Below are 230,686 nucleotides of genomic sequence, written 5' to 3' on the forward strand. Positions count from 1 at the left end.
CCACGGCGGCCCATGCCGCCGCCGCATTCGTAAACAGGGTGGGAATATTGGCCGGACGTGCAGAACGGACAGCCCCGTTCAATAAACGGCATTCGTACATCGGCATTTATTTTATATGGAAAACAGACAGCCACCAAGCATATCCACAGTCAGCAGGAAAGGAAGCGCCCGCGCGGACTGTCTTCGGAACCGGCTGGCGGCCATGATACAGCCACTATACATACCCAAAAATGTATTGTATTCACATGTCTGTCTCCTATGATTCGGACGCATTCAAGCCTTTCCCACATATTCATGAATATCAGGACCCATATCCAGACGCTTCTCATTTGCACCATGACCCTGGCCGCACAAGGCCAAAGCGTGGTGAACCCCGGAGCGACCCTGCCCAGGTCCGTCCAGCTTCGTGGAGAGGAAAGCGGAGGGAGAACCGTCCGTCCGGATGAATCCAGGCGCGTTTCTCCGGATGAAGCCCCCGTTTCCCGCCTCCGGCCACAGCGCATCGTCAACCGGATAGCGGCTACAGTCAACGGCCGGCCCATCACGGCCAACGAGGTCAGCGTCCGGCTGATGCCCATCGGCGCTCAGCTGGCGGCGCAATATCCCAAGCAGGGACCGGAATTTTACAAGCAGCTTGCCCTGGCCAAGAAAAACATCATTGAAGACCTGGTGGAACGCGAACTGCTCCGCAACGAATTTGAAGGCATGGGCGGCGTCATCCGCGATTCCCTGATCGACCAGGAAATCAACCGCACCATCCTGACTACGTTCAATGGAGACCGCGACGCCTTTTTGAAAAACCTGAGCATGTCCGGCATGACTATCAGATCTTTCCGGGAAATGACGAAAAACCAGCTTCAGGTCCAAATCATGCGCGCTTCCAAATACGACCAGGAGATCCCGCCTACTCCCGAAGAACTCCGGAAGGAATATGAAGCTACCAAGGAACAGTACCGGGATTTGACCAAAGACAAAGTCAAATTCAAGAAAATCTTCATACCCATGCTCGGCAATGACTCCGCCTCCACGCCGGAAGTCCAGCTCAACCTGGCAGACCTCATCGCCAACGAAATAAGGGCCAAAAAAGCAACTTTCCCGGAAATGGCCACCCGCTATTCCAAGGACATGTACGCGGAAAAGGGCGGCGACTGGCCCGTCACGGAACGTTCCACTCTTTCTCCTGAATTCGCCGCCATCATCTTTGGAGCCCAGCCCGGGGAAATCATCGGCCCGCTGGTGGACGCCACCGGCTTCACCATTGTGATGGTGGAAAAAAAGGAACTGGCGCCTCCGCCCCCCCTCTCCGCCATCAAGGAACAAATCGACATGATGGCACGCAACAAGCGCAGCAATGAACGCTATAAAAAATGGGTGGACCGTCTCAGGAAAAAAGCCATCGTCAAGGTATACATCTGATCTTTTTTCCTTCCCCTTTGCCGGACCGGCCACAACGGCCGGTCCGGCATTTCCTTCCTGTGTTCTGTCCTCTTATCTCTTTCTCATTCAGTAAAGAGGCCCTTTTTCATGCAGCCTCCTCATACCCTCCGGAAGCTCTCCCATGTCATTCGCTCCCGGAAAGATGTCTTATATGTAACGGAATGGTCGGCCTCCGTCATCCCGCCGGATACGTTGACTCCATGCGCATTCCGCACAAGTAAACAGAGCTTTGTCGAATAAAATTCTTGCAAGATCACGAAATTGCAGACGTAATAAGGGAGATATGTTCGCCAACATTACACGTACGACCCTCTGCCTGACGGCATTCAGCATCGCTACCCTGATGGGTGCTCCTCTGGATGCCACCAAAACGGAGAGCCTGGACTGGAACTGGAAATTCGCCCGCTTCGGCAAAATGCCGGACGGCAGCACTCTCCCGGAACCGGGGAAAACCCTGGGATTCGCCACGGCAACCAGTGAAGAAGCCGGCAACCCCGCCGACAATGCCGTGGACGGCGACAAGTCCACCCGGTGGTGCGCCGACGGCAGCAAGAGCGGAGAAAAACTGACCGTGGACATGGGGCGCCCCGTGGATGTAAAAAAAATCAACATTCTGTGGGAAAAACAGAACAACCATCTTTTCAAGCTGGAAAGCTCCAGCGACGGAAAACGCTGGACGACCATTGAGGACAAAACCTCCGGCCAGAACAACAGCAAGGATGACACCGTGGAAAACAAAAGCGGCAAGGCCCGCTACTTCCGTGTTACCGCTACAGGCAACAACCAGGGCAACTGGGCCAGCATTCGTGAAATCACCTTTACCGACGCCAAGGGGGAAACCATTCGTCCCCAGGCCCCCAGCGGAGGAAAAAACGACACCCCTTCCAGCCCCGGCTTCAACGACAAAAACTGGCGGTCCCTGAACCTGCCGCACGACTGGGGTATTGAAGGCCCCTACCGCATGGACCTTCCCAATGAAACTGGCAAGCTCCCATGGGCAGGCATCGGCTGGTACCGCAAAACGCTGGAAATTCCCGCAGACGCCAAGGGCAACCAATTCTATCTGGACTTTGACGGCGTAATGTCACGCCCGAAAATCTATGTGAACGGAGAACTCGCCGGAGAATGGAAATACGGCTACGGTTCCTTCCGCGTGGACATCACCCCCTTCCTGAAATTCGGCCAGAAAAATTCCATTGCCGTCAGGGTGGACAATCCCCCCAACTCCTCCCGCTGGTATCCGGGCGGGGGCATTCACCGCCATGTATGGCTGACGGAATCCAACCCCGTTCACATTGAGCACTGGGGCGTCTTCGTCAAAACTCCGGAAATCACCAAATCCGCAGCCAAGGTGGAAGTGGACACCACGGTGAAAAACACCACGGAACAGCCTGTCACCCCCACCGTCACGGAAGAAATCCTGGACGGAAACAAGGTAGTGGCCTCCGTCACCACCAAGGGGGAAGCCATTCCCGCCGGAGAAAAAGGCAAGGTCACCAGCACGCTCACGCTCAAAAATCCCACTCTGTGGACGCTCAAGGCACCCCATCTGTACAAGATGAAAACAATCGTCAAGGTGGGGGACAAAATCATTGACCAGAAATTCACGAACTTCGGCGTACGCACCATCGAATGGAAGCCCACCGGATTCTATCTCAATGGCGAGCGCGTCCAGCTCAATGGCGTCTGCCAGCACCACGACCTGGGACCGCTGGGCGGGGCCGCCCACACGCGCGGCTATGAACGCCAGATTGAAATCCTGAAGGAAATGGGCGTCAACTCCATCCGCACCTCCCACAACCCGCCCGCTCCGGAAGTTCTGGACTTGTGCGACAAAATGGGAATACTGGTTATCGACGAGCTCTTTGACATGTGGCACAGCGCCAAAAAGGGACAGGACTACCACAACTACTTTGACGAATGGCACGAACGCGATCTGGTCAACTTCTGCCACCGGGACCGCAACCATCCCAGCGTCATCGCATGGAGTACGGGCAACGAAGTGCCGGAACAGGGCAACAAGAGCCTGCACCACGTTTCCCAGACCCTGACGGACCTCTTCCACCGGGAAGACCCCACCCGCAAGGTAACGGCTGGCTGCAATGACGCAGGCGCCGCCCGGAACGGGTTTGCGGACACTCTGGACGTGTACGGCTACAACTACAAGCCCTGGGCATACAAGGCCTTCTCCAAGGACCGGCCGGACCAGCCCTTCTACGCCAGTGAAACCTCCTCCTGTGTCAGTACGCGCGGAGAATACTTCTTCCCCGTGGACTGGAACAAGAGCAAGGGATTCTTCCTCTACCAGGTCAGCTCCTACGACCTGTACGCCCCTGGCTGGGCATACCGTCCGGACGTGGAATTCGCCGCCCAGGACGACAACCCCAACAGCGCGGGGGAATACGTGTGGACGGGCTTCGACTACCTCGGCGAACCCACTCCGTACAACCTGGACGCCACCAACGCCCTGAACGTGCCTGAAGGACCGGAACGGGAAAAACTGATGGCGGAACTCAAAAAGCTGGGCAACCGCGCTCCTTCCCGCAGCTCCTACTTCGGCATTGTGGACCTGTGCGGCTTCAAGAAGGACCGCTTCTACATCTACCAGGCAAAATGGAGGCCGGACGTCAAGATGGCCCACATCCTGCCCCATTGGAACTGGCCGGAACGCAAGGGAGAAATCACACCCGTACACGTTTACACCAGCGGAGATGAAGCGGAACTCTTCCTGAACGGCAAATCCCTGGGAGTCCGCAAAAAGGGCAAGGGAGAAAAAGACCGCTACCGCCTTGTGTGGGAAGACGTGAAATACACGCCCGGCACCCTCAAGGTAGTTGCCAAAAAGGACGGCAAGGCATGGGCTACGGACACGGTGGCCACCACCGGAAAACCAGCAGCCCTTACCCTGAAACCCGACCGCAATGAAATCAACGGAGACGGCTATGACCTCTCCTACGTCACCGTTGCCGTCCGGGACGCCCAGGGCCGCATGGTTCCGCGCAGCAAAAACATGCTCACTTTCAAGGTCAGCGGCCCTGTGGAAATTGCCGGCATCTGCAACGGAGACCCGACGGACTTCACCACCATGGCCAATCCGGAAAACAAGAATATTCTGAAAATCAAAGCCTTTAACGGCCTTGCCCAGGTCATTCTGCGCTCCCGCAAGGGAGAATCCGGCAAGGCAACCCTCCAGGTCATCTCCAATGGACTCAAAGCTGCCCAGACAACCGTAACAGTTAAATAAGGACAGGAAAAACCTTCCTGAACCAGCCGCCGTTTCCTGCACGGGAACCGGCGGCTTTTTCATGACGCAGCGGAAGAAATGAAATTGACGTTCCTTCTCATTCCTCCGTCTCATGTAGGGATTGAAAGAAAAAAACTTTATGTTACCCTCTTGCGCATGTCTGATCTGCCCAAAGCATATGATCCGTCCCTCGTGGAAGAAAAATGGCAATCCCTCTGGATTGAAAAAGGTTGTTTCAAGGCTGACCCGGCTTCCGAAAAGCCCGCCTACTCCGTCGTCATTCCTCCCCCCAATGTCACGGGAGTGCTCCACCTGGGCCATGTGCTGAACAACACCATCCAGGACATCCTGGTGCGCCGTGCGCGACAGAAGGGATATGAAGCCCTGTGGCTTCCCGGAACGGACCATGCGGGCATCGCCACGCAGGTGCGCGTGGAAAAGGATCTCAGGCAGACCACGGGACAGACCCGCCATGACGTGGGCCGTGAAGCCTTTCTGAAAAAAGTTTGGGAATGGAAGGAAAAGCACGGCGGCATCATCATCAACCAGCTTCACAAACTGGGCTGCTCCTGCGACTGGGACCGCGAACGCTTCACGATGGATGAGGAATACACCAGGGCTGTCGGACAGGTCTTCATCGACCTCTTCAAGGAAGGCCTCATCTACCGCGGACGCCGCATGGTCAACTGGTGCCCCGTCTCCCTGACGGCCCTTTCCGATGAGGAAGTCATCATGACGGAGCAAAAAAGCAAGCTCTACACTGTCTTGTACAAGCTGGAAGACGGCTCGGGCGCCCTTCATGTGGCCACTACCCGTCCGGAAACCATCATGGCGGACGTAGCTGTGGCCGTAAACCCCAAGGACCCGCGTTACGCCCATCTCATCGGCAAAAACGTGATGCGCCCACTCAACTCCACGCCCATTCCCATCATCGGGGATGAATACGTGGAAATCGAATTCGGCACCGGTGCCCTCAAAATCACCCCGGCCCACGACAAGGCGGACTTTGAAATCGGCCAGAAATTCAATCTGGAAATCATCGACATCCTTACTCCCGACGGCCATATCAACTGCCCGGACGTTCCGGAGCTGCACGGCATGGATCGCTTTGACGCACGCCATAAATCAGTGGAAATGCTGGAGAGCGCCGGCCTCATGGTCAAAATTGAAGACTATGACAACAAGGTAGGCTTCTCCGAACGCGCCAATGTTCCGATCGAACCGCGCCTCTCCATGCAATGGTTCCTCAAATATCCCTGCATTCAGGAGGCTGCGGACGCCGTCGCCGATGGAGACATCACCTTCCGCCCCGCCCGCTGGGCGAAAACCTATGCCCACTGGCTGGAAAACATTCAGGACTGGTGCATCTCCCGCCAGCTTTGGTGGGGACACCGCATCCCCGTCTGGTACAGAAAAGATAAGGCGGAAGAACTCCGGAACGCTCCCGCGCTGGATGCGTCTGCCCTGGAAAACGGTTCCATCTACGTGGGAACGGAACCTCCGGAGAACCCGGAAAACTGGATTCAGGACAACGACGTGATGGACACGTGGTTCTCCTCCTGGCTGTGGCCTTTCGCTACGATGGACGATGCCACCCGCGCCAAATTCTACCCCACCACAGACCTGGTCACAGGACCGGACATCATCTTCTTCTGGGTGGCCCGCATGATCATGGCCGGTTACCGCTTCCAGCATGAAAAACCGTTCAGCAACGTCTTCTTCACCTCCATCATCCGTGATAAAATAGGACGCAAAATGAGCAAATCCCTGGGCAACTCACCGGACCCGCTGGACCTCATCGCCAACTATGGCGCCGACGGTCTCCGCTTCGGCCTCATGCGCATCGCCCCCACCGGGACGGATGTTCGCTTTGACGAAAGCCAGATCGGGGAAGGCCGCAACTTTGCCAACAAACTCTACAATGCCACCCGCTTCCGCCTCATGCAGGGTAATGTGGGGGAAGAAACTGCCCTGCAGTACTCCTCCGTTCACCTTGCTATCATTTCCAAGCTCAGACAGCTCCACGCGGACGTGGAAAAAGCACTGTCGGACTATGAATTCAATGCTCTGATCCAGGTGCTGTACCAATTCTTCTGGAATGAATACTGCGACCGCTTCCTGGAAGCCGTCAAAGGCGACCTGAGGGACGGCGCGGACTCCTCCGTACGGGCAGCCACCCTGACTGTCATGGACACGGTACTTCGCCATTACTTGGCCCTGCTGCATCCAGTCATGCCCCACATCACGGAAGAACTCTGGTCCTCCCTGGGCTTTGCGGAAGGCAACGCAGGACTACCCCTCATGCTCACTCCCCTGCCCTCTCCGGACGGCCTGCTGGCCGGGATGGACGGGGAACGCATCACGCTGGCATGCACACAAGCTGCTGCCCTCTATGAAACGGCCAACAAGGCGCGCAACCTCAAGGCGGAATACGATCTGTCCAAAAACAAAAACGTCAGCTTCGTCCTGAAAACGGCCAATGGCGTTCCGCAGGATATCCTTTCCCGGCTCTCCATCCTCGCGAACGCCAAATCCGTCACCCGCGACGCTTCCTACGCCGCACCCAAAGGAACTCCGGCGGCTCTCACGCCTCTCGGCGAACTCTTCCTGCCGCTGGAAGGCCTTATTGATGTGGAAGCGGAGCGGGAGCGCCTGGAACGGGAGCTGGATAAAATCTCCAGGGAAATTGCCAAATCATCTGCCAAGCTTGACAATGCGGGCTTTGTAGAACGCGCCCCTGCGGAAGTAGTTTCCCAGGAAAAGGAGCGCCTGGCGGACTGGAAAACAAAACAGACTCAGCTGAAAGCGATGCTTGATTCCCTCTCCTAAAAACATATTCTACCCGGAATGAATGATCTTCAACAGTACTTTGAAGACCGGAAGCAATTCGCGGAATTGCTGGAAGCGGTCGGCATCAGTACGCTGAAGGAATTCGCCGCGATTGATCCCTTCACCGTTTTGCCTGAACTTCATCAGGCAAAACGGATACTGAAACTGGAGGTGGAAATACCTGCGGCACCTGTGTTCAGGGAATGGGTGGCCCAAGCCCTCACTGCTCCCAGGGCGGCAAGCTCGGACAGCATTACCCGGGACGCGGGCTTCATCCTGCCGCTCGCCACTCCTGTGAATACTACGGAGAAAACGGAAGAAACACCTAAAGTGCTTCTCCCGGAGAGAAAATCCGTACTTCCCGCCAGATCAGCCGGCAAGTCTGTTGCCTCCAAATCACAGTCCCGGGAAGAATACAGCTACCGTCCCGCCAAACCAGCCTCCGTGCAGGAACACCGCAAGACCTACCTGCGGAAAAAAGGCATTAAGCACCTGACTCCTTTTCGGACCTGGATCGGGGCCATAGCCGTTCTTCTCTTCTTCGCCAGCAGCATTTCCGCCATTATTCTGACAACCATGATGCTGCTCAACGGAGAACGGGGCTGGCAAATCATCTGCCTCTGCTTCGGTCCCTGGATACTGGCCCTGATTCTTTACCTTGCCGTGGCCCTTCCCCGGAAATGCAGCGTATGCCGGGCACCCCTCTTCTCCTTTAAAAAATACAACCGCAACAAGGCGGCACACCACATTCCGCTGTTCGGTTATGTATTCGCAACAGCGCTGCATATATTCCTCTTCAACTGGTTCCGCTGTCCGGCCTGCGGCTCGGCCCAGCAGTTGGGCGGCAAATCCGCCGCGGAAAACAGCAGGCATTAAAAGCCCCCGGAAACTACGGAAGAAAAGGGGGACACACGCAGATTCATCAGGGACCATTCTCCGCCCTCTGAATGCTTCATAGAAGCATTTCCTCCGGCTCTTGCCCTCGCTGCACCAGAAACCTTGCAAACGGTCTTCCAAACACCCGGATGCCATGTTCCCTCACCCTCTTTCCCGGCTGTAAATGGCAACGACCCTTCCCCTGCCTGCCATAAAAAAGCCGCCTTCCCAAAAGGAAGGCGGCTTTTCAACATTCTGACGTGATTCGATTAGAGCACTTCCGGAGCAAGGGAAACAATCTTCATGAACTTCTTTTCACGGAGTTCACGGGCGACCGGCCCGAAAATGCGGGTGCCGCGCGGGTTGTTATCCTTGTCGATGATGACGACGGCGTTGCCGTCAAAACGGAGCACGGAGCCGTCATCACGGCGGATCGGGGCGGCGGTGCGCACCACCACGGCCTTCACCACAGTACCCTTCTTCACAGAAGCGGTGGGAATGGATTCGCGGATGTGGCAGGTAATAATATCGCCAATGTGGGCCTGACGGGTGCGCTTGCCGATGACGCCAATCATCTTGGCGGAGCGGGCGCCGGTATTGTCGGCCACCTGGACTAGGGATTCCATCTGGATCATGGTATCAAATCTCCTTTACTTAATGGTTGATTCCTGATTAGTGGGTAAGCACTTCCACCAGTTCCCAGCACTTGAGCTTGGAAAGCGGGCGCGTTTCAACGATACGTACCTTATCGCCTACCTTGGCTGCGGAATTTTCGTCATGGGCATAGAACTTCTTGCTCTTCTTAACGATTTTCTTGAACTTGGGGTGCGGAACGCGGGCAACGTATTCCACGACGATGGTCTTGTCCATCTTGGTGGAGGTCACCACGCCGACGCGCGTCTTGCGAAGGCCGGGCTTCTTGGTTGTTTCGGTTTGTTCGGACATTGGATTCTAAAAGTGTAGAATATTCTGTTGTTACCGGAAATCCTCAGTTTACGCTTCCCCGGTTTCACCCTTGATGGTAAGGGCGCGGGCAAGATCCTTGCGGACGGTGCGGATTCTCTGGTTGTTTTCCAGCTGGCCGGTGGCCTGCTGGAGACGGAGATTGAAGAGTTCTTCACGAAGGCTGCGCACCAGGGCGGAAAGCTCCTTGGCGGACATAGCACGAAGTTCTTTGGGGGAATTCTTATCGGACATGGTGATGAGTAGCTTTAGTGTTGAACGCCTTGACGATAGACGAAGCGGGTCGGTACGCCCAGCTTGTTGGAAGCCAGACGAAGGGCTTCACGGGCCTGGGATTCAGTCACGCCGCCTACTTCAAACAGAATGTTCCCGGGGCGGACAACGGCCACCCAGCCTTCCACGGCGCCCTTGCCCTTACCCATACGTGTATCCGGGGGACGGGACGTAAAGGACTTCTGCGGGAAAATGCGGATAAACACCTTACCTTTACGTTTCAGGTAACGGTTGATCGCAATACGGCAGGCTTCGATCTGGTTGTTGGTAATCCAACCGCGGTCGAGCACTTGAAGGCCGAAGTCACCAAAGGCAACATAGGTACCGCTGGTGGCATTGCCGGAACGGCTGCCGCGGTGCATCTTGCGGTGCTTCACTCTTTTGGGCATTAAAGGCATATCTTATTCCTCCTTGTGTTAAGTGTGATGAACAATGTGATGGCGGCTTTCTTAGGCACGCGGACGACGGGGACCGCGGGGGCCGGACGGGCGGGAACTCTGCTGGGAAACGACTTCATCGCGTTTGTTGACCCAGCACTTCACGCCGATGATGCCGTACAGGGTACGGGCTTCGGCAAAGCCGTAGTCGATCGGCGTGCGGAGAGTCTGCAACGGCACTTTGCCTTCGCGGTACCATTCGGCACGGGCGATGTCGGCACCGCCGAGACGGCCGGCGCAACGGATGCGGATGCCGTCGGCACCGCGTTCCATGGCAACCTGCACGGCGCGCTTCATGGCGCGGCGGAAGGAAACACGGCGTTCCAGCTGGACGGCCACGTTTTCAGCGATAAGCTGGGCGTCCGTCTCAGGGGAGCGGATTTCCACGATGTCAATGTTGACCTGGGTGGAAGCACCGCAGAGACCCTGAAGGTACTGGCGGATCTTTTCAATTTCTTCGCCCTTGCGGCCGATTACAAGACCCGGACGGGCGGTATGAACGGTGATGCGGACACTATTCCAGGCACGTTCGATCACGATGCTGGAAACGGCGGCGGACATCAGCTGCTCCTTGATGTATTTGCGCATTACCAAGTCTTCATGCAGCTTGGTGGCGTAATCCTGGCCCGTGGCGTACCACTTGGAGCGCCAGTCCTTGTTGACGGCGAGGCGGAACCCGATTGGATTTACTTTCTGACCCATGATGTTAGTTCAGCTATATGTGTGTTAGATTGTGATGAACTTAGCCTTCTTGATCGGCCAGTACAACGGTGATGTGGGATGTGCGCTTACGGATCATGTTGGCGGATCCGCGGGCGCGGGGCATGGTACGGCGCATGGTGGGGCCTTCATCAACCATGACGGATTTCACGACGAGCGTATCGACGGACAATTCCGCATTGTTTTCAGCGTTGGCCACGGCAGACTTGAGCGTCTTATTCAGCAGATAGGCACCCTTCTTGGGGGTGTAGGACAGGATGTCGGTCGCCTGGGAGACGGACAAGCCTTGGATTTCTTGAGCAATATCGCGCATCTTCTTGGCAGAGATGCGGGCGTATTTGTAAACAGCTTTCACTTCCATGGGTTTTTCCTCGTAGTGCAGGTTATTTATGAAGATGATTTAATCGTTGGTTTTTACTGAGGCAGAATCTCCGACGCGCACCGGATCGGCCGGCGCCATGAGCTTCTGAACAAGCGCGCCACACACATCCTTGCGAACGTCCGTGACTACGGCTTCTCCGATGGTTTGTGCTCCACGGGTCAGCAGCAATGGCATCCCGATTTGCATCCCGGCGGATTTTCCGACGTTGACCACCACCACTCCGGACTCGGAGTCGATGCTGAGCACCTTGGCTTCCGCCTGGGTTCCCGCGCCATCTCGCACGGGCTGTTGCCTGTATCCGAGCACGGAATCCAGCAGGCGCAGGGAGCTTTCCACTGCTGTTCTGGCGTCCGCATCCTCGGATATGGCCTGTTTCATGTAGGCGAGGATAGCCCCGGAGAGCTTGACTGACGCCTGTTCCAGCCGCTGAATGCGGTCGCTGAGAACCTCGATGTTAGCCATCGCCTGAATCAGGCGTTCCTCACTGTTACCTAGCGCAGCGCCTCCCAAAGCCTCCAGCCGGGAACGGATGTCCAGAAGCTGGGCATTCGCGTTGTCGGCATCAATGCGGGCCTGAGCGTAGGACGCCTTGAGGGCCGCATTCTGCTTTTCGAGACGCTCGATTCTGCGCGTCAGTGCCGCCGTACCCTCTTCCGCTCCCTGCATGGTTCCGCCCAGACCAACAATGGCCGAGAGGGAATAGGCAAGGATGGAAGAAGAGTTCGACATGTTGATTGTTAACTTACTGATTACTTCTTACCGATACCGCCGTGCTGTTTGAAGACACGAGTCGGGGCAAATTCACCAAGCTTGTGGCCTACCATGTTTTCCGTGACGTACACGGTGGCAAAGTTCTTGCCGGCGTGCACCAGGAAGGTCAAGCCGACGAAGTCTGGCGTAATCATGGATGCACGGCTCCAGGTCTTGATCGGCTTGCGATCGCCGGATTCAAGCTGAGCATCGATCTTGGCGAGAAGCTTTTGACTGACAAAAGGGCCTTTTTTGAGAGAACGTCCCATGTTATATGATCCTAGTTAAAGTTATTGTGTATTGATTACTTGGAGTTGCGGCGCTGTACGATGACGGAGTCGCTGGGCTTGCGGAGACGGCGGGTCTTCTGGCCCTTGACATGGCCCCAGGGGGACTTCAGGTGCTGGCGGCCACCACCGGACTTGGACTTGCCTTCGCCACCCCCGTTCGGGTGGTCGACGGGGTTCATCGTCATGCCGCGGACGGTGGGACGGACGCCCAGCCAGCGAGTGCGGCCGGCTTTGCCGGACATTTCGTTCATGTGCTGGGTATTGCCGACCTGACCGATGGTGCAGTAGCAATCCTCATTGAAACGGCGGATTTCACCGGAGGGCATCTTGATCAGCGCATAACCTGCTTCACGGTTGGAAACGATGGCCTGCTGACCGGCTGCACGGGCAACCTTGCCGCCGGAACCCGGACGGATTTCAATGTTGTGAACGGAGGTACCCAGGGGAACGTTCTTCAAAGGCATGGCATTGCCGACCTTGGGAGCAACCTTCTGGCCGCTTTCCACCTTCATGCCTACTTGCAGGCCGTTGGGGGCCAGGATGTAGGATTTTTCACCGTCCTTGTATTCGATCAGGGCGATACGGCAGGTGCGGTTGGGATCGTATTCGATGGTGAGTACGGTGGCAGGCACATCGAACTTGTTGCGCTTGAAGTCCACCAGACGGTACTTGCGCTTGTGGCCACCGCCGATGTGGCGGGTGGTGATGCGGCCGTTATTGTTGCGGCCACCGGACTTCTTGAGGGGACGGCAGAGACTCTTTTCCGGGGTGGAGGTAGTGATTTCGTCAAAGGACGGCCACACCTTGTAGCGGTTAGAGGGAGTAACTGGCTTGAATGACTTGAGGGACATGATAGCTTTCCTTCCTAATAGGGGCTTTAAACGAGGTCAAGGGTTTCACCGTTGGCAAGCTTGATGTAAGCCTTTTTCCAATGGGCGGTGCGACCCGCGTCAGCGCGGCGCTGACGCTTGAGCTTGCCGTCATAGTTGGCGGTACGGACAGAAGCGACCTTCTTGCCGAAAGCAACTTCAACAGCCTTCTTGATTTCGATCTTGTTGGCGTCGCGGTCAACTTCAAGGACCAGCTCTCCGGTGGTTTCCTGGAGCATGGTGGCCTTTTCGCTGATGCGCACCTTCTTAATGACTTGGTAAATGTCTTTCATGGCTTCTTAAGCAGTACGGCTGGCGAGGGTTTCTAAAGCATTGTCAACGAGGATCACTGCGTCAGCCTTCATGAGCTGTTCAATGTTCACTTCAGCGGCGGTCATCAGGAGCACGTCCTGAACGTTGCGGCCGGCGAGGTAGGTGGCTTCATCAAAGGAAGCGGCCACGATGAGCACTTTCTTGGCGTCTGTCAGATCCTTGACGGCCTTGATGAAAGACTTGGTCTTTCCGTCGGCCACAGAGAATTCGGCAACGGTGCTGATTCTGGAAGCGGCGATCAGATCGCCCAGAACGCGGCGCAGGGCCAGACGGCGGGTGCTCTTGTTCACCTTCTTGGAATAGTCACAAGGACGGGGGCCGAAGACCACACCGCCGCCCACGAAGATGGGAGCGCGCTTGTCGCCGTGGCGGGCGTTGCCCGTGCCCTTCTGGCGGAAGATCTTCTTGTTGTTGCCGCTGACTTCACCGCGGGTCTTGGTGTTGGCGGAACCAGTGCGGCGGTTTGCCTGATAAGCCACGATGAGGTCGTGCACGGCCTGGGAGCCCTTGTCACTGCCTGCAACCTGGATGTTGGCGGCAGCGGCGGCTTCTAATGTAAAGGTATTTGCGGACATAGATAGGTTTTCCTATATTCAATGTGTGGTTGCTAAAGCCTACTTCTTCTTGGCGGGGCGGATCACGAGGTAGGAACCGCGTGCACCGGGAACGGCGCCGGAGATGAGGATAACATTGTCCTCCGGACGAACGGCCACAACCTTCAGGTTCTGAACCGTGCGCCTGGCGTTGCCCATCTGCCCGGGCATCTTCTGATTCTTCCAGACGCGGCCGGGGGTGGAGCAGCCACCCACACCACCGGTACGGCGGTGCATCATGGAACCGTGGGCGGCGGGAGAGCCGTGGAAGTTGTGGCGGCGCATTGCACCCTGGAAGCCCTTGCCCTTGGAAGTGCCGATCACGTCAACCCACTGGCCGGCGGAAAAGAGATCCACGCCGGGATCTTCAGCGCCTTCAGCAGGCAGTTCAGAAGCTTCCACGCGGAATTCCTTGAGGAGCTTGGTGGGCTGAATGCCCAGTTTCTTGAAGTGGCCGGCCTGAGGCTTGGCCACGCGGCTTTCCTTCTGCGCATCAAAGGCAACCTGAATGGCATTGTAGCCATCCTTGTCTTCCGTTTTGATCTGGGCGAAGGTGTTGCCCTTGACGTCAATGACGGTCACGGGCACCATAGCGCCGGATTCCTGGTCAAACAGACGGGTCATACCGACCTTTTTTCCGATAAGTCCTAGAGCCATTGTAGTGTGTCTTTCTGTTTTTTAATTACTTATCCGGGTACCAAACTAGATGCGGATCGTGATGTCCACGCCGGCGGGAAGGTTGAGCTTCTTGAGCTCATCAATCGTGCGTGCGGTCGGATCGACGATGTCGAGCAGACGCTTATGGGTGCGGATTTCAAATTGTTCAGCCGACTTTTTGTTGACGTGAACGGAACGGTTCACGGAGAATTTCTCAATGCGGGTCGGCAACGGGATCGGGCCGTGAACTTTGGCTCCGGTGCGCTTGGCGGTTTCAACGATCTCCTGGGAGGAGCGGTCGATGGCGCGGGAGTCGAAAGCGCGGAGTCGAATGCGGATTTTTGGACTTTGCATGGACGTGCGGTCTATTGGTTATACTTCAAAGGTTGTTTATTTGGCCCTGTCGCTGACAATCTGGTCAACGAGGTTCTGAGGCACCTGTTCAAAGTGGGACGGCTCCATGGAGTAGGAGGCGCGGCCACTGGAAAGGGTACGGATGGCGGTGGAGTAACCGAACATTTCGGACAAGGGAACCATGGCCTTGAGAATGCAGGCATTGGCCTTGTTTTCCATGTTGCTGATCTGGCCGCGGCGGCGGTTCAGGTCGCCCATGATGTCGCCCTGGTAGTCGGTCGGCGTGGAAGCTTCAACGGACATGATGGGCTCCAGCATGATGGGCTTGGCCTTCTTGAAGGCGTCCTTCATGGCGAAAATGGCGGCCATCTTGAACGCGTTTTCGTTGGAGTCCACTTCGTGATAGGAACCGTCCACCACTTCAACGTGTACGTCCACCACCGGATAACCGGCGATAACGCCCGTGGTCATGGCTTCGTTGAGACCGGCATAAACGGCGTTCATGTATTCCTTGGGAATCGCGCCGCCCACAATCTTGTTTTCAATGGTGAGGCCCTTGCCCCGTTCGTTCGGCTTCACGTCGATAACAACGTGGCCGTACTGGCCGCGGCCGCCGGACTGCTTCACCAGCTTGCCGTCGCCGTGGGCGGGAGCAGTGATGGTTTCGCGGTAGGCGATCTGGGGCTTGCCGATGTCGGCTTCCACCTTGAATTCGCGCATCAGGCGGTCAATGATGATTTCCAGGTGAAGTTCACCCATGCCGGAAATCAAGGTCTGGCCGGTTTCTTCATCGGTCTTCACGCGGAAGGTCGGGTCTTCTTCAGACAGACGGCCCAGGGCATTGGACATTTTTTCCTGGTCGGCCTTGGTCTTGGGTTCCACAGCCATGGAAATAACGGTTTCCGGGAAGGTGGGAGGCTCCAGGCAGATATCGTTGTCCGGACTGGTGATAGTGTCGCCCGTAGTCACGTTGCGCAGACCCACAATGGCGGCGATGTCGCCGGAATACACAGCGTCAATGTCCGTGTGCTGGTCAGCCTGGATCTGAATAATGCGGCCCACGCGTTCCGTTTTGCGGGTACGGGGATTGTACACGGTATCACCCTTCTTGAGGACGCCGGCATACACGCGGATGAACACCAGTTTGCCGACGAACTTGTCAGCCCAGAGCTTGAACGCCAGCACCATGGGCTTGGCGTCGTCCGTAGCGGTGATTTTAAAAGTCTTTTCCGGATCCAGCGTACTTTCAGCGTGGGCGGGAACGGTTTCCACCGGAGAGGGAAGGTAGTCCACCACGGCATCAAGCAGGAACTGAACACCCTTGTTCTTGAAGGCGGAACCGCCTGCAACGGGGATAAACTTGTTGGTGATGGTGGCGCGGCGGATGGCTTCCTTGAGTTCCTTGGCGGTGAAGGGTTCTTCCATGAGAACCTTTTCAGCAAGTTCATCGTCCACGTCAGCCACGCGGCTTACCAGCTCATGGTAGGCCAGTTCGGCTTCCTCCTTGAGCTCGGCGGGGATTTCCTCAACCGTATAGGTGGAACCCAGACGGTCATTGTCGGCGTACATGATGGCCTTCTGGTTCACCACGTCGATCTGGCCGCGGAGCTGGTCTTCGGAACCGATGGGAATCAGAATAGCGGCGGCGTTGGCGCCCAGCTTGTTATGGATATCGTCCAGAACGTTGTTGAAGTTGGCGCCGGTGCGGTCCATCTTGTTCACGAAGCACATGCGGGGAACACTGTACTTGGTGGCCTGGCGCCACACGGTTTCCGTCTGGGGCTGTACGCCGGCCACACCGCAGAATACCACGATGGCGCCGTCAAGCACGCGGAGGGAACGTTCCACTTCAGCAGTGAAGTCAACGTGCCCGGGAGTGTCAATAATGTTCAGCTGGAAGTTTTCGCCTTCGAACATTTTGGTGATACCTTCATTTTTCACCTGCTTCCAGTTGGTGGTAACGGCGGCTGAGGTAATGGTGATGCCGCGTTCGCGTTCCTGCTCCATCCAGTCGGTAGTGGTGGAACCGTCGTGGGTTTCACCGATCTTGTGGATCATGCCGGTGTAGAAAAGAATACGCTCGGACAAAGTGGTTTTGCCGGCGTCAATGTGAGCGGAGATACCGATGTTGCGGTAGCGCTCAAGGGGAGCCTTGCGATTGGGATTGTTTACGTGATCGGACATAGTGTCTGGAAAGTATCTGTAAGATCGAAAGTGAATGGTTCTGCTGATGGTCGCGGAAGGGATTACCAGCGGAAATGGGCAAAGGCGCGGTTGGCCTGGGCCATCTTGTGCACATCGTCGCGCTTGCGGACGGCAGCGCCCTGGTTGTTGGCGGCTTCCTTGATTTCATTGGAAAGCGCCTTGTGCATCGGCACACCCTTGCGGTTGCGGGCATAATTCACGATCCAGCGCATGGCGAGAGATTCGGAACGGGCCGGATCCACTTCAAGCGGCACCTGGTAAGTGGCGCCACCAACACGGCGGCTCTTCACTTCCACACGGGGCTTGGCGTTTTCAATGGCGCGGGTGATCACTTCCAGGGGGTCAATGCTGTCCGTACCTTCGTTAGCCATGTCGATGGCAGCATACACAATGCGTTCCGCAAGGGAGCGCTTGCCATCCAGCATAACCTTGCTGATCAGCTTGCCAACAAGAGTGCTGTCGTAACGGGGGTCACGACGTTCGATTTTTCTATAGACGCGTTTACGGCGGGCCATAATATTTAATAGGTAAGATTGTTAATGTTTACTTGGCAGCAGCCTTCGGGCGCTTGGCGCCATACTTGGAACGGCCCTGGCGGCGCTTGTCGACACCGAGGCAGTCAAGAGCGCCGCGGACGATATGATAGCGAACACCAGGCAAGTCCTTCACACGACCGCCGCGAACAAGCACGATGGAGTGTTCCTGAAGGTTGTGGCCTTCACCGCCAATGTAGGCGATCACTTCTTCACCATTGGTAAGACGGACCTTGGCCACCTTGCGGAGAGCCGAGTTCGGCTTCTTGGGCGTACGGGTCATCACCTGGAGACAAACACCGCGGCGTTGCGGGCAGCTATGAAGAGCGCGTGACTTGGACTTCTCTTCCGGAGTAATACGTCCCTTGCGGACGAGCTGATTAATAGTCGGCATGTTTTCCTGCTTTGGTTGTGGTTCGTCGGTCTGCACCGATATTCAAGGCGAACATCCCTTTCAGTAAGCAGGAAGCGCGCCTTTTTTCCGGAGGCAAACCCGATAGAAAACGTATTTCTTGCACCTTCTGGTGCGTTTGGGGACGGCAAATATAACGTGATTTCACACCATGACAAGTCTTTTATTCCCTTTTCCTGAATATTTTTCTTAGAGACACGCTTTTCTCTCAAGCGGACCGTTCCCGCAATCCCGCCATGACAAAAAAATCCCGTCCGTGCAAACCGGCGCACGAACGGGAAATGAAAAAACGCAGACCGGATCAGTTCTTGGGCGTCACCAGGCTGTGGCCGGACATTTCGGCAGGCTGTTTCAGCCCCATCAAGTTCAACAGCGTGGGAGCCACGTCCGCCAGAATGCCGTTGGACAATTTCACCTCGTCCTTGTCTTCCGCCACGTAAATAAGGTCCACCAGATTGGTGGTATGGGCCGTATTTGGAGAACCGTCCTCATTGCGCATGTGTTCGGCATTGCCGTGGTCCGCCGTGATAAGCAGCTTGCCGCCCAGCTCCAGAATCTTCTTCACGCACTTCTCCAGGGCATTGTCCACGGCTTCGCACGCGGCAACGCCGGCTTCCAGATAACCCGTGTGACCTACCATGTCTCCGTTGGCAAAATTCATGATGATCACGTCGTACTTGTCTGCGGCTTCCACAAACTTGTCCGCCACTTCCTCCGCGCTCATCTGGGGCTTGAGGTCGTAGGTAGCCACCTCGCGGGGGGAAGGAACCAGAATACGGTCTTCGCCGGGGAACTGCGTCTCCACACCTCCGTTGAAAAAGAAAGTGACGTGGGCGTATTTTTCCGTTTCCGCAATGCGGAGCTGGGTCTTCCCGGCTTCCGAAACGATCTGGCCGAAAATGTTGTCGAGCTGCTCCTGCTCAAACACGATGGGGGAGGGATACTTGGCATCGTACTCCGTCAGGGTCACATAATGCACCTTCGGCTGCACTTCGCGGTCAAATCCGTCAAAATCGGAATACAGGAAGGCGTCGCTCATCTGGCGGGCTCGGTCGGCACGGAAATTGAAAAAGAACACCACGTCGTTGTCGCGCACGCGCTGTTCGTTGCCATACGCGAAAATGCCGGGCTTCAGGAACTCATCCGTTTCGCCCTTCGCATAGCACTGTTCCACATACTCGGCAGGAGAGCAGGAACACTGTTCGCCGCGGCCCAGAACGATGGCGTCCCACGCAAGCTTGTTGCGGTCCCAGCGCTTGTCGCGGTCCATCGCGTAAAAACGGCCGATCACCGTAGCTATCTTGGCTCCGTAAGGCTTCACGGCTTCCTCAAGCTGGCGCATAAATCCGGCTCCACTGGTGGGGGAGCAATCGCGCCCGTCCGTAATGGCATGAATGCAAATATCGCGCACCCCCGCTTCATAGGCGTACTTGACAATGCCCGCCAAATGGTTGATGTGGCTGTGCACGCCGCCGTCGCTCACCAGGCCCAGCAAATGCAGGCGGGAAGAAACGGCCTGGGAAAATGCGGTCTTCAATACGGCGTTCTCACCCATGGAGCCGTCCTTGATGGCATTGTCCACACGGCAAAGATCCTGATACACCACGCGTCCCGCACCCAGATTCAGGTGACCCACTTCGGAATTGCCCATCTGCCCGGCGGGAAGACCCACGTCTTCCCCGGAAGCACCCAGCAGGCTGTGGGGATAGTTGGCAAGGAGGTAATCAGTAAACGGGGTATCAGCCAAAACAGTGGCGTCACCGTATTCTTTCGCGACATCAGGCCCCAACGGATTGCGGCCCCAGCCGTCGCGAATGACAAGAACGACAGGCTTTTTAGACATGCGCCTTACTTACAGGCATTCCCCTCTTTTGAAAAGCCTGAAATCAGGCATTCCTTCTCCGCCTCTGAAATAGCCTGCGGCTTGCTGCCCCGCCCGACCCGGACGGCGACGTACCTTCCCTGCATCACGGGGCGTTCCGAATGAAACACCGCAAATTTCCATTCCAGGGAGCTGCTTCCCACATGGCCCAGGCTCAACTCAATGCTCAGCCAGTCCCCCAGCCCGGCGGAACTGGAGTAATCCACCTCCACATGCACGCGGGGCCAGCCGCAATCCGGGGAAAGCACCTCCAACCCGCGGGAACGCAGGTACTCATGCTCCACTTCCTCTACCAGACACAACAGCCGGGTAAAATGGGCCACGCCGGAAGCGTCCGTATCGTGAAAGGCTACTTGGCGCGTTCTGACAAAAGGCATGCAGGGGTGATTTTCATCCATGCCGTTATCCTGCCCCCGTTTTCGGAAACATGTCCAGACGCAAATGCGCGACAATATGTCACATCCGCTTGATTTGCGACATACTTCCCTTTATAATATAGTGCATGCCCGGAAGGGATACGGCGCCGCCATGAAGAAGGACACCATCGACAAGCTGATCGACCGCATCGACCATATCAAGGAGGAGGACCTTCAGCGCTTCTTCGTCAAGCTGGCAGAACAGCAGGGCTTCTTCCAGCAGGTGTTCGAATCCATCCAGGAAGGACTGATCCTGCTGGACAGCAAGGGGAAAATACTGTTCGTCAACCAGGCAGCGCTCAAACTATTCGACAAGGAACCCGAACACATCACGCCGGAGGACTTCTGTATCTTCCTGGGGCGCGACTGCTCCTGGAACACGGTCCAGCAAAGCCATACCGCCGTTTCGCGGGATGTGGAAATCTTCTACCCTGAGCATAAATTCCTGAATATTTTCATTTCCCCCATCGGCAATAAAAGCCAGGGCCACCTGATCCTCATCCGCGACGAAACGCCCCAGCAGAAGCGCAATGCGGAGAACATCGAGGCGGAGCGGCTCAATGCGCTGACCCTGCTGGCGGCCGGCGTAGCCCATGAAATAGGCAATCCGCTCAACTCCATCGGCCTGCACCTCCAGCTCCTTGCCCGGAAGGCGAAAAAACTGCCGCCGGAATACCGGAACGACTTTGAAGAACTGCTGAAAACGGCGGAAGGAGAAACCACCCGGCTTGACGTTATCCTGAAACAATTCCTCCAGGCTATTCGCCCCACCAAGCCCATCCGGGAACCCCACAACATTGAAGACATCATTATGGACGTCCTCAAACTGCTGGAACCGGAAATTCGGCAGCGCGGCATCCAGATCAATACGGAACTTCAAACCGGACTCCCCATCCTCAGCCTGGACCCCGTGCAGATCAAGCAGGTATTCTACAACCTGATCAAAAATGCCTATCAGGCCATTCCTCCCGCAGGAGGGACCATCCTCATCAAAAGCGGCTATACGGATGACAGCGTATTCGTAACCGTGGCGGACACGGGCTGCGGCATCTCCCCGGAAGTCATGGGCAGCATTTACGAACCCTTCCTGACCACCAAATCCACCGGCTCCGGTCTGGGGCTGCTCATCGTACGCCGCATCGTCAAGGAGCACGGCGGCTCCATCACCCTTGCCAGCCAGACGGGCCAGGGAACCACCTTCACGGTATTCCTGCCGCGCGTGGAACGCACTATCCGCCTCCTGCCTCCCTCCGTGCCGTCATGAACATGCCCGTCCTGCTGATTGTCGATGATGAAAAGCCCACGCGCGACGCCCTGCGCATGGGATTTCAGGATGATTATGAAGTGTACACCGCCTCCAATCTCGCCCAGGCCGTCACCCTCATGCGGGAAGAATCTCCGGACCTGGTGCTCACGGACCTGCGACTGGGCGGGGAAAGCGGCATGGACGTACTTAAATCCGCCGCCGCTCTGCCCCATCCTCCACAAAGCATCATGATGACGGCCTACGGCTCCGTGGATGCCGCAGTGGAAGCCATGAAGCAGGGAGCCTACGACTTCGTTACCAAACCCCTGAATCTGGATGCAGTGGAAATGGTGCTCAAACGCGCCCTGCATACCCGGAACCTGGAAACCGCCAACCAGGAACTCACCTCCCGCATCCAGGCGGACTCCGGACTACAAAAACTGCTGGGCCGTTCCACCGCCATGGAGCATGTATTTTCCATGATACGCCAGGTAGCCCCCAGTAAAACGACGGTGCTGATCGAAGGGGAAAGCGGAACCGGGAAGGAGCTCGTGGCCCAGGCCATCCATTCCCTTTCCGGAAGGCCGGAAAACAAATTTGTGGCCGTCAACTGTGCGGCCCTCTCCCCCCAGTTGTTGGAGAGCGAACTGTTCGGCCATGAAAAAGGCTCCTTCACCGGAGCCGCCCAACGGCGCATCGGCCGTTTTGAACAGGCGGACGGCGGCACCATCTTTCTGGATGAAATCGGGGAAATAGACGCAAGCACGCAGGTCAAGCTTCTGCGAGTGCTTTCCGAACGGACGATAGAACGCGTAGGCTCCAACACGTCCATTCCCGTGAATGTCCGCGTCATCGCCGCTACGAACAAATCCCTGAAGCAACTCGTCCAGGACGGCAAATTTCGGGAAGACCTCTACTTCCGCCTGAATGTGGTTCACATCCAGATGCCTCCCCTCCGTGACCGCAGGGAAGACGTAGTTCTGCTGGCGGCGGCATTCCTCAAGGAATTCGCGCGGGAAAACAACAGGGAACTCAAATCCCTCTCCCCGGAAGCCCTTCACGTCGTACGGAACTATCTCTGGCCCGGCAATGTCCGGGAACTGCGCACGGCCATGGAGCACGGCGTGGTCATGTGCAACTCTGACCGGATAGAACTTCAGCACCTCCCGCCCCAGCTCCAGGCGGCATTATCCCCCCCGGCTGCCGAGAAAACCGCCGGGGATCCTCTCCCGGACAATGGGAACAACACACAGAATGGGCTTGTCCCGCACGGGGTTTTGAATTTATCCTTGCTTGAACGGAACGCTATCCGGCAAGCGCTTGCCCAATCAAACGGCAACAGAACGGCAGCGGCCCTTCTGCTGGGCATCAGCCGCCGCACGCTTCAACGCAAATTACAAGAACTCCAAGACATATGAATCCGCCTAACACAGGCTCCCGCGCACCGTTCTTCATTGTCCTCATACTGCTGCTGGTCATCACGGGGGTTCAATTCTTCTTCAACTTCCGCGGCCTCTCGTCAGACGCCGCCATGGACCAAGCCCAAATCGCCCGCAACGTAGCGAGGGGAGAAGGCCTGATCACCCACAGAATCCGCCCCATCCAGCTCATTGCGGACAGCAGCAAGTCCGGACTCAACCCCCTCCTTTCCGACGCCCAGCTCCGGGAGCAGGAAGCCATCCTGGCAGGCCAGGGGAAAAGCCTGGTGGACGCAGAAAAATTCTCTCCCTACAAGCTCCGTGACACGCGCTATGCTCCGCTGAACATTCTGGTGGAAGCGGCCGTATTTAAATTGGCGGGCATACACAACTATGAACTCTGGAAAATGACCGGAGACTCCATGATCTACCTGCCGGACCGCATCGTGGCCGCCGTCTCCGCCATCTTCTTCATTCTTTCTGTCCTGAGCTGCTACTACGTGCTCCGCAGAATATTTGACACCACCATCGCCAGCTTTACCTGCCTGACGATGATTTTCAGCAATCTATTCCTGCAATATGCCACCAGCGGCCTCCCGCAGATGCTGATGCTCTTCTTCTTCACATGGGGCGTTCACTTCCTGTACACCGCACTGGTCAATGACCAGGAAAACCGCAAATTCCTGTGGCCCATTGTCTTCAGCGCCATTTGCTTTTCCTGCGTCTGCCTGACGGGATGGATCGGCCTTTGGCCCATGGTCGGCTTCCTGCTCTTCGTGGGCATCCGCTTCAAGCCGCACGGTCTCTACTGTCTCCCCGTCCTGGCGATCCTGCTGCTCTTCCTGGCCTATCCCGTCTATATAAACAAAACCACCAGCGGCAGCATTTTCGGGACCGCCTTCTATACCATCTGCACCGGCCTTCTCGGTTCGGAAAGCACAGCCATGAAGGCGCTCGTTTTCGGAGACATCCCCATCGGCGCACAAACGGCCGTCATATCCATCATCAACAACATCATTACCCAGGGAGACATTCTTTATGAAAACCTGGGGCATCTCCCCCTGGCCCTTGTCTTTCTGCTGGCTCTGCTGCACACATTCAAAAAGAAACCCGTCAACCAAGCCAAATGGGGCATCTTCTCCATGTGGTGCCTGGCTACGGTGGGTATGGCCCTCTACACGGTCAACAAGCCGGGAATCTCCATCGGACAAATCCAGATACTCTTCTCCCCCTTCTTCACGGCATTCGGCACCGCATTCGTCCTCAACCTGATTGCCAGGCATTCCAAGGAAGCGGCCCCCGTCCTGCGCGGCGGTGTCCTTCTTCTGGCGCTGTTGGTCACGGCCCTCCCCCTCCTGCTCAGCCTGCCTCATATCGTGCGTGTCGGCATCCTGACGGCCCACCGGGGCATTCCCGCATGGCCTCCGTACTATCCGCTGGGCATCAGCCAGGAAGTGCGCAACCAAACCAAGGCAGGGGACTTCATCCTCACGGACCAGCCGGCAGCTGTCAGCTGGTACGCGGACAGGAAAACTCTTGACATCCCCAGCCTTGTCTCCCATTTCACCACGCTGGAACGCGTCCTCTCATTCCACGGCGGCAAGGTAGGCAGCATTCTGGTCACTCCTTCCTCCACCATGGGTAAGGACATAAGGGCCGTATCCGGCTATTACGGGGAATTCGCGCCGCTCGTTCTGGAAGGCTCCATCCTCGGCCAGACGAGGGACAAAAACCCCGTATACATATTCAACCACAGCGGCGCCCTCTCCAAACTGGCCGAGCGCTTCGGCCAGTCAGACTCCCGCCAATTCATCATGGGCGCGGACATGATCCTTTACAGGGACCTTCAACAACCCGGTCCCGCACTTCAAAATTAACCAATTCATATGGCTAAACAACGGAAAAACTCTCCCGGATTTGAAGAATCCATAGCCCGCCTGGAAGAAATCATCAGGCTGACGGAAGCCCCCGTCACAGAGCTGGAAGACATGATCGCCCTCGTGGAAGAAGGCAACAAGCTCATACGCCACTGCCGCAGCATTCTTCACAATGCGGAACTTCGCATCCAGACACTCAGCAACCCGGAAACCGCCCAGGAAGAACAGGACGGTGCGGAACCAGACGCTCCAAACGCCAATGAATTCTCCCTCACCTGAATTGCCGGAACTGCTGGGCAGCATACATAACCATGCGGACCTGATGCAGATCCCGGAGGCGGAGCTCCCCCGGCTGGCTGAAGAAATCCGCTCCACCCTGATCCAGTCCCTTGCCGTCACCGGCGGCCATCTGGGCCCCAACCTGGGAGTAGTGGAACTAAGCATCGCCCTCCACCGCGTCTTTGAAACGCCTCGGGACAAAATCATCTTTGACGTTTCCCACCAGGCCTATGTCCATAAAATGCTCACAGGCCGCGCAGAGCAAATTCATACCATCCGCCAGTACCAGGGCCTGTCCGGATTCGCGAAAATGTCGGAATCCCCTCATGATTCCTATGGGGCGGGCCACGCGGGCACGGCCCTCTCCGCGGCGCTGGGCATGTGCGCGGCTCGCGACCTCAAGGGGGAGGACTACCACGTGGTCGCCGTCGCCGGAGACGCAGCCTTCACCTGCGGCACTACACTGGAGGCTCTCAACAACATCAGCCAGACCACAAGGCGTTACATCACCATTCTGAATGACAACGAATGGGCCATCGACAAAAACGTGGGGGCCCTGGCCAAATACTTCAACTCCCTGCAGACCTCGGAAACTTTCTCCTGGCTGAGGGACAAGACCGCCTCCTTCATTGAAAAACTCGGTGGAACCCAGGCCAAGGAATTCGCATTCAAGCTGGAAGGTACCACCAAAAACCTCATCTTCCCCTCCCTGCTGTTCAACAAATTCGGTCTGCGCTACTTCGGCCCCCTGAATGGGCACGACATCCCCACGCTGATCCGCACGCTGAACTACATCAAGGACCTGAACGAGCCCGTCATCCTGCACATAGTCACCCAGAAAGGACTGGGCTACCAGCCCGCTCTGGACAATCCCACGAAATTCCACGGACTGGGCTCCTACTGCGTGCACGACGGGGAAACGCAGGGCACCCCAACCCCCACCTTCTCCCAAATCTTCGGCTCCACGCTGGTGGACATGGCGAAACAGGATGAATCCATCACGGCCATCACGGCGGCCATGGCCAGCGGGACCAAGCTGGACCTGTTCAAGGAAGCCTTCCCCAGGCGCTACTTTGACGTAGGCATAGCGGAAGAACACGGTGCCCTGTTCGCTTGCGGCCTGGCGGCGGAAGGCATGAAACCCTACGTAGCCATCTACTCCACCTTCATGCAACGCTGTGTGGACATGATCCAGCATGATGCGGCCCTTCAAAAACTCCCCGTGCGCTTCTGCATGGACAGGGCCGGACTCTCCCCCGACGACGGACCCACCCACCACGGCCTGTTTGACATCGCCATGATCCGCAGCATTCCGGACGTCGTCTTCATGCAGCCCAAGGATGAAGCGGAATTCGTCCACATGCTCCGCACCATGAACCACTACCAAAACGGCCCCACCGTCATCCGCTATCCCAGGGGATGCGGCTCCGGCGTACCCCTTCCCGCCACAGCGGAAATCCTGCCCATCGGCAAGGCGGAAGTGCTTCAAACAGGAAACGACGTCCTCCTCGTTTCCCTGGGCACCATGATCGGAATCGCCCGTGACACGGCCACGCTCCTGGAAGAACGAGGCTACAGCGTCACTCTGGTCAACGCCCGTTTCATCAAGCCGCTTGACGACGAATGCATCCGCCTCCACGCCTCCCGCAGCAAAGTGGTCTGCACCTTTGAAGACCACTCCATCCGCGGCGGATTCAACTCTGCTGTCCTGGAATCCCTGGAAGCCGGAGAAATCACCATTCCCGTGGAAGCCATCGCATGGCCGGACCAATTCATCGAACACGGCTCGGAATCCATTCTCAGAAAAAAATATGGACTCACGGCTGAAGCCGCGATACAAAAAATTATTCCTCATTTGACTCCCAATCCTCAATGAAAACCTTCATCCTTCTCATCACAGCCCTCACATTTGCCATACCCCACGCTTCCTCCCAACCGCCGGAAGCCGCTGCACAAACACCCGCCTGGGTTCAGAAATTCAACACCCTGCCGGAAGAAACCAGAAAACAATACATCGGAAAATTCCAGGAGGCCGAACGATTCTTTGCACAAAAAAGAACCTTGGAAAGCCTCTTCTCCCTCCTGGAACTGGAAAAAATCTTTGACGGTAACCCCGGATTGTACAACCTCCGCGGCGCCTGCTACATTGAAATCCGCAACATTGAAAAAGCGTTGGAAAACTTTGAAAAGGCGCTGAAACTGGACCCGGAAAACCTCACTGTCCAATTCAACCTGGCGGAAGCCCTCTACGTAAGCCACGACTATGCCAAGGCTCTGAAAGCCTTCACGGAACTCCTGCCTCATTTCAAAGACACGGACAAAAACGGCATTATCCCACTCCTTCAATTCAAGCGCTACATCTGTGCCCGTAAACTTGATAACCAGCCCCTTGCCAAAGAGCTGGAAAACCTCTACGGTCCCATGGACGACACCCCTTACTACTACTGCATCCAGGCAGTCATGAAATATCTGGGAGGCGACCAGAATGCAGCCCAGGAACAGGTACTCTCCGCCTTCCGCATCTACCAGGGAACCAGTGCCCTCCAAGCCTTTACGGACGCCATGACGGAGGCCGGCATCCTGCCCTCTCCCTACGGGCAAACCGTCCCGAACCAGCCTGAAAAAACAGGGCTGGAAAAATCCCGTTCATGAATGCGGACGCCACCGTACTCAAGCTCTACCCACTGGGGGAAAACGGCCTGATCGTCGTCTGGTGTTCCGGGGAAGGCATCATCAGAACGGCGGCCAAGGGAGCAAGAAAACAATCCAGCCCTTTTGCCGGACGGCTGGATATCTTTTACCAGTGCCGTATGCAGTGGACGCCGGCGAAAAAGGGCGACCTGCATACGCTGACCACCGTGGACCTCATTTCCCCGCGCCTTTCCCTCCGCACGGACTACTGCCGCCTCTCCGCGGCAGGTTACTTCGCGCGCCTGCTCCTCCAGATGCTGGAACCGGACACGCCCATTCCGGAATTCTACGACCTTTTACAAAGGGCATACACCTATTTGGAAAAAAACATGCCTTCCGTACGGGCCGTCCTCCACTTTGAACAGGAACTCGCGCGGCTGCACGGCATTTCCCACCCCGGAATTCCCGCACATGTCATTCTGAAATCCCACTTCGGCAAACTCCCTCCGCAACGGGAAAGACTGCTCAAGGAACTTGAACGGCAGAGCGATCAAATGAAATGAGACAACCTCTTTCCGGGCGCACCCCATGCCGTCCGGATATACGTCCGCTCCCACGCGCATATGGATTGTGCTGTTCGCGTGATTGACTTGTCTCCAGGCTTCGGGCAGAATAAAGCGCACGGTTTTACTGCATGAAAATCTTTGACAGATACATTGCCCGACAATTACTGGGGGTGACAGTCCTGGGGGTAATGTCCCTGAGCGCCCTGCTTCTGCTGGGAAACCTGTTCAAGGAACTGCGACCGCTTCTGGTGGAAAGCGGAGCCCCCTTCAGCATTGTCATGGAATTCATCTTCCAGGTAATTCCTTTCTCCCTGATGTTCTCCATCCCGTGGGGGTTCCTCACTGCGGTACTCCTGGTGTACGGGAGGCTGGCCTCTGACAACGAGCTCACCTCCATGCGCATGGCGGGCATGAGCCTGTGGCGTTTGAGCGCGCCCGCCATCGCCATCGGCATTGCCCTTTCCGGCCTCTGCTACTGGATCAACATAGACCTGGCGCCCCGCGCCAAGCAGGCTATCTCCGAACTGCTGATCAAGGCGGCCTCCATCAACCCGGAGGGGCTGCTCCGTGAAGGACAGGCTATCACCAAATTCGACGACCAGGAAATCTACATTGACAAGCATATACCGGAGGAAAAGCTCATCTATGGCATGCATATCTACCAAAAAGCCTCGGACAAATCCCCGGCTGTAGCTCTGCACGCGGAACGCGTTACCTACCACTTTTCCCCGGAAAAAAAGATATTTGAACTTCATCTGTTCAATACGCTCGTCACCACGCAGGAAAAAAACGGAATTTCCAGAAGCGTGGTCGTGGATGAAATGCCCAGGAGCATCAGCACGGACAGGCATTCCGGCCGCCGCATCAAGGCCAACCGATTCACCAACGAGGAAATCAGGGAGGCCCTGAACACCCCTGGATACCTGAATGAAAATCAAACGCGGGAATTCGCCACGGAACTGCCCAGGCGCGCCTCCTTCTCCCTAGCCTGCATCGTCTTTGCCCTCATCGGAGTGCCCCTGGCCATCAACACCCGGCGGAAAGACACTTCCACGGGATTTGCCATGGGTATCCTGATCGCCTCCCTCTACTTTGTGGCGCTCATCTTCGCGGACCTGTCCCGCAAAAGCGGAACCGTGCTGCCCTATATCCTGCTGTGGCTTCCCAACGTCATCACGATAGCTGTTGCCCTCTACCTTCACAATAAGGCCAGGCACAAGGGGTAAGGTTCCTGAGGAGCCGTCTTCCGTTGGCGCGGAATTGTCTTTAACTGCCCGGAACGTTTCCGTATCATGGCGTGCATGCAGCACGTCCCCACCATTGCAATCGTAGGCAGGCCCAATGTCGGGAAATCCGCCATATTCAACAGAATGGCGGGCAGGCGCATCGCCATCGTGCATGATGAACCCGGCGTCACCCGCGACCGCATCAGCGCACCCTGCAAAATCACGGACCATGCCTGCAAGCTTATGGACACGGGCGGCATCGGGGCCCGGCTGGGCGACGGCTTTGCGGAACAGGTAGCCGCTGAGGCGGACATAGCCATGAAAACGGCGGACCTGATCCTCTTCGTGCTGGACAGCCGGGACCACCTCACCCCCATTGACCAAAGCATCGCGGACCATCTCCGCAAATCGGAAGTTCCGGTCATGCTGTTGCTCAACAAGGCCGACCACGAAAAACAGGACCTCAACCTGGGGGAATTCTCCGGACTCGGATTTAACGACTACATCTTCCTCTCCGCCGCTCATGGCCGTGGCTTCTCGGAACTGGCCTCCAAACTGGACTCCTTTCTCAAGCAGGCAGGGGCCCCCCTGAAAGAAGCAATGGAGGAAACTCTGGCAGAAGACACGGAAACGGCCCCCCCCATCAAGGTAGCTGTCGTAGGCCGCCCCAATGCGGGCAAATCCTCACTGGTCAACGCCATCCTCCAGGACAGGCGCACCATCGTCTCAGACGTAGCGGGAACCACCCGCGACGCCATTGACATCCCCTACCTGCATGACGGGCAGCCCTACGTTCTGATTGACACGGCCGGAATGCGCCCGCGTTCCCGGCGGGACACCTCCGTGGAAGTCTTCTCCGCCATGCGCAGTGAAAAAGCCATCCGCCGGGCGGACATCTGCCTGCTGGTCATTGACATCGCGGCGGGCATCACGCAGCAGGACCGCCGCATCGCCGGCATCATCGCGGAAGAAGGAAAACCCTGCATCATCATCGTCAACAAATTCGACCTCTTCCACCCGAACGCCCCGCGCAAGGATCGCATGGTGGAAGTGGAGGAACAAGTGCGCAGGGAGCTCTTCTTCATCAACTACGCGCCGTTCATCACCACCTCCGCGAAAAAATCGGAAGGTATTGAAATCATCTTCAAGGTCATCACGCGCATCCGTCGGGAATCCACCGCGCTACCCACCACGGGACAGCTCAACCGCCTCATCCAGCTTGCCCAGCAGATGAACCCGCCCGGTACCTCCAGTGGCTCTGCCAAGCGGCTTAAAATCTACTATGTCACCACGGCCGTGGACCCCAAATACAGCACCATTCCGGTACCGCGCTACGTCCTCTTCGTCAATGACAAAAACCTGCTTACGGACAGCTATTCCCAATACTTGCGCAACAAAATCCGGGAAAACTACCCGGCCCCCGGCATTCCGGTCATCTTCTCCGCCCGTTCACGCGTGCGTAACGACTAACCTTTCCCCCTCTCCGGCATGCTTTCCGTCAGGAACCTCAGCGCCTCCTTTCACACCAGGGCGGGCATCGTCAGGGCGGTAAGAAACGTATCCTTTGATGTAGCGCCAGGGGAAACGCTCGGCATCGTGGGGGAATCCGGTTCCGGAAAATCTGTCACCTGCTACTCCATGATGGGGCTTATTCCCATGCCTCCGGGCCGCATTGAAAGCGGTTCCGCCATGCTGGACGGAACGGACCTGCTCCAATGTTCGGAAAAAGAACTTCGCTTCATCCGGGGCAGGCGCATCTCCATGATCTTCCAAGACCCCATGACCTCCCTCAATCCGTATCTGACCGTCGGGGAACAAATTGCGGAACCGCTCGTCATCCATGAAGGAATAAACAAAAAGGAAGCGTTGGCCAGAGCCCTGGAACAGCTCTCCCTTGTCGGCATACCGGACCCGGAGCAGCGCATGAACGCCTACCCGCACCAATTCTCCGGAGGTATGCGGCAGCGCGTCATGATCGCCATGGCCCTGATCACCAAGCCGGAAATCCTCATCGCGGACGAACCAACCACCGCACTGGACGTCACCGTTCAGAAACAGGTGCTGGACCTGATCAAAAAACTACAGCAGGACATGGGAACCGCCGTCATCCTCATCACGCACGACCTGGGAGTGGTGCGCCAGTATGCGGACCGCATCAACGTCATGTACGCGGGCAGCATCGTGGAAAGCGCCTCCTCCGGGGAACTCCTGGAACATCCCCGGCACGCCTATACAAAAGCTCTGATGAAATCCATCCCCGGCCAACACGCCAAGGGGGCCCCCCTTTACACCATTCCCGGCCTGCCTCCCAACATGACGCACCCCCCCTCCGGATGCACCTTCCGCCCCAGAAACACCTTGGGCAAACCGGAACTATGCCTGAAAGACCGGGAACCGGAACTGGCGGAAATATCCCCCGGCCACTGGGTACAAAACTGCCCGGGCTGCCTGGCCGGAAATTAAAATTCTGGAACAATTGAAGAGTTTATAGAGAATTTTAGAGATTATGGGGAATTCCCATCCTACCCCTATCACCCCTATCACCCCTATCACCCCTATCACCCCTATCACCCCTATCACCCCTATCACCCCTATCACCCCTATCACCCCTATCACCCCTATCCCTCACCGCCCTTCTCATCCGGCTCATCCTTTCCCTCATCCCTCCTTCTCTGAGAAACTTCCCTTCCAAAAACTCAAGCTGCCTCATTAACAAAAACTTGGCCTGAAAAATCAGGCAAATCGCCATATTGGCTATCACTTCCGGTGGCCGCGTCCGGGCCAGATTCAGAAAATAATCCCGTCCCGCGGTCTTGTCCGCCCCTTTTTTCCTGACAAACTGCGCTTCCCGGGAATCCTTCTCCCATAAGAGCAACTTTCTTACCCTCAAAAAATCTTCATAATCCACCAGCAATTCATCCAGACTGGCTCTGGCGACATTTATCAACTTGATCTCCATCTCCAGAGATGTCAGCCCCGCCTCCTTGCCTTCTGCAATATTCTGCTTCCCTGAGCGGGCGGCTTGAACCATCTGATCTACTGTCCTGTCGCGGCACGACAAATATGTTTTGCAAAAATAATACGTCAAATCATAAATCTGTTCCGCTTTCTGGTAGGAAAGAAGAGAGCGGTAATCACCGGACGGACGCAGCAGAGAGGCCATAGGCCCCTATCTTAAAATCGAGAACACAAATACTCAATATTTTTATAAAAATTCCCAACATGCACACCGTCCACCAATACATGATTGGCCTGAACGGCCACGGACATCATCAATCTGCCGGAAGCATCGGGTTCCATCTTTCCCCAGTGAATCAGAGGCAGGTACTGCCCCCGGAAAGACCTGTAGGCGCTGGCTACCTGCGTAAACGGCATCCATGGAAGACAACTGAACACGGCAATATCCGTCCGGTGGCAGGGATTCGCACGGGCGGGTTCACCCTTGGCCGCCTGAATCAACGGAAGGGCATGTTCCAGAAAAACGGACAGACTGTCCCGGTACTCCACAACAATCTGGGAAAACTCCCCGTCGGCGGCCAGAACCGGAACCAGGGCATCCACGGACTCATACTCCCACACGTCCCCATCCTCCACCCTCTGCCGAAACTGGGGCACCTCATTCAGTGCCTTCAGCAGCACAAACATGCACACGGCGAAAAAGGACAGCCCATTCTCCCTAGCATAACGGTACAGCGCATCCACCCTGACGGGAAACGTAATGGAAAACATCGGGCAGTCAAAAGTCTGGAAATACTCGTAATGTGACTTTCTAGGCCATGAATCTACGTCAATCTTCTTTTTCATACCGTCTTTGTGAAGGAAAAGGCCCATGCTGATTTTTGCCTCTCTTCTCCGTCAGCAATATGGTGAAAAGCACGGACAATGTCCAGAACATCAACCATGCCTACGAGCTCAAAAACGACTCCCCCATCAGGCTGTCCAATGGCAACACACCGGAAAAATCACCCCTAACCATGCCGCCGCCGGCAACGCGCCGCTCACCCCGGCATCGTGAAAACGCCTGCATCCCAGGGAAAAATAAAACCATAAAATAATCGGCAGCCCACAAACGGCAGCGTCTCAAACCACCTGGGAATTATAAGAAAGAAAACCACCAAGCCGGGGCAAAACTCCTGTGGAAAACCGATACGCTCAGGCAGTCTCCTTATGGGAGGAACATGTGAACAAAATATCGTCAAGCGTCAGGAACGGAACCAGCAATATAACAGCTTTCTCCACTTTCCCGACGGCTCGTTCTACCAACATCCGGCCTTTCAAAAGGCTTTAAATCACTTGAATTGTCCAATGCACCCACAATGCTTTCCCGACACTCCGCCCTCTCTAACCCATCAACTCCGGAGACAGCGGCCCATAGCGGACTTCCCGGACCGGAAAATCCAGAACTGAAGGGCCGTGCGACTCGCCGTCGGAAGTACGGTAATAGTACCGTTTCATTCATTCCCTCCTCCTTTCAGGATGGAACCAACCGTGCCTCACATCTCCGGACGCGGGCCGTACCTGTTTTCCCCCTCCATACCGCGGAACATTCCCAGCAGCGCAACAATCCAGGTCAGGGACAAAACGATGATGACTAAGGAGACCACGACTGAAACGACAGCCACAAATGCAAGTGCTGGGGAAATGCCCGGATAATGCATCATTCCGGTCCTGGGGATCAATATCCCCGCATGTTCCAGCAGCCACGTTATCAGCCAATTACCTGCATAAGACACGACGGGCAGCGCAAAGACCCAGTACCCGGGCAGCGATAAATCATGCAATCTTCTCCAGCAGAGGGAAAAAGATTGAATGACGACCAGCAGACATAACAAAACACCAATGGTCCCTCCGGTGAAAAAGACAACGGACTCGCTCACCTTCCCCGGAAACAGGAACGCCAGCATCAATCCGCTCAATAGCGGCGCGGCCACGAATGCCAGACAATCCGCCAGCGTCATGGACAGGAAAACATGCATGCATTCCTGCTGCGAAGCCCGGCCTTCAAGCACGAATGCCATTTTCCAGGACCGACGGTAATAATACCACAACCGTTTCCAGCGCGACATCCGGGCAAGCTCTTCCGGCGTTACGGACATGACATCCAAGGGCCAGCCGACGGAAGTATTCCCTTGAACGACCTCCGCGAGAGAAATCCACTCGCCACTGTTTTCAGAGCGGACCATTAGAGAATCCGGCAGGCCACCCCACTTCACTTCACGGACCAGAAAATCCAACTCTGCAGGACCGTGCAATTCGCCGTCGGAAGTATGGTAATAATATTTCATTTCCACAGGCATGAAAATACCATACTTATCTGGAAAACAACTATCAATAACTTTTCTTCCAACATCTGCGTCCGGCCCGGACGCCTCTATTCTCCGGGAACAGTGACTTCATAAGACTCTGTCCAATCTTTCAGATTGGAGGAAGCTTCCACTTTCAGGGAAATCCCGACGGCCTCCTCATTGACCGGCCACGTCATCAGAAGGCGGTTATCCTTCTCAGAAATACTGACCGGACTGCCGGCCGGCTTCAGGGGATCCATTCCCGTAACATACTTCAACAGGTTGGGCACTCCGTCACCTGCGGCAGACTGTCCGGGTCCGGTCTGGGAATTGGAGGGGTCCCTGCCGATGATCTTGTCCTTCTTCCACTCATTCCACGTCAACTTCCCGCCTCTCTGTTCCACAAGAACATCTCTGGATGCCAAGAAGGAAGAAACGGTCAAGGCCGCGGTACGCGTGGAAACTCCGCCGTTGGCCTGCGCTGAAATGGAAATGGTTCCATTCCCATCCGTTCCCTCCACGGACTCAATGACCAGCCAATCGGCATTCTTTGTAGCCGTCCACCCAGCATCGCACGGAACGCACAGGGAGACTCCTCTTCCAGGGGAAAAGAAAAATGCAGCGTTATGCTGCGGGCAGACACACTTCCACTTGCTCCGTTAATCTTCAAACTGCGGCCAAACCCGCGGCTGCTCATGTCCACGATCTCCGCATCTCCGGCAGGAGCAGCAAAGAAACCATAATGTCCATCCAGGCTGGATATAGCCGTCGCGGGAAAGCTGTCAAACGTCTCTCCCACCGCTGTAGAATTGATCCAATCATCCCCCGGCGCAGCGGAAGCGACGGTCCCCGTAAATGCCAGCCAGCAGTACATGGTCGCCAGAACGGCAATCGCCAGCCACAGACGGCACCCAAGACATCCCCTGTTCCGGAAAGGGGTAAAATCTGTTGGAAGAACCATATTAAAAATATGGTCCAGTTACTTTTGCCTCAAAGCAAGACACTTCCCCTGCCGCTTTAAAAGCGGCCAGTCCTCTGGCCCACCCGTTGAAAAAACTACCGTTCGCCCGCTGAAAGCAAATCCGTCACGGAAGCCCTCTTCATGCGCCAGGCAGGCGCTAGGCAGGCCAATGTGGAAAGGGTCAGCACCAGAAGCACGGCATACCCCAGATGCGCCCAGGGCATCGTGATGGGAGGCGTAACAATGCCGAAGTGATAACCGTACTCCAGAATCTGGATGGAACACCAGGCCGCCAAAACGCCCAGCACCAGACTCATGATGATGGCACACAGGGAAATCATCAGCGTCTCCGCCCAAAGCATGCGCATCACCATCCCTCCCGGCACGCCGACTGCCCTCATCAGTCCGAATTCCCTCCGGCGGGATTGAACAGAGGCCAGCACGGTATTCAAAACCGCCAGCACGGCAATCACCATCATGATGATCGGAAGCTGACTCATGGTAAAAATCACGCTGTCCCCGCGGCTGGTGACGCTGCCGCCCAGGCTCTCCCGGGTCAGAGCCTTCACCAGCGGCTTCACGCCTTCCTCCCCTCCCGCCCGCTCGCGGGCCTTCATCAGGGCGAACTCGCCCAAATCATCCTGAAGCGCCACATTAGTCACGCCGGGAGCCGTATCCCCCCAGATAAACTGGAACCCCTGGTGGCCGTAATCCTCCTTGAGCCAGCGTTCATCCGCAATAGCCAGGGCGGCCACAAAACCGCCGCGGCGCACGCGCATGCCGCTGGTCTTGGTCAGCCAGTGCCAGCCGGGGAAGGAGACAATGCCGGCCACCTTCCAGGGTTCCCCCTTCATAGGGGCGGAAAAAGCGCCAACCCGCGCCCCGCGCAAACCGCCCTCAGACGCATTCCCCGGGTGGTTCCCCCGGGATGAAGGATTCACCAGCATCAAATCATCCCCCGCCTTCAAGCCTACCGTCCGTGCGAACGTATCCGGAATCAGCAGGGAACGGGTGGACTTCAGCATGGCATAGGCCTCTTCCGGATTGCCGGAGACAAACACGGGCTGGAACAGGGGATCTTTCCCCTCCGCCATCTTCTCCACGGGAATTCCCGCCAGCACCACGGAACGGTTGCGCATGCCGGAAAAGCCGGGGCTCTTCATCTGTTCCGGGGAAATATCCGGTTCATCCACGTAAATGGGATACATCCGGGCATTCTTCAGGCTGGGCCGCGCCATCAACTCAGGTACGTCTCCCGGCCGGAACTCCGTGTGCAGGAAGGAAACCAGCGTTCCGGGCGTGGAAGAATCCGGAGAAAAAGGAACCAGCATGGAATATCCCCAGGTCTGCACGGCCACAAACAGGGAAAGCCCCACGGACATGGACACCGCCGTTCCCACGGAACGGCTGAGATTGCGGCTGAGCTGGACCCGCAGGAACGCATGGGGCACGCGCAGAAGAAGCCCCGTCAGCCACGCCCCGGCCCATTCCGTCGCGCGGACGAAAGCGGGGGCAAGAAACAGGGCGCCGACAACCAGGCCGGGATACCCCAGCCAGACGAACATCCATTTACGTGTCTCCACCTCCAGTCCCGGAAGAAGCAGGGCGGCGGGCTGGAGCGCCACGCACGCAAGGCCCGCTAGGACGGACCACGCGGGAACACGGCTCACCTTCCCCATGAATCCGGCGGAAGGAACGGCCGCCTCCAGCGGAGACTGGCGGGAAGCGCGCCAGGCGGGAATCACGGAGGCCAGCAAAGCCCCGCCTACGGCGCACGCGGCCGCGACCAGTGCCGTCGTCCAGGTCAGGGAAGGCAGCGTGGAGGAACCTTCCTCCAGCAGGTACACCAGGCAGAACCCGGCGGCCAGGCCGCCCAGCAGGGCCGGAATGCACAGGAACAGGCCTTCCCCCACAATCAGCAGGGCAATCTGCATGCGGCTCATGCCGAGGGCGCGCAACAGGGCCAGCCTGCGCGTGCGTTCGCTGACGCCGATACTCAAGGTGGTGAAAATAATAAAAACGCAGGAAAAAAGGACAAGCCAGACGGACATTTCCGCACTATCCTTCTGCTGACGCACGGAACGGTCACTGGAAAGCCGCTGGATGATGGAATCCGTATCCGCCACGGCAGCGGAAGCCCTGGACAGCTTCTCCCGGAAACTCTCCACAAACTCCTTCTTGTCCACCCCCTCCTTCAGGCGCACATAAATCAGATTGGGAACAAAAGGCCGCCCCGTGATCTTCTCACACACGCTTGCCGGAACGAACAGGGAGGAAAAAGCGGGACCGCCCCCCATGCCGCCCGGCCCCATGATGACGCCGGGCGTTGCCTTTGCCTGCTTCACGATGCCGACGACCTTCACATCGTACACATGCGCACCCACGCGCACACTCATGACAGTACCTATGCCTGCGCGGAAATACCTGGCGCTTCCGCTTCCCAGCACCCCCTCCATGGCGGTGGAAGCCGCCATGTCGGGCCAGACGCCTTCCTCCAGGTCGTAAGGACATTCTGCGGCCAGGTTCCCCACCAGGATGGGACTTTGGGGCGGAATGCCCATGCGGTCGCGCGTCTGCTCGTCAAAACTGCCGCGTTCATTCGCACAACCGATCTGCAGGCGCGGAACCTGGCAGGCGGCGTTGACGGACTCCACCAGCGGAGAGGCCGCCAGGCGCGCGGCCAGTTCCGGATCGGCAAACCGGGGCTGCCCCCCGGGAGGCAACGGTCCCCTGGGCGCTTCCGGCACCAGGCAAAGGTCGTAATTGCCCATGTAGGCCTCGGCATCGTTGTCGAACTCCTTGACCAGCGTATCATAGCTCCCCATCATCCAGACGATGAGGCTGACGGAAACGAGAATGGCAAACACGCTGACGGCCACGCGCCCCCGGTTGGTCAGCAAATCCCGCCAGATCAGTTTGGGCAGCGGCGTCATAAGGCGTCGTTCAGCGTGCGTTCATAAAAGGAGGAAAGTTCCACGGGACCGGGAAACTCCGCTGTGGACCTGTCGTCCACAATGCGGCCGTCCTTGAGTATGATCACGCGGTCCGCCCACATAGCCACATCCGGCGCGTGCGTCACCAGCACGAAAGCGCAGCCCTGCGTGCGGTGCAAATCCTGGAACAAATCGCCCATGAGGCGGGTGTTTTCGGAATCCAGATTACCCGTAGGCTCATCCGCCAGCACCAGAGCGGGTTCGGAAATCAGGGCGCGGGCAATCGCCACGCGCTGCTGCTCCCCGCCGCTGAGGGTATCCGGCATGGCATGACGGCGGTGGGACAGCCCCACCTTCTCAATCATGGCGTCCAGTGCGGCGGCGGAAACCCTGCGTCCTCCCGCCAGGGAAGGCAGCAGGATATTCTCTTCCACGCTCAGGGTGCCCACCAGGTTGAACATCTGGAAAATGAACCCTACGCGGTCCCTCCGGTACACCGTCAGGGCGGCATCGGACATGGAGCCGATATCCCGGCCATCTACCACCACGGAACCTTCATCCGGAGAAAGCAACCCTCCCAGGACATTCAACAGGGTACTCTTGCCGGAACCGCTCGCGCCCATGACGGCTACGAACTCTCCCTGGGGAACAGTCAGGCTGATATCTTTCAGTACCGTTACCTCCCCGGTGCCGGATTTGAAACTTCGCTTGAGGCGGCTGACGGAAATAACGGGGGAACTCATGGCGGGAATAGAGGGTTAAAATGTGGTCTTCAGGCCTACTTCAAACGTGCGGGGATCGCCCACGGTGCACTGAACGGCGTGGCGGGTGGACTGCACGTACTTCTTGTCGAAAATATTGTACACGGCCAGCCTCAGCGTAGCATCCTTCAGCCATTTGGTCTCCGGCAGGGGAATCTCCACGGTGAAATCAAACACGCTGTAGGAAGGAATCGTGTAATTATCCGCGATCTTCTCGCCTCGGAACGTGGCGTAATAGGAATCCTTGCAACGGTAGCCCAGCCCCAGAACAGTGCCGTTCAGCAGGCCGCCGTCAATGCGGTACTTCTGCCAGATGGCCAGCGCATTGGGCGCGATGGTGGGATACACCTCCCCGGTGGTCCGGTTCTTGGTGCGCGTGTAGGTATAGGAAAGATAGGAACTCCAATTCTTGGTAATTTCCCCGGTCAGGGAAAGTTCCACGCCTTCCGCCCTTTTGGAGCCGTCCGCATAATACCTGTCAAGGGAGCCTGGCAAAGTCACGGGAGTATTGTTCTGGATAATATCAAACCAGGAGGCGGAAAACCAAACCTTGTCCACCGGGCTGACGCGGAAGCCGAACTCCATCTGGTCCGTCCTCCAGGAATTGGTCAGCTCCCTGTTATTCTCATCCTTGTAGCCAAAGTTGGGTGCGGAAGTGCGGGCGGCGTTGGCGAACAGGGCCACACGCTCCCCGATCATGCGGGTGATGCCGAAGCGGGGACTCCAGGCAAATGCGTAATTATTGTCCATGCTGAAATGAGCGTCGCCGCGCACCCCGGCCAGGAAGCGCCATTCTCCGTAGGACAACACGTCCTGCAACAGAAATCCCGCGCGCTGGATGACGGAATCGTCCGAATTGAGGCCGGAATAATCCCGGGGGGAGGGAACCACGGGAGCCGGATCATACAGGGAAAAATAATCGTTCGTATTATTCATGGACGAGCCGTCCCCGTACACGCTGCGTCCCGTATAGGACACGCCCATGAGCGCCTCATGCGCCACCTGGCCGGTCTTGAACTCCGCCAGGGCGTTGGAATAAAAATTCCAGTTGATATTCTGCGTGTCGCTCCAGGAAGCCTCATACTTGGCCTTGCCATCCGCAATCATCTGGTTGTAATACTCCTGCGTGGTCATGCCGCCCCCGCGGCCGGGAGAGGAGGAAACGCCCCAGATATTATAATCAACGTCGCTGTAGCCCAGGCCGCCGCCGATGCGGACCGTCCAAACCTTTTCCAGCTTGCGTTCAAAATCCAGCATTGCCAGCAGGGACTTGGAATTGAGGCGGCCGCTCGGTGAACCGTACCAGGCGTCGTAAGGACCCACAAAATGACCGGCCAGAACGGGAATGCCCATATAGGTGGGCGAATTCTGATACTGGAAGCTGGTCGTCAGCACTGTCTTGGTGCGGGAATCGTGCTGCCAGCGGAAAATGGGGGAAACCGTATACTTCTGGCCGCCGTTGGCACCGCCGTTCAGCCAGAACGGGCGGTCGTATTCGGCGGCGGCCACCGTGCGCAGGGCGAAACCGTCCGTTTCGTCGCCCCGGTAGCGGGTATCGTCAATGGTCATGCGGTACTTCTGGCCGTGGTGGGAAAAACGGGCATAAGCCGTCAGTTCCGTCCTGTCCACAAACTCCGGCGTCTTCAAAACCAGATTGATGGAGCCGCCCGCCCCGTAGGGTCCCAGCGTGCTGGACTGGCCGCCGGCTATGGAACCGATGGGGCCCTTGACGATTTCAATATTCTCGACCAGGGACGTATCCATGCCGTACCCCATGCCGCGCGGAAGAGGCATGTTGCCTATCTGTACGTCACTCCCCGCAAAACCGCGGATGGTGTACTGGTCCGCTGTTCGGGACATCAGCATGTCCCCGCCCGTATTGACGGAGGAATCCATGCGCAGGGCCTCCACCAGGGAATCGGTCCCCTTGGACTCCATCAGATCCCGCGTAATCACGTTTACCGTCTGCGGGACCTCTTCCGTTTTCATGTTCGTAAGCGTGGCCGTGCTCACCGTCTCCGCCCGCAGGGACTTGGAACGGATGGTCATGACCCGTTCCGGCATTTCCTGAACGTCCTCTTCCGCTGCCGGTTTGTCCACGGCGGCATAGGCTGACGGCCCCAGGACAAGAAGGCTCCCGATGGCGGCGGCGCGGTGCAAACCGCGCCCGTGGCGGCGATAACGGCGGTTATTCATGGCAGGTAAACGCATGCGGCAAGTATAAAACGGAAAGCCGTTCCGTCCATGCCCGTTTGTTAACAATTTAATAACAGCCGTCTTTCATCCCGGCAAACCCGTGGCGTATCATGCACGGAAAAATCTCCGGAAAAACCTACAGTCCCAGAGCCTGCGCCCTGCTCTCTCCGGCTTTCTTCAGCCATTCCGCCAGAGACTTCTTATCCCCGTCCGCCAGAAACTTCCGCACGTCGCCCAACTGGGCCAGCGCCGCATCCAGCCGTTCCAGAACGGCCGGGGAATTCTCCGTCAGAATCTCCGCCCACATGGACGGTTCCCCCATGGAAACGCGGGTGGTGTCGCGGAAGCCGCCGGCGGACACCAGCCCCAGCAGCTCCACATCACCTCCGTCCAGCGCACTGTGAACGCATAGTGCGGAAAGAGCGTGCGGAATATGGGAAATGCGGGCCACGGTGGAATCATGAACCGCCGCCTGCATCCTGATGCAGTGGCAGCCTGCGCGCTCCCAAAACCTCTGGAGCAGAAGAAGAACATCCTCATGCACGTGCTCGTCATTCGTCAAAATGCAGGTAGCCCCCTGGAACAACTCCGCGGAAGCATGCTCCATGCCCTGCTTCTCGGAACCGGCCATGGGATGGGAACCGATAAACGCCACTCCGGCCCGCGTCAGCGCAACCCCCACGGACTGGTGCACGCATCCCTTCACGGAACCCACGTCAGTCACGACGGCGCCCGGCTTCAAGGCCGGCAGCATGGCGGCCACAATATCCGGCATTACCCCTACGGGAGTAGCCAGCACAACAAGATCCGCCCCCTGCACTACTTCCTCCACCCGGGTGGAAACAGCACGCGCCGCACCGATGGAAAGAGCGTATTCCAGCGGTTCCGGCCTCCTGCCCCACAGGCGCACATGGACATGGGGCATCCGCGCCCTCACCGCCAGCGCCAAGGAGCCCCCCAGCAAGCCGGGCCCCGCAATGGCTACGGAAGAAAAGGAAGGCTGTTTCTTGGAGGCGTCTTTCATGGTCTTGCGGGCGGAAACATCAACGCCCCGGAACACGGAACATGTCCAGGGCGCGGCCGGCATCATTCCGCCGTTGCATCAGGGCACGCGGAACTTCTTGACCTCGTTAGGGAAATTGGTATCCCGCAGGACGGTTCCGGAAGGATAGGGCTTATTCGTGCTCCTGTTCAGAATCTTGATCTTCTTGGTGCGGTCATACGGGCTGACCACCACGGTGGGATCGCCCGTAGGCCAGGCGACGGGAATGGAAGAATTGGCGGCGGGCTCCACAGGTTTGGGCGAGGCAATTCCGGTGACGGGAGGATTGCCCACTGGATTCGGAACCGTGGGACTGGGAACGACAGGCTGGGAAGAAGCGTTATTATTTCCCCCGCCCAGAAGACGGTTGATGGTTCCTTCCTCGGTCCGGGCCGGATCGGGATTGAATCCGGAATTCTGCACGGACGACGGATCCAGAGAATTTCCTCCCTGGACTTCGTTCAGCAGACTGTCGCTCTGGTCTCCGAGGACACTCGGTCCGGACGGATAGACATTCCCCGTAGGATAAATGCCGATGGGCCGTTCATTAATGCGCTCCGTCTCGCAGGAAGGCAAAAGGACTGCGCCTGCGGCAAAAAGCATGCCAATCGTCTGGGAAGTGTTCATATAATCTCTCTTCAGGTTATATATTTCAAAGCCATCCTACGACCCCCCACCTTCTTGTCAACCATAAAGCCCGTTTGCCGAAACACTTCATGACAAGGGAATTCTTGAGTTTAGGGAACAGCCCTTTTCTCGCCGCCCCGCTTTATTCCGCTGACTTCCCGGAAAAACCGTCTTTTCGGGAAGAAAGTCTTCCAAGCCTCCCCCTCCCCTTTTCAACCCCTCCAAGGCCCTTTAATTCCCGTTTAAAATATATCTTGCGAAACGCGCGAACCAGCTCTTCTGCCAGAAAAAAGCCGTAGCGTTCTTCTCCGAAGCAGGAAACACCGGAATACCGTCCAGATAGCATTCCTGCGGAACATATCAAGCCAACCGGCGCCCCACGCTTCCGTCATAATCGGATTGTCCTGCGTTTCACAGAAAATCGCCGGAACAGGCCGTTGTCCTTCTTTCATCTTCGCCGGAACGGAACAGCCACCCGGCATAAAAGTATCCGAAATAGACGGCAACACCCGGACGGATATCCTCTCAAAAAACAACATCCGCGCTCCGATAGCGGCAACTTCCACGCAATCACTGCAATTCCACTGGGGTGTTTCATCTTTTCAAAAATGAAACACTCCATGCCCGGAGTTCACGGAACAATCCCGTCCCCGTTCGGAATTCCCTGCCTTCGGGACACTTCCGAACAGCATTACGGCTGCACGCTGACAGACGGGAGCCTCCAGCAAGTCATAAAAAAACTATTCCTGGATGCCTGATAATTTCAGGGAAACGCCTGCCCGGCGCCAAGGATGCAATAGACAGATTATCCTTCCCTACCCCCCGTGATCTGCTACAATCCGCCCCACATGGATGACGTACAGACATCTAAGAAAAAAAACCCCTCAAAAAAGGAATGGAGAGGTTTTTATTCCCTGATTCTCATACAAGCCCAGAACGCCTTCAATGAAAAGGCGGCCCAATTCCTGCTGATCCCGCTGGGCGTCTGGCTGGCCGCGAACAACATCGCATACGGACCGGACTCCTGGGTCAACTCCCTCCAGTATATCCTGGGCTGCATCTTTGTACTGCCGTACATCCTGTTCTCTCCATTTGTCGGATGGCTGGCGGACTGCTTCTGCAAGGCGCGTATCATCCAATTCATGTCCTTCCTGCAAATCCTGGTGCTGGGGGCCATGTTCCTGTGCTTCAGGTATGAAAACATAGAAATGGCCGTCTTTTGGTTCTGCATCTTTTCCGTCCAGGCAACCATTCTGAGTCCCGCGAAAAAAGGAGTGGTCAAGGACATGGTGGGATCCCGGCAGCTCGGGTACGCCTCCGGGCTGATGGAAATGAGCCTCATCCTGTCCATGCTTGCCGCACAGATCGGCATCTTCGTCTGGTTCGACATTCTTCAGGTATCTTCCAACGACGGCTGGGAAGCGGCGGCCTTCCCCACCATGATTCTCACCTTCATTGCCATTCCCGTGGCGGTGGCCGCCCTGTTCCTGCCCCGGTATCCTTCCAAGCAAACGCGGAAATTTGAATGGAAGCTCTTCTACGAACACTTCGTCCAGCTCAAATACCTGTGGAGCCAGCGGGACTTGAGGCTCAGTGAAATCGGCATCTCCTACTTCTGGTTCCTGGCCGGGGCGCTGATGCTCATCTCCCTGCAGATCGCCCAGGAACATCCCATCGGCGACGCCGGATTCAGCATGTCTGCCGCCATCCTGATGGCATGGCTCAGCGGCGGCACCGTGGTCGGGGGTGTCATCGCCTCCGTCATCTGCCGCAAAAAAATCGAGCTGGGGCTGATCCCTCTGGGCGCCATCGGTTTTACCGTTGGCTGCATCGCCATGTCCTTCTTCGCGCCAGGTTCCCTCGCCAGCAACATCGGCTTCGGCATCACGGGCGCCTTTGCGGCGGCCTATCTGGTGCCCCTGAACGCCCATCTCCAGGACAACTGTGATCCGTCCAACCGGAGCACAGTCATCGCCGCCGGCAACCTGATGGACTGCATCATGGGGCTGGTGGCCGTGGGATTCCAGCTCATGCTGAGGAACATCTTCTCCGTCCAGAACCAATTCTGGGTGCTGGCCGTGCTGGGCGTGGTCATCACGATCGTGGCGTTCCGGCTTATCCCTCGCGAATTCATCCGCATGATGGGCCTCTGGATCATGCGGATCGTGTACCGTTCACGCATCATCCACCAGGACCGCATTCCGGAAGACGGAGGGGCCATCATCGTTGCCAACCACGTTACCTACGGGGACGCCCTCTTCCTCTCCCTCATCTGTCCGCGCCCCATCCGTTTCATTGTGGCGGAGGAATTCGTGGCTATCCGCTGGCTCGGCTGGATACTGGAACTGTTCAACTGCCTTCCCATCTCCTCCCGGAACCCCCGTGAATCCCTCTCCAAGGCCATCCAGGCCCTCAAGGCCGGGGAAGTCATCTGCATCTTCCCGGAAGGGCAGCTCACGCGCACGGGCACCCTGTGCGCCGCACGGAGGGGACTGGAAATGCTCGCTAAAAAATCCAGCTGCCCGATCATTCCCATTTATATGGACGAGCTGTGGGGCAGCATCTTCTCCTACTCCGGCAACCGCTTCTTCTCCAAGGCCCCCCTCCACGTTCCCTACCGCTTCACGGCGGCCGTCGGCGAGCCTATCGCGCCGGATGCGGTTAATCCGCCGATGGTAATCAATACGCTGCGGGAACTCTCATCCACCTGTCTGGAAATCGCCGCCAGCATCGGGAGGGACGCCATTCTGAACCACCTGGAGCATATCGGCCACAAGCCCCTTGTCACGGTCAAAAACACGCGGCTTACCGGCTACGAGATAGCCGAATGCCTGATGAACGACACTGTGGAAGCTGAAAACCCGGAACTCCGGAAATGGCTGGCGACCCTTCTGGACTGTTCCCGCTCCCAGAGCCGCCTGTGCGACTTCTGGATGAACGCCCAGCAGCTTGAACGAGTGAACGCGCTCCAGCCCAGGGAACTCCTGCTCACCAGCGTGGGACATGAAGAAGTCCATGAAACGGTGGCCGCCGTCCTGTGGCCCATCCTCACCGGCACCCCCGTTTACCTGATCGGGGACGGGGACCACAGCATGCCGGAAGGGATCAGGCAGATAGCGGGTGCCGACTTCCTGCGCCGCAGGCTCTACAGCCTGGTTCCGGAAACGCGCACGCCCCTGTACGACTTCAGTGGCTCCGGTGACCTCGTCCTGCCCAACATCGGCTGGCGCCCCTGCTTTGCTACAGACCGCGGCATCATTCTGGCCATGTCCATGAAAAGAAGCGTCTTCAAGCTGGATGACGGCACCGTCCAGCTTGGCATGCGCGCCCGGACGCGGGGACGCCTTCTGCCGGGCTTCTATCTGAACCCGCCTTTTTCCACCATCATTGCAGGAGCCACCTTGTCCACGCCCTACTCCCTGCCTCCCAACCTGTACCTGGACGAATCAGGCTTCCTTGCGGAACTCCAGTCTTCCAACCATGAATAGCAACTCATCCCATCCCCGCCTCCCCTTCCCGCAGTACGTAATGACCCTGGCGCATGCCGCGGCTCTGCGGTCGGAAGATCCGTACCGCAAGGTGGGAGCCGCCGCCCTGGATGCGGATAACCGCGTCATCGGCACCGCCTACAACGGGCTCTACCCCGGATTCAAGGCGGAAGACTCCTTCTGGGCCAGCCGGGACGAACGCCAGAAATACATGCTCCATGCGGAAATCAACCTGTGCAGCCTGTTCCGCCGCGGAGAGGCCAGGGTTGTGGCATGCACCACAATGCCCTGCACCTCCTGCATGCAGGCCCTGTGCGCCCACGGCGTAAAAACCATCTACTACTGCGAGCCCTACGACAAATCGGAGGCTCCCGCCATCGCCTCCCTGTACGGTGTGGAACTAATCCAGGTCACGGACTATCCTCTCAGCGCGCACTTCCCCCTGGTTCTGGACTGCTAAAACATACATAAACCGCTAATTCTGAGAGAGATCCAAAATCCACCCTCCCATGGGCTGGGGTTCACCCTGGACCTTCGGATCAAGATGAGGGCCGAACTCCGTACACGTTCCGGAAACGATGCTGCCGCTGTTGCATTCGGCATCGTCAAAAACAATCAGAACGTCTCTCATGGTGCAGTACGTATCGCCATCCGCACCAGACTTGATATCGAGAATCGCGGAATGGCGGTCAGGACGGACAGCATACGCATAAACTCCCTTGTACTCAAACATGTTCCCCATCCGGGTAATATTCACATCCCGTCCTGTGAATCGAAGGCTGAATAAAGCCGTTCCTTCCTCCACCAGAACAGCCGTACGCCCGCTCAGGGAAGACCCCCCGTCATCTCCTGAGCGGCCTGATCCGCCGCCGCACCCGCCCAGGGTTCCTATCAGTGCTATGGAAAACAAAAAGGAAAACAGAGGAAAAACTTTCATCGGCGGAAACATGAACAATTACAAATATTAAGTCAAGCAAAGTAAGCCATTTCCTCATTTTTCCAACATTTTTATCATAAAAAAGGCCGCCTGTCGAAACAGGCGGCCTCCCAAAACAGACACCGGAATCATCCGATCCAGTTCCAGGTAATGGGAATCTCAATATCCGGGTGCAGGCTGTGCTTGACGGGACAGCTCAACGCGGCCTGTTCCAGCATCTTCCTGTCCGGGTGATCAGCGGGCAGCGGAACGTTGATGGTCACTTCCAGTTTTCCAATGCGGCGGGGGTCCGCATTCATGTGCTTGCTCACTTCCACCGTCATCCCCTCCAGCTTGATGCCCTTCCGCGCAGCGACAATGCCCATGATGGTGCTCATGCAGCCGGCAAGGGCCGCACCCACCAGGTCCGTGGGAGAAAAGGACTCTCCTTTCCCATTGTTGTCAACAGGAGCATCCGTGGAAAACCGCGCACCGGACGGTTCATGCATCATGGAGCAGCGGAGGCCGCCTTCGTACGTTGTAATAGTTTTTACCATGACCGTATTTTATACAAGGTTCTCGGCCATGCAACACACAAACATTGAATCCGGCATTTCTTTATGTTACCCGAATTTCCCATGAAAAGCTTCTTCAATGCGGCCATCCTCTCACTGGGGCTGCTGTCGGGCATTATTTCCACGGGAACGGCACAGAACTTCGACGCCATGAGCTTCGGGGGTGCCGGAGACTTCGGCACGCCCCAGGCGTCAGGCACGGCCAGAGCCACGGTGGAATCCTACGCTGCGAAACCCTTTGTGGTAGTCACGGAACTGGCCCTCCCGGACCACTGGCACGTGTATTACAAAAATCCGGGCTCCGTAGGCATGCCGTTGGAAGCTTCCATGAAGGAAACGCCCGGATTCCGCATTGAAGGTCCCTTCTGGCAGATTCCGGAACTGGGCAAGGGAATCGTGGACTTCTACGGCTACAGCGGCAAGGCGAAAATGGCCTTCCGCATTACCCCGGAAAACAATGCCCCGGAACAGGCATCATTCACCACCACCATGACCTGGCAAATGTGCGCGGAACAATGCGCCGCTCCAGAAACCAGGGATTTCACCGTCACCCTGAAACGCGGAGAAGGCCGGCCCTCCCCGGAGGCCGCCTCCCTGGTCCGGGGCCTTGTAGGACTTTCCACTCCGGCCTGGGCACAAGGCATGCAGTCCCGCATCTCCCAGGACGGAAAAACCGTCGTCCTTCATCTGAAAACTTCCGGGACTCCCCTTCCGGACGCTCCCGCCTACTTCTTCTGCGACCAGGGGGAAATCAACCCGACCGTTCCCCAGACTCTCAAAAAACTGGATGACTCCACTTATGAGCTGTCCATGCAATTCAATGATACTACGGACGGCCTTTACCCCAACAACCTGCCTCAAGCGGACAAGGACAAGCCTCTCTCAAGCCTTTCCGGCATCCTCCGCATAGGCGATGAGGGGGTCAGCATCACGGCGTCCAATGCCCCCTTCTCCGCCGCGGGACAGGAATCCGCCGCAGCGGCCTCCCCCGAATCTTCCGTTCCCGCCCCCCCCGTAATGGGTCTGGCGGAAATCATGTTCTTCATGTTCCTCGGCGGCATCATCCTGAACGTCATGCCGTGCGTCTTCCCGGTCATCGGGCTCAAAATCATGAGCTTTGTCCAACTGGGCGGCGGGGAAAGAAAAAAAGTGCTGGCCCATTCCCTCACCTTCGTACTCGGCATCATGATCTCCTTCTGGATCATCACCGCCATCCTGATCGCCCTGAAAGCGAACATGTTCGACTGGTCCTCCCCCGCCGGCCCCGGAATATTCAGCGGCGACTTCTGGCTGGGCCGCGGCGCGGAAGGAATCGTCAACTGGGCATTCTGGTTTGAAAACCCGTGGGTGAACTTCTGCCTGCTGGGGCTGATGCTGGCCCTGGGACTGAGCATGTTCGGCGTCTTTGAAATAGGTGTCAAAGCCACGACAATGGGCGGCGAACTCCAGCATAAAAAAGGCTATGCCGGCTCTTTCTGGTCCGGCGCTTTGGCCACCGTCATTTCCACCCCCTGCAGTGCCCCGTTCCTGGGGCAGGCCATCGGTGCGGCCATGCTCCAGCCCCCGCTGGGCATTGTGCTCTGCCTGACCATGATGGGCCTCGGCATGTCCCTCCCCTACATCGTGCTTGGAGCCTTCCCCGTCCTGACCAAATACCTGCCCAAACCCGGAGCATGGATGGAATCCTTCAAACAGGCCATGTCCTTCCTCATCTTCGGCACCGCCGCATACTTCCTCTGGATTTACATGGCCTTCTTTGATGCGGACAACCACCCGCAGGACATCCTCTTCCTCTTCTTCGGCCTCGTGCTCTTCTCCATGGCCTTCTGGATCTATGGCAGATGGTGCCCCATCTACCGCAGCCGGAAATCACGCATCACGGGGGGCATCTTCGCCATCCTGTTCCTTCTTGCCGGCCTCTTCTACATGCTGCCGCCGGAAAGCTCCGCCTGGTTCGACCGTGAATTGGAGGCGGGAGCGGCGGCTCCAGCAGACAACAAAAACGCCAGCCATGCGGAAGAAGGCGTGTGGGCCCCCTGGAGCCCGGAAGCCATGCAGGCTGCCCTGGGTCAGGGAAAAGCCGTTTACGTGGACTTTACGGCCCGCTGGTGCTCCACCTGCCAGGTAAACAAGGCCTCCTACACGGATGAAGTGCTGGCCGCGTTCAAAAAATACGGCATCGTCATGATGAAGGCGGACAAAACACGGACGAATCCCGTCATTGACCGGGAACTCAAAAACCTGGGCCGCACGGCTGTTCCCGTAAACGCGCTGTACCTGCCGGGGAAAAAACCGGTCGTCACCAGAGAACTCCTGTCTCCCTCCTACCTGCTTGAATTCCTGGAAACGGAAATGAAGCGCTGAGGCGCCCGCTTCGGAGGTCTTTACGCGGAACACATGAACAAGGAATTCTCAACGGACGACGGCTATCCGCCCTTCTTCAAAAAGGACAAAAGGGCATCCGCCCATACTTGATAGCCTTTTGCCGTCAGATGGACCTTGTCCCTGAACATGCCTTCCCGGAACGTTCCATCCGGATTCAGCAAATCCCTGTTAATGGACAGAACGGTAGTTCTTGGAAGCCCGGGCTTGCGCAGGAGTTCATTAATCTCCTCCTGGCGCTTCCGCAGCGGACCGCGGGGGTCGGGACCGTAAGGAGTAACCTCCATCAGAATCAAATGAGTGCCGGGAAATTTCTTCAGCAGGCGTGAAGCCACCTCCCGGATACCCTTTACCGTATCTTCCGGAGCCTGTTTCCCTTTCCACCAGCCTATATTATTCGTCCCGGCCAGCAAAACACAATAACGGGGCGGCGTCTTCACAGCCAGGCCCGTATCCTCCATCCTCCATAGCATGCTTTCCGTCCTGTCCCCGCTTACGCCGAAATTGACGGCCTTCATCGGCAAAAACAATCTCTTCCAGGGCTCCGCCCCCTCCTGCTCCCATCCCTGCGTGATGGAATCCCCCACGAACAACACGCCGCATTCCTTGCCCATCAACTGTTCCCGGACAACCTTGTAGCGTGCCGGAACCCAAGGCTGCGTATTCAGCTTGGCGACGTCGGGAGGATCGGGAATGGCATTCTCCTGTGAAGCGTTCGCACCAACGGAAAACACGGCCCAAAACAGGCACACGGTAAAAAAAACGCGCATATTCATCCTTCATGGAAATACGCTCTACCACAGAACCATCTTACTTCCAGGGAAGAAAAATCACCTTCCCAGCGCCTTGCCGAAAACCTCCAGAGGCTGGCCGGACAACTTCAACTCCCGCACCAGAAAACGGACGACTAAAAGACTCGCCAGAGCATCGTACAACGCATCATGCCACCGGCGTCCGGGCAGCAGGGCATCCACGGAAGGACTCACTCCGAGGGCATCACACAAGGTGGACAGGGAATAATCCGGCAGCCCGGGAACGCACATCTTCCCCAGAACCAGAGTATCCAGCCAGGGACCAAATCCGTGTCCCGGAAACCGCCGCAGGAACTTCCTCTCCGTGGCCGGATTGTGGCCCGCCACCACGGCGCCGCCCAGCCGGGAGCGGATATCAGGCCACAGCGCATGAAAAGGCGGAGCGTCCGCCAGCATCTCCGTGGTGATGCCGTGTACCTGTGAAGCCGACCACAGGACCGGCCTGTCCGTAGCAATATAGGAAGTCCACAACTCCGGCTCCGCCTCCAGGGAGGAACATGCGGCAATGCCGATCTGCACAGGCTGGTCCGTATCCCCGCGGGCAGCCCCGGCGGACTCAAAATCAATGGCGGCAAAACGCAGGCTGCCGATGATGTCCCCGGCACGCGGCATATCAGAACAACTCCAGCTGTGCGTATTCCCCGGCAGGCATATCGTCGTCCATGTCGGTATTCTTGGCCCTGGGTTCCGCCAGGCGCGAACGCTCCTTCTTCCGGGGCCGCGTGGAATTCATCTCCAAATGGGACAAAATGGCCTTGGCCCGGTCCACAATCACGGCGGGCATCCCCGCCAGACGTGCCACCTGGATGCCGTAGGACTTGTCCGCCGCACCCTGCACGATCTTGCGCAGGAAGACGATCTCCTCCTTCCATTCGCGGACGGCCACGTTGTAATTCTGCACACCCGTCCGGGAACGCGCCAGATCCGTCAGCTCATGGTAATGCGTGGCGAACAGCGTGCGGGACTTCAGTTCGTCATGCAGGTACTCCGCCACGGCCCACGCGATGGAAAGACCGTCAAAGGTGGCCGTGCCGCGCCCGATCTCATCCAGAATAATCAGGGAACGTTCCGTAGCGTTATTCAAAATCAGGGAAGTCTCGCTCATCTCCACCATGAAGGTGGACTGGCCGCGCGCCAGATCATCGCTGGCGCCCACACGGCAGAAAATGCGGTCCACCAGCCCCACATGGGCGGCTTCCGCCGGAACGTAGGAACCTATCTGGGCCATCAGCGTAATCAGGGCCACCTGCCGGATATAGGTGCTCTTGCCCGCCATGTTCGGGCCGGTCAGCAGAATCAGCCGGTTCTCCTCCGGTTCCAGGAAGGAATCGTTCGGAACGAACACATCGCCGGACAGGCTCTGTTCAATCACGGGATGGCGGCCGTTCACAATGTGCAGCGTCATGGAATCGTCCAGCACGGGGCGGCAATACTGGTACTGCTGCGCAATCTCCGCCAGCCCCAGCAAAACGTCCAGGTCCGCCATGGCGTCCGCGGTAATCTGGATGCCGTCAATGTGATGGCCCACCTCCTCCCGGAGAAGGAGGAACTGTTCATACTCCACCTGCCGGGAACGTTCGTCCGCCCCCAGAATGGTATTCTCCATCTGCTTGAGCTCCGGGGTGACAAAGCGCTCCGCATTCACCAGTGTCTGCTTGCGCTGGTAATCGGGAGGCACCTTGTCGTAATGGGACTTCGTCACCTCGATGTAATAGCCGAAAACATTGTTGAAGCGGATCTTCAGGGAATCAATGCCCGTGCGCTTGCGCTCCTTCTCCTGAAGCTGGGCCAGCCATGCCTTGCCGTCGCGGGAGGCCAGGCGCAGCTCATCCAGCCCGGCGTGATAGCCCTCCCGGATAATGCCGCCCTCCTTGATCGTCACGGGCGGTTCGTCCACCAGCGCGCGCTGGAGAAGGTCCACCAGCTCGTCAAAGCATCCCATGCGGGAACGGATGCTCTCCAGCATCTCTCCGCCGCCGGGCAGGGACTCCAAATCATCCCTCAGCGCGGGAATCCGGCCCAGGGAACTGGCCAGGGCCTGCAAATCGCGGGCATTCCCGGCTCCCTGGGAAATGCGCCCCGTCAAACGCTCCATGTCGCGGACATTCTTCAGGCTGTCCCGGAGCTTGCTCATCAAAAAAGGCTCCTGCAAAAGCGCCGCAATCATATCCTGGCGCGCCTGCAGCCTCCCCAGATCGCAGAGGGGGTGCAGCAGCCAGTCCCGGAGCTTGCGCGCGCCCATCGGCGTGCTGGTCCGGTCCAGCGTCCCCAGCAGGGACAGCTTCACGCCCCCGCGGGAATCCACCAGGTCCAGATTTCTCTGGCTGGCCTGGTCGATCAGGACGGCATTCTCCGTAGCGCGTACGGAAATGCGGCGCAAATGTTCCGTCGGTCTCCGGAGCTGGTAGCTCAAATAATGCAGAACCGCGCCGGACGCTCCGAGCGCCGCAGTCATTTCCGCGCAGCCGAAGCCGTCCAGGGAATGCACCCGGAAATGGTTCAAGAGGCTGGGAATGGCCGTGGAGGGAAGAAAAGTGTATCCGTCGTAATACAGGGTGGGATGGGTGCCGGGGAAACTGTCTTTCTGCTCGTCGCTGATCAGGAGCTCGGAAGGATTGATGCGGGACAACTCGTCCAGCAGCAGGTCCATGTGCTCGAACTGGGCTACGGAAAACTCCCCCGTGGTATGGTCCACGCATGCCAGGCCGAGCTGCTTCTTGTCCTTATACAGGGCCACAATGTAATTGTGGCGGGAGGAATCCAGCAAATTCATATCCGCCAGAGTCCCTGCGGAAATGACACGGGTCAATTCCCGTTCCACCAGCTTTCCGGGCTGGGGCAGCGTGGTCTGCTCCGCAATGGCGACGCGGCGCCCTTCCTTCACCAGCCGCCCGATATAGCCTTCCGCGCTGTGATGGGGGACGCCGCACATCGGAATGCCGTGGCGCTTGGTCAATGTCAGCCCCAGAAGGGAGGACGCATCCTTGGCGTCCTCAAAAAACATCTCGTAAAAATCCCCCATGCGGAAGAACAGCAAGACGTCTTCAGGCAGCCCGTTCTTCATGCGAAGATACTGCTCCATCATCGGGGTTGTGCTGGGTCCGGCCTTACTCATAAATAACGCTGGAAGACTAATCCGATTCCACCACCAACGCAAGGTTGGAATCTTGTTAGAAACATTCCGCCCATCCTCGGGGAACAAAAAAGCCGTACCCCGGAAAACCGGCGGTACGGCGGAAAAACCGGATTGCGGAATGTTCAGAACTCTACCACGGGAGCGTCTTTCCACAAGGTGTCCATCCCGTAGAATTCGCGCGTTTCCTGCCCCATGATGTGAACCATCACATCAATATAATCCACGACGGACCACAGGGTCACGGGCGTATCTTCCACGTAGGTGGGGACGGTTCCCGTCTTTTCTCTCACGGCTTCCTCCAGGTCCCGGATGACAGCGCGCAAATGGGGAACGGACAATCCTGTGCACACAACCATGAAATCCGTCAGGGAGGACATGCCGCGCAGATCGTACACCCGCACATTTTCCGCCTTGGCGTCATTTGCGGCGCGGGCGCACATCTTGGCCAACTCCATAGCATCAATGGATACCATATTCGCTTGTTTCTATTCAGTTAATTTTTATCTTCTCGGTCACTGCCGTAATCCTCCACCGGATTATAGGAGAAGGGGTCCTGTTCCTTGTCCGGGGCCTTGTCTTCCCCGTCCTTGTTTGCTGCAGCTTCATCCTTCCGGCCTTCTTCGGAATTCTTCTTATCCTCCGCGCCGGATTCCTCCTTCTTCCCTTCCTCTTCCACATCGGAAGGCATGGGCGGCGGCGTCACCTTTTCCGGGGGATTCTTCATCACCCCGTACTCCAGAATATCCACAACCTGGGAGCCTTCCAGCGTTTCAAACTCAAGAAGGGCCTCCGTCAGAATATCCAGCTTATCGCGGTTTTCCGTCAGGATGGTCATGGCGCGCTCATAGGCGGTGTCCACCAGAAGGCGGACTTCCGCGTCAATCAGCTCGGCCGTGGACTCGGAATAATTGCGGGAACGCGTGCTCAGGTCGCGCGCAATGTAAACTTCTCCCTGGTGTTCGCCGTATTCGATCAGCCCCAGTTTTTCACTCATGCCGAATTCGCACACCATGCGGCGCGCCAGATTGGTGGCGCTCTTGATGTCGCCGGTGGCGCCGCTGGTCACGTCTCCGAACACGATTTGTTCCGCACAGCGGCCGCCCATGGCTACGACAAGCTGGTCGAGCATTTCGGAACGGAGCTGATGCATCTTGTCGTCCGCAGGCAGCCACATGGTCATGCCCAGGGCGCCCCCACGGGGAACGATGGTCACGCGGTGCAAAGGCTCGCTGTGCGGCGTTTTCAGCAGGCAGATGGCATGTCCCGCCTCATGCACGGCAGTAATGCGGCGGCCGCGTTCGTTGATTGCCAGGCTGCGGCGTTCACGGCCCCAGTTGACCTTGTCGCGGGCTTCTTCAAGTTCCGCTTCCGTGATTTCCTTTACTCCCTTGCGGGCGGCCAGCAGCGCGGCCTCATTGATCAGGTTGGCAAGCTGGGCTCCGGAAAAACCGGCCGTACCGCGTGCAATGCGCTTGAAGCTGACGCCGGGCGCCATCTTCACTTTCTTGGCGTGCACCTGCAGAATCTGTTCGCGGCCGCGGACATCCGGCAGGTTCACCACCACCTGGCGGTCAAAACGTCCGGGACGCAGCAGGGCCGGGTCCAGAATATCCGCACGGTTAGTGGCCGCAATCACAATCACGTTGGCATTATTCTCAAAGCCGTCCATTTCCACCAGCAGGGCATTCAGAGTCTGTTCCCTTTCGTCGTTGCCACCGCCCATGCCGTAGCCTCTCTGGCGGCCCACGGCGTCGATTTCATCAATAAAAATCAGGCTGGGGGCCGTTCTCTTGGCCTGTTCGAACATGTCCCTGACACGGCTGGCTCCCACGCCTACGAACATTTCCACAAAGTCGGAACCGCTGATGGAATAAAAAGAGGCGTTGGACTCACCGGCAATGGCGCGGGCCAGAAGAGTCTTCCCCGTACCGGGGGAGCCCACCATCAGCACGCCGCGGGGAATGGTCGCACCCAGTTCACGAAACTTCTCCGGATTGCGCAGGAACTCCACAAGCTCCCACACTTCCTCCTTGGCCTCGCTGATGCCGGCCACATCCTTGAACGTCACCTTGTTCTTTTCCGGAGAAATGAGGCGCGCCCGGCTCTTGCCGAAGCTCATGGCGCCTCTCGCTCCCCCGCTCTGGGCGCGGAACATGAAAAACAAAATCACCAGAATCAGCACAATGGGCAGCAGATTCAGCAGAATGCCGCCCCAGGAGCCGGACTCCCGCTTGAACTTCGTATCGGGACCCAGCAGTTCCTTCACCCGGTCGCCCTGGAATTCCAGCGTAAAGGGCACCTCCACACGTTCAAACCTCTGCTTGTCCACGGCGGCGTCCCCCGTGGCTGCGGGCCAGATGCGGGTCACAAGCTGACCGGACAGTACATTCTCATTCCCGGCATCCGCAAGTATGGGGGCTTCATTGCCTCCCGCAATACGGCCTTCCAGAGCCATGCGGTTGAATTCGTTCACGGAAAGCTTCTGCGCTTCCTTGGGGATATTGTCCACCCAGCTGCCTTCCACAATCCGGTAGCCGGAAAGTTCATTCAGCAAAGGCTTGTCGCGGTCCGGCAAGGATGCGGAATAGGACAGCACGAAAGGCTTCATTTCCACCTTCGGTTGAAGGTCCTTCTTGTACACCAGGGCGTGGATCACCCCTTCCGAGCCGTTTTCACTCAGCACCACTTCCACCGGAGCCTTCGGATCGTTCAGGACCACCCGGCCGGCCTTGTATTGGGCTTCAAAAGATTCCAGACTTTCCTTCCTGGGCCCCAGTCCAAAGGATTCAGGGGTGAAAAAACCAAAGGCAAGCACGCCTACAATGAGGAGAACCATCACCCACACGCCCCAGTTGGGGGATTCGGGCTTTCCGGAGCCTGGAAATTTGGGAGGACGAGGAGGATTGGGAGGCATTCGGTCAGACATGAGACGATCAACACACAGAAGTTAATGAATCGGGCGGCATAATACGCCAGACATTGTAAAATAAAACTTTTTTCCGAGACATGCCATTCAGCAGGTGCAAGAAGCGATCACCCCCACGGCAATGGGGAAATAGACAACCCCGGCGTCAATCCCGTTTCCCTTTTCTGCGTCGTCCTTCGTGATTTGCCGTCTCTCCATTCAGGCGCTGGCGCAGCCTCTGTTTCCATTGCGGGATTTTTTCCTCCGTCCGGACATCCCGGGCCTCCCCCCAATGAGACTGTTCCTCCAGGGCCTTCTGCCTTGCCCTTCGCCTCTGGGCCTGAATCTCCTCCAATTTCCGGGCTCTCCGAATTTCCACGCGCTTGCTCACCTCTCCCTGGGCGGATGTCACGCGCCATGGGCCGATGCGGTAAGGGTACGTAATCGGCGCACAAATCAGGTCGGCGTCCAGAAACCGCATGGAAGTAACCAGCATATTCTTGACGTTGGCCAGCACACCCCCGTCCGACCAAACGCCTCCCATCCCCATTTCCAGCAGAAAAGCCAGGTGGAGCGTCTTCGCCCCAGATGCCAGGACGGCGAATTCCTTCAGGGAAATTCCCTCCGCCGGATCTTCCTCCGGTGCGGCCACGGACGCGGCCCTGAGCAGAAACATGGTATCCCTAACCTTGCGGCTCAGGGCGCAGACCAGCTCGCCCACCTTGGGGCGGGCATCAAAGCGGTAATCCTTCACCTCGATCAGCCACAAATCCCGGCGCTCCGGATGGTAGAGCAGAAAATCCATTTCCTTGCACCCGCCGCAGAAATTCTGCGCCTGGCGCGCATAATAGCCGGAACATTCAATGCGGCACACGACGTAGCCCTCATCGATCCAGAAACGGTGGACTCCCTCCACGTAATGGGCTTCTGACGGCTTATGACTCATAGCTCAGCTTCAAATACCTGTCCGCCTGTTCGATTTCCGCTTCAAGCGACTCAATAGGCCCCACATCCTCCAGGGAATCCCCGCACGTCACCCGTACGCCGGAACGGTCTCCCCTTGGCACGATCATGCCGAAAAACTTCCTGTGCACCATGGCATTCCGTGACTCGGAAAGCTGGATCATCAGCTCCCGAAGCAGGAACAGGCTGTGGGAGGAAAGAATTACCTGCACCCCCGTCTTGGCAAGCCCGGTCAGGGTCTTCACCAGCACAGGCAGATGAGAGGCGTTTAAATTCATCTCCGGTTCATCCCAGAACAGGACGGACCCTTTCCTCACGGAACCGTTTCTGATCAGGTAGCTCAGCGTTCCCAGCCTTTTGAAGCCCTCCGCCACCAGGCTCATCTCAATGGGATGAAGCCCCGGCCTTTGCAGAAAAAACCGGCCGTCCCTCTTCACCACCCCGCCTCCAATAATCTTCTCCAGCCGGGCCACCACGCGGCCTGCATCCGTGCTGATGGGAACGGAACCTGCATCCACATCCAGATATCGGCAAAGATCCCAGCTTCCCCCGTCCAGAAACTCGGGAAACCTGCTCCCCACCTGGACAAAGCTAGGATAAATAGTCAGCACCTCCCGCGCCGCCAGAAACACGACGGGAACATTCAGAAACCGCTTGGGCATTTCCTGAATATGCAGCCCTTCCTCCTCCTGCCCCGCCCGGAAATCGAAAACAAGATTTCCCATCCCCTCCGGCACACCCTCCCCTTCCATTCCGGCTTCCACATGGGCGTGCGCATTCCCGCGGTTCTGGGCGGTCAGCCCGGCCAGCCCGCGGGCGGCAAACACCCGCATCAGGTCCTTCCTGAGCCTCTGTTCTTCCGCCCATTTTTCCGGCAGGGACTTCTTGCCGCCATCCGCACTCCATCTGGCCACGGTATAGCACAGCTTCAGCAAATGGCTCTTGCCTGAATCATTGCCGCCTACCACTACATTGATTCCCGGCACGAACTCAAAATGTTCGCTGCCGGGAAACACCGTCACGCCGCGCACCAGTAGGTCATGTATCATACCGTTTTCAATTTAGCACAGAAGAGCATGCCGTAAATCACAAATGCCGCCAGCTTCCGTCAAGGAAGGAGCATTCCCGGCAGCCCTCCGGCCATGAAAAAAGGCGTTCCGGAACCATCTCCCCCGCACGCCGTAAACTCCGTCATGAAACCTTCCCGCCTTCCATCCGGACCATGTTTTCGCACTGCAGAAGTTCTGAAAACAGGGAAGTACAAGAAACCGCATAAAGCGGAACTCTCCTGCCGCCATCCGTTCCCGTCCGCGGTTTTCCCCTTCATCCTGCGCCGTGCGTCCGGAAGGCGCCGCGGCGCACTTTTGGCTTTCCATTGTCCGGCCCGTCATTAAAGTAGCGCTATGAGCGCACAGTGGACCACCGCCAGGGAATATACGGACATCAAGTATGAAACCACGGACGACGGCAGCATCGCAAAAATAACAATCAACCGCCCCCAGGTCCGGAACGCCTTCCGTCCCCAGACCGTTCATGAAATGCTCAACGCCCTCAACGCAGCGCATGAAGACCCCAAGGTGGGCGTGGTCATCCTCACCGGTGAAGGCCCGGACGCCTTCTGTTCCGGCGGCGACCAGAAAGTGCGCGGAAATGCGGGCTACATCGGCGAAGACGGCGTTCCGCGCCTGAACATTCTGGACGTGCAGCGCACCATCCGCACCATGCCCAAGCCTGTCGTCGCCATGGTGGCCGGTTATGCCATCGGCGGAGGGCATGTCCTCCACGTCGTCTGCGACCTGACCATTGCGGCGGACAACGCCAAATTCGGACAAACCGGCCCCAAAGTGGGCTCCTTCGACGGGGGGCTGGGCTCCTCTTACCTGGCCCGCATCGTGGGCCAGAAAAAAGCCCGTGAAATCTGGTACCTGTGCCGCCAGTACGACGCGCAGCAGGCTCTGGACATGGGCCTCGTAAATACGGTCGTGCCCCTGGACAGGCTGGAAGAGGAAACGCTCTCCTGGTGCCGGGAAATGCTCCGCCACAGCCCGCTGGCCCTGCGTTGCCTGAAAGCGTCCCTCAACGCGGATTGCGACGGCCAGATGGGCCTGCTGGACCTGGCCGGAAACGCCACCCTGCTCTACTACATGAGTGAGGAAGCCAAGGAAGGCAAAAACGCCTTCGTGGAAAAGCGCGAACCGGACTTTTCCAAATTCCCCAGGCTTCCGTAACCCCGCCGCCGCCCCATGTCCGCCTCATCCGACAACGAAGATCCGGAACGGAACAACTCCGCCGACACCAGAAACCTGCGCGACCTGCCGGAACACGAAAACATCGTGGAACACTTCTACGATCCGGACGACCAGGCCGTGCCGGAAAAACCCGTGCGGGAAAAAACGCCCTTCTCCCTGGTCGGCAACATCATCTTCCTGCTCACCATCGCCATTCTGGCCGGTATCTCCTGGCTGGTTTACAACTCCTGGCAACCCCAGGAAACGAGCTCCCTGCCGGGCTTCCGCCAAAAGGACAACGCCCCGGACATTCCCAAAATAGTAAAGCAGGCCGTAGCGAGGGACGCCTCCGTCTCCTTCTCGGAGGAAGACATCAACCGCTATCTGGCCTCCTCCCTCCAGCCCAAGCAGCACGGAGCCCTGGCCATCTTCGCCACCAATCCCGCCGTAGGCGTGCGCCTGCATGGCGGCAAGGAAAAGCCTGACGGCTCCATCGGGGAAGGCTACATGGAAATCATCATTGAACGCTATACGGGTGTGGACTCCCGCCAGACCATTTCCCTGTTCCTGACTCCCTTCCAGTCCATGGACCCGCACAACTACATGGCCGTTCAGACCCGCTTTGAATTCTACAATGACAAAACCCTGCCGGGCGGCATCCACGTGGGAGGAACCATCGGCGCCCTGTCCGTGCCCCAGGGTTACATGATCTTCCTGCTGCCCGCCTTTGAAAACCTGCTGCAAGCATGCTTCCCCCTCATCCACATGGTGGAAGAAAGCGGCATGGGCCTCCACATCAGCGATGGCAGACTAAGCCTGACTCCTCCGCAAAAGCGTACGCTGTAAAGGAACCCCGCAGGATTTCCTGCAGTTACTGAATACTAAAAATCAAAAAAAATTGTCTTTAATATTCAGTCTTTCTCCAAATCCCGGACCATAAGGGTCATGTACTCCTCCGGCCATGAGCGGATGATCTGGCCTGCGTCATTGAACACCGCCACCAGGCGGATTGAATCCCGGCCGTCGGAAAGGACCATGACGGTCTCGTCACTTTCAAAATCATAGCGCGGCTTGCCCAGCTTGAACGCAGGATTTCTGCGATCCGTCTTCAGCCAGGCCCGCGCCTGTTCCATCGTCAAACCGCGCAGGGAACGTTCGCTCCTGAACACGCGCCGCGCCGCATTCATGGCCGCGGGAGTGGCCGCCACCATCCCATCCCGGAACGGCTTGGTTTCCCACATGCGGTCAATGTCGCGGTCCAGCGCCCCACCCATGCCGCCGGAAAGAAGAAACACGGCCAGCGGCCAGACCAGCAGGGCTGCCGTCACATAAATGGTCAGCCGTTTCCGGCTTTTGGACAGCGCGGCGATGCTCTGGGCGATCCTGCCCCACTTTTCCACCAGTTCCTTGTCCGCATGGCCGAACAGGAAGTTCACCTTCCTGCTCATGACGCCCTTCCTCAATTCGGCAACCGTCTTCCCCTTCTCCGGGGCCAGGTCTTCCAAGGTGGGGCCCCCTTCCACAAAGTGGCGGACCACCTTCGGCCACAACACGGGCACGACGGCAAAACGAATGGCGAGAAGCACCAGGCTTCCCACCAGGCACGCCAGGGCCAGGTAGTCAAAGCTGCTGCTGAAAAAATAATCCGGATTCCACATCCAGATAAAAGGGGCTGCCAGATAAACGCCCAGGGAAAACAGGGACCAGGACCACACAATCGCGGAAAAGCGCCCCACGGCCACAATCAGCCCTAACAGGAACAACACGCCGCCCACGGCCAGTCCCCAGGGAAACACGCCATAAATGGCCTCCGGGAAAGCCAGAATCATCAACGCCATGCCCACAGGCTGCCGAACTTTTTGCATGTCTGTACCGTAGCACAAGCATGGGAGGGCTTCAAGAGAGTAAGACGCCGCAGTCACACAGCACCCATCCCTCCGGCGCACCGCCTACTTCAACCACCCGTACTCCATGATCAGGGCCGCTTCCACTTCCGCATTTTTCGCAGTTTCGGAATCCAGGTTCTCATACATCGTTTTAATATCCTTCCGCTGTTCCAGATACTCCTTGCCGGAAAAAGCCATGCGGGATTTCTTGAACTCAATTTCTTTCAGAATCACCTGCTTCCAGATCTCAAACCTTCTCCGGCTCTCCATCAGCGCGGCCACCTTGATGCGCCTTTGCTGCAAATCCATCAGAACCTTTTTCTGCATCAAATCATGATTCTCCTTGGCCGTCTTATACTGGAACCACGAGATCAGGCGGGTATCCAGCTCTTCCCGCAGACTCATATTCACCTGCATGTCCCCTCCTCCGGCAAAAAAGCCCTGATACGTGCCGCCCGTACTGGAAAACAGGGTGGGGCTGTAAAAATTGATATCCACGGACGGGAAAAACTTCATTTTGGCATTCAGCACCTGCAATCTGGACGCTTCCAGCTCCATGGCGACCATAGTTACCACCAGCAGGTCCAAATGGCGTGCGGCGGACTTGTATTTTCCCCAGTCCAGCCTGGGCATCGTTTCGGGCCTCACAAGCCACCGGGCCTCCATATTCCCCATAAGCGTGGCGAATCCCTCGGAAATATCATCCAGGCTTTTCTCCAGTTCCTGTTCCGCTATCTTCTTCTGAATCCCGTCATCGTTATAAGGCAGCGAATTTAGCCGGTTCCTGTAACTGATACGCGCATTTTGATAGGAAAGCACCTGCCGGTACAGGCGGGACACAAGCTCCCTTTTTTTCATTTCCAGCGTCTTCTGGGCCGTATAAACGGCGGATTTGGCGGAATAATAGTCAAAGGGAATCTGGGTCAGAGACGGCATATTGAACAGAATGTTGGTATTGTACTCCACATCCTGTGCCGTCACCCGGCTCAGTTCGCTCAGCTCCTTCGTCAGCATCCAGTCCAGGTTTACACCCGGGATAATTTGGGTAAATACATTGACGACCGCACGCTCCGTCGTCCTGAGAGATTGTTCGGAACGCTTCAAATCCAAATTCCCCTCCATCATGCAGGCCATGGCCTGGTCCCATGAAATCTCCTTTCTGGGAAGCCGGTTCCAATCGGGAATAGCGGCCATACGGTCCATCAACTCTCCCGCCTTTCTTTCCATGTGCTTGTCCACGGAACAGGAAGTCCAGACGGAGGCGCAAATGCAGGAACACAATGCGCCCTTCAACCAGGCCGCTCTGAATGGCCTCCGGAAAAGGCGGGAAACCGGGGAGAAAAAAAGCATGAGGGTGTTCGTTTCATAACTTCTGCCCCTGAAAAGTCAAGCACCAACACGACAGATCCGGGAAAGGAACTAGGGCTGGAAAGGAAAAAAGGGCTGGAGGCGGCTCCGGCTCCGTCTTTTCCATCAAGGCCTTTTCCTGTGTCTTTCATTTTCCAGATTTCCTTCCTTGACAAACCATAGGAAATACCACAGTCTGCGCAATAAATATTATCCAGTTAGTTGTTATGTGCCCTCTTTTTCAAACCATCTCCATGGCTTGCTGCTCCCTAGGACTCCTCTTTCTCACCCAATGCGGCGGAAGCAGCAGCGGCAGCGGCAGTGCCCCCACGACGCTTAACGGTACCACGGTATCCATTTCGCTGGGCATAACGGCTTCATCGTTCCCGAACATCTTTGAGTTAATCACTGACACCACCGGGCAATCCGTGCTCACCACCAGAGGAAGTCAAATTGCCTTATGGAACGGCGCCCCCACCGTGGTGTACTACAAAACAGGCGATAATACCGCTCACCTGAATCTGCGCTGGACCCAGGGCACCAACAATACTACCGCCTATTCCCTGGACATACCTTCTCTCGAATTTGACCAGTCCACGCATGCAGTGGTAGGAGGGGAAGGAGCCACCCTTTCATCCCAACCCGCAGGAGCGGAGATGGAAACTCTCAACAATGTCACGGCGGACATCACCGTTTTCTATAACAACTAATCCTCCCCTTCCTCGATATAATTCACGACATTTCTCATCCATATGAATACCCGTTTTTGCATCCTGACTTCCTTGTTGCTCCCTTCTGTATTATGCATCTCGGCGCTTACGGGCTGCGGCGGTTCCAGCAAAACGGAAGAAATCTATCTTCCTGTGGGCACCGCCCGCACTGTAACCGTTTCCCTGGAAGACCCGGAAGGCAGAGAAGTCTCATACGTCTTTAGCTTTAATGTGATTTCCGCACAGAACGCCACCATTTATTCCGGCGAAAGCGGAAGCCCAAGCAACGCATCCATGCACGTCAGAGGCTACGTTCCCGCGGACGACACCGCAAGTGAAGTATCCTTTTACTGGTACACCAACAGGGATGGGGAAGAAGCTTTCCCCTGCTACATGGTCATGACCAATGTCCAAAACGTCACCAAGGGAACCGGAAGCGCCACATGCGCCGTATCCGATATTTACTTTGCCGACCCTGCCGTCACGGACCGCCCCGGAACGATTACGAAATTCTATTTACCGAATTAACAGCTCATCCTTCCTGTTCTTTCCAAAAAACCCGCGGATATCTCTGCGGGTTTTTTCATGGCGGAAAAGTCCTCCCTAAAAACAGGGAAGGGCACTCTCCCTGGCAATACCCGTCTTTAATCCTGTACGGTGCAGTCTGGCCGGATAATCCGGACCGGATCATGGAAAAACGGACATTCCAACGTCCAACCTATCGCCGGAGAAGGGCAAAGCCCCAAAACTCCTTATCCCGATTCCTTTCCATCCTCCTGCAGGGAACAGAACCTGTGTCTCCTTTCCCAAACAACGGAATTTACCTGTATGCGGCCTATTTCAAAACCTTTCCGATGGGGCGATAGGCGGAGAATGCGACCGGAATGGAAGAAAACAGCACGCATCCTAAAAGGGAAACGCCCAGAAGCCACAAATCCTGCCGTATATCGGCATACGTCAGAACGGTATCGCCCAATTTGAAAAACTCTCCAAGGACGATCTTCTGCGTCTTCATGAAAGCCCATACGGCTCCGGCAAAGGAAATGCCTATCAGGAAAATATTCTCAACAATGAATGTGAGGATCAGAAGGACAGGCCGCACCCCGAAACTTTTCATCAGGGTATAAACATATTCGTTCTGGCGGAATTCCATGGAAGCCAGGGCAGTCAGAAGAATCCCCACGATAACCGCAATGCCGATGGAAAAACCCATCCGGCATTCCATCTGGTTGCTCATCAGAACTTCCAGCCTCTTCAGAAGTCCCACGTGCGTCTGGACTATCGTCATGCTCCCGTCATAGCGTACAATGTTGTTCAGCGTCTCCTCAATGCTCTGGATATTGGCTGCGGTCATCTCATGCACCCGGATGACATAACGGTAATTGCTCATGGGGGAATCCAATCCGGAATTGAAAGCACCCTCCGGGGTCAAAATCACTCCGGAAGGATACAGCTTCCCCAGCAAATGGTTTTCCGGAAGCGGGGAGGCATTCAGGGAAAAATCAAAATCTCCGATGGATACCACGCACGGCCCCGGATGCAGCGGACTCCTGCCGGGATTAAACAGGAGGACGACAGGATGCGCCTCCAACTCCAGATCGGCAAGAAAAGCGCAGGACTCCATGTTGTATTCCAGAATAGGGAAAGCGGGCTTCCCCACCCTGGCAAACCCGGCCGGGGAGTCCTTCAGGGCCAGAACGTCGCAGCCGTGCAGGAGAGGCAGTTCGTGCTGGAGCAGATTTCTTTTGGAGGCCTCTCCCTCACGCACGGTATCAAAAACCATGATCAGGTCCGCTCCGTTCTTCCTGATCTCATCATGCAGCATTTTGGAGGAAAGAACGTAATTCGCAAGAAAGGAAAGAGCGCACAAGGAAAGAAAAAACGCAACGAGTACCCGGGAAAGAGGGCTGGCCGGCCTTTCCTTCCAACGGTGAAGCGTATCCTTAAAGAGATACAGGCTGATTAAAATCAATGATTTCATGAGTCAGATCAAAAAGGCGTGAATCATGCGTACTCAGAATGCAAATCTTGTCGGCAGGATACTCCCTGATCAGTTTTTTGATGATCTCCGTGTTGCCGTCATCCAGTCCGGAAGTAGGTTCATCCAGCAGCAGAATATCGGAATCCTTCATCAATGTCCGGGCCAGGGCGGCGCGCTGGGCCTGCCCGCCGGACAGGCTTCCGGCCTTCTTGTGGCGCAGGGACTCCAAACCCAGCCTTTCCACCAGGTCATCTGCCCTGCGCTTCCACTGCTTTCTCGGCAGCATGGCCATTTCCGCGCATAGCTGAAGATTTCTTTCCACCGTTGCCAGAGGCAGCAGGTTGATGCCCTGGAACATGTAGCTCACCTCCTTGCGGCGGTAAAGCGCATCCGTCAGGGACGCGCGGCGGGGGGTAAGCACCCTCCCCCGCTGGGGCCGCAGATAACCGGCCAGAATTTTCAGCAGCGTAGTCTTCCCGCATCCGGAATATCCCTTTAAAATAGTGATTCCGGAAGAAAAAACCCTGTTGTAATTCTCAAAAATCCATTGCTTGTTCGAATAGCTGAACCAGACGGATTCACATTCCAATTTCATTTTTTCCGAACAATCAATTCCGTTTCACCGCTTACGACCAGCTCCAGATCGGGATGCATCTTTTCCAGAAGTTCCTGCCAAGAGGAGCATTTTCTCCCTTCCGGACTGGAAGCCAGCCGGATTTTATTAAGGCGGATTACCTCTCCGGGGGGGGAATAATAAAGCCTGGCCGTACAATTGGAGCCCAGCATGGCATGTGCCCGCTCATGCTCTTCCGGAGGCAGGCGGAAAAAGTAGGCCAGCAAATCCCCCCCGCTGGAGGTGTTCTTTTCCACACGCTTGAAAGCAAACGTTCCCTTCAGAGAGGACCCGTCGCTCATGGGCACTGCCAGATACAGGGATTCCGGAGGGAGCCTGGTCAGATCGGGATCGGTAATGGAAATGGTAATATAATAGGCGGAATCATCACAAACGGTCGCAATGGAAGATGCCGCATCCAGATACAGGGACGTGCTGTCGTCCCGCGGAAAGGAGAATTGGTACTGCAGCTTGCCGTCAAAGGGCATTCTGAGGATGTACTTTTCCTCCTTCTTGCGGAACTCCAGCCTGGGCTTGTCTTCCACCATGGTCAACTCCTTCTTGACCAGCTCTATTTTTTCCTTCAGGGATTGCTCCGCTTTCTGCCCCCCCTCCGGCTGTTTGCTGGCATACTCCCTTTCTTCCCGGGACAGGGAGGAATAGAACTTCATCTCCTCCAGCTGCTTTTCCAGTTCGGACAGTTCTTCCTTCTTGGCGATGCGATCCTTCATAATCTTGACTTCCAGATCTCTGCGCTCCATCTCGATCTCGTCCTCATTGACCGTAGCAATGATGGCATCCTTCCGGACCCTCCCTTCCGCCGGAATCCAGTTGCTGACAATCCCGTCCGCCGGCATGGCGAACGAGCGTATCCTCTCGGGCACGATCTTGGCCTTGAATGCATTGATATAGCAGTCCTGTGCGGCAACAGGGGCTTCCCTGCCCGCATCCGGGACGGAATCCATCACGGCTCCATGCAGCTGGCTGAATGCGAAGACGCATGGCAATGCCGTCAGGCAGGATTTCTTCCACGTTCTCAACATATTTCCCTGTAAAAGAAAAAGCGCGGAAGTCCTTTGCGAACCACCGCACTTTGAATATAAAATCTGTGACTCATGGGCCACTTGAGGAGATGACCAATCAATTGCCGGTGGGGTGGTAGTACACGTTGCCGGTCGTTCCGGACCACGGGGTTCCGGCAACGGCCCCGCCGCCCTCCTGCACGGCGCCTATGAAGCGAACGAACCCCGTGCATGTGCCGCTCGTATCTTCATGCTTTGTGGAAGCCTGGTACGTAATATCCATGTCCACCTGGACGGAGCCATAAAAAATCACCACAATCGGACCGGGCAGGGTAATCTGTCCCTGGGCTATTACGAAGTTTCCTTTCAGGGAAGCTTTCTCGGCACTCGGCCTCCTGTAGATCATGTGGGTCTCCGCAGGAATCGCAGGACTGGCCGCCGCTCCCTGGATCTTCGCCAACGGGAGATCGGAGCCATTGCCCGTCAACTGAATAGTCAGATCACCGCGATTTTCCGGGTTTACTTCATCCGTAATCGGCACTACCATGTCCAGTCTGCTCCCGGTCGGCAGACAATCCCCTTCCCCAGTATCGCCGCTGCCTCCGCAGGACAGAAATCCGACAGACAATGCTGCCAGAGACAGAGAAGAGAGAGAATACTTATTGAATAAACGGGCAGACATCATGGAAAAATAAGTTTTTTCTAAAATAGTGTTTCTTCCGTAAACGTCAATAAAATAACTGCGGGGATTCATATCTTCGCAGCGTCTGCCGCCCCGAAACGCCACGGAGAAAAGAAGGGGAAAGGGAAAACCGCCGGCGGGCCGTCATCCAGGAACACGGGAAAGAATGCAAAACCTGTTTTTCCTGTCTGAAACAACATCCGCAAACAAACACTGCCGCCATCATGGCCCGTCTCCGGAGAAAAGCTAGCCCGCTTTCTCCAGCCGCCTTTTGATTACGCGTCCCGTCACGAAGAGAGGTGCGGCTCCCATCAGAAACAGGAACACGGAGTCCTTCCACGGCGTGGGCACCGTCCCTTCGTCCGCGCTATAGCCAGGATCATCCGGAGCCTTCCCGGAATTGCCCCACGGCAGAGGCTGGCGGCGCGCCAGGAAAATCTCCGGGCGGTCCAGCGTATCCCGGCTGACCCGCTGAATTTCCGCGGACTCATCCAGCATCACAATGCGGTCGTTGACATAGAACGACTTGACGGAAGGCTTGCCTTTTCCCTTCTGCTCCAGCTCGGAAATCGTCCGCTTGTAGCTTTTTTCCGAACCGTCGATGGCGGCGCGCCGGACGGTTCGCACAGCATCTTTCGCCTGTTCCGGATCCTCCGCGCCAATGGCGGAAATGTGCAGCAGCGCCAGCTTGAGCAGCTTGAACTCCTCAAATTCACGGTTGCTCAACTGGGGCTTGGCCTTCAGTTCATCCACTTTTTCCTGAATGGTTTCCCGTTCCTTTTCCCAGACGTTTTTGGAGGCCTGGTCCACCACCATCATTTCAAAGGAATAGCGCAGGGGACAAAACTCCGCCACCAGGGGAACGCGGCCCGGCTTGAGGCGGCCATGCTCGTCCGTGCGGTGGGCGGACCAGGGAATGAACTGGTTCATTTCATCAAAATGCACGATGGCCCCGGCCATCAGAATCTGGGGAATCAGCAGCAGCGGCACCATGTTGAGCGCCGCGCGCTCCGTTTTGGCAAAGACGGAGACAAGCAGGGACAGGCTTACACCGATAAAGGCCGTCAGAGTCATCGTCCCCAGGTAAACCAGAAACATTTCATGGATTTCCAGAATGGCGTTCCCCACCCACAGGAATAGGGCGGACTGCACGGCGGACAGCCCTGTCAGCACCAGCGCCTTGGCAAGAACGTAACCGGTCACGAACACTTTGGAATTGCTTTCTCTCTTGAGCAGGGCACGGTCCTTGAGCACCTCGCTGGCCGCCCCGGTCAGGCCAAAGAACATGGCTACGATCGTCGCCAGAAACAGATAGGACGGAATGTGAAGAGCCGTGGCAAACGTGTATTCCGGACTGGAGGAAGCGCGCAGCGTCAGGGAAATCAGCAGGGCCAGCACGGGACCTTCCAGAAGCATGGTGTACAGCCCCATCCGGCTCCGGACGCGCCCCAGAAACGTGCGTACGGCCCAGATGCGGAAAAGCCGCCACAGCTGCATCACGCTGCGGCGGGGAGCGGGAGGAAACTCCAGCGTGCCTTCATACAGCGTCCTGGGGGCGCCTCCTTCATGATGGTGCCCCATTACGTTGCGGAAACGGTAGCCCTCAAAGCGTTCCTGCCACAGCCGCGGATGCTGCCTGCGGCGGCGGTCGTGCCAGGAAAGGGGGGCTTCCAGCACCTCAAATACGTAATCCGCACCTCCGGCGGTCCGGGACTCTTCCGAGACGTCTATGGACATGTCCACGGCCGCCTTCCGGAAATAGCGCATCATGCCCGGCACATCACCCCAGTAGGCCATCTGGCCGCCGTGGTCCAGCACCAGCACCTTGTTGAACTGGTTCAGAATGGCCGTGCTGGGGCGGTGCATCGTGGCGATCACCATCTTGTCGCGGCTCATGTTCTGCAGGGTCTGCATGACCAGCTTGGCATCCGAGGTGGAAAGGCCGCTGATGGGCTCGTCCAGCAGGAACACGTCCGCAATGCCTGCCAGGTCAAGCCCCAGGTTCAGGCGCGTTCTCTCCCCGTCGGAAATGGTGCGCGCATTCATTTCCCCCACGCGGCGGGAAGCGATGTGCGTCAGCCCCAGGAATTTCAGGATGGCGTTCACCCTCCTGGCACGGCCGGAGCGCGTCAGGCGCGGCCTCCGTATGATGGTAGCCTGGGCGATGTGTTCCGAGACGCTCATGGCGGCGTCCAAAATGTCTTCCCGGGGAATGAAGGCAATATAGGGGCGCACCAGTTCCGGTGCGCTGTACAGGAGCTGGTTGTTGTAGCGGATGCATCCGCGCGTGGGCGGCAGATGCCCCGCCATCATGGCCAGCAGGGTGCTTTTCCCGGACCCGCTGGGCCCCAAAATGCACACCATTTCTCCGCGCTTCACGCTCAGGTCGATATTATCCAGAACGCGTCCGGAGCGCCGAAATTCCTTGGTCACGCCCTCCACGCTGAGCGTCCTGATGGCGTGGTACTCTTCATCCAGCACCCCGGCGGAAAACCGGCAGCGCAGGGCATGGTAGGAATTCAGGTGCACCACGTCCCCGTCCTTTAAAGACATCCGGCCCTTGACAATCCTGCCGTTGATCCACAGAGGCATGGACGCCTCCATCACCTCCAGCCAGCCGGAATTGGTAGCGCTGGAAAAAGACACCTCCAGCACTACTCCGGCTGCCAGCCCCGGAGTCAGCAGCATATCCCCCTTGCGCGCCTTTTCCGGCATGTTGGTCACGCGCAGCTTGCGGGTGCCGGGGTCCAGGCGGAAGCGGCGTCCGATGTCGGACAGGGCGTTCTGCATCTCCCCCATCGAAAAAGGGCCTTCCCCATCCAGCGTGAAGGAGGAATAATATTCCATCCTGACACTTTCTCCGGGATACAGCCGGTGGCCGTCCACCACAAACTCCACCTCCGGCCTCAGCACCTCCACCTCGCAGGCCAGCCCCATGCTCACGCGCACCGCGCTGGCTCTGGACCTCATGCGGCTGATCTGGAGCGAACCGTTGTCCAGGACAAGATAGCAGACTTCCTGCTTGCCGGAACGCTTGCAATCCAGGAAAAAAGCGAAATCCTCAAAACTCAGCGGCCCGGAAGGCAGCAGCACCACCTGTCCGTTGGTCAGCGGCATCACTCCGCCGGTGGCCAAATGCCGCCCGCGCACCACGATGGACTTGGAGCCGTCGTTAACCACCAGCACCAGGCGGGAACACCGGATCAGCCGGAAGGAGATCCCCTGGTCGGACTCCGGGAGAGACACCTCTCCGCCGATTCCGGATGAAAAACTCACGCTGTAGGCCGGTTCCTGGGCCTCCACATCCGGAGTCATCAGAAGCTGCCTTAAATGGTTGGCCGCTCCCGGCAGTTCAAGCCCGTACGTCACTTGATCAAACAGCTCCCCGGTCATCCTGGGGTCTCCGGTATTGATGAGCAGGGAAAGCACTTCCAGGGCAATCGCCATGCGCTCCGTTTCATCCCGGCCGGAGGCGGCGGACGCCAGCACGTCCTCCACCGTCAGGCTGGCGCGCATGGACCGTTCAAACCGGTTGGAAAGCCAGCGGTGCTCCACTTCCGGGAAAGTGTAGCGCAGAATATCCAGGGCGGCGTCCGCATCCCGCGCGCTCAAGTGGCGGCGGCCGCTCAAAATGGTAGCGAACAGGTCCACCAGCGTTCCGGCGTGGATCTTCATGGACCCGTCATCCCGGCGCAGCCACGGAACATAGGCGCCCAGTGTTCTGACCAGATTCAACCTCCAGTGGATCAGCTTGGAGGGTATGTCAAAAAACCATCGGATCATGCCAGCGAATGCGTTGCCTGCACCAGTAGTACAGGGATTCCCGCACCACCTCAAGCGGAACCGGACTTTCCCGGAGAAATGACAATATTTTCTGCACCTTTATCTTGCAATAGGTCCGGCGTAAGTATAGTTCTGTCCAATATTCCTCGCCTTTCAAATGAAAGCGGGTCAAAATACACCAACATTATCACAACATGGATATTTTAGTTTCTACTCTTTGTGACTTCGCCGCCGATTACCAGGGCAAACTTTGCATTCAGGGCGGGTTCGATTCCCTGGTCGCGCGCCAGTTCCCGGTAGTGCATCCCGTTTGCGCCGTTGCCCTGCGCATCTGCCTCACCCCTGAAGACGAAGGCAACCATGAACTGGGTCTGAGCATCGTTGACGCCGACGGCACGCCGCTGGACAAGGAACGCATGCCCATCAAGATCAACTTCCCGGTGCCCGCCTTCCCGGAAGGCGCCTCCTTCTTCACCCGCAACCTGATCATGAACTTCCAGGGCCTGCGCTTTGAAAAGCCGGGCAACTACTCCATCGACCTGACGGTGGACGGAGAACTGGCCTCCCGCGTGCCTTTCCGCGTGGTACAGGTGCAGGAAGAAGCTTCCCAGGAAGCCTGATCAACACACGTTTTTTCTATCAAGCCGCCTGCCGTTTTTCCGGCAGGCGGTTTTTTATTGCCTTGTATTTCAAAAAGGACATGTTTCCGGAGAAGGAGGATTCCCCTCCACCATGTTCCGGAACGCTTTTCAACCACACAAGGCGTGAGCCGGCGCACCTGGGCGGTACAGATACACTCCGCCGGAAACGGATGCCACCGGAAACCCGTGCCCTTTCTCCCGGATGGCCTGCCTTACATTTCGCTGAAATCCAGCCGGGTAACGTTGAAGTAGGTTTTCCCCTTCCGGCTGGAACTCCACAGGATAACCAGCATCAGGGCAAACAGACCCAGCCGCCATGCCACTTCAAAAGGATAGCTGGTCACTTCCCGCTCCACCCCGATGCAGTTGCAGGAAAGGGAAAGCCCCCTGATCCATCCCTGGACAAAAAGGGCCACAAACGTAAACGTCAGCGCACTGCCCAGCAGAGCGGCTCCGGAGCAGGTCCTGCGGAACAGAAGCCCCAGGCCCACCACGATTTCACACGCCACCCCCAGGGAAGCCAGGGGATGCCCCCAGGCCTCCGGGAAAATGGAGAAACGGTCTATGGTTGCCTGGAGCTGGTCCAGATGAAGGAGCTTGCGCCCTGCCACAAAAAGAAAAAAGCCTCCCATCCCCACCCGGAGCAGGAACATGCAGATACGGACTATTTTCTCTCTCAGCATAACGAACGCTTTCTGTTATTCAAAGTGGCTTTGCTGGCGGCTTACCTTGTCATTGCGCAAATTATTAAGTTCGTGACGGACCTTTTCCAACTCCAGCTGAAGGGCCTCTTCCCGTTCGGAGGCAGTTCCCGCGGAGGAAGGCTGGGCCTTTCCGCCTTTTCGGGACTTGCCTACGGCATCTTCCTGGAAAAGCATCTTCAGCCCGGAGGCCTTCGTGTCAAACTTCAACACGCCGGAAACGGGCTTCTGGGAACCGGGATGCTTCACGGAAGCCTTCACCGTCACGGTGCCGGGCTGCGTTCCCAGGCGCACCAGCGCCGGGGCGGACCCCCACTTGACAGGCTGAACCAGCGTGCCGTCCGGAGAATCCGTCAGCAGCTCGGCCGGCCCCTCGATGGAAAAAACGATCTCTTCATCATTCAGGCGCTTCACCGTTCCGCGGCTGTCCGTGACTTCCGCCACCACGGCAAACACGTCGGAACCGTTCGCGGACAATTCCACCCCTTCCTCACGGTCCAGGCGCAGGCGGATTTTCTCCGCACGCCGGGACGGACGCACCTCATGCCTGGTCACTACCTTCCCGCCAATCAGGCCTTCCGCTACCAGCTTCACCGCACCTTCCTTCCCGGCGCGGGCAAGCTTCTTGTTTTCCATGAAATCCCACGCCTTCGGGAAGACGACGGGCACGCGCTTGAGGCCGCTGGAATAGGAACCCACCTTCTTTTCTACCGGAGCTCCTCCGTTGACGCTCAGACGCACAGAATCACAATTGGAAAATACCGTGACGTCTTCCGGAGAAAACGGGGTACATTCATTGGCGATGTAAACCACGGGACCGGAACCAAGTTCGTTCTGGGATTTCTGGGGCCGCTGGGACATGAAGGCGTAATAGGACGTCTTCGGCTGGCGGAAGGCATCCAGAATGCCGCCGTAAAAGGGATCCGGATGGTAGCCGCGCTGATGATCGAACGGATGCCACAGGCAGCCGCCGAAGTGGTAGGCCGGAGCGGCGTTCAAGGTATCATAGTTAGTATAGGGGAAGGACGTCTTGAGGTAGTGCAGGGCCTGAACCATCATCGGAACCTCCCCCCAATGGCGCGCCACGCGGGAGGTGGAATTATGGGCGGACCAGGTATCCACGTTGTCCCCGAATTCCCGGGTGAAATAAGGCTTGTTGTTTTTCCGCTCCTTGATGGACCAGTGCTTGTCTCCCGTGGAGGGATGGGCATAAAGCACTTCATAATGTTCGCTGCCCTGGGCCACCGCATCGCAAGCGGTATAGCACCCCGGATACGGGTATTCCTCATGCACCAGGTCACGGACTTTCTTGGCAAAATCTTTCGGATAATGGGTCTCATTGAGAATGGGCTCCCACATCATTACGGAGGGGTGGTTCCGGTCGCGGCGCACCATCTGGCGCACATCATCATATACCCGGTCCGCAAAAGGTCCCTTGCCCCAGAACTGCCATCCCGGCGTAGCGACGATGACAAACAGTCCCAGACGGTCGCAGGCATCCATGAAAGCCGGATCCTGAGGATAATGGGCGCTGCGGATGACGCGCATGCCCGCCTTTCTCAGTTTCACGGCATCCTGCCATTGCAGGTTGTTGGGTACGGCATTGCCCAGCCGGGCGAAATCCTGGTGCCTGTTGCCCCCGATCAATTTTTCCGGGAACAGGGAACCGTTCAGCACCAGACCTTTCTCCGTAATTTCCACAGTCCGTATACCCACCCTCATGGAACGGTTGTCCAGCAAATGGGCCGGATTCTTGGCATCCGTTCCTCCGTCGGCCTTCCAGACCTCCACGCTCAGCGTGTACAAATTGGGATTATCCGGAGACCACGGCCTCACATTGGAAATCACCAGGGGAATATCCACTTCACCCGTGGAATGCGGCGGAATCACAAGGGGAGCCGTCTCCCCCACGGGATCCACGCCCTTGGGGTCCGTCATCAGTGCCTGCACGCGCACCTTCTGTTCCTTGTCCGTATTGTTGGCTACCTGCACCTTCACCGCTGTCTTTCCTTTCCGGGTGCGGGGATCAAGGGATTGCGTTCGGAAAAAGATACCGCCGCCAGCCACGGTCCCTGCTTCATTCGGGTCCGTGATGTAAACGGGTCCCGTAGAAATCAGGTACGCATCACGGTAAATGCCGCCGAAATAGGCAAAATCCAGACTCTCCTGGGGCTTGCCGGGAGGATAGGAACCGTCGTTGGAATTGTCCGCCTTCACGACGATGACGTTCTTCTGGCCCGGCTTCAGCCACTTGTCCAAATTCACGATGACGGGAAGATACCCGCCTAAATGTTCTGCGGCCTTCTCGCCGTTCACCCATACCTCGCTCTTCCCCATGATGCCTTCAAAATACAGGGTATTTCTCCTGCCCTTCAGATCGGCAGGCGCCGTAAACGTCTTCCGGTACCAGACCGGTCCCTGGTAATTGGAACAGCCGCTGGCCTCTTCCGGCAGCAATTCGATGCCGTCGGGAAGATTCACGGACTGCCAGGAGGAATCGTCAAAATCCGCTCCGGTCACCCCTTGCGGAACATTCTTCCCCTTGAAAAACTTCCAGCCTACGTTCATGCCGTACACATGCCTTTTGGTCGTCTGTTCCGGCAGCCGGAGCGCCCCGGCTACGGAATACTGGCCTGTGGAGGAAGCTGCCTCCTCGGCGGCGTTTTTCTGGTCCGCATGCGCGGACATGGCTCCGGACAAAACTGCGGCCGCCAAAAAAACAGGAGAGATATTCATAAATAATAAATGGGATGTTTCTATTGCAAAGACTTTTTACGGAAAAATCCGTGCGGGTCTTTCACCCCTATAATACATCCTTGCTGATAATGCAAATACATACGTCATCAGGCATCTTCCGCTTGACCTGACTGGCATGTTTTTTCATAGTCAATTCGTCCTGTGCGGAACCGTTCCGCAGCCCCGGCTCCGGGGGTCAGACTTTCAGTCCCGTGAAAAGGAAAAAGCATGGCTCCCCCTGGGTTAGACCGGGACGCCCGCCTTTATCCACTAGTTTTTTTATGTCATCTTTCTTTCAGAAAATTGTCAAACTGTTCTCCTATGACATTGGCATTGACCTGGGCACAGCCAATACGCTGGTCAACGTCAAGGACCAGGGCATCGTCCTGCGCGAGCCCTCCGTCGTAGCCGTCAAGGGGGACAAGGTACTGGCCGTGGGGGACGAAGCCAAGCGCATGCTGGGCCGTACCCCCGGTTCCGTCACGGCCATCCGGCCACTGAAGGACGGCGTCATTGCCGACTTCTACATCACGGAGGAAATGCTCCGCTACTTTATCAAAAAGGCTACGGCCAGGTACTACCTGATCAAGCCGCGCGTGCTCATCGCCATTCCCTCCGGCATCACGGAAGTGGAGCGCAGGGCCGTCAAGGAATCCGCGGAAGCGGCGGGCGCGCGGCGCGTGCACCTGATTGAGGAACCGATGGCGGCTGCCATCGGCGTAGGCCTTCCCGTTCAGGAAGCCGCCGGCAACATGATCGTGGACATCGGCGGGGGCACCACGGAAGTGGCCCTCATCTCTCTTTCCGGCATCGTTTACAGCCGTTCCGTGCGCTGCGCAGGGGATGAACTGGACGACGCCATCATCTCCTACATGAGGAGGACCTACAATCTCATGGTCGGGGAACGCACCGCCGAGGATATCAAAATCCGCATCGGCTCCGCCTATCCTCTGCCACAGGAACTCTCTATCGAGGTCAAGGGCCGCGACCTGGTCGCGGGCCTTCCCAAGACAGTGACCATCCGCTCTGAAGAAGTGCGGGAAGCACTCACGGAACAACTCAACACCATCGTTGACGCCGTGCGCACGACTCTGGAGCGCTGCCCCCCCGAACTAGCCGCCGACCTCGTGGACCGGGGGATTGTTCTGGCCGGCGGAGGCGCCTTGCTGCGCGGACTGGATCAGCTCCTTCACGAGCAGACCGGCCTGCCTATCCACATCGCGGAAGATCCGCTCAGCGCAGTTGCGGAAGGGACGGGAAAAGCCCTTCAGGAACTGGACTTCTTCACTAATGTTACGGATGCGGAAGACTGAATCCGGCAGAGCCGGCACCATTCGTCCGGCCCTCCGCTTCCATCCTGCCGCATCCGGTCAAACGCACCTGCCCGCCATGATTCCTTTCCGGCCCCTGCCAAGACTTTCATTCCAGCCACTCCCGCCGGGAAATGGCCTTCCGGAAACATTACGGGCAATAGCACACCCTAGCTTACTCACACCCCGTGTTTACAAAAATGCTTAAAAAAATCAAAAGAGCCTTCGGCTTCGGATCATGTGATCCCATGGAAGGCTCAACAATCATCATCAATGCCGAAAAACTCGAACGCCGCGTAGCCCTTCTGGAAAACGGCGTGCTGGAAGAATACACCATCGAGCGCGAAGGCGAAGACAACATCGTAGGCGGCATCTTCAAGGGCCGCGTCAAAAACATAGAACCGGGCCTCAAGGCCATGTTCGTGGACATCGGCCAGGAAAAAAACGCGTTCCTCCACTTCTGGGACGCCCTGCCCGCCGCTCTGGACTCCAGCCTGGAAGAAATCGAACGCGAAGGCCGTCCCAAGAAGCAGCAGCGCAAAATCACCTCCAAGGACATTCCGGACATCTACCCCATCGGGTCTGAAATCATGGTGCAGGTCACCAAGGGCCCCATCGGCACGAAAGGCCCGCGCGTCACCACCAACGTCTCCCTGGCCGGGCGCTACCTCGTCCTGATGCCCTTCACAGACCAATTCGGTATCTCCCGCAAGATCGAAGACCCGAAGGAACGCCTGCGCCTGCGCCAGATCATGCAGAAGCTGAATGTGCCGGACGGCATGGGCATCATCATGCGCACCGTCGCCCAAGGGCAGCGCTACCGCCACTTCGTCCGGGACCTGGCCATGCTGCTGGAACAATGGTACTCCGTGGAAGAAAAGAAAGAGGCCAACCCGGCTCCCGTGTGCGTGTACAAGGAACCGGACCTCATTGAACGCACCGCCCGCGACTTCCTGACGGACACCGTGGATAACATCATCTGCGACGATTCAGAAACCACGGAACACATGCGCTCCATTGCCGGCAAGATTTCCCGCCGCGCCAAGCGCCACATCCAGCACTTCCCCGTGCGCACGCCCATTTTTGAAGAACTGGGTATTGAAAAGCAGATCAACGAGGCGTTCCAGCGCCAGGTGCTGCTGCCTTGCGGCGGCTACCTGGTCATTGACGAAACGGAGGCTCTGATCGCCATCGACGTCAACACCGGGCGCAACAAGGGAACCAAGGACCTGGATAAAACCATTCTGGACACCAACCTGGAAGCGGCCTATGAAATCGCCCGCCAGCTCCGCCTGCGCAACATCGGCGGCCTGGTGGTAGTGGACTTCATCGACATGCGCCACAGGAAGGACCAGCAGGCCGTTTACAAGGCCATGAAGGAACGCCTGAAACGTGACAAGGCTAAAACCCAGGTACTCCAAATCACTCCCATCGGCCTGATGGAAATGACCCGCCAGCGCCTCAACGAAAGCCTGCGGGAATCTGTTCACGATCCCTGCCCGTACTGCTCCGGCCGCGGACGCATCAAATCCGTGATGACCATGAGCGTGGAAATTCAGCGTCAGATCTACGCCTGCATCCAGAAATACCGCGACACCATCGGTGACATGGTCATCGTCGTGAACTCGGAAGTGCTCTCCCGCTTCAAGAATGAAGACTCCAGCCTTCTGATGGAACTGGAACGCCAGCACAGCGGCAGGCTGATCTTCCGCGGCGACCACAACCAGCACCGCGAAAGCTTTGCCATCTACGACGCCCGGTACGACAACAAACCCCTGTACCAATCCGGCCAGTAACCCGTACTATTGCACCACCAGCCTTCCGGCCGGGCGACTTGGTCGCCCGGCCTTTTTTAATTCTCCATGAACCGCATTCCCACCTCGCCGAACGATCCCGTCAACACGGACATCCTCATGGTGGCGGAAGATCGCGTCAAAGGCTTCCTCCGTCTGCCCTTCCACGCCATTGCCGAACAGTGCGGCCATCCCGTGCCCCTGGTCATTGAACGGCTCAAGGCCATGATGAACGCCGGAGTGGTGCGGCGCGTGCGCCAGACGCTTCTGGCCACCAAGCTGGCCCAGGGAGCCCTGGTAGCCTGGCACGTGCCGGAAGAAAAGCTGGAAGCCGCCTTTGACTGGATGAAGGAACACGACCCCTTCACGGGCCATGTGGTGCTCCGCAACACGGACCATGCCAATCCCGGGGCCGGCTACCGGCTCTGGACCACGATCAAGGTGCCCGTGGGCTGCGGCACGCTGGAAGAACATTGCGACATCCTGAAGCGCCACGTCGGTGCGGCCGGCTATGTCCTGCTGCCGGCCCGCGGCGTCTTTACGCTGGGCGTGGGCCATATGCGCCGCAGGCACCTCCAGCCCGGCGACAAGACGCCGGAACCCGCCCCCATGCAGGAGACGAAAACCGTCTCCCTCTCCGGTCTGGAATGGAAAGTCCTGCTTTCCGTCAAGGAACAGCTCAAACCGGAGGAAATGGTGGAAGACCCCTGGTCCCTCCGCGCCGCGCAAATGGGACTGGGTACGGAAGAATACTGCCGCACGGCGGAAGAACTGGACAGAAAACAGGTGATTGGCCGCTTCGCCACCTTCCTGGAGCATGTGCGCGCCAGAACAGAGGACGGCCCCGTCACCAAATACAACGGACTGTTCCACTGGACGGTACCCGCCGGCATGGAAATCCGGGCCGGTTCCGAATGCGGACGCCACATCTGCATGACCCACTGCTACTGGAGAACAGGGGGGGACGTCTTCGGCGGCGCACAAATCATGGGCGTGGTGCACGGGCTGGAACGGGATTCCGTGATGGAGCACAAGGCCGCCATTGACCGCCATTTGGACGCCAAAGGCATCCCCGTGCTGCATACGGCCGTCTTCTGGGGGGAACGTTCGGAAATCAAGCCTTCCGAAATCTCCCCGGAAGTGTACGAAAAATGGCTGGAAGACGTCAAAAGCGCTCCCACCCTCCCGTAGGGCATTCCGTCCTTTATCTTCCTCCTTCCGGCAGCGGCCCGTACCAAGCCTGTTTCAGAACTGCCATGAAAACATTCACAGTAAAAGCATCCTCTTGCTCGTGGATGGAAAGTCCGTCCATGAGGCCTTTCCGTCGCAAGCCGTACAAGATAACATGGTGCCCAACCGGACCCCAACTTCGTAAACCACCTTATGAACGATGATCTGAATTTGCAGCCAGACCGGGGCCGTTTGACATTTGCTCAGGCGAATACCAGAGTAGAAAAAAGGAACGGGTGTTTGTTCGCCTGAAATCAACAAGGCGAACGTGTCAAATTGGAATTGGCAGAATTTATCTTATCAAGTGAAGGAAAAACCGGACATGAACAGAATGAATATCATATGCCTGGGTGTCAGAGACATGGAAAAGGCCATCCGCTTTTACCGGGACGGACTGGGTTTTCAGACAAGGGAAAAAAGCAACACCCCCGATGTCATCTTCTTTAACACTTCCGGCACGAAACTGGAATTATATCCTCTGGATCTTTTGGCAAAGGATATCAACAAGGACACTCCACCGGAAACAGGTACGGGATTTAATGGAATCACGCTTGCCTATAATGCCAAAAGCAAGGAAGAAGTGGTGAAAATCGTCGAACTTGCCCGCAAGGCTGGAGCAACGATTGTAAAAGAACCTCAGGATGTCTTCTGGGGCGGTTTTCATGCTTATTTTACTGATTTGGATGGCTACTACTGGGAAGTCGCGTGGGGACCGCGTGACAAATTTGACGACAACGATATGCTTGTTTTATAACGGATAAAACGGGCCGGGACAACGGAGGCAATTCCCTGTTTACCGGATCGGTTGAATGTCGCCTCCCTGGCCGCAGGGAACAGGAGCCTTTTTCAGTAGGGGAAAGCAGCGTTTCGCTATGCCGTTAAACACCGCTCCCAGTCTTCTAGGGCATTTTTTCCGCATTTGAGCTCTCTTCTGCCTTTGACTGCAAGGACCGTCTTTCTCCTGTGGCTTTGGGGAAAGCACGGTATGGCCATTCCATCGGCAGGCCGGACAAGGGCTTGACGATCTTTCCTGTTGCGGCACCAAATGGTGACGGCTTTACAAAGCCGTCCTGTCACGGGTCATGCCATATTAATGCCGGATTGGAGAAAATGTCCGTTTCATGCAGCTTCACGAGTGTACCGTTACGGAACGGCTTGCCGCCTTCCGGTACATGAGGCCGCCATCCACGCCATGAAAAAAACGGAACCGCCCTGCAACCTGGGCAGGACGGCTCCGTTTAAACCGGGGAAAAGTTCTAAGTATTTCCCTGACTGGTTCCTACTGCTTCTTTTCCGCTTCCGCGGGAGCCTGTGCGGCAGTACCGGGGGAGGGATTCTTGTAGGAAACGGCAAAGGCATCGTACTTGGCCGGCAACTTCTTGTCCGGGAACATAAGTTCATGCAGGCGGTACAGGGCCGCCGCTTCCTTCACGTTGAGGGGGCGCGTCTTCATCTGCATCTCGGGAATCACGGTTTCCGGATTATGCTTTCTGGCCTCCACCGCGGCGGACACCGCGGAGTTTTCCAGAAACTGGGCAACATCCGGCATGCGCAGGTAGGCATCCAGGGAGCGGGTGATGCTGGCGGAACCGAGGTTCTCGTCGGAACCATGCAGGAGCACCAGCGCTTCCGCAAAATAATCCAAAGCCTTGTTGGGGTCCCTTGATGCAAGGGAGGCTGCTCCCAGGGCGTACTTCATGCGCGCCTGCTGAAGGCGCGTGGCATTCTTCTTCGTTGCGAGGAAGGAGGAGGCCTGGGTCTTCACCTCGTTCCAGTTCCTGTCCGGAATCAGGGCCATGATTTTGGCTACTTCCAAATCATTCTGTGCGGAAGGGGACAGATTGGCAGCCCTGACGGGGAACCGGGACACCAGTCCCTTCACGCCGGCCCAGTCCATCATGCGCATGGCGCATTCCAGTTCATTGACGGCTGCCCGGGCGGACAGGCTGTCCTTGATGGGAAGCGTGGCGGCATACTTGCCGATCAGGGCATGGAACTTGTTGCGGGCGTCCTGGTACTTGCGGTTTTCCATGGCTACCTTCGCGTCGACGAAGTCATCCGTTTCAAAGATGTACAACGTCCTGAACGCGCTGGCAGCCTGTTGAAGAATGTCCTGGGATTCCCGTGTTTCCACAAACTGGACCATGGGACCGTTGGCCGACAGAATGAAAATATCCGTCGGGCGGCCATTCTTGATGGCGGGATTCGCTACGCGGGCCCTCAGGCGGGGAGGGTCCGCGGCGTTCTGCGCCATGGCCGGAACCAGAGTGGACAGACCGGCCAATACCATTATTACTGAAAGTGCTTTCATATCGTTTATATGCTAACCGTGTTTCGTTATTTCTGCCCCCTGGCGGAACGGATGGCCGCTTCATAGGCGGCGATGTCCGAACGTTCCTGGCTGACGGCAGGATCGGAACCGAATCTGGACACCTTGTCCTTGACCTGGTTGAGCAGGTCGCTGTCCTCCGCGGTCATCCTCTTGCGGTTGGCCGGAGTATCCAGCAACTGGACATACTGGCTGCCCGTCCTCCATGCGACGTACCTGTCGGAAGGCTGCTTGCCGGTGCCCTGGGACATCCTGTTTCTATTCCACAGCGTATCCATCTGGGCCAGCATGGCGGGAGCGGACCACTTCACCAGGCCCTTGTAATCGGCGCCCGTAATGTTCATGAAGCAGACCAGGGCCTTGTCCGGCTCATTCTGCTTCAGGTAGGCCTGCCCCTGCAGGAAGAGGACTTCCGGCAAATTCTTCTTGTAGGACTTGTCGGCGCGGTATTTCTCCGCGGCGGCAATCACGGCGGGCCAGTCCTGGCGGGCGGCGGTAAACTTGACCAGATTATACTGGGCGTCTTCCATGGCCTTGCGGTCCGGATTGGAGCTGGATTCCTCCTTGCTGAGTTCATCCCTCATCATCTTGATGGCGGTATCCACCTTGGCATTATCCTTGCTGCGGCCCAGAGCCACGGCCTTGCCGAAGACCGCGTTCTTGCGGTACTTGGACATGCCGTTGATGCGGGCCTGCTTGCGCACCGGATTCGGTTCCGACGGATCCAGGATTTCATCAAAGTAGGCAATGCTTTCCTCCGGCTGGGAGGTATTGGCCAAGTGCATGCCCAGCTTGACAAGCGTGTAGGGCGGCAGGTCGGAGGGCTTGAAGTCGCGCTTCAGTTCCACGAAAAGCTGCTTGACCAAACCTTCCTGCGCGGCCTTGGCGGCACGCTGCTCGTCCGTTTCCGTAGGTGCCTTTTCAAAGACTTCCTGCGTCTGGGCGATGACGGCCATGCGGAGCATGGCGCTCAAGGTCTTATCTTTGCTGTTGTCCACGCCGGGGAACCTGTAGAAGTGATTGCGCAGGGCGTTGGCGTCCAATTCCCGTCCCAGGGCCTTGTAGCCGGCCATGTAATTCTTGGTATAGGAATTCACGGCTTCCTCCAGCAGAACAGTCATCTTGGGGTCGTCCTTCTTGCCTTCCCGGACAATGACTTCCTGCATCTTGACGGCCGTGGGGTCAAACATTTCCTTGTCGTCCTTGAAGAAGTCCATGGCTGCCGCGGCAAGCTGGAGGCTGTAGCGGCTGCCGGGCATATCGGCAACCTTCCAGTATTCGTCATACCACTTCTTGACTTCATCCCGGCGGGCCTTGCGGGCGGCCTCCACGGCCTCCTTCGGCTCCAGGGGAAGAGGCTTCCTGGTGGCGTTCACAAGCAGGTTGTATACGGCTTCCGCGGCGGGACGCTTGTCGCCCAGCTTCTTGGCGGATTCCAGGGCGGCCAGCGAATAGGCTTCCGATTCCTGCTCATGCTCCTTGCTGCCGGCGTAAAGGCTGGCAAGCAGGTTGTTGGCATACGGGAACAGGCGGTGGTCCTTGAAATTGTCCACGATTTCCTTGGCATCCTTGATGGCAAGCTCCTCGTCGCCGGGATTCTTGCGGCCCAGGTAATTGAAGGCGCGGTCATAAAGCACGGCGGCCAGGTTGGCGTCATCCTTTTCCGGGAAGCGGGCAATATAGTTGGTGAAAGCCTGGATGGCATCATCCGCCCTGCCCAGGTTCGTGTACGTTTCACCCAGCAGATACATGGCCGTCTTCAGGTAGGTGCTGTCCCTGTATTCCTTGACGAAGCGTTCCAGCACGGGAACGGCATCTTTGTAGCGAGCAGCATCAGCGGCTCCCAGGTTGAACAGGGAAGCGCCCTTGCAATACAGGGCCAGTTCATAGAACTTGTGGGTGGGATCGCCCTTGTGCAGTTCCATGACCTTGTCCGCCTGCTGAACGCAAAGATCGAACTTCTTGTCTTTCAGCAAGCCTTCCAGGGACAGGGTATTCAAGGTGGGGGCGTACTTGGAATTCGGGAATTCCTTGATATGCTGGGCCACCAGCTCCCCGCCCTTGTCCGCTTCCCCAAGCTGCCAGGTGGTCATGGCCAGGTAGAACAGATTGTCTTCCCTGCCCGGGGCATCCGGATAGAAGTCATTAATGAGCTGGTAGGCGGCGCGGGCAACGCGCTGCGAACCATGCACCATGGCCTGGTTGCCCATGAAATTGAACGTGAAGGCATCCAGAACCTTGCCTTCCTCCTTCATCTTGTTGAACTGCTCGATCAAGGTGTTCACCTTTGACTTGTCCAGCGTATGGGAAAGATCGGTAACGCCGGGAACGGCGCCGTTAGCGCGGCCCAGGCGGTCCAGGGAATGGTTGGCGTCCGCCAGCACTCCGGCCTGGTCGGGCAAAAGCCCCATCAGCGTCAGGGCCAGGGAGGCATAGTCTTCAGACTCCTTCTGCTTGCCGCTCTGAAGAAGAGAACGGGATTTTTCCAGGGCTTCCGCAATATCGCTCACCAGCTTGGGGGCGTACAGCGCCACGCGGGTGGGGCTGATGTTCATCACGGAAGGGTGGGCTTCCACAAATTTCACCGTTTCCTGGCACTTGCCGGTCTTGATGGCGGACTCCACCATCGCCAGGAAGGAATTGGTGATGACGGCGTCTGAAATGCGGCGTCCCTTGTAGCGGGAATTCACGCAGGCGGTGAGGTTTTCCAGCCCCTTGTCGAAAGAAGGCGGATCCATCCTGAAATAGCACTGGGCCAGCAGGCCCTGCACTTCCCCGGCGTTCACGTTTCTGGCAACGGGATCGTTGCGGTATTCCTTCAGGAACTTTTCCAGAAGCTCGGCTCCCTTGCCGAATTCGCCCATGCGGCAGTAATTTTCCCCTTCGCGGAACAGGGCCATCTTCACGAGCTGGTTTCTGGCGCTCGGGAACTTGGTATAGCAGGCCTTGAAAGCCTCCACGGCTTCACTGTATTTCTTCAGTTGGGACAGACAGACACCTTTCTGGTAATAAAACCAGCCGAAACCGTCATCCAGGCCCAGCATCTTGATACGGGGTTCATAAACGCGGATGCAGCGGTCGACGGCATCCAGAGCTTCCTGCCACTTGCCTTCCCTCATGGCAGCCAGGGCCGTACGCTGATAATCGCGCGGACCATTCTGCGCATGAGAAGGCATCACCGCGCCAATGCTCAGCACGGAAACCAGGCCGGCCGCCAGTGCAGTAGTATAGTTTGAGTTGATCATGTGTTTAAAAAATCGTTGAAACAGAAGAGATAGTCGAACAGGTACGGCATCTCCGCAAAAGCAGGAAATATGCCTGCCTGTAATGGATTGCGTCATTTTAACAAGATGCGGCAAAGTCTAAAGCAGAAAGTTCGCCTTTTTAGTCATCCATGCAAGAAGCCGCACGCGCGCCTCGTTTATTTATTCCCGCACCCTGCTGCCTCCCCATCCTCAAAGAGCCTCCGGAAAACCTTCCACCAGTTCCGGAACATGAGAAGAAAAGGGATAAACGGTCCCGGCATCCAGCCTTCCGCTCGATAAAAAAGCTCCCGGAAAGCCACAAAGGCCCGGGAGCTGAAATCCAGTCAAGGCTTCCGCCTTTAATCGTCCTTGAGGTCGGTCAAGGCCACCGTTGTAATCCCGGCCTCCGTCAAGGCGTTCATGACGTCAATGACGCGCTGGTGGGGGACTTCGCCTTCCACCCACAACTGAACGACGGGCTTGGTGCCTACGGCGCTGGCTTCCTGCTTCTTGGCTTCCAGCTGCTGCACGAGCGTCGACAGGTTGTGGTTGTTCATGTCATTGTCGATCATCAGGCTGTTGTCCTTGCCCCAGTAAATGGTGCCGTCCTTGATGATGCGGATCAGAGCGGGTTCGATCTGGGCGGCCGTATCGCTCGGAGCGCTGCCGGGCATGGACATGTCCAGCTTGCGTTCCTGAATCAGAGAGGTCGCCACGATGAAGTAAATCAGCAGAAGGAAGCATACGTCGATCAGGGACGAGATATCCAGCTTGGGATCTTCATCCTCAATCGGTTCCAATTTCTTGTGTCTGGCCATGATGCGTGATGATTAGTCTTCCCTGCTTGCGGGGGCGGAGTTCTTGGCGGGCAGCACGGCAAAGACCACTTTGGTCACTCCGCATTCCGCCGCCACGCGAATGACTTCGCGGGAGCCTTTGAACAGAGCCTTCTGGTCGCCGCGCAGATAAAGGCGCGTTTCAAAATCCTGCTTGTCTTTGAAGCGTTCCGCAAGGTTCTTGATATATTCCTTCAATTCATCCGGAGAATTGAGCGGGGCGCTGACATCGGAGGCCCAGCGCACGTCATTGCTCATGCCGTCGGGCCGCTTGCCTTCGCCTTCCCCGTACACATTCACCACGATACAGCCGTTGGCGGACTTCACTTCACCGGAACTGGTGGCCGTAGGCATCTGAATGTTCTTATCCTTTTTAACGGTAATGGCCGTAGCGTTCACCACGAAGAAGATCAACAGGAGGAACACCATGTCGATCATGGGGGACATATCCATTTCCCCGCTCTCTTCATCGGAAGCTATATTGGCTTTTTTCTTCCCCATAAGCTACATTTGGTTGAGATTCTCCGGCCCGTCTCCGCCTAGGGCGGAAGTTTACGGGCCGGACCATAGGCTCGCCTGCGATCAAGCCAAGCCTTCGGGGATGCGGGCAAGCTGGGCTTCAGCGTTCACCACGTTGATGGAGGTGTTCACCATTTCCTGCAGCGTCCCCACGCATTCGGCGACATGGGCATTGGCAATACCCTTCTGGAAGAAGAAGAACGGAGTGGCGATAATGGCGTTGATCAGGCCCCAGAACGTCGTCAGCAAAGCCACGGAAATGTCACCGGCAAGCTGGGTGGGATCCGCCTGGCCCGCAGTAGACAGCGTACCGAACGCCCCTACCATCCCCTGCACCGTCCCGAAGAGGCCGAGCATCGGAGAAATCTGCGCGCAAAGGGCAAGCATGTTGATCCACTTGAATACGGAACGGCTTTCGTTGGCCGTAAAATCGGCAATGGCGTCTTCGATGGCGTCCTTGCCAAGGTCTTCCGGACGGGTGGCATCCACGTTCGGCAGTGCGTAGGCAACCAGGCGGCCCAGGTAGGTGGGGCTGCCGGCGGCCACTTCAATGGCGGAGCGGATCCGGCATTCGGCCATCAGTTGAAGAAGGGTGACTTTCAGATCTTCCGGGCAGAACTTGTCCTTTTTCAGGGCGACCATGTTGTAAATCACCAGGAAAACGATGAAGGCTTCCACCAGCATGATCGGAATCATGGTCCAACCACCGGCGATGATCCACTTGTCAAGCATGGTCTTTTCCTGCGGGGCAGCAGTTGCCGCATCCTGGGCAAAGGCCGACGTGGAAAATGCAGCCATCAGCACAGTAGCGAATGCAGCGAAACGGAAACCCAGTCTAAAAAGGTTCTTCATAATGTAAGTTATATGGTTGTTCGAAAAGATACTGGTGTATTAAAGCATGCAAATTCAGACTTGCAAGCATTCATTTTGGACTCTGTCAAAATTCAAGCGTCCGTAAAACCCGCTGCCCGGTTCAGCCGGCTGCAGATGGCACAGCTCCCTCCGCATCCCCTGGCGGGGCAGTATTCACGGCCGTACAGCACGATACGCAAATGGAGATCCCCCCATGTGTTTTCAGGGTAAAGCTCTTTCAGATCACGCTCCACGGCCTCCACCGTTTTTCCACTGCTCAGCCCCCACAGCCGCGACAGGCGGAAGATGTGGGTATCCACCGGAAATGCCGGTACGCCGAACGCCTGCGCCATGACAACGGAGGCCGTCTTATGACCCACGCCGGGCAGAGATTCCAGCGCCTGGAAGTCGCAGGGGACCTGCCCTCCGTACTGCTCCGCCAGAATCCTGCTCAGATTCACGATGGCGGAAGCCTTCCTCTCCGAAAGGCCGCAGGGACGCACGATTTCACGCACGGCCTCCACGTCCTGCCGGGCCATTTCCTCCGGCGTGGAAGCCAGGGCAAACAGAGCAGGAGTAACCAGGTTTACACGCTTGTCCGTACACTGGGCAGACAAAAGAACGGCAACCAGCAGGGTATAAGGGTCATGATGGGTAAGGGGAATGGGCGGATTTTCATACAGCCTCATCAGCTCCTCCTGCACGACGGAGGCCCGTTCTTTCTTGTCCATGCCACCAGAATACCATTCCGCAGGCGCGGCGGAAAACAAAAAAAACGCTCCGCCGTCCCGATGGATGGCGGAGCGGTATAAAAGCGTTTTCCCGCAGGGTTACTTGTCGGCCTTGGCGTACAGTCCCTTGGACACGCGGTGCTGAAGGGCGGCGTACATGGCGCGGCAGTGCCTGTAGCCACGGCGGCTGCTCAGAACTTCCAGGCTGTTGGCCGGATCTCCCCAGCGCACAATGGTCAGTTCCACATAGCGGCGCCCCCAATCCTTCATCAGCTTTTTGCTGGGCTGGTAAATGTCAATGGTGCCCGTGCCTACCAGGGCGCTGCCGTAATCGTCAACGACATAGAGGTAGGGCTGGCCCTTGATGCGGAATGTGGTCCCCAGCGGATAAACGGACCAGTCCGCCGCCGCACTGCGCACGGAAGACGTGTACTTCAGAGACGTGCCCACCGCATTGCGGGGGCCGTACGCCAAATGGTCGCGTTCGGAATGTGTGTAAGCCGTCGTACGCACTACGCGGGTACGCTGGGACGGATGGTAAAACGGCATCTTGTGCTTGTCGCGCCCCAGTTTGGGAAGGCTGGAAGAGGGCATCGCTGAACGGCTGGGTGCCAGAGGCTGAACAAAGCCCGGTGATTTTTCACTTACGCGGGCCAGGACAAGAGTATCACTATCGGATTTCCCCGTGCCGGTGACGGCACCATTTGTCGCACAGCTGCTGACAAACATGGCCATAACGGCGCAAGACAGGGTGGCAATTATTCGTAGATTCATGTGGTACGTGGTTATAGCGCCACACACGCGGCAATCATGCCTGAAAAAAAACCTTCTGGCCGCGTGCGGTGCCGACAAAAATCAGCAACGGCGGCTCTTGGTTACGAAATAATTTCAGCCTTGGCAAACTTTTTTTCTATACCACCTCTTGTAAATACAAAAAAAACCTTACCACAACACATTAAAAATCAACAATATAAAAAACATGCCGCATTTTTGTCATATCATGACAAATAATATACTTCACGAAGTCTCTTTTTCTATCATAGTACGACACACTTTTTTCTTTTGAAGAAAACTCTTTTACAATGAATGCATTATTAACACAAAAAGCATTCAATCCTTCAAAAGTTTTCATAAAAAAGTTCAAGGGGAAAGAGGCGGGAACTCAATCATTGCTTAAAAACAGTGAACGAAATGCTGTGTTCCCTTCATGCAAATTCCCCTTCCGGTGAGACGGCCGCATACCCAATGGGCTGTTGCATCCACAGGGAAATAGATTATAATTCCAGCCAAACATGTCCGCCGGCCTGCCCCAACACCTTACCCTTGACTATCTGCGCTCTTTGTTATCCAGAGGCGTGGAGCATGCGCCTGTGACGGAAGAGGCCCGGAAAGTCCTGAGGCAGTGGGTAATTGAAGCGCGCCGGCTGGCCCGGGGAGACATTTCCGCCCCCCCTGCGCCCGTTTCCGGCATGGAACATCCCCATCCCGAGGGAGTTCCGGAAAGTTCCGAACCCGCTTCCGTGGATGAAATCTCCTTCGGCAACGAACTCAGGGCCATCCTCAACGGCGTACATTCCGGGGGAACAGAAGAGGAACCAGCCGTTCCGCGCCACGTGGCCTTTGATCTGGAAGGGGAAACGGAAGAAGAAAAGCTTGCCTCCCTCCGTGAACTGGTGCTGCACTGGCCGCCCCTCAAAAACCTGAATTCCCTGCGGGAAACCCCCGTCTTTTCCTCCGGCAATCCACGGGCGGACATCATGATGGTGACGGACGCTCCCGGACTGTATGAAGAAAAGCTGGGCAGGCCCCTGGCAGGACCATCCGGAGAAAAGCTGGACGCCATGCTCCAAGCCATGGGCCTTTCCCGTTCGGACATTTACCTGACCCATCTGGTCAAGTTCCGTCCCTCTCTGCCCCGGCAACTCACCAACAACCGCCCCCCCACCGACCGGGAAATAGAAATTTCCCGCCCCATCCTCCGGGAGGAAATCATGCTGGTGCGCCCGAAAGTGGTCGTCGCCCTGGGCGCCATTGCCGCCAGGGGAATCCTCCAATCCGGGGAAACGCCGCTTTCCGCGCTGCGGGGGACCTTTCACACGGCTTTCGACACACCCGTGCGCGTTACCTACAATCCCAGCTACCTGCTGCGAACGGAAGATATTTCGGAAAAGCGAAAGGTCTGGGAAGACATGCTGTGCGTCATGGAACGGGCGGGGCTCCCCATCTCCGACAAACAGCGTTCCTATTTCCTACCCAGAAAGTAACATATGGATTATTTAAACGCCATTCTGGAGCGCAAACGCGCCGACTTGAAAAAAATCCTTCCCCTGGAAGGCAAATTGCGGGCCTCCGCCATCCTGAGGAACGACTATGCGGGATTCAGAACCGCCGTGGACCTGAGCGAAGACCGCCTCTCCGTCATTCCGGAAATCTCCCGGGCCTATCCTGCGCAGGGGATCCCACATGCGGACATGGACATCAGGCGCCAGTACTCCATGTTCGTGCAGGGCGGCGCGCAAGGCGTCTCCATAGCGGTGGAACCGCAGGTATACGGCGGGTCCTGGGACATGGTATCCGCTATTTCCAAGATAAGTTCCATTCCCGTCATGGCGCGCGACGTCTTCATTCACCCGGTTCAAATCTGCCAGGCCATCGTCACCGGGGCGGACGCCGTCAACCTCCTCGTGGCGGCCGTTCCGGAAAAGGAGCTGGAACCCCTGTACCGCATGGCCACCGGACTGGGGCTGGACGTGATGATGGAAGTCCATACCCTGAAAGAGCTTGAAGCCGCCATGGATCTGGAAGCCGACTTCGTCTGCATCAACAACGCGGACCCGCACACACTTCAGGCCAATCCGGCAGTCACGGAAAGACTGATTGAAGAACTCCCCGCCTCCGTCACCGTTCTTTCCGCCGGTGGAATCCGCACCGTGGAAGACGCCCGCCGGATGCTGGATGCCGGCGCGAACGGAGTCATTCTCCGGGACGAACTGGCGCACCTGGACATTCCCCAGGAATTCATGGAAGCCATCCTGGCCCTGAGGGCGGAATAACCCTTCCGGCCCTTTCCTGCACTATATATAATATAGTGTGGCGGATTCATGCCCGCTCCGGAAAAACCGCGGGCATGAATCCTTTTCGTTATCCCAATCACGCCCCATTTGAAACGGAACGGGACCGCGTCCTGTCTCACTTTTCGTATGGACATGACGAACTGCTCACATTGCCGGCATGATTCCGGCAAAAACGAGGTCCCGGAACAGGCTCTTTCCCATTCTTCCTCACCCCTCGGGGGCATGAATATGAAGGGAATGGACATGCTTCCTTCTTCCCCAGGCCCCTCCCCTTCCGGCGCCGTTTACACCTGCCCCATGCATCCCCAAATCCGGCAGAACCATCCCGGTTCGTGCCCTATATGCGGCATGACGCTTGAACCCGTGCTTCCTTCCGCCGCCCCACAGGACAACAGGGAACTGGACGACTTCCGCAGGCGCTTCTACATTTCCCTCCCGCTGGTGATCGTGCTCTTTGCCATTTCCATGGGCGGCCACATCGCCGCATGGCTGAATCCGGGGGTGCAGAACTGGGTGGAACTGCTGCTGGCCGCCCCCGTAGTCCTGTGGGCGGGCAAGCCGCTGCTGATCCGTGGCTGGGAATCCGTTAAAACGCGCAATCCCAATATGTGGACGCTGATCGGAGCCGGAACTTCCGTCGCCTTCCTGTACAGTCTGGCGGCTACGATCATGCCCGGATGGTTTCCTGCGGTCTTCGTCCGCGACGGCCACGTACCCGTGTATTATGAAGCGGCGGCCATCATCATCTCCCTGAGCCTGCTCGGGCAGGTCCTGGAATTGAAGGCCAGGTCCCGCACGGCGGAAGCCATCAGGTCGCTGATGAACCTGGCCCCCTCCACGGCGCACCTCGTGCTGCCCAACGGCGTGGAGAGCGACATTCCCCTGAAGGAAGTCCAGCCCGGCGACGTGCTGAGGGTGAAACCGGGAGAAAAGGTTCCCGTGGACGGCATCCTGAAGGACGGAGGGAGCGATGTGGACGAATCCATGCTCACGGGGGAACCCATTCCCGTCACCCACGTTCCCGGAGACACGTTGATCGGCGCCACGCTGAACACCACGGGCACCTTCACCATGACGGCCCGGGAAGTGGGGGACGGCACCGTGCTGGCACGCATCGTCAGCCTGGTGGCCCAGGCCCAGAGGACAAAGGCCCCCATGCAGAGGCTGGCGGACAAGGTGGCGCGCTACTTTGTCCTTGCCGTGGCGGCGGTCGCCATACTCACATTCTTCGTCTGGGGATTCTGGGGGCCGCAGCCGAGCTGGCCGCACGGGCTGGTGAACGCCGTGGCCGTCCTGATTGTGGCATGCCCGTGCGCCCTGGGACTGGCTACCCCCATGTCCATGATGGTGGCTTCCGGAAAAGCGGCCTCCCTGGGCATCCTGTTCCGGGACGCGGCTTCCCTGGAAACCATGCACAAGGTGGACACCCTGGTCATGGACAAAACCGGAACCCTCACGGAAGGCAGGCCCTCCCTCGTCAACGTCACCACGGCAGGCGGCATGAACATGGACAAGCTGCTTGCCCAATGCGCCTCCCTGGAACAAGGCAGCGAACATCCCATTGCGCGCGCCTTCGTCCAGAGGGCGCGGGATGAAAAACTCCCCCTGGACTCCGTTGCGGACTTCCAGTCCTTCCCCGGCGGGGGCGTGGCCGGAACCATCCAGGGCAGCAAGGTATCCCTGGGCACCGGGGACATGATGCAGAAACAGGGCGTGGACATCTCCTCCCTGGCTCCGTGGGTGGATGAACAGCGCCGGCAGGGCCGCGTGACCGTTTTTGCCGCGCTGGACGGACAGGCGGCGGGGGCGTTCTCCCTGGCGGACAAAATCCGCGACAATACGCGCAGGGCTCTTGCGGACCTGAAGGCGCGCGGCATCCGCATCATCATCGCCTCCGGAGACGCGCCGGCAACGGTGGAAGCCGTGGCGCAGGAACTGGAAATTCCCGAATACCACGGAGGCATGTCCCCGGCGGACAAGCAATCCCTGGTCTCCAGCCTCAAAAAGCAGGGAAGCGTGGTTGCCATGGCCGGCGACGGCGTGAACGACGCCCCCGCGCTGGCGGAGGCGGACGTGGGCATCGCCATGGGAACGGGGTCGGACGTAGCCATGCAGAGCTGCGGCGTCACGCTGGTGAAGGGGAACCTGCTGGTCATCTCCAAAGCCTTCGCCCTTTCCGCCACCACCGTGAACAACATGAAGTCCAACCTGGGCTTTGCCTTCATATACAACACACTGGGCATCCCCATAGCCGCGGGCGTCCTTTATCCCTTCTGGGGCATCCTGCTCTCCCCGGTCATTGCGGCGGCGGCCATGTGCCTGAGTTCCGTTTCCGTCATCCTCAACGCCCTGCGCCTGCGGCATTTTTCATGACGCCGCCAAGTCCCGCTCTCCAAACGCTCCGCAAAGGCGCGTGATTTCCGGAACTTCACCTTCCCGGTACATGACTTCCACAATATCGTAGCGGAAGGGGACCGTGTCCGGAAGCTGGCGCAGCCATTCAGCCGCTCCCTGGCGGATCAGGGCGCGCTTGCGGGCATTCACGGCCCGGCGCGCTCCCCCGTAGCCGCCATGCGTGCGCGTTTTCACCTCCACAAAGACAAGGCAGGCTCCGTCACGGCACACCAAATCAATCTCCCCTCCGCGGACGGGACGCCAATTCCTCCGTAAAACGGAACAGCCAGCCGCGCGCAGGAAAGAGGCCGCAGCCAGCTCCCCGTAAGCGCCCAGCCAGTCCGTACTCCGCACCTCCCTATTCAGGCAGGGACAATTCCATCTGTGAAACAGGCGCAAACGAGCGGCGATGCAGCGGACAAGGCCCATGCTTCCGCAGGGCCTCCATGTGAACCTTGGTGCCATACCCCTTGTGTTTTGCAAAACCATACTGCGGAAACTCGGCGTCCGCCTCCGTCATCATCCGGTCACGCGTTACCTTGGCCAGCACGCTGGCGGCGGCGATGGACAGGCTTCTGCCGTCCCCCTTCACAATGGCGCGGTGCGGCACGGGCAGTCCCTTCACGGGGAGTCCGTCCACCAGGCAGAAATCCGGCCGCAGGGAAAGCCCCTCCACGGCGCGGGCCATCGCCAGATGGGTGGCGCGCAGAATATTGAGCCGGTCGATCTCCTCCGTGGAGGCAATGCCCACGGAACAATACACGTCCGCACGTTCCAGCAGGGCGGCAAACAGGGCCTCCCGTTTGGCGGCGGTGAGCTGCTTGGAATCGTTCAAGCCGGGAAGGCCTTCCAGATGCTGCGGCAGAATCACGGCACCGGCCACCACGGGACCGGCCAGCGGGCCGCGTCCGGCCTCATCCACCCCAGCCACGTGCAGGAAGCCGGAAGCCCGCACCTCCGTTTCAAAACTCATGTCCGGGTGTGATCTTTCCGCCATGGGATTATTTCTCCTCCTGCTCCTCCGGCAGCCTGGTCAACAAAATCTGCGTGATCCTTCTGCCGTCCGATCCCGTCACCACAGCCCGGTAACGGCCTATTTTCAATTCCTCCCCTTCCTCCGGAATATGCCCCAGCTGGCTGATCATGTAGCCGCCCAGCGTGGTCACACCAGGACAATCCAGGTCCATCTCCGGCAGATAGTCCGCCAGGTCAAACAGGGTGACGGCGCCATTCACGGCATAAGTATCCTTGCCCGTCTTGACAAATTCGCGCATTTCATCCCGGTCAAACTCGTCCTGAATGTCATCGCCCACGATCTGTTCCAAAATGTCGTCCAGGAACACGAGGCCGATGGAATCGCCGAATTCATCCACCACCAGGGCAAAATGGGCGTGCTCCTTCAAAAAGAAAGTCAGCAGGCTGTCCAAGGGCATCGTATCCGGCACCACGCGCAATTCCCGCTTCACACTCATCAGGTCAGGATTATCCTGGCCCACGAGCTTGAGCAGATCCTTCACGTGCACCCAGCCCTTCACCTCGTCCAGATGGTCTCCCTCCACCAGCGGAAAACGGGTATGCCATGATTCCCGCGCCAGAGCCCAGTTCTGTTCAAAGGGAGCCGTCAGGTCCATCACATCCACTTCGGAACGCGGCGTCATGACGTCCTTCACGCACATATCGTTTAATTCAAGCGCGTTCTTGGAGATTTCCGCCTCTTGCCGGGTCAGTTCGCGGGAGCGCTCGCTCTCCTCCACCAAGTACATCAGTTCATCCGTGCTGTGCACAGTACACGCCGCCGCTCCGGGATCAATTCCCAGCAGGTATTTCATGATAAACCGGGCGATTCCGTTGGTCAGGCCGAGAATGCCCGTATATTTGAACACCCCATAAAAGGAATACAGCAGGGGGGCCACCGCCATGACGGACTTGCCGGGATGCCGGACCGCCATGCACTTGGGAAGGAATTCCCCCAGAACCACATGGCAGCAGGCAAAGAAAAGGAAGGTAAGAACCAGGGCCGCCCAGTAAACGGGCGCGGAGGCTTCCAGGCCCAGGGAGTATAGAAAGGGTGCCGTCAGCTCCGCCACGAACGGAGCGCCCAAAAAGCCCAGCGCCAGGGAGGAAAGCGTGATGCCTATCTGGCAGGCGGACAAATACAGGTCCAGGTGCCTGACCGCCTTTTTAGCGAGGACCAGCTTCCTTCTCGTCCGCGCCGTGGCGCCTTCTTCGGCGTGCAGCTGGCTTTCGCGTACTTTCATCAGGGCGAACTCGCTCGCCACGAAAAACGCATTCAATAATAAGAAAAGGACAAGGCCGGCCATTGCCAGCGCTATCCCACCCAGCGCCGGTTCAATAACCGGCACTTCAGCGGCCCCGGAGGCCGCAAGAATACTCAGAGGGTCTGGATCACTCATTCCGTTGGATTTAAAATACGGGAAAAACCGTTCTCATGCACACGCTTTGTACGTCACAATTTTTCATAAACACCCTTGTCCCGTTTTTCCAGCACGGTAAAGCCGGCGGCCTTGGCGTCGGAAACGGACAGGGGCTTGGTGATTTCCGGAACATTCACCCGGCTGACCACCTTGCGCACCGGATGTTTGCACACCAGGCACTTTTCAAGCGGCGCACGGTCCACGGGCCTCCGCAATTCGAAACCGCGGCGGCACACCGGACAGGACTGTTCGGGATCGTCGGGGTGTTCGGAAATATACTCGTATATGGGCATAGCAAAACGCTAGGCTAAATAAAAATCAGCCTAGCGTCAAAATCTTTGTAAGGCTGCAACCTTTTCCTCTCTTACCAGCTGGACTTGGTCACACCGGGGATCATGCCGGCGTTGGCCAGTTCGCGGAAGGAAATACGGGAAAGCTTGAAGCGGCGGATGAATGCACGGCGGCGGCCCGAAACAAGGCAGCGGTTGACCATACGGGTCGGGCTTGCATTGCGGGGCAACATGGTTAAACCGATATAATCCTTCTCAGCCTTCAATTGCTCGCGCAGCTCTGCGTAGCGCTTGACGGTGTCAGCCTTTTTCTTGTCTCTTGCTATCCAGCTCTTCTTAGCCATAAGTTCGGCGGAATAAGTAGAGGCCCCGCAGTGAAAAATCAAGCGCTTTTTTTCAATTTCATCAAATTCAAGCTGTTTTCAATGTCATCCGGCCTTTTCCCGTCCATACATCTATGACTCTGAATACCTGCCTCTTCCATAAACGGACCACGGAGAACGCCGCCGGGGAACCCGTTCCGGGAAAGGACGCCCGGAATTGCTTAACACTTCCTAACCATCTCCGGAACTCCCGCTTCCCCGCCCTTCCGGGAAGCCTTCCTTCTTCCCCTTTTCTCTTCCTGCTCCCTCCCCGTCCCCACCCTGGCGGACCAGGACAAAAACTCCGCCCATCCCCTCCTGCCCCTTCCGGAAGGGAATATTGAAAAAGGACGCCGTACAAGACGATTTTGTCCTTTCCACCGGAAAGGGAATGGGGCATCATGGCCGCGCACACTAATCACTGACGTACATGAAAATCGTAGTTGCATACTCTGGCGGCCTTGACACCTCCATTCTTCTGAAGTGGCTCAAGGAAAAGTACAATGCCGAAATCATCGCATACTGCGCGGACGTAGGCCAGGCTGAAGAACTTGACGGCCTGGAAGAAAAAGCCCTTGCGACGGGCGCTTCCAAATGTTTCATCGGCGACCTCAAGGAAGACTTCGCCACCAATTACATCTTTCCGATGATGCAGGCCAACGCTCTGTATGAAGGCCGCTACCTGCTGGGCACCTCCATAGCACGCCCCTGCATCTCCAAGGACATGGTGGACCTGGCCATCCGGGAAGGAGCGGACGCCATCGCCCACGGCGCCACCGGCAAGGGCAACGACCAGGTGCGCTTTGAACTGGCCGTGAACGCCCTGGCACCCAACATCAAGGTCATCGCCCCGTGGCGCGACCCCGAATTCCGCAAGCAGTTCCCGGGCCGCACGGAAATGATCGCCTACGCGGAATCCCACGGCATTCCGATCCGCCAGTCCCTGAAAAAACCGTACTCCATGGACCGCAACCTGCTCCACATTTCCTTTGAGGCGGGCATGCTGGAAGACACCTGGTACGACGGCACCACCCCGGCCGACCGTGAAATGTACAAGCTTTCCGTCTCTCCGGAAGACGCCCCGGACCAGGCCGAATACATCCAGCTCCTGTATGAAAAGGGCGACGTGGTCGGCATTCAATACGACGGACTCGCCAGTCTGCTGAAAGAACTGGATGTCACCCCCCGCGGCGAACGCGACGGCTATACCCTGCTCAGCCCGCTGGGCGTCATGTACGTGCTCAACGCCCTGGGCGGCAAGCACGGCATCGGCCGTGTGGACATTGTGGAAAACCGCTTTGTAGGCATGAAAAGCCGCGGTATTTATGAAACGCCCGGCGGCACCATCCTGCTGGCGGCCCACCGCGACATTGAAACCATCACCGTGGACCGCGAAGTGCAGAAAGTGCGCGACTCCCTCATTCCGGAATACGCCACGCTGGTGTACAACGGCTTCTGGTTCGCGCCGGAACGCGAGGCCATCCAGGCCCTGGTCACCAAATCCCAGGAAACCGTCAACGGCGAAGTGCGCCTGAAACTCTACAAGGGCAACGTCATGTACGCCGGACGCCGTTCCCCGCAGTCCCTGTACTCCGAAGAAATCGCCACCATGGAAGGCGGTCACGAAGAACTGTACAATCAGGACGACGCCGAAGGCTTCATCCACCTCAACGGCCTGCGCCTGAAGCAATTCAGCCGCGTCAACAAACCTTACGGCCACTAAAGGCACCGACTTTTTGCCAGCCGTCCGGAAAAGTAGTTTCCGGGCGGCTTTTTATTTATCGATAGAGGAAATTGTCCCTGCCGTACTACTTATGATGCACACTTTCCTGCGACTCTTCCTGCAGACGGCCCTTTTGATGACCGCCGGCCTATCCCAGGCAGCCGTACCCCCGCCCAAACCCAACATCATCCTCATTTATGCGGACGACATGGGCATGGGGCTGCCGGGATGCTACGGCGAGAGCCTAGTCAAAACGCCCAACATCGACCGTCTTGCCGAACAGGGCATCATGTTCACCAGGTGCTACAGCAGCCAGTACTGCTGCCCGGCGCGCGCCTCCCTGCTCATGGGCGTGCATGACAGCCACTCCAAATCCTACTCGGAAACTCCCGGCGGCCTGGTCATCACGGCGGAAAAACAACGCTGGAGCAATGAGGAATTTGAACAAAAGGCCGCCCGGAGGGCAGGCATCAAGCCCTCCCCGCAGGAAGTATTCCTCCCGGAAATGCTGAAAAAGGCCGGCTACGTCACAGCCCAGTTCGGAAAGCTGGACTGGGGCTTCACCACGTGGCACGGGGAATTGCAGCGCCACGGCTGGGACCACTACGTAGGCTACATGGACCATGTGCCCGCCCACGGCTACTATCCCTCCTTCCTCTGGAAAAACGGAGAACGCCTGCCGCTGGAAGGAAACACGCACGCCGATGCGGGAAAAACTCCGGAAAACTACTCCCAGGGCGCTACGGAAAAACGCCGCGGCAAGCGGGAGGGCAAAGTCACCTACGCCCCGGACGTCATGCTGCGGGAAACCCTCAAGTTCATGGAGAAAAACCGCAAAAAGCCCATGTTCATCTTCTTCTCCACCAACCTTCCCCACGGGCCGGTGGACATCCCCCCCGCGGAAAACATCTATGCCAGGAACCCTGAAATACGCAAGGCCTACACCAACGCCTCCGGCGGCAACAAGGAATGCGGCGCGGCGGCGGAGGAATACGCCTCCATGGTGGACAAGCTGGACAGGCAGGTGGAGGCCATCGTCGCCCAGGTGCACAAGCTGGGCCTGGAGAAACGCACCATGATCATCTTCGCTTCCGACAACGGGCATGAAATCTACTACCGCACGGACAAGGGCCGCGGCCGCAGCCTCGACTACCACGGCGGGGTAGTGGATAAAAACGGGGAACTGCTGGACGTCTTCCGCGGCAACCGCGGGAAAGTGGGCCTGAAAAATGCCATGGTCAACTTGGCGGGGCTCAAATGGACCAACCACGAAGGAGGCATCCGCGTTCCCATGATCGTTTCCTGGCCAGGAACCCTCCCGCACGGAAAAGTCTGCCACAGCCTGGCGGCCAATTACGACCACATGGCCACCTTTGCCGACCTGGCGGGGGTCCGCATGCCTGCGGGCAAGGACGCCGTCTCCTACAAAAACATGCTGCTGGGCAAACCGGGCCAATTGAGGGACTACATCGTCATCGACCACACGATCATCACCGGAGACGGCTGGAAACTGACCAGAAAAAACGGCCAGTGGCTCCTGTTCCAGATCAGCAGGGACCCGGAAGAAAGGAACAATCTGGCGGAAAAACAGCCAAAACAGCTGGAACGGCTCCAGGCCATCTACAAAAAGGAAGCGGGCAGTCCGCGGAAAGACAGGTAATAGGGAGAAATCCCCGCAGCTTTCCATTCCTTTCCTCTTTTTTGCTGGTTGAAACTTCCCCATTCCGCAGGTAGAGTACCCCGGTGAACAGCAACCTATCCAACTCGCGCCAGGCCGCCCTGGCCTGCCTGACGCGCTGGCATGAAGGCCGCGCCTTTGCGGAAACCCTGGTGGACCGGGAATGTTCGCGCCTCACCCTGTCCCCGGCGGACAGGCATCTGGTCCAGGCCCTGGTCTTCGGCGTTCTGCGCAACCAGAGCTGGCTGGACCACGTGATCGGCACGCTGCGCCAGGGCAGGCTGGACATGAACGTGCGGCTCATTCTCCAACTGGGACTGTGCCAGCTTTTTCTGCTGGGCATGGCGGACCATGCCGCCGTGTATGAAACCGTCAATCTGGCGCCGTCCCGCCTGCGGGGTCTGGTCAACGCCATCCTGCGCAATGCGCTGCGGAAGGAAAAAGCCATTCTGGCGGAACGGGAAAAACTCCCCCTCCACATCCTTTATTCCACCCCGCGATGGCTTGTAGGAAAATGGACGGCCCAGTTCGGACCGGAAGCCGCCCGGAAGCTCCTTCAATGGAACAACACCACGCCGCGGATCTACGTGCGCGCCAATTCCCTCATTCCCTTGAATGAAACCCCGGAGGGCCTCATCCCGCTCGGCGGCGTTCCCGGCTGGTTCTCCGTGGAAGGCCTCCTGCCGCTGAAAGAAATCAACTCCGGTGCCCTGTACGTAGCGGACCCCTCCACCCGCTACGCCATCGACCTGCTGGCGCCGCAGCCGGATGAGGAAATCCTGGACGCCTGTGCCGCCCCCGGAGGAAAATCCACAGCCATCATCGCCGCCACCGGAGGAAAAGCGCGCCTCACTGCCACGGATCTTCACGAACACCGTCTGCCTGTCCTGCGGGAAAATCTGGCAAGGTACGGCTCCCCCTCCGTAGCCACGGCTCAGGCGGACTGGGCTCTCCCCTGCCCTCCGCAATGGGAAAAGCGTTTCGATGCCGTGCTGCTGGACGTTCCCTGCTCCAACACGGGCGTCATCCAGCGGCGCGTGGACGTACGCTGGCGCCTGAATCCGGAGGAAATCCGGCGGCTGGCCGCCCTCCAGAGGACCATTCTGGAAAACGCCTCCCGCGCCGTCAGACCGGGAGGAAGGCTTGTTTATTCCACCTGTTCCATTGACGCGGAGGAAGACGGACTGCTGGTCCGGGAATTCCTGAAGGACCATCCGGAATGGACCCTGAAGGAAGAAAAACTCGTCCTTCCGCAGGAGGAAAAATCGGACGGAGCATATGCGGCCCTCTTGATCTGTGCTTGACCTCGGCCCCGATTTGTCAACAATGCCTGCTCCTGATTAATTCATTCCATTTATGTCCCGCAAACCAATTATTGCCGCCAACTGGAAGATGAACATCGGCCCCGCTGAAGGCGCCCAATTCATCGAAAGCTTCAAAACCATCCTCAAAGGGAAGGACGTCGCCTGCGACACCGTGATCGTCCCCCCCTTCACCACCATCCCCTCCGTGCTGAACGCCCTGGGCGGCTGCGGATGCATCGCCATCGGCGCCCAGAACGTTTCCCAGTATGACAACGGAGCCTACACCGGTGAAATCTCCACCAGCATGCTCCAGGAGCTGGGCCTCAAGTACGTGGTGCTGGGCCACAGCGAACGCCGCCAGTACTTCGGTGAAACGGACGCCATCATCAACGCCAAGATCAAGAAGGCCATCGCCGCCGGAATCACCCCGATCTTCTGCATCGGAGAAACCAAGGATGAACGCCTGGGAGGCATTCTGGAACCCGTGCTGGAAATCCAGCTCAAGGGCGGTCTCAAGGACCTGACGCCGGAAGAAGTCGCCAACCTGGTCATTGCCTATGAACCCGTCTGGGCCATCGGCACCGGTCTGACCGCCACTTCCAAGGAAGCCCAGGAAGCGCACGCCTTTATCCGCAAGGTCGTTGCGGACGTCTTCGGCGCAAATACCGCCGCCAAGGTACGCATCCAGTACGGCGGTTCCGTGAAGCCGGAAAACGTGGAAGAACTCATGGCCCAGCCGGACATTGACGGAGCCCTGGTGGGCGGCGCGTCCCTGAAGCCGGAATCTTTCGCCGCGCTCGTCACAGCCGCCAAATAAGCGGGTCCGCGCATTCCCGTTTTAATACCAGGCCGGCTCCTCCACGGGGCCGGCCTTTTCCGTTTCCGGGAACATGTCCCGCCATATACGGGATCGTTTTCCCGTAATATCTCATAAAACCTCGCCTGCCATCAGTATAGAAGCCCATGCAGCTTCTTTGAAACAGACGCGGCTTTTCACCTGCGGAAACAGTTTCTGGCTTTTCAAGCGACGGCAATCATGTACAATATCAGGAAATCATGAAAGCCCGCTCATTTACCTCACGCAGCAAAGGTTTCACGCTCATTGAAGTCCTCGTGGTCATCGCTATTCTCGCCCTGCTGTCGGGCATTTCCTACACGGTATATTCCCATGCCACGGAAACGGCGGCGCGGACGCGTTGCACGGACAATCTTCACAGGCTGAGCGACTGGGGCAAGGAATTCGCAGCCCAGAACGGGGGCAAGCTCCCCTCCAGCGGCATGAAGGACAGTCTCCTGAGTGCCAAGGCCTGCCGCAACTGGTGGGACGCCCTGGCCCCCATCGTCAACGCCGGCCAGCCGGACCTGATTCCCCTCACGGACAAGGAGCCGAACATGCTCCCGGACACCTTCCGCTGCAAGAATGACAAGCACCTTACCTACTTCAACTCCAACGACCCCAACCAGCCCGCCGGACCGGACACCGTCTCCTACACCAGCTGGCTGGACAACCGGAAGGGACGCCCCATGAACGTGGCGCGCGGCCAGGCCCTGAGGAACAAGCCGTGGCTCAGCGACGGCAACCCCATTGACGGCCGCAGCGTCATCACCTCGCAGGACTTTGATGAAATCGTGGTTCCCGCCCTGGAACGCCACCAGGGAGCTATCATGGTACTTTACGCAGACGGGAAAATAGCGCCTGTTGACGATCCTACGTTTGAAAAAATCACCAAGGACTCTTAAGAAACTTTTCACTCCTATCGGAAGAGCCGTCCTGCGGCCCGGAAGCAGGAAACCGATGGAATTTTCTTCCTTCCCCCGCTGATTCGCCTTTACGAACACGGGATAATCATTAAGGTTAGTGTTCAGATGAACCCGTATACCTCCTTTGAGCATCCGTATGAAATGATACCGTTGCATGTGGCGGGGTACATCCTGGGTTCCGTTTTGCTGCTCGGCCATCTATTCGCTCTGGTGAGAAGGCAGCAGACGCAGGCGTTTCTGCTGGCTTCTTCGCGCAACCATCTGCTCGCCCAGATTCTGCTGGCGGTGGGCCTGTTCTGGTTCTTCCTGCTCGTGGCTCCCCAGGGGCTGGGAATCCTGAGTTCCCTCCGCGTGGATCTGGCGGAATTCGAGGGCATCCGGTGGCTGCTCCAGCTTGCCTGCCCCGTCTTTCTGGTCCTGATGATCACCCAGGTGAAAAATCTGCTCTTTCCACGGGCTCTCGGCCTCTTCGGCCTGATGGTGGCCTCCCCCCTCCTTTTTGCGGCTTATCTGAAAGATCCGGTCACGCGCTTGCTCATCCCCATCTGGTGCTACATCGTCATCTTTTTCTCCCTCCTCTGGATAGGAAAGCCCTATCTTTACCGGGACATGGTCAATAAAATCTGTTCCAAACCCTTCTGGTGGACTCCCCTTTGCCTGGGCGGCATGGCCTACGGAGCCGCCATCCTGCTCTGCGCCATTCTGTGGTGGTAGCACGGACTGAATCCTGACGCCGGACCCGGCACTCTTCACCGCCGGAATCCTCATGGCTCCCGCGGAAAACAAGATTCCGGGGAAACCGGGCTGATGACCGGGAACGGCCGCAATGCCATTTTGCAAAAAGGAAAAACGGAGTGCGGACTACACCATGCCGCTTATGCCATGGACGCCAACACGCCCTGCGTGCCTTTCCCCGTTCCGGCGCAGTCCCGGCGCGCTCCGCCCGTTCGTCTTTGAGCCGCAATGAAGGAAGCAAACAGAAAATGCTTTTATTCCCTCCCATGATTTCCTATACCTCCATCATGCGTTGTCTGATCCGGCTCATTTCCTGTACAGCGATAGCCTTCCTCTCTCTGCAAACCGTCCGCGCTGCCCGGCCCAACATTGTCCTCATCCTAGCCGACGACATGGGCTGGTCCGATCTGGGCTGCTACGGTTCTGAAATACCCACTCCCAACATCGACTCTCTCGCCAGGCAGGGAATGCAGGCTACGCGATGCTACACGGCCTCCCGCTGTTCCCCCTCCCGGGCCTCCATCATGACCGGGTGCGAACCCCACAAAGTGGACGTGGGGCTGCTGGACGACGACAGCGGCCGTCCCGGCTACCGGGGACGCCTGAAACCGGACATTCCCACCCTGCCGGAACTGCTGAAAAAAGCCGGCTACCGCACCTACCTGTCCGGAAAATGGCATTTGGGAAAAGTCCGGGGAACCTATCCCTGGGACCGAGGCTTCGACCGCTACCGCGGGCTCCTGGGCGGAGCGGCGGACTATTACAAGCCCATGCCTGACCGTCCCTTCGGTGAAGACGGCAGATTGCTCAAGCCGGAAGACCTGCCCGATGACTTTTACATGACGGAGGACATCACACAGACTGCCCTGGCATATATTGACGATGCCGCCAAGGCAAAAGCTCCTTTCTTCCTTTACGTAGCCTATACGGCTCCGCATACGCCCCTCCAAGCCCCCAGGGAGGAAATAAAAAAATGCTGCCCCTATATGAAGGCAAATCTCCCGGCTCCATTGCCGCCAAAAGGCTGGAAAGCCAAAAACGCCTGGGCATCGTCCCTCCCTCCGCCGAGCTGGGGATGCGCAACAAATTCAATCCGGCCGGCTATGAAAAAAATTCCAGGGAACGCAAGGAATACATATCCGGATGCATGGCCACCTACGCCGCGCAAATCTCCATTATGGACCGGGGCATCGGCAAAATTCTGGAATCCCTGGACCGCCACCGCCTCAGCGGCAACACGATCGTCATGTTCCTGTCGGACAACGGGGCGACGGCGGAAATGCCACAAAACAACAAAAACAAAAAAACCGTGCTGCCTATCGGCCCGCTGGGGGAAGTGGGCTGCCGGGACGGCTACGGCCCCATGTGGGCGGCCGTATCCAACACGCCCTACCGCCAATACAAGATTGAGACCTTTGACGGCGGCCTCTCCGCCCCTTTCATCATCCGCTACCCCAAGGTTCTGCGCCCCGGAACACGCTACCACGCCCCGTTCCTGCTCCAGGACATAGCCCCCACCTGCCTCACCTGGGCCAAACTGTCCGTCCCCAGCCACATGGACGGCAAGCCGCTCAACTCCTATTGGTCCAAACCCGCTTCAATTCCGCCGGAAAAGGTATGGGACAGCATTCCCAACTCCTGCCCTCCCCGTACCATTTTCTGGGAACACCAGAGAAACCGCGCCGCTCTGACGGACAAATTCAAGCTGGTGGCTCCCAACCGGGGACCCTGGCAGGTTTACGACATCAGAGACAGGACGGAACAGAACAACCTGGCCCCCCGGCACAAGGCTCTGGTGGAGCAATTGTCCGAGCAATACAGAAAGTGGGCGCAGGAAACGCATGCCGAATAATCCCCGCACCCCCGCAAGCCAGAAAAAGATGGCCGGAACCGGAACCCCACCCTTTTCCAGATGCTCCGGTTGAAACGCCTTTTGCGAAAAAATCGTGGTTGATCCGGAGCCATTCCGTTCCGGGCCGGCCCTCACCGGGAATTGTCCGGAAACTGTTTCCCGGACACCCGGAACACATCCGGAGGAAGTTCCCGTTAAAGAAAACGGCATTAGTCACGCGCTTGCTCATCCCCATCTGGTGCTACATCGTCATCTTTTTCTCCCTCCTTTGGATAGGAAAGCCCTATCTTTACCGGGACATGGTCAATAAAATCTGTTCCAAACCCTTCTGGTGGACTCCCCTTTGCCTGGGCGGCATGGCCTATGGAGCCGCCATCCTGCTCTGCGCCATTCTGTGGTGGTAGCATGGACCGAGTCCTGAAGACGGCGCCCGGCGCTCTTCCTCCGGAATCCGCATGGTTCCACGGAAAACAGCGCTCTGGAGAAACCGAGTTCATGACCGGGAACGGCGGCAACACCATGTTGTAAAAAAGGAAAAATGGAGTACGCGGCGCCCCCTGTATGAAGGCAAATCTCCCGGCTCCATTGCCGCCAAACGGCTGGAAAACCAGAAACGCCTGGGCATCGTCCCTCCCTCCGCCAAGCTGGGGATGCGCAACAAATTCAATCCGGCCGGCTATGAAAAAAATTGGGAACCTATACACTTAAGTAGCCGAGGCTCCCAATGAACTGTTATTCACCTGTTCCGCATTGCTACGGGTATCTTAAGAAGCATTTTCTTCTATAGTTTAAGCAACCCAGTCCTCTGCATCATGAGCTGAATCCGTTCTCCGGAACGCCCGGCAAATCCCGCTCCGGATTCAGGACTGTTTTTTTAACCAAGGCAATAATCTGTCTCTTGACCTCTCGCGCCGCTTTTTAAAATCAGCCTGGTAGGCCTCATACATAAAACACTGCGCCCCGTCGCTGGCGGTCATCCCCAGGTCGGAGTAAAACTTGACCTTCCTCAGGGTTCCCTCCACAGGGGCGCCCACCACGAACTTGTCCCCCTTCACCGGGAAATAAACCAGCGCGCACCGTTTCCCTACGGCTTCAAGCCCCCCCCTCTGTCACATCGGCGGCCAGAGGGCAAGCGGTGACCGTGTCGATATAAAGATACGCCACAGGCTTTTTTTTGCTCCTGTCCCGTTTTTAGCGCTCCTTCCGTTCAGTCACGAGGTAAACACGCGGAAGCCCGACATCCGCCCGGGAAGGGGAAAGAATGCGGCCCGCAGACAGATGCTCAACAAGATGCCACCCGTTGCCGCCATGCGGTACATTTCTGGAGCATGTCAAAAACAAATCCTCCTGTTTGATCTTGAACACCAGAGTGCGGTACGGCCGAGTGCGTCCATGCATTTGTCCCGCCTGTGGCGAAATTGAGAGGCGCACCAGACTCAGGGCCTGGCGCCGAAAGGCGTACAGGTTCAAGTCCTGCCAGGAACACCGTCAATAACTTTCTTTAAGTAGAAAACCGAGGGAAAATCTATTGCCGCAGGGCACGGCTAGAGAGCATGCGGTAAAAAACCAGCCTTCCAGTAAAACCCGTTCTCCACCTTTTCCGCCTTCAACGGCGCCTTTTCCAGGCTAGTGCGCAACCTGCCAGCAAAAACAAGGCGGATGAAGGTTCCGGAGTAGGAAGAGCCATATCGTTCAGACTGAAAAATTGCATCACATAAGCATCCTTGTAATTCAGAGAAGGAGAAACTGACTCCTTGCGCGTGTCACTGGAAGACACCACGATTTCCTTTTCAAGAAAGGCGGCTCCATCCAGGGCGCGGGCTCCCGTAAACACAAAATTCCCTTCATTATTTTTCTCCTGGGATACAAGCAACTGAGCCAATCCGGTCATGCTATCGTCGGAATCTGTCACTAGAAGAGATTCCAGCAACCCCTCTCCATTCAGAGTATATCCCCAGCAGGTAATAGCATGACCGAACCCTCCTATATTTACCGTAAGCGCCACAGGACCACGGTCCACAAGCCCCTGGACTTGATTGGTGAGAGTAGACAGAGAATTGTGGAAAGCCATCGTCCATATTCCCAAAATGGAAATGTTGCTGCTGTAACTGGGAAAATACTCCTGGAAATAATCCTGGAAAAAATATTGCTTCATCTTGACGTCAAACGGATTGCCCACTCCCTGCCAATGCTGTATATACCAGCGGAATATTTCAGAATTCTGGGCAGAATATTTGTCTCTGGAACCTGTATAGGTCGTACGTACTCCGGAGACAGGACCGTATAATTCCTCGCAAACAGCCCTGTTCCTGTCCCACCAGGAATGAAGCAGATTGGAAGCCGCGGCAGCCGAGCAATGCTTCGTGTCATCATAAGGGAATTCTTTTTTCATGCGGTCTGAATCCACTTTTACAGATCCCGTGCCATTTTCTATAACAAATTTCCAGTATGGCACCACAGGGGTGTAGGCTTTGTTTACATCATACCAGCCTTCCGTCAACGAAACGCCGGGGGCAAACACATAATCCCCTGCAGTCGCAGCGGACGGCCAAGCCAAAGAAAACGCCAGTAATACTTTTTTCCAGTCTGATGCCTTCATTCCAATTTTTTTAAATCTGTTTTCTAACAACAAGTTTTTTGGTTCCACCACAAATGGCGGCGTGCCGCATGTTTAAGGAAGCAATAAATGAAAAATCATATATGTCAATTTCATTCCGCCAAAGGTCTCTTCCCAGAATTCAATTCTACAACGCTCTTTTTCCTTTACCCGCTCTTCCTGGACTCCGCCTCTCCGAGTGAGAATATTTTTCGACAAACGAATTCCATCCGGTGTTAACACTCTGGAAATGGGAAGGAAGACGGCGTCTTTTCCATTGTTTTCATCACTCCGGAAGTGTTGTCCGGCGTCTGCGTAATCTTTACGGCCCAGCCCGGAAGAGCCGTTTCTCGTTATTAAAAGGGGCCAGCTTCAAGTTTTCATTCGGCACTTACCCTCCTGGATAAAGGTAGTAAAATCAACGAAGAACTTGCAAATCTGGTCATGGTTCTTCGAAGGACTCGCAACATTGGAACCACGCCGCTGCCATGTGAACTTCTTTTGAATCATAACATCAGGCCTCTCTCTTGGGACAATCCACAACATACTCGCCATCTCCGAGGCAAAGCCACCTTTGAAACAGGGTAAGAAAAATCATTGGCGTCGTTATGGAGCCTCGCTTCCTGGGGAAAGAATCCAAATTGGATGCCTGCAACATGGGCCCGGGCATGTATCAATATACGGCGATAGACGACTGCTCAAGATACAGGGTCATGAAACTCCATAAAAGGAGAACGGCGACCAATACGCTTCTATTTTTAGAGGACCTTCTGGAAGAAATGCCATTCCCCATTCAGCGTATTCAAACAAACGGGGATGGGGGTTCTTTGCAGAAATCCTCCGGGAAAACACAGCCTTCCGTCCAAACGGTCATGCAAGCGTCATCTCCTCGGAACAACAGATGTGCGGGACTTCCGGGAAATGAGGAGCAATAGCATAAAAATACCTTTTACGTTGCATTTCACCAATTAAAATTCACGAAATAGTTAATAATTTGCAGAAAACGAAATTTATTCAAGGTTCCATGAAAAACGGCCTCCACTCCTTGCGGGACTACTTCCCTTGCTGCCTTTATTCTCCCGGCTTTCCGGAGATACTGTTCACCTGACAAAATTTCCTCACTAGCCGGAGACACAAAGAAAAAAGGAAGGAATCACACTCCAGATTCGTGATTTCATCATCCATTGTATTTTCATCATCATTAATTTTCAAAAAATCCCCTTGGACCGGAATTTATGAAAACACGCTATTCCGTCCAGGGAGCATCACGCGGTTTCCCTTGACAAATGGTTTGCCTCTCCTCTTCTCTCCCCTTGCGAAAAATTGCAAGAACACGCCCGTTTTACTTCTCCGTTTCCAAAACCGACATTTCTCCCTTTTTTCTAACAATTATTTAAACTACAGAAGCATTCCCTTTCAAGATGATAGAGTATTAGAATACTTCTAAATTAAGAAAAACTCATTGATTATAAATATAGTTCTATTAAACTTTCATAAGTCTTCTTTCAGATGAACGCCTCATTCTTCATACTCGCATCTTAAATTATTTTTACAATATGGAATATTTTTGAAACATAAGCGCCGGAGATTTTTCAAAATGTATTTTGTGCAGAATGTCCTCCTGAATTTTCTCTTTCCTGCATGTCGCCATGTCCAAAGAAACCAATAACTCTTTCCTCAAAAAAGCGAACATATTCCAGCCCATTCTGGTCGTCGTCATTTCCATCGTCGGCGGCACGCCGATAGAAAACGGCCATACCGGAAAAATCATTATTCTCATCATCCTGGGTCTTGCCTTCATCATCTGGCATGTGGAATGCCAGCTCATGCTCAATAAAAAAGAGGAAGGGGAAGTACGGTCCTGCATCCGTAAATGCCAGACCGCAACTCTCTATGAAAAGGCATGTACCGCCCTCAGTAAAGAATATGAAAACTTTGCCAACAAACTGGACGGCTCCCAGGAGATGCCATGGGACTTCAGCCAGGGGAGCGGTTTCCTGTGCGCCACAATTGCCGCTGCATTGGCGGAATACAAAAAATCCCTCATCTTCGAGGTACTTTACATCAAGGCGGAAAAGACGGAAGGCCGTATCCTGCTCAGCGTAGAAGGATACGCCCAGGGAGACCATAATGACGACACTCCGTCCATTCTGGCACAACTGCCGCGGCCCGTCACCAATACCCCTTCCATGCTGGATGAACAGCTATTCATGGAGCACCGTCTCAATCCCCTGGTTCTCTCCACGCCCCGCCAGGTGGCGCGCTTTTTCTTCCGCAAGCGCAATCAGCCTCCGGAGAAAAAATATCTGCAATACATTGCCGTCCCCGTAGTGTGCCACAGGAATGAAATCGTCGGCCTGATAGAAGTGGCCGTGAAGAGAACCCCGCTTCTGTCCCCGCCCGTGGTTCTGGAAGACCATGAACTGGCCGTCATCAAATCATGGCTGTATCATCTGAAAAACCACTTTCTACTGTTCCATAAAATAGAAAAAAGGGTAGCCGGAAAGGCAAGCCGTCCGGACTTTCCGGAAGATCGGAATTCCTGCGCCTGACCCCCCGGCTTCCCGGTTCATTCAGGAGAAAGGCTCCCTTGGAAATTTTCATAAGCCTTCCGGTTCGCCCATACAACCGATAAAAAACTCCGCAGGGGATCAATCCCCGCGGAGTTTCAATTGAAAAAAGAAGTGGTACTTGGACCGGGACTCGAACCCGGGACCAATAGATTAAAAGTCTACTGCTCTACCAACTGAGCTACCCAAGCACTTTACCCTTGGTGGAAGGGCGGAAGCAGTAAACACCACCTTTCCACGCATGGCAAGAGTAAAATGGGGCACGGGATGAAAAAAGATCAGGATTCCATGCACTCCTGCCACCGCGTACGCCACTCAGACGGAATGCGTACGGGACGGCCCTGGGGCATCTGCACGAAGGCAAGTTTCTGATGAGCTCTCACCAGCAAATCGTTGTTGGAAGCACGGCACATCTCGAAATCACACCAGAAACTGGCTCTTTCCACGGACTGAAGCCATCCGGTCGTCACAATCGTATCCCCCAGAACGGCCGGCCGAACGTAGTCGATTTCGTGGCGCACCACCACGGTGAATTGCTGGAGGTCACCCATGGTTTTATAATCCATGCCCAGCTTTGCTCCCAGTTTGGTGCGGCAGGCTTCAATCATGCGCAGATAGGCCAAGTTGTGGACCACGCCTCCACAATCCGTATCATAAAACATGACCTCGTCTTCCGTTTGAAACACCAGCTCCGGATTCATGGTCCCATTGTAAGAAGGATGAAGTGGGCGTGAAAGAAAATTCCGGTTCAGCCATGCCATGCATGGTGCGTCCGCGCCAGGGTCAGCACGCAGACGGAAGAGGCTCCGGCGCGAAGCAACAGACGGGAACAGGCATCCGCCGTGGCTCCGGTTGTGAATACGTCATCCACCAAAAGAATGTCCCGGCCACTGATGGGGCGGCGTTTTAACTTGCTTTCATGAGCAGCGTATATTTTCCGGGCGTGCCTGAGACGCTGTTCCCGTGCCAGGCTTGCCTGGGGCATCCGGGCCGGCAGGCGTTTCAGCACCGGGGCGACGGCCCAGCCAAGTTCCTTCCCCAGCAGCACGGCCAGTTCCTCCGTCTGGTTGTATCCTCTCCGGACAAGTTTGCGCCAGTTCATCGGAACCGGAACCAGCAGTCGCTCCCTTCCTCCGAACCAGTGGCGGTTTCCGCGCACGGCTTCCGCCATCATCCCCGCAAAGGTTCCGGCCAAGTGCAGGGCTCCGGCATATTTGAAGGAAAGAAGCAGTTCCCTTAGTTCTCCGTCATTGACGTACACGGCGCGCGCCTCCTCAAAGGAGGGAGAGTCCCCGGCACAGCGGGAACACATCCCGCCGGGAATGAAGGAACCCTCCGCCGGCTCCCCGCAAACGGCGCAGAAGGGTGGCTCTATGGAAATAAAACGCTCCCGGCATGCCGGGCAGACGTACCTTCCGTCCGGGCTGCGGCAACCGCATAGCTCACAGACAAAGGGATATACCCAGGAAGACCATTCCCTGAATATTTCCGCCAGCATTCCCCCCACGTATCAAAAGCTCCCGGGAAAACCCGCTATTCATTCTCCTCATCCGGAGAGACGGCGGATTCTTCCTCCGGCATGTCTTCCAGAAGCTTGTCAATGGCCTCAATCAGGCGCCACGGGCAGCGTTTGCGCTGGTATTTGCGCCACAGCAGGTCGCGCAGAGTAATCCAGAGGTCACGCGTGAATTCCACCTGTTCCCATTCCACATCGTCGCGTTCCGCACGGCCCACCTTGGGGGCGCATTCCAGCTTCCATTTATTGGCGTGGTGGCATGCCCTGTACACCAGGGTTCCTTCATCCGTGCGTTCTTTCCACGTGTGAACTTCCATGCGGTCGAGTGTGCAGGGAGATTCCTTCCGGGTAAAGCGGAATTTTTGCTAGTCATCCGCCCCCGCGGGATTAGTATGGCCCCTGTCATGAACGACACTGAAATGATTGAATGCCACGAGCCTGCCCTCCAGATGCAGCGCCTCATCTCCATCATGAAGCGCCTGCGCGCGCCGCAAGGCTGCCCCTGGGACGCCGAACAGACACACAAATCACTGATCACCAACATGATTGAGGAAGCGTACGAGGCTGTGGACACAATCCAAAGGGACGACTGGAAACAAATGCGGGAGGAACTGGGCGACGTGCTGCTCCAGGTCGTTTTTCACGCGGAAATCGCCCAGGAAAACGGACGGTTCGATTTCAATGACGTGGCCGCCGAAGTCAGTGAAAAGCTCATCCGCCGCCACCCCCACGTATTCGCCAGCTCCCGGGCGGATACGACGGACGCCGTCCTGACCCAGTGGGACAAGATCAAAAGACAGGAAAAAGGGACGGAATCCACCCCCTATCTGCACGGCACGGGCAAGGGGCTGCCTGCCCTTCTCCGGGCTTGGAAACTTCAGAAAAAAGCCGCGAAAGCCGGGTTTGACTGGCCGGACGCCCAGGGAGCCCTGGACAAGGTGAAGGAAGAAACGGCTGAATGCGAGGAGATACTGCCCCTGCCGGAAGAAGACCCGCGTATCACGGAAGAACTGGGGGACCTGCTGTTTTCCGTGGTGAACCTGTGCCGCAAAAAGGGAATAGACCCGGAAGTGGCCATGACGGGCGCCAACAAAAAGTTCGAACGGCGTTTCAATAAAATGGAACGCCTGCTGGCCAAAGACGGCCTCACACTGGACCAGGCGGACCTGGACGCGATGGAAGCCCGCTGGCAGCAGGCGAAATCCGCCGAATAACGGAGTTCCCAGCTATTTCTCTTCCGGGAATCGCGTTTCTCTCCGCGGTTCCCGGATTTTTTATGCGCCGCTCTCCCGGCCCTGAATCCAGAGAGGGACAGGGAGCACGGAAGCCCGGTGACCACTCAATGCCTGCGGCGGCGCAGCAAAAGCACCCCCAGCCCCAGGAGGCCCAGTGCGGCGGAGGCAGGTTCGGGAACAGGACGCACCAGCGTAACCACGCCGTCATTCATCCAGGTGCCTTCATTGTCCAGCACGAAACCGGCATTTTTCAGGGCGGTATCGTACAGCACACAGACCGTGGAAAAATCGGCGTTGGAAGCGCTGCCCGGAAGGTCCCTGTCACACAGGACAAAGTTGATAGTGCTCACCCGGGAGGCCATCAACTGGTCCATCAGGCCGCCGCTGCATTCCGTAAGCAGCAGATTCACCCCTCCGGAAAAGTCCAGGGATGCCTGTCCCGTTCCGGTGATCAGCGCATTGGTCGTCCAGGTGGAGGCATTCGTCATGGAGAAATTGCCGTCGGCATAGCTGATGTTCAGTCCGGGAGCGGAAGAGGCCGCGGAAGAAACGGTGAGGGAGGAAAGTTCCCCCATCCTGATGCCGGAATCCGCAGCATGAATCAGCATGTCGGCGATGACGGCCTGCTGCCCCGCGGCGACATCCAGCAGAGACCCGGAAAACTCCGTATGGGAGAGGGCGGCCCCGGTCCTGACCTCCACCTTCACGCCATGGAACAGGGCGCGGTCAGCGGAACTTCCGCCCCGGACAATGCCGTACCCGCCGGAAGACCCGAACGAAGCCCCGGCCACGGAGGAGGAACCCGCCCCGGTCCGCGCCGTCACCGTCACGGAGGCATCCGCCGGGGAAGAAGAGTTCAGCGTATTGACAGAGGCTCCGATCCCCTTCAGCTCCACGGAACTGATGTAGGAAACAACCCCGGCCTTGACGTCCAGCCGGGAGTCCGCCCCTTGCAGAACAACTCCGGCCTTCGTGTTGAGGGCTTCCGCATGGGCCAGTTCCAGGGCGGCATGGTCCGTCACACGGAAAGTGCCGTCCCAGGTATTGGCGCCTCCCAGCACCACGCGGCCATTCCGGCCGGCGTTGTCGTTCCTGATGCAGATGGTCCCGGAGGTTTTGCCGGGCTTGATTTCCCCGTTGAAGGTCATCACATGGCTGTCCCCGGACGCGGTCATGGTGTCCGGATCATATCCAGTCGTGTCCAGTACGAAGTCCGCGCTCCCGGCGTCCACCACCATTTCATAAGTGGTGTTCCAGTCGGCATCCAGCATGCCCAATATGCCCCCGCCATTCAGAAGAATCATGTTGCCGACCTTGGCAACGCCGTTTTCCTTATAAGCCGTTCCGGACAGGGAGCCGAACCCGCTGCCCAGCCGCAGCACGCCTCCGTCATTCACCTGCAAGTCATAATCATACACGTTTTTGGAACTTCCGCCCCCTACGACCAGATTGCCGTTTTCAGAAACATTCAATTTCCCCTCCAGGAAAAGCGTTTTCGCCACCTTGATGATCCCCTCCTGAATGTCCAGGCCTGCCAGGCGGGCGTTCCCGACAGTCTGGGAGAACGTTCCCGTCTTGATCAGGCTGATATAGCCGGAATCGTTCATCAGGCCGTTGTCGTACATATCCACATACCGCCCGAATCCCATGTCGCCATTGTAAACGCGGTCCTGCCTCTGGGTGGACAAATGCAGCGTAACGGAGGAATCCTTCCCGGCGCTTTTCTCCGCCGTAATGGCGGATTCCTCATCCATCCCCGCTACTCCGGCCAGGCTCCATTCATGGCCCTCATCCATGGGATAGAGGTGAAGCACCGTCGTTTTCGCTCCGTTCAAGCTCAGGTCAAAGGAGGCATGGTTCCACTTGTTTTGCGCCAGGGAGGCCTGCACCACTCCGCTGGCCCCGGCAGCCGCTCCCATGCTGACGGTTCCGGAAAAGCCGGAGCCGTCGTCCAGCCGGAAAACGCTATTGGCATGGTCGGTGGAATCCTGCAAAAACAGGTTGGCGGCAGCGCCGCCCTGAACCCGGGAAATCACGGCGCCGATCACCCTGTCCGTATGAGTCACCGTTACGCGGGAATCATCTGCAACCGTCAGCAGGTTGTTCAGGGACGCCACCTGCTGGACAAATCCGGAACTGGCATAATCCAGAGCCAGGGAAGTTCCGTCAAACATCCGTATTTCCCCCGTTCCCAGGGCGGAGGAGTCACGCATGACGATCCTGCCGCCATTGACTTCCGTTCCACCGGAATAGGTGTTCGCCGTCTCTATAATGAGGGTGCCTTTTCCATCCTTGGTCAGAATGGTTTTCCAGTCGCCGCTTCCGTAATCGTCCGGCAGCGGGCCGTCGGCAATCATGCCTCCGCCGACATGGGCGCGGAAAATGTAATTAACGTCGTCCTTAACCCGGATGGATGCGGGCCGGACCGTCCCTCTGATCTGCACAACGTTATATTCCCTTCCTCCGTCCATTTCCACCGCCCCCGTCTTTCCGTCGCCCTCCCTGCCGAAGACGACGTGATAGGAATCCCTGTAGAAACCGTTCACACCCAGATTTTTGCCGAGCCCTTCCAGCCAGTGGTTCCGGTCTGTTCCCTGGCCATCCGCCTCCGTATTGGCAAACCAGACATTGTCCGTAGCCGCCACGGCCTCGTCATTTTCCCCGCTTTCCCCATTGTACCAGGTGCGGGTGGGAGTATTGGTGACGGTCATGACCAGATTCAGGGAATCCTCTGTAATCTTGATAATGCCGAAATAGCCGCCGCCCACGGAAATCGTACGCGTCTGGAATCCTCCCAGACTGCCGTTGACAAAAATGCCGTTTTCCGTGGTTACCAGGTAGTACTCCTTGTCAATCGTGCTCGTGCCGCTGAAGTTATATCCGGAAAAGCGCACCAGCACATCTCCGTCCAGATTCAGGCGGCCGGAATCCGCTATCCCCTCCACACCCGTAATGGACAGAAGCGGATATTCCGCCTGTTCCACCGGAAGAATGTCACAGTCAAAATACAGGTAGGCCGAGTCGGAAATCGAAACGGAACCGTTCACCACGGCGGTTTCCGGCACTTGAATTACGCCGTCCCCAGCGGCCACTTCCCTGGAAGCGGAAGTGACGATGTGAAGAGCATACCCGGAATTGATCGTCATGTTCCCCATCCCTGCGCCCCAGTCCTGCACAACGCCCCCGGAAGCCACGCCTTCCGTCACGCCCAGTTTCAGCGTAGTTCCTCCATACAGGACGGCACTCGCATTTACCCTGAGATTGTTGAATCCGAGCGTTCCCTCCTGGAGGGTCAGATGGCGGACGGTGGCCGTGTGGATATATTGCGACCCTTTCCCCGCCTTGACCAGAGACAGCGTCTCCTTGCCGGCCGCAGTGATCTTCCCTGAAGAAGTGGAACCGTATGCGGAAGCCGTTCCGAAAACGCCGGCAAAATACAGTTCATCCGCCTCCCTCACATCAAGTGTCAGCGTACTGGTGGAATTGGTCAGAACGCGCAGGGTGTCCACTTCTCCAGCGATGGAATAGGCGCCGCCGTAGTATTCCGTGTCCTGCGTCTTGCCGATCAGGTCTCCCTGCAATCCCGCCAGAATGGAATCTGACCGGACCAGGAGAATGTGGTACAGGTCCATGCGCTCCTTGCCTTCAAAGGCGGTTCCGTTGTCGGAGGCATTCACCGCATGCCCGCGCGTCAGGTCTACCCTGGCGTTCCTCAGAGCGTCGTCTTCTATGGAAAGCTGAACCGCTCCCGGCTTGCGGACGTCAAGGCGGTCGTTGTTGGCGTTGGCATTGGCGGAGGATTTGGCAGAGGAATACAGGATGTAGTTGTCCAGTTTCACCGTGCCACTGAAATCGGATTTTTCCCCTTCCGGCAGGTTTTCGTCGCTTATGCGGAACATGCTCGCCCATTTGTCCGCCCCGTTGGACGTAGTGGAGGTATAGCCCATCAGCGTCAGTTCACCATACCCGCTGAGCCTTCCTGTCAGACTCAGGGTGCGCCAGTGGCGGGAGGTCAGGTAGTCCCACTGGTAGCCGGAGTTGTTTTCCGAGTTTTCATCCCGTTCTGCCAGGGACATCGGCGAATAGCCAATGATAACCCGGGCCGAGTCCTTGGAGGAGAAGCCTATCTGAATGTCGTTGGAAATCGTTGGATTGCGGTAGGAGCTGTCCAGTTCGTTCGCGAACGGATAGTTGATGTAGAGCTGCGTCCCGTCCGCCATGCGGATGCTGCCGGAGCCAAGCGCTCCTTCGCGTGCCGCAAGGATGCTGCCCTCCAGAATCTCCGTGCCTCCGGAGAACGTATTGCAGGTAGCCAGCGTCAGCATTCCCTGCCCCTCCTTGCGCAGATAGCCCGGAGCATCCGCCTCCCCATCCGCAATGCAGCCGCCGCCTTCCGCCACTGCATGGAACCTGTAGCCCAGACCGTTATTCGCCGTCTTGTCCACCGTGACCGTCATGCTGGAAATACCCACCGTGCCCTCAATGCAAACGTCAAAGCTGTTGATGTCCTTTCCGGACAAATCCTTCATGCCGAAGCAGACTTCCCGGTCTCCATTCCGGAAGGTCAGGCCGCCCTCCCACGGGCTGCTGCCGGAAGAACCGTCTGCCCATACATTTCCTTCCGCGGAGCCGGAGGCATTCCCCTGCCAGACGTAATAGGTGAATTTGTCCGTATCGAAAAAGGTTCCTGTCAGTGAGGAGGAATCCAGCCCGGTCAGCAGCATCTGCCATTTGTCGCTGCCCCGAACATTCAGCGTAATGCCCCCGTATACGTCAATATCCCTGTAAATCCAGTTGCCGTCCGCATCCTTCCCCTCGGCATACCGGATTATTTCCTTTTGCACCCCTTCGGAAAGGGACAGCGCATGCCCGTCCGTCAGGGAAACAAGCTTCCGGGAGATTCCGGATTCCGCGTCCGGGCCGGGGGAATTTACCGTCAGCATGCTTCCATGGGAAAATTGGACGGAGGAGTCCAACTGCAGCGTTCCCTCCATATCCATGACCAGCTCACGGCCGAATGTGATTGTTCCGGAAGATTGAATGGACATCAGGGCCAGTTCGGACGCACGGGCGCTTCCGTTCAGGGTCAGGGAAGCGCCAGAGGCGATGTCCAGCCGTGCGCCGGAAGACATGGAAAAACCGTCTTTCAGCGTGATGCCGCCGCCTTCCCCTATGCGGAGCGTTCCATTCTGAATATCCAGGCTGCCCAGATGGGCCGCATAAAGAGTCTGGGTGCCGGTTCCCTTCTTGACCAGGTTGATGATTCCCGTTCCGTCCGCTTCAATAACCTTTCCGGTGGTGTAGCTGTCCCTGTCCGCAGTGCCCGCATGGTAGGCTCCGTCCGCCCCTGCTCCTCCGATGATTCCCTTGAATTCATGGTCTTCCGCATTATCGACCGTCAGGGTAGCGGTCTTTCCATTTCCGACCGTGACGCGGGAGGAGCCGCCTGCCGTGTCCCCCTCAAGTCCGGCGGTGCTCAAATCCCCTTCCAGCTTCAGCACCACATAGGCGGCCGTGCCGACTCCGGACGTCAGCCAGTTGTCCAGGCCGCCCGGATTCGTTCCTCCCTGGCGGATCAGGGAGAGGTCCACCACGGTGGAGTGCATGTCGCCCGCTGCCTGGACCTGGACGGGAGTGTTGTAATTGCCGTTGCCGTCCATTTTGGAACGGGGAGCCGCCGTTTCCAGCGTTCCGCTGAAACCGCTCATATCCGCCCCGGTCAGGTCAAAGATGGAAACGCGGGCGCGGCTGGTGTTTTCCAGCACCAGGGTTCCGGTTCCCGCAATCCTGCCCTGCAGGAAGGCCGTACGGGCCGTGGAATTGGAAAATCCCAGGTAAACCCTGGAATCCGCTCCACCTGCCAGATTGATGTCCATCCAGTAATATTTATCCTTGTTTCCAGCGTCGCTCACGTTGGAACTTTCCAGGAAAATGTCTCCGGAACCCTCCATCGTTACGGCGCCATCGTAACCCTCTTCCGGACGGGCCGCCCCACCTGACGGCACAACAATGTCCGCCCCGGCGACCAAAGGTTCCGCGGCATTCCTCCAGGTTCCCGCCGTCGAACAGGCCGGGACTTCCTGCCGGAGGGGCTCCTGTTCCAGCTCGCCTTTACTCCCCTGTTCCTCCTTATCCTGTTCCTCGTCCTTTCCGGATGACGGCTTGGAGCCGTCTTTCCCCGTGTCCGAATGATGGGGAGGCGGAGAAGGCAGGTGCATATTGCCTCCTTGGGAAGGATCATGCATCATCGGACGGCTGCTGCCTGAAACCAGGGCATTTGCCAGCACCCCGTGAACCAGCTTGACGGCGGCGTCCTCGTCGCCCTGGAACGTGTACTCCTGCCCAATGTGGGAAACCGCCACTTTCCCTTTGAAAAGCTCGTCGGAACGCAGCTTCCGCCTGAGATGCCATTCCTCTCCCGGCTTCAGGGGAAAAGGAGGGGAAATCCTCACCAGGCCCACCTCTTCCCCGGTTCCGGAATGGCCGGCCGCAGGTTCCACCACGGCGTCCACTTTTCTTCCTGTCCTGTTTTCAAAGTAAAAAGTAACGCCCTTCCATAATTTTTTCTGCCGGGCCGGGTACTGTACCAGCAGCCCTCCCTTTTCCTTCAATTCCTCATAATCGCTAACAGCCAGCATATAATCTCCATTCAACAGCACGGCTGCATCACGCTGAACCGCGGGAGTGTTTCCGGAGAGAGCCGGAAAGCCTTCTGCAAAGGATTTATCAAGAAATAGTGATAAAACTCCAGCGCAACAGATAAGAAAGAGAATGCTTTTCATGGTTGTTGGTTTATCTTTATGCAAGGCTCAGACAAAAGTGCGCGCCATATACACCCGGATTTCAAGGCTGTCAATAAGAACGGCGATGCCCGCCTCAAACAGGAAATGAGATGCCTCGGAATCCGGACGCGTCACGGAAACTTTTTCATTTTTCAATGGAGCCGTCATCGGCGGGGCAATAAATACCGGATTTGCAATCCGGAAATCCCTGGCGGTGGAAACAATCCGGCTTTCCTCCGGCCTGATTCAGTACCCATGATCCGGAAAACGAGCACATCCGGTTCCATCCTCTGCCCGTTTCAATCCGCTGGCCACAAGCATCTACCGTTCTAATAAAATTCCGAACGGCGGAAAAGGGAGGAAGATTCCTCCCCGCGTTGCTGCGGACATCATTGATCCGCGAAAACCGGAAAACTACTGTTCCCGGAAGAAAAAATATCTGGATAAACGGGCGTAAATTTGGCTCAAACGCTTTTTCCTCAAAATTACAGGTTGACCCCGGACTGCAAATCCGCGGCAAAAGACAAAGCACTCATTATTATTCATCAACCGTTCCCATTGGCGGCAAAAACTTCCCGGAAAGATGAAAGCTGATGAAAAAAGCTTTCCCTCCGGTTTTTTCCCAAAAAAGGATTATATCAAGGAATAGAGGAGATGGAACCCTCCTCTCCACAATTCCCTGGAATCAAATTAAAAAGCAACAGGCGGGAAAAACCGCCGGACCGGGAGGCATGAACGTCCAAAATACCGAAATTCCCGGACTTGCACGGCGGAAACGGAGTCTCAGGCCATCATGTTCAGATTCGGGTCCTTCCAGGCCGGATCATACCCCTTGGCATAGCTGAATACGTGCTTGTGCATGTATTCGAAGTAGTGCTCCTTTTGCACCGGAGTAAGCTTTTCCCAGATGGCCACGTTCAGGGCGCGGCACACCTTCTGCATCATTTTCAGCGTAAGCTGCCGCCCCTGGCGTGCCTTCTGGACCTGCTTGTGGGTGAGCTGCTCCGTGGAAATGGCGACCAGATCATGGTTGGTCAAATTCCAGCGTTTCATCAGTTCTTCCAGGGGCTGTTCCCCGTGATTGCGTTCGGCGCCTGCTGCTTCCTCTTCCATACGCCTTTCTTCGTGCCCTATTTTGGGGAAATAGGCAACACATCATTGTCCCATCGTCACTTTTTTTGCATTTCCAGTTGCCCCCAGTCCGGATACATGGTTCAATTCCGCCCGGTTACAACAAAATGATCAGCGAGAAAGAGGAACTACTGGAATGGCGCAAACGCGCCGCCGCACAGCCAAAAGGGCGGGTTGTCCTGGATCTGGAAGCCGACAGCCTGCACCGCTATCAGGAAAAAATCTGCCTGATCCAGTATGCCGATGAAACGGGTTCCTGCCTGATCGACCCCCTCGCCATTGAAGACATGAGCCCGTTTTACAACTGGCTGCGGGACACGGAAGTATGGATGCACGGCGCCGATTATGACATGTGCCTGTTCCAGCGCGCCTGGGAAACGCTGCCTGCCATGATCTGGGACACCCAGACGGCGGCGCGCCTGCTGGGATTCCGCCAGTTCGGGCTGGCCGCCCTGGTGGAGCATTTCCACGGCGTCACGCTGAGCAAGTCCTCCCAGAAGGCGGACTGGGCCCGGCGCCCCCTTTCCCCCACAATGGTCACCTACGCCCTGAACGATGTCAATTACATGCTGGACATGGCGGACAAACTGATGGCCGCCCTCCGGGAAAAAGGCCGCGTGGGCTGGTTTGAGGAGATTTGCCGCCATTCCATGGAACGTGCGCGGGAACGCTACCTGACCGGTCATCCGGACCCCTGGCGCATCCAGGGCAGCGGCAAGCTGAACAGGAAGGGGCTGGCCGCCCTCCGGGAATTGTGGGCCTGGCGGGATTCCGAAGCCAAAAGCTGGGACAGGCCCTCCTTCATGGTCTGTTCCAATGCGGACCTGATCCAATGGAGCGTGGCCCTGCAGGAACAGAGGCCTGTTTCCCCCTCTCCCCGCTTCCATACCCACAGGCGCAGCCGGTTCACGGATGCCGTACAGAAATTCTACCTGCTGGACGAAGACGACTATCCGTGCCGTCCCCACATCCAGCGCCGCCAGCATTCCGAACAATTTGAAGCCAATCTGGACCGTCTCTGCAAAATAAGGGACGAAAAAGCGGAAGAACTGGGCATCGAAGGTTCTTTCCTGATTACCCGCGCCTCTCTGGAAGCCATCGCCGAAGACAAGGAAAAAGGCATGGCCACCCTGCTGAACTGGCAGAAGGAAGCCCTCGGTTTCTGACGGAGCATCCGCGCGCGTTTCATCGCGTTTTTCCTTCCCCGCCCAGGGACGCAGCATCTTGTTTACGGGAAAAATCTCTCCCTGTGCCATGACTCAGACGGGGTGATTTGTTTCTTTCCCGCCGGAGGGAATTCCCTTTAGGATGTGCAGGCTCCGTTCACCCTGCCGCTCTCTTTCCTCACATGACACTCTACACACTGCCATGCACAGAACATTTATCATTCTCTGCCTTTTGGGCGCTCTTGCCGCCCAGGGAAGACAGGCCGGCACGGACATGCTCCAATCTTCCGGACCGGAACCCCAGGGGCAGTTTCTGGCGGATATCAACCTGCTGGGAGCGGATTACGGAGACGAAACCGCTCCCATCCCCGACGACGCCCTCACCCGCACCCTGGGCGGCCTGCATACCCGCGCCTACAAGGAGGGACTCGAATTCCTGGTGGAAAACGCCTTTTCCTACAATTCCATCCACAACCCGGCGCCCGGCAAGCCCGGCACCCAGCTCTGGTATCTGCTGCACGCCCATGCCAACTACCGCCTCATCAAGTCCCCGCGGCAGGAGGATACCTGGCTGAAGCTGGAGCTTTCAGGCTCCGCCGCCCTGAATGGCCGCACCTGGCGGGGCGGCAACATGAACGATGCCATCGGCCTGACGGGAGACACCCACACGGATATTTTCGGGGAAAGAATCTTTTTTCTGCCGGAAATAGCGCTGCTCCAATCCTTCAACCGTGGAAAAAGCGCCCTGGTGGCCGGAGTGGTGAACCAGACGAATTATTTTGATACCAACAGTTACGCCAACTCCTCATTCGGGCAATTCTGCGCGTCTCCCTTCGTTAACAACCAGACCATCCCGATGGCGGACTCCAACCTGGGACTGATCATCCAGCACCAGTTCCACGACCAGTGGTACGCCATGATGGGCGGCAGCTTCACCAGTTGTCCCCAAAACGCGTCTCCCCTGAAACATACGGATGGCAAGAACTTCAATCTGTTGGCGGAACTCGGATGGATACATGATTCCGGTGCCGTCAAGCTGACTCCCTTTGTTGCGCGTATCAACGAACTGCCGGAAGGCGGGGAACGGAAAAATCTGCATACCGTGGCCGGAATAGCCGTGAACGCGGAACAACAACTGGGGTCCAGCCCCTGGAAAGTTTTCTGCCGCGCGGGCTGGAGCGGCTCCACGCGGGACAACGCCTGCGGCGCGGCCGTCCAGTGGTCAGGCGGCTTCGTATGCAGCCAGCCCCTCCAGCATCTGGGAATTTGTTCGGAGGGGGAAGCCAACCAGTTCGGCATGGCGCTGGCGGTCACCCGCCCGGACGACGGAAGCGTGGCGGAAGGCCGGCCCAGGAACAGAAAGGAAGTGGTGATGGAGTGCCATTACAACATCTCCGTCACTCCCTGGTTCCTGATCCAGCCTTCCCTGCTGTGGATTTCCAATCCGGCGGGCAGGGACGACACCGGAAATGCCAGCGTCTTCCGCATGCAGACCATTCTGACGTTTTAAGTTTTTCCACTTTTTTCATTGAGCGGAAGACGCTCCTCCCTATGCTGGAGAGCAGCCTCCCCTTTTTCATGCCTCCCCGCAGCCATTCCTTCATCCTCTTTCTGGCGGTTGTCCTGCTGATACCCGCCTTCTGTCTCCTTACCTCATGGCAGCGCCGCCAGAAGGAGGATAAAATCGCCGTGCAATTCGCGGAACTGGCCGCCTCCCGTCCCCGGACGGTGGGCACGCCGGAACAGCAAAGGGCTCTTCTGGAAGCACTCAGCCGCCAGTATCCGGGCGCGGCGCCTTCCCACAGCGTTCCGTGCATCAGGATTCCCCTCTGTTTTCCGGAAAACGGCCCCTGCCGACCTCTTCCGAAGGTCTTCTGCCTCTTTCTGGACGGCCGCTTTCTGGTTGTTCCGCAGGAACCGGGTGAAAACCCGGGATTTCCATGAACCCGGCGCCCATCCGCATCTTTCCGGACGGTGAAGACGTTCAAATCCGGAGGCATGTATGCCCGGCCTCCCGGCATCCGTGAAAAAATCTTTTCCGCTCCCGCCACGCATGGTAGGCTGGCAGGCGATGAATCATGCCGACTTAGACCAGCTGCTGATCCTGCAGGAAAAGGATGCGCGCATTGCCAGGCTCCGCAAGGAACTGGCCGCCCTGCCGGAACAAAGAACGCGCCTTCTCCGGCAAATGGAGGCTATCAAGCAGAAGGCTCTGGACGCCAAGAAGGAAGTCGCCGGCCTTGAAAAGGACATACGGGACGTGGAAGGAACGATTGAAAATAAGCGTTCCTACATCGGCAAGATGAAGACTCTCCAGTCCAATACCCGCAGGAATGAGGAATACCAGAAGTGCATTCAGGAGGTGGAAAAGACGGAAGCGGCCATCGACGAACTGGAAAACGCGGAACTGGAACTGATGGAGCGCCTGGAAACGGCCAAAGAGAGCCTGGCTCAAAAAATCCTCAAGGTGCAGGATTCCCAGAAGGAAATGGAAGAGATTCTGGCGCGCTTCGACCGGACCGCGGAAACGGACAAGCAGCTTCTGGACAATCTGACCGCCGAACGCGCGGACCTGGCCGCCGCCATTCCCGAAGATTCCCTGGGAGAATATGAGCGGATGACCAAAAGCAAGGGCGTCCCGGTCATCGTGCCCATGGATGAAAAAGGCCACTGCGGCGGATGCCACATGGTCGTTACGGACAATGCCCGCATGAAAGTGCTCGGCGGCCATGAAACCGTTTACTGCGACAACTGCCACCGCATCCTTCACTGACGGACTCCGCGCACACGCCGCCGGCATATCATGAAATCCAGATCGGAAGAGTTTGAAGAGTGGGGGACGGAAGTTATTTTCGGCCGCGCCAGGGGATTCCGCGCCACGATGATGCGCCTGGTGCTGAGAGGCGCCTCCTGGCTGTTCAAGCTGGTGGTACTGATGCGCCTGTACCTGTTCCATTCCAGTATTGCCAGGCAGGCCAGGCTGGGAACGCTCGTCGTCAGCGTAGGCAACATTACCGTGGGCGGCACGGGAAAAACGCCCGTGGTGGAACTGCTGGCGCGCACGCTTACGGAACGCGGCCGCAAGGTGGCCATTCTTACCCGCGGCTACAAGAGCGCGGAACTGGACGACCCCCAGGAATGGAAGGACAAGGACGGAAGGCAGGTGGAAAACCTGCCTAAAATCGCCAGCGACGGCCGCACCCGCTTTCTCAGCCCCCTGTATTCCGGGGACGAACCGTTCATGCTGGCCAAGAATCTGGACGGCGTGGCGGTGCTGGTGGACAAGAACCGCATCAAGTCCGGCATTTTCGCCATCGAACATCTGGGCTGCGACACCCTCCTGCTGGACGACGGGATGCAGTACCTGAAGCTGGCCCACGAACTGGACATCGTGCTGGTGGACTGCGGCGCCCCCTTCGGCACCGGGGCCATGCTGCCGCGCGGCACCATGCGGGAGCCCAAAAGCAGCCTGGCGCGCGCCAGCTACATCGTGCTGACCAAATGCGGCGGCAAGCCGCAGGACGAGCTGATTGCCAAAATCCGGCGCTATAACCCCGTGGCGGAAATCATCGTCAGCGACCACGGCCCCAAGTACCTGGAAAACGTCTTCACCGGGGAACGCCTGCCGCTGGAAGTGCTCAAGGGGAAATGGGTGGCCTGCCTCAGCGGCATCGCCCGGCCGGAAAGCTTTGAGGATTCCCTGCGCTCCCTGGGCGCCAATGTGGAAATCTGCCGCAGATTTCCGGACCACCACTGGTTTGAACAGTCGGAACTGGAAGAATTCTACGACCGGTGCGCGGACCGTGCCATGGATATGATCGTGACCACGGAAAAAGATGCCGTGCGGCTGGAAAAGCCGGAGGAAGACCCGGAAGTCCCCATCTACTTCCTCCGCATTGAAGTAGAGATCTATCAGGGACAGGAAGCCTGGAACCGCTGCGTGGACCGCATCTGCGGCATTTCCGAACCCCGGCCGCGGGACGAATGGACTCCCTCTTCATCCTTTTGAAAAGACTTCCGTTTCCCCGGCAGACCGGAAATTTCACCTCCTTCATGCAGGAAAGCCCGCTTGACTTGACCGGAAAACCATGTGAAACATGACAACAACATTCTTCCATGAAGGCATTCACCATTACTTCCATTCTGGCCGCGGCATGCGTCCTGGCGGCGGCTTCCCCTGCCGCAGAATCCCAGGCGCGCACAGCGGCCGCCGCCCAGGCGGCAGCCGGCATTCCCAAACAGGACCCGCAATTGATCAAGGGGCAGCTCCCCAACGGGCTCACCTATTTCATCCGCCCGAATGCGGAACCCAAGGGGCGTTTCAGCATACGCCTGCGCGTCAATACCGGCTCCCTGAACGAAACGGACGACATCCAGGGCATTTCCCACTTCCTGGAACACATGGTGTTCAACGGCAGCAAGCACTTCAAGCGCGGAGAAATGATCCCTGCCATGCAGAAGGAAGGCCTGGGGCTGGGCGGTGACGCCAACGCCTACACCTCGTTTGACGAAACCGTGTACACGATGGACGTTCCCAGCATGAAGGAATCCACCGTGAACCTGGCCTTCACCATCATGCGCGACTTTGCGGACGGCGCCCTGCTGGAGGAAAGCGCCATTAATGCGGAACGCGGCATCATCACGAGCGAATACAAGGCGCGCGACTCCGCCGGCTACCGGGTCATGAAAGAGGTATTCTCCATCATGCTGGACGGCACCAAGATTCCTCACCGCTATCCCATCGGCACGCTGGAAGTGATCCAGAACGCCCCGCGGGAAAAATTTGTGAACTATTACCAGACTCATTACGTTCCCAGCCAGATGCAGCTCGTCATCGCCGGGGACATCACCCCGGAACAGGGAAAGGAATGGGTGGAAAAATACTTCGGTTCCATGAAGAAGGACGACTATTCCTTCAAGGCCGACCGGGGAACCCTCAAAACGGCGACGGAGGCCACCAGCCACTGGATCACCAACAAGGAGGCCACCTCCACGGAAATCAGCATCAACATCGTCCGCCCCTACGAGAAGAAGCCGGATACCATCGCCAACCGCACCAAGGACATTCCGCTGAACATGGCGTATGCCATGCTGAACCGCCGCCTGGAAAAGATGGCGAAAAACACGGAGTGCCCCTTTATTTCTGCGGATGCAGGCCGCATGGAACTGCTGGAAACAGCGGAGGTGGACGCAATCCAGGCCCGGGCGGACTACAAGAACTGGAAGACGGTCCTGACCACCATGGAGCAGGAACTGCGCCGCGCCGTGGAATTCGGCTTCAACAAGGAGGAACTGGCGGAAGCCCGCAGCAACAGCATTTCCGCCGCGGAAAACGCCATCAAATCCTGGCCTACCGCCAAATCCGAGTCCCTGGCTTCCGCCATCGCCCAGAGCGCGGCGCAAGACATGGTCTTCACGACGCCTGAGGAAGACTGGTCCATCTCCAGGGAAGTTATTGAAACCCTGACTCCGGAACAATGCCGGGCCGCCCTGGAAAAAGCCTGGAGCAACGCCCATCCCCGAGTGATCGTCACGTCGAACAAGGAAAATGCCCAGGGCTCCTCCGAGGCCATGAAGACCTACAGGGAAGCCCAGGCCGCCAAGGTGGAACCCTACAGGGTGGACGAACAGAAGGCATTCTCCTACAAGTTCGGAGAACCCGGCAAGGTAACGGCCAAAAAAGAAGCCGCGGACCTGGGAGTCACGCAGCTCACCCTTTCCAACGGCGTGCGCGTCAACCTGAAGCCCACGGAATTCGACAAGGATTCCATCAACATCACCTTTGCCGTGGACGGCGGAGGGCTGAGCAGACCGGAGAAAGCCGCCGGACTGGAAATCTTTACGGGCGCCGTGATGAACGGCGGGGGCCTGACCAACCACTCCAATGACGACCTGGCTGCCGTCATGGCCGGCAAAAAAGTCGGCGTAGGCTTTTCCATGACGGACCGCTCCTTTGTGCTGGCGGGCAATACCAACCGGAAGGATCTGGAAACCCAGCTCCAGCTTCAAACGGCCTACCTGATGTACCCCGGCTACCGCGAGGACGGCGTCGTCCAGCTCCGCCGCGCCATCCCCATGCTTTACAACAAGCTGGCTCATGAAGCGCAGGGAGCCATGAAGACGCAGGTCCCGGCCATCCTGTACAAGAACAACCCCCGCTTCACCTTCCCCGAGCAGAAACAGCTGGAATCCTACCAGATCAAGGAAGTACGGGACTGGGTGGACGCCCCCCTGAAGAACAACTACATGGAAGTGACCGTCACCGGCGACTTCAAGCCGGAGGACATCATCCCCATGCTGGAACGCACGGTGGGCGCCCTCCCCAAACGCGCGGACGCTCCGGCGGCGCTGGACGAAAAACTGCGCCATCCGGCCATGGCGGACTTCAACTTCTCCAGGGATCTGGAGTACGACTCTTCCATTGACAAGACGCTGGTCTGCCTCTTCTGGAAAACACCCGGCGGAGAAGACAAAAAGCTGGCCCGCAGGCTGAACATGCTCAAGGCCGTCTTTTATGACCGCGTCTTCAAGGGCATCCGTGAAGACATGGGAGAAACCTATTCCCCCTTCACCGGCATCAACATCAGCGAAACCTATCCGGACGACGGCTACATCTTCACCATCAGCTCCGGCGTCATGCGCAACAAGGACGCGGTCCGCAATGCCATTGCCAAAATCGCAACCGAACTCGGCAAGGGGAACGTAACGCAGGAGGAACTGGACCGGGCGCGCAATCCCATCCTCAATTCCATGGAGCGCGCCCAGCGCGACAACGGCTACTGGATGGGCCTGCTGAAGGATTCCCAGGCCAGACCGGACCGCCTTACCCAGCAAAGGGAAAGCATTCCGGACGTCAAGGCCATCACGGTGGATGAAGTGAACAAGCTTGCCAGGGACATCTTCGGCAACGGGGAACACCTCAACCTGAATATTCTGCCGGATCATCCCGCCGCGGAAGCTCCGCCTGCTGAAAAGCAGGCGGATAAATCCGAAAAGACCCCGGCCGCCGTCCCCACGGCGGCTTTTTGCATTCACGCCACTGCCGCAAACGTCTCCAAAAAAGAGGCAAACGCCAGGAATGACTACGCCATCATCATCTCGGAGGAAACCGCGGCCATGCCGGAATGGAAAGCCGTGGCAGACAAGCTGGCGGAAAGGCACGGCGGCGCCATCGTCACCGTGAAGGATTCCATGTTTGCCAAACTGGACACTCTCAAAAAAATGGCTCCCCGCTTTCTGGCCGTCGTCGCGCGCCCGGAGGAGATAGACAGAACCGTGGTCAATGACCTGCACCGCCTCACGCGCCGCCTGGATGGCGACCCCTACGGGGACTGCATCTGGGGCATCGTCACGGGGTACGCGCCGGAAGACGCCATGCGCATAGCCTCCGCGGAATCCCCCCTTGTCATGACCCGCGCCATGGGCACCACCAACATTGACTCCGGACGGTTCAGCGAAAGCATGTGCATTCTGGACTGGCAGCCTTTCCAGTATATGGAACAGCGCGGATACAAGGAAAAAGTGACGCCGTCCTTTTACACGCGCGGCCTGCGCGAGCAGGAAAAGGGAGACCAGGGATCCCTGGGAGTGACGCCCAAGCTTACGCAGTACTGGGAAAAAAACGACCCCCAGTTCTTCGCCACTGCCTCCCATGCCACCCAGTTCAATCTGGAAATGCCCTTCAGCAAGGGGATCATCGTATCCGGAAACAACCAGTTCCATGTGCTGGATAAAAAACAGTTCAAGGAATTCACCACCTTCCTGCGCGGCGTGCTGTTCAACGGAAAGGAAGACGACCTGATGGCCTTCATTAAACGGAGCAACGCACCTGTGATCAAAGCCGGCCAGGGCCCCGCCGTCTGGCTGGCCGCGGGCAACTGCCTGGTGGGAGACGTAATGAAAACGAAAAACTCCATGGCCGTCACCGCCCTGAGCCGCTACGGCTTCAACCAGCTTGTGGGCTACACCGTTCCTTCGTGGTACGGCAAGGGCGGCTGGGGAACTCTGGGCATGCTTTTCAGCAACCATGACAATTCCAGCCTGGCGGAAGCCTGGTATCTGAACAACCAGTTCATCCTGGATGAAACCATGACCCGTTTCCCCAAGCTCATGGACGTGCATTTCAATTCTCCGGACATCAGCGGCATCAAGGACGATCCCGAATTTTCCAAGGGCATGGCCGCCGCCGGATACGGCATGGGCAAGGATCAGATGGGGCTGATTCATGACCGGGATACGGTAGCCTTTTACGGAGACCCCGCCTGGGTCGCGCGCCTGGACGAATCCCACTCCAAGTCTCCCTGGCACATCACCTGGAACGATCCGAAGGACGCCGCCAGAGGATTCACCGTCACAGCCAACAAGGACGCCAAAGGAAGGCTGGGTGTCTGGTTCCCCAACAGAATCAGCGCCAAGACGGCCACCGTCACGGTGGAAGACGCCGCCACCCCCGTGGAAAAAATGGGGCTGCTGACCAACGACTTTCTTCTGCTCCGGGAACTGGAACTCAAAAAAGGGGAAAAAGCCGTCGTGGAAATGAAATGACGGGATTTCCGGACATGCCGGAACACGGCGGAAGGAACGCTTCCCTCCCGGCAGGAATCCGGATACGCCCTCCTTTTTCCATAGACAAGCGGGCGGCAAACATGGATACTCCTGTTAATCAATCCACCCTATGACTGATTACTCCATCTTTTTCATCATCGCCATTGCCGCGACAGGCATAGGCGCGCTGTTGTTCCTCCTGTCCCTCTTCGGCCTGGGAGAACATGACCTGGACTTTGACGCGGATTCCGGAGGCGCCGACGTAGGGCTGCTCTCCGTCAAATCCGGCATAGGCTTCTTCCTGGGCTTCGGCTGGGGCGGCGTGTTGGCCCAGGGTCTGGGCTGGGGCATGGCCGCCTCCATAGCCGCCGCCGCTTTCACGGGCATCCTGATGTTCCTGATCATCGGCATATCCATGCGCTTCATCATGAGCCTCAAGTCCGACGGAACCCTGAACTATGAAACCCTCAAGGGCATGACCGGCTCCGTGTACATCAGCATTCCCGGCGGCCGCCAGCGCGGCGGCCAGGTAACGATCGCCCACCCCAGCCAGCTTCTGTACCTCCCGGCCATTCAGGAGGGGGAGGAAACGCTTCCGGCCGGAACGCCAGTGGAGGTGGTTTCCGTCGCCGCCGGCATAGTCACCGTAAAACCTCTTCATTAACAACCCCAAACATACCACCCATATTACAACACCATGGATAAGATAATACCCATTGCCATTCTGGTTCTCTTCATCATCCTGACGGCCTCCTGGCTGTTCAGCCGCTACCGCATGTGCCCGCCGGACAAAATCCTCATTGTCTTCGGCAAGGTGGGCACGGGACAGCCCGCCAAATGCTACCACGGCGGCTCCACCTTCGTGCTGCCGGTGCTCCAGTCGTACAGCTACCTGGACCTGAACCCGATCAACATTGACGTGCCCTTGCAGGGCGCCCTGTCCTCCCAGAACATCCGCGTGGACGTTCCCTCCTCCTTCATCGTGGGCATCTCCACCCTGCCGGAAATCATGCAGAATGCCGCCGCCCGCCTGCTGGGCCGCACCCGGGAGGAAATCCGCAACCTGGCCGCGGAAATCATCATGGGCCAGATGCGTGTGGTGATCGCCTCCATGACCATTGAGGAAATCAACTCCGACCGCGAAAAACTCATCAAGGGCATTACGGAAGGCGTGGACGTGGAACTGCACAAGGTGGGCCTCCACCTCATCAACGCCAACATCACGGATATCCAGGACGCCTCCGGCTACATCAACGCCCTGGGCAAGGAAGCCGCCGCGCGCGCCATCAATGACGCCACCATCAAGGTGGCGGAAGAAACCCGCCGCGGTGAAATCGGCAAGGCGGAAGCGGAAAAGGACCAGACCGTCCAGGTGGCGAACGCCCGCGCCGTCGCCATCGAAGGGCAGAACGAGGCCCAGATCAAGATTGCGGAATCCGCCGCCAAGCTGCAAGTGAAGCAGGCGGAAGCCAAAAAGCTGGCGGAAGTGGCCCAGAAGGTGCAGGAAGCCAAGACCCTGGAAGAAGCCTACCAGGCTGAAAAGGAAGCGGAATTGAAGCGTGCCGAACGCGAGCGCGCCACCCAGGAAGCCAACATCCTGGTATCCGCCCAAATCGAAAAGAGCCAGAGGGAAGTACAGGCCCAGGCCACTGCGGAAGTACTCAAACTGGAACAGGAAGGCAAGGCCCAGGCCCTGCTCATCCAGCGCAAGGCGGAGGCGGAAGCCATCCGCCAGCTTGCAGAGGGCGAGGCCCAGGCCACCCTGCTCAAGAAAAAGGCGGAAGGGGAAGGCATGGAAATGGTGGGCCGCGGTGAAGCCGCCGCCATTGAGGCCGTGCTGGCCGGGAAGGCCAGCGGTTTCCGGCAGATTGTACAGGCAGCCGGTTCTTCCGACGCCGCCTCCAACCTCCTGGTAACGGAACAGCTCACCAGAATCGTGGAACTCCAGTCCGGAGCCGTCAAGGGCCTGAAATTCGACAAGGTCATCGTGATGGGCAACGGCGGAGACTCCTCCGTGGGCGGATTCGTCCAGAACCTGGTGAAAGACACGCTGCCCCTGCATGAACTGGGCAAAAGCGTAGGGCTGGAACTGCCCTCCTTCCTGGGCAAATCCACGGACGGGAAAAAAGCCCCTGCTCCCGCCCCAGCCCCTGCCGCTACGGTTCAGGCCGGGACCACGGAAACCACCGTCAAACTAAGCTGATTTTCAGATGAATATGGAAGCCGTCATGGGCGTTTTGCTCGGCATCGGGCTGGGAGCGGCCTGCGGCTTCCGTATCTTCGTGCCCCTGCTGGTGGCCTCCATCGCCATCCACGGGGGCTTTCTGACCGTTACTCCGGAATTCGCATGGCTGGGCGGCACTCCCGCCCTCATCACGCTTTCCATAGCCACTCTGCTGGAAATAGCAGGGTACTACCTTCCCGTCATTGACAATACGCTGGACGTACTGGGAGCGCCCGCCGCCGTCATCGCGGGCACCATCCTGGCCGCCGGATTCATCGGCCACATGGATCCCATGCTCCAGTGGGGACTGGCCGCCATTGCGGGCGGAGGAGCGGCGGGCGTCATTCATGGCAGCATGGCGGCCATTCGTGCGGCGGCCTCCGCCGCTACGGGAGGACTGGGCAATTCCGCGGTCTCCACGGCGGAAACGGTATCCGCCTCCCTCGTCTCCATCCTGGCCTGCATATTGCCCGTTCTGGCCGTCCTCCTGCTGGGAGCGGCCATTTACCTGCTGGTCAGGTTCGTCATCTCCCTGAAAAGGAAACTGGCACAGGCCGGCACTCCGGACAAAGTGGAAGTTCAGGACTGAAACGAAATGCCATGTTTCGCCCGGGAGGAGGGGAAAACCCTCTCAAACCATGAGCGCCGTGCCTCCGGAAAACCGGCATTCCGCCCAGCTTCAGCACCGGGAGGCGCGTTCCGGTTCCCTTCAGCCCCCTTTCAACCATTCGACTCATTGACAAGGAAACGGAAGCGGGATAACATGCGGCCTTCAACATTTCATTCTACCGCCATGAACATCAAACTCATTCTTCTGACCTCCGCAGCGGCTCTCGGCCTTGCCTCCTGCAACACCATCAGCGGCATCGGAAAGGACGTGGAATCCATGGGCAGCAAAATAGACAGCGCTTCCCAGGCCACGAGCCGCTCCATGCAGCAGTAAAAAGCCTCCCGGCCTTCGGAACTCCACTCCGGAACACTTCCCGTTCCGGCACACACCCCCTGGAATGCGATCCAAGCGGAAAGGTCCATCTTTTCCGCAAAAGAGCCGCCTCTCCCTTTCCGGAGAAGCGGCTTCTGAATATTCAGCGGTTAGCCGTCCTACATGGCACGGCTTGTAGCCCGGGCGGCGGAATTGATATCGTTGCCGACGGATTCCACATCCCTGCCCACACCGCCGATCGTATGACAGGAAACACACCCAAGAAGGGTGGCGACGCCTAAAATAATTAATTTGGTTTTCATCATTTCATTGGAAGAGTTTCCGAGGATTCAGACTGCCTCCAGAGCTTTCCCGTTCAAATAACACACAATGATGCCGCACAGCTCCACCTGTCATTCTCCGCTCTTGCCATACCCCGGAGACAAAGCTTAAATGACAGCCGTCAACGGGAGGGAAACACTCCGGCAGATACCCTGCCCCCGGCTCCCTGAACCATACCATTTACCAAGATGATCAAAGTAGCCATCGTAGGATACGGCAACATCGGGAAGTACTCCGTGGACGCCTTGCGCGCCGCTCCCGATATGGAACTGGTCGGCATTGTGCGCCGCCCCGGCAACGAACCCGTTCACGGCATCAGGACCGTGGCGGACATTGAAGAGCTGGGGCACGTGGACGTCGCCCTGCTGTGCACCCCCACCCGCAGCGTGGAAGAAACGGCCCTGCCCCTGCTCGCCCGCGGCATCAACACGGTGGACAGCTTCGACATTCACGACAAGATCGTGGACCTGCGCCGCTCCCTGGGTGCCCAGGCCATCAAGCACGACTCCGTCGCCGTCATTTCCGCCGGATGGGATCCGGGCACCGATTCCGTGATGCGTTCCATGATGCTGGCCATGGCGCCCAAGGGCATCACGTACACCAACTTCGGCCCCGGCATGAGCATGGGCCACAGCGTGGTGGCGCGATCCAAGGAAGGCGTGGAAGACGCCCTTTCCCTCACCATCCCCACCGGTTCCGGCGTCCACCGCCGCATGGTGTACGTGGTGCTGAAAGAAGGCGCGAAATTTTCCGACGTCGAACTTGCCATCAAGTCCGATTCCTACTTCAGCCATGATGACACCCGCGTGCAGCAGGTGCCGGACATCGACGCGCTGAAGGACATGGGCCACGGCGTACTGATGGAGCGCAAGGGCGTTTCCGGAACCACGCAGAACCAGATGTTCAAATTTGAAATGCGCATCAACAATCCGGCCCTGACCGCCCAGGTCATGGTGGCCTCCGCACGCGCCAGCATGAAGCTGGGCGCCGGGTGCTACACATTGCCGGAAATCGCCCCGATGGACTTCCTGCCGGGCGACCGCGAAGAACTGATCGCACAACTGGTTTAACGAATGGCGCGCCCTGCATGGAGAAGATTTCTCCGCGTAGACGGTCTTTCCATAGCCCCGGAATGGATTCTTGCCGTTCCGGGGCTTTTTTCCGCCCTTGTTCCTTCAAATGGCAGCCCGGCAGAGCCATTCTGCCGTTATTCGCCATTCCATGCAGGAAGCGCCCGGGCAATGCTTGGCAGACACACCCTTAAAACAGTTTGTCCGCACCCGTCCGAAGAATCGCCTCATCCGCAATTCATGGATTCCTTGGCCCCTCATCAGGTCATGAACATGGGGCGTCACTGTCCAAAACCAGGCTGCCGTTCCTGAACACCACCGGAGCCGGGGCGTGGCGGTTTTCCGTCCAGTTCCATGCGCGGGCCAGCAGGGACCAGAATGCCGCATGGGGGGAATCCTTTTCCTGCATCAGCCGTGCCGGAGTCGGCACAAAGGGGTATATCTGCACGGGCACGCTTTTCTGGCCAGCCGCCAGGGCCTGTTCCACCATCGTATAAAGTTCTTCAATGCCCGGGTCCGTCATCGCCAGGCATCCGATGGAAACGTCCCTGCCATGCACCATGATCAGACTTCCCGTCCTGTTGAGGAAACGGTCGTAGGAATTGGGATAACCGATATTGAAGGACAAATGGTAATTGCTGCGCGGATTCAATCCGGTGGGAACCACCTCATAAAATCCCTCCGGCGTCTGTCTGTCCCCTTCCTTCTGCTTGGGACCGAGCTCTCCGGACCATGCGGCAATGGGATAGCGTTTGACGAGTACGTAGCGCTCTCCCTTGTCCGGCTTTACCCAGAGTTCCAGCAGGGAATCCTCCTTCACGGCACGCAGGAACACCGGGGAACCCACTCTGGCTCCACAGGGACCCAGAAAGGAATTCAGGACGGGCGTTACCCGTTCGCGGGCGGCGGAAGCCCGGCTGTCTGTATCATTGGCACACGCCATCCTGGAAACCATAACCGCACAAACTGCCAGAACCAGCCCCAGCCCGGTCAGCAGCACGTTTTTCTTCATGAAACACGTATAGCTTTCCCATCTGTTTTTACAAGGAGAAAACAACTGATTCTTTTAATGTTGTAAAAACCGTCCCAGAAAAAGACACTCCCTTCCCCCTGATTGGCATTGACTTGTTCCATAGCCGGGCTTACACAGCCGGAATAACCGCAACGGCCTTTTCCAGGGAAAACACACCGGAAATGTGCACGGCCTCAGAATGATTCTCCCCCTTCACCTCATGCGATATGGACATTGACCAGTTGCTTCCCATCACTACGCGCGGAGAATTGAGAGCATGGCTTGAAAAGCACCATCTCACCGCCTCATCCTGCTGGATTCCCATCACCCGCAAACCCTCTCCGCACGCCGTTCTTTACCTGGATGCCGTGGAGGAGGCCCTCTGCTTCGGCTGGATTGACAGCACGCGCAAAAAGACGCCGGAGGGGCATTTGGCCCAGCGTCTTTCTCCGAGGGCCAAAGGAAGCAAGTGGTCGGAACTAAACAAGGAACGCGTCCGCCGCCTGCTCAGAATGGGATTGATGACGCCGCGGGGGATGGACTGCCTGCCGGACATGGCCCCGGAAGCCTTCCAAATAGATTCCGAAATCCTGGACGCCCTGCGCCGGGAACCGGAAACATACGCCCACTTTCTGAACTTCCCGCGTCTGTACCGCCATGTACGCATTGATACCATCCAGATCAAGAAAAACCAGCCGGACCTGTTTAAAAGCCGCCTGGAAAAGCTTCTGGAACATACCCGCGCCAACAGGATGTACGGAGAATGGCATGACGGAGGCAGACTGTTAGAAGAATAAAAAACGGAATAGTTTTTTTAAGCTGTTTTTTCTCTTCAAAGTTTGTTTCGTTCATTAGGGGCTCATAGGGCTCATAGGGCTCATAGGGCTCATAGGGCTCATAGGGGTTATAGGGTCCATTCCGTCTATTAAGTCCACTTTGTCCATTAAGTCCATTTCCTTCCCCTCCCCCTCTTTGCACAGCCAGGGCCGCTGCGGATGAACCGCAGCGGCCCTGGTTTTTTCCAGCAGAGGCGGCGTTTCCGCCGCTCCCCTGGCGCCTTAACCTTTTTTAGAAGTCGTAGCGGTAGCCTATGCTTCCGTTTACCGAGCTGGCTCCGTTGCGGATGTCCGCGTTGCCGTCCACAAAGACCGTTCCCTGCGTCCCTACCGGCACGCTCAGGCCCGCTCCGATTTGCACGGCCGTGCGGCCGACTTTGGCTCCGCGCACCCTCTGCAGCAAGCCCGGGTTGCCCAGGAGTCCCACATTGGCTTCCCCGCGTCTGTCGCCCAGGTCCTGGGCCGCGTTGACACGCAGTTCCGCCAGCGCTTCCCTCCCGAAGATGTTGCTGCCTACAAGACCCATCCACCGGCCCCCCAAGGCAAGTGTCCCCGTCGTCAGTTCCTGCTTGTCCACATCAAGCCCCATGCTGCCGGCTCCCGTTTCACGGTAGCCGTCCATGCGCGTGGTGACCACCGAGGCGTTGAAGAGGGGTTGCAGGATGCTGCTCCTGTTTTCGTTGAGGTAGATGTCGTAGGTGAGTTCATACATCGCTCCCATTCCCCAGCCGTTGGTGTTGCCTTGCGTCCTGTAGCTGCCCGCTCCGTAGTCCACCGTCCGGTTGAGTTTGGCATCGTTCCACCCGCCCGTCAGGATGAGCGTGTGGGCCCAGCGCTTGCTTTGGTAGCGGCCGAAGAGGTTGGCGTAGTAGCTGTCCAGGTGGCCGTCGGCCGTGTCCGCCGCGCTGGCCGTCAGGTCCCCGTAGTTGGCCGTGAAGGCCGCCCCCATCGTGAAGGAGTCGCTGAGGTCCACGTCCACCCCGAAGGTGCCCCCCCAGGAGGTGAGTTTGTAGCCGCTTTCATCCCCCCTGGTGTCCAGCTGGGCGTAGGAGCCCGTCCCCTGCATCCACATGTGGAAGTAGGGGAGGTCTTCGTTGATGTAGGCGGGGTTGACGCCCATCTGGTTGGTGCGGTTGCGCAGCCAGCTCATCTGGTCGCGCAGCGCGTCCCTCTGGGCCATGGAGAGGCTGGTGACCGTGGAACCGGCCGCCGCGGCCATTTTGCGCGGGATGGCTCCGGGGTTGTGGACCAGATCGTCGTTGATGGCCGAGAGGAAGCCGGTGAGATATTCGTCCACCTGTCCGGCACGCGCCGCTCCCCAGACGAGGTTGGCGCCGGCCAGCGAGTTGGCCGTGTCCACCAGGGTCGCGTAGGGGTTGTCGGTTTGTTCCTCGGCCTTGAGCAGGATTTTGTTGCCTTCATGCACCAAGTGCGCGTTTTTGTAGTAGGTGAGGAAGAGGCCGCCTACCGTGAGCGTGTGGTCCCCCAGCGTGATGTCTCCCGTTCCGGTGAGTTCCATCAGCGAGAGTTCCATCGGGTTGCCCGGGTTCCAGGTGATGTTGATTCCCGGAAGCGTGGTGACGTGGAAGGAGGCTCCGTTTTCCACCACGATGCTGCCGCTGGATTGGATGAAGCTTTCCGCCAGGTTTCCGTCGGAGTTGAGCGTGAAGGTGGTGGTCGAGCCGCTGCCAAAGGCGGCGCTGTCCACGGTGAGGGTGGTGTTGAGCGCGGTCAGCGCGTTGTCGCTGGCCTGGATGGTCAGATTGCCGTTGTTTACCAGCTTGCCATAGGAGAGGCGGGCTTCCTCCACATCCGCCTTGCCCTGGAGAACCAGGTTCCCGCCGCTGATCGTCAGGCCCGTATCCGCCCCGGAGCTGCGCAGAACCTGCGTGCCCGCGCCGGATACGTCCAGCGTGCCGGCCCCAAGCGTTCCCTCAAAGGTGTACGTCCGGCCGGAGGCCGCCTGGATATTCAGGGTCTGGCCGTTGAGCGTCAGGGCGCCGGAGCCTTTCAGGCCCCCTGCGCTGCTGTCCGCCTCCAGGCTGAGGGAGCCGTCCAGCTCCAGCACTACGCCGGAAAGCGTACTGTCCGCGGCCAGCCCCAGGGAAGCGCCTTCCGCAAGGTGAAGCGTGCCCTCTCCGCTGATATGCGTGTTGGCAATGCCTTCGGCCTCTCCCGTGAGCGTCAGCGTCCCGGAGGAATCGATCACCAGGTTGCCGCCGTTGGTGCCGGACGACAACGTCCTGGCCGTCACGCTGCCTCCGACGCCGATTGCCGCAAGGGAGTCCGCATCCGTGGAATCAAGCCGCAGGGCTTCCACATGGGCCGTGCCGTCGAGCTGGAGAGTGCCCTGCCGGGCAATGATGTCCCCGGCCAGGCTGACCGTTCCTTCCAGCGTGAGCTTGTTGGCCCCCGTCTTGACCAGGTCCGTATTGGCAGCCGCCCCGGCCAGGCCGCCGATGTTTCCGGCAAAGCTGGTGTCCACCCCCGTGTCTTCATGGAAGAGGTTGTTTTGCAGCTCGATGCTTCCCTTGCTGTCCGCCGTGTTGGTGACAATGAGGCTTCCCGTGCCCGTCTGCCCCGGATTGGTTCCCGGCGCAGTCAGGTTTTTAATGACCATGGTGCCGTCGGATTCCACGTAGAGGTCCTCGTTGACGATGACCGTCTGATAGAAGTTGAGGGCCTGGTTGGTGACCGGATTTTCCGCACTGCCCGAGCCGTCCACCGAGGAGACGTAAACCAGGTCCGTGTCTCCGGAGATGACGATGCTGCCTCCATTGACGTCCACGATGCCAAAGCCCAGCGCGGCAAAGAGAGGATCGGCCGTGATGTGGTTCTTGAGCGTGCCCAGGTCCTGCACAAAGCCGCCGTTGGTGAGCAGGAGTTCCAGGTCGCCGCCCGCCGTTTTCATTTTCTCCATGACGCCGGCAAGGTTCAAGGTGAGCGTGGAGCTTTCTGCAAAGGAGATGCTACCCAGGTTGTCTCCCGTTCCGTTAAATTGGATGAGGGCATCCGCTCCCGTGAACGGGTCGCCGGAGATGTTGCCCTCGCTCAGGGCCAATTTGTTGTCCGTCCCGCTGACGGTCCAGGTGGAGCCGTTTTTGAGGCCGGTGATCTGCGTGCCTGCCGTGGTGGTGGCAACCGTTCCCAGCTTGCTCGCATCCAGCCCCCCGAGGGCAATGTTGCCGGAGTCGGCAGTGGCCTGGACACGCACCCGGTTCGTGGCCGTTCCGGCGTAGTTACCGGCATTGCTCAACGCTCCGGATTGGATGAGGATGTTGGTGGTGGCGGCCGCATCAGAGAGGTTGAGCGTGCCGTTGGCCAGCGTGAGCGTGCCGGTCAGGTTGTTGGCCCTGTCGCCCACCGCAAAGGTGCCCGCGGTGTTGACTACCAGGCTGCCCGCTCCGCTAATGGTTCCGGCCCAGGCGGCGTTGTCACCGGTTCCGTCGCCCAGCTGGACGGAGGAGTTCTGGGCAATGGAGAGTTCTCCCGTGGACGTGTTCGCCCCGGTCAGGATGAGCTTGTCGCTTCCCTGGACGTTGAGCCTGGCCGTGTCGATGATGTTGCCCGCATAAAGAAGATCTTTGCCCGTGCCGCTGTAGTTGACGCGGTAGGTGCCAGCCCCCCCCAGGGAGACGGCTTTCAGGAATTCCCCGCTTGCCTGTGTGGCGGCCGCGTCACCCGCGCCGAAGGAGAGGATCGCATTTCCCTGACCGGAGTGCAGAGTGCCTGTAAAGCCGGTGAGATCGCCCGTGAAGATGGCCGTCATCGTGGGATTGACGCCGGCGCCCGCAGGCAGGCCGAAGTTGGCCCCGGCTTCACTCGTCAGATCCCCTGACAGAGTAAGCGTCTGGTTGGAGTTGCCGTTGAGCCAGCTCCCGGCCGCGGTGACGTGGATGTCGGCCCCTACGGTGACGTTGCCGTTTACGAAGAAGCCCCGCCCGTCAAGTTCCAGGCTGGCTCCTCCCACCGCCTCCGCATTGGAGAAGCCCACTTCGTTCCAGTCGGTATTGGTGCCGTTGCCCACGAGCTTGAAGGTGCCCGTGAAACTGGTGTTATCCCCGCTGACCTGGTAGCGCCCACCGCCGGGGTTGGTGCCTTCCGTATGGCCCAGAATGAGCTCCCCTGCCCCGCTGATGGCTCCCGAAAGAGTAAATACCGTTGTCCTGTTGACGGCGCGCGCTTCGTTGAATTGCAGAGTGGCTCCCTGCGCAATGGAGATGGCTCCGCTCCAGATCCGGGTGGAGGTAGATCCCGCAGGCAGGGTGATGTTATAGGTAAGCTGGCCTCCATCTACGGTCATGGCTCCCGTGTAGGCGGTTTCGCCGGAAGCCGCGGCAGTAACCGAGATGTCCAGCTCTCCGTCGCCCAGCTTGACCAGGGCCTTGTTCCCCAGTTCCTGGCTGTAGGAGGCCCAGGAGATGTCGTTGCCGTTGGTGTTGATGCGCACGGCTCCCGTGCCGCCCGCGTCAATGAGGCCGGAGATGTCCTGGAGGGCCCCCGTGCCGTACATGAATGTGCCTCCGGCAAAAATAAGTTTGTTGGTCGCCACCAGGCCCGTCGTGCCGTCTGCCGTTCCCGTCGTGTTGAGCACCAGCGTTCCCCCGGACAGCGTTACCGTTCCCGTGCCCAGACCCTGGGCCGCATTGAGGTTGAGGGTACCTTCCATGAGCGTTGTGCCTCCCGAGAAGGTGTTGGTACCCGTGTTTTCAATGGTTAGCTCGCCCGTGCCGCGCTTGACCAGTTCCGTGGTTCCTCCCTCACCGTCCACAATGGCTCCGTCTCCCGAGAAAGTGTAGGCGGTTCCCAGCTCCCCTTGCGTGTTGTTGACCGTGATGCGCGGCGAGCTGATTTCTCCGCTGAGGGTGACCGCAGAGGTGGCCACTCCAGACAGGTTTTCAAAGCTGGCCGCCAGCGTGCTGTCGTAGGTCACGGTCTCACTGTCCTTGTTGAGCCAGATGTCCTCGCCTCCATCAGCCACCCAGGTGCCCGCCGTTCCACCGTTCCAGTTGAGGGCTTCTCCCAGCGCCTTGACGCGCAGGTAGAGCGTGTTGCCTGTAAGTTCCAGCGCATACGTGTAATCGGCGGAAAGAGCGCTGGAATCAAATAGGAAATTGTTGGCCGTCAGCGTGCCGAAGCTGTCGGCCGTGATCAGCTTGTAGTCGTTTTCCATCGTCTGGTCCACACCGTTGATGGTCAGCGTGAGCGTGCCGGCCTCATTGAAGGAGAGCGTGCCGCCCGACTGGATGAGGGGAGCGCTGGAGGAAGTCAGCCCCGTCAGGTCCAGCGTCAGGCCGGAGGCCTGGGAGAGGGTCATGTTGCCCGCCGAGGAGAGACGCGCCCCGCCGCCCATCGTGATGGAGTTGCCGAAAGTTACGCCATCCGCCAATCCGAAGTGGAGTTCCCCGCCTGAGACCGTCAGAGCGTTGTCATAGCCCGTGGCCGTGGAGAGCGTCAGCTTGCCCTCCCCGCTCTTGGTAAAGGCGCTGCGGCCGTCCAGTACCGTCGCGTTGGCAATCACCGCGTCCGTCCCCGCGCCTGCACAGATCTCGTCAAAACCGGTCACCGCCGCCGTGGCAAACATGTCTGACTTTGTCACCCCGTTGAGGTTGAGCACACTGCGGGTCACCACATCCCCCTGGCCCTGCCCGGAGATGGCCGTAGTGCCCTCAAAAGTGGCCGTGTTGCCTTCAATGGTCACGTTGGCAAGCGTCGTTTCGTGGCCCGTGCTGCCCGTCTTCTGGCCACCGGCATAGATGGCCGTGTCCGTAAAGGCCCCTCCCCTGATGGTCAGGTTGGCTTCCCCGATAGTCAGTTTGGATGTGGTATTCCCCCGTTCCACATAGGAACCTGCCGAAATCTGCGCCCCCCGGAAGCTCCCTCCCTCGATCGTCACATTGGCGGTGCCGATATTGGCATTGATGGTGGAGGTCCCGGTCCCGTTGACGACCGAGCCGCCCCAGATCTGGCCCGTGTACGTCCCCGATTTAATAGTCAGATTGGTAGAACCGGTGATGTTGACCGTACTGTCCGCCGTTTCCACCCAGGTTCCCCCGGCAATCATGGTCGCTGTGGAGCTGCCTCCAAGATCCAGGGTCATATTGGTGGAGGTCAGATTATGGGTGGACCTGTTGACCATGCTACCTGCAAACAGCTTCTTCCCTTCTGCAAACGTGCCGCCTGTAATAGTAGTGGTAGCCCCCTGCGCAAATACGTTTTCATTAAAGGTTCCTCCGCTGATATCCAGGAAGACCGCCGCGTTCTGCTTGACGGAGATTTCATTGCCTTTCCCAAGCCCCAGTATATTGGCATTGAACACGCCCCCGCTGATGCTCAGTCTGCCCTCGTAGCTTTTTCCTTCTTCTTCGTTACCATAATTAATGATGCCCGCCCCCAGCAGGGACACAACGTCATTAAACGTTCCACCTGTAATGCCCAGATCAACATTCCCTAAAATAGTGGAGCCCTGGCCTGCCCCTCCGCGACCGGAGCCGGCTGAAACAGCAGTTGCAAAAGTTCCTCCATTGACGGTAAAATTAACATTGCCCGTATGCAAAAAACTCTCCAGGCCCAAAGCCAGGCAAAAACCCATACTAGGATACCCCGTCCAGTTTCCCCCATCCACGGTAACGGAAACAGTGCCCGTCGTAACAAATTTATGTGCGGCATTATTACCGTCTCCCAAGATGGACAATCCCGGAATGGTACCGGCATTTGCGTCTACATTCAGTGTAATATCCGCCGCCACATTACGAGTTTCCCTTGACCAGCTCAAGAAATGAAAACCTGAAGAGAAGGAAGTTCCGCTCCCGATATTGATGATGAAATTGTTTGTTCCATTGAGAGAAGTCGTTCCCACAGTTCCTTCAAGATTCCACAATTGCACGCCTGCGTACGTTCCTCCTTCCAGGTTTAGCGTGCGCTCATATTCCCCCTCGTAAGTACCGGCCGCCGTAATATCCGTGAAATAAATGATCCCCGGAGATTCGGCCTGCGCCACAGGCTCTCCGCCCGGGACCTTAATCGTATATTGATCGTCGGAAAAGGAAATGGTCGTTTCTCCGTTATCATTCAGGGTATAGGCAGACCATGCAGGAGAAATGAAACAGGCCAGAAGGGCGGACAAGAGAGAGAGAGGCAAATGTGGACGCATAACAGTAATTTATTGATAATGAATAATTAATCTATATACCAGACTATATTACTAATAGTAAGTAACGGATTTAAAATCCGGAGTCAATGACAATTTTTGATGGCAAGCATTTTAAGACAACTGAACGGCTTACCGTACAAAAAAGGAAAAGCGACGGCCTACCCTTCAAACACAGCCACTATCAATATTTTAATTGTTATCTGCCTCATTCCTGAACATTTCCGGATTTTAAATCCGTGCAAGCATTTTTTCCATTTTTCCCATCCGGCGCATCCCGCATGCAGGAAAAAGTGATTTCTTGTCTTGCATTCCCCAGGAAGTGCCTGTATAAGCCTCCACGTCCCTGCCGCAAGGCGGGACAATCCAAGGTCATGGAGCGGTAGCTCAGTTCGGTTAGAGCGCCAGCCTGTCACGCTGGAGGTCGCGGGTTCGAGCCCCGTCCGCTTCGCCACCTTGCATTGCAAAAACAACCGCCTCCGGGCGGTTTTTTTGTGCCTTCTCCGGAGCTTTTCCATCATCCTGCATTTTCGAAAAAACATTTCCGGTCCGAATTCAGGCATATGGAAAACTTCCTGCCAATCCGGCATATTCTACGGGAAGCATGTTTTACTGGAAATGACGCATGGGCTTGCTAGAATGGCTCCAGCAATACAAATCATGAGCACACTTTCGGACCGCCTCTTTGAGGAAATCCTTCAAGCCCGCCGACGGGTTTATGCCGTAGGCGAACCTACTCCTCTCCAGAAATTGAATCTGCCGTCCATCCAGGCCCCGGTATATGCCAAGCGGGAGGACCTGGGCCCCATCCGCGCCTACAAATGGCGCGGAGCATACAATTGCATGGCGGCCCTGAGCCAGGAAGCCAGGGACAAGGGAATCGTGGCGGCATCCGCAGGCAACCATGCGCAGGGGGTAGCCCTGGCGGCAAGCGTCCTGAATTGCCGGGCCACCATTTTCATGCCGCGCTCCACCCCGGAAGTGAAGCAGACGGAAGTGCGCCGCCACGGCGGCAGCCACGTGGAAATCATCCTTCACGGCGACTGCTATGACGAGACGGCTGCCGCAGCCCATGAATACGCGGAAACGCACGGGAGCACCTTTGTCCACCCCTATGACGACCTGGTCACGATGGGCGGCCAGGGAACGCTGGCGGATGAAGTGGTGATGAGCGGGGAAGGCCCCTTTGACCGCGCTTATGTGGCCATCGGCGGCGGCGGCCTGGCGGCCTCCGTAGCCTGCTGGCTGAAGAAATTCTGGCCGGATATCAAGGTAGTCGGCGTAGAGGGGGTGGACCAGGCCTCCATGAAAACTTCCATTGAACAGGGGCACCGCGTGAATCTGGATTACGTGGATGTGTTCTGTGACGGCACTGCCGTGCATATTCCAGGGGAACATACCTATCTGCTGTGCCGGGATTTGATCGACGAGTTTGTCACCGTTACCAACAATGAAGTTTGCCAGGCCATCCGGGCCATGTGGGAATCTTCCCGCGTTGTCCCGGAACCGTCCGGAGCCATGAGCCTGGCGGGGTTCATGAAACAGTGGAACGAGGGACAGGTCAGGCCGGATGAAAAGAGCTTCGTCGTTATTTCCGGAGCCAACATGGATTTCACCCAGCTCACCCAGATCGCCCGCCAGGCGGGAATCGGCAACCATGAGACGCGCTATCTGCGCATCTCCATGGCCTCCAAGCGCGGCCAGGTACTCAAGTACCTGCGCCACATGCCCCCGGCCACTACGCTGGTGGATGTGCAATACGGCAAAACGGAGGGAGATACACAGTACCCCGTGTTCGGCATCGCCGCTTCCGACGAAGATCTGGATACCATCCGCACTACTCTGAAAAAGAAGGGCATTGAGTTCGAAGACATTAGTGAAGACGACGATGTGCGCTTCCGCATGATCCATTATCAGGCGGAGTTGTGCGAACACCCCCTGTTTGTTCATATTGAGTTTCCCGAACGCGCCGGAGCCTTCCTGGATTTCATGGAACGCATCGCGGACCTGGCTTCCCTATGCTACTTCAATTACACTTACACCGGGGAACGCGTAGGACGCGCCCTGGTAGGCATGGAGTTTGAATCCGCAGAGGACCGGGAAACCATCCGGAAGCGCATGGCCGGATTCACGCGGAACATCATCCGTTCCATCCGGGAGATTTCTCCGGAAGCCTTCCACCGGATCATGGGAAAGGGCAGCCTGAATATCAGCACAGGCATTAGCAACCACTGACAGGAGTTTGTTCATTCCTCCCATGCTTCCCCCCATCATTCTGGCTTCCCAGTCCCCGCGGCGGAAAGATCTGCTGACAGAGGCAGGGGTGGATTTTTCCACTGTCGTCCGGGAAACGGACGAGTTGAAGGATGCCTCCATGCCACCGCAGGATTTGTGCCTGCATAATGCTGCAGCCAAGGCGGCGGCCGTCTTCCGGGAATACCCCCAGGCTACTGTCATCGGCGCGGATACACTCGTTTTTCTGGATGGCATTCCCCTGGGCAAGCCTCTTGATACGGAAGACGCCCGCGCCATGCTGCGGATGCTTTCCGGACGCACGCACCACGTGTGCACGGCGGTCTCCATGCAGTCTCCGCTGGGCATGAAGGACATTGCCGTCCTGACGGAAGTCACCTTCCGGGAATTGTCTGACGCAGACATCCGCCGCTACATGGGACTGGTTCATGTGATGGACAAGGCCGGAGCCTATGCCTTCCAGGAACATGGGGACATGATCATCTCCTCCACGCGCGGAGATACGGATAATGTGATTGGTCTGCCGGTGGCGGAAGTGATAAATTGCCTGCGTTCCTGGGGATATTGAACAAGACAGGCTTCCGGAAGCATCTCAGCAGAAGCATGGCTGTCTTTTCTGCCTCCGCGGCACGGAAATCACGTATCAAATCCTTCGCTCCAGCGGTGTATGCCTTTCATTCCGGAACCGGAAGATTCCCGTCTTTCCGGATGGAACAGCCTTGCGCGAACATGGTGAAAGAATCCTGCGCCTCCGCGCTTTTCTGCATCTCCTGATCCCGTCTCCGGCTTTCAGCCTTTTCCCGCTCATTCTTCGCAGGAAGGTTCCGCCAGAAACTGGCTTACCTTGTTGTAAAAGGCCACGGGCAGAACGGCTTCCACCAGGGCGCCTTCCTCCACATATTCCGTGGAAATCACCATGCCTTCGCTGTGCATGGCGGCCGCCAGATCGCTCCTCGTATAGGGAATCAGGAACCGGGCGCGCCGGACACGGCTTTCCAGCATTTCCACGCAGGCGCGCAGCAGGTCTTCCGTCCCCTTTTCTTCCCGTACGGACATGCACACCAGGCTTCCGTTGAAATGGGGAGCCAGGCGCTCCGTCAACGCGGCCCGCTCCTCCTCCGGCACCAGGTCCAGCTTGTTCAGAACCACGATCATGGGTTTGTCCCCCGCGCCCAGTTCCGCGAGCACTTCCAGCGTGGTTTCGTAGTGGCGCACGGCTTCCGGATCGGACGCGTCCACCACCTGAACCAGGAAATCCGCCAGAACGGCTTCTTCCAACGTTGACTTGAACGCCTCCACCAGCCGGTGGGGCAGGTTGCGGATGAAGCCGACCGTATCCGTCAGCAGCAAAGGCTGTCCATTGGGCAGTTCTATCTTCCGCGTCGTGGTATCCAGCGTGGCGAAGAGCATGTCCCTGGCCATGACTTCCGAGCCGGACACCAGGGAAAGCAGGGACGATTTGCCCGCGTTGGTGTACCCCACGATTGCGGCCGTAGCCACGGCCTGCCGCTCCCGCTCCTTGCGCTGTGTGGCGCGCTGCCGGGTAACCATGACCAGTTCCTTCTGGATGGCTTCAATCCTGGCGCGCGCCAGGCGGCGGTCCACTTCAATCTGTTTCTCACCTTCGCCCCTGGCGGCGCCTCCGCCGCCCTTGCCGCCTCCGGAACCGCCGCCCTGGCGGTCCAGGTGGCTCCACATGCGGGCCATGCGCGGCAGGGAGTACTGCATGCGGGCCAGCTCTACCTGGAGCGTGGCTTCACGCGTACGGGCGCGTTTGGCAAAAATGTCCAGAATGACTTCTTCACGGTCAATCACGCATTCGTCAATCAGACGCTCCCACTCTCTTTGCTGGGACGGCGCCAGCATGTTGTCAAACACCACGCAGTCCGCCCCGCAATCCACGGCAAGCTGCTTCACCTCCTGAGCCTTCCCCGTACCGCACAGGAATTTGGCGTGCATGTCGCGGGACTTGACGAGGTGCTTGCCCACTATGCCGATGCCGAGGTTGGAGACAAGGTCTTCCAGCTCGTCCAGCATGGCCTGCTTTTCCCCGGCTTCGGAAGGATCAAAATAGATGGAAACGAGCATGGCCCGTTCCACCATTTCCGGCTTTTCGCGGATTTCAAACATAGGGGATCTGTTAACGGAATTGCTTGCTGGAGGTAGGCTTGTAATCCTTCAGAGCAGACTCCGGATACTGGTTGCAATTACAGCCGCAGGAAGAGAGGAAGCCGGCCACGCAGGCCAGCGTCAAAAAGCTGATCAGTCTCATGCGGCCATGAGACCCGCCCGAAGCTCCGGAATCAAGCAAATTTTACTGCATAAACGGCCTGGTCAACTGTGGACGCGATCACTTTTCCGGACGTTTTTCCCAAACCGTCTCTATTCCTCATCATTTTTCCCCTGAGGCTTTTCCTCCGCATCCAGGGCAGCCATCCACAGGTTCCATTGTTCAATGAAGGACCGTTCCATCTGAAGCAGGGCATTTTCCTGCTGGGTGAGGGAAATGGTCTGCGTAAGGCTCCCGAAAATAAGAAGGGGCTTGGAGTACGTATCCGCTACAGGAGTGAATTCCGCCGGCTTTTTCTGACGGCATTCCCGCGCCAGTACATACAGGGAATTGAAAGCCACGTCATCCCAGCTGGCCTTATAGGCATCACTGCCTTCCCTGCTTTCCAATGGCTCTACCGTGAGCAAATGCCCCTCCATGCCCGTCACGCGGACCTTGTCCCCGTTTTTCAGCACGAGCGGCTTCCACGGCTTCTTTTCCAGCATTTCAGGCAGAATCTTTTCCAGGCGGGAGAACAGCGGCTTCATCCGGTCCGTCATTTCCCGCCGGGCGGCCAGCTTGCTTTTCACGACTGGGGAAGAAACCACCGCTTCCGCATCACGATAGAGGGCGGAAACCTGTTCATAATCCCCCGTTTTTTCCATGATGCCGGCCGCTTCACGGCAAATATCGTCATAGCTGCGGGACTGCGCGGCGCGCAGAGCTTCCTGCCGGGCAGCCTCTTCCAACGCTTTTTTCCGCTCCTGTTTCTCCTTGAGTTCAGCCAGACGAATGGCTTCCGCGGCCTCCCAGTCCCTGGCCTTCTGGTACTGCATCCGGAGATGATCCAGAATCCCTTCCAGCGCGGCATAGGAGGGAGGCAGGGAGGGAATCTCCCCCGTCATCATTTGTTCACGGAGAAAGTCTGCTGCAAACCGTTTGGCTTCTACTTCCGCGACCGATTTTTCCGGCATGTCCTTCACCTGTTTCAGGCGTTCATACTGCCCGGTATATTCCTTCAGGTTGCTGAGCCACGCAGAAGCCAGCTCCCGCACGCTCCGGTCCCTGTCGTCAGCGGTTTCCCCGGCAATGAGATCCCGGAATGCCCCGTATTCAGGCCACATGCCGCCGAGGTACCAGCATTTGAGCGCCATTCCCGCATAATAATGCACGGCCAGGTCGGAATTGCTCCGCAGGCCGGGCATTCTGGAATTCCGGTCTTTTGCGCCCAGGTACGCGACCAGGTCGCTGATATCCCGGGAGCGTTCCAGTTCCACGGGGTCTTTGCAGTCCCGCACCTTTTTGCCCAGCTCTTCCAGCCGCACAACCCCTTCCGGAAACTGGCCGCGCGTCCACATGCACAACACCTGGTTCACCCCCGCCCAAACGGCTGTGGAAAGCGGACAGTCCGGCTGATCCGCCAGATCTCCGAACATGGCGGCAGCCTTCACCAGATCCCCCCGGTTCAGGGCTTTCTGGGCTTCATTGAACAGATTGCCGAAGCGGATGCTCCGCTCCAGCCTGGATTCCACGGCCGCGTTATCCTCCGCAGTAGTTCCCGCTCCCGCCGTAGGAGGCTGAACCGGGGGAAAGGCCGCGGATGCGGCATTTGCGGCTTTGCGCCAGGAGACGACCCCCCACGTTCCCAACGCCAAAACAGCCAGGAAGGCGAGAGACAGAATGAACCCCAAGCGGTGTTTCCTGCGCCGGGCGCGCCGGGCATCAGCGGCACGCCGTTCCGCCCAAGTCAGGCCGGATTCCTGCATGCCCCCGGAATATTCCTCCTGGGCCTGTGCCACAGCGGCCATCAGTTCCGGGTAAGACGAGAAGCGGCCTTCCTTGTTGAAAGCCATCAGCTTGTCCACGATGAAACAGGTCAGCGGGGAAATATCGTTCACCAATCGGTCCAGCGGAGGAAGGTTTTTCTTGCTCTCCAGCAGGATGTCGGACGACTGGGAGGCATCCACCCGGGGCGGAGAACCCACCAGCATATGGTACATGGTAGCTCCCAGCGCGTACATGTCCGTGCGGAAATCTTCATCTCCGCGCAGCAGGGTTTCCGGAGCGGCGTAATAGGGCGTCACCCATATTTCCCGCTCCATGTCGGACTCGCTGTGCAGCAGGGAGAGGCCGAAATCCACGATCTTGGCTTCCCCGTCCGGGGCCTGGAGAACGTTGGCGGGCTTGATGTCCCGGTGCATGAGGCCCGCATTCCAGGCGGCATCCAGGCCGCGCACGATATCCAGGGCTATGGACAGCACCTTGTCTTCCGGCACGCGTTCCTCCGCCGTAATCAGGGAATCCAGGCCACTGCCCTCCACCAATTCCATGGCAATGTAAAAAAGCCCCTGGTCATGCCCCACGGCATAAATCTGCACCAGGTTTTCATGGGATACCCTGGCCATGATCTGGGCCTCCCTTTCAAATCGTTCGCTGCGGACGGCATCCCCCGCATACGTTTCATTCAACACCTTTAGGGCCACTTCACGTCCCAGGACGGTATCTTCCGCACGGAAAACCACGCTCATGCCGCCTTTTCCCAGCTTCCCGGTGATTCTGTAAGGCCCCATGCGCGTCTTGACGCGGGTCAGAGCTCCGCAGGCGGGGCAGACGGCATTGGCATAGGGAGGCAGCAGGGAAATGTCCATGGCCTGTCCGCACTCCGGACAATTGATGATGTTGTCTTGCTGGGAACTCATGAAAGCACAGCCGGCTGCGGAAGAAAAAATGGAAAAACGGAGGCGTCCTCTCCATATCCTTCTTTGTTTTTTAAGCAGCCGGAAAAACCGGCCCGGGGACGCATGCTCCGTAGATGGATGGCAAGGAGGGACCCTGTCCGGGTCCCTCCTGTAAAATTCCATCCGTTTGTCAGGAAATAGCCGGCAGAGAGGCCGCCGCTACGGCCTGCCCGTGGCGCTTGGTTTTTTCATCCGGCACGCGCAGCTGGATCTTCAACTGCGGGAATTCGGTGCGCAGCACTTCTTCTGCCTTGTCAATGATGATCTGCCCGCCGTCTCCGGAAGCCACACGGCCCAGGAAGAGCAGGTTGCGGATGTCGTAGAACCTGGCGTAATGCGCGATGGCATAGCCGAAGTGCACGCCGATGGTTTCATAGATCTTGCGGGCGCGTTCGTCGCCTTCGGCCATGGCGGCCTGCACCTTCTTGAGCTGTTCCGGGAAGGGCATGCCTTCAAACTGGAATCCGGCGCGAGGGGCCAGACGGGCCACGGCCTGCTGGGAGAAGTAGAGGGCGCCCACTCCCATGTCCTTGGACCATTCGTCCACGCCGCCTTCTTCGGAATAATCCACGGGGGCGAAGGCGAGTTCGTTCAACCAGGGCTTGATATGGCCTTCCGGGTCCACATAGCCGGCGGCTTCGGAAGTGCCCATGGCGACGCCGAGCACGGCGTTGTCGTTCATGCCCATGGCTCCGGCGAGGGCGGTCACTTCACCGTCGTTCACCACTTCAAAGGGAATATTGTTCCATTTTTCCTTCTGCAGAGTGCGGAACACCTTGCCGAGGGTCTTTTCAATGTCCTCCTGGCTGACGCCGCGGAAGAGGGAGGAAGTGCGCACCTCACTGTTGATGATGACGCCGGCGGAGGAACCGCCGATGGCGTCCACACGCGGAAGATGGGCAGCGGCACGTTCCAGGGAGTCCTGGATGCCTTCGATATGGTACTGCGGGTCCTTCTGGAAATACGGATCCCACACAACTTCCTCGGAGAAGACTACTTCCCCGTTGACCACGGCGGCACACTTGCGGTCGGAGCCGCCCAGGTCAAAGCCGATGCGGTAGCCGTCCAGATTGCGGCCCAATGTCATGGAACCGGAATATTCCTCAGGCAGTTCGTCCACGGATACCTTCTTCACTTCGATCGGGGAACCGTAAATCTTCTTGCCGATGAAATCCCAGTCAAATTCACGGACGCCGCCCTTGCAGTAACGGGAAGCCAGCATGTCCGCAATGGCGTCATCGCCGGCGACAAGGATGATGTTGCCGCCCTTCTGCCACAGCAGGAATTTCACGATGCGTTCCACATAAGTTTCATTCAGGGCAACGTTTTCTCCGGTATGCGGGAGAAGCTTGCCGGACCAGCGGAAGCAGGTCCCGTCATTGCGGGTCAGGGCGATATCCACTTGATGGGAGGCGGGATCGGCAGCAGCTTTGGCTTCAAATGCTTGATTCCAAAGAACGGCCGGCACGAAGCCGGGGTCCAGCACGGGCGTGATTTTGGGTTGAATATTCATGGCGATAATCCGTTGCGAACGTAGCATACCCGCTTTTCCTTGAAAAGTATTCATTACCTTCCGAATGATTTTTTTTCAGGAACGCGGAGCGATAGCTCACTTTCTTCTGGCAAATCGCCATATTTCCACTAAAGAAACATGTACCTTTCCTTGGGCGTGCCCGCCTTGCCGGGCACGGCGCATCATTCCAAGCTCATCTGTCCCATGAATGAATTAACGGACCAGCTCATTACTCTGTTTTCGGCCACCTTGATCGCCATCATGCTTATCGCCGTAGCCGCGGGCGTATGCCGCCAGTCCCAGGTTCCGGGCATGAAACGTCCGCTGAAATGGAATATTTCCGTCGATCATCTGGACGGGCTGGATATGGCAATGTGCGGCATCGTCGTCCTGTACTTCAGCATGGGCGCCCTGATGGCCGCGGCCACGCCTCCCGGCGCTTCCGCCCCGCCCACTACCACAAACATGGAGCTGGACAGCTACAAGGTATTCAACGGCACCTGCCTGAACCTCATTCTGGCCTTCGTCCTGCTGGTGCGCATGTTCCACAGCGGCAGAATGGATGCCCTGGGCCTGAAGAAGCATTCCCTGAAAATCCTGCTTTACGCGCCCGTCTGCGGCTACCTGCTGGTTCTTGCCCTCCATTTCCTTCTGGCCCAAATGGGACTGTTCGAATGGATTGAACGGGTGACCCACGCTCCGGCGGAACAATCCATCGTCTCCGTGCTCAGGCATTCCGACAACGTCCCCCTCATTGCCGTCATCTGCTTCAGCGCCGCCATTGCCGCGCCCATCGTGGAGGAACTCATTTTCCGGGGCTACCTGTACCCTATCATGAAAAAATATACAGGAGCATGGTTCGCCCTGATCAGCAGTTCGCTCCTCTTCGGCATCATCCACGTAAGCCTGGTTCCCCTGGTTCCCCTGGCCCTGTTCGGGGCCATCCTGGTGCTGCTGTACGAATACACCGAATCCATCTGGACGCCCATCATCGCCCACTGCATTTTCAACACCACCACCCTGGTCAACATCCTGTATCCCGGCCTGCTGCTACCCTATGGCTCATGATTCCGCCATCCGCCAGGTAGGGGAAGATGCGCTCATACGCCGCCTTCTTCCGCTAATGACCGTCAATGACGGGCTGGTCACCGGCCCCGGAGACGACTGCGCCGTAACCAGAAACACCGGAGGAATGGACCTGCTCCTAAAAACCGACTGCGTGGTGGAAGGCATGCACTTCCTTCCCGGTACGGATCCGGAACTGATCGGCAGAAAGGCCCTGGCCCGCGCCGTGTCGGACATCGGAGCCATGGGAGGCGTGCCGCGCCATGCCCTGGTCACCCTGCTGATTCATGCGGACCGCCCCGTTTCCCAGGTGGAAGGCATTTATATGGGCATGCGGAACCTGGCGGAACAATTCGGCATCAGCCTGGCGGGAGGGGAAAGCTCCGGCCTGCCGTCCGACGGACTGATTATCAGCGTGGCCCTGACCGGAGAAATTCCGGAAGGAAAGGCTATCCTGCGCAGCACCGCCCAGGCGGGCGACCTGATTGCCGTCACGGGCGTGCTGGGCGGGAGCTTCCCGACGGGACACCATCTCGCGTTCACGCCCAGGGTCAGGGAAGGCGGCATTCTGGCAGCCTCCGGACTGGTCACGGCCATGATGGACCTTTCCGACGGCCTAGGCGCCGACCTGCCGCGCCTGGCCGCCGCCTCCGGGCTGGGATTCCGCGTACAGGAAGAACTGCTGCCGGTCCGGCAGGGATTCACGGCTGCCCAGGCCGTTGCGGACGGAGAGGATTACGAACTGCTGATGACCTTCCCCCCCCGCCGCCGTGAAGAAATCCTGCGCCTGGCCTCCGAACGTTTCCCGGAAACGCCCCTCACCGTCATCGGTGAGATGACGCCGGAACCTTCCTCATCCCTCCCCGGAGGATACAGGCATTTCCAATAACCGGCTGCTCCGGAAAAACAGGAGGCCGGAAAAAGCCGAAGAAAGGGCCTGAAAGGAGTTATTCCGCCGGCTGGACGCTTTCCTGCTCCTGCTGGATGTAGGGAAGAAGCTGTTCATACGTGGCCTTGCCCATGTAACGCTTGATGGAACGTTCCGGAGTTTTGAAAATATCCACCAGGATCAGGCAGTCCAGCACATCGCCAAAGTTCTTGTCCACGCCGAAGGAAAGTATCTTCCCGTTCAGTTTGAGATACTGGCGGAGCAGCACGGGAATTCCCTTGCCGTCCTCCTCCACGTCCGCTACCAGCTGGGACAGGCCCTGCGCATCCGTCAGGCCGATGGGCAAAATGCAGGATTCCGACCTTTTCAGGTCCGCCTTGCGCGGCGGATTGTAGGCCTTGACTTCCCGGCTCAGTTCCGGCTCCATTTCATGCGCCTTCAGGTAAGAGACGATCAGGGCGCGGGAAAGATTGGAATAGTCGCGGGAAATGCTCACCGTTCCGAACAAATAGCGGTAATGATGGTTGCGGGCCATGAACTGGCCGATGCCCTCCCAGATGAAGCCGAGAGCCAGCGGCCTTTTCTGGTATTCCGGCACAATAAAGGCGCGGCCCATCTCCAGCGAGCGGTCCAGCACTTGAAGAGCAGCCGGAGAGAATGAGAAGTATTCTCCGTTGTACAATCCCTTCACCCCATAGCGGGCAATAATCTTGTCCGTCTCTCCCATGCGGTAGGCGCCCGCAATCTTCTTCTGGACGCGGTCCCAGAGGAACAGGTGCTTGTAATGATTATCATACGTGTCCAGGTCACACGCCTTGCCGGAGCCTTCCCCCACCTGGCGGAAGGTGTACTCCCGCAGTCGGCCTATTTCAATCAGGATTTTGGGAATCTGGAGAGCATCCGCCACGTACACGTCCCAGTCTCCATTTTCCTGGCGCGCATGCAGGCACTCCGCAGGAAGGGCGTCGATTTCCGCCTGTATGTCGTTGGCGGGCACGGGCGGAATCAGAGAAGCCATCTTTGTCTTCTTGTCCTTCCTGTGTACATGGGGGCGGCGGCTCTTTTCATAACCCTTGCCCAGCAGGTAGGTGCGCAACCGCAAATGGGAAACCATAGCTTCGTCAGAATCATACTGCCCGAGCTGGCTGAAGGGAATGGGCTTGCCTACCACGATACGGTGCGTACGGCGGCCGTCCCTGCCCACTTCACGCGGCAGGAAGGCGACGCGCGCCTTACGGTTGATCAGGGAAATTCCCTGGAAAAGCAGGCTGTTGCGCCCCGGGAAATATACCGGAACCACAGTAGCCTTCGTCAGCCGGATAATGGCGGCAATATTGGAATTCCACGGATCATCCGTCACCCGCTTGTGGGCCAGAGAAAAACTGGAAGCCGTTCCGGCGGGGAAAATGCCCAGCACGCCGCCCTTGCGCAGCCACGCAATCATCTTCCGCATTCCGGAAAGGTTCTTGCGCTTGGCGTTCTCATCCTCGTACACGTCCACCTTGATCAGCCAGGGTTCCAATTCCTGGCACAGGGAAAGCTGTTCATTGGCAAGAATGCGCACATCGTCCCGGACGCGGGTCAGCAATTCCCCGAACATGATGCCGTCCGACAGGCCGTGGGGATGGTTGGCGACAACAACCACAGGCCCTTTCTTGGGAATGTTTTCCAGATCGCCGGGCCTCAGCTGCAACTTGAGGTTCAAATGCCTGGCAGCCAGCTGGAAGAAGTTTTCCGGAGAACCGGACTCCTTGTCGCGGACGATCTTGTCGTACGCCCTGTTCAAACGTTCCAGACCAAGCAACTTTTCAGCGGACGCGGCCACCAGGGAAGGGAGACGCGTATTTTCGTCCAAAATGTCTTTGATATCCACCATCTTCGGGTGCTTGAGCCGGCCCATGCCCTGCTGTATAACGGATTTACGGGAAAAAGTGAAACTCTTTTTCCCATGCCGTCCGGAACGCGGTCTTGATTTCCACGGGGGCGGAAGCTACAATCCGTACAGCTTCCGCCCCCATTTCCAACACAAAAAACACTCATGCACCCAGCCATTGCCATTGACGGTCCCGCCGCTTCCGGTAAATCCACCGTCGCCAAACTCATTGCGGACCGCCTCGGCTACACCTTCATCAACACGGGGGCCATGTACCGGGCCGTCACCTGGTACATGCTGGAACAGGGGATAGACCCGGCGGACACGGACGCCGTGCTGGCCGCCCTGCCCTCCGTTCCCCTCTCCTTCGGCAAGGACGGAAGCCGCTCCATCGTCCTCTGCAACGGCTCTCCCCTGACGGAGGAACTCACCCGGCAGGAAGTCAACGACCACGTATCCACCATCGCCGCCATTCCGGAAGTCCGCGCCCTGCTGGTGAACCGCCAGAGGGATTACAACCGCCAGGAGCCCGTGGTCATGGAAGGCCGGGACATAGGCACCGTGGTGTTCCCGGATACGCCGTTCAAGTACTTCGTCACCGCTTCGGAAGAGGTCCGCGCCGCGCGCCGCGCCGCGGAAGGGCTGACGGACTCCATCGCGGATCGGGACCGCAAGGATTCCTCCCGCGCCACTGCGCCGCTGGCGCAGGCGCAGGACGCCCTGCTGGTGGACACGTCCGACATGAGCATTGACCAGGTCGTCAACTTCATTACAGACAACATTCAACAAAAACTTTCCGCCAGATGAATTCCTTCTACTGGGTTTTCTACACGCTGTTCAAAAGCATCTCCAAGGCCTTCTTCTCCTGGAAGGTCATCAACAGGGAGAAGCTCATTGAGGACGGCCCCGTGCTGATCGTCAGCAACCACCAGAGCTTTCTGGACCCGCCCATGCTGGGAATCTCCTATGAGGAAGGCATCTATTTCTTTGCCCGCAAAACCCTGTTCCAGGGCATTTTCAAATGGGCGCTCCCCCTGTGCCAGGCCATCCCCATCGACCAGGAAAATCCGGACGCCGCCAGCCTCAAACACATCATCCGCCTGCTCAAATCCGGCAAGCGCGTCCTCGTGTTTCCCGAGGGTTCCCGCACGCCGGACGGGGAAATCCACGACGGCATGGGCGGCATCGGCCTCATCCTGAGCAAAACGAAAGTTCCCGTACAGCCCCTGCGCATCAGCGGAGCCTTTGAGGCCTTCCCCATCGGCGCCACCTTTCCCAGAATCCGCCCGGTCACCGTGACGGTGGGGGATCCCATTCCCTTCACTCCGGCGGAACTCAATGCCAAGGGCAAGGAGGCATACCAGCATTTGACGGACAAAATGATGGATGCCATCCGGGCCCTTCCCACGGAATAATCCCTTCCCCGAACTCCCGCCAGCCATGCTCTCCAGGCTGAAACTGATAGACTTCCGCTGCTACGGCAGCTTTTCCTGGCAGATACCCCAGCAGGGAGCCGTCATTCTGGGAAACAATGCCCAGGGAAAAACCACCCTGCTGGAGGCGGTCTGCTTCCTGCTGCGCCTGCAATCCCCGCGCACGGCACGCCCCAGCCCCCTGACGGCGCACGGCAGGCAGTCATTCGGCATCCGGGGGGAACTGCCGGGACAAATCCGGCGCATCCTGTGGTCCCCGGATGCCCCGGACCTCCAGGTAAACGGCGAACCGCGCAGGGACCAGCGCAGCTACCTGGCGGACAGCTACCCCGTCGTCTGGATGGGCAACGACGACCTTTCCCTGGTACGGGCCGGAGCCGATGCGCGCCGGAAATACATGGATTTTCTGGGCACCCAGTGGCACCCCAGCTACCGGACAGCCCTGTTCAACTACAGAAGGGCGCTGAAAACGCGCAACCATCTACTCAAGCATAAAAGCCGGGACAGGCTTCAAATAGATGCCTACACGCGGCAGCTCGCCCTGTACGGCACGGAATTGAGAAGCCTGCGCGCCAGCCTTCTGGAGCTTCTCCTGCCCCACATCATCATGGCGTACCGCAGCATCGGCGGCAGGGCGGAACAGGTAGGTGCGGCCTACCGGGCGGCGGAGGAAGGAGACCTGTACGAACGGATGTGTGCCGGGCTGGACCGAGACATCCGGTACGGCCAGACCCAGAACGGCCCGCACCGGGACGACCTGGAAATCACGCTCAACGGCAGAAGCGCTGCCCAATTCGCCTCGGAAGGGCAGCAAAGAACCATAGCCATTTCCCTGAAACTGGCGCAGTCATCCCTGCTTACGGAAGAAACGGGACATACACCCATCCACCTGATTGACGACGTTTTCGGAGAACTGGACCCCACGCGCAGAATTGCCTTCCTCCAGGCGCTGCCCGCAGACGCGCAAAGCCTCATCACCACCACCCATCTGGACTGGCTGCATGACACTCCCTGCCCCCTTCCGGCCTTCCGGCTGGAAAACTTCACGCTCAGGTCCGTTCAGGGTTGAATTCCCCCGCCAGGACCACCCAAAACGGCAGGCGGAAAACCGCGCCAATGGCGCTATTCCTCTACCCAGGCGTTCAATATTTCCACAATGTACATCTTGTGGAAATCTCCTGCTGCGTACCACTCCGAGGAGATTGCCCTGTCCAGAAAACATTCCGGTTTCAGGGCCTCCGCATACAGTTTGCGGCATTCCAGCACCAGCCTGGCTTCCGTAAAGCTCACATTGCCATTTTCCGTAAAATACGGAGACAGGCCGGAAGCGGCTACCTTGTCCGTATCCCGACCACTCGTCGTTCCGCAAACGCTCAGCGCCTTATGATATTCATGGCTGAAAAAGGACAGCGTGAATTCCTCCCCCTTCTCGATAAAATCGAACGTATATCTCTGCGGGCGAATCACAACAAATGCTACGGGTCTCTTCCACATAAAGCCCAAGCCGCCCCAACTGGCCGTCATCATATTGAAATGCTCCGGCGTTCCAGCCGTCACCAGCATCCAGTCGTGCCCAATCAACTGCACGGCATTATCCCGAATTTCCTTTGGATCAATTTTTTTCATCGTGGTCTCTAACGTTCATTCGCATATCATCCTACACTTCTCCGGCTATATGTCAAAGCCGCGGAGCGACTGGGATGACGCGGAAAAGGCGTCCCCTCCCTGCCGGAAACACCCTTCGTTTGGAGTTGCATTTCCGGGATGGCGGCCCTAGCATTCCCGGGATGAACCATACCGCGCTGGAAGACAAGCTGGGTTACCGTTTCAAGAACCCGGACCTGCTCAGACAGGCCCTGACCCACCCCAGCACGGACAGCAAGCCGGAAACGCGCCGGACATATGAACGGCTGGAATTCCTAGGAGATGCCATTTTACAGCTCGCTGTTACCCAGTACCTTTACCGCCACATGCCCCAGGCTCCGGAGGGAGTGCTGACCCAACTGCGCGCCCGCACCGTCAGCCGCGCCAACCTAGGCAAATACGGATTTATCCTGGAACTGGACAAATACATCACTTTGGGCAAGGGAGAGGAAAAAGCGGGCGGCAGAAGCAAAAACTCCATCATCGCCAACACGTTTGAATCCGTCTTCGGGGCCATGTCCCTGGATTCCGATTATGAAACGGCCAAGGCCATAGCCCTGCGCGTTCTGCACGACGCCCTGCACTCCGCCGCCAGCCATCCCAAGGAAATCAACCCGAAAGGGGAGCTCCAAGCCATCCTTCAGGACATCCTGCCGGAAACGCCCTCCTATGAAACGGAGGAAAAGGGCCCCAGGGATTCCGCTGACCGTTTTGAATCACGGGTGTTCTGGCACGGCCATACGGTCGGCGCCGGGCGCGGCTCCAGCAAAAGGAAGGCGGAAGTAGCGGCCGCAGCGGATGCCCTGGCGCGCCGGGAATGGCTCCGCATCACCTTGTAAACACTGGCGGAACAGGTGGCTATTTTGTCACTCTTAAGCCTTGGACAGCCCTGTGGCTGGTTTGATAGACAGAAGCCGTCTCCGTGAGGAAGAACCTTCCCCCGGAAGACCTTCTCACAGACACACACCAACCATAGAAAACAAATGAAGACCTATACTCTCCCCGTCATCGGCATCATGACTCTCGGAGCCTCCGCCTTTGCCAACACAACTCCGTCCAAGGCCTCCACCGGGAACGCCTTGCTGGCCCGCGACAGCTTCTCCACCTGCCAGTGGCTCGGCGACCGCTTCAAATGGTTTAATGCGGAACGGGATCACAAGAATCCCTACATTCAGGAATTCAACGTCTCACTGCGCATGCAGTACGGCCTGGACTGGATCGACCCGAACGGAGAGGGGCGCGTGATGGGTGAAAAGGAAGGCAACGGCCGCCGCTTCAATGACGAATGGCGCCGCTTCCGCGCCGGCTTCAACATGAAGTTCCTGAAAAACTTCAAGCTCAACAACGTATGGAACATTGGCGGCATGGACGGTCTTGAAAGCTATAATGCGGCAGAAAACCGCTGGGACACCTCCGACCTGACCTATTCCCTCTATGAACTGAATCTGGAGTACAAGGGCGGTCCCATCACCTATGCTATCGGCAAAATGAAGCCGCGCATCACCGGTGAATACCGCACCTCCTCCTCCGCCATCCTGACCATTGAACGCTCCATGCTGGTCAACCAGCTCCGTTCGGAAACCAACTACGGTTTCCAGATGAACAACTCCGACAAGAAAGACAAGATCGGCTGGGCGGCAGGCATCTGGCTGAACGGCAACGGCGGCACCGGAACGGGCAGCTTCAACAACCGCATTGAACCCGCTTTCAATTCCCAGGACAACTGCTTCGTTACCGGCACCCTGAGCTACGACACCTCCAATGACGTGTTCCTCAAGAAAAGCCGCCTGTGGCTGGACTACGCCCACAACTTCACCAAGTGGGGCGACGACGCCCAGAACAAGGCATACGACAGCCTGCATGATTACAGCTTCAAATCCAAGTACCAAGGCACGGGCGCCAAGGACGTGGTGGCACTGACCTGGGAAGGCTCCCAGGGGAACTTTTCCTTAATGACGGAAGTCATGGCCGGCTTCAATGTCATCGGCATGAAAGCCGGCGCTGAAAACGTCTTCGGCGTGACCATCATGCCGTCCTACAAGTTCACCCCCCACTGGGAAGGTGTGGTCCGCTACCAAATGGCGGCAGGCAGCAATGCCGTGAAGTGGGAAAAGCGCTACACGCAGAACTCCACCTATTCCGGCACTTCCGACTGCATGCAGGCTCTGTACCTGGGCGTGAACTACTACATCTTCGAATGCAATCCGAACATGGCCAAGATCATGGCGGGCGTTGAATATGCCCATTCCAACGGTACGGACGCCAGCAAGCAGAAGGGCTTCACCGGCTGGAGCTACAACATCGCCTTCCGCACTAACTTTTAATCTGCCGAACGGCACATCCCGCCCATATATGGCCGCCTCTATTCAGGGACGGCCATTTTTTATGGGGGAAAAACCCACGCGGCAGTTCCCCCCAAAAAATAGCGGCTGTCACTTCCGTAATGCCTTCCATATTCAAATACCTGGTCCTTAGCAAATCGGAAGAAGCATGCCCCATTTCCAGCTGCAATACATGCAAATTCTTGAAATGCCTTGCAAAGTAGCTGGCGAACGTATGCCTTAAAATATCCGCAGGCCACTTCTTCTCCTTCCCGTCCCATCCGGCCAGACGCCTCACCTCCCTCCACTTCGCCGACCAGTTACGCGGACACACGCTTCCTGCCCCGAATCCCATGGCCGCTGCTCTTTTCAGCAAGTTTTTTAAAACCGGCCGAATCGTTACGATGCGAGCTCCGCCTGTCTTGCTGTGCCGCGCCCTTAAGGAAACCATGCCCTCCCGTAAATTAATCTGCGTCCAATCCAGGCGCTTCACCTCCTCCGGACGAATGCCGGAATACAGCATAAGACCAATCGCGGCCAGGCACGCTCCGCTGGCACATTCCTCCGCCGCCGTCAGCAGCCGGTGCACTTCTTCCAGGGACAGCACGGGAATGGGAATTTCCTTCAGCCTCGGAAGATCTACATACGTCACCGGGTTTTCCCGGCACCAGCCGCGTTTTACGGCTGTTCCGAAAACACCGCTAAGCACCAACCGGGCCTTATGTCTCTGTCTGAGGGTGCCAAATGATTTTTCCAGCCAGGCCCGGCATTCCTGAGCCGTGATAAAACATACGGGTCTCCGGGCCATTTCCGGACAGCACCTTAACAGACGCCGGCTGATATAGCGGAAATCATCCCGGGTTCTTTTCCTCCGGTCATGCCGCGCCTCCATGGCCTCGTCCACGGCTCTCTTGAACGCCACTGTTTTTTTTCTGGCAATTAAAGCCTCTTCTCCCAGCCGGATGCATTCCCTCGCTCTCTTCCGCCGTCCGCCGCGCCCCCTGCTGGCCTGTAGCAATTCATGCGCCAGCTGGGCGGCCTCCACTACGTCCAGACCTGTTTTTCTTAAAATAGTCAGTGCCGCATGGTCCATTGCTGATATTTCCTCTTTCATTCCATCTATTTTGCCGCGGGTTTGGAATCCGTAGTCAAGTAAAAATAGTTCTTTATTAATCAAAAGGTTCAATAATTGCCTCCCATTACCCCTTTACCGTACCTTCACCCCTGTAATTCTTTTCCAAACCGTTTAATGACAAAGAGGACGCAGGAATGCCTATACGGATTCCAAATTCGTTATCCACCAGCGTAGGCCTTCTCTTTTGGGCATCCGCGGTTGCATGACGCCGCATGAAACCTCCCACAAGGGAAGGCCTGCCAAACCAATTAATTGAAATCCAATCATGAAAAAACTCCTCATCCTGCTCTCATCCTCCGCCCTGCTCTGCAGCTGCGGCGGCCTCTCGGAGCGCCCCACGGGACTGGTATATGCCAGCGTAGCAGATCCCATCGCCGCTACCAATTCCTCCGGTTCCCGCACCGGTGTAGCCACGGCTACTTCATACCTCGGCCTGGTTGCCGTGGGCGATTCCTCCATCTCCGCCGCCAAGGCCCAGGGAGGCATCAGCACGGTCTCCAGCGTAGACGTCAAACGTGAAAACATCCTTGGCGTCGTCAGCAAGTACACCACCACCGTCAAAGGCAACTAATCCTCTTGCGGTGTCTTCATACAGCCGTGCGCCGGGTGGCGCACGGTTTCCTTACTCCCCGTTTTTCCTTTCTATTCCCTGCAATACCTAATTTTCCTGCTTATAATGAAAATTCACCTGCCCTGCGCCCTCCGCAGAATATTGCTTTCCCTTTTCCTTCCGGTCGCCGGCACATCCATCTCCACGGCAACCGAATTTTTTCAGAACTCTGAGGAAACGCTGTCTTTCAATAATGGAAGCCGCCGCCTCTCATACGATTTCGATATTACGCCCAGCAGTCCCGTATTATTATATTCTTTCCAAAATAACAAAACTATAGAATTCCTCAATAACAGCGTTAGTAATAATAATAATGGAGGAGTTATCTGCGTAGACACGTCAAGATATGGTAGCTCCAAAGGAAAAGTGGAATTTTTGAATAACGGGGGTCATATCAAATTTATCAACAATACGACAACAAATGACGGTGGAGCAATAGCGGGAGGAATTTTGGGACTGACATTTGAGAGCAATCTCGGAGAAATCCGTTTTGAATCTAATCATGCTGGCAGGTACGGTGGAGCTATTTCCGGAAGAAAGGGCAATGAATTCACGTTTAAAGACAATAATAACATTATTTTCCTGAAGAATCAGACAACCAATACTGATGATTCCTTCCGGAATACCGTCGCACAAGGAGGAGCCATTTTCACTTATGGAACTGTCAAATTTGACGGAAATAACCAAGTGGTATTTACCGGCAACAATTCTCAGTCCGCCGGCGCCATCTACGCCGCATCCCTAAGCATTACCAACACAAAAGAGGAAGTCAGCTTCAACGACAACAACGCAACAGGAGAGTTTTGGAGTCCGGAAAATGCTCACGGAGGCGCTCTATATATTCATTATGATAATGGTTTCTTCCATTTTGACATCACCAATAATGCCAATGTTGTATTTGAAAATAATACTGCAACAGGCAGCGGCGGAGCTATTGCCCTGCATGGGCTAAACTACGCCAACCAAATACCTGTGTTCCAGGGAAACAGAGCACTATCTTTCCTTAATAACTCCTCAGGAAATGAAGGCGGTGCCATTTATTCTCAGCAAAACAGTTCCCTCATCTTTCAAGAAAATGAAACCATCTCCTTTGAAGGCAACACGGCTGAAGGTGGGGGAGGAGCCATACTCACCAGCTCCATCTCTTTCACGGGAAATAAAACGGTCTCCTTCACGGGAAACAGCTCCGGAACCACAGGCGGCGCGATCTGTGCCAGTGGTGGAACCGTTTCCCTCGTCAATAATGAAACCGTTGAGTTTCAGGGCAACTATGTAAAACAATACGACGAAGAAGAAAACCTCACCGGAGCCGTACTCAACAGCATTGCTCCCGGAGAAGGAGGGGCACTTTCACTTGAACTTTCCACCGGTGAAACTGGCGGAACAATTACCTTTTACGATGCCGTCGTCAACGCAAGCGATGTTTATCACCATCTGAATCGCTATGAAAATAGTGACGGCAATACCGTGACAGGAACCGGAGCCATCATATTTTCCGGTCTTCACGCGGAAGAGGATCTGAAGAATATTTTCAAAACTCTGGGACTGGATGCCACCGGGGAGACTTTCCAGAATTGCCTGGCAGATTCCCTGACCTCTTCCATCAAGGCCGGTAATAGCGTCATTCTTCATGGAGGTTCCCTGAACGTCAAGGACGGAGCCATTCTGAATATTTTGAATAGGGGTATTGATGGAGGAGATTATCTTGCCAAAACCGGCTCTACCACAGAAATTTCCAACAACGGCGCCCTGAATATTGCCCGGGACGCAACGTTTGAATCCGACACCAACTTGCGGATTAGCCAGGCAGGCATGGAAGCGGGAAGGAACTTGACGTCATCTGGATATGCCCATCTCTACCAGGGAACGCTGGACATTGGTGGGAACGCTGTTCTGAACGAGGGAGGCTGGATCGAACTTCAGCACGGCTCCTCCGTCACGGCAAAGGGCGTCTTCACTGCCAACTCATCGTCCAACGTCACTCTCACCGGTTCCGGCAATATCCTGAATGCCGAAGGCAATATTGTCTTCAACGAAGGCTCCTCTCTGGAACATTACTACGGCGCAAACTCAACCCTGAAAGCGCCATCCGTCGCCATGACGGGAGCGGATTTGCGGATCTGTCCCCAGAATGAGAGCTACGCGTTAACCGTGGACGGAAATCTGAGCCTGGAGAACGCCACCATCTGGCTCTCCCCGGAAAACCATGGGAGGAACTCCACTGCTGGCTTCAACGGGATCGACGTCACCGGAACGCTTTCCGTTTCCGGTTCCACCACCATCAACCTGAACAGCGAATATGCCAGCCTGAACGATGAAAAAAACGCAGGCCTGACGCTTTTCCGACTCAACGGAGAAACTGCCGGAAGCAACTTTACCGGCAATATCTCCAACTGGACGCTCCAGAGCTGGACGGAAACTTATGATGCCGGCACGCAAACCTGGATAAATACCTTCAACCCGCTGGAAAACGCGGAACTGGCAACCACGATCCTGTCTGGCGGGAAATGGGGGGTCATCCTTAAACTGGAAGAAGGGTCAACACCCACGCCCGGTGAAGATGATATTTATGTACATACCGGAGAAGAAAAATCCATTACTGACCTGGGCAAACGCGTCCACCTGCTGGGCGGTACGCTGGACGCAACCGGCATTCCCCAGAACACGCCGCTCACCAACCAGATCATTGTAGAAGGCACAGACGGTCTGCTGGTCATGAATGAAGACCAAAGCCTGATTCTGACGGGCAATCTGACGGGCAAGAAAGGGATCGGCTACGACATTGACGGAACCGCCGGCAACAGCGCCGGCGGCGTCGCCATCGGCAGCAGTAACGGCTTCCTGAACAGTAGCGCCGTTGACCTGAGCGGGGAAAGGTACAACATCGCCTCCCTGAATGTCCGCAGCGGCCTGGCCGACATCAAAGAAACAGCCTCTCTGGGTCACGAAAACACAGTCATTACCGTCGGTTCCTCCCGCAACAGCGGAGAAACCAATGCCTCCCTCATCAATAACGGCGCCATTCAGGGCAGTTCCCTTACCGTGAACTCCGACGGATCCGTGACCAACAACAAGGCATTGAATGTTGCGAACATCAACCTGAACAGCCAGTCCGCCCTGGCCAACACGGGGGATTTGACGGCTGAACAAATCACCGTGGCGAAAGACGCGCTGTTGAACAACAGCGGCTCTCTGGAAGGCAACGTTACCCTCCAGGGCTGGATGAGCAACAGCGGCCAGACTACCGGCATGGTTCTGGTGCAGAATGGCGGCATCCTTTCCGGCGGCGGCTCTTTTGAGTCCGTCACCGTCCGGCAGGGGGGGCGTTTGAATATTCAGGGGGCGGCCAACTTCAATGGCCTGACATTTGAAGAAGGCTCCGGAATGGCGTTTTCCGTCAACGGCACAAGACCGTTCAGCACCGGGATGAATGCGACAGACACCTATTCCCACGCAATCGTGGGAACCCTGTCGCTCGCTGGAACGCCGTCCATTGAGGTACACGTCGGCTCCAGACTGATTGCCGCAGGTTCCGAGTTCTTCACACTGAACCTGCTCCAGGCGACTGAAATCACCGGAGACGCCGCGCTGGAACAACAGCTCCATCTTACCGGAGAAACCGGCCTGCTGGAAAACGGCGGAGTTCTGGCCTGGAACCCGGAAACAGGGCTTCTCACCTTCTCCGGCAAGCTGAACATTGCTGCCGCCTCCGGCCTGGCAGGCCATGACGCCGCGCTGTTGGCAGACACCCTCTGGAGCAGCGTCTCTTCCGTCGCTTCCTTCGCACGTACGGCAAGCGCGCAAGGCAAGATGGCAGGGAACAGATCCTCCCGCCTGTGGGGAGCCGGCCTGGGGTACTTCACTTCCATGTCCTCCATGGACTCCCTGAGCGGATTTTCCTATCAAGGCGGTGGCTATGCCGTCGGCACGGATGTAGCTCTCGGAAAGGATGCCGTGGCAGGAGCCGCATTCGGCCAGATGTTCGGGACCCACAAGAGTTCCGACTCCATGCTCTCCGACAAACAGAGGTCATTCATGTTCGCCCTGTACGGCAACGTCCGCAAGGAACTAGCCCGCGGGCATGAGCTGAATCTCTCTGGTTACTTCTCCTACGGCAGCATTGACCACGCCGCCAGAACGCACGTGGGCGGTTCCCGGCAAACACCCGGACGGGCCCGCTGGGATGACAATGTTTACGCCTTCGGCCTGCTGGCCGACTGGGACATCAAGATCAGCAATACCTTCACCGTGTCCCCCTACACCGGGATCACCTACATGTACGGAACCCAGGGCCCCATTGAAGAAACCTTTGACGGCGGCAGCCGCTCCTTCGGGAATGGGGGTCTGCAGTCATGGAGCATTCCCGTGGGTGTCAGCCTCAAATCCGTCTGCGGTCTGGGCAATGGCCAGGCCCTTCTGCCGGAACTGAGCGTAGCCTACGTAGGGGACATCGCTCGCAGAAACCCGTACACCCGCACCTGGACAGCCGGGCAATCCGTAACCGGGCGGGGACATTCCCCCGGCAGGCACGCCCTGATGACACGTGCCGGCCTGGGCTGGCAAATCAACAGGAACTGGCAGGCAGGCGCTTATTACACGCTTGAAGTCCGCAGCGGACAAACCAACCAAAGCGTCAACCTCAACGCCTCCTACAGTTTCTAATCCTCCTCAGCGGGCTGAGGAATGCAGCCGGATTCCGCAGCCTGCTTATCAGGCAACTCTGAAAAAACAACAACATCATACACATTATGAAAAAAACCATCACCGCAGCATGCGCACTCATCCTGACTCTTGCGTCAGCATCCTGTCAGAAAAGTACAACGGAACAGTTCCTGAACATGCAGGAAGAGATGATTGAGCTTATGGAAAACATCAAGGATCAATCCAGTGCCAATAAAGCGGCAGAAAAGATTGCCAAACTCCGGGCAGAATCGAAGGAACTGGAAAACTCCATGTCCCAAGAAGAGAAAAAGAAAATGTGGGATACGGAAGAATATAGAAAGTTTCTGTTTAAAAAAGAACCCGTAAAAATGGAGCTATTTCAGAAAGACTACTATGGCTCCTACGAACTAAGGCAAGCGATGTACGGAATGTAACCATTCCGAAGGGCAATATTCGTAACAGGTCATACTATGTCCAGATTTCCCATTTCATTGAAACAGTGCGGCATCTTATCAGTTGCTTCAGTGGCTCTGTTTTCGGTCTCCTGCTCCCCCATTGTGGCGGAATACACCTACCGGGGAACAGTAACCGGCACAAGTGGAAAGCAGACGCGTGAATTGACCGTCACAGAATATCAGGATGGAATAGTTTCAGGTAAATTGAGCATACCATCATCCCCAATCATGGAACCATCCTCCTGTGGGAGCATTGGCGGAAGAATTGAGGGCAGGCGGATTGAATTCCAGCTTACATCATTGGGGCAATCCTACCTAAGTGCCAAAATGGCCTCCATGAGCAATGCAGGCACTATTGTTGCCTACATAGGGAATATTTCCGGCAATCGTCACATTATCAGTGGAAAATGGCATGCAGCCAATGATCGGAATTCCTATCTTCGGGGTGGTTCGTTCTCCTTTCACCTGACTAGAAAAAACGGTAAACCTGTTGCCAAACCCAAAATCGCTCCTGCAGGAATTAATACGATGAAAATTGAAGGAGGTCCTGACGGATGGACGATATAATAAACATTTCAACCTGGAATCTCCACAGCACAACCTGGCGGCAAGATAAGCTTGATACCCCATTCCCTTTCATTTTCTGAACCATGCACCTGAAGGATTCCCATATAACCCCCTCACCGGATAATGCGGCGGAATCACAAACAGACTTGCCGCCCCTGCCCTCTGCGGTCGCGCCTGAAGTCCCCCTGCCGGAAGTGCCGCTCCCTCTGCCTCCGGCCACCCCCGAACCGCCTTTGCCGGAGATTCCGCTTCCTCCCCCTCCGGCCACTCCCGAACCGCCCTTGCCGGAGATTCCGCTTCCTCCCCCTCCGGCCACTCCCGAACCGCCCTTGCCGGAGATTCCGCTTTCTCTGCCTCCGGTCACGCTCCCTTCCAATTCCGGACAAAAGAAGCAACTAAGCTGGCTCATTCCGACAGCAGTAGTCATCCTGGCAACAGGCGGATGCTTAGGCTACTATTTGTACACAGAAAAAAAAGCCTTTGCGGAACAAACCGTTCAACTGGAAAAAGATACTGAGGCCTTGTCTGAAACAATAACTCTTCTGCATCAAAAACAGGAAGAAGCCCGGAAGGGCAATCAAACCAAACTCCTGAAGGAAAAAGAAAATATCCGCCTTCTGGAAACATTGCAAAAAAAGGAAAAGGCCGTGGAACAAATCCGGCAAAAGCACAACTCCGTCCTTGCTGAACAATCCAACGCCATAAAACGCATAGAAGCCCTGGAAAAAGAATTGGGTGAAAGTACCCGGAATAATATCGAAATACCAAGGAACGGGGGGAACTTCGTGGAATGTGTCAATAGCTCCACCGTCAAGGCCCCCATGATCAACCCGCCTTGCCCGGAAACCGACAAGAGCCTGTTACAAAACAGCCTTGCCTACCTAAGGGCACGCAAACAAGGAACCGCCGCTGCGCTTTCCGATCACTTTGCCCCCTATTGCAATTACCAGTACGCCAACAATCGGGAAGTTTCCAGGGAAATAGTTATAAATGAAATCCGGAAATTCTGGAATAAATGGCCCCAGCGCAATTATCGCCTTCTCGAAGTAGCCTACAAGAATAATCACGTGGAAATTATTTACATTTATAAGTATGCCGACCAGAGAGGCCGAAGCCTCCAAGGATACGCCAAGGAGATATGGGAGACCAACTCTAGCGGGCAAATTATCCATTGGCGGGAGGAACTCAATTCAAAAACTCCCCCAGCCGCCTCCGAAGGCCACCGCATCATATCCAAAAATAATTGACCGCCCTTACCCCATGAAAATCCTTATTCTCTCTTCGGTTCTAGCTCTCTCTCTGGGTTTTCCGGGATGGTTGTTCAGGTCATACGGACAAAACCGGGAACTATTCCAGCATGCCGGGCAGAAAATCGCCTCCCTGGAAGAAGAAAAATCCTCCTTGGAAGAACAACTCAACAAACATCATCCGAATACCCAGAACCCTGATGCCGATTCCATTTTGGGGAAACAAGAAGAATATCTTAAGCGGCAAATACTCAAGCAGGATCAAAATATGGACGCCCTGCAGCGTTTCCTGCAGGAAAGTGAGCACCAACTTCGTTTACTGAAAACAAAGGAACGGGAGCTGAAAAATCTGCTAGAAAAAAAGAAAAAGGAGGAAGCCAGCATCATCCATGCCCCGCAATCCATCGCCGGAGCTACCATTACCATTGAATACAAACTGGAAGGAGAAGACAACGTTTCTAAAAAAACGCTCAAATCAGGGGAATACTGGATTAATAAAAGCGACTATATACCTCAAAGAAATACTGCCCTGATCTCTTTTGAGTACTCTGAACAATTTAATGCCCAAAAATCCAGGAATTGGATCATTACCAGCGCCAGTTCTTTTAAAGAGTGGGTGAATGATGACAAGAAACAACTGGCCGTCATTACGTTCACCGGCAGAAAGGGAAACACATACACAGGCACGGTCAAGGGGTATATGGTGACCAATATAGGACAGGAGATCGGGATCAAGCTTGCCGGCATTGTCATTACGCTGCCCTAATAAACAATGTGATGCAGAATGGGCATGAGAACGGCTCACTTCCCTTCCTCCCTGTTGTCAGAAATGATCTATTCACCCTTGGCGGAGAAAGATTGGAAAAGGCGGAAGCCTACCGGAACCAACCGTCACATGCCGCCGTTCTCTAGCTCCATATAAATCCCACGCAAACTTTTGCGGCCAACAGATACACACCATTCATGCCGTTATGAATGAATCAGATAAAACATACTATTATGCCCCTCCCGGCGGACAAGCCTCAGGCCCCGTCAGCGAACAGGAACTGCGCAAGCTGCTGGAACAGGGAACCATCCATGAATCCGACAATGTCATCAGGAAAGGGGAAACCCAATGGCGTCAGATCAGGCAGGCGCTGAAGAATTATGACCAGTCCGGGAAAGACACCGCATTTGTTCCCTCCCCCATCCCTGTCTTCTTGCCGCCCCTGCCAACGGAGCGGCAAGAAGAGAACCGTGTTTCTGCCATCGACGGAGCTGTCCAGATCATGGATATAGTCGAGAAAACTCTCAATGACCTCAATACGTTTATAGATAATCGTCTGTACAGTTTGTTCGGATTCAGAAAATTGGTGCCTTACTTTAAAAAGTGGGTCAATTTCACCATTCATCTGACAAGTGTGATGACGATTTTGACATCCATCCTGTTGGCTTTTGCCGTTGCTTCCATTGTTTCCGCCCCCAAATCCATGTACATGAACCCTTATTCCACGTTCAATACCAGAGCCATGGAAACCGCACAAAAGGCAGCGGAGGCAAATGGCGGGATGTCTGGAGGGACCTTCCTGACGGCGTTGGGAGGAGGCTTTCTTCTAGGCGTCATCCTGCAATACATTTCCGGCTTGTTCTCAAAAGCCAATGTCAACTATTTCTATAACAGGAAGCCGGTGTTATCCTCCATGTTGCTGCCCCGGCTCAATGTCATCATATTGTGTATTTTATTGCTTGGCACGCTCATTTCCCTCTTCTTTGTAAAAGGGCTCTTTATTTTTCTGGCGATTCTGGCTCTGGCTTCCCAGTTGTACATGATCTGGCTGCATTTGAATTGCGACCGACTTTTCATGGAAGTGACGGATAAGGAAGCCTCCGGGCCTTCGGACCTTATTGGATATATGATGTATCAGCTCCGCTTCGCGCTGGTAGCGGCGCAGACGCTAATTCCCGTATGGTTGTTGGGATTGTGCGGCTTTTGTTGTTCCGTCCTCTTTTCCGAAGACAAGGGAGGTCTCCTTGTTCGGTTGCTGATGTCGGGAGAATTGTCCATATGCGGCGTGATTGGATGGCTCTCACTGCTGGCAGCGCCCATAGCTCTTCATTTGTGCTATATCTTCGCGGCTCTTGTGCCGGAACTGCTTTTATCCATCCTGAGAGGCTGGAAAAAATCCTGACACCATTACTTTACGTCACTCATGTCCGGGCAGAACATATTTCCTGACGGTCTTCGCCCTGATTCTTACAGAATCTGCACCTGTCCGCACGGGAGATTCGGCATCAGTTACCTGAACGGGAAAGCCATTCCTGCAAGGGTAAGTTTCATGGCTTCCTGATGCGCTGTCCAGCCCCCTCCGCATCGCCATCACGCTGGCCAATAAAGACGCCAAGCGCTTTTCCAACCAACAGATACATATATTGAACCGTTATGAACGAATCAAATAAAACATACTATTATGCCTCAGCCGACGGACAGGTTACAGGCCCCGTCAGCAAACAGGAACTGCGCAAGCTGCTGGAGCAGGAAACCATTCGTGAATCCACCAATGTCATCCGGAAAGGGGATGCCCGATGGAGCCGTTTGAGTGACTTCCTGCCGTCTCAAACCGCGGATCAGAACGAATCAGATAAAACATACTATTATGCCTCAGCCGACGGACAGGTTACAGGCCCCGTCAGCAAACAGGAACTGCGCAAGCTGCTGGAACAGGGAGCCATCCGTGAATCCGCCAATGTCATCCGGAAGGGGGATGCCCAATGGAGCTGTTTAAGTGACATCCTGCCGCCGCAAGGCAGACCCGGTTCTTCAGAGCCTTCCAGACAAAATCAAAAATTCCATGCTCTCGCCAAAGGAGAGGTAGGCAAGGGATTTCTGTCTATTTTATTGGATACGTATGCCATTGCCTTCAAAAACTTTTTATCTGTTTTTCTGGCAGTTATCCTGTGGATTTTAACCATCTGGATTCCATACATCCATATAGGAACCACGATAGCCATATTTAATCTTCCTGTGGATTTGGCCAAGGGAAAAATTATTTCTCCAACATGTATTTTTGCCAGACGCTACAGGCAATTCTTTGGAGAATTTTTTATCATGGCTTCTCTAATGATCTTCGGAATAGCGATTGGTTTATGTCTCTTTATCATCCCCGGCATCGTCCTGGCCTATTCATGGATGCTGGCGCCTATTCTTTTGATTGACAAGGGAGTCAATCCCACAGAGGCACTGACATTAAGCAATAAATACACTTACGGGAACAAGTTTTCCTACTTTCTGGCCTCAATTGCTCTATCGGTATCGTTTGGGGTTCTCCTCGGTCTCATATCCCTGGTCAGTTCCGACCTGGGTATGGTCATTAACATTTTGTTGGCTCCGGTAATGGGAATCTCTCTCATTGCAGCTATGTATAAAAAACTTGTTCTCTCAGGAACGAAGGAAGCTTGATTCCTCAATCGTCCTTCCCGCAAAGGAACGCATCCCGAACGTTTGCTGAAGAATCCGGATTCCAATATTTCAACAAATGATGCAGGCTCTTTCGTTATCAATGAAAATGACGGCTCTCGTGTTACTGTTCATGTTTTACGGTAATATTTCAAAAGGAGCTCCGGAAAAACAGCAAAACGGAATAGTCCCTGACAAGCAGGAACTGACGGTGCTGCTCAAAAAATCCAGTAATCCAAACAACGAACAACAAGCCAATAGAATCAGGGTGAAACTCTGGTTCTATTGGGAAAAAAGACTTCAACGGGTTTACCAGCGCTTGCAGAGGCATTACGCGCTCCGTCCGGAACTGGCGGAACCGTTAAAGACTTCCCAGCAAGCGTGGCTTACCGCCAGAGACGCCACCATGTATGCCTACGGATTCTGCCTTAAAAAAGGTGATGAAAACAGGAAAGAGGACGGGTGGTTCAAAGCCAATATGAACATCATGATCATTGAAATGACTGAAACGCGCTGCCGAATTCTGGAAGAACTGCTCAATATCGTTCAAAGCTGTGATCTTTAATTTACTATCTCCTCTCCACATTCCATGAATCTTCTTTCATTACTTCCTCTGCCTGTTATTACCGCCGTCTGCGGAGCCGGAGTGTGCGCCGCATATATTGAGGCACCCGGTTCCATCAATGGGGCGACAATCAATCTGGACGGGGAATTATACTATCCATCCAACATTACTATTGAACGATATGAACCTTGGAAAAATACAGCCCGGATGATCATACGCTACCATAAGCGGCTCATGCCCAGAATCCATCTTTCAGACTCGCTTACCGGTTCCACAACAATAGAAGAAGTCTATGGAGAAAAAGTAAAACCGGCTTTTGTTACCTTCACCGGACAAAAAGGGAATATTTATTCCGGAACAGTCGCAGGATCCATGTTTTCCCATTATAATTACAGAGGCGAAGAGGAACAAAAACGTCTAGCCATGCTGGAAGATAAAAAAATTGAGTTTATTTTTCCTGACGATAACCGTCCTGTGACGGGCAGTACAAAAGGGCCAAAAACCCTGAAAGAAGGCGCCATCCTTCAGATCCAGACGGATAAGAGAGCCTTCAGTTACAAAATCGGGAGTAACTGCATGTTATTATACTACTTCCTAAAATATCCGGATGAAAAAGAAGCCGGAATTGTTTTGGACTTGGACAAGCAGCCTGGAAAACCGGATATTTCCCTTTGTCTTTCCGCCTCGGATACATTTGAAGAAGTTATGACCATGTTTGACCCCGAGCCATACATCGTCTTTACAAAGAAATCATCCGATAAAATTTATGAAGGAGCTTTTTTCGGATATTTATACGGATACACGACAGATCCGGAAACAAATGATGCCCAGGAACCTAACTATACTGTCATTTTCAGAGAAAAGCTGCTGAGTATTAAAATTATTCTGCCGTTAATCTCCCAATAACATCCACTCTTTAAAAAGACATAAGGCCAATTCATCATGTTAGCTAAATTCGCATGAATAAAATACCCATTACATTTTTATCTGCTTTCATGGCTCTTGTGTGCGCCCCTTCCGCCTTTTCGCAGGAAGAAGTGAAGGCTCCCCAATCCCTGGACGGAGCTTCCATCAGAATCAAGATGGCTGATGAGAAGGAAATATTCTGTAAGGCAGATGATTTATGCATTATCCTGTACAAGCCGCAGGGTAATACGGCTCAGCTTATCCTTACCCACGCTACAAAGACTTGGCCCCAGAGAATTCGTTATGAAAAACTTTCAGGAGATGGCTCCTACGATGCGAAAGAGAACAAAGGGACGCCGGCCCTCCTCACTTTCACCTCCGTCAAAGGTTCCGTTTACCATGTCTCCGTGGAAGGCTACTGGACCAGCGACCATTCCCCTGAGGTTGAAACCGTACAGAGCATGGAAATCATTTTCCCTGCGAACGTATCCATCCATGGGGATGAGGAATGTATCGAACTCCTCCCCGAGACGGAAGAATTTGAAGAGCCGCAACGTACCTGAACTCGTTTCCCGCTCCGAATCATTTGAGCCTTCCAACTAAGTTCCCTTCCATCAGAACCACTCCACCCCATTGCATGCAGATGATCCCTCCATTTTTTAACAAGCCATTATCCGCCCTCCTCCTTTTCCTGTTTCTGTTCATTCCCCAGTCCTTCGCCCGGGATGACAGAGATAACCCTATGAAGCAATTCGCCTCCTTATTGGGCGATACACTCAAAGCCTCTTCCTGCAATGAAAGGAATTTACAGTCATCAAAACCACAGGGCAAGACATCTTCCCCCTCTGCCATGAAGCAGAAACAAAATCAACAAAAACAAAAACGTTTGTTCGAAAAATCGGCTCGGGAGGCGGAGAAACTGATTAAAAAATACAAGATTGACATCAATCAGGAAGTAGAGATCCTCACCCAAAAAACAACTCCTGTTGCCGTCGTGGCAGAATCCGGCAATGTTCCCATGATGGAACTACTTATCAAACACGGGGTAAATCTTGACCAGAAAGTTGAAAAACGCAACCGCGACAACATCCTCTACACCCACCCAGAGCATTCCCTCATCTTGAATGCGGCGGTGGCATCCGGTCATATCCCGATGATAAAGTTGCTTTTGCAGCACATACCGAATGCAGACATTTCAGGATTAGGGACTACCTATCTTGCCGCACGGCGAGGAGATTTGAATATGCTCCGCTTCCTGAAAGAACAGGGTATCCCCTTTCATTCCGCCTGTCTGGGACAGGCTGCAAGCAATTGCAAATGTCGTAAACCAGATTGCCCCCATCTGGCTGTTATGCGATATTTGCTGGAAGAAAACGGATTTGATATTAAAAGGGATCATGGCAGTTCCCTATATTATGCTTGTTGGAACGAAAATGAAATTTTGTTACACTTTCTGCTGGAACATGGGGCGGAATGCGACATTAACACGACTCCGAGCTATGCTGTCTGCCCTTCCTCCGGGCCAGTCCTCATCCATATGTGTATGCGCAAACATGAAAACGTCAACATCATCAAGACACTCCTTGCCAAAGGAGCCAATATTCATGCCACCCGAAAACATTCCACACAAAATGCTCTTCATGTAGCTTCCTACAACAATTGTGCTTCTGCCGTTCCCATCCTGATCAAGGCGGGCCTTGACGTCAATACCCGTGATAGTGATGGGAAAACTCCATTAATCCTGGCCGCCCAATTAGGCTGGTTGGAGACAGTGAAAATCCTGCTTGACCAAGGAGCAGATGTCTCCGCCAAGGACCACAAGGGAAAAACAGCCGCAGATTATGCCCTGGAAGCATCAAATCATACCGAGGAAACTCTGAACGGGAGTAATTTTGACAAGGAAAAAGCCGGGGAAGTCTATCGTTTGCTAAGCAAATCCCGCTAACTTGTAAGATACATAAACATCGTTTCAACACTGAAGTAGAAAGAAACAATGAAAATGGAAGCAAAAGGTGACTGTCCCCCTGGATTCCTTTTACACTGTATTTTTTCTTCACTGCTTTTCGTCAGGTCAGCAAACCTAACTTTCTTTGTGGATCTATTTTCGGAGGACAGATCACTATTGAACTTGAATGAAAAACGGAGTTATATAGGATAATTCTGTTCTATTGTTTATCTTCTATCAAACGGTTAGATTTTAATGCTAAACGTTTATATTATCCTTTATCCAATAATTCAATTAAGGAAATTCGGACAAATGAGAAGGAAAAGATTAAAGTATATAATCCACAAAAAAATCAGAATATCTACCCATCAAAAAGGCAATCTCATACATTCAACCACGTCACCAATCCATATGCATTCATGAACTTCATCAGAAAAAAATCATTCCTTCTCCTTCTTTTTATTCTCTTGGGGTTGAATTCGACATGGGGAAATGACGACATTTCCCCAGTAGCCCGGGCTTTAAAAGGGAGGACTGTCAATGCCAAGGGGGCTTCCGCTTCGGTAAATGAAAAAGCCGGATATTACGTTTTCATTTTTTCAAGTATTGGCTGCGGTCCCAGCATTGATCTCATTAGCGGGAATTCTTCCACTGCGTGGCAAAAAGCCCTGAAAAAGAGCAAGGTTCCTACCGAATGTATTGTCGTATTTTTACCGGGCGAACACGATTTTGACGACAGGGTGGTCAATCGTCTGAAAAAACTGGACAACCCGCTGCCCTATCCATACCTGCTTCCATCCCATTTGCCATGCCGCTTTTACCCCAATTACACGAACGGCACGCCCGCTATTCATGTCTTCGACGGCAAGGGACGTGAAGTCCCCTTCTCCTCGAGGGATCCGCAGGAGCTCATGGCTAAACTTGAAGAGTTTGATGCCTTACCGGAGGGGGAACGTACTTACATCAAGCCGGATACCGTCCAAAAAATGGATTTTTCTGAAACCGCCCTCGTCAATATATGGTCTGAAATCAACAAAACTCCTCTTTACCAATATGATTCCGCCGGTAAAAAAATGATTCCTTCCAAAATCCCTGGCAAAAAACCTTACCTTCTCTTATGCAGTCTGGGAGACTGCTCCAACGCAACATATGAACTGGAGAGAACCCGGTTGCTTGAGAGGATACGATTCATGCAGGAAAAATATGACCGTATTCAATTTTTAGGATATATCCCAGGATTCTCCGATGGTGATGAGTCCAAATTGGCCGAGTACTCAGAGAGATACAAATTGACGTTCCCTTTCTTTTACAGCCACATCCCTCAACGGCTCATTCCACATGAAGCCTTGCGGCCGGGCGCCATGGTTCATGATGAATACGGGTATGGCCTTGAGAGAATTAAAATAAACGGATATTCCGTCAGTTCCCATCCGGATAGCAGGAAGCAGGACGGGTTTTCCAAAGTTCTGGACGGAATCGAATTTCTGAATGGATTAAAGCACGAACTGTACGTAAAACAAATCATGATCAAACATTCCGTCAAACCTTATTTGTTCAACAGCATTGTATCTGTCACCAGAAACGCCGCTAGAAAATATCCGTCAAGCATCAAAAATCTCCCAATAGTCCATCCGGAGGAAACAAGCAGCGCAGGCGGACCAAAGATGTTCAACGACATGGAGAAGAATAAGGTTCAGGATAGCTCCATTCCCGATTTTAAATGGACTCCGGATTCAAAAGCGGAAGCCGTGATGGCAGATGCGGTAAAATATAATCTTCCTGTGCTCATTTATTTTCCCGATCCCTGGAAAAAATCCCCCATCAAGGATATTGAATCCGCCGCATTCAAACGCGGCATGAAAGGCGTAGCTCTCGGCCTTCTTGTAAAAACGAGCAAAAAATCCACCAAAAAACCGACTCCGCTGGAAGAGAAGTACGGAATCGGCTTATATCCTACTCGCATTCTGGTGAGTCCCGACGGGAAAAAGATCGACTCCAAAATAGGCGCCGAATTTGGAAATGACATAGGCCCCGAAGATTATGTGAATTATTACAAACGGCTTCGGCAGAAGGAGTAACATGTTTGGTATCATGGAGTTCACGTTCAATCTCTCCAATGCCTGAAAACAAATGAAATTCTTCACTCTGAATATTCTGCGATAAGTTTACCATGGACAGCACTCCTCTTTCCCCGGAGCAAGCAATCATTTTCCTGCAGAAGTTCGGAAAACCATTGAGCTTAACCCTGTTCATAGCGGAACCCTTATGTTCCGGCATAACCTTAAAAAATCGACACACTACAGGCGGGTATCCGGCAACGGCTCCGATTTCAAGGTCATCAACTTGGATTGGGCGGTATATTCGCGGCCCTTTTTCACCAGACCGCCGGAGCTGACCAAGTTCTGGAGTTTCTCATAAATTCTCAGCCTCAGGATTTCCTCGCCGCCCAGGGACATGTGCTTTTCCTTCATCACGACGACGGCACGCTGAAAGATTTCATTGAATTCCAGCATTCCGGCCTCATGAAGAATGACAATAAGCTCGTCAGTCACCAAATCAGGTGCTTTGCGCGAGGAACGTGATCTTCTATCCTCAAGCATGATGTTAGAACACTATCATGACACATTTCGAGGGTCAAGTTGATAAGTCCGACGCAGCCCTCCGCCACCCGGAGGAGAAGAAGGCAAATGACGGATGCCTAAAGATTAAAGGGAAGAACGTATTCCGGATTTTTTTCGTCCGGGTACATCTGCATGAATCCTCCCTAAGCGCACCTTCAGGACAAGCGCGGCGCATTCACGCCGCCTACCAGCAGCACGATTTCCCCCTTGGGGGCACGTTCCGCAAATTCCGCCGCCAGACGGGAAGCGGAGCCGCGATGGTAGGTTTCAAAGGTCTTGGTCAATTCCCTCGCCACGCAGACGGGCACATGTGGGTCCAGAGCCGCCAGCGCCCGCATGGTCTTGACGATGCGGTGGGGGGATTCGTAGAAGATGCTCGTATGGCTTGCTTCAACAGCGTTTTGGAGCATGGCCCCCTTTCTCCCGGATTTGACGGGCAGAAAGCCGCCAAAGAAGAAAGCGTCCGTAGGCAGGCCGGACCCCACCAGAGCCGTAACCACGGCGGAGGGCCCCGGCAGAACGGTGAAGCTCACTCCTTTTTCCTTGAGGGTCTGGATGAGGCGGTAGCCCGGATCGCTCACGCCCGGCATGCCCGCGTCACTAATGACGGCAAAGCTTTCTCCGCCCGCGGCGCGGGAGGCGATTTCCGCGCCGCGCGACTGTTCGTTGTGGTCGTGCATGCTCAGGAGCGGCTTCCGTATTTCATAATGGCTCAGCAGAAGCCCGGAATGGCGCGTGTCCTCGCAGGCGATGACATCTACCTTGCGCAGCACATCCAGCGCCCGCAGGGTGACATCCGCCCGGTTGCCGATGGGGACCGGAACAAAGTAAACGCTGTATTCTATTTCCGCCATGTGAAGGATACTCCCGGAATAACGCGGAACACTAGCCGTTGGTCAGCATTTCCGCAATGGAGGTTGCCACCAGGCGCGCCGCGTAGGAAAGGGCATTTGTCCGCGCCGTCTGGATGTTCCCCACGTCAAAGAATTGGCCGACTTCCTCAGCCGACCCCTTATAAAGCACTTTGCCCGTCCTGCCGTCAACCACCTGGTATTTGACGGCCAGGCGCAAGCCGAGTTCCGAGCTTTTATACGTGTCTTCCCGGGAGGAACGGAGCTGGTCGAAAGAGATGGAGTAAACCTCCCCCTGCACCCGGATGTCCGCATTCCCGCGGGAGCTCAGCCGATAGGTGCCGTCCCTCTGCAGTTCATCCGCCAGCGCTCCTGTCACCAGCGTGGCGGCGCGGGGCTCCAGGGAGTTGTTGGCAAACAGGTCGACCTTGACGGTTTGCGCAAATTCCAGTTTGGGCGGCTTGGTGCCCCCCATCTGGTAACCGCAGGAACCGGCCAGAAGAGAGAGAACGGGCAGCAGGAGTTTCAGGACGGTCCGGATACGGTTCATGATGGCAAGAGGGATTCTGTTACCTGACGGTCACGCCCAGCTGCTTCAGGCGGGCCTTCGCCTTTACGGCGGCGGCGGGATTGACATCCCCTTTGGAAGCCACTTCCTGATAGCAGAAGATGGCCGCGTTCGTGTCCTTCATCTTGGTCAGGTAGTATTCCGCTACTTCCAGCTGCTGGGCTATCAGTTCCCGCTTCATGGCGGCCAAGTCCGCGCGGACGGCTCCGGCTTTGGCGGTATTCGGGTAGCGCTGCAGGTAGTCTTCATACGCTTCCTGTGCGCGGGCCACGTTGACGTGGTTGCGGTCACCGTCGGCAGCCGCCTGGCGGTACAGGGTGGCGATCTGAAGCTGGGCCATGGGGGCCAGCGGAGAATCCGGATGATTATCCACCAGATTCTGGTAGGCTTCAATGGCTTCCTTCATGCGGCCGCGAGCCGCCAGATAGTTGCCCAGCACATTCATGGCCTGCGGGGCGGAAGGCGCATAAGGAGCATTGTCCCGCACATGGTTAAGCCATTCCGTCACGTTTCTGGGGTCCATCCGTACGTCGAACATCCACAGAACACGGTTGGTCAGCGCGCCGCTGGCCGCGCCAAAAGCCATTTCCTTCTGCCGTTCCATGGCTCTGGCGTACAAGGGGCTGTCCGGGTGGCGGTCTATCAGCTTCTGGTACTGGTCAAAAGCTTCGGCAGGGTCCTTCCGGGCCTCGTAAAGTTCCGCCATTCTGAACCTGGCCTGCGGGGCTTCCCGTGAAAGGGGATGCTTTTCCACCACGCGCCTGTACTTCTTGATAGCTCCGGAAAGGTCGTTTTTCTCCTCTTTCCCCTTGGCTTCCTGCATCAGAGAGATGGCTTTCTGATCCACCATGCGGACGGTTCCTGGAGGGGGAGGTGCTTCCGAAGAACATTGGCACAGTATGAAGGTTCCGGCCACGGCGGCCATGAGGACAAGCAGCTTTTTCACATTCATGACTTTACAGGAGGGAACGAGACCGCGTCAACCCGGTGAACGCAGATTGACGCGCAAAAGAAGAATCAATGGCCCTTGCCGTATACGGCCTCGGCATCAAAGACAACGCCGCCGTCCGCTTGCCGCAGGGTAACGGGCTGCCCCTGAGGCTGTGCTTTCAGTTCGTCGCCAAACGGGACGGAACGGTAAAAACAGGAGTGGTGCCCGGTATGGCAGGCTCCGGCGCCGCACTGGTCCACCAGCACGATCAGGGCGTCCTGGTCGCAGTCGATCAAAATTTGCTTCACTTTCTGCACATGGCCGCTCGTCGCACCCTTGTGCCAGATTTCCTGGCGGCTGCGGGAATAATAAACGGCTTCCCCCAGTTCCATGGTCATGCGCAGGGATTCCGCATTCATATAGGCCAGCATCAGGGGTTCATGGGTCACATGGTCCATGGCCAGGGCCGGAATCAGGCCATTCTGGTCAAATTTGGGGGCGAATTCCACGCCTTTTTCCACATTCACCTTGCCGCGGTCGGCAAAGACAATCCTGGATGCGATGTCATTTTGTTCCATAACCGGCCCCCTTAGTACATGAAATATTCGGCATATACCAATCTTTTCTGTTGCTCTGACGCAACGAAATGCTTTCATAGGGCGGTATGGCATTCACGGCATCCCAAGCGTTCGACCTGCTCCGCACCGCCTTCTCCCGCAACAGGCTTCCCCACGCTCTTCTCATCGTGGGCGACGAGCACCAGGGCGCGTCCCGCCTGATCCTGCAACTGCTGGAACTGATCAACGGAATCCGGGCGGACCATCTGGACGGCGTGCGCGACGAATACTGCCGGCTGGTACGCCCCAAATCCAAGTCCCGCCGCATTCTGCGGGATGACATCCGGGGCGTGGAGCCCTTTCTCCAGCAATGCGCGGCAGAGGGAAAATGGAAGATTGCCATCTTCATGGATGCGGAACGCATGAATGACGAAGCGGCCAACGCCTTCCTGAAAACCCTGGAAGAACCGCCCAGCCAATGCCTGCTCATCCTGGCCACAGCCCAGCCGGACCAGCTTTTGCAGACGATTATTTCCCGCTGCGTACGCGTCAATCTCCTGCAATCCGGAGAATTCAGGCTCACCCCCACCCAGGAGGCCCTGCTCCCCCACTGGCTGGAAACCTGCCGCAACCTCAATAACGATCTGGCGGCCCTGGCCTTCCGCAGCAAGTTCATCGACGTTATGACGGAGGCGAAAGCCGCCATCACCAAAAACATGAACCAGGCCCTGAAAGACGAAGCGAAAGAGGCTGCCCAGGGCACGGACACCACGGACTGGGAATCCCGAAACAAGGACGCCAACGCCGCCCAGATAGAAACGGAGTACCTGGAACAGCGCTCCCAAGCCCTTGAATTGCTGAGCAGCTGGTTCGGGCAGGCGGCATTGATCGCTTCCGGCGCTCCGGGAGTCGCTCCCATCCATCCGGAGGTGCAGACCCTAGCCGCGCAAATGCCCGTGAACGAACTGCTGCGGCGCATGGAAGCGATCAACAAACTGCGGGACGATCTGAATTTCAACATCCACGAGGCCCTGGCGCTGGATGTGTACCTGCTTGCCGCCGTAGGCTCCTCCTGACCGGACATCTCCCTTTTTTCCAAACCAACACACACCCATGAATACATACCCATGCATCCTGCTCCTAGCCACCGCTCTTGCTGGTGTGGCCCCCATCCTCGCCGTCACCCCGGAAGAGGGCAAACAGATTTATGCGGAAGCCAAGGCCGGAAAGGCGGAGGCTCAATACAGGCTGGGTCTCTGTTACCTGAAGGGGGATGGAGTCAAACGCAGCCCCTCCCAGGCCAAATTCTGGTTTTCCAAGGCCGCCCGGCAGGGACACCGCACGGCAGAACGCTCCCTGCGCCTGATTCCCAAAATGGCGCCACTGCCCGTCAACTCGTCCGTCGACCAGGCCACACGACAGAAAAAAGGGCTGGAATTGTACGAATACCTGTACAAGCTCAAGGATTACAAGGCGGAGAGAGAAGTTGTCGTCAAAACATTTGGCCGCGATAAGAAAGGAAAAATCCCCGCACAGGGAACGGCTCCGAATCTGGCCGCGGTCAGCGCCCTCATCCGTGCCGGAGCGGATGTCAACTATCAGGGGGAAGATACGCAGAATTACAAATCCTGCCCCCTGGCCCTGGCCGTCAACATGGAGTTTTACGAACTGGCGGACCTGCTCATTGCCAATGGTGCGGACGTCAATGTGGAATTGAAAGAAAACGGCAAGATCGGCAACTCATTCTCCCTGCTCAGCCGCTATTCCAACGACTATCCTCTTTCCAAGGCGAAGTACCTGCTGGAAAACGGAGCCGATCCCGACTACGTAAGGGATTCGGGCTATCCTCTGCTTGTCTGGGCCGCGAGGCACGGGCAGAAGGAATTCGCAGCCCTGCTTCTAGAATACGGGGCAGACCCCGACAAAACCCTGACGTTACCGCGCAAAAAAAATTACAAACCCGGCAACGGGGAAACGGCCCTCTGGGCCGCAGCCAATTCCACCAACGCCAAAGACCCGGACCTGGAAGCCGTCGCCAACCTGCTGATCCAGCACAAGGCAGACGTCAACCGCCGCGCCAGGGACGGCACAACGGCCCTGGACCGCGCCATTGCGCGGAAGAGGGATGGGCTGGTGCGCATCCTGAAAGCCGCAGGGGCCAAAACTTCCAAGGAATCCGGCAAGTAGGAGCGGACGGCTTTCCGGTCGTCCGCATTTTTCAGAGAGCCCTTCCGTCCCCCATCTCCCCTCCCTCTGCACGAATATGAACCGATATTTATTCCTGCTGTTGCCCGCCGTCCTTGCCGGTTTAATGACCGCCCAGGCCGTCACTCCGGAAGAGGGAAGGCAAATTTATATGGAGGCCAAGGCCGCCCGGCAGGGACACCGCACAGCGGAACGTTCCCTGCGCCTGATTCCCAAAATGGCGCCCCTCCCCATCGATCCGTCCATCAACCAGGCCACACGACAGAAAAAAGGGCTGGAATTGTACGAACACCTGTACAAGCTCAAGGATTACAGGCCCGCACGGGAAAACAGGAATTCTTCCACGACCATCAACGGAAAAACGACCTATCAGAACTTCCAGAGCAGGGGACCAAACCCGATCTTTCCAAAGTAAAAGCCTTCATTCGTGCCGGGTGGACGTCAATTGGCAGGGGGAGGAAAAAGGAGGCGACAAGTCCTGCGCCCTGGCCGTGGAAATGGAGTTTCCTCCATCCTCAGCAGAAACAACTTCAGCGGAGCCATTTCCAAGGCTACCTACTTTCTGGAAAACGGAGCTGATCCGGATTACGTGTGCAATGACGGGAGAACCCTGCTGCTCACCGCTTCCCGGTATGGAAGCACGGAGACCATCAAGCTCCTCCTGAATGATGGGGCAGATCCCAACAAGCTCAACGGCAAGCCGCGCTTTGGGCATTACAAGCCGGCCAATTCGGAAGCCGCGTTCTGGGTTGTGGCGGGCACCACGGGACTTCTGGAGAGTTCCACGAATAAAGTTGCCAGGTTGCTGATTGAACACAAGGTGGATGTGAATTACCGCGACCCGAACGGGACTACGCCGCTGGACCGGGCCATCGCCACGCAAAAGAACGCCTTGGTCGCCCTCCTGAAAGCCGCCGGAGCAAAGACTTCCCGGAAACAGAAATAGGGACCTTCCGGGCATTGCCCTAAATTTGCCTTATTCCGCCACGCCTTTGAGGAGCGGGAGAATCACCTCCCCGTATGCCCGGAGCTTCTGGTCATAGCTCAGGCGCGCCGCCGCCGGACTGGTGGACGGCATTTGGATGATGCTGGGGAATTCCCGGAGAAACAATTCCGGAAAATACCGTTTAAGGTACTTGTAGGAGGCAGTGCCATTGCAGCATACCGTGATTATGCCCGGAAAGCGTTCCAGCAGCGCAGCGATGTCATTGGGCCGTTCCCGGGTGATGTGCTGGTCCAGGCTTCCGGGCCTGACACCGGAGGCCACCACGTCCCACAGCCCCACTCCCCCCCGGTTGAGCAGGCGCAGACGTTCCTCATACGGCAGGGAAAAGTCAAACTCCAGCAGCTCCCCCATGATTTTCCAGAACGCATTGCGCGGATGGGCGTAATACTGCACCTGCCGCAGGGATTCGTCCCCCGGCAGGGAACCAAGCACAAGTACAGAACATTCCGGCGTCACGGACGGCGGAAAGGAACGTTTCTCCACAGACTGCTGAATTTCTTCCATCATGCCGGGATGTTCATGGCTCCTTCATGCCGCAGTGGCTGCGGACCTCTTTCATGCTCACGTCCTGCTTCAGCAGGGAAGCCAGCCACGCATTATGGCCGATGGAAGGGGCCAGATTAAACCGTTCCGGACGGGTGATGCGTGTAAAAATGACCCTCTTGATTTTGGATTTGGGAACCGTCTTGGATCCATAACCGTCCGGGACGTTGGAAGACCAGAAAGTCACCTCGTCTCCGCCATCCTTCACCAGCACCGTCAGGTGCCCGGATTCCTTGCGGCCGATGTGGTCCGTCCAGAAAATCTTCATGAAATCTCCCGCCCGGGCCTGGCTCCAGTCCTCGAAGTTCACTCCCGCACCCAGGGAATGCACCAGCACGGCAAATCCCGGCCCGTTCGCGTTGGCCCAGCCCCACGGACCGTCGCCGTCATGCTGGCCGATGCGTGGCATCAGGGCCAGCCACGCACGCTCGGAAATAACGGGTTTGGACCGTTCGTAATTCCAAATTTCCAAAGCTTTAAGAAGAAGAAGATAACAGGCGGAGGAACAGAAGGAGGGTCTGGCTTCCTGAATTAGGAAAACGGGTTTTCCGGCCTTGGCATCCCAGCGGCAGGCTTTCTGCACCAGGGCTTCCAACGCCTGCCGGTTGGCCTTGTAGCCGCCACCGTCCTTGAACCGGGACAGTCCGCTCCGCACAGACCGATACCATGCGGCCTCGTTTTCCCGCTGGCCGGCAGACGGGCGGGCCGCGGAGAAAGAACCCGCCGACAGGGCTGCCGGAGAATACAGCAGACCGAGACAGCAAATCAACATCAGGGCATTCCTCATCTTCTTCCCCCAGAGTATAGGCGCGGCGGAAAATGGCAAGAACGGAGTGCCGCGGATTTCCCCTGAACCGGAACCCGATGAGAAATAAAAGGAGCACATTCGCCGGATGATGCAGGAAAAGCCCCGGCCGTTCCTGCCAAGGCCACACGGAGAAATCCCGTTCCGGTCCCTACGGCGGCGCTTTCCAGGCGTTGCCGGCAAGGAGTAGGGACAGGGACGGAAAAATAGCCGCATCTTTCCTTTTCCATGTAAAACGCCAGATTCCGGCACAAACCTTCTCTTGAAGCTTCCTGTTGTTTTGTCTGGACTTATCGTGCGGCGTCCCTTACTGTGCGTCAGGTCACGCGCCGGGTATGCGGAGCGGAGAGGCAACGCACCTTGGGCGGACCCTGTTTCCGGCATTTATTGTTAACCACCACGGATTATATATAGAGGCATCATACCATGGCAAAACGCGAAGACATCCGCAAAATCCTCATCATCGGCTCCGGCCCCATCATCATCGGCCAGGCCTGCGAGTTCGACTACTCCGGCACCCAGGCCTGCAAGGCCCTCCGGGCCGAAGGCTACGACGTCGTTCTGGTGAACTCCAACCCCGCCACCATCATGACCGACCCCGGCATGGCGGACCACACCTACATTGAGCCCCTGACTGTGGAACGCATTACGGCGGTGATTGAAAAGGAACGCCCGGATGCCCTGCTGCCCAACCTGGGCGGACAAACAGCCCTGAACCTGGCCTCCAAGCTGAACGAGGAAGGCATCCTGAAGCAGTACAACGTGGAAGTTATCGGCGTAGACCTGGAAGCCATCGCCCGCGGTGAAGACCGCATCATTTTCAAGGAAACTATGGACAAAATCGGCGTGCCGGTGGCCAAGTCCGAACCCGTCTATACCGTGGAGGAAGCGGAGAAGGTGGCCGCCGAGCTGGGCTACCCCGTCGTGCTGCGCCCCGCCTACACCATGGGCGGCACGGGCGGCGGCATCGTGTATAACGTGGAGGAACTGCGCCAGGTGGTTCCCCGCGGCCTGGCCGCCTCACTGATCAACCAGGTGCTGGTGGAAGAATGCGTGCTGGGGTGGGAAGAGCTAGAACTGGAAGTCGTGCGCGACGCGAAGGGCCAGAAGATCACCGTCTGTTTTATTGAAAACGTGGACCCCATGGGCGTGCATACCGGGGACAGCTTCTGCGTAGCTCCCATGCTGACCGTTCCGCAGGATGTGCAGGACAGGCTTCAGGACTACTCCTACCGCATTCTGGACGCCATCGGCGTCACGGGCGGCACGAACGTGCAGTTTGCCCACAACCGTGAGGACAACCGCATCATCGTCATTGAAATCAACCCCCGCACCTCCCGGTCCTCCGCCCTGGCCTCCAAGGCCACCGGCTTCCCCATCGCCTCCGTCTCCACCAAGCTGGCCTCCGGCATCACGATGGACGAGCTGCCCTACTGGCGCAAGGGTTCCCTGGAAAAATACGAGCCTTACGGAGACTACGTAGTCGTCAAGTTCGCCCGCTGGGCCTTTGAAAAGTTCCCCAAGGCAGCCGACAAGCTGGGCACCCAGATGAAGGCCGTGGGGGAAGTGATGAGCATCGGACAGAACTTCAAGGAAGCCTTCCAGAAGGCCGTGCGCTCCCTGGAAATCGGCCGCGCCGGCCTGGGCCGCGTAAAGAAGCTGGAAGCCCTCACCACGCCGGAGCTGCGTGAGAAAATTACATACGGCAACAGCGAACGCTTTTTCCAGATTTACGAACTCCTGCGCCGCGGCGTGACCGTGGAGGAAATCGTGAAGCTGACCCGCATCACTCCCTACTTCATTGAGCAGATGAAGGAATTGGCGGACTTCGACTACACGCTGGACGCCCAGACATGGGATTCCCTGCCCGTCAAGACGCTGCACCAGGCCAAGGAAATGGGCTTCTCCGACAAGTATCTGGCCCAGATCTTCGGCGTTCCGGAAAAGGCCATCCGCACCCGCCGCATTGAAAACGGCATCGTGGCCTCCTACCGCATCGTTCCCGTCAGCGGCGTGGAACACGCGGAATACTACTATTCCACCTACAGCGGCGCTCCGGATGAGGTGGCCGTGAGCGACAAGAAGAAGATCATGATCCTGGGCGGCGGTCCCAACCGCATTGGCCAGGGTATCGAATTCGACTACACCTGCGTGCACGCCGCCTTCACTCTGCGGGACAACGGTTATGAATCCATCATGATCAACTGCAACCCGGAAACGGTCTCCACGGACTTTGACACGGCCAACAAGCTGTATTTTGAACCCGTGACCGTGGAAGACGTGCTGACCATTTACGAAAAGGAAAAGCCGGAAGGCGTCATCGTCCAGTTCGGCGGCCAGACCCCCCTCAACATCGCCCAGGCCCTCAAGGACGCCGGCGTAAAGATCATGGGCACCCAGCCGGAAGGCATCCGCCTGGCGGAAGACCGCGAATATTTCCGCGAACGCATGATCGCCCTGAATATCCGCCAGCCGGAAAGCGGCACCGCCCGCTCCCTGGAGGAAGCTGTGGAACTGGGCCGCCGGATCGGCTACCCGGTGATGGTACGCCCCTCCTTCGTGCTGGGCGGCCGCGGCATGGAAGTCATTTACGATGAAGAAAACCTGAAGCGCTATGGCGTGGAAGCCATTCAGGTCAGCCCGGAATATCCCATGCTGATCGACCGCTTCCTGGACAATGCCATTGAAGCGGAAGTGGACGCGCTGGCCGACGGCACGGACACCTTCGTGGCCACGGTCATGGAGCACATTGAGCTGGCCGGCATCCACTCCGGAGACTCCGCCTGCGCCATTCCTCCCGTGACCATCGCCCCCAAGCACGTCCGCACCATTGAGGAACACGCCGCCAAGATCGCCAAGGACTTCCAGGTGAAGGGCATCCTGAACGTGCAGTTCGCCATCTGCGACGACGAGGTGTACATCATTGAAGCCAACCCCCGCGCCTCCCGCACGGTGCCCATCGTCTCCAAGGTCACGGGCATCTCCATGGCGCGCCACGCCACGGAAATCATGCTGGGCAAGAAGCTCAAGGACCTGGGCCTGAAGCCGCGCGCCTGCCGCTTTATCGGCGTAAAGGAAGCCGTCTTCCCGTTCAACATGTTCCCGGAAGTGGATCCCGTGCTGGGACCGGAAATGCGCGCCACGGGCGAAGTCATGGGCATTGCGGACAACTTCGGCATGGCCTACTACAAGGCCCAGGAAGCCGCGGGCTGCATCCTGCCGACCTCCGGCAAGGTGCTCGTCACCGTCTCCGACCGCGACAAGAAGTTCATTGAACCCATCGCCCGGGACCTCATCTCCCTGGGCTTCAAGATCGTCTCCACCGGCGGCACTGCGGAATACCTGCGCGGCCAGGGTGTGGAAACGGAAGTGGTCAACAAACTGCACGAAGGCCGCCCGAACCTGGGCGACATGATCACCAACAAGCAGATTGACCTGATTATCAATACTCCGGTGGACCGCACCAGCATGATTGACGACTCCTTCATTCGCATGCAGTCCATCCAGAAGAAGATTCCGTACATGACCACCATCGCCGCCGCCAGGGCCACGGTGGAGGGCATCCGTTCCGCACAGCACGTGAAGGTATCTCCCCGCTCCCTCCAGGAATATCATTCCTGAACGCGGACGGCCCCAGCCATTTAAAAGGAATGCCCCGCATGCGTCTCCGGCATGCGGGGCATTTTTTAACCGTAAATCCTATTGACGGGTGACTTTCAGGCGCAGGAAGCGGCGCGCGTTTCCGCCGTGCACGGGTTCCGGGTCTTCAAAAACCGCCTCCGTTTTCCCCTTTGTTTCCATGACTTGAACGGGCGTCCACGTTTCCAGATCAGGGGAACACTCCACGGAATGCTCCACGTCAACGGCCTCCGGATTAACGGGCCATTCAAGTACAAGTCGGCTGTCGCCGCCATCCTTTTCCCTGACCGTAAGCCGGGTAACGCTTCCGCAGGGCTTGAGCGGGTCAAGCCCCGTGGCGTACTTCATCAGATTGGAAATGCCGTCCCCCGCCGGGCATGCGTCCGGAGCCATTTGATCCTCCGGCGTTCCGGCCGGAAAGCGGTCCTTCTTCCATTGTTCATACGGATTGCCGGCCTGGGTGATAGAAAGCAGGCGAACCAGCCCTTCCGGTGTGGTCACCTCCATGATCCCGCTTCTGGAAGCGGAGGAATTGTTGGGAGCAGCCGTCACGGTGAAACTTCCGTCTCCATGGCCGGAGAAGGTTTCCGGCACGGCCCAGGACGCATTGGAAGCAACGTTCCACGCACCCTCGGAAACAACGTCTACCCGCACGCTCCCCGCGCCCTCCCTGCCTAGGGAAAGCTGTTCGGGAGAAATATGGAAAATAGTTACCGCTTTTAGGGAAGATTCAAAGTACAGCTCCGGCAGGGCATTCTTTCTCATCTTCCACGGAGAGGAGTCATCTTCCCCAAAGGAAAAGCCCAGTCCGTTCCACACATTTCCGGAACCGTCCACGGATGCGGAGGCGCCATTCCTGTTATTGGCACCGTGAACGGCGGAAATATCCGCTCCATGCGCGGAAATCGTGGAGGCGCTGTTGAAGGCATTATTTTCCAGAACGGAATCCGCCATGTATCCCAGAATTCCCCCCGCATAAACGCTGGACGCCGTGCCCGCGACAGACCCGGAAGCCGCGCATCCGGTATAGCTCCCTTCCATGTCATAGCCGCAAAATCCGCCCGCCATGGCGTAATAGGATCCCGCCGTTCCTTCCACGTTCCCGGCCCCATAGCAGTGGGAGAACGTGCCTCCCCGGTGGTTGTACCCGGTGAAACCGCCCGCCATGGCCGTACAGGCTCCGGAGACCGCCGCGGCGTGCGCCGCCACCCTGGAGACGGAGCGGCAATTCTCACTGATTCCCAGGCTGTTCCTCCCTGAAAAACCGCCCGCACAGGCATAATCCTGGGAAGAGGAAGCACGTACTTCCGCCCCTCTGGCAGCGCAGTTCACGTATCGGCAACGCACGCTGTCTCCAGTGAATCCGCCGGCCCAGCCCTTGGCGGAATGAAGAACACGCACGCTGCCGGAGGCAACGCAGTTCATGAATCCGGCGCAGGAGGCAAACCCCATGAAGCCGCCCAGCGTAAATGTCTTGCCTTCATCATCGGCCTCCACGGTGCAGGTGGAAAAACAATTTCGGAACGTGGCGGATACGCTGTCATCCGTCTCCGGCAGAAAAGCCACCATCCCGCCGCCGTAGCCATGGAAAAAGGAGTCAAACTCAACGCCGCTTTCCCGTGTCACCACTACGCGGCCTTGGGAATAACAACCCTCCAGGGAACTTCCGGCATGCCCCGTGGCCAGAAAGCCGCCGGCAAAAAAAGAAGCGGAAACGGAGCAAGCAGTACCACACCGCACAAAGGAGGAACCGCCGCCATCCCGCCCTACCAGGCCGCCTGCTTCATAAAGGGAGCTGACGCTCCCTTCCACGGTACAATACAGGAACCGGGTTCCCCTGGAAAAAGCCGCCAGGCCGCCTGCGGATGAAACAGCCCTGACGGTCTGGGAGATGAAAACGTTCCTGAGATGAAGGTCCCGGATATCCGCCTCATACAATCCCGCAAAAAGCCCTGCATGGGCAAGACCGTCCGTCTGCACGGAGACATTGGAAATGGTATGCCCGCGGCCGTCCAGCTTGCCCTGGAAGGCCCCGGTCCCGTCTTCCACGGCGGAAGAGGAGCCGATGGGCGTCCACGCTCCCTTCAGAACAATATCCCCGGTCAGGATGAAGTGCTTGTCCCTGTGGGCCGGGCCACAATAACCGCCCAGCGCGGCCAGCCCCTCCGGGCCGGAAATCAGGTAGGGGGATTCCCGGCTGCCGTCCCCGCCTTCAAAACCGGAAACCCCGAGGACCGGAGAAACGGCAAAAGCGCTCATCAGAAACAGCCCCGCACAAAAAAGGGAGGAACGGAACTTGCCGGAAAAAAGCAGGGAAAGAAGACTCTTCATGGCATCAGGGATGGTAATAATACTCCACACGGTCATAATAGGCGGTATTGTCCTGGGTGGGGAGATGGTCCCCCATGAATCCCAGGTTTTCCACGCTGCAATATATGAAGAACGGGAAACTTGTTCCAAACGTCACCCGCTGGGTCTGACGGACTTCACCGTCTATCAGCCACTTTACTTCATAATTGTCGTTGGCCAGCGTCAAATCCATCTCCACGGTATGCCAGCCCGTCTTGACAAGCTGTCTTCCGGATACGTAGGGATTGGCCTGGGAAGTCATCGCGACTACCAGGTCGTCATCTCCGGCGCCCAGCCTGGTTCTCTCCGCCTGCGTGCCGGAACCTATTTCAAAATCCAGTTCGTGCTGGTCGTCACAGTAAATCCAGGCGCCTACGCTCGTTCTTCCGCACTTGTCCAGTCTGGGCAGGTAAAGGCGCCATTTATAACGTCCCGTGGTATAAATCTTGTCCTTTGTCAGCACTTTCCGGCGGTCCTGTGTTCCCTTGCGTACATGAATGGCCAGCAAGCCGTTTTCCGTAACGGTTTTCGGCTCCGGATTCGGGTCAGGATCATGGGGGGTATTCTGGTTCATATGCTGCCAGTCCTCCATCTCATTGAAATTCCATGTCCTGTGGTACACGTCAACGGGAGGAGCGGAAGGGTCCGCTGGATGCAGGAGATCGGGACGGACGGCCTCCATGACCGCCCTGGCTTCCTCTTCCGTCGTGATGGCCTTTCCCCACAACGCAATATTGTCGAAATCGGCCGCAGCGGCCTCATTGGCATTGTTGCCTGTGCATCCCAACCCTATCAAATGGATGCGGGGCGCGAACTGGAAATTCCCGGCAATGGTGCAGGTTCCCCTGTGCCTGCCGTCAATAAAGAGATTTATAGTCTTATTGTGAATGGAATACACCACGGAATGCCACTCATCCCCGGAGGGAACTGCCGGAGGGAAGGCACTGGAATTGCCGGATTCATCTTTCCAGGAGCTGGCGCTGGTGCCTCCTGCTCCCCAGATGGTCCAGCCGCTGTTGACGGTAGCCCCGTCAAGGGCGAATAAAGCGCTTCCTCCCGCATAATGGCGGACGTTGAATGAAATGGAAAAATCCCTGCTGGACAGGGGCAGGCCATTCCCATTGGAAATTTGCAGGCTGTTCCCGGTTCCGCCCGTGGCGCGTATATAACCGGAATTGTTCACGCCGCCCGTTTCATGGTGCACGAAACCGCCAGGGGTAATCCTTACCGGGGTTTCTCTCGTAAACGGCACATTGCCCGTACCGGTGACAAGCTTCTCCGGAGTCCCTGCCGCGTCAAAATCCAGAAGATAGATCAACTGATTGGTTGATAAAGACGCATGCAATTGATTACAAAGGCAGAGGGACGCAGCCCAGTAGAGTAGTTTCGCCATCATGATGAACCGGATTCTGAAATGAAAAACCTCCCGGAGCCAGCAAATAAACAGGAAAGAATGAGGCGGCTCAACGCCGTCTGCGCCGGCTCAGCAGGCCGAAAAGACCGAACAAGCCCAGAGAGGCAGTGGAGGCTTCCGGAACCATGACGTCCGAAGCGGGATGCTCTGCCAGGAATTGCACCTCTTCCGCACTCAGATCCCTGTTCCATAGGCTGAAATCATCCATTTTCAGCGTACCCGCGTTCACGCCGTTGTTTCCGCAGCCCAATTGGAAAAAATTGAGCTTTCCAAGATCGGCGTCTCCAAAATTGTAAGTCGCCGTCCTTGTACCATCCAGATACAGGGAAATGGTTCCGTCCCCAGCCGTCATCGTAAAATTCTGCCAATTGGAGGTATTGCCGGTCAATGTACCCACATTCCCTGCATAAAAATTCCCCTGGGAGGAACTCACGAACAGTTGAATGGAATTGCCGATGGTTTCAAACTGAAACGTACGGCCGGTGTCCGTCGTCATGCGAAGAACGTAATTGCTGTTCAGGGAAACGTCCTTGAATTGAAAATTAACGGAAAAATGATTCGCACTGATATTGGCGGCACTTACCGCGGATGTTCCCGGATGCGCGCCGGAAGCCCCGGCCAAATTCAAGTACCCGGTGCTGCCGAAAGCTCCGCCTGACGCGATCCCCGTTCCTCCCCACGCATTGATGCCCCCGGTATAGCCGGTGTAGCTGTCATATTCAGTCGCGGTCGCATCAAATCCCATATGGATGACCAATCCTTCCTGAAGAGGAGAAGAAACCGCAAGGGAAGCGCCATGGGAAATTCCCATGGAAGACATTCCGGATGTTAATAGAATCATGGATAATATTCTCATGGCAATTTAATTCTTAGCGAATTCTTAATCCGTTACGAATGAACATGAGATAATCCCACTCCCGCATGAAGCGCCGCAGACCCGTGCACCAGCCGAAAGCCAGCATGAATGGCAGCGTACTTTCTTTCCTGAAAATCAGCGTATCCTGACGGAATTAATTGTTTTCAATGGCCGTAAAGGCTTGCGGCGCTCCGGGCGGCAGTCACATCAATCCGGCAGGTTTTTCCCAGGGAAACGTCCCCCAATAGAGAAGCGGCCGCACAGCCTAAGGCGCTCGGTATAAAAATCGCTCCTTGACGCCGGATTAAGAATTCGGCCAGCTCCATTAACCGTTCCCGGAGCTTCTCTTATTGCATTCAGGGAGACATATTGAATTGTCTTTGTCGCTGAAATTGAACGGTTTGCAAAGATTCATTTCATGACAGGTAACGATTTAGAAACGAGCGAGGTTCTATATTTTGTCTTGTTTTGCATATATCAAAAGAACGCTTCTTTCAACTGCAAAGATAGTGGATAATATTGATTTTTCGATAGAAATATCATGCTAAAAACATAAATATTGAGATAATTGCCTTTTTCTGTTTTCTATTTTGCGGATTGAAATGTAAAATCGAGTCTTTTTTTGTACCTTTGCACATAAACTCGAATGATAATAACGTAAAAACGAACACATGGAGAACGTATTATTTCCGTCTTTATACGAAGAAGATTTTATAATTCGTTCCTTAGGAAGTATAGTTACTCAACCTGACGTTGCTTTGACAGAACTTGTCGCGAATGCTTGGGATGCGGGGGCATCAAACGTAACAATATCTATTCCAGAAGAAACAGGTCATCTTTTATATATTGAAGATGATGGTATTGGTATGTCCGAATCTGAGTTTCAGCATCATTGGATGACATTACGCTATAATCGTTTAAAGGGACAAGGTCGTAATGTGAAATTTCCCAGTGGAGAAAAGAGTAATAGGCTTGCATTTGGACGTAACGGTGTAGGTCGGCATGGTTTATTCTGCTTTGGCAACGAATATAAAGTAATTACTGAAAAAGATGGTAAAAAACTCACATTAAAAATAAAACCTAATGTTGACTCTCAACCTTTTGCTGTAGTAGAAAAAGAAGAATGTATTTCAACCAAAAATGGAACAAGATTGGAGGTCATTGTAACGAAGAATCTTCCAAACATAGACAAAATAACAGAAATACTATCTGCAAGATTTTTGCATGACCCACAGTTTAGAATAACTGTGAATCATCGAACCTTAAATCTTGAAGATTTGACAGGAGAAACAGAGCCAGCAGAAATAGATATTGATGGTACCAATATCCACTTGACTGCATATTTTGTTGACACAACAAAAGCTGGAAGAAAAAGCATATTCCAAGGTATTGCTTTTTGGCAATCAGGTAGGCTTGTCGGAGAACCTTCATGGTCTTTGGGGAAAAATTTGATTTTAGATGGAAGAACATCTTTAGCTAAACGCTATACTTTTATAATCAAGTCAAATGATTTATCTGAATATATAAAAGAGGACTGGAGTGGATTTAAGACATCTGAAGAAATAGAAAAAGTGTATCAAGCAGTCGAGGAATTTGTTAATAATTCATTAGAAAGCGTGTCATCTGCTACAATTTCTAATGTTACAGATAATTTAGACACCACTATAAAACAGTCACTACAAAAAGTCAACCCATTAGTTAGAGAAGAAGTTAAAAGTACAATAGCAGAAATTGTAAAAACTAATCCTAAAGTAAGACAAGAGTCTGTAAATCTTGTTGTGCAAACCATCCTAAACATGGAGAACTCAAAAAATGGGCATGAACTATTGGAAAAACTTGCAACTCTAAGTTCGGATGATATTGATGGTTTGAATAATTTGTTGAATAAATGGACTGTTAGCGATGCTTTAGTCGTTCTTAATGAAATTGATAGGAGACTGTCAATCATTACAGCAATAAGAAAATTAGGAAAAGATAAAACAACAGATGAATTACATGTCCTTCATCCAATGATAGCAGAATCCAGATGGTTGTTTGGCCCGGAATACGAATCTTCTGAATATATATTCAATCAGCAAATGAAAACTGCTGTTGAACGGATATTTACGGATGTCAAGTATCTAACACTGGATGCAAACTATAAAAAACGTCCAGATTTGATATGCTTGCCGGATAGTACGATAGGTGTAACCGGGATAGAAGATTTTCCTGCAGACCTTGGATTGGCAAAAGTACGTAAACTATTACTCATCGAATTAAAAAAAGGGGGATTCAAGATTAAGAGAGAAGAAAGAAATCAAGCTCAGGGGTATGTGGAAGATTTGCTAAATTCAAATTTGGGTGTTGATTGTCAAATAACTGCCTATGTTGTAGGAGATTCTATCGCAGACAATTTAACTTCTATGACGAAAATAGGAGACGGTGGGCGAGGAACTCTTTATGTAACAACTTTTGACCAATTAGTTGATACAGCAGAAAGAAGGATGTTTGGCCTTAGACAAAAAATAGCTGCTCGATATGATGACGTACCAGGAATGGAGCTATATGCTCAAGCAATGTTGAACCTATGACTTTCCTAATCAAATAAAGATAAAATTAGGCGTTCACCCTTAACAAGTGAACGCCTAACTAATTATCAACCTACCGCGTTCATTTCATCTATCAAATCTTGGTAGGTCGTTACCTTGTGATATTTCACATTGGCAGTAGAAATGGAATTGAACAATTTCTCTGCGCAACTGATTTTCGCTTTTTCTATGGCAGACAAGTCCATTGATGACATCGAGCCTTTGGTTTCTGCTATAAAGAAGATGTGTTTCACTCCATCCTTTTTCATGGCAATAGCCCAGTCCGGGGCATAGTTGCCTACGGGAGTGGGGATTTGGAACGTGCGTGGCAACTTGGCATACACCACCACCTCATTGGCTTCGTCCAAATCGTGGGCAAATTGGCGTTCACCCTTGCTGTCACTGAACACATAGTCTGTGATGTGTTTCTTTGCTTCGTAAGCACGGTCAAAATCCATCTTGCTCTTTACGGTGAAAATGTCGCTGTCATACTTTCCGTCTGTCATGTTATAACGGATAGCCTCCACAATCATGGTGGATTTCTGCTCCTTGATGATGGTCGATACCTTGCGGATAAACTCTTCCGGGTTGTTCTTGAATAGATAGAGCTTGTTTTCTCTGATGCCTTGCAGTATCTTCACCACCGTGCGGCGTGTCAGATTCGCACCTTTGGCAATATCGCCCACAAGGTCGTAGCGGACAGTCGAAGTACAAATATCCGTCAGCCGATGTGATTGGGAACGGGTGTCGCCAAACTCCGTCACCTTTTCCTCGTTCTGTACACCCTCCACCATAATATAACGCAGTTGTTTCACTTCCAACTCCGCATTGATGTGCAGGATGGACTTTTCTATCAATTCCCGACTATCGTAGTTCACCGTATAGACATACTGGTGGTTTATCTCTTTCCACAGGGCCTGAAACTCTGTCTTGTTGAAATTCTCATTCAACTTATTGTCGGACGTAGTAGTCTTTTCCTCCACGACCATGTCTTCAAGAGCCTTCGTGTCGAAGATGGAGTTGATTAGTCGGGTAACCCCTTCCGCTATCGGCAGCAATTTCTGTGGCAATGGCGCGATAGTCCCTTTTGCCACAGCCTCACGATACGCTGATGTGATGTTTTTATTGTTGTCAATGTAGTCGTTATCCTCCAAATAGATGATGATGCGGCTTGCTTCAGTTTCGCTGACGGTGTGTATGTCTTCGCCAATCTTAAATTTCTTGCCTGTGAAATAAGCGATGGTGGCTTTGGTGGCACGTTCACGAAGCACGTCACGGGTCTCGCGCTGCAAGGCTGTAGTGAAGTCGGCATAACTCTCGTTGGCAATCACCGTCAGTTTGTTTACCTCATGCACCTCATCGCCCAATAGTTCGGCATCCATGCGCGTACCGTTCCTGTCCACGCAGATGCGCAGCCCGCGTCCCACTTCCTGACGCTTGGCAGTGGAGGAACTGCTGTGTCGGAGCGTGCAAATCTGAAACACATTGGGATTGTCCCAACCTTCACGCAAAGCAGAATGGGAGAAGATGAAACGTGTGGGTTCCTCGAAACTCAGCAAACGTTCCTTGTTCTTCAATATCAGGTCGTATGCTGAAATGTCGTCCGACAGCCCCGTCTTCTTCTCAATCTTTCCGTCAACGGCTCTTTTGGTCTTCTTGTCTATGGAGAAATAACCGTTATGCACTTCCTGTGAAGTGGAACTGAGCAAATACTTGTTGTATGTCTCATCATAGAGGTTGAGTTCTTCGTTCATCAATCGGGCATACTCTTCCTCGAATATCTTTTGGAACACGCCTTTCACCTCGTTTCCGTCCTCGTCATAACTCTTGTATTTAGCCACCTCGTCAATGAAGAACAGCGACAGGCACTTGATGCCGCGTTTGAACAGCTGGCGTTCTTTCTCGAAATGCGATTTGATGGTCTCCCTAATCTGCACACGCTGCATGTTCAGTTCGTTGGTGTCGCCGATAACCTCGCCACGGCGTATGGTTGTGCCATTTAAGAAAGTGACATAGCCGTTCACATTGATTTCTGATACTGTGAAGCCTTCGTATTCTGCCAATCCTGACTCTGCACGCAAGCTGTCGCCTACACTGAAAGTCTTGGTCTTGCGGACAATCGTGCCCGATGCCGTCTTGGTCTCAATCTCTATACGTGCTATGGGCGGCTGTTTAGGCGATAGCACGATATTGTCCAGATAGAGGTAACTGCTTGTTCCCCGCAGGTTCTTCACTTCAAAGCCTTTCACATGGATGCGCTTCACCAGTTTCTGACGGTAAGCATCCAGTGCATCCAGTGCATAGATGGTATAATGCTTGGTCTTGTGCGTGGCCGAATAATTCAGCACAAACAGCGGATTGAACCGCTTGATGCCTGCTTGCGTGGCATCGCCCTCCATTTTCTGTGGTTCATCCATGATGATAATCGGATTGTTTGCCGCTATCACATCAATGGGGCGGCGACTGGCAAACTCTTCACGCTTGCTGTAAATGATACGGCTCTCCTTACTCCGTCCGCCCTCTTTCATGGAGGCGGCAAAGGCTTGGGTGTTGATAATCATGGCGCACAGCCCCGAATCAGAAGAAAAACTGTCGAGTTGTTGCAGGTTGCTGCTATTGTAGATAAACCAACGGGCTTTCCGTCCATAGTATTCCATAAAATGCTCTTCCAACATCTTGATACTCTTTGCCACTCCCTCACGGATAGCAATGCTCGGCACCACGATGATGAACTTGCTCCAGCCGTATTGTTTGTGCAGTTCAAACATTGTCTTGATATAGACGTAAGTCTTTCCCGTACCCGTTTCCATCTCTATGTCAAGGTTCACTGCCCCTACGCCTTTGGCAAGTGTAGATGAGGGCGTGATGTCATACAGGTTCTGTATGGCATTGATATTCTTTAGCAAAGTTGGGCTGTCCAGTTCCAGTTGATGGTTGCGATAGCCTGTATAGTCCTCCTCGTCAAAGAAATTCTTTTCTCTCTTTCCCGGGTCTATACGATATACCGCCATTCCGTGTGATGGTTGCCCGGTAAACACCGCCACCGTGTTCTCCACGGCATCGGTTTGGTATTGCTGAATCTTAAACTTGAATTTCATGGAAACTGCATTTAGATGATTCTACAATTCGTACCGGGTGAATAATGCTTGAATATCTGCTCGAAGTTGTCTATCACATTGTCATTGGCAGCCGAAGCGTCACGCATCACGAAATAGACGGGATGCTGTTTAGCAATCTCGGTGATGGTGGTCTCGTTCACATCGCGGTCAAAACAAGCAACGAGGTAGTTGTCATCTACCATATAAATGTGCTTGCCCGCTATCTGTTTCGTTTCTATCTTGGCGGACAGTTCTATGCCGAGATCAAGCATCACTTGGAAGAGTAAGTCCTCGTTTGTGCGGTCGGCTTTTACATTTTCGTTGAACAGGTCTTGAGCAGTAAACTCCAGCGGAGTGTAATAGACATCTTCCATGTTGGAAGTGTCAAGTTTGAGAACACGGAAACCTGTGTCAAGGTTTTCAATACCCTCTTTGCCTACATTCTCGTCCTTGATTTTCTTTCCAGCACGGCGGATGCGTTCTTTACCGATCTCGCAGATGTTCTTATAGCCGGCTTTATAGGCTTCGCTCTTCTCGTCTGTCAGTTCGGGAAGCTACACCATAATGAATTTACGGTTTCCTCCGTCTTCGGCATTGAGTTTCATAACGGCATGGGCAGTAGTGGCGGAGCCGGAGAAGAAATCAAGGATAATATCATTATTATTTTTTGAAAGAATTGTTGTTCCAAGAATAAACTCCTTGACTAACGATATAGGCTTGGGAAAATCAAAGAATTTATTTAGAGTAATACTCTCTAAGTCCTTTACCCCATTCTTGTTTAGATGTTTTATTACTGTATAAAACTTAGATGTATCTTCTGATAACTTTCGATATCTACCAACAATATGTTTCCCATTTTTGGGGATTAAAATGTACAATCCTTTTTTTATTCCGGCATCAATTTCATCTTTTTTCTTAGCATCATGCCATATCAAAATATCTTCATAATGACATATTCCATATCTGCCAAATTCTTCACGAAACCAATCTGTTTCTATCCAATACTCTTCACCATCTTTTATTACGATTTGTCCTCGAATATCTTTAGGTCGTCCTAATGGAATAGCTGAATCTATTTGCTTTGCATAAACGAGTAAATAATCATGACCAATAACAGCCCGTTTTGCCAGACCTCCACCTTCAGAACGTATGACAATAAAATTACTTACGAAATTAGATTCTCCAAAAATCTCATTGCAAAGCTTTTGCATATTATTGATTTCGTTATCGTCTATGGAAATACAAACATAACCATTATTAGCAAGTAAATCCCTCGCCACCTTCATACGCGGATAAATCATATTTAGCCAATCCGTATGAAAGCGACCGTTGCTTTCTGTATTGCGCAGCATGGGGTCAATGGTCTGGTTGCCCTCTTCATCAAACAGACCACTTGTTTCTTCATACTCACCTTTACCCTGTGCAAAGTCATCATTATATACAAAATCGTTACCCGTGTTATAGGGTGGGTCAATGTATATCATCTTTACCTTGCCGAGGTAAGTCTCACGAAGGACTTTCAGCACATCGAGGTTGTCGCCCTCGATGTAGAGGTTCTGCGTGGTGTCAAAGTCCACGCTTCCCTCACGACAAGGACGAAGCGTCATTGTGGTAGGTGTATTTGCCAAACGGTTTGCCGCACGTTTATCAGGCCAAGTGAACTGATAACGTTCCTCACCCTCACCGATAATGTCATTTGATAGCTCCGCTTGCAATTTCTCAAAGTCAATCGCAAGTTCGGATTTGCCATCCTTGCCCAACCGTTCCGTTACACAATTAGGGAACAATTGTGCTATTTTCTGTATATTGGAGCCAACCACATCATGGCTCTGCATTTTCAGTTTATCCATTATATCTGATTTTTCAATTTTTTTATCTGTTCAAAGTATTCACGCTTTTTCTTCGGCTGTTTCTCATTCGCCATTTTCTTTTCAAGAGTGACTATTTTGGCAAGAAGTTTAGCGCGTAGGTTGTCAGAAATAATCTGTTCTGTCAGGGTATTTCCGTCTGCAACATCAATCTGTCCTATACCCTTCACGAGATTCTCCCAAACGGCATCAAGATTCAATCCCGATAACGGAAGCGTTGCTTCAACCGTTGGTTGCCATGCAGATGTAATCAGTTTGGTATGGAATACTGCAAACTGTGTCTGCTCTTCGTATTGCAGAGCCAAAACCATATTTTGCGGAATGAGTTTTACGAGCAAAGCGATGTTCCTGCTATCGTATTCTTTGTGCTTCAACAGTACGGCAAGAACATAAAACTCCTTTACTTCTAATCCATCACTCAGTGCCGGAACAGTGGCAGGAGAAACTACTGCAACAATATCCAAACGGGCAATGTCTGTATCGAAACCCTCTCGCTGTGAGGGGTTCAAATCGAACTTCGCATAGATGGCTTTCTTCGGAAGTTGCCTCTTGCACTCTGTGGATGTTGGAAGGCCGTACATAGTTCTACTTTTTTTGTTGATGACAAGAATTAGTCGGCTTATTATTCTCTATCGACTTGATTAAAATCGTGTCTCTAATTTCGACTTTTAATGGATCATCTATGCGATTACTTTTTATTGCAGTTTCAATTGTATTGATTTGCTTTGGCTCTATTTCTTGAGGGGCAACAACTTGCCACATTCCAAAAGCCACAGAAACCATTAAAGAAAAAAATGCAATCAGCATTGCCCATCTACTATATTTAGCCGATTGCAAGGCGACATTCATTTCTTTTTCATAATGTCTTTGTTCTAATGTCCTGAAATCATTATCAACATAATCTTTCGCTAATGGTAGGGGGTAAATAATACCTAAGCCATATTTTTGCAATTCATTAGCAAAATCAAGGTTTATATCTTGAGCCTGCTCTATTTGAAATAAACCATAGATTCCATTGCCCATTTCCTCCATTAGTATCTCCTTATCAGAAGAGCAAGGAATAATAGATTTCAAATCTTTACATTTCTTAGGCTTAAATTGATTGCCTGTGCTGTCATATATATAGTTTTCTCTATCATATAAAACACTAAATCCTGTATTCTCCCTGTCAGAATAAACTTTTTGCATTGAGATAAAACCAAGAGATTCTAACTCTTTGATGAAATAGATAAAATCACAGATGCTATAATATTGCTGTTCTGCATTATTTTTATCTTTAGACTCATTATATAAGGAAACTTGAGGTTTATCTCCATAAGTCCATTTAAGAGCGAAAAAAGTGAATTTTGAACGCAGCATCTTTGCCACTTGTAATTCTTGGATATGGTTTAACCCTTTTTCCTTTATCTCCACGAGTTCTTTTATCCAATTGTTTTCTTGTTCAGTAAATCTTCTCATAACACTATTTGATTACCAAGAAACAGATTAACTCAAAGTCGTCCAATCCCCGTATCTCTTCTGTAAACAGCGAGCCTTGTACTCCACTGAGGAAACTGTCAATGTCGCTTTCTTCTTTTACGTTGATGATTGATGTAATGGCATCGCCTAAGAGGTCGGAGTATTTGCGCATATCCTTTCCGTCACGGGTCAGACGGTTGAATTCACGGCAAACATCCATGTCGGGTGCTGTCTTTCCCTTGCAGAGAAAACGCATACGGTCGAGCAAATCTTTGGGTGAAAGATGATTGACAATGACTTCCTTTGCCTCCGAGATGTAAACCATATAGAAGGGATGCAAACGGTTCTTGCGGTCGATGTTCACACCGTTGTTACGGTTCTTTAGCACGAAAACAACTCCGGCAGGAGAGTCCTTAGTGGCAGGAACAACAGCATGCAGACCGAAAGGCGTATGTTCCACATCGGTATGCTCTTTCATATAGGCCAGCAGGTCGAGGCGGAACTCGTTCAGCCCCAAGTCCATGATGTTGATGCCCGTATTCATTTCCTCAATGTCCACCACCTCGCTCTGCAAGCGTTTCAATTGCTCGCGACGATATTCCAGGTCGCCCTTCTCTTCGGGCGAAATAGGATTGTCATCGCCAGTGCTGGTGAGCACGGACACTTTCATGCGAGCCTCCACGCGTCCTTTCAAGTCGATGTATTCATCCAGTGTCACGTTGGGCCAATAGTTCACCAATTGGATTACGTTGTTACGGCTACCTATACGGTCAACACGCCCGAAACGCTGAATGATGCGCACGGGATTCCAATGGATGTCGTAGTTGATGAGGTAGTCGCAATCCTGCAGGTTCTGTCCCTCGCTGATGCAGTCGGTGGCAATCAACACATCTATCTCGTCCGTGATGTGCGGATAGATGGTTGCCTTTTCCTTCGATACGGGAGAGAACAAAGTCAGCACCTTGTTGAAGTCCAACTTCTCACGCTGGGGCAACCGCAAGGTACTGCGAGCCTCCACATCACCCGTGACCAGAGCGGTGTTCAGACCGTGCCGTTCCTTTATGGGTTGTGCCAGGCAGTCGTACAGATATTGTGCGGTGTCAGAGAAGGCGGTGAAGATGATAATCTTCTTGTTATTGCCGTTTATCGGGTTGGCAAACTTACTACGAATGTCGGCTATAAGCTGTTGTAACTTGCTGTCGTGCTCCGGAGTGATGTCCGCCAAAAGTAAAAGCAGCAGGTTCAGGTTCTCCAAGTCCTCTTCAAGATACTTTCGCCATGAGATATAATCAAGGTCGCACAAGGCTATCTTCGTTTTCTTTCCGCCGATGAACATATCCGTTTCACTGTCGTCCGTATCAAGGTTCTGCGAGATGTCTTCCATTTCAAGTGCGAACTCTTCACCTTGCTCCACCTCCTTCAGCTTATCAAGTGTGGAAACGATCAAGTCGCGGATGCGTTGCAGCGTCAGGCGAAACGAGTTGACAGAACTCTCCAAACGCTTTAGCAGATTGATGCTCATCAGGCTGCGGATGCCTTTTTCACGTCCGCTCATGGTCAGGTTGGAATATCCGTCCTCGCTGTTCACATCCATGTATTTCTCCCGGTTGCTTGCCAAGAGGAAATCGGACGGGGTGTAAATGGCAAGGTTCAACCGACTCACCACCTCGTATATTTCGTTGTAATTGATAGCAGAATCAAGGTCGGTCAAGTCCGGGCGGCGTGAAATAGGGGTAAGTCGTGTGGGAAACTTGCCGATGTCCGCCATGTCATAGTATTGTTCGATATGCTTGCGACTTCGTGCAATGGTCACGCTGTCTAACACCTCGAAGAAGTCAAAACTAAGACGGTTCAGCAGTTCCTTTGTGGTGCGTTCCTCCACAGGAAGTTTCGCCCACACATTATAGGCTGTTTGTGCTTGGCGGAAAATATCATCTATGCTTGAAGAGGTGTTGAGCAATCCGTCTATCTTTGCACTTTCTCCCTCGTATGCCAGTTGCAGTTGGTTCTTGAGGTCGTTAAAACGGTTGTTCACCGGGGTGGCCGACAGCATCAGGACTTTTGTCCTTACGCCTGTGCGGATAATGCGGTTCATCAGTTGCAGATAGCGGTTCTCACGCGGATTGTCGTCATCCTCGTCTGTCGTCACCTTACCACCGTTGCGGAAGTTATGGCTTTCGTCTATCACCACAAGGTCGTAGTTTCCCCAGTTGATATTGGAAAGTTCCTGACCGTTTGTCTTGCCTTCCCTGCGCGAAAGGTCGCTGTGAAAGAACACATCATAGCGCAAGCGGTCTTTGGCTATCGGATTATTCTTGTAATTACTCTTGTAGGTAATCCAGTTGTCATTAAGTTTCTTCGGACAAAGCACAAGCACCGTCTTGTTTCGGTTCTCGTAGTATTTGATGACCGATAGGGCTGTAAATGTCTTGCCCAATCCCACGCTGTCGGCAAGAATACAGCCGTTGTACTTCTCCAGTTTGTTGATGATTGCCAGACAAGCGTCTTTCTGAAAATTATAGAGCTTGCCCCATATCTGGCTATCCTTGAATCCTGTAGCCTCGTTCGGCAGATGGTCTTCTGAAAGGTCATCCAAGAACTCACGGAAGATATTGTAGAGCGTAACAAAATAGAGAAAATCGGGCGCGTTCTCCTTGTAGGCATTGGTGATGCTGTCCAGCACTTTTTCTGTAACCACCTGCATCTTGGCATTGTCGTTCCATACCTGATTGAACAAAGACAGATACTGAGCGGAAAAGGGTGCTTGCATCTTGCTAATTATCGTATAGGCGTTGTTGCCACGCTCGCATCCTAATTCCACAGTGGTAAATCCCGTGATGGGCATATACGCCTTGTCGTCAACTACGGCAAACCCCATCATGTTCTCCCCAGTACTGTTGGACTTGAAACATGCTTTCTTGCGAATCCACCCTGCACACTCTTTGGCAATGGCCTTTTGAGAAAGTTCATTGCGGAGTTTTATTTCAAACTCAGAACCATATAGGTTGCGCTCTCTATTTAGACGCGGAATATAGAATTCACGTTTCTGCTTGTCCGCCTTCTCCGTAACAAAGGTCGGGGAAGTAAAGATGAAACGAAGTTCGTCAATATCCTTTAACTGCGCTTTCAGTTCTTCAAAGGCATAAATGGAAAAGCACGAAGCGGCAATGGCGACTTTGCCGCCACTGCGCAACTCTGCAGCCCAATCGTTTTTTAGGGTCTTATTGATGTTGTCTATGAGTTCCATTTGCCATTTTACAAAATCGTCTCTTGCTAAGAGACGGATGAGTTGCCTTATTCCATTGATATAGAGTTGTATGTTTCCATTTTCATGGATAATTTCGCAAAACATCAGATATTCTTTGCTAAACAAAAGCATAGTAATAGGTAAGATTTTCAGCGTTTTATGTTCTAAAAATCATTATTTTGCGTAATTTTGCATTATAATATCCGTCTCTTAGCAAGCGTAGGATTGATTTGCTAAACATTCACGGTTTCACAGCAAATCCAGTATTTTCTTATTGGCGTTATCCACCACAGTAGTATCCAGCGATGCAAGATAAATTTGTGTCGTGTTCTCGGAATCATGACCCATTCCTTCGCTGATGACAGAGATGGGTACATTGCGGCTCTTGGCAATACTTGCCCACGAATGCCGACCGACATACATTGTCAAGGGTATCGGTAAATCCAGCTGCTTCCCGATTTTCTTCAGCAAATGGTTCACTCGGTGAAGTTCGTTGGTGTATTGTTTTCGATAATCTTCGTTCCGTTTTGTGATAATGGGTAGCAGGTACTCTGTTTCGTTTATCGGATATTTGTCAAGAATCTCTTGCATGCAGTTTTCCCATTTGATGAACAGTTGTTGCCCCGTCTTACGTCTGCGATAGGAAAGAGTGCTATTCTGCAAGTCTTTCTTTCTCAGATACGCCATATCAATGAAAGACATTCCCCTTGTGTAAAAACAGAACAGGAACATATCACGGGCAAAATCAAGGTTCGGTTTCAATGACAAGTCCAGTCCTTTGATACGCCTGATGTCATTGAGCGACAAGGCCCTCTTTATGGTTTTCTCCACTCCCGTATAAACGGACTTGAACGGATGTCGCTGCTCGGTCAATCCATCCTCCACTGCACGGTTATAGACCGCTTTCAAGATACGCATATAAAAGGATATGGTATTGGGCGTATTTTCTCTGCCTTTCAAATAAACCTCGTACTCAGCAAACAAATCTGCGTTAAGCTGGTCTAACAAGACCTCCTTGTCATTCATAAAGCCACTGAAACTCCTGAGAGCGGCAGTATAGGTTTCCGAGGTGCGTATCTTCCCCAAGCGTTTCAGCCTTGCTATTTGCTGGCTGATGTAAGCGTTGAACGATTGTTCTTGACTGTTGTCGTGAAAACGCATGACTATATCATCCGTTACAAATGTACCGGATTGGGATAACGTATGTATAATCTTATTCAGCCTGTCCTTGTCCCACTTGATGCGTGAACCGATTGAAAGCAGATAGTTGTTCCGCTCTTGTTCGGTAGATAGATGATGCAAGACAACCGTTTCGGAATGGCAGTCCCATTCCGAAACGAAAAGTTTGTACTCAGTGTTTATCTGTCTGACCACACGGTTGTGGATGACCTGATAGTAGAGTGTTCCCTCCCTGCCATTCACGGTGGAGGGACGAAACTTGACCTTTACTGATGCCATGTTAATCGGATTTTGATTTGATGTTCTCCTGCATCAGACTATCGGAAACCGCTTTCAGGGATGTTTCATATCCATCAGACTGCTTCCGTATCCAGTCAATGGCTTTTTCATCTCGGTGGATGTCGAACACCTTGTTCAACCAAAGCACATCTTTGGCATCGCATCCGCCCCAAGAGCGGATGACACGGAACTTCAAGGCATCATCGGCATACTGTCTATTAGCCTGCCATTGCGCAACATTGCCCCATAGTGATAAGGCACATACCGCACCCAATCCAACAACGAAAGAAAAGACCTTGCTTGACTTGATGTCAAAACTATGCCGATGGATATGCTCCTGCGGTTGCTGCTCTTGTTGCGCACATTGTTCGCTTTGTTCACTCTGCGTTTTCTTGATTGCATCAAGGTGGTGCAGAATTAAGGTGAAAATCTGTGCGTATGCCTTCCAGTGCTTATCCAATATGCCCTTAATTTCTCCAGATTGAGTCTTTGCCGTTTCCACAACAACCTCCTTGATTGGAGATAAATCCAGGTTATTATTCTCTATTTTCGATTGTTGAATTGCCACGTTGGGCAGCTCTTCCAACTTTCCGTTTATGCCTTTTAAGGCGGTCTTGATTTCCTCAAAGAGGATGAATACATTGTTGTCTGCCATAATTACCAATTGATTTTACGTTGTTTCTTCTTTTTCTTATTTCTCAGATATGGGTCGTATGGCTGTTGTTCCTCCGGCATATTGCTTGGAGAGAACAAGCCTAATGAGCCATTGATTAATTCGCCACCGACACTTGAAGTCGGGTTTATTTCTTCCCGATTAGTCTGCGGTTGAGGTTGCATCTGCCGTTCATTGTAATTGTTACGGCTCAATGCCGCATCAATCTTGGAGTAACTGAATTGCCTGTCCACCTTGGAACCATTGAAACGGTAGCCGTTCATCGTAAAGACGATGCCTTGGATTTCATCCGTCTGTCCCTTGTATTTGAACTGCATATCTACACCTTGCCGTTCCAATCTTTCAAGCAGGGTATTCCAATCCTTGCATCTGCCAACCTCTGTCTTCAATATTTGGTATAGCTCGTACCTCGTCTTGTCAGGCTCACGCAATCGGTCTATCTTCACCTGTTCCTTACCATTGGCAAAATGAAGCCCGTACTTCTTGGTCAGTTCCTTACAGATGCGCTCGCTACGGAAGCGGTCGTTCCTGTCGGATATGGTCTTGCCATCATTGTCGATGCGATTGAACGCGATATGCACATGTGGATGCTCCTTGTCAAAGTGCCGCCCAATGATGTACTGCGTGTCCTTGATGCCCATCCGTTCCATATATTCCCGGGCAATCTGCGCCATGACCGTATTGTTCAGCCGTGGCGCGTCCTCCTTTGAAAAGCTCAATGCGATATGCCCGACAGCCTTTGCCACTCTCGGATTCATCTGTGCTTGCCCAATAAATCCTTGCACTATCGTGTCGTTATTTTCCAAAAATAAGCCGTCTGAATCTATGATTTGAGTACCTTTTTCATCGTTCAGGATGTAATAAACCACAGCCTTAAAGTCTGAGCCTTTCATGATTTTTGCTATCATAGGCGTATCCGGTTTATAAGGTTGTCAATCTCTATCATCAGTGTGCGGCAGGGTAAGAACACGGAAGTGTATCCCTCCGCATTTGCCTTCCGTACCAGTTGGTTTAAGTTGTTCGCCATGCCGCAGAGTTTGCGGATAAGGTCGCCATGCTCTTTCGAGAGCCGTTCCTTTACGCCGCCCTCTGTGACACAACCACGAATGAACTCGCTGGCAGAAACGCCAGCCGACTTCGCTTTGGATTTCAACAGGTAGTAGTCTTCTGTTGCCATCTTCACCGTGATACGGTATTTCAGTTTCTCGGTGGTTCCCTTGACGGGGCGACCGCCTTTGTTGGCTCGTTCCCGTCCGTTGTTCATTCCATTGTTTTTTCTTTTTTTACTGTCCATATTTATCTATTCTTTAGTTTAATCACTGATTGTAATAATTGTACATAAGATAGACCTACGGGATGTGCCTTCCCTGCGAGGTTTGGAGCGGGGCAAGTGGTTTCGGTCTGCCCGAAACATAAACTTGCCCCTCCAAACTTAGTTACAAGTGATTTAGAGCATCTCTGAAAGATACCCTAAAGACACCCGGTTGGTCTTGTCTTAATTCCTACAATTTACGCCATTGGCCAATATCGTTTCCGTAAGTAGAGAGATGCTGACGGGCGAGGTTCTCTATAAGCCCAGATACACTCATGCCACGTCCTCCGAGGCGGCGTACAATCTCGTCCAGCCTGTCACGTACCTCCCCACTGACGAACACGGGCTTGCGGTCGGCTATCTTGGGCACTCGCAAATAGGTGGCGCGGTATTCGTCCAATGACAGCCTGCGCTGTTTGCTGCTGATACGTCTGACGATTGTCCGTCCTACGGGAATGTTGCCCGTATCTGTGGCGGTTTCCTGTGCCTCGTCATCTGATTCCGCCCCCGTTACCTGCTCGTGTATACGAGTATCCGGCATAGCCGCTTGTACTGCGGTTGTGCCCGGTTCATCCAACACTGGAAAGAGACTGCCCGCTTCCGCAATAGGTTCTTCTTCTGCGGCTACGGAAGAACTGTCTTCCTGTTTGTGTTCGGGCATGGAAGGCATATAGTCTTCCAGCTTGAAGTTCTTGAACGCTTCATCGTTTTCGATGTTTCTGAATTTCTTGCTCATTTTTGTTTCTTGTTAAAGTGAATACTTGTTGGTCTGTATGCGCATAGTTGACCGTTTGTCGGGAGCAAAGTAAGGGGCTTTATTGCAGTCAGTCAAGGACTTGGATTCTGTTAGGAAATTTTGTATGGTTTTGCTTTAAGGCGATATAAACAATGGTGCAGACTTCTCCGATTTGCCGGATATGAATCATAAGGAGGACAAAGATGATTTTAAGGGCAAATTTGAATTAAGCCCTTATTTATCTTTTGGCATTCTTGCTAAAATCACCAATTAAGATGATAACGAAAAGTAGTATCCCGGACAACCTCTGCCATATCGGTGCCACATGCTGCCACTTTTGGAAAAACCATTGTCGGATAACGGATTATATATTCCTTTGCAGCAAAAGAAACAATAACAGCAAAGAATAATGTATATGGAAATTGTATCAATCGAAAGAAAGACCTTTGAGGAGATGGTCGCCAAGTTCGACCGCTTCGTCCACCGTATGGAAGCCATCTGCCAGCGGCACGGCGAAAAGAAAATGAGTGAGTGGATGGACAATCAGGACGTGTGCCGGATGTTGAACATCAGTCCCCGCACGTTGCAGACCCTGCGGGACAACGGCACGCTTGCCTACTCGCAGATAAACCACAAGACATACTACCGTCCCGAAGATGTACAGCGTATCGTTTCCGTTGTGGAGGATAGGCGGAAGGAAGCACGTTTCAAAGATCGGACAATATAAACCTGATGCAATGAACATAGTAGAATAACAATACCCACTAAATCCAAAGTAACATGAACGAACTGATTAACAAAGACAACGAATGGATAATCCACTTCATGGGCAGTCTTGACCGACTGATGGACAATTATGAGCGTCTGACCGCCAACTATCGCCCGACATTGGACGGAGAGCGTTTCTTTACCGACAAGGAAGTGTCGGCACGGCTGAAGGTGAGCAGAAGAACACTTCAGGACTATCGCAACGAAGGACGGATAGCCTATATCCAGTTAGGCGGTAAAATCCTTTACCGTGAATCCGACATTGAACGGATGTTGAATGACGGCTACCGCTCCGCTTTTCGGCAGAAGGCAATCTGATTGACTATCTGATTTTCTTAAAGGAGCGCAGTTTGCCGTCTGCCCTATAATTTGCGGTAGCAATGGACTTACAGCAAAAAGAAAAAGGGACAGTTTACAGGTGAAGCATCCACATTCCGCTTCACTTGTAAACCGTCCCCGATTTTTCTTCTGATTTCCCGTCAGTCGCTTGTTTCCGTTGCCGGATGCCTTACGAGCGTATGGTCGGCAGAGGCAAGGTTTTCGGGCTGAATACGCTCCGCAGGAGGAAGATTCTGCCCGAAACGGCTTTGCCGCCTGACCTTGCCACTGCCATCAGTGCCATGCGCTACCTTTGCATCCGAGCATCGGGAACAGGTGACTGATGGGATGAACCTCAACTATACCATAGGTTGCTTCCTCTGCCACAAGATACAAACAATGTTATTGAGTTCTCTTTCTTGGTGGCGTAGATTTCATTTATCACAAACCGTCTGAACAAGATACTTTCTCTACTGCATATCCTGAATGCAATGGCTATAACCATTTCAAGATTATAAACATCATAACTGATACCATCTGGTTGCTTGATATATTTTATCGTATCACATTCGTTTAACTCCTTATTCCTATATATAGCATGAATCGCTTTACGAATGTCACAAGAGAATACTCCAAACAGGTCGGCGATTTCGAATTGTGTCATCCATACGGGTGCGGTCGGAATAGTGACCATACCCGCTTCACTGATTGTGATTATACCTCTATCCATAATATATTGCATTGACATTGTTTAGTTACTTTTGTTTGTCTTTTCGCCGGTAGATTGTTTCTTCCGGCGTTCCATCAGTTTGTCCATATCCTTTGAGATTTTGTCATCGGTTATACGTGCATATCCCTGTGTCGTCCGAATATTGGAGTGCCCCATCATCTTGGCGATACTCTCTATCGGTATATCCGCTGAAATAAGGAAAGTTCCGAAACTATGTCGGCTTTGGTGGTAGGACAAGTTATCCTCTTTGCCTATGATTACACCTAACTCATGAATTTCAAACCACAAGGCGTCACGGTTAGGAAGCGGAAATACGGGCTGTTCGTCATTGACCGTGTTGTACAGCGACAATATCTGTTCCGCTATGGGATGCAGGGGTATGAACGCTTCCACCTTTGTCTTCTTGCGGTTGATACGGATATACCGTCTGCCCTCCGCATTCATCCCGATGTGGTGGGGATGCAACAACTGTATATCCACATACGCCAATCCTGTCAGGCAGGAGAATATGAAAGCCCGTCTCGCCAACTCCAGCCTGTTGTCATACATCGGGGTGGAAAGTATCTTCTTGAACTCATCGCGGCTGATGTATCTGTGCTTTGCCTCCGGTTTGGTTTCATATTCCAACTCCTCGCAGGGATTCACTCGGATTATCTCCTTATCGACTGCCAGATACAACAGGCGGTTCAACCATCGCAGACAATGGTTGGTCTGAGATGCCCCGAAGTTCTTGCATCTTTTCAGATATGCCTTATAAGATTTGCCGAAGTCCTCTGTAACTTCTTCAAAACAGATGTCCTTTTTACCCGATGACACAATATAGTCTGTCAGGTACTTCTGGTAATACATTGAACTTCGATAGGAGGAGGTTGAATCTATTTCCTCGGAGTGTTTCTTTAACCGCTCCCGTTCCCATTCTCCCATTTGCAGGAGGGTAGTCGGATGAATGTTGTTTTGGGTGATGTGGCTCTTCAACATCTCTGCACTGACTACACCTTGCGATTTCAGTATTTCTTCGTATGCTTCTGAAATGATCCGGAGATATTCCTGCAAGCGGTTGTTTTCCCTTGTGGACTTTATCTCGTTCTTCTTGCCATTCCAATCTTCGGGACGGCAATAGATACTTGTGCTTATGACAGTCTGTTTCCCGTCAATGGTTATGCGGCAGAGAACGGCGGTCGTACCGTCAGCCTTTACCTTGCTGCGGTTGATATAGGGTAACAGTGAAAATGTACTTCGCATATCGTTTGCCGTATTAAAGGGTAAGTTTGAAATCCTCGGTAGCTTTGATGAACCTGTCCATGTCCTCAAAGAGTTTTTTCGGACTGACACGGGCGTACACCTGAGTGGTGGAAATATCGGAATGCCCCAACATCCTACTGATGGTCTCAATCGGCACACCAGCTTCGAGCGTAATCAGCGAGGCGAAACTATGCCTCGCCTGATGGTAGCACAGGTCATCCTTGATGCCTGCCAGTGCCGCCAACGCTTTCATGTGCCTTCTAAGATTGGGCCAGCGAAGTAAAGGAAACAAGGTTTCTCTGTCCTCACTGCTATACTTATTGATAAGCGCAATTGCTTCGGGCAATAGTTTTACACTGGCACGGAGTTCGTTTTTCTTTCTGCGGTATTTCAACCATAATGCCCCGTCCCCGTCTGTCTGCAAATTAGCATGGGTAATCGAAACGACATCCGCATAAGATACACCTGTGTAACATCCGAAGAGAAACATATCCCTTGCCAGCATATGGGATTTGCGGTATGCAGGTATTTCCACGTCACGGATTTTCTCGAACGATTCACGGCTCAATGCCCGTGGAGTCGTTTCCGTTTTCCTCGGCAGGGTGAAATGTTGGAAGTGGATTTTATCGGCATGTCCCTCTTTATAAGCTATACGGCAAATCTTCTTAAGTATGGCAAGATAATGTCTGGCAGTATCGATTGCCTGTCCTTTATCTTCCGTGACAAATGTCTGATAGTCGTGGATGAACTGTTCCGTCAGTTGCCCGAAAGCCAAATCCTTGACCTTGTACTGATGCTTGATGAACTCTCCGAGAGCCAGCCGCATATAGTGATAGCCGGGATAAGTACTTTTGGCACGGTCAATACCGATACGTGCCTTGATGTCATCACAGACAACATCGGTCATTTTCATAAGGGTCATCTGCGTTTCCATGCTGCCTTGAAAAAGGTCTTTCACATCGGTGGCATCGAAATCAATTTTGCGTTCCACAAGATTGTCGAATGCCATGTTTAACGCCAGTAGCAACTTGTCAATCTTGGCATTAGTCTCCACCGCCTCGCGGCTCTTTCCGTTCAGACGGCTTTCACGGGGATTCCACAATTCGGGAGTGCAGGACAACTTGCATCCGAACTGTGCCATCGTGCGGTTCACTGTAATTCTTCCCATTATCGGGGCTTTGCCCGACTTGCCCAGTCCGCTCTTTTTGAGGTAGAGCAGCACCTTGAATTTTTCTACTTTCATACGCTTATATTTTTAGGTGCAAAGTTACTTGCCATATAAGCGTTCCTTGATAAGCAAAATGTAGAGTACGAGTGCAAAGAAAACGGTGAGGATTTCTTTTCATTGCATTCCGTTACCTGTTCCCGTTCCAGTAACTGCCCGGCTAACGGTCTGGTAACTGAACAACCTCTATATTACGTTGTCATTTGCATTTTCTCAATTTGGAAAAATACTGAAACAATGCTCATTTCAAACGGTTTACGTTTAATCTTCTTCTGTCTGCTTTTCCTTGCGTAGCCTATCACTTTCCATTCCTTCCGGAAAAATCACGCTTCCGCTATTTCCGCGCAGATCAGCGTGGCGTTATCCTGATTGGACGCTCCGTCCCGGTTGATTCCGGCCAATACGGAACACACCAATTCTTCCGCGGACAGCATGGACAAATACCGTATTCCCGCCGGGCCCAGGGAATCCAGATAGGGGCCCACCCCATCACTGGCGACCAGAAGACGGTCACCGGGAAACAGAGGGAAGAATTCCTCCCGGAGATCCACCAAAGGCACCTCCTTCCCCATCAGAGCGGAGGTCAGGGAATGACGGGAAGGGTGGCTCAAGGCCTCCTCCCGGCTAATGGAACCTTCATCCGCCATGCGTTCCAGCTCTGTGGAATACTGGTGAAGATCATTAAGCAGAAACATCTTCTCCTCCCGAATAAGCAGCAGAAGGGAATCACCCACGCTGACCCAGCGCAGCCCTTCCGGCCCTATCCAGGCCGCTACCAGCGTCGTGCCCATCTCGTCATCCTTCCCTCTCTTCCTCCGGACGACGCGCACCTGTTCATTGGCGGCGGCCACCGCGGCCTTCATCCTCTTGCCGGGAGAACGGTTTTCCCGCTCAAACGCCTGGGAAAAACCTTCTATGGCCGCGCGGCTGGCCAGTTCCCCGCCGGTATATCCCCCCATGCCGTCCGCCAGGACCAGCACCAGGGCATCCTCCCCGGCCAGGATGGAAAAGGAATCCTGCTGATTGCTGCGGGCGCCCAGAATCTGGTCCCCATGCAATCCGGAAACCAGGAAAGGTTCTTGAGAAAAAGGCTGCTGCGTCATGGCGGTGAGTTATCATACCACGGCAAGCCCACCGGGATAAAGCAATAATAATGTGAGAGAAGAAGCCATGCCTGCAGATCCGGGACGATTTTCCAGAGGAGCAAAAGCAGCTATCACTGCGCGGCCGGAGAAATCCGGACGGAACGTCCCGGAGGAAAACATGCAGAACCGGAATGGCGCGCGGAAAGACAATCGTTGAATGCCGCACCAGGCAGAGCGTTCAGTACCCTCGGGAACATTCCTCCAGGAGCCGTTTTCTCCACAAAAAGAAGCAGGAAGTTCTTTTATACTGGCGGCAGGAGAAATCATCCTCTACCGTTCTCAACGACCCTTTTTCATTCCATGAGCCTTTCTTCATCCCGCCCTTCCATCATATGGGAACTTTCCGGAGATCCCTGCGCAACACAGGAAGAAGCCCTTTCCGGCATCAAAGACGATACGGAGGCCTTCATCATCTGCAACCGCGGAAACGAGTTCCTCCAGGCCGCCTGCAACGATCCGGAGAGCTATCATTGCGAGATATCATTCGTCAACGGAAAGAACAGGGAACTTTACATAGCGCCCAAAGATCTGGACTACTCCCAGCTCCAAGACCTTTTCTCCCGCTATGCCGCAGGGGAAGACCTTTCCCGTCTTAAAAGGGAGTGGACTCTTGACGTGGACAAAACCGGCCATATTACCGCCATCATTATTATTTTAGCATTCATCGCCATCCTGGCTGCCGTCATCGTTCAATCCATGAATTGAACGAAAGCTTTCTCTTTCCATTGTCGGATATTTCCGGGATATTCTGACAGAAGGGTTCTTAGATTGCGGACTTCTGCCGGAAAAACATTGCGCCGGCCGGGAGCCAAGGAAACAACCGTCAGGGAAACGCAGGGACGTCCTTTTCCCGATGCAGCGCGTGGACGGCGCATACTCAGCAGTTCCCTAAATACACAACGGTTTCATTCGGAACCGTCACACGGCCTTCCATCTCAAACCGGTCAAACAGCCCGTCAAGGGCAGCCAGCCAGGAGGAACGCCCTTCGCCGTTCTCCATCAGGGCATAGGAGGCGGACATCATGCGGCGGAGGTACTGGTCGCGCGTATAGGACAAATTATTCGGAAAGCGGAATACCCGGAAGCGGTGGCCGAAAAACGCTCCGATACTGTCCGTCAATTCCGCCAAGCCCCCGCTGAACCCGTAAAAACGGGGGCAGTAAAGACGATGGATGCTTCCTTCCTCCCGGACAATAGGGCTGTCTTCCACCCTGGAATTCCAAATCAGGGCTATCCTGCCTTCCCCGGTCAGAATACGGCGGCATTCCCGCTTGAACGCGAAGGCGTCAAACCAGTGGAATGCCTGCGCCGACGTCACCAGGTCCACCGAAGCACCGGAAAGTCGGGTATGTTCCGCCGTTCCCGCCACGGAATGAAAACGAGAAAAGCCGTTCAGCGTCTTTTCCGCCTCCTTCCGCATGTCATCGTTGGGCTCCACCCCATACACGGTCCAGCCGCGCTCCAGCATGGCGCGGGAAAGAATGCCCGTTCCAGAACCTATATCCGCCATGCGGGGATTTTCCCGGCGGGTTTCCTGGGTCAGAAGCTTAACAACGGCGGAGGGATAACCGGGCCTTCCCTGGGCATAGGCTCCGGCTTTTCCGGTGAATCGGTCAGTATTTTTCATCAGCCTTTGCGGTATGGTTTACTCTTTTTCTCCTGTTGTTCCAGTCTCAATGCTGTTCCCGGGTCATGAAAAGCCGCCACGCTGCCGGATTCCGGAAAAAAGATGAAGCCCGCTTCCGATGCCCGGCGTTCGGGCGGCATACGGGAGAGTTTCCCTTCCCATCTCATCCTTCCGGCAAAACGGAGGGAGGCAGTCCCCACTGATGGCTTTACAAGTCTTTCATGAGCTTTTAGTATCCGGATCAGACCCGCCCCTCCCGAATTGCGTCCTGATTACGGGAAAACGAACATCTGCGGGTTCCATTTTTCCAGACTGCGCCGCCCATGTTCGGATATTACAGACTTGCCTCCGCCGTTCCCCAGCTCCGCGTGGCTGATGTGGACTACAACGTCGACCAGCTCATGGCCGGATTCCGGAAAGCTGCGCAACAGCAGGCGGCGGCCGTCGTCTTTCCGGAGCTGTGCATTACGGGCTACTCCTGCGGAGACCTCTTCTTCCAGCCGCGCCTGAGAGAGGCGGCCCTGGACGGCCTGCGCCGCTTTGCGGAAGCCACGGAAGGTTCCGGCACAATTGCCGTAGTGGGCCTGCCCTTCCTGCATGAAGACGCCCTGTACAACACGGCGGCGGTGGTCCAGTCCGGCTGCGTCCTGGCGCTGGTTCCCAAAACGGTGCTCCCCAACTACCGGGAATTCTACGAAAAGCGGCAGTTCACCTCCGGCAGGGAGCTGGGAACGGGAACGAAGGAAGTTCAAGTCAACGGGGCATGCATCCCGTTCGGAACGGAAATCGTCTTCCATGATGTTTCCTCCCCTTTCAGCTTCGGCGTGGAAATATGTGAAGACCTGTGGAGCGTCATTCCTCCCAGCTCCCAATTGGCTCTTCTGGGGGCCAGGGCCATCTTCAACCCGTCCGCCGGAACGGAACTCACCGGCAAGGCCGCCTACCGTCGCGAACTGGTCAAACAGCAAAGCGGCAGATGCCTCTGCGCCTATGTCCTGGCCTCCGCCGGAGTGCATGAATCCACCACGGACGTGGTGTTTGGAGGGCATTCCCTCATTGCGGACAACGGCAGGCTGGCGACGGAAGGCGAACGGTTCGGCAGAGAAAGCTCCCTGATCCTTGCAGACGTGGACTTTGAACGGCTGGCGGCGGCGCGCCTCTCCGAAAGCTCCTTCAATGACAGCAAATCTCTCTCCCCTGCCGGAAACGCCCTTCATCTGACCGTGCCTGCGGAAATTCCCGCCGCCCCCGGCCTGGAATACGCCTTCAACCCGGCGCGGCCCTTCCTGCCCTCCCCGGCCCACCGCCGGGAACGGTGCGAAGAAATCATCGCCATCCAGACGGCGGGACTTGCCAAGAGGATGGAACACACCCATGCCCAAAGACTGGTGATAGGCATCTCCGGCGGCCTGGACTCCACGCTGGCCCTGCTCATCTGCGCCCGCGCCTGCCGGGCATTGAAGCGTCCTGCCTCCGACATTCTGGCCGTGACGATGCCGGGCTTCGGCACCACGGACAGAACCCACGGTAATGCCGTAAACATGTGCCGCCTTCTGGGCGCGGAACTCCGGGAAATTCCCATTTCCGAATGCTGTCTCCAGCACTTCGGCGACATCGGGCACGACCCCGCCGAACGCACCACCACCTATGAGAATGTCCAGGCCCGCGAACGCACGCAAATCCTGATGGACCTGGCCAACAAAAACGGGGGGCTGGTCGTTGGAACTGGGGACCTGTCGGAAATAGCCTTGGGATGGAGCACCTACAATGGGGACCACATGTCCATGTACGCGGTCAATTGCTCCATTCCGAAGACGCTGATACGGTGCCTCATTGAACACATCGCAGGAGAATCATCCCCGGAACTGGCGGCTACCCTCCTGGACATCAACAACACCCCCGTCAGCCCGGAACTTCTGCCTCCGTCAGACGACGGTTCCATTGAACAGAGGACGGAAGATGTGCTGGGCCCTTACGACCTGCACGATTTCTTCCTCTTCCACTTCATCAAATACGGCGCGGAGCCGGACAAAATCCTGTATCTGGCGGAACACGCCTTCCGCGGAGAATTCCAGCCGGAATTCATCCGCCGCGGCCTGGGCATCTTCATCCGCCGCTTCTTCCGGCAGCAATTCAAGCGCAGCTGCATGCCGGACGGTCCCAAGGTAGGGACAATTGCCCTTTCCCCGCGCGGAGACTGGCGCATGCCTTCCGACGCCTGCGGAACAGTGTGGGAAAAACACCTTTCCCACCGTTGACCTCTCCGGAGAGCTGCTGCACACTAACCTTCCCCCGACCCGGCACAAATTGCCACGAAGACAGATTAATGTCCGGGGGCCAGCTTCAACCCGATGATGCCGATCAGCAGGAAGGTAGCCGCCAGCATGCGCCAGACATTGGAGGAATCCCCGAACCACAGGATGCCCACCATGAACGTGCCCAGAGCGCCGATGCCCGTCCATACGGCATAAGCCGTACCTATGGGAATGTTCCGTTGCGCCAGCCACAGCAGGAAGCCGCTCAGAGCCATGCTGAACACGGAGAACGCAATGCAGGCGGCAAACCTGCCGGAACCCGTGCCGGGCGCCTGTGAAAGCTTGAAGCCCAAAGGCCATCCGATCTCACAGAGACCGGCCAACACCAGATAAATCCAGGACATATATTGAAACGGGGAATCATCTTCCGTTCGCCGGCCTTCCCGAATGGGAAAAGCTCCAAGGGCAACGGATGCCTTGGAGAGTACCTGCAGCCGCCCCGGAATCAAGCCGGCAATGCATGCGTACCCTGTCATCGGGAAAAAGCAACTATGCGGAGTGGAATGTAGTGATAAAAGAATCCTTTCACATTCTAACAAATATAGTGCAGGCTTTTTGAACCTGCACTATATTTATATAATTCTTAAAATTAAAGGCTTATATAATTTTCAATCCACGCATAACAATTCATGCGAACAACACATTTATACTCCAACAAGCGCCCAAGTCAACAAGCGCCCAAGTCAACAAGCGCCCAAGTTAATTTACCTTCTTATAAAAGCCTTTAAGAAATTCCTTGAACTCTCCGAAGAATCCGAGTAGTGTCTGCTCATCGTTCAACTCATACCAAAAAAAGCTAGAAAGAACCCCTCCTTTCTAGCTTTTAAGATTACTACTTCCGAACTTCAGGGAGACTTAGGAAGCATAATGTCGCAAACATATGCTATACCTTTCTATATATATCAACTCTGAAGATAGGAAGTTGTTCTCCCAAAGAGCGCATCAACCCATAGAGTATAGCCATCATATTATGAAAGGAAATCAACGTAGAAAACGTCCTATATATATAGCATTTCAAATTAATATGAATATATCCAGTAAAGTAATTAGATATATTTTTATAATATTATTATTATTATTTCGCGTGATTTTAACAGATTCATTCTCATTCGTTTGGCCCCATCACCATATTTACTAAATTCATTCTGTAAGTGTGAGAAATAGATCTATTTCTCACAATTACATTATATTAATAATAAATATATTACGCAAACGAGATAGAGAAATCGACAAAAACTCAAAAAATATTTTTGATCGTTTCCAGCGTCTTCTTCGGTTTTTCCGCTGCCTGCTTCCGGGCTACCCGGTCCACGAGGTCATCCACCAGACGCAGGGTAGGCCCCGTGTACGTATCCCGATACCATTTCAGAAGAAATCTCTGCTGTCCGTCACGGCTTTTTATGCTGAACCCTAATTTAAGCTGTGCGGGAGAAAGGGCCGGCCAGGTATAGGGCCGTGTGGCCGCATATCCGATCGCCAGCGCGGCATGAAGATCCAATTCATGTTCCCGGTCCATCACTACCAGATGGTGCAAAAACATATGTTTTTGCACCAAGTTCTCATAAGGTATAGTAGTTGAATATCCTGCCATCTAACAGATATAACCATGTTTGTACACTAAAATCCTCCCCATGAATCTTTTAAAAGCAAGTAACAATGACAAGGCCCGTTCCAGAGGAAAGAGGCCAGGCCCTTCTTTCATGAACAATTAAATCATCAAGAAAATGGACCTGCGGCGACCGGAAGTAAAAAACAAAATCCCTTCGCTGCGCTTCGGCACAAATTCAGTCATGAAAGCCGGAGGCTCCATTCCCTGCCAGCCGGGTTCCCACCATGCCACATGAACATTCCTTTCATTGTCTCTTCCCCCCTCAACCCTTTCTTCATAAAAAACGGGACTGGAAATCCAGTCCCGTTGGAAAACGAATATTTACCGTTCACGAACTTATTTAAGAACCGGAGCTTTCCTTCCTTCCGGCAGTCCCGTGTCCTTCCCGTCCGTCAGCCAGTCAATCGTGATGGGAACAAACTTCAGCTTCTTGATATGTGGCTGGTTCTCCTCATAAAGCACACCTACTACGCCGGGCTCCACCATGGCAAGGCTGGAATAGGCAAAACCGCCTTCTCCCAACAGTTTTTTCACCGGCCAGGTCTTGCCGTTGTCATAGCTCATCGCCACCTGCCCCTTGATGCGCCGTCCGGCGCTGGGTCCGGAAAAGAGGATGCGGCTCCTGCCGCCAAAGGCAGGCTGGTCCGTCAGAGAATAAGTCAGCAGGGAATTCTGCGTGCTGTCGCAAAACAATTCCGGAGCATCTTCCACTTCACCCCATGTCTCGCCGCCGTCCTGCGACCACACGATGCGGCGGCAATTGCCTCCGCCCCAGTGGCGGGCGACCATGACCACGCCTCCGTTATCCGTTTCCGCGATGGATGTTTCATTCACCAGGCCCTTCATATTGGCGGTTGGCTGGCCCTGCTTCCAGCTTTTGCCGCCGTCGTCGCTGTAAATACAGGAAATCACCCACTTGCCGAACGGCCCTTCATTCATCGGAATCACCAGGCGCCCCTTGTGGGGACCGCTCCTCAACTGGGCTCCCGCATTCGGGCCGGAAGCCATGATATCCACCCCTGTGGGCCGCTTGGTCGTCCTAGTAATATCCACGGGCTTGCTCCAGGAAGAACCGCCGTTCCTGCTCTGGATCATGAAATTGCGGATGCACTTCTCGTCGTCCCAACCCTGGGGGATATTAGGCTGCCGCTCCTTGACCCCGGCGGGATAACGCTGGAATACGACAGTCACGGTCTTGGTCTTGACGTCATAAACCGGGCATGGATTATTAAAGGTGGCCCCATGAGACTTGGCGATCGCCCGGGGACGTGACCAGGTCTTGCCGCCATTCTTGCTGACGCTCATGATAATATCGTTCTCCCCCTGGTCGGTATTCTTATACCGGCCTTCGGCAAACGCCAGAAGCTGCCCCCTGCCGATATTGAGCAACGCGGGAATGCGGATGGACTCATAAGGATTCCCTTCCCCCGCGCTGAATACGGTCACGGCCTTGTCCGTGGGAAAATCGGCCTTCTCATCCTGCCCGAATGCCGGCAATGCCACGGCACATACGGCACTCATCAAACACTTGAATACGGAATTCATCATCTTTTCCACCCTATTCCATTTTCTTCTTCCAGACAACGGCCATGTCATGAATAGGCGTGAAGACCAGAGGAAGCCCTGGAATAACGCATACCATCAGTCCGTCTTTCCGAAACTTCCTCCCGGACCTGACTCGCGCTCGGGAAAAAGAATGAAAGAGAACAAAACAGGTTCTTGAAGGAATTCATGACTCGATAATCACGCACACTTTTTTACCACCTTCCTGCGAGAATTTGCCGCCAGGATGTTCAGACCGTGGAAAAACAGAGGCGGCCACAATGCACGCACCGTGAAATATTAACAAAATCTTCTGATAGTCAAACATGAAAGAAAAACAATCCTTCTCCGGGACAATGAAAAATCCGTCCGTATGCCGTTCCGGCCATGTACGCCTTAAACATCCGTTAAAAGAAATCCTGAGACAAGGAATTCCTCCCCTACGGAACCTTTTGTCCAGAGGTCATATTCTCAACATGAAAATATGGAACCTGTCAAAACCAATACGAACATGCAGACATGCCATGTTCCCAGTCCCGGCGGTAACCCTTTCAGGAGAAACGAAAAACGTTGATGCGTGCAACAGCCTGCGTCCTTCCCCACCCGGATGGAGATCCTCCGTTGGCAATGCACTTGCAGCCGGGAAACAGGGGGCATCAATAAACGGGATGCCCATGAAATGTAACGAAAGACACAACGATGGAAACTAAGGAAACATTGCAATCTTTGGATGAATGGTCCAGGCAGGAACTGAAAGACATTCTGGATTTTTATATCAATTATGACTACGCCCCCAAAGGCGGTTTTTACGGAGCCGTTCTGAGGACGCTTGAACCGGTCAAGGACGCCGACCGCTCCATTGTGCTCAACGCCAGACTCATGTGGACGTTTGCAAGCGCCTACCGCATTCTGAAGGATCCCCGCTATCTGGAAATGGCCAACCATGCAAAGGATTACATCAAGGAACACTTTGTAGACAAGGAATACGGAGGAGCCTACTGGGTAGTAGACGCCCAGGGCAACCCCGCGGATGAGTCAAAATACCCCTACGGTATTGCCTTCATCATCTATGGAGGAGCGGAATTGGCAAGAGCGAGCGGCAGCAAAGACGGCCTGAAGCTGGCCCGGGACATGTATGAAGCGTTGGAAAAACATGCCCTGGATCCCAAACACGGGGGATACTTTGAAACCTTTACCCGGGATTGGAAAAGGCGGGATGACAGCTTCAATATTCCGGACCCTTCCCTGGGATCCAAGGCGCTCAACACCCATCTGCACATGATTGAAAGTTATACGACTCTGATGCTCGTGGATGATGATCCCAAGCTGAGGAAAACCGTGGGCGAACTGATTGACATTATGACCAACAAGCTGCTGGACCAGGAATACTTCCACTACAAGCCCTACATGACTGATGACTGGAAATCAACGGATACCCTGTTTTCCTTCGGCCACGACATTGAAGGCGCCTGGCTGCTGACGGAAGCCGCCGAAGCTTACGGAGGCAAGGAACTGGTGGAAAAATGCAAGCCGATTTCCGTGCGGATTGCCGATGCATGCGCGGACGGCATCAACCCGGACACAGGAGGCCTGTATGCAGAAGCCAACGAGCACGGACTCGTAGACCGTCAGATGTCCTGGTGGGTGCAGAGTGAAGCGGTCATCGGCTTCTTCAATGCCTTCCAGTTGACGGGTGATCCCAAATATCTGGCGCTGACAATGAACGTAGTCGACTACATCAGGAACTATGTCTCCGACCATAGCGACGGCAAATTCCGGGAATGGCTCTCCAGAGGAGACCTGGATCCCCAGGACGGAGACAACGAATTCAGAGTAAACGCCTGGAAAGGCCCCTACCACAACGGCCGTATGTGCATGGAACTGATTGAACGCATTGCAAAAATGCAGGCCTAAAACGCCGTTCCCGAAATAGATGCCGTAACTGGCATAAGTTTTCTTTCCGAGGAAACCGTTCCAACGGGAATGCAGACTGGGTAAAAACGGTTGTTTATTTGCCGCCAAGGGATGAAGCCTGCCATATGGTTTCATCCATTTCCATTGGAAATCAAACGGGAAGGAATAAAATATCTTGTGCCTGTCCGCAAGGTACAGATGGTCCCTGTCTCCAGTTCTTATTCCAAACCGGATAATTTCTTCATCTCGGGAAAACGCCGCTCTTCTAATGAAAAACCTTCCTTCTTCCGCATTCCGTCCGGGCAAGGAAACCTTCCCCGGAAGGAAAAATAAGACGCTTCTCTGCAAACCGTGCCGAATGTCTGCTCAAGAATGAAGAATGTGCGGACGGACAAGAAGAGACTGCGGCTCCTTCTGAAACCTCTGTAAAACAACAGGCTCTGCATGCTGTCTGCTTCTTTATTGTCATGGGGGCGGCAACTTTCCCGTATCACCTTACTACAAATATGGGGTATTTTTCAAAGTCGGCAATGGAATTAATTTAAATGGACATAATGGATGCTTTCCCAGATGAAACAGGCATTTGAAGCTTCATGGAACAGAGGGGATAAAATGCTGATCTTTATCGAAATCATTAGAGAATAGGCAACTGGACGCACTCGGCACGGTTCTGCCTGTCTAACGGGGCCGACTTCTGCGGAAAAGATGATCAATCATGGAATATCCGCCAAGTTACAAAATCGGATATCGACCGAGGCCACACGGCAATTTCGGAAGAACGTATGACAATCCTGAACAAGCGGAAAAAAGCGCGTTAATGTCTATTCCAAAAACTGTGTTGTCTATTGAGCTACAGAAACTTAATATGTTAGTCGCTTTGTGCCGACATAGGGAAAAGTGTTGTGCAGAATAAAATAAACCCCTTCATTTAAATTACATACAGATGATATCGAACATTTTCACCAGAACTTACTTTAACATAAACAGTAAAAAATATTTTCAATGAAAAACTTTTTCCTCATTCTGGTGGCATTTGCAGCTTGCAGCTCGGTTCAAGCCGAGTTGCTGTCCCATTTCCTTGACGGGCAGCCAAGCCCTTATAACCACGCTGCCACAGTACCCGGCATTGACTCTTCGGGAGGCAGCCAGATGACTACTTATGAGGGGGCCATCACTTCATTCACCTATAGCAGAAATCTGGATATGATCAACTTCCCAACCGTATCGGGTGGCAATGGCAACTATTGGGCCCTGTTCAATGATCATACAACGCCGAGCGACACCCCCCACTATGACAAATCATATATTCAATTTTCAACCAAGGCAGAAGGAGGAAAATCCCTTGATTTATATAACATTACATTTGATTGGGGAGCGGCTGTCCTGGAACCGACAACAGTAACTTCA

The 230,686-nt window shown here is 55.6% G+C and carries 189 protein-coding genes, 2 tRNA genes and 1 pseudogene (2 of these 192 running past the window's edge); 88 read left to right on the forward strand and 104 right to left on the reverse strand.

Annotation, left to right across the window (positions count from 1 at the left end):
• Window positions 1-106 carry the beginning of a UbiA family prenyltransferase gene (locus V3C19_RS10505; RefSeq protein WP_130083160.1) on the reverse strand. Its footprint begins 626 nt before the window's first position, so only the first 106 of its 732 coding nucleotides appear in the window; it begins with the start codon at window positions 104-106; its stop codon lies off the left edge, out of view.
• 188 nt (window positions 107-294) lie between these two features.
• Between V3C19_RS10505 and V3C19_RS10510 the strand changes: the two genes are divergently transcribed.
• The 4 genes from V3C19_RS10510 (at window position 295) to V3C19_RS10525 (ending at window position 8,386) form a co-directional block, all read left to right on the forward strand.
• Window positions 295-1,416: a peptidylprolyl isomerase gene (locus V3C19_RS10510; RefSeq protein ID WP_161981214.1), complete on the forward strand. Its 1,122-nt coding sequence runs from the start codon at window positions 295-297 to the stop codon at window positions 1,414-1,416.
• A 304-nt stretch (window positions 1,417-1,720) separates the two neighbouring features.
• On the forward strand, window positions 1,721-4,681 hold the full coding sequence (gene galB, locus V3C19_RS10515; protein WP_295934733.1) for a beta-galactosidase GalB: 2,961 nt from the start codon (window positions 1,721-1,723) through the stop codon (window positions 4,679-4,681).
• Window positions 4,682-4,837: 156 nt separating this feature from the next.
• On the forward strand, window positions 4,838-7,510 hold the full coding sequence (locus tag V3C19_RS10520; protein WP_130083163.1) for a valine--tRNA ligase: 2,673 nt from the start codon (window positions 4,838-4,840) through the stop codon (window positions 7,508-7,510).
• 18 nt (window positions 7,511-7,528) lie between these two features.
• Complete coding sequence (locus tag V3C19_RS10525; protein WP_295934735.1) at window positions 7,529-8,386, forward strand: hypothetical protein; 858 nt, start codon at window positions 7,529-7,531, stop codon at window positions 8,384-8,386.
• A 269-nt stretch (window positions 8,387-8,655) separates the two neighbouring features.
• Here V3C19_RS10525 and rplN read toward each other — a convergent pair whose 3' ends face one another.
• The 18 genes from rplN to V3C19_RS10615 form a co-directional block, all read right to left on the reverse strand.
• The gene (gene rplN / locus V3C19_RS10530; protein WP_012419350.1) at window positions 8,656-9,021 is read right to left on the reverse strand and encodes a 50S ribosomal protein L14; all 366 of its coding nucleotides are present in this window, start codon (window positions 9,019-9,021) and stop codon (window positions 8,656-8,658) included.
• 37 nt (window positions 9,022-9,058) lie between these two features.
• Window positions 9,059-9,331, reverse strand: coding sequence for a 30S ribosomal protein S17 (gene rpsQ, locus V3C19_RS10535; RefSeq protein WP_130083165.1), 273 nt, complete (start codon window positions 9,329-9,331; stop codon window positions 9,059-9,061).
• Between the two features lie 48 nt (window positions 9,332-9,379).
• Window positions 9,380-9,583: a 50S ribosomal protein L29 gene (gene rpmC / locus V3C19_RS10540; RefSeq protein WP_022397797.1), complete on the reverse strand. Its 204-nt coding sequence runs from the start codon at window positions 9,581-9,583 to the stop codon at window positions 9,380-9,382.
• Window positions 9,584-9,597: 14 nt separating this feature from the next.
• A complete protein-coding gene (gene rplP / locus V3C19_RS10545; RefSeq protein WP_022397796.1) occupies window positions 9,598-10,020 on the reverse strand; it encodes a 50S ribosomal protein L16 in 423 nt (140 codons plus the stop codon).
• 51 nt (window positions 10,021-10,071) lie between these two features.
• A complete protein-coding gene (gene rpsC, locus V3C19_RS10550; RefSeq protein ID WP_130083166.1) occupies window positions 10,072-10,761 on the reverse strand; it encodes a 30S ribosomal protein S3 in 690 nt (229 codons plus the stop codon).
• 40 nt (window positions 10,762-10,801) lie between these two features.
• Window positions 10,802-11,140, reverse strand: coding sequence for a 50S ribosomal protein L22 (rplV, locus tag V3C19_RS10555; protein ID WP_130083167.1), 339 nt, complete (start codon window positions 11,138-11,140; stop codon window positions 10,802-10,804).
• A 39-nt stretch (window positions 11,141-11,179) separates the two neighbouring features.
• Complete coding sequence (locus tag V3C19_RS10560) at window positions 11,180-11,890, reverse strand: hypothetical protein (protein WP_130083168.1); 711 nt, start codon at window positions 11,888-11,890, stop codon at window positions 11,180-11,182.
• Between the two features lie 20 nt (window positions 11,891-11,910).
• Window positions 11,911-12,180: a 30S ribosomal protein S19 gene (gene rpsS, locus V3C19_RS10565; RefSeq protein ID WP_012419357.1), complete on the reverse strand. Its 270-nt coding sequence runs from the start codon at window positions 12,178-12,180 to the stop codon at window positions 11,911-11,913.
• Between the two features lie 35 nt (window positions 12,181-12,215).
• A complete protein-coding gene (gene rplB, locus V3C19_RS10570) occupies window positions 12,216-13,052 on the reverse strand; it encodes a 50S ribosomal protein L2 (RefSeq protein WP_067570852.1) in 837 nt (278 codons plus the stop codon).
• A 26-nt stretch (window positions 13,053-13,078) separates the two neighbouring features.
• Window positions 13,079-13,363, reverse strand: coding sequence for a 50S ribosomal protein L23 (gene rplW / locus V3C19_RS10575; protein ID WP_022397790.1), 285 nt, complete (start codon window positions 13,361-13,363; stop codon window positions 13,079-13,081).
• A gap of 6 nt (window positions 13,364-13,369) precedes the next feature.
• Entirely contained in the window at window positions 13,370-13,978 is a 609-nt protein-coding gene (gene rplD / locus V3C19_RS10580) for a 50S ribosomal protein L4 (RefSeq protein ID WP_067570854.1), read from the reverse strand.
• Between the two features lie 39 nt (window positions 13,979-14,017).
• Window positions 14,018-14,653 carry a 50S ribosomal protein L3 gene (gene rplC / locus V3C19_RS10585; protein ID WP_067570855.1) on the reverse strand — a complete coding sequence of 212 codons (636 nt, stop codon included), beginning with the start codon at window positions 14,651-14,653 and terminating at the stop codon, window positions 14,018-14,020.
• Between the two features lie 45 nt (window positions 14,654-14,698).
• Complete coding sequence (rpsJ, locus tag V3C19_RS10590) at window positions 14,699-15,007, reverse strand: 30S ribosomal protein S10 (RefSeq protein WP_022397787.1); 309 nt, start codon at window positions 15,005-15,007, stop codon at window positions 14,699-14,701.
• Window positions 15,008-15,043: 36 nt separating this feature from the next.
• Window positions 15,044-17,191 carry an elongation factor G gene (gene fusA / locus V3C19_RS10595; RefSeq protein ID WP_130083170.1) on the reverse strand — a complete coding sequence of 716 codons (2,148 nt, stop codon included), beginning with the start codon at window positions 17,189-17,191 and terminating at the stop codon, window positions 15,044-15,046.
• A gap of 62 nt (window positions 17,192-17,253) precedes the next feature.
• Complete coding sequence (gene rpsG, locus V3C19_RS10600; protein WP_067570857.1) at window positions 17,254-17,727, reverse strand: 30S ribosomal protein S7; 474 nt, start codon at window positions 17,725-17,727, stop codon at window positions 17,254-17,256.
• Between the two features lie 28 nt (window positions 17,728-17,755).
• Entirely contained in the window at window positions 17,756-18,139 is a 384-nt protein-coding gene (rpsL, locus tag V3C19_RS10605) for a 30S ribosomal protein S12 (RefSeq protein ID WP_012419365.1), read from the reverse strand.
• 319 nt (window positions 18,140-18,458) lie between these two features.
• Complete coding sequence (gene gpmI, locus V3C19_RS10610) at window positions 18,459-20,000, reverse strand: 2,3-bisphosphoglycerate-independent phosphoglycerate mutase (protein ID WP_295875651.1); 1,542 nt, start codon at window positions 19,998-20,000, stop codon at window positions 18,459-18,461.
• 5 nt (window positions 20,001-20,005) lie between these two features.
• Window positions 20,006-20,416, reverse strand: a complete 411-nt coding sequence (locus V3C19_RS10615; RefSeq protein ID WP_295875648.1) for a thioesterase family protein — start codon at window positions 20,414-20,416, stop codon at window positions 20,006-20,008.
• A gap of 151 nt (window positions 20,417-20,567) precedes the next feature.
• Here V3C19_RS10615 and V3C19_RS10620 point away from each other — a divergent pair, with 151 nt between their 5' ends.
• From V3C19_RS10620 to V3C19_RS10665, 10 genes are all read left to right on the forward strand, one after another.
• Window positions 20,568-21,719 carry an ATP-binding protein gene (locus V3C19_RS10620; protein ID WP_130083173.1) on the forward strand — a complete coding sequence of 384 codons (1,152 nt, stop codon included), beginning with the start codon at window positions 20,568-20,570 and terminating at the stop codon, window positions 21,717-21,719.
• Window positions 21,716-23,119 (forward strand): sigma-54 dependent transcriptional regulator, encoded by a 1,404-nt coding sequence (locus V3C19_RS10625; protein ID WP_295934739.1) that lies wholly within the window; start codon window positions 21,716-21,718, stop codon window positions 23,117-23,119. Before V3C19_RS10620 ends, V3C19_RS10625 begins: the two co-directional genes overlap by 4 nt.
• A complete protein-coding gene (locus V3C19_RS10630; protein ID WP_130083175.1) occupies window positions 23,116-24,996 on the forward strand; it encodes a glycosyltransferase family 39 protein in 1,881 nt (626 codons plus the stop codon). The genes V3C19_RS10625 and V3C19_RS10630 overlap by 4 nt, the downstream gene beginning before the upstream one ends.
• Window positions 24,997-25,005: 9 nt before the next feature.
• Entirely contained in the window at window positions 25,006-25,275 is a 270-nt protein-coding gene (xseB, locus tag V3C19_RS10635) for an exodeoxyribonuclease VII small subunit (protein ID WP_130083176.1), read from the forward strand.
• Complete coding sequence (dxs, locus tag V3C19_RS10640) at window positions 25,256-27,151, forward strand: 1-deoxy-D-xylulose-5-phosphate synthase (RefSeq protein ID WP_295934742.1); 1,896 nt, start codon at window positions 25,256-25,258, stop codon at window positions 27,149-27,151. The genes xseB and dxs overlap by 20 nt, the downstream gene beginning before the upstream one ends.
• A complete protein-coding gene (locus tag V3C19_RS10645; RefSeq protein ID WP_130083178.1) occupies window positions 27,148-27,927 on the forward strand; it encodes a tetratricopeptide repeat protein in 780 nt (259 codons plus the stop codon). The genes dxs and V3C19_RS10645 overlap by 4 nt, the downstream gene beginning before the upstream one ends.
• Complete coding sequence (locus tag V3C19_RS10650) at window positions 27,924-28,469, forward strand: recombination protein O N-terminal domain-containing protein (RefSeq protein ID WP_130083179.1); 546 nt, start codon at window positions 27,924-27,926, stop codon at window positions 28,467-28,469. The genes V3C19_RS10645 and V3C19_RS10650 overlap by 4 nt, the downstream gene beginning before the upstream one ends.
• Before the next feature lie 131 nt (window positions 28,470-28,600).
• Entirely contained in the window at window positions 28,601-29,698 is a 1,098-nt protein-coding gene (locus V3C19_RS10655; RefSeq protein ID WP_130083180.1) for an LptF/LptG family permease, read from the forward strand.
• Between the two features lie 75 nt (window positions 29,699-29,773).
• Entirely contained in the window at window positions 29,774-31,168 is a 1,395-nt protein-coding gene (der, locus tag V3C19_RS10660) for a ribosome biogenesis GTPase Der (RefSeq protein WP_130083181.1), read from the forward strand.
• An 18-nt stretch (window positions 31,169-31,186) separates the two neighbouring features.
• Window positions 31,187-32,161 carry an ABC transporter ATP-binding protein gene (locus V3C19_RS10665; protein WP_302389471.1) on the forward strand — a complete coding sequence of 325 codons (975 nt, stop codon included), beginning with the start codon at window positions 31,187-31,189 and terminating at the stop codon, window positions 32,159-32,161.
• 34 nt (window positions 32,162-32,195) lie between these two features.
• On the opposite strand, the gene V3C19_RS10670 is transcribed toward V3C19_RS10665, so the two are convergent.
• The 9 genes from V3C19_RS10670 to V3C19_RS10710 all read right to left on the reverse strand — a co-directional run bounded on the left by V3C19_RS10670 (window position 32,196) and on the right by V3C19_RS10710 (window position 43,503).
• Window positions 32,196-32,861 (reverse strand): four helix bundle suffix domain-containing protein, encoded by a 666-nt coding sequence (locus V3C19_RS10670; RefSeq protein ID WP_330937089.1) that lies wholly within the window; start codon window positions 32,859-32,861, stop codon window positions 32,196-32,198.
• Between the two features lie 11 nt (window positions 32,862-32,872).
• Window positions 32,873-33,502, reverse strand: coding sequence for a CatA-like O-acetyltransferase (locus V3C19_RS10675; RefSeq protein ID WP_161981216.1), 630 nt, complete (start codon window positions 33,500-33,502; stop codon window positions 32,873-32,875).
• A 689-nt stretch (window positions 33,503-34,191) separates the two neighbouring features.
• Entirely contained in the window at window positions 34,192-34,983 is a 792-nt protein-coding gene (locus tag V3C19_RS10680) for a DUF805 domain-containing protein (RefSeq protein ID WP_161981217.1), read from the reverse strand.
• Between the two features lie 86 nt (window positions 34,984-35,069).
• On the reverse strand, window positions 35,070-35,570 hold the full coding sequence (locus V3C19_RS10685; protein ID WP_130083187.1) for a BACON domain-containing protein: 501 nt from the start codon (window positions 35,568-35,570) through the stop codon (window positions 35,070-35,072).
• 469 nt (window positions 35,571-36,039) lie between these two features.
• The gene (locus V3C19_RS10690; RefSeq protein WP_295875632.1) at window positions 36,040-38,877 is read right to left on the reverse strand and encodes an FtsX family ABC transporter permease; all 2,838 of its coding nucleotides are present in this window, start codon (window positions 38,875-38,877) and stop codon (window positions 36,040-36,042) included.
• Window positions 38,874-39,620 carry an ABC transporter ATP-binding protein gene (locus tag V3C19_RS10695; protein WP_295934754.1) on the reverse strand — a complete coding sequence of 249 codons (747 nt, stop codon included), beginning with the start codon at window positions 39,618-39,620 and terminating at the stop codon, window positions 38,874-38,876. The genes V3C19_RS10690 and V3C19_RS10695 overlap by 4 nt, the downstream gene beginning before the upstream one ends.
• 15 nt (window positions 39,621-39,635) lie before the next feature.
• Window positions 39,636-41,849, reverse strand: coding sequence for a TonB-dependent receptor (locus tag V3C19_RS10700; RefSeq protein ID WP_330937090.1), 2,214 nt, complete (start codon window positions 41,847-41,849; stop codon window positions 39,636-39,638).
• A gap of 121 nt (window positions 41,850-41,970) precedes the next feature.
• Window positions 41,971-42,924, reverse strand: coding sequence for a prephenate dehydrogenase/arogenate dehydrogenase family protein (locus tag V3C19_RS10705; protein WP_330937091.1), 954 nt, complete (start codon window positions 42,922-42,924; stop codon window positions 41,971-41,973).
• A gap of 12 nt (window positions 42,925-42,936) precedes the next feature.
• Window positions 42,937-43,503: a hypothetical protein gene (locus V3C19_RS10710; protein WP_295934758.1), complete on the reverse strand. Its 567-nt coding sequence runs from the start codon at window positions 43,501-43,503 to the stop codon at window positions 42,937-42,939.
• A gap of 824 nt (window positions 43,504-44,327) precedes the next feature.
• Between V3C19_RS10710 and V3C19_RS10715 the strand changes: the two genes are divergently transcribed.
• Entirely contained in the window at window positions 44,328-46,991 is a 2,664-nt protein-coding gene (locus tag V3C19_RS10715; protein WP_302389004.1) for an MFS transporter, read from the forward strand.
• A complete protein-coding gene (locus V3C19_RS10720; protein ID WP_130083195.1) occupies window positions 46,984-47,451 on the forward strand; it encodes a deoxycytidylate deaminase in 468 nt (155 codons plus the stop codon). The genes V3C19_RS10715 and V3C19_RS10720 overlap by 8 nt, the downstream gene beginning before the upstream one ends.
• Window positions 47,452-47,466: 15 nt before the next feature.
• Here the strand turns inward: V3C19_RS10720 and V3C19_RS10725 are convergent, their stop codons facing one another.
• Window positions 47,467-47,928 carry a hypothetical protein gene (locus V3C19_RS10725; protein WP_130083196.1) on the reverse strand — a complete coding sequence of 154 codons (462 nt, stop codon included), beginning with the start codon at window positions 47,926-47,928 and terminating at the stop codon, window positions 47,467-47,469.
• Between the two features lie 128 nt (window positions 47,929-48,056).
• On the reverse strand, window positions 48,057-48,464 hold the full coding sequence (locus V3C19_RS10730; RefSeq protein ID WP_130083197.1) for an OsmC family protein: 408 nt from the start codon (window positions 48,462-48,464) through the stop codon (window positions 48,057-48,059).
• A 63-nt stretch (window positions 48,465-48,527) separates the two neighbouring features.
• Between V3C19_RS10730 and V3C19_RS10735 the strand changes: the two genes are divergently transcribed.
• Window positions 48,528-50,846, forward strand: coding sequence for a thioredoxin family protein (locus tag V3C19_RS10735; protein WP_130083198.1), 2,319 nt, complete (start codon window positions 48,528-48,530; stop codon window positions 50,844-50,846).
• 62 nt (window positions 50,847-50,908) lie between these two features.
• On the opposite strand, the gene V3C19_RS10740 is transcribed toward V3C19_RS10735, so the two are convergent.
• The 7 genes from V3C19_RS10740 to V3C19_RS10770 form a co-directional block, all read right to left on the reverse strand.
• Complete coding sequence (locus V3C19_RS10740) at window positions 50,909-51,634, reverse strand: GDSL-type esterase/lipase family protein (RefSeq protein WP_295875623.1); 726 nt, start codon at window positions 51,632-51,634, stop codon at window positions 50,909-50,911.
• Between the two features lie 60 nt (window positions 51,635-51,694).
• Window positions 51,695-52,288 carry a 3'-5' exonuclease gene (locus V3C19_RS10745; protein WP_130083200.1) on the reverse strand — a complete coding sequence of 198 codons (594 nt, stop codon included), beginning with the start codon at window positions 52,286-52,288 and terminating at the stop codon, window positions 51,695-51,697.
• A gap of 1 nt (window position 52,289) precedes the next feature.
• Window positions 52,290-54,791 carry a DNA mismatch repair protein MutS gene (gene mutS / locus V3C19_RS10750; RefSeq protein ID WP_295934764.1) on the reverse strand — a complete coding sequence of 834 codons (2,502 nt, stop codon included), beginning with the start codon at window positions 54,789-54,791 and terminating at the stop codon, window positions 52,290-52,292.
• Window positions 54,792-54,934: 143 nt separating this feature from the next.
• Window positions 54,935-55,285: a ribosome silencing factor gene (gene rsfS / locus V3C19_RS10755; RefSeq protein ID WP_130083201.1), complete on the reverse strand. Its 351-nt coding sequence runs from the start codon at window positions 55,283-55,285 to the stop codon at window positions 54,935-54,937.
• A 20-nt stretch (window positions 55,286-55,305) separates the two neighbouring features.
• Window positions 55,306-57,738, reverse strand: a complete 2,433-nt coding sequence (ftsH, locus tag V3C19_RS10760; protein ID WP_295934766.1) for an ATP-dependent zinc metalloprotease FtsH — start codon at window positions 57,736-57,738, stop codon at window positions 55,306-55,308.
• 145 nt (window positions 57,739-57,883) lie between these two features.
• Window positions 57,884-58,663 carry a hypothetical protein gene (locus V3C19_RS10765; RefSeq protein ID WP_130083202.1) on the reverse strand — a complete coding sequence of 260 codons (780 nt, stop codon included), beginning with the start codon at window positions 58,661-58,663 and terminating at the stop codon, window positions 57,884-57,886.
• Window positions 58,653-59,729: an AAA family ATPase gene (locus tag V3C19_RS10770; protein ID WP_130083203.1), complete on the reverse strand. Its 1,077-nt coding sequence runs from the start codon at window positions 59,727-59,729 to the stop codon at window positions 58,653-58,655. The genes V3C19_RS10765 and V3C19_RS10770 overlap by 11 nt, the downstream gene beginning before the upstream one ends.
• A 354-nt stretch (window positions 59,730-60,083) precedes the next feature.
• Here V3C19_RS10770 and menB point away from each other — a divergent pair, with 354 nt between their 5' ends.
• Both menB and V3C19_RS10780 read left to right on the forward strand, forming a co-directional pair.
• A complete protein-coding gene (gene menB, locus V3C19_RS10775; RefSeq protein ID WP_130083204.1) occupies window positions 60,084-60,908 on the forward strand; it encodes a 1,4-dihydroxy-2-naphthoyl-CoA synthase in 825 nt (274 codons plus the stop codon).
• A gap of 15 nt (window positions 60,909-60,923) precedes the next feature.
• Window positions 60,924-61,754: a hypothetical protein gene (locus tag V3C19_RS10780; protein ID WP_295934769.1), complete on the forward strand. Its 831-nt coding sequence runs from the start codon at window positions 60,924-60,926 to the stop codon at window positions 61,752-61,754.
• Between the two features lie 65 nt (window positions 61,755-61,819).
• Here the strand turns inward: V3C19_RS10780 and V3C19_RS10785 are convergent, their stop codons facing one another.
• Both V3C19_RS10785 and V3C19_RS10790 read right to left on the reverse strand, forming a co-directional pair.
• Window positions 61,820-62,773, reverse strand: coding sequence for a hypothetical protein (locus V3C19_RS10785; protein WP_295875619.1), 954 nt, complete (start codon window positions 62,771-62,773; stop codon window positions 61,820-61,822).
• A gap of 84 nt (window positions 62,774-62,857) precedes the next feature.
• A complete protein-coding gene (locus tag V3C19_RS10790; protein WP_149873338.1) occupies window positions 62,858-64,075 on the reverse strand; it encodes a hypothetical protein in 1,218 nt (405 codons plus the stop codon).
• Between the two features lie 293 nt (window positions 64,076-64,368).
• On the opposite strand from V3C19_RS10790, the gene V3C19_RS10795 reads away from it, so the two are divergent.
• Both V3C19_RS10795 and V3C19_RS10800 read left to right on the forward strand, forming a co-directional pair.
• Window positions 64,369-64,851 carry a hypothetical protein gene (locus V3C19_RS10795; protein ID WP_330937092.1) on the forward strand — a complete coding sequence of 161 codons (483 nt, stop codon included), beginning with the start codon at window positions 64,369-64,371 and terminating at the stop codon, window positions 64,849-64,851.
• Window positions 64,852-64,893: 42 nt separating this feature from the next.
• Entirely contained in the window at window positions 64,894-65,379 is a 486-nt protein-coding gene (locus V3C19_RS10800; protein ID WP_130083209.1) for a hypothetical protein, read from the forward strand.
• Window positions 65,380-65,686: 307 nt separating this feature from the next.
• Here the strand turns inward: V3C19_RS10800 and V3C19_RS10805 are convergent, their stop codons facing one another.
• The 5 genes from V3C19_RS10805 to V3C19_RS10825 all read right to left on the reverse strand — a co-directional run bounded on the left by V3C19_RS10805 (window position 65,687) and on the right by V3C19_RS10825 (window position 72,932).
• Entirely contained in the window at window positions 65,687-66,832 is a 1,146-nt protein-coding gene (locus tag V3C19_RS10805; protein WP_130083210.1) for an ABC transporter permease, read from the reverse strand.
• Window positions 66,795-67,427 carry an ATP-binding cassette domain-containing protein gene (locus tag V3C19_RS10810; RefSeq protein ID WP_130083211.1) on the reverse strand — a complete coding sequence of 211 codons (633 nt, stop codon included), beginning with the start codon at window positions 67,425-67,427 and terminating at the stop codon, window positions 66,795-66,797. The genes V3C19_RS10805 and V3C19_RS10810 overlap by 38 nt, the downstream gene beginning before the upstream one ends.
• Complete coding sequence (locus tag V3C19_RS10815) at window positions 67,424-68,488, reverse strand: hypothetical protein (RefSeq protein WP_130083212.1); 1,065 nt, start codon at window positions 68,486-68,488, stop codon at window positions 67,424-67,426. Before V3C19_RS10815 ends, V3C19_RS10810 begins: the two co-directional genes overlap by 4 nt.
• A gap of 97 nt (window positions 68,489-68,585) precedes the next feature.
• Window positions 68,586-69,014: a hypothetical protein gene (locus V3C19_RS10820; RefSeq protein ID WP_130083213.1), complete on the reverse strand. Its 429-nt coding sequence runs from the start codon at window positions 69,012-69,014 to the stop codon at window positions 68,586-68,588.
• A 381-nt stretch (window positions 69,015-69,395) separates the two neighbouring features.
• Window positions 69,396-72,932, reverse strand: a complete 3,537-nt coding sequence (locus V3C19_RS10825) for an ATP-binding cassette domain-containing protein (RefSeq protein WP_130083214.1) — start codon at window positions 72,930-72,932, stop codon at window positions 69,396-69,398.
• Window positions 72,933-73,126: 194 nt separating this feature from the next.
• Here V3C19_RS10825 and V3C19_RS10830 point away from each other — a divergent pair, with 194 nt between their 5' ends.
• A complete protein-coding gene (locus tag V3C19_RS10830; protein ID WP_067570945.1) occupies window positions 73,127-73,552 on the forward strand; it encodes a hypothetical protein in 426 nt (141 codons plus the stop codon).
• 233 nt (window positions 73,553-73,785) lie between these two features.
• Here V3C19_RS10830 and V3C19_RS10835 read toward each other — a convergent pair whose 3' ends face one another.
• Window positions 73,786-74,256 carry a MauE/DoxX family redox-associated membrane protein gene (locus V3C19_RS10835; protein WP_295934772.1) on the reverse strand — a complete coding sequence of 157 codons (471 nt, stop codon included), beginning with the start codon at window positions 74,254-74,256 and terminating at the stop codon, window positions 73,786-73,788.
• A 15-nt stretch (window positions 74,257-74,271) separates the two neighbouring features.
• A complete protein-coding gene (locus V3C19_RS10840) occupies window positions 74,272-77,010 on the reverse strand; it encodes a glycoside hydrolase family 2 TIM barrel-domain containing protein (protein WP_295875609.1) in 2,739 nt (912 codons plus the stop codon).
• Between the two features lie 281 nt (window positions 77,011-77,291).
• Here V3C19_RS10840 and V3C19_RS10845 point away from each other — a divergent pair, with 281 nt between their 5' ends.
• The 4 genes from V3C19_RS10845 to V3C19_RS10860 all read left to right on the forward strand — a co-directional run bounded on the left by V3C19_RS10845 (window position 77,292) and on the right by V3C19_RS10860 (window position 82,097).
• Entirely contained in the window at window positions 77,292-78,323 is a 1,032-nt protein-coding gene (locus V3C19_RS10845) for a rod shape-determining protein (protein ID WP_012419593.1), read from the forward strand.
• A 245-nt stretch (window positions 78,324-78,568) separates the two neighbouring features.
• Entirely contained in the window at window positions 78,569-80,116 is a 1,548-nt protein-coding gene (locus V3C19_RS10850; RefSeq protein WP_082770105.1) for an Rne/Rng family ribonuclease, read from the forward strand.
• Window positions 80,117-80,182: 66 nt separating this feature from the next.
• Window positions 80,183-81,304 carry an Lrp/AsnC family transcriptional regulator gene (locus V3C19_RS10855; RefSeq protein WP_295934775.1) on the forward strand — a complete coding sequence of 374 codons (1,122 nt, stop codon included), beginning with the start codon at window positions 80,183-80,185 and terminating at the stop codon, window positions 81,302-81,304.
• A gap of 361 nt (window positions 81,305-81,665) precedes the next feature.
• Window positions 81,666-82,097 carry a VOC family protein gene (locus tag V3C19_RS10860; protein WP_130083218.1) on the forward strand — a complete coding sequence of 144 codons (432 nt, stop codon included), beginning with the start codon at window positions 81,666-81,668 and terminating at the stop codon, window positions 82,095-82,097.
• Window positions 82,098-82,622: 525 nt separating this feature from the next.
• On the opposite strand, the gene V3C19_RS10865 is transcribed toward V3C19_RS10860, so the two are convergent.
• The 7 genes from V3C19_RS10865 to V3C19_RS10895 form a co-directional block, all read right to left on the reverse strand.
• The gene (locus V3C19_RS10865; protein ID WP_295934778.1) at window positions 82,623-83,654 is read right to left on the reverse strand and encodes a hypothetical protein; all 1,032 of its coding nucleotides are present in this window, start codon (window positions 83,652-83,654) and stop codon (window positions 82,623-82,625) included.
• 26 nt (window positions 83,655-83,680) lie between these two features.
• Window positions 83,681-86,917 carry a tetratricopeptide repeat protein gene (locus V3C19_RS10870; protein ID WP_161981221.1) on the reverse strand — a complete coding sequence of 1,079 codons (3,237 nt, stop codon included), beginning with the start codon at window positions 86,915-86,917 and terminating at the stop codon, window positions 83,681-83,683.
• Between the two features lie 359 nt (window positions 86,918-87,276).
• Window positions 87,277-87,735: a biopolymer transporter ExbD gene (locus V3C19_RS10875; protein ID WP_130083221.1), complete on the reverse strand. Its 459-nt coding sequence runs from the start codon at window positions 87,733-87,735 to the stop codon at window positions 87,277-87,279.
• A gap of 12 nt (window positions 87,736-87,747) precedes the next feature.
• Entirely contained in the window at window positions 87,748-88,254 is a 507-nt protein-coding gene (locus tag V3C19_RS10880; RefSeq protein WP_130083222.1) for a biopolymer transporter ExbD, read from the reverse strand.
• Between the two features lie 81 nt (window positions 88,255-88,335).
• On the reverse strand, window positions 88,336-89,124 hold the full coding sequence (locus tag V3C19_RS10885) for a MotA/TolQ/ExbB proton channel family protein (protein WP_330937093.1): 789 nt from the start codon (window positions 89,122-89,124) through the stop codon (window positions 88,336-88,338).
• A gap of 92 nt (window positions 89,125-89,216) precedes the next feature.
• A complete protein-coding gene (gene nth, locus V3C19_RS10890; RefSeq protein WP_130083224.1) occupies window positions 89,217-89,855 on the reverse strand; it encodes an endonuclease III in 639 nt (212 codons plus the stop codon).
• Window positions 89,856-89,954: 99 nt separating this feature from the next.
• Window positions 89,955-90,629 (reverse strand): 3D domain-containing protein, encoded by a 675-nt coding sequence (locus tag V3C19_RS10895; RefSeq protein ID WP_238623779.1) that lies wholly within the window; start codon window positions 90,627-90,629, stop codon window positions 89,955-89,957.
• A 36-nt stretch (window positions 90,630-90,665) separates the two neighbouring features.
• Here V3C19_RS10895 and V3C19_RS10900 point away from each other — a divergent pair, with 36 nt between their 5' ends.
• The 4 genes from V3C19_RS10900 (at window position 90,666) to V3C19_RS10915 (ending at window position 95,302) form a co-directional block, all read left to right on the forward strand.
• The gene (locus V3C19_RS10900) at window positions 90,666-90,866 is read left to right on the forward strand and encodes a hypothetical protein (protein WP_295934780.1); all 201 of its coding nucleotides are present in this window, start codon (window positions 90,666-90,668) and stop codon (window positions 90,864-90,866) included.
• A 281-nt stretch (window positions 90,867-91,147) separates the two neighbouring features.
• Window positions 91,148-92,119 carry a uracil-DNA glycosylase gene (locus tag V3C19_RS10905; protein ID WP_130083226.1) on the forward strand — a complete coding sequence of 324 codons (972 nt, stop codon included), beginning with the start codon at window positions 91,148-91,150 and terminating at the stop codon, window positions 92,117-92,119.
• A gap of 3 nt (window positions 92,120-92,122) precedes the next feature.
• Window positions 92,123-92,908, forward strand: a complete 786-nt coding sequence (locus V3C19_RS10910) for a hypothetical protein (RefSeq protein ID WP_130083227.1) — start codon at window positions 92,123-92,125, stop codon at window positions 92,906-92,908.
• Between the two features lie 153 nt (window positions 92,909-93,061).
• Window positions 93,062-95,302 (forward strand): copper-translocating P-type ATPase, encoded by a 2,241-nt coding sequence (locus V3C19_RS10915; RefSeq protein WP_295934781.1) that lies wholly within the window; start codon window positions 93,062-93,064, stop codon window positions 95,300-95,302.
• On the opposite strand, the gene V3C19_RS10920 is transcribed toward V3C19_RS10915, so the two are convergent.
• The 5 genes from V3C19_RS10920 to rpsN all read right to left on the reverse strand — a co-directional run bounded on the left by V3C19_RS10920 (window position 95,297) and on the right by rpsN (window position 98,392).
• Window positions 95,297-95,677, reverse strand: coding sequence for a YraN family protein (locus V3C19_RS10920; protein ID WP_202975643.1), 381 nt, complete (start codon window positions 95,675-95,677; stop codon window positions 95,297-95,299). The genes V3C19_RS10915 and V3C19_RS10920 overlap by 6 nt on opposite strands.
• A 4-nt stretch (window positions 95,678-95,681) precedes the next feature.
• A complete protein-coding gene (locus V3C19_RS10925) occupies window positions 95,682-96,320 on the reverse strand; it encodes a ribonuclease HII (protein WP_295934783.1) in 639 nt (212 codons plus the stop codon).
• Between the two features lie 4 nt (window positions 96,321-96,324).
• Window positions 96,325-97,737, reverse strand: a complete 1,413-nt coding sequence (locus V3C19_RS10930; RefSeq protein WP_130083231.1) for a hemolysin family protein — start codon at window positions 97,735-97,737, stop codon at window positions 96,325-96,327.
• A 53-nt stretch (window positions 97,738-97,790) separates the two neighbouring features.
• Entirely contained in the window at window positions 97,791-98,051 is a 261-nt protein-coding gene (locus V3C19_RS10935) for a zinc ribbon domain-containing protein (protein ID WP_130083232.1), read from the reverse strand.
• A 71-nt stretch (window positions 98,052-98,122) separates the two neighbouring features.
• The gene (gene rpsN, locus V3C19_RS10940; protein WP_067570980.1) at window positions 98,123-98,392 is read right to left on the reverse strand and encodes a 30S ribosomal protein S14; all 270 of its coding nucleotides are present in this window, start codon (window positions 98,390-98,392) and stop codon (window positions 98,123-98,125) included.
• A gap of 448 nt (window positions 98,393-98,840) precedes the next feature.
• Here rpsN and V3C19_RS10945 point away from each other — a divergent pair, with 448 nt between their 5' ends.
• The 9 genes from V3C19_RS10945 to V3C19_RS10985 all read left to right on the forward strand — a co-directional run bounded on the left by V3C19_RS10945 (window position 98,841) and on the right by V3C19_RS10985 (window position 107,991).
• On the forward strand, window positions 98,841-100,133 hold the full coding sequence (locus V3C19_RS10945; protein WP_130083233.1) for an argininosuccinate synthase: 1,293 nt from the start codon (window positions 98,841-98,843) through the stop codon (window positions 100,131-100,133).
• 91 nt (window positions 100,134-100,224) lie between these two features.
• Window positions 100,225-101,793, forward strand: coding sequence for a sulfatase-like hydrolase/transferase (locus tag V3C19_RS10950; protein ID WP_295934785.1), 1,569 nt, complete (start codon window positions 100,225-100,227; stop codon window positions 101,791-101,793).
• Window positions 101,794-101,876: 83 nt separating this feature from the next.
• Window positions 101,877-103,115, forward strand: a complete 1,239-nt coding sequence (locus tag V3C19_RS10955; RefSeq protein ID WP_295934787.1) for a transcription antitermination factor NusB — start codon at window positions 101,877-101,879, stop codon at window positions 103,113-103,115.
• 52 nt (window positions 103,116-103,167) lie between these two features.
• Window positions 103,168-103,932 (forward strand): triose-phosphate isomerase, encoded by a 765-nt coding sequence (gene tpiA, locus V3C19_RS10960; protein ID WP_130083236.1) that lies wholly within the window; start codon window positions 103,168-103,170, stop codon window positions 103,930-103,932.
• Between the two features lie 239 nt (window positions 103,933-104,171).
• A complete protein-coding gene (locus V3C19_RS10965; protein WP_130083237.1) occupies window positions 104,172-104,855 on the forward strand; it encodes a prepilin-type N-terminal cleavage/methylation domain-containing protein in 684 nt (227 codons plus the stop codon).
• Between the two features lie 162 nt (window positions 104,856-105,017).
• Entirely contained in the window at window positions 105,018-105,590 is a 573-nt protein-coding gene (locus tag V3C19_RS10970; protein ID WP_295971286.1) for a hypothetical protein, read from the forward strand.
• Between the two features lie 994 nt (window positions 105,591-106,584).
• The gene (locus V3C19_RS10975; protein ID WP_302389009.1) at window positions 106,585-107,463 is read left to right on the forward strand and encodes a sulfatase-like hydrolase/transferase; all 879 of its coding nucleotides are present in this window, start codon (window positions 106,585-106,587) and stop codon (window positions 107,461-107,463) included.
• Window positions 107,464-107,684: 221 nt separating this feature from the next.
• Entirely contained in the window at window positions 107,685-107,867 is a 183-nt protein-coding gene (locus V3C19_RS10980; protein WP_130083240.1) for a hypothetical protein, read from the forward strand.
• 1 nt (window position 107,868) lies between these two features.
• Entirely contained in the window at window positions 107,869-107,991 is a 123-nt protein-coding gene (locus V3C19_RS10985) for a hypothetical protein (protein ID WP_275124778.1), read from the forward strand.
• A gap of 1,078 nt (window positions 107,992-109,069) precedes the next feature.
• On the opposite strand, the gene V3C19_RS10990 is transcribed toward V3C19_RS10985, so the two are convergent.
• Window positions 109,070-110,062 (reverse strand): hypothetical protein, encoded by a 993-nt coding sequence (locus tag V3C19_RS10990; RefSeq protein WP_330937094.1) that lies wholly within the window; start codon window positions 110,060-110,062, stop codon window positions 109,070-109,072.
• A 1,646-nt stretch (window positions 110,063-111,708) separates the two neighbouring features.
• On the opposite strand from V3C19_RS10990, the gene V3C19_RS10995 reads away from it, so the two are divergent.
• Window positions 111,709-112,611, forward strand: a complete 903-nt coding sequence (locus tag V3C19_RS10995; protein WP_130083242.1) for a hypothetical protein — start codon at window positions 111,709-111,711, stop codon at window positions 112,609-112,611.
• Between the two features lie 133 nt (window positions 112,612-112,744).
• Here V3C19_RS10995 and V3C19_RS11000 read toward each other — a convergent pair.
• The 4 genes from V3C19_RS11000 to V3C19_RS11015 form a co-directional block, all read right to left on the reverse strand.
• A tRNA-Lys gene (locus V3C19_RS11000) sits at window positions 112,745-112,820 on the reverse strand.
• 87 nt (window positions 112,821-112,907) lie between these two features.
• Window positions 112,908-113,330 carry a thioesterase family protein gene (locus V3C19_RS11005; protein ID WP_295875588.1) on the reverse strand — a complete coding sequence of 141 codons (423 nt, stop codon included), beginning with the start codon at window positions 113,328-113,330 and terminating at the stop codon, window positions 112,908-112,910.
• Between the two features lie 47 nt (window positions 113,331-113,377).
• Window positions 113,378-114,127 carry a ComF family protein gene (locus V3C19_RS11010; protein WP_130083244.1) on the reverse strand — a complete coding sequence of 250 codons (750 nt, stop codon included), beginning with the start codon at window positions 114,125-114,127 and terminating at the stop codon, window positions 113,378-113,380.
• A 35-nt stretch (window positions 114,128-114,162) separates the two neighbouring features.
• Window positions 114,163-114,462, reverse strand: coding sequence for a hypothetical protein (locus V3C19_RS11015; protein ID WP_067571009.1), 300 nt, complete (start codon window positions 114,460-114,462; stop codon window positions 114,163-114,165).
• Between the two features lie 87 nt (window positions 114,463-114,549).
• On the opposite strand from V3C19_RS11015, the gene mazG reads away from it, so the two are divergent.
• Window positions 114,550-115,359: a nucleoside triphosphate pyrophosphohydrolase gene (gene mazG, locus V3C19_RS11020; RefSeq protein WP_130083245.1), complete on the forward strand. Its 810-nt coding sequence runs from the start codon at window positions 114,550-114,552 to the stop codon at window positions 115,357-115,359.
• A 125-nt stretch (window positions 115,360-115,484) separates the two neighbouring features.
• On the opposite strand, the gene V3C19_RS11025 is transcribed toward mazG, so the two are convergent.
• Complete coding sequence (locus tag V3C19_RS11025) at window positions 115,485-122,018, reverse strand: autotransporter-associated beta strand repeat-containing protein (protein WP_330937095.1); 6,534 nt, start codon at window positions 122,016-122,018, stop codon at window positions 115,485-115,487.
• A 927-nt stretch (window positions 122,019-122,945) separates the two neighbouring features.
• A complete protein-coding gene (locus tag V3C19_RS11030) occupies window positions 122,946-123,275 on the reverse strand; it encodes a hypothetical protein (RefSeq protein ID WP_130083248.1) in 330 nt (109 codons plus the stop codon).
• A 125-nt stretch (window positions 123,276-123,400) separates the two neighbouring features.
• Between V3C19_RS11030 and V3C19_RS11035 the strand changes: the two genes are divergently transcribed.
• From V3C19_RS11035 to V3C19_RS11080, 10 genes are all read left to right on the forward strand, one after another.
• Window positions 123,401-124,459 (forward strand): ribonuclease D, encoded by a 1,059-nt coding sequence (locus V3C19_RS11035; RefSeq protein WP_130083249.1) that lies wholly within the window; start codon window positions 123,401-123,403, stop codon window positions 124,457-124,459.
• 202 nt (window positions 124,460-124,661) lie between these two features.
• Complete coding sequence (locus V3C19_RS11040; RefSeq protein WP_161981225.1) at window positions 124,662-125,969, forward strand: carbohydrate porin; 1,308 nt, start codon at window positions 124,662-124,664, stop codon at window positions 125,967-125,969.
• A 68-nt stretch (window positions 125,970-126,037) separates the two neighbouring features.
• Window positions 126,038-126,403, forward strand: coding sequence for a hypothetical protein (locus V3C19_RS11045; RefSeq protein WP_149873766.1), 366 nt, complete (start codon window positions 126,038-126,040; stop codon window positions 126,401-126,403).
• Window positions 126,404-126,482: 79 nt separating this feature from the next.
• Complete coding sequence (locus tag V3C19_RS11050; protein ID WP_295933654.1) at window positions 126,483-127,232, forward strand: C4-type zinc ribbon domain-containing protein; 750 nt, start codon at window positions 126,483-126,485, stop codon at window positions 127,230-127,232.
• A gap of 30 nt (window positions 127,233-127,262) precedes the next feature.
• A complete protein-coding gene (gene lpxK, locus V3C19_RS11055; protein WP_130083253.1) occupies window positions 127,263-128,468 on the forward strand; it encodes a tetraacyldisaccharide 4'-kinase in 1,206 nt (401 codons plus the stop codon).
• Window positions 128,469-128,575: 107 nt separating this feature from the next.
• On the forward strand, window positions 128,576-133,003 hold the full coding sequence (locus V3C19_RS11060; protein WP_295933652.1) for an insulinase family protein: 4,428 nt from the start codon (window positions 128,576-128,578) through the stop codon (window positions 133,001-133,003).
• Between the two features lie 130 nt (window positions 133,004-133,133).
• Entirely contained in the window at window positions 133,134-133,667 is a 534-nt protein-coding gene (locus V3C19_RS11065) for a hypothetical protein (protein WP_130083255.1), read from the forward strand.
• 33 nt (window positions 133,668-133,700) lie between these two features.
• The gene (locus tag V3C19_RS11070) at window positions 133,701-135,206 is read left to right on the forward strand and encodes a flotillin family protein (RefSeq protein WP_067571030.1); all 1,506 of its coding nucleotides are present in this window, start codon (window positions 133,701-133,703) and stop codon (window positions 135,204-135,206) included.
• Between the two features lie 7 nt (window positions 135,207-135,213).
• Entirely contained in the window at window positions 135,214-135,816 is a 603-nt protein-coding gene (locus V3C19_RS11075; RefSeq protein ID WP_130083257.1) for a DUF4126 domain-containing protein, read from the forward strand.
• A 204-nt stretch (window positions 135,817-136,020) separates the two neighbouring features.
• Complete coding sequence (locus V3C19_RS11080; RefSeq protein ID WP_130083258.1) at window positions 136,021-136,170, forward strand: entericidin; 150 nt, start codon at window positions 136,021-136,023, stop codon at window positions 136,168-136,170.
• A 158-nt stretch (window positions 136,171-136,328) separates the two neighbouring features.
• Here the strand turns inward: V3C19_RS11080 and V3C19_RS11085 are convergent, their stop codons facing one another.
• A complete protein-coding gene (locus V3C19_RS11085) occupies window positions 136,329-136,475 on the reverse strand; it encodes an entericidin (protein WP_231863900.1) in 147 nt (48 codons plus the stop codon).
• 204 nt (window positions 136,476-136,679) lie between these two features.
• Between V3C19_RS11085 and V3C19_RS11090 the strand changes: the two genes are divergently transcribed.
• Window positions 136,680-137,561 (forward strand): diaminopimelate dehydrogenase, encoded by an 882-nt coding sequence (locus V3C19_RS11090; protein WP_295933635.1) that lies wholly within the window; start codon window positions 136,680-136,682, stop codon window positions 137,559-137,561.
• A gap of 265 nt (window positions 137,562-137,826) precedes the next feature.
• Here the strand turns inward: V3C19_RS11090 and V3C19_RS11095 are convergent, their stop codons facing one another.
• Window positions 137,827-138,573, reverse strand: a complete 747-nt coding sequence (locus V3C19_RS11095) for a L,D-transpeptidase family protein (RefSeq protein ID WP_295875564.1) — start codon at window positions 138,571-138,573, stop codon at window positions 137,827-137,829.
• A 227-nt stretch (window positions 138,574-138,800) separates the two neighbouring features.
• Here V3C19_RS11095 and V3C19_RS11100 point away from each other — a divergent pair, with 227 nt between their 5' ends.
• Window positions 138,801-139,370, forward strand: a complete 570-nt coding sequence (locus V3C19_RS11100; RefSeq protein ID WP_295875561.1) for a YdeI/OmpD-associated family protein — start codon at window positions 138,801-138,803, stop codon at window positions 139,368-139,370.
• 271 nt (window positions 139,371-139,641) lie between these two features.
• On the opposite strand, the gene V3C19_RS11105 is transcribed toward V3C19_RS11100, so the two are convergent.
• A complete protein-coding gene (locus V3C19_RS11105) occupies window positions 139,642-146,550 on the reverse strand; it encodes an autotransporter domain-containing protein (RefSeq protein ID WP_330937096.1) in 6,909 nt (2,302 codons plus the stop codon).
• A 385-nt stretch (window positions 146,551-146,935) separates the two neighbouring features.
• Between V3C19_RS11105 and V3C19_RS11110 the strand changes: the two genes are divergently transcribed.
• The 3 genes from V3C19_RS11110 to V3C19_RS11120 all read left to right on the forward strand — a co-directional run bounded on the left by V3C19_RS11110 (window position 146,936) and on the right by V3C19_RS11120 (window position 149,380).
• Window positions 146,936-147,013: transfer RNA gene (locus tag V3C19_RS11110), tRNA-Asp, on the forward strand.
• Between the two features lie 206 nt (window positions 147,014-147,219).
• Window positions 147,220-148,794: a pyridoxal-phosphate dependent enzyme gene (locus tag V3C19_RS11115; protein ID WP_295934336.1), complete on the forward strand. Its 1,575-nt coding sequence runs from the start codon at window positions 147,220-147,222 to the stop codon at window positions 148,792-148,794.
• Between the two features lie 22 nt (window positions 148,795-148,816).
• Window positions 148,817-149,380, forward strand: coding sequence for a Maf family protein (locus V3C19_RS11120; protein WP_130083264.1), 564 nt, complete (start codon window positions 148,817-148,819; stop codon window positions 149,378-149,380).
• A 236-nt stretch (window positions 149,381-149,616) separates the two neighbouring features.
• Here V3C19_RS11120 and hflX read toward each other — a convergent pair whose 3' ends face one another.
• The 4 genes from hflX to V3C19_RS11140 all read right to left on the reverse strand — a co-directional run bounded on the left by hflX (window position 149,617) and on the right by V3C19_RS11140 (window position 155,332).
• Window positions 149,617-150,942 carry a GTPase HflX gene (gene hflX / locus V3C19_RS11125; RefSeq protein ID WP_130083265.1) on the reverse strand — a complete coding sequence of 442 codons (1,326 nt, stop codon included), beginning with the start codon at window positions 150,940-150,942 and terminating at the stop codon, window positions 149,617-149,619.
• Window positions 150,943-150,952: 10 nt separating this feature from the next.
• Window positions 150,953-151,084: a hypothetical protein gene (locus V3C19_RS11130; protein WP_275124779.1), complete on the reverse strand. Its 132-nt coding sequence runs from the start codon at window positions 151,082-151,084 to the stop codon at window positions 150,953-150,955.
• Between the two features lie 110 nt (window positions 151,085-151,194).
• A complete protein-coding gene (locus tag V3C19_RS11135) occupies window positions 151,195-153,780 on the reverse strand; it encodes a serine/threonine-protein kinase (RefSeq protein WP_295934334.1) in 2,586 nt (861 codons plus the stop codon).
• Between the two features lie 169 nt (window positions 153,781-153,949).
• Window positions 153,950-155,332, reverse strand: a complete 1,383-nt coding sequence (locus V3C19_RS11140; RefSeq protein WP_295934332.1) for an ROK family protein — start codon at window positions 155,330-155,332, stop codon at window positions 153,950-153,952.
• Between the two features lie 204 nt (window positions 155,333-155,536).
• On the opposite strand from V3C19_RS11140, the gene V3C19_RS11145 reads away from it, so the two are divergent.
• Both V3C19_RS11145 and V3C19_RS11150 read left to right on the forward strand, forming a co-directional pair.
• Window positions 155,537-156,400, forward strand: a complete 864-nt coding sequence (locus V3C19_RS11145; protein WP_295934330.1) for a type II CAAX endopeptidase family protein — start codon at window positions 155,537-155,539, stop codon at window positions 156,398-156,400.
• The gene (locus tag V3C19_RS11150) at window positions 156,390-157,286 is read left to right on the forward strand and encodes a thiamine-phosphate kinase (protein WP_295934328.1); all 897 of its coding nucleotides are present in this window, start codon (window positions 156,390-156,392) and stop codon (window positions 157,284-157,286) included. Before V3C19_RS11145 ends, V3C19_RS11150 begins: the two co-directional genes overlap by 11 nt.
• Before the next feature lie 58 nt (window positions 157,287-157,344).
• Here the strand turns inward: V3C19_RS11150 and V3C19_RS11155 are convergent, their stop codons facing one another.
• Window positions 157,345-159,186, reverse strand: a complete 1,842-nt coding sequence (locus tag V3C19_RS11155) for a lysophospholipid acyltransferase family protein (protein WP_295934325.1) — start codon at window positions 159,184-159,186, stop codon at window positions 157,345-157,347.
• Between the two features lie 138 nt (window positions 159,187-159,324).
• On the opposite strand from V3C19_RS11155, the gene cmk reads away from it, so the two are divergent.
• From cmk to recF, 3 genes are read left to right on the forward strand one after another with little or no spacing between them, the layout of a single operon-like run.
• Entirely contained in the window at window positions 159,325-159,966 is a 642-nt protein-coding gene (gene cmk / locus V3C19_RS11160; protein WP_130083271.1) for a (d)CMP kinase, read from the forward strand.
• Window positions 159,963-160,574 carry a lysophospholipid acyltransferase family protein gene (locus V3C19_RS11165; protein WP_295874874.1) on the forward strand — a complete coding sequence of 204 codons (612 nt, stop codon included), beginning with the start codon at window positions 159,963-159,965 and terminating at the stop codon, window positions 160,572-160,574. Before cmk ends, V3C19_RS11165 begins: the two co-directional genes overlap by 4 nt.
• Before the next feature lie 25 nt (window positions 160,575-160,599).
• Window positions 160,600-161,661 (forward strand): DNA replication and repair protein RecF, encoded by a 1,062-nt coding sequence (recF, locus tag V3C19_RS11170; RefSeq protein ID WP_295934322.1) that lies wholly within the window; start codon window positions 160,600-160,602, stop codon window positions 161,659-161,661.
• 53 nt (window positions 161,662-161,714) lie between these two features.
• Here recF and V3C19_RS11175 read toward each other — a convergent pair whose 3' ends face one another.
• Window positions 161,715-162,218: a flavin reductase family protein gene (locus tag V3C19_RS11175; protein WP_130083274.1), complete on the reverse strand. Its 504-nt coding sequence runs from the start codon at window positions 162,216-162,218 to the stop codon at window positions 161,715-161,717.
• A gap of 161 nt (window positions 162,219-162,379) precedes the next feature.
• Between V3C19_RS11175 and rnc the strand changes: the two genes are divergently transcribed.
• Window positions 162,380-163,075 carry a ribonuclease III gene (gene rnc / locus V3C19_RS11180; RefSeq protein ID WP_161981230.1) on the forward strand — a complete coding sequence of 232 codons (696 nt, stop codon included), beginning with the start codon at window positions 162,380-162,382 and terminating at the stop codon, window positions 163,073-163,075.
• Window positions 163,076-163,219: 144 nt separating this feature from the next.
• Complete coding sequence (locus V3C19_RS11185; protein WP_130083276.1) at window positions 163,220-164,560, forward strand: porin; 1,341 nt, start codon at window positions 163,220-163,222, stop codon at window positions 164,558-164,560.
• Here V3C19_RS11185 and V3C19_RS11190 read toward each other — a convergent pair.
• Window positions 164,550-165,671 carry a tyrosine-type recombinase/integrase gene (locus tag V3C19_RS11190; protein WP_295934320.1) on the reverse strand — a complete coding sequence of 374 codons (1,122 nt, stop codon included), beginning with the start codon at window positions 165,669-165,671 and terminating at the stop codon, window positions 164,550-164,552. The two genes, V3C19_RS11185 and V3C19_RS11190, sit on opposite strands and share 11 nt — an antisense overlap.
• Before the next feature lie 286 nt (window positions 165,672-165,957).
• Here V3C19_RS11190 and V3C19_RS11195 point away from each other — a divergent pair, with 286 nt between their 5' ends.
• The 13 genes from V3C19_RS11195 to V3C19_RS11255 all read left to right on the forward strand — a co-directional run bounded on the left by V3C19_RS11195 (window position 165,958) and on the right by V3C19_RS11255 (window position 182,160).
• The gene (locus V3C19_RS11195) at window positions 165,958-166,263 is read left to right on the forward strand and encodes a TRL domain-containing protein (protein WP_130083278.1); all 306 of its coding nucleotides are present in this window, start codon (window positions 165,958-165,960) and stop codon (window positions 166,261-166,263) included.
• Window positions 166,264-166,989: 726 nt separating this feature from the next.
• Window positions 166,990-170,964 (forward strand): autotransporter domain-containing protein, encoded by a 3,975-nt coding sequence (locus tag V3C19_RS11200; protein WP_295934318.1) that lies wholly within the window; start codon window positions 166,990-166,992, stop codon window positions 170,962-170,964.
• Window positions 170,965-171,050: 86 nt separating this feature from the next.
• On the forward strand, window positions 171,051-171,398 hold the full coding sequence (locus V3C19_RS11205; protein WP_130083280.1) for a hypothetical protein: 348 nt from the start codon (window positions 171,051-171,053) through the stop codon (window positions 171,396-171,398).
• Between the two features lie 36 nt (window positions 171,399-171,434).
• A complete protein-coding gene (locus tag V3C19_RS11210; protein WP_295874890.1) occupies window positions 171,435-171,986 on the forward strand; it encodes a hypothetical protein in 552 nt (183 codons plus the stop codon).
• 281 nt (window positions 171,987-172,267) lie between these two features.
• Window positions 172,268-173,233, forward strand: a complete 966-nt coding sequence (locus V3C19_RS11215) for a DUF1348 family protein (RefSeq protein WP_302389019.1) — start codon at window positions 172,268-172,270, stop codon at window positions 173,231-173,233.
• A gap of 13 nt (window positions 173,234-173,246) precedes the next feature.
• Entirely contained in the window at window positions 173,247-173,999 is a 753-nt protein-coding gene (locus V3C19_RS11220) for a hypothetical protein (protein WP_295934314.1), read from the forward strand.
• A 205-nt stretch (window positions 174,000-174,204) separates the two neighbouring features.
• Complete coding sequence (locus tag V3C19_RS11225; protein ID WP_130083284.1) at window positions 174,205-175,401, forward strand: DUF4339 domain-containing protein; 1,197 nt, start codon at window positions 174,205-174,207, stop codon at window positions 175,399-175,401.
• A 251-nt stretch (window positions 175,402-175,652) separates the two neighbouring features.
• The gene (locus V3C19_RS11230) at window positions 175,653-176,669 is read left to right on the forward strand and encodes a GYF domain-containing protein (RefSeq protein WP_295934311.1); all 1,017 of its coding nucleotides are present in this window, start codon (window positions 175,653-175,655) and stop codon (window positions 176,667-176,669) included.
• 130 nt (window positions 176,670-176,799) lie between these two features.
• On the forward strand, window positions 176,800-177,231 hold the full coding sequence (locus V3C19_RS11235) for a lysozyme inhibitor LprI family protein (RefSeq protein WP_295934308.1): 432 nt from the start codon (window positions 176,800-176,802) through the stop codon (window positions 177,229-177,231).
• Window positions 177,232-177,255: 24 nt separating this feature from the next.
• Window positions 177,256-178,137: a hypothetical protein gene (locus tag V3C19_RS11240; protein WP_130083287.1), complete on the forward strand. Its 882-nt coding sequence runs from the start codon at window positions 177,256-177,258 to the stop codon at window positions 178,135-178,137.
• A 53-nt stretch (window positions 178,138-178,190) separates the two neighbouring features.
• Entirely contained in the window at window positions 178,191-178,700 is a 510-nt protein-coding gene (locus tag V3C19_RS11245; RefSeq protein WP_149875083.1) for a hypothetical protein, read from the forward strand.
• An 80-nt stretch (window positions 178,701-178,780) separates the two neighbouring features.
• Window positions 178,781-180,082 (forward strand): ankyrin repeat domain-containing protein, encoded by a 1,302-nt coding sequence (locus V3C19_RS11250; RefSeq protein WP_330937097.1) that lies wholly within the window; start codon window positions 178,781-178,783, stop codon window positions 180,080-180,082.
• 419 nt (window positions 180,083-180,501) lie between these two features.
• On the forward strand, window positions 180,502-182,160 hold the full coding sequence (locus V3C19_RS11255) for a hypothetical protein (RefSeq protein ID WP_295934303.1): 1,659 nt from the start codon (window positions 180,502-180,504) through the stop codon (window positions 182,158-182,160).
• A 219-nt stretch (window positions 182,161-182,379) separates the two neighbouring features.
• Here the strand turns inward: V3C19_RS11255 and V3C19_RS11260 are convergent, their stop codons facing one another.
• The 5 genes from V3C19_RS11260 to hisI form a co-directional block, all read right to left on the reverse strand.
• The gene (locus V3C19_RS11260) at window positions 182,380-182,634 is read right to left on the reverse strand and encodes a hypothetical protein (RefSeq protein WP_130083292.1); all 255 of its coding nucleotides are present in this window, start codon (window positions 182,632-182,634) and stop codon (window positions 182,380-182,382) included.
• A gap of 224 nt (window positions 182,635-182,858) precedes the next feature.
• Entirely contained in the window at window positions 182,859-183,557 is a 699-nt protein-coding gene (gene rsmI, locus V3C19_RS11265; protein WP_295874905.1) for a 16S rRNA (cytidine(1402)-2'-O)-methyltransferase, read from the reverse strand.
• A gap of 31 nt (window positions 183,558-183,588) precedes the next feature.
• Entirely contained in the window at window positions 183,589-184,104 is a 516-nt protein-coding gene (gene lptE / locus V3C19_RS11270; RefSeq protein ID WP_130083294.1) for an LPS assembly lipoprotein LptE, read from the reverse strand.
• A gap of 19 nt (window positions 184,105-184,123) precedes the next feature.
• Window positions 184,124-185,074: a tetratricopeptide repeat protein gene (locus V3C19_RS11275; protein ID WP_130083295.1), complete on the reverse strand. Its 951-nt coding sequence runs from the start codon at window positions 185,072-185,074 to the stop codon at window positions 184,124-184,126.
• Window positions 185,075-185,139: 65 nt separating this feature from the next.
• Window positions 185,140-185,631 carry a phosphoribosyl-AMP cyclohydrolase gene (gene hisI, locus V3C19_RS11280; RefSeq protein ID WP_295934301.1) on the reverse strand — a complete coding sequence of 164 codons (492 nt, stop codon included), beginning with the start codon at window positions 185,629-185,631 and terminating at the stop codon, window positions 185,140-185,142.
• An 86-nt stretch (window positions 185,632-185,717) separates the two neighbouring features.
• Between hisI and V3C19_RS11285 the strand changes: the two genes are divergently transcribed.
• From V3C19_RS11285 to V3C19_RS11300, 4 genes are all read left to right on the forward strand, one after another.
• Window positions 185,718-186,686, forward strand: a complete 969-nt coding sequence (locus V3C19_RS11285) for a hypothetical protein (RefSeq protein ID WP_295934299.1) — start codon at window positions 185,718-185,720, stop codon at window positions 186,684-186,686.
• Between the two features lie 37 nt (window positions 186,687-186,723).
• Window positions 186,724-187,797 (forward strand): ankyrin repeat domain-containing protein, encoded by a 1,074-nt coding sequence (locus V3C19_RS11290; protein WP_295934298.1) that lies wholly within the window; start codon window positions 186,724-186,726, stop codon window positions 187,795-187,797.
• A gap of 76 nt (window positions 187,798-187,873) precedes the next feature.
• Window positions 187,874-188,230, forward strand: coding sequence for a hypothetical protein (locus V3C19_RS11295; protein WP_295934296.1), 357 nt, complete (start codon window positions 187,874-187,876; stop codon window positions 188,228-188,230).
• A gap of 12 nt (window positions 188,231-188,242) precedes the next feature.
• Window positions 188,243-188,761: an ankyrin repeat domain-containing protein gene (locus tag V3C19_RS11300; protein ID WP_295934293.1), complete on the forward strand. Its 519-nt coding sequence runs from the start codon at window positions 188,243-188,245 to the stop codon at window positions 188,759-188,761.
• 30 nt (window positions 188,762-188,791) lie between these two features.
• Here V3C19_RS11300 and V3C19_RS11305 read toward each other — a convergent pair whose 3' ends face one another.
• Window positions 188,792-189,328: a DNA-deoxyinosine glycosylase gene (locus V3C19_RS11305; RefSeq protein WP_295934291.1), complete on the reverse strand. Its 537-nt coding sequence runs from the start codon at window positions 189,326-189,328 to the stop codon at window positions 188,792-188,794.
• Window positions 189,329-189,338: 10 nt separating this feature from the next.
• The gene (locus tag V3C19_RS11310) at window positions 189,339-190,136 is read right to left on the reverse strand and encodes a hypothetical protein (protein ID WP_295934289.1); all 798 of its coding nucleotides are present in this window, start codon (window positions 190,134-190,136) and stop codon (window positions 189,339-189,341) included.
• Between the two features lie 459 nt (window positions 190,137-190,595).
• Between V3C19_RS11310 and carB the strand changes: the two genes are divergently transcribed.
• The gene (gene carB, locus V3C19_RS11315) at window positions 190,596-193,790 is read left to right on the forward strand and encodes a carbamoyl-phosphate synthase large subunit (protein WP_130083302.1); all 3,195 of its coding nucleotides are present in this window, start codon (window positions 190,596-190,598) and stop codon (window positions 193,788-193,790) included.
• Between the two features lie 78 nt (window positions 193,791-193,868).
• On the opposite strand, the gene V3C19_RS11320 is transcribed toward carB, so the two are convergent.
• The 3 genes from V3C19_RS11320 to V3C19_RS11330 all read right to left on the reverse strand — a co-directional run bounded on the left by V3C19_RS11320 (window position 193,869) and on the right by V3C19_RS11330 (window position 198,412).
• Complete coding sequence (locus V3C19_RS11320) at window positions 193,869-196,139, reverse strand: BACON domain-containing protein (RefSeq protein WP_295934286.1); 2,271 nt, start codon at window positions 196,137-196,139, stop codon at window positions 193,869-193,871.
• A 4-nt stretch (window positions 196,140-196,143) separates the two neighbouring features.
• Window positions 196,144-197,553: a LamG-like jellyroll fold domain-containing protein gene (locus V3C19_RS11325; RefSeq protein ID WP_295934282.1), complete on the reverse strand. Its 1,410-nt coding sequence runs from the start codon at window positions 197,551-197,553 to the stop codon at window positions 196,144-196,146.
• Between the two features lie 67 nt (window positions 197,554-197,620).
• Complete coding sequence (locus V3C19_RS11330) at window positions 197,621-198,412, reverse strand: LamG-like jellyroll fold domain-containing protein (protein WP_302387555.1); 792 nt, start codon at window positions 198,410-198,412, stop codon at window positions 197,621-197,623.
• A gap of 686 nt (window positions 198,413-199,098) precedes the next feature.
• Between V3C19_RS11330 and V3C19_RS11335 the strand changes: the two genes are divergently transcribed.
• On the forward strand, window positions 199,099-200,997 hold the full coding sequence (locus tag V3C19_RS11335; RefSeq protein ID WP_302389024.1) for an ATP-binding protein: 1,899 nt from the start codon (window positions 199,099-199,101) through the stop codon (window positions 200,995-200,997).
• Between the two features lie 65 nt (window positions 200,998-201,062).
• Here V3C19_RS11335 and V3C19_RS11340 read toward each other — a convergent pair whose 3' ends face one another.
• The 10 genes and pseudogenes from V3C19_RS11340 to V3C19_RS11390 form a co-directional block, all read right to left on the reverse strand.
• The gene (locus V3C19_RS11340) at window positions 201,063-204,092 is read right to left on the reverse strand and encodes a DEAD/DEAH box helicase family protein (protein WP_330937098.1); all 3,030 of its coding nucleotides are present in this window, start codon (window positions 204,090-204,092) and stop codon (window positions 201,063-201,065) included.
• Between the two features lie 11 nt (window positions 204,093-204,103).
• Window positions 204,104-205,942 (reverse strand): annotated as a pseudogene (locus V3C19_RS11350) (site-specific DNA-methyltransferase).
• Window positions 205,942-206,541 (reverse strand): DUF4391 domain-containing protein, encoded by a 600-nt coding sequence (locus V3C19_RS11355; protein WP_302389032.1) that lies wholly within the window; start codon window positions 206,539-206,541, stop codon window positions 205,942-205,944. Before V3C19_RS11355 ends, V3C19_RS11350 begins: the two are co-directional and overlap by 1 nt.
• Window positions 206,542-206,545: 4 nt before the next feature.
• Window positions 206,546-207,418: a hypothetical protein gene (locus tag V3C19_RS11360; RefSeq protein ID WP_302389034.1), complete on the reverse strand. Its 873-nt coding sequence runs from the start codon at window positions 207,416-207,418 to the stop codon at window positions 206,546-206,548.
• 4 nt (window positions 207,419-207,422) lie between these two features.
• Window positions 207,423-210,665: a helicase-related protein gene (locus V3C19_RS11365; RefSeq protein ID WP_343230646.1), complete on the reverse strand. Its 3,243-nt coding sequence runs from the start codon at window positions 210,663-210,665 to the stop codon at window positions 207,423-207,425.
• Window positions 210,666-210,914: 249 nt separating this feature from the next.
• Complete coding sequence (locus tag V3C19_RS11370) at window positions 210,915-212,123, reverse strand: site-specific integrase (RefSeq protein ID WP_302389448.1); 1,209 nt, start codon at window positions 212,121-212,123, stop codon at window positions 210,915-210,917.
• 1 nt (window position 212,124) lies between these two features.
• Window positions 212,125-212,778, reverse strand: a complete 654-nt coding sequence (locus tag V3C19_RS11375; protein WP_302389450.1) for a hypothetical protein — start codon at window positions 212,776-212,778, stop codon at window positions 212,125-212,127.
• 2 nt (window positions 212,779-212,780) lie between these two features.
• Window positions 212,781-213,704 carry a relaxase/mobilization nuclease domain-containing protein gene (locus V3C19_RS11380; RefSeq protein WP_234098843.1) on the reverse strand — a complete coding sequence of 308 codons (924 nt, stop codon included), beginning with the start codon at window positions 213,702-213,704 and terminating at the stop codon, window positions 212,781-212,783.
• Window positions 213,701-214,090, reverse strand: coding sequence for a plasmid mobilization relaxosome protein MobC (gene mobC / locus V3C19_RS11385; RefSeq protein ID WP_302389453.1), 390 nt, complete (start codon window positions 214,088-214,090; stop codon window positions 213,701-213,703). The genes V3C19_RS11380 and mobC overlap by 4 nt, the downstream gene beginning before the upstream one ends.
• A gap of 208 nt (window positions 214,091-214,298) precedes the next feature.
• Window positions 214,299-214,844, reverse strand: a complete 546-nt coding sequence (locus tag V3C19_RS11390; protein ID WP_302389455.1) for a DUF3408 domain-containing protein — start codon at window positions 214,842-214,844, stop codon at window positions 214,299-214,301.
• A gap of 415 nt (window positions 214,845-215,259) precedes the next feature.
• On the opposite strand from V3C19_RS11390, the gene V3C19_RS11395 reads away from it, so the two are divergent.
• Both V3C19_RS11395 and V3C19_RS11400 read left to right on the forward strand, forming a co-directional pair.
• Complete coding sequence (locus V3C19_RS11395; RefSeq protein WP_302389456.1) at window positions 215,260-215,571, forward strand: helix-turn-helix domain-containing protein; 312 nt, start codon at window positions 215,260-215,262, stop codon at window positions 215,569-215,571.
• Window positions 215,572-215,624: 53 nt separating this feature from the next.
• Window positions 215,625-215,930, forward strand: a complete 306-nt coding sequence (locus tag V3C19_RS11400; RefSeq protein ID WP_302389457.1) for a helix-turn-helix domain-containing protein — start codon at window positions 215,625-215,627, stop codon at window positions 215,928-215,930.
• A 355-nt stretch (window positions 215,931-216,285) separates the two neighbouring features.
• On the opposite strand, the gene V3C19_RS12875 is transcribed toward V3C19_RS11400, so the two are convergent.
• From V3C19_RS12875 to V3C19_RS11420, 5 genes are all read right to left on the reverse strand, one after another.
• On the reverse strand, window positions 216,286-216,660 hold the full coding sequence (locus tag V3C19_RS12875) for a hypothetical protein (RefSeq protein ID WP_032588735.1): 375 nt from the start codon (window positions 216,658-216,660) through the stop codon (window positions 216,286-216,288).
• A gap of 21 nt (window positions 216,661-216,681) precedes the next feature.
• Window positions 216,682-217,902, reverse strand: a complete 1,221-nt coding sequence (locus tag V3C19_RS11405; protein WP_302389458.1) for a site-specific integrase — start codon at window positions 217,900-217,902, stop codon at window positions 216,682-216,684.
• Between the two features lie 13 nt (window positions 217,903-217,915).
• Entirely contained in the window at window positions 217,916-219,145 is a 1,230-nt protein-coding gene (locus V3C19_RS11410) for a site-specific integrase (RefSeq protein ID WP_302389459.1), read from the reverse strand.
• 305 nt (window positions 219,146-219,450) lie between these two features.
• A complete protein-coding gene (locus V3C19_RS11415) occupies window positions 219,451-220,230 on the reverse strand; it encodes a protein phosphatase 2C domain-containing protein (RefSeq protein WP_130083306.1) in 780 nt (259 codons plus the stop codon).
• Window positions 220,231-220,242: 12 nt separating this feature from the next.
• Complete coding sequence (locus tag V3C19_RS11420) at window positions 220,243-220,539, reverse strand: hypothetical protein (RefSeq protein ID WP_295934279.1); 297 nt, start codon at window positions 220,537-220,539, stop codon at window positions 220,243-220,245.
• 33 nt (window positions 220,540-220,572) lie between these two features.
• Here V3C19_RS11420 and V3C19_RS11425 point away from each other — a divergent pair, with 33 nt between their 5' ends.
• On the forward strand, window positions 220,573-220,977 hold the full coding sequence (locus tag V3C19_RS11425) for a hypothetical protein (RefSeq protein ID WP_130083308.1): 405 nt from the start codon (window positions 220,573-220,575) through the stop codon (window positions 220,975-220,977).
• A 172-nt stretch (window positions 220,978-221,149) separates the two neighbouring features.
• On the opposite strand, the gene V3C19_RS11430 is transcribed toward V3C19_RS11425, so the two are convergent.
• The gene (locus V3C19_RS11430) at window positions 221,150-221,899 is read right to left on the reverse strand and encodes a class I SAM-dependent methyltransferase (protein ID WP_295934277.1); all 750 of its coding nucleotides are present in this window, start codon (window positions 221,897-221,899) and stop codon (window positions 221,150-221,152) included.
• Between the two features lie 323 nt (window positions 221,900-222,222).
• Between V3C19_RS11430 and V3C19_RS11435 the strand changes: the two genes are divergently transcribed.
• On the forward strand, window positions 222,223-224,157 hold the full coding sequence (locus V3C19_RS11435; RefSeq protein WP_130083310.1) for an NAD(+) synthase: 1,935 nt from the start codon (window positions 222,223-222,225) through the stop codon (window positions 224,155-224,157).
• A gap of 65 nt (window positions 224,158-224,222) precedes the next feature.
• Here V3C19_RS11435 and V3C19_RS11440 read toward each other — a convergent pair whose 3' ends face one another.
• The 3 genes from V3C19_RS11440 to V3C19_RS11450 form a co-directional block, all read right to left on the reverse strand.
• Window positions 224,223-224,558, reverse strand: coding sequence for a multidrug efflux SMR transporter (locus tag V3C19_RS11440; protein WP_102712491.1), 336 nt, complete (start codon window positions 224,556-224,558; stop codon window positions 224,223-224,225).
• Window positions 224,559-225,451: 893 nt separating this feature from the next.
• Window positions 225,452-225,754: a hypothetical protein gene (locus V3C19_RS11445; protein ID WP_130083311.1), complete on the reverse strand. Its 303-nt coding sequence runs from the start codon at window positions 225,752-225,754 to the stop codon at window positions 225,452-225,454.
• Between the two features lie 405 nt (window positions 225,755-226,159).
• On the reverse strand, window positions 226,160-227,344 hold the full coding sequence (locus tag V3C19_RS11450) for a sialidase family protein (protein ID WP_161982744.1): 1,185 nt from the start codon (window positions 227,342-227,344) through the stop codon (window positions 226,160-226,162).
• Between the two features lie 720 nt (window positions 227,345-228,064).
• Between V3C19_RS11450 and V3C19_RS11455 the strand changes: the two genes are divergently transcribed.
• Entirely contained in the window at window positions 228,065-229,279 is a 1,215-nt protein-coding gene (locus V3C19_RS11455; RefSeq protein ID WP_130083313.1) for an AGE family epimerase/isomerase, read from the forward strand.
• A gap of 1,002 nt (window positions 229,280-230,281) precedes the next feature.
• A protein-coding gene (locus V3C19_RS11460; protein WP_295934272.1) for a hypothetical protein crosses the window boundary here: on the forward strand, window positions 230,282-230,686 show its 5' portion. Its footprint extends 351 nt past the window's final position; the window shows 405 of its 756 coding nt (coding positions 1-405); its start codon is at window positions 230,282-230,284; its stop codon lies beyond the right edge, outside the window.

It is taken from the genome of Akkermansia sp. AE01SA01 (assembly GCF_036417395.1).
GTDB lineage: Bacteria > Verrucomicrobiota > Verrucomicrobiia > Verrucomicrobiales > Akkermansiaceae > Akkermansia.

Bases quoted from the DNA above. Each gene is read 5' to 3' on its own strand.
- V3C19_RS10975 (WP_302389009.1), top strand. From the start codon at position 106,585: ATGCTGCCCCTATATGAAGGCAAATCTCCCGGCTCCATTGCCGCCAAA.
- xseB (WP_130083176.1), top strand. From the start codon at position 25,006: ATGGCTAAACAACGGAAAAACTCTCCCGGATTTGAAGAATCCATAGCC.
- V3C19_RS10985 (WP_275124778.1), top strand. From the start codon at position 107,869: ATGGACCGAGTCCTGAAGACGGCGCCCGGCGCTCTTCCTCCGGAATCC.
- V3C19_RS10650 (WP_130083179.1), top strand. From the start codon at position 27,924: ATGAATGCGGACGCCACCGTACTCAAGCTCTACCCACTGGGGGAAAAC.
- V3C19_RS10745 (WP_130083200.1), bottom strand. From the start codon at position 52,288: ATGCCGCGTGCCGGGGACATCATCGGCAGCCTGCGTTTTGCCGCCATT.
- gpmI (WP_295875651.1), bottom strand. From the start codon at position 20,000: ATGTCTAAAAAGCCTGTCGTTCTTGTCATTCGCGACGGCTGGGGCCGC.
- V3C19_RS10730 (WP_130083197.1), bottom strand. From the start codon at position 48,464: ATGGTAAAAACTATTACAACGTACGAAGGCGGCCTCCGCTGCTCCATG.
- V3C19_RS10675 (WP_161981216.1), bottom strand. From the start codon at position 33,502: ATGAAAAAGAAGATTGACGTAGATTCATGGCCTAGAAAGTCACATTAC.
- V3C19_RS10805 (WP_130083210.1), bottom strand. From the start codon at position 66,832: ATGAAATCATTGATTTTAATCAGCCTGTATCTCTTTAAGGATACGCTT.
- V3C19_RS11250 (WP_330937097.1), top strand. From the start codon at position 178,781: ATGATCCCTCCATTTTTTAACAAGCCATTATCCGCCCTCCTCCTTTTC.
- V3C19_RS11330 (WP_302387555.1), bottom strand. From the start codon at position 198,412: ATGATTCTATTAACATCCGGAATGTCTTCCATGGGAATTTCCCATGGC.
- V3C19_RS11230 (WP_295934311.1), top strand. From the start codon at position 175,653: ATGAACGAATCAAATAAAACATACTATTATGCCTCAGCCGACGGACAG.
- V3C19_RS10705 (WP_330937091.1), bottom strand. From the start codon at position 42,924: ATGATGCCGGCCGCGCCCTGGACATGTTCCGTGTTCCGGGGCGTTGAT.
- V3C19_RS11375 (WP_302389450.1), bottom strand. From the start codon at position 212,778: ATGGCAGACAACAATGTATTCATCCTCTTTGAGGAAATCAAGACCGCC.
- V3C19_RS10700 (WP_330937090.1), bottom strand. From the start codon at position 41,849: ATGCGTTTACCTGCCATGAATAACCGCCGTTATCGCCGCCACGGGCGC.
- V3C19_RS11400 (WP_302389457.1), top strand. From the start codon at position 215,625: ATGAACGAACTGATTAACAAAGACAACGAATGGATAATCCACTTCATG.
- V3C19_RS10615 (WP_295875648.1), bottom strand. From the start codon at position 20,416: ATGCCTTTTGTCAGAACGCGCCAAGTAGCCTTTCACGATACGGACGCT.
- V3C19_RS11405 (WP_302389458.1), bottom strand. From the start codon at position 217,902: ATGCGAAGTACATTTTCACTGTTACCCTATATCAACCGCAGCAAGGTA.
- V3C19_RS11335 (WP_302389024.1), top strand. From the start codon at position 199,099: ATGGAGAACGTATTATTTCCGTCTTTATACGAAGAAGATTTTATAATT.
- V3C19_RS10780 (WP_295934769.1), top strand. From the start codon at position 60,924: ATGTCCGCCTCATCCGACAACGAAGATCCGGAACGGAACAACTCCGCC.
- V3C19_RS11025 (WP_330937095.1), bottom strand. From the start codon at position 122,018: ATGCTGGCTGTTAGCGATTATGAGGAATTGAAGGAAAAGGGAGGGCTG.
- V3C19_RS11395 (WP_302389456.1), top strand. From the start codon at position 215,260: ATGGAAATTGTATCAATCGAAAGAAAGACCTTTGAGGAGATGGTCGCC.
- V3C19_RS10630 (WP_130083175.1), top strand. From the start codon at position 23,116: ATGAATCCGCCTAACACAGGCTCCCGCGCACCGTTCTTCATTGTCCTC.
- V3C19_RS10695 (WP_295934754.1), bottom strand. From the start codon at position 39,620: ATGAGTTCCCCCGTTATTTCCGTCAGCCGCCTCAAGCGAAGTTTCAAA.
- rpsG (WP_067570857.1), bottom strand. From the start codon at position 17,727: ATGGCCCGCCGTAAACGCGTCTATAGAAAAATCGAACGTCGTGACCCC.
- rplV (WP_130083167.1), bottom strand. From the start codon at position 11,140: ATGGAAGTGAAAGCTGTTTACAAATACGCCCGCATCTCTGCCAAGAAG.
- V3C19_RS11070 (WP_067571030.1), top strand. From the start codon at position 133,701: ATGGATAAGATAATACCCATTGCCATTCTGGTTCTCTTCATCATCCTG.
- V3C19_RS10795 (WP_330937092.1), top strand. From the start codon at position 64,369: ATGTGCCCTCTTTTTCAAACCATCTCCATGGCTTGCTGCTCCCTAGGA.
- V3C19_RS10870 (WP_161981221.1), bottom strand. From the start codon at position 86,917: ATGATCAACTCAAACTATACTACTGCACTGGCGGCCGGCCTGGTTTCC.
- rpsQ (WP_130083165.1), bottom strand. From the start codon at position 9,331: ATGTCCGAACAAACCGAAACAACCAAGAAGCCCGGCCTTCGCAAGACG.
- V3C19_RS11175 (WP_130083274.1), bottom strand. From the start codon at position 162,218: ATGAAAAAAATTGATCCAAAGGAAATTCGGGATAATGCCGTGCAGTTG.
- V3C19_RS11005 (WP_295875588.1), bottom strand. From the start codon at position 113,330: ATGAATCCGGAGCTGGTGTTTCAAACGGAAGACGAGGTCATGTTTTAT.
- V3C19_RS11290 (WP_295934298.1), top strand. From the start codon at position 186,724: ATGAATACATACCCATGCATCCTGCTCCTAGCCACCGCTCTTGCTGGT.
- rnc (WP_161981230.1), top strand. From the start codon at position 162,380: ATGAACCATACCGCGCTGGAAGACAAGCTGGGTTACCGTTTCAAGAAC.
- fusA (WP_130083170.1), bottom strand. From the start codon at position 17,191: ATGTCCGATCACGTAAACAATCCCAATCGCAAGGCTCCCCTTGAGCGC.
- V3C19_RS10625 (WP_295934739.1), top strand. From the start codon at position 21,716: ATGAACATGCCCGTCCTGCTGATTGTCGATGATGAAAAGCCCACGCGC.
- V3C19_RS11365 (WP_343230646.1), bottom strand. From the start codon at position 210,665: ATGGAACTCATAGACAACATCAATAAGACCCTAAAAAACGATTGGGCT.
- galB (WP_295934733.1), top strand. From the start codon at position 1,721: ATGTTCGCCAACATTACACGTACGACCCTCTGCCTGACGGCATTCAGC.
- V3C19_RS10825 (WP_130083214.1), bottom strand. From the start codon at position 72,932: ATGATCCGATGGTTTTTTGACATACCCTCCAAGCTGATCCACTGGAGG.
- V3C19_RS11095 (WP_295875564.1), bottom strand. From the start codon at position 138,573: ATGAAGAAAAACGTGCTGCTGACCGGGCTGGGGCTGGTTCTGGCAGTT.
- rpsS (WP_012419357.1), bottom strand. From the start codon at position 12,180: ATGGGACGTTCTCTCAAAAAAGGCCCTTTTGTCAGTCAAAAGCTTCTC.
- V3C19_RS10860 (WP_130083218.1), top strand. From the start codon at position 81,666: ATGAACAGAATGAATATCATATGCCTGGGTGTCAGAGACATGGAAAAG.
- V3C19_RS11430 (WP_295934277.1), bottom strand. From the start codon at position 221,899: ATGAAAAATACTGACCGATTCACCGGAAAAGCCGGAGCCTATGCCCAG.
- V3C19_RS11360 (WP_302389034.1), bottom strand. From the start codon at position 207,418: ATGAGAAGATTTACTGAACAAGAAAACAATTGGATAAAAGAACTCGTG.
- V3C19_RS11440 (WP_102712491.1), bottom strand. From the start codon at position 224,558: ATGTCCTGGATTTATCTGGTGTTGGCCGGTCTCTGTGAGATCGGATGG.
- V3C19_RS10970 (WP_295971286.1), top strand. From the start codon at position 105,018: ATGATACCGTTGCATGTGGCGGGGTACATCCTGGGTTCCGTTTTGCTG.
- V3C19_RS10810 (WP_130083211.1), bottom strand. From the start codon at position 67,427: ATGAAATTGGAATGTGAATCCGTCTGGTTCAGCTATTCGAACAAGCAA.
- V3C19_RS11120 (WP_130083264.1), top strand. From the start codon at position 148,817: ATGCTTCCCCCCATCATTCTGGCTTCCCAGTCCCCGCGGCGGAAAGAT.
- mazG (WP_130083245.1), top strand. From the start codon at position 114,550: ATGAACGACACTGAAATGATTGAATGCCACGAGCCTGCCCTCCAGATG.
- V3C19_RS11075 (WP_130083257.1), top strand. From the start codon at position 135,214: ATGAATATGGAAGCCGTCATGGGCGTTTTGCTCGGCATCGGGCTGGGA.
- rplP (WP_022397796.1), bottom strand. From the start codon at position 10,020: ATGCCTTTAATGCCCAAAAGAGTGAAGCACCGCAAGATGCACCGCGGC.
- V3C19_RS10785 (WP_295875619.1), bottom strand. From the start codon at position 62,773: ATGCAAAAAGTTCGGCAGCCTGTGGGCATGGCGTTGATGATTCTGGCT.
- mutS (WP_295934764.1), bottom strand. From the start codon at position 54,791: ATGAGTAAGGCCGGACCCAGCACAACCCCGATGATGGAGCAGTATCTT.
- V3C19_RS11380 (WP_234098843.1), bottom strand. From the start codon at position 213,704: ATGATAGCAAAAATCATGAAAGGCTCAGACTTTAAGGCTGTGGTTTAT.
- V3C19_RS11445 (WP_130083311.1), bottom strand. From the start codon at position 225,754: ATGTTTTTGCACCATCTGGTAGTGATGGACCGGGAACATGAATTGGAT.
- V3C19_RS10520 (WP_130083163.1), top strand. From the start codon at position 4,838: ATGTCTGATCTGCCCAAAGCATATGATCCGTCCCTCGTGGAAGAAAAA.
- V3C19_RS10740 (WP_295875623.1), bottom strand. From the start codon at position 51,634: ATGCGCGTTTTTTTTACCGTGTGCCTGTTTTGGGCCGTGTTTTCCGTT.
- V3C19_RS10945 (WP_130083233.1), top strand. From the start codon at position 98,841: ATGAAAATCGTAGTTGCATACTCTGGCGGCCTTGACACCTCCATTCTT.
- der (WP_130083181.1), top strand. From the start codon at position 29,774: ATGCAGCACGTCCCCACCATTGCAATCGTAGGCAGGCCCAATGTCGGG.
- rpsJ (WP_022397787.1), bottom strand. From the start codon at position 15,007: ATGCAAAGTCCAAAAATCCGCATTCGACTCCGCGCTTTCGACTCCCGC.
- V3C19_RS11245 (WP_149875083.1), top strand. From the start codon at position 178,191: ATGAATAAAATACCCATTACATTTTTATCTGCTTTCATGGCTCTTGTG.
- V3C19_RS11305 (WP_295934291.1), bottom strand. From the start codon at position 189,328: ATGATGGAAGAAATTCAGCAGTCTGTGGAGAAACGTTCCTTTCCGCCG.
- V3C19_RS10895 (WP_238623779.1), bottom strand. From the start codon at position 90,629: ATGAATCTACGAATAATTGCCACCCTGTCTTGCGCCGTTATGGCCATG.
- rsfS (WP_130083201.1), bottom strand. From the start codon at position 55,285: ATGGTATCCATTGATGCTATGGAGTTGGCCAAGATGTGCGCCCGCGCC.
- V3C19_RS11140 (WP_295934332.1), bottom strand. From the start codon at position 155,332: ATGAATATTCAACCCAAAATCACGCCCGTGCTGGACCCCGGCTTCGTG.
- ftsH (WP_295934766.1), bottom strand. From the start codon at position 57,738: ATGTCTGACCGAATGCCTCCCAATCCTCCTCGTCCTCCCAAATTTCCA.
- V3C19_RS10915 (WP_295934781.1), top strand. From the start codon at position 93,062: ATGACGAACTGCTCACATTGCCGGCATGATTCCGGCAAAAACGAGGTC.
- V3C19_RS10770 (WP_130083203.1), bottom strand. From the start codon at position 59,729: ATGATACATGACCTACTGGTGCGCGGCGTGACGGTGTTTCCCGGCAGC.
- V3C19_RS10670 (WP_330937089.1), bottom strand. From the start codon at position 32,861: ATGGCCTCTCTGCTGCGTCCGTCCGGTGATTACCGCTCTCTTCTTTCC.
- rplN (WP_012419350.1), bottom strand. From the start codon at position 9,021: ATGATCCAGATGGAATCCCTAGTCCAGGTGGCCGACAATACCGGCGCC.
- V3C19_RS11035 (WP_130083249.1), top strand. From the start codon at position 123,401: ATGATCAGCGAGAAAGAGGAACTACTGGAATGGCGCAAACGCGCCGCC.
- cmk (WP_130083271.1), top strand. From the start codon at position 159,325: ATGCACCCAGCCATTGCCATTGACGGTCCCGCCGCTTCCGGTAAATCC.
- V3C19_RS10690 (WP_295875632.1), bottom strand. From the start codon at position 38,877: ATGACGCCGCTGCCCAAACTGATCTGGCGGGATTTGCTGACCAACCGG.
- V3C19_RS11080 (WP_130083258.1), top strand. From the start codon at position 136,021: ATGAACATCAAACTCATTCTTCTGACCTCCGCAGCGGCTCTCGGCCTT.
- V3C19_RS11130 (WP_275124779.1), bottom strand. From the start codon at position 151,084: ATGAGACTGATCAGCTTTTTGACGCTGGCCTGCGTGGCCGGCTTCCTC.
- mobC (WP_302389453.1), bottom strand. From the start codon at position 214,090: ATGGACAGTAAAAAAAGAAAAAACAATGGAATGAACAACGGACGGGAA.
- V3C19_RS10900 (WP_295934780.1), top strand. From the start codon at position 90,666: ATGCCTGAAAAAAAACCTTCTGGCCGCGTGCGGTGCCGACAAAAATCA.
- V3C19_RS11065 (WP_130083255.1), top strand. From the start codon at position 133,134: ATGACTGATTACTCCATCTTTTTCATCATCGCCATTGCCGCGACAGGC.
- V3C19_RS11195 (WP_130083278.1), top strand. From the start codon at position 165,958: ATGAAAAAACTCCTCATCCTGCTCTCATCCTCCGCCCTGCTCTGCAGC.
- V3C19_RS11310 (WP_295934289.1), bottom strand. From the start codon at position 190,136: ATGTTGATTTGCTGTCTCGGTCTGCTGTATTCTCCGGCAGCCCTGTCG.
- V3C19_RS10735 (WP_130083198.1), top strand. From the start codon at position 48,528: ATGTTACCCGAATTTCCCATGAAAAGCTTCTTCAATGCGGCCATCCTC.
- V3C19_RS10725 (WP_130083196.1), bottom strand. From the start codon at position 47,928: ATGAAAGTTTTTCCTCTGTTTTCCTTTTTGTTTTCCATAGCACTGATA.
- V3C19_RS10925 (WP_295934783.1), bottom strand. From the start codon at position 96,320: ATGGCGGAAAGATCACACCCGGACATGAGTTTTGAAACGGAGGTGCGG.
- V3C19_RS11410 (WP_302389459.1), bottom strand. From the start codon at position 219,145: ATGAAAGTAGAAAAATTCAAGGTGCTGCTCTACCTCAAAAAGAGCGGA.
- V3C19_RS11100 (WP_295875561.1), top strand. From the start codon at position 138,801: ATGGACATTGACCAGTTGCTTCCCATCACTACGCGCGGAGAATTGAGA.
- recF (WP_295934322.1), top strand. From the start codon at position 160,600: ATGCTCTCCAGGCTGAAACTGATAGACTTCCGCTGCTACGGCAGCTTT.
- menB (WP_130083204.1), top strand. From the start codon at position 60,084: ATGAGCGCACAGTGGACCACCGCCAGGGAATATACGGACATCAAGTAT.
- nth (WP_130083224.1), bottom strand. From the start codon at position 89,855: ATGGACAAGAAAGAACGGGCCTCCGTCGTGCAGGAGGAGCTGATGAGG.
- V3C19_RS11275 (WP_130083295.1), bottom strand. From the start codon at position 185,074: ATGAATGTGAAAAAGCTGCTTGTCCTCATGGCCGCCGTGGCCGGAACC.
- V3C19_RS11235 (WP_295934308.1), top strand. From the start codon at position 176,800: ATGTTTTACGGTAATATTTCAAAAGGAGCTCCGGAAAAACAGCAAAAC.
- V3C19_RS10905 (WP_130083226.1), top strand. From the start codon at position 91,148: ATGTCCGCCGGCCTGCCCCAACACCTTACCCTTGACTATCTGCGCTCT.
- V3C19_RS11145 (WP_295934330.1), top strand. From the start codon at position 155,537: ATGAATGAATTAACGGACCAGCTCATTACTCTGTTTTCGGCCACCTTG.
- V3C19_RS11455 (WP_130083313.1), top strand. From the start codon at position 228,065: ATGGAAACTAAGGAAACATTGCAATCTTTGGATGAATGGTCCAGGCAG.
- V3C19_RS10965 (WP_130083237.1), top strand. From the start codon at position 104,172: ATGAAAGCCCGCTCATTTACCTCACGCAGCAAAGGTTTCACGCTCATT.
- V3C19_RS10655 (WP_130083180.1), top strand. From the start codon at position 28,601: ATGAAAATCTTTGACAGATACATTGCCCGACAATTACTGGGGGTGACA.
- V3C19_RS10645 (WP_130083178.1), top strand. From the start codon at position 27,148: ATGAAAACCTTCATCCTTCTCATCACAGCCCTCACATTTGCCATACCC.
- rpmC (WP_022397797.1), bottom strand. From the start codon at position 9,583: ATGTCCGATAAGAATTCCCCCAAAGAACTTCGTGCTATGTCCGCCAAG.
- V3C19_RS11285 (WP_295934299.1), top strand. From the start codon at position 185,718: ATGGCATTCACGGCATCCCAAGCGTTCGACCTGCTCCGCACCGCCTTC.
- V3C19_RS11060 (WP_295933652.1), top strand. From the start codon at position 128,576: ATGAAGGCATTCACCATTACTTCCATTCTGGCCGCGGCATGCGTCCTG.
- V3C19_RS11255 (WP_295934303.1), top strand. From the start codon at position 180,502: ATGAACTTCATCAGAAAAAAATCATTCCTTCTCCTTCTTTTTATTCTC.
- V3C19_RS11370 (WP_302389448.1), bottom strand. From the start codon at position 212,123: ATGGCATCAGTAAAGGTCAAGTTTCGTCCCTCCACCGTGAATGGCAGG.
- V3C19_RS10800 (WP_130083209.1), top strand. From the start codon at position 64,894: ATGAATACCCGTTTTTGCATCCTGACTTCCTTGTTGCTCCCTTCTGTA.
- V3C19_RS10865 (WP_295934778.1), bottom strand. From the start codon at position 83,654: ATGAAAGCACTTTCAGTAATAATGGTATTGGCCGGTCTGTCCACTCTG.
- V3C19_RS10765 (WP_130083202.1), bottom strand. From the start codon at position 58,663: ATGAGTCATAAGCCGTCAGAAGCCCATTACGTGGAGGGAGTCCACCGT.
- rpsL (WP_012419365.1), bottom strand. From the start codon at position 18,139: ATGCCGACTATTAATCAGCTCGTCCGCAAGGGACGTATTACTCCGGAA.
- V3C19_RS11150 (WP_295934328.1), top strand. From the start codon at position 156,390: ATGGCTCATGATTCCGCCATCCGCCAGGTAGGGGAAGATGCGCTCATA.
- rplB (WP_067570852.1), bottom strand. From the start codon at position 13,052: ATGTCCCTCAAGTCATTCAAGCCAGTTACTCCCTCTAACCGCTACAAG.
- V3C19_RS11415 (WP_130083306.1), bottom strand. From the start codon at position 220,230: ATGACGCAGCAGCCTTTTTCTCAAGAACCTTTCCTGGTTTCCGGATTG.
- lptE (WP_130083294.1), bottom strand. From the start codon at position 184,104: ATGAACCGTATCCGGACCGTCCTGAAACTCCTGCTGCCCGTTCTCTCT.
- V3C19_RS11220 (WP_295934314.1), top strand. From the start codon at position 173,247: ATGAAAATCCTTATTCTCTCTTCGGTTCTAGCTCTCTCTCTGGGTTTT.
- V3C19_RS11185 (WP_130083276.1), top strand. From the start codon at position 163,220: ATGAAGACCTATACTCTCCCCGTCATCGGCATCATGACTCTCGGAGCC.
- V3C19_RS10845 (WP_012419593.1), top strand. From the start codon at position 77,292: ATGTCATCTTTCTTTCAGAAAATTGTCAAACTGTTCTCCTATGACATT.
- V3C19_RS10950 (WP_295934785.1), top strand. From the start codon at position 100,225: ATGATGCACACTTTCCTGCGACTCTTCCTGCAGACGGCCCTTTTGATG.
- tpiA (WP_130083236.1), top strand. From the start codon at position 103,168: ATGTCCCGCAAACCAATTATTGCCGCCAACTGGAAGATGAACATCGGC.
- V3C19_RS10910 (WP_130083227.1), top strand. From the start codon at position 92,123: ATGGATTATTTAAACGCCATTCTGGAGCGCAAACGCGCCGACTTGAAA.
- V3C19_RS12875 (WP_032588735.1), bottom strand. From the start codon at position 216,660: ATGGATAGAGGTATAATCACAATCAGTGAAGCGGGTATGGTCACTATT.
- dxs (WP_295934742.1), top strand. From the start codon at position 25,256: ATGAATTCTCCCTCACCTGAATTGCCGGAACTGCTGGGCAGCATACAT.
- V3C19_RS11015 (WP_067571009.1), bottom strand. From the start codon at position 114,462: ATGGAAGTTCACACGTGGAAAGAACGCACGGATGAAGGAACCCTGGTG.
- V3C19_RS10710 (WP_295934758.1), bottom strand. From the start codon at position 43,503: ATGAACACTTCCCAGACGATTGGCATGCTTTTTGCCGCAGGCGCAGTC.
- V3C19_RS11030 (WP_130083248.1), bottom strand. From the start codon at position 123,275: ATGGAAGAGGAAGCAGCAGGCGCCGAACGCAATCACGGGGAACAGCCC.
- V3C19_RS10990 (WP_330937094.1), bottom strand. From the start codon at position 110,062: ATGAAGGCATCAGACTGGAAAAAAGTATTACTGGCGTTTTCTTTGGCT.
- V3C19_RS10680 (WP_161981217.1), bottom strand. From the start codon at position 34,983: ATGAAATATTATTACCATACTTCCGACGGCGAATTGCACGGTCCTGCA.
- V3C19_RS10560 (WP_130083168.1), bottom strand. From the start codon at position 11,890: ATGTCGAACTCTTCTTCCATCCTTGCCTATTCCCTCTCGGCCATTGTT.
- V3C19_RS11165 (WP_295874874.1), top strand. From the start codon at position 159,963: ATGAATTCCTTCTACTGGGTTTTCTACACGCTGTTCAAAAGCATCTCC.
- V3C19_RS11295 (WP_295934296.1), top strand. From the start codon at position 187,874: ATGAACCGATATTTATTCCTGCTGTTGCCCGCCGTCCTTGCCGGTTTA.
- V3C19_RS11010 (WP_130083244.1), bottom strand. From the start codon at position 114,127: ATGCTGGCGGAAATATTCAGGGAATGGTCTTCCTGGGTATATCCCTTT.
- V3C19_RS11045 (WP_149873766.1), top strand. From the start codon at position 126,038: ATGCCTCCCCGCAGCCATTCCTTCATCCTCTTTCTGGCGGTTGTCCTG.
- V3C19_RS10620 (WP_130083173.1), top strand. From the start codon at position 20,568: ATGAAGAAGGACACCATCGACAAGCTGATCGACCGCATCGACCATATC.
- V3C19_RS11325 (WP_295934282.1), bottom strand. From the start codon at position 197,553: ATGATGGCGAAACTACTCTACTGGGCTGCGTCCCTCTGCCTTTGTAAT.
- V3C19_RS10995 (WP_130083242.1), top strand. From the start codon at position 111,709: ATGTCCAAAGAAACCAATAACTCTTTCCTCAAAAAAGCGAACATATTC.
- V3C19_RS10840 (WP_295875609.1), bottom strand. From the start codon at position 77,010: ATGAATATCTCTCCTGTTTTTTTGGCGGCCGCAGTTTTGTCCGGAGCC.
- V3C19_RS11420 (WP_295934279.1), bottom strand. From the start codon at position 220,539: ATGATTTCTCCTGCCGCCAGTATAAAAGAACTTCCTGCTTCTTTTTGT.
- V3C19_RS11210 (WP_295874890.1), top strand. From the start codon at position 171,435: ATGTCCAGATTTCCCATTTCATTGAAACAGTGCGGCATCTTATCAGTT.
- V3C19_RS11240 (WP_130083287.1), top strand. From the start codon at position 177,256: ATGAATCTTCTTTCATTACTTCCTCTGCCTGTTATTACCGCCGTCTGC.
- rsmI (WP_295874905.1), bottom strand. From the start codon at position 183,557: ATGGCGGAAATAGAATACAGCGTTTACTTTGTTCCGGTCCCCATCGGC.
- V3C19_RS11155 (WP_295934325.1), bottom strand. From the start codon at position 159,186: ATGGGCCGGCTCAAGCACCCGAAGATGGTGGATATCAAAGACATTTTG.
- V3C19_RS10835 (WP_295934772.1), bottom strand. From the start codon at position 74,256: ATGCTGAGAGAGAAAATAGTCCGTATCTGCATGTTCCTGCTCCGGGTG.
- V3C19_RS10880 (WP_130083222.1), bottom strand. From the start codon at position 88,254: ATGGGGAAGAAAAAAGCCAATATAGCTTCCGATGAAGAGAGCGGGGAA.
- V3C19_RS10875 (WP_130083221.1), bottom strand. From the start codon at position 87,735: ATGGCCAGACACAAGAAATTGGAACCGATTGAGGATGAAGATCCCAAG.
- rplC (WP_067570855.1), bottom strand. From the start codon at position 14,653: ATGGCTCTAGGACTTATCGGAAAAAAGGTCGGTATGACCCGTCTGTTT.
- hisI (WP_295934301.1), bottom strand. From the start codon at position 185,631: ATGGAACAAAATGACATCGCATCCAGGATTGTCTTTGCCGACCGCGGC.
- V3C19_RS11225 (WP_130083284.1), top strand. From the start codon at position 174,205: ATGAATGAATCAGATAAAACATACTATTATGCCCCTCCCGGCGGACAA.
- V3C19_RS11205 (WP_130083280.1), top strand. From the start codon at position 171,051: ATGAAAAAAACCATCACCGCAGCATGCGCACTCATCCTGACTCTTGCG.
- V3C19_RS11085 (WP_231863900.1), bottom strand. From the start codon at position 136,475: ATGATGAAAACCAAATTAATTATTTTAGGCGTCGCCACCCTTCTTGGG.
- V3C19_RS11425 (WP_130083308.1), top strand. From the start codon at position 220,573: ATGAGCCTTTCTTCATCCCGCCCTTCCATCATATGGGAACTTTCCGGA.
- V3C19_RS11450 (WP_161982744.1), bottom strand. From the start codon at position 227,344: ATGAGTGCCGTATGTGCCGTGGCATTGCCGGCATTCGGGCAGGATGAG.
- rplW (WP_022397790.1), bottom strand. From the start codon at position 13,363: ATGAAAGACATTTACCAAGTCATTAAGAAGGTGCGCATCAGCGAAAAG.
- rplD (WP_067570854.1), bottom strand. From the start codon at position 13,978: ATGTCCGCAAATACCTTTACATTAGAAGCCGCCGCTGCCGCCAACATC.
- V3C19_RS11040 (WP_161981225.1), top strand. From the start codon at position 124,662: ATGCACAGAACATTTATCATTCTCTGCCTTTTGGGCGCTCTTGCCGCC.
- hflX (WP_130083265.1), bottom strand. From the start codon at position 150,942: ATGTTTGAAATCCGCGAAAAGCCGGAAATGGTGGAACGGGCCATGCTC.
- V3C19_RS11090 (WP_295933635.1), top strand. From the start codon at position 136,680: ATGATCAAAGTAGCCATCGTAGGATACGGCAACATCGGGAAGTACTCC.
- V3C19_RS11435 (WP_130083310.1), top strand. From the start codon at position 222,223: ATGTTCGGATATTACAGACTTGCCTCCGCCGTTCCCCAGCTCCGCGTG.
- V3C19_RS11355 (WP_302389032.1), bottom strand. From the start codon at position 206,541: ATGTACGGCCTTCCAACATCCACAGAGTGCAAGAGGCAACTTCCGAAG.
- V3C19_RS10720 (WP_130083195.1), top strand. From the start codon at position 46,984: ATGAATAGCAACTCATCCCATCCCCGCCTCCCCTTCCCGCAGTACGTA.
- V3C19_RS11115 (WP_295934336.1), top strand. From the start codon at position 147,220: ATGAGCACACTTTCGGACCGCCTCTTTGAGGAAATCCTTCAAGCCCGC.
- V3C19_RS11320 (WP_295934286.1), bottom strand. From the start codon at position 196,139: ATGAAGAGTCTTCTTTCCCTGCTTTTTTCCGGCAAGTTCCGTTCCTCC.
- V3C19_RS11390 (WP_302389455.1), bottom strand. From the start codon at position 214,844: ATGAGCAAGAAATTCAGAAACATCGAAAACGATGAAGCGTTCAAGAAC.
- V3C19_RS11190 (WP_295934320.1), bottom strand. From the start codon at position 165,671: ATGAAAGAGGAAATATCAGCAATGGACCATGCGGCACTGACTATTTTA.
- V3C19_RS10935 (WP_130083232.1), bottom strand. From the start codon at position 98,051: ATGCCCATATACGAGTATATTTCCGAACACCCCGACGATCCCGAACAG.
- lpxK (WP_130083253.1), top strand. From the start codon at position 127,263: ATGAAATCCAGATCGGAAGAGTTTGAAGAGTGGGGGACGGAAGTTATT.
- V3C19_RS10510 (WP_161981214.1), top strand. From the start codon at position 295: ATGAATATCAGGACCCATATCCAGACGCTTCTCATTTGCACCATGACC.
- rpsC (WP_130083166.1), bottom strand. From the start codon at position 10,761: ATGGGTCAGAAAGTAAATCCAATCGGGTTCCGCCTCGCCGTCAACAAG.
- V3C19_RS10885 (WP_330937093.1), bottom strand. From the start codon at position 89,124: ATGAAGAACCTTTTTAGACTGGGTTTCCGTTTCGCTGCATTCGCTACT.
- V3C19_RS10665 (WP_302389471.1), top strand. From the start codon at position 31,187: ATGCTTTCCGTCAGGAACCTCAGCGCCTCCTTTCACACCAGGGCGGGC.
- V3C19_RS10820 (WP_130083213.1), bottom strand. From the start codon at position 69,014: ATGGTAGTGCCGATTACGGATGAAGTAAACCCGGAAAATCGCGGTGAT.
- V3C19_RS10930 (WP_130083231.1), bottom strand. From the start codon at position 97,737: ATGAGTGATCCAGACCCTCTGAGTATTCTTGCGGCCTCCGGGGCCGCT.
- V3C19_RS10855 (WP_295934775.1), top strand. From the start codon at position 80,183: ATGAACCGCATTCCCACCTCGCCGAACGATCCCGTCAACACGGACATC.
- V3C19_RS10850 (WP_082770105.1), top strand. From the start codon at position 78,569: ATGGAAGGCTCAACAATCATCATCAATGCCGAAAAACTCGAACGCCGC.
- V3C19_RS11135 (WP_295934334.1), bottom strand. From the start codon at position 153,780: ATGAGTTCCCAGCAAGACAACATCATCAATTGTCCGGAGTGCGGACAG.
- rpsN (WP_067570980.1), bottom strand. From the start codon at position 98,392: ATGGCTAAGAAGAGCTGGATAGCAAGAGACAAGAAAAAGGCTGACACC.
- V3C19_RS11340 (WP_330937098.1), bottom strand. From the start codon at position 204,092: ATGAAATTCAAGTTTAAGATTCAGCAATACCAAACCGATGCCGTGGAG.
- V3C19_RS10815 (WP_130083212.1), bottom strand. From the start codon at position 68,488: ATGTTGAGAACGTGGAAGAAATCCTGCCTGACGGCATTGCCATGCGTC.
- V3C19_RS10830 (WP_067570945.1), top strand. From the start codon at position 73,127: ATGGATATTTTAGTTTCTACTCTTTGTGACTTCGCCGCCGATTACCAG.
- carB (WP_130083302.1), top strand. From the start codon at position 190,596: ATGGCAAAACGCGAAGACATCCGCAAAATCCTCATCATCGGCTCCGGC.
- V3C19_RS10525 (WP_295934735.1), top strand. From the start codon at position 7,529: ATGAATGATCTTCAACAGTACTTTGAAGACCGGAAGCAATTCGCGGAA.